Source organism: Pseudomonas sp. NFPP12, from assembly GCF_900103205.1.
GTDB lineage: Bacteria > Pseudomonadota > Gammaproteobacteria > Pseudomonadales > Pseudomonadaceae > Aquipseudomonas > Aquipseudomonas protegens.
Genome location: NZ_FMWW01000004.1, coordinates 1 through 224,095 on the forward strand (window position 1 = coordinate 1; position 224,095 = coordinate 224,095).

At 64.4% G+C, this 224,095-nt stretch carries 209 protein-coding genes, 5 pseudogenes and 1 riboswitch (1 of these 215 cut by a window edge); of the genes and pseudogenes, 92 read left to right on the forward strand and 122 right to left on the reverse strand.

What is annotated here, in order from left to right:
- Window positions 1-438, forward strand: a pseudogene (locus BLS75_RS17120) (acetyl-CoA C-acetyltransferase); the annotation flags it as partial.
- Between the two features lie 133 nt (window positions 439-571).
- On the opposite strand, the gene BLS75_RS17125 reads toward BLS75_RS17120, so the two are convergent.
- Window positions 572-874: a hypothetical protein gene (locus BLS75_RS17125; RefSeq protein WP_072451366.1), complete on the reverse strand. Its 303-nt coding sequence runs from the start codon at window positions 872-874 to the stop codon at window positions 572-574.
- A gap of 194 nt (window positions 875-1,068) precedes the next feature.
- Entirely contained in the window at window positions 1,069-2,013 is a 945-nt protein-coding gene (locus tag BLS75_RS17130) for a LysR family transcriptional regulator (RefSeq protein WP_015635101.1), read from the reverse strand.
- Between the two features lie 129 nt (window positions 2,014-2,142).
- Here BLS75_RS17130 and lysA point away from each other — a divergent pair, with 129 nt between their 5' ends.
- Complete coding sequence (gene lysA, locus BLS75_RS17135) at window positions 2,143-3,375, forward strand: diaminopimelate decarboxylase (protein ID WP_072444646.1); 1,233 nt, start codon at window positions 2,143-2,145, stop codon at window positions 3,373-3,375.
- 185 nt (window positions 3,376-3,560) lie between these two features.
- Window positions 3,561-4,214, forward strand: a complete 654-nt coding sequence (locus tag BLS75_RS17140; RefSeq protein ID WP_072451367.1) for a hypothetical protein — start codon at window positions 3,561-3,563, stop codon at window positions 4,212-4,214.
- An 86-nt stretch (window positions 4,215-4,300) separates the two neighbouring features.
- Here the strand turns inward: BLS75_RS17140 and BLS75_RS17145 are convergent, their stop codons facing one another.
- Together BLS75_RS17145 and BLS75_RS17150 are read right to left on the reverse strand one after the other, a co-directional pair.
- On the reverse strand, window positions 4,301-4,573 hold the full coding sequence (locus BLS75_RS17145; RefSeq protein WP_239690673.1) for a hypothetical protein: 273 nt from the start codon (window positions 4,571-4,573) through the stop codon (window positions 4,301-4,303).
- Between the two features lie 66 nt (window positions 4,574-4,639).
- A complete protein-coding gene (locus BLS75_RS17150; RefSeq protein WP_072451369.1) occupies window positions 4,640-6,121 on the reverse strand; it encodes an MFS transporter in 1,482 nt (493 codons plus the stop codon).
- Between the two features lie 127 nt (window positions 6,122-6,248).
- Between BLS75_RS17150 and BLS75_RS17155 the strand changes: the two genes are divergently transcribed.
- Together BLS75_RS17155 and BLS75_RS17160 are read left to right on the forward strand one after the other, a co-directional pair.
- Window positions 6,249-7,166 (forward strand): LysR family transcriptional regulator, encoded by a 918-nt coding sequence (locus tag BLS75_RS17155; protein WP_072451370.1) that lies wholly within the window; start codon window positions 6,249-6,251, stop codon window positions 7,164-7,166.
- 27 nt (window positions 7,167-7,193) lie between these two features.
- Window positions 7,194-7,643 carry a hypothetical protein gene (locus tag BLS75_RS17160; protein ID WP_041117341.1) on the forward strand — a complete coding sequence of 150 codons (450 nt, stop codon included), beginning with the start codon at window positions 7,194-7,196 and terminating at the stop codon, window positions 7,641-7,643.
- A 72-nt stretch (window positions 7,644-7,715) separates the two neighbouring features.
- On the opposite strand, the gene BLS75_RS17165 is transcribed toward BLS75_RS17160, so the two are convergent.
- From BLS75_RS17165 to BLS75_RS17210, 10 genes are all read right to left on the reverse strand, one after another.
- A complete protein-coding gene (locus BLS75_RS17165; protein WP_239690674.1) occupies window positions 7,716-9,755 on the reverse strand; it encodes a methyl-accepting chemotaxis protein in 2,040 nt (679 codons plus the stop codon).
- Window positions 9,756-9,973: 218 nt separating this feature from the next.
- Window positions 9,974-10,267, reverse strand: coding sequence for a DUF3144 domain-containing protein (locus BLS75_RS17170; RefSeq protein ID WP_011060609.1), 294 nt, complete (start codon window positions 10,265-10,267; stop codon window positions 9,974-9,976).
- 166 nt (window positions 10,268-10,433) lie between these two features.
- Window positions 10,434-11,555 (reverse strand): site-2 protease family protein, encoded by a 1,122-nt coding sequence (locus tag BLS75_RS17175; protein WP_072451372.1) that lies wholly within the window; start codon window positions 11,553-11,555, stop codon window positions 10,434-10,436.
- Between the two features lie 443 nt (window positions 11,556-11,998).
- Window positions 11,999-12,637: a glutathione S-transferase family protein gene (locus BLS75_RS17180; protein WP_065363584.1), complete on the reverse strand. Its 639-nt coding sequence runs from the start codon at window positions 12,635-12,637 to the stop codon at window positions 11,999-12,001.
- A gap of 39 nt (window positions 12,638-12,676) precedes the next feature.
- On the reverse strand, window positions 12,677-13,705 hold the full coding sequence (rtcA, locus tag BLS75_RS17185; protein ID WP_053157633.1) for an RNA 3'-terminal phosphate cyclase: 1,029 nt from the start codon (window positions 13,703-13,705) through the stop codon (window positions 12,677-12,679).
- Window positions 13,706-13,713: 8 nt separating this feature from the next.
- On the reverse strand, window positions 13,714-14,502 hold the full coding sequence (locus BLS75_RS17190; protein WP_072451373.1) for a nucleotidyltransferase domain-containing protein: 789 nt from the start codon (window positions 14,500-14,502) through the stop codon (window positions 13,714-13,716).
- A 15-nt stretch (window positions 14,503-14,517) separates the two neighbouring features.
- Window positions 14,518-15,147: a hypothetical protein gene (locus BLS75_RS17195; protein ID WP_072451374.1), complete on the reverse strand. Its 630-nt coding sequence runs from the start codon at window positions 15,145-15,147 to the stop codon at window positions 14,518-14,520.
- 16 nt (window positions 15,148-15,163) lie between these two features.
- Window positions 15,164-16,507: a PBS lyase gene (locus BLS75_RS17200; RefSeq protein ID WP_072451375.1), complete on the reverse strand. Its 1,344-nt coding sequence runs from the start codon at window positions 16,505-16,507 to the stop codon at window positions 15,164-15,166.
- Between the two features lie 4 nt (window positions 16,508-16,511).
- Complete coding sequence (locus BLS75_RS17205; protein ID WP_011060602.1) at window positions 16,512-17,738, reverse strand: RtcB family protein; 1,227 nt, start codon at window positions 17,736-17,738, stop codon at window positions 16,512-16,514.
- 771 nt (window positions 17,739-18,509) lie between these two features.
- The gene (locus BLS75_RS17210) at window positions 18,510-20,054 is read right to left on the reverse strand and encodes an RNA-binding protein (RefSeq protein ID WP_072451376.1); all 1,545 of its coding nucleotides are present in this window, start codon (window positions 20,052-20,054) and stop codon (window positions 18,510-18,512) included.
- Between the two features lie 204 nt (window positions 20,055-20,258).
- On the opposite strand from BLS75_RS17210, the gene rtcR reads away from it, so the two are divergent.
- Window positions 20,259-21,851 carry an RNA repair transcriptional activator RtcR gene (gene rtcR / locus BLS75_RS17215; RefSeq protein WP_065363581.1) on the forward strand — a complete coding sequence of 531 codons (1,593 nt, stop codon included), beginning with the start codon at window positions 20,259-20,261 and terminating at the stop codon, window positions 21,849-21,851.
- Between the two features lie 282 nt (window positions 21,852-22,133).
- Here rtcR and BLS75_RS17220 read toward each other — a convergent pair whose 3' ends face one another.
- Window positions 22,134-22,553 carry a PaaI family thioesterase gene (locus tag BLS75_RS17220; RefSeq protein ID WP_072451377.1) on the reverse strand — a complete coding sequence of 140 codons (420 nt, stop codon included), beginning with the start codon at window positions 22,551-22,553 and terminating at the stop codon, window positions 22,134-22,136.
- A 197-nt stretch (window positions 22,554-22,750) separates the two neighbouring features.
- Here BLS75_RS17220 and BLS75_RS17225 point away from each other — a divergent pair, with 197 nt between their 5' ends.
- Window positions 22,751-23,548 (forward strand): DUF4349 domain-containing protein, encoded by a 798-nt coding sequence (locus BLS75_RS17225; protein ID WP_011060598.1) that lies wholly within the window; start codon window positions 22,751-22,753, stop codon window positions 23,546-23,548.
- A 442-nt stretch (window positions 23,549-23,990) separates the two neighbouring features.
- Here the strand turns inward: BLS75_RS17225 and BLS75_RS17230 are convergent, their stop codons facing one another.
- Both BLS75_RS17230 and BLS75_RS17235 read right to left on the reverse strand, forming a co-directional pair.
- Complete coding sequence (locus tag BLS75_RS17230; RefSeq protein WP_072451378.1) at window positions 23,991-24,533, reverse strand: ATP phosphoribosyltransferase regulatory subunit; 543 nt, start codon at window positions 24,531-24,533, stop codon at window positions 23,991-23,993.
- Window positions 24,534-24,946: 413 nt separating this feature from the next.
- Complete coding sequence (locus BLS75_RS17235) at window positions 24,947-26,038, reverse strand: DUF1615 domain-containing protein (RefSeq protein ID WP_072451379.1); 1,092 nt, start codon at window positions 26,036-26,038, stop codon at window positions 24,947-24,949.
- A 332-nt stretch (window positions 26,039-26,370) separates the two neighbouring features.
- Here BLS75_RS17235 and BLS75_RS17240 point away from each other — a divergent pair, with 332 nt between their 5' ends.
- The gene (locus BLS75_RS17240; RefSeq protein ID WP_011060595.1) at window positions 26,371-26,985 is read left to right on the forward strand and encodes a LysE family translocator; all 615 of its coding nucleotides are present in this window, start codon (window positions 26,371-26,373) and stop codon (window positions 26,983-26,985) included.
- Between the two features lie 51 nt (window positions 26,986-27,036).
- The gene (locus tag BLS75_RS17245; RefSeq protein WP_011060594.1) at window positions 27,037-28,587 is read left to right on the forward strand and encodes an FAD-dependent oxidoreductase; all 1,551 of its coding nucleotides are present in this window, start codon (window positions 27,037-27,039) and stop codon (window positions 28,585-28,587) included.
- Here the strand turns inward: BLS75_RS17245 and BLS75_RS17250 are convergent.
- Window positions 28,574-29,431, reverse strand: coding sequence for an SDR family NAD(P)-dependent oxidoreductase (locus BLS75_RS17250; RefSeq protein ID WP_072451380.1), 858 nt, complete (start codon window positions 29,429-29,431; stop codon window positions 28,574-28,576). The two genes, BLS75_RS17245 and BLS75_RS17250, sit on opposite strands and share 14 nt — an antisense overlap.
- A gap of 161 nt (window positions 29,432-29,592) precedes the next feature.
- Here BLS75_RS17250 and BLS75_RS17255 point away from each other — a divergent pair, with 161 nt between their 5' ends.
- Window positions 29,593-30,543, forward strand: coding sequence for a LysR family transcriptional regulator (locus BLS75_RS17255; protein WP_072451381.1), 951 nt, complete (start codon window positions 29,593-29,595; stop codon window positions 30,541-30,543).
- On the opposite strand, the gene BLS75_RS17260 is transcribed toward BLS75_RS17255, so the two are convergent.
- From BLS75_RS17260 to BLS75_RS17290, 7 genes are all read right to left on the reverse strand, one after another.
- On the reverse strand, window positions 30,540-33,014 hold the full coding sequence (locus tag BLS75_RS17260; protein ID WP_072451382.1) for a TonB-dependent siderophore receptor: 2,475 nt from the start codon (window positions 33,012-33,014) through the stop codon (window positions 30,540-30,542). The two genes, BLS75_RS17255 and BLS75_RS17260, sit on opposite strands and share 4 nt — an antisense overlap.
- Window positions 33,015-33,116: 102 nt before the next feature.
- A complete protein-coding gene (locus BLS75_RS17265) occupies window positions 33,117-34,088 on the reverse strand; it encodes a FecR family protein (protein WP_072451383.1) in 972 nt (323 codons plus the stop codon).
- A complete protein-coding gene (locus BLS75_RS17270; protein WP_015635079.1) occupies window positions 34,085-34,606 on the reverse strand; it encodes a sigma-70 family RNA polymerase sigma factor in 522 nt (173 codons plus the stop codon). Before BLS75_RS17270 ends, BLS75_RS17265 begins: the two co-directional genes overlap by 4 nt.
- A gap of 110 nt (window positions 34,607-34,716) precedes the next feature.
- Entirely contained in the window at window positions 34,717-35,691 is a 975-nt protein-coding gene (hemB, locus tag BLS75_RS17275; RefSeq protein WP_015635078.1) for a porphobilinogen synthase, read from the reverse strand.
- 286 nt (window positions 35,692-35,977) lie between these two features.
- On the reverse strand, window positions 35,978-36,574 hold the full coding sequence (locus BLS75_RS17280) for a hypothetical protein (protein WP_072451384.1): 597 nt from the start codon (window positions 36,572-36,574) through the stop codon (window positions 35,978-35,980).
- The gene (locus tag BLS75_RS17285; protein ID WP_072451385.1) at window positions 36,571-37,473 is read right to left on the reverse strand and encodes a PhzF family phenazine biosynthesis protein; all 903 of its coding nucleotides are present in this window, start codon (window positions 37,471-37,473) and stop codon (window positions 36,571-36,573) included. Before BLS75_RS17285 ends, BLS75_RS17280 begins: the two co-directional genes overlap by 4 nt.
- Window positions 37,474-37,690: 217 nt before the next feature.
- Window positions 37,691-38,395, reverse strand: a complete 705-nt coding sequence (locus tag BLS75_RS17290) for a glutathione binding-like protein (RefSeq protein WP_011060585.1) — start codon at window positions 38,393-38,395, stop codon at window positions 37,691-37,693.
- Between the two features lie 227 nt (window positions 38,396-38,622).
- Between BLS75_RS17290 and BLS75_RS17295 the strand changes: the two genes are divergently transcribed.
- Window positions 38,623-39,297 (forward strand): histidine phosphatase family protein, encoded by a 675-nt coding sequence (locus tag BLS75_RS17295; RefSeq protein WP_072451386.1) that lies wholly within the window; start codon window positions 38,623-38,625, stop codon window positions 39,295-39,297.
- Here BLS75_RS17295 and BLS75_RS17300 read toward each other — a convergent pair whose 3' ends face one another.
- The 4 genes from BLS75_RS17300 to BLS75_RS17315 are packed head-to-tail and all read right to left on the reverse strand — an operon-like array spanning window position 39,298 to window position 42,814.
- A complete protein-coding gene (locus BLS75_RS17300; RefSeq protein ID WP_072451387.1) occupies window positions 39,298-40,587 on the reverse strand; it encodes an NAD(P)/FAD-dependent oxidoreductase in 1,290 nt (429 codons plus the stop codon).
- A complete protein-coding gene (locus tag BLS75_RS17305; protein ID WP_011060582.1) occupies window positions 40,584-41,330 on the reverse strand; it encodes an amino acid ABC transporter ATP-binding protein in 747 nt (248 codons plus the stop codon). Before BLS75_RS17305 ends, BLS75_RS17300 begins: the two co-directional genes overlap by 4 nt.
- Window positions 41,327-41,983: an amino acid ABC transporter permease gene (locus tag BLS75_RS17310; RefSeq protein ID WP_011060581.1), complete on the reverse strand. Its 657-nt coding sequence runs from the start codon at window positions 41,981-41,983 to the stop codon at window positions 41,327-41,329. The genes BLS75_RS17305 and BLS75_RS17310 overlap by 4 nt, the downstream gene beginning before the upstream one ends.
- A gap of 60 nt (window positions 41,984-42,043) precedes the next feature.
- Complete coding sequence (locus tag BLS75_RS17315; RefSeq protein ID WP_015635071.1) at window positions 42,044-42,814, reverse strand: ABC transporter substrate-binding protein; 771 nt, start codon at window positions 42,812-42,814, stop codon at window positions 42,044-42,046.
- 171 nt (window positions 42,815-42,985) lie between these two features.
- Here BLS75_RS17315 and BLS75_RS17320 point away from each other — a divergent pair, with 171 nt between their 5' ends.
- From BLS75_RS17320 to BLS75_RS17345, 5 genes and pseudogenes are all read left to right on the forward strand, one after another.
- Complete coding sequence (locus tag BLS75_RS17320) at window positions 42,986-43,762, forward strand: IclR family transcriptional regulator (protein ID WP_011060579.1); 777 nt, start codon at window positions 42,986-42,988, stop codon at window positions 43,760-43,762.
- Window positions 43,763-43,955: 193 nt separating this feature from the next.
- On the forward strand, window positions 43,956-45,011 hold the full coding sequence (locus tag BLS75_RS17325) for a permease (RefSeq protein ID WP_019094201.1): 1,056 nt from the start codon (window positions 43,956-43,958) through the stop codon (window positions 45,009-45,011).
- Between the two features lie 87 nt (window positions 45,012-45,098).
- Window positions 45,099-45,350, forward strand: a complete 252-nt coding sequence (locus tag BLS75_RS17330) for a type II toxin-antitoxin system HicA family toxin (protein ID WP_019094202.1) — start codon at window positions 45,099-45,101, stop codon at window positions 45,348-45,350.
- On the forward strand, window positions 45,347-45,688 hold the full coding sequence (locus tag BLS75_RS17335; protein ID WP_072451388.1) for a type II toxin-antitoxin system HicB family antitoxin: 342 nt from the start codon (window positions 45,347-45,349) through the stop codon (window positions 45,686-45,688). Before BLS75_RS17330 ends, BLS75_RS17335 begins: the two co-directional genes overlap by 4 nt.
- Window positions 45,689-46,149: 461 nt before the next feature.
- A pseudogene (locus BLS75_RS17345) lies at window positions 46,150-46,492 on the forward strand (DUF3077 domain-containing protein).
- 52 nt (window positions 46,493-46,544) lie between these two features.
- Here BLS75_RS17345 and mnmH read toward each other — a convergent pair.
- Genes mnmH through BLS75_RS17360 form a run of 3 tightly spaced genes read right to left on the reverse strand, consistent with a single transcriptional unit; the run spans window position 46,545 to window position 49,127 of the window.
- A complete protein-coding gene (gene mnmH, locus BLS75_RS17350) occupies window positions 46,545-47,648 on the reverse strand; it encodes a tRNA 2-selenouridine(34) synthase MnmH (RefSeq protein WP_072451389.1) in 1,104 nt (367 codons plus the stop codon).
- Complete coding sequence (gene selD, locus BLS75_RS17355; RefSeq protein ID WP_072451390.1) at window positions 47,648-48,682, reverse strand: selenide, water dikinase SelD; 1,035 nt, start codon at window positions 48,680-48,682, stop codon at window positions 47,648-47,650. Before selD ends, mnmH begins: the two co-directional genes overlap by 1 nt.
- Before the next feature lie 43 nt (window positions 48,683-48,725).
- Window positions 48,726-49,127, reverse strand: a complete 402-nt coding sequence (locus BLS75_RS17360; protein WP_239690675.1) for a nuclear transport factor 2 family protein — start codon at window positions 49,125-49,127, stop codon at window positions 48,726-48,728.
- 261 nt (window positions 49,128-49,388) lie between these two features.
- On the opposite strand from BLS75_RS17360, the gene BLS75_RS17365 reads away from it, so the two are divergent.
- Together BLS75_RS17365 and BLS75_RS17370 are read left to right on the forward strand one after the other, a co-directional pair.
- Window positions 49,389-50,345 carry a nucleoside-specific channel-forming protein Tsx gene (locus BLS75_RS17365; protein ID WP_015635066.1) on the forward strand — a complete coding sequence of 319 codons (957 nt, stop codon included), beginning with the start codon at window positions 49,389-49,391 and terminating at the stop codon, window positions 50,343-50,345.
- Between the two features lie 87 nt (window positions 50,346-50,432).
- Window positions 50,433-51,461, forward strand: a complete 1,029-nt coding sequence (locus tag BLS75_RS17370) for a purine-nucleoside phosphorylase (protein ID WP_041117289.1) — start codon at window positions 50,433-50,435, stop codon at window positions 51,459-51,461.
- Window positions 51,462-51,746: 285 nt separating this feature from the next.
- On the opposite strand, the gene BLS75_RS17375 is transcribed toward BLS75_RS17370, so the two are convergent.
- The 3 genes from BLS75_RS17375 to BLS75_RS17385 all read right to left on the reverse strand — a co-directional run bounded on the left by BLS75_RS17375 (window position 51,747) and on the right by BLS75_RS17385 (window position 54,074).
- Window positions 51,747-52,703 (reverse strand): quinone oxidoreductase family protein, encoded by a 957-nt coding sequence (locus BLS75_RS17375; protein ID WP_072451391.1) that lies wholly within the window; start codon window positions 52,701-52,703, stop codon window positions 51,747-51,749.
- Window positions 52,704-52,744: 41 nt separating this feature from the next.
- Window positions 52,745-52,918: a DUF1427 family protein gene (locus tag BLS75_RS17380; RefSeq protein WP_011060571.1), complete on the reverse strand. Its 174-nt coding sequence runs from the start codon at window positions 52,916-52,918 to the stop codon at window positions 52,745-52,747.
- Window positions 52,919-53,300: 382 nt separating this feature from the next.
- Window positions 53,301-54,074: an AraC family transcriptional regulator gene (locus BLS75_RS17385; protein WP_041117284.1), complete on the reverse strand. Its 774-nt coding sequence runs from the start codon at window positions 54,072-54,074 to the stop codon at window positions 53,301-53,303.
- 224 nt (window positions 54,075-54,298) lie between these two features.
- Here BLS75_RS17385 and BLS75_RS17390 point away from each other — a divergent pair, with 224 nt between their 5' ends.
- The gene (locus tag BLS75_RS17390; RefSeq protein WP_011060569.1) at window positions 54,299-54,526 is read left to right on the forward strand and encodes a DUF6555 family protein; all 228 of its coding nucleotides are present in this window, start codon (window positions 54,299-54,301) and stop codon (window positions 54,524-54,526) included.
- Window positions 54,527-54,575: 49 nt separating this feature from the next.
- Here BLS75_RS17390 and BLS75_RS17395 read toward each other — a convergent pair whose 3' ends face one another.
- Entirely contained in the window at window positions 54,576-54,746 is a 171-nt protein-coding gene (locus BLS75_RS17395; RefSeq protein WP_072451392.1) for a metallothionein, read from the reverse strand.
- Window positions 54,747-54,878: 132 nt separating this feature from the next.
- The gene (gene glcC / locus BLS75_RS17400) at window positions 54,879-55,646 is read right to left on the reverse strand and encodes a transcriptional regulator GlcC (RefSeq protein ID WP_072451393.1); all 768 of its coding nucleotides are present in this window, start codon (window positions 55,644-55,646) and stop codon (window positions 54,879-54,881) included.
- 231 nt (window positions 55,647-55,877) lie between these two features.
- On the opposite strand from glcC, the gene glcD reads away from it, so the two are divergent.
- The 4 genes from glcD to BLS75_RS17420 are packed head-to-tail and all read left to right on the forward strand — an operon-like array spanning window position 55,878 to window position 60,093.
- Window positions 55,878-57,377 carry a glycolate oxidase subunit GlcD gene (gene glcD, locus BLS75_RS17405; protein ID WP_041117278.1) on the forward strand — a complete coding sequence of 500 codons (1,500 nt, stop codon included), beginning with the start codon at window positions 55,878-55,880 and terminating at the stop codon, window positions 57,375-57,377.
- Entirely contained in the window at window positions 57,377-58,441 is a 1,065-nt protein-coding gene (gene glcE / locus BLS75_RS17410; protein ID WP_072451394.1) for a glycolate oxidase subunit GlcE, read from the forward strand. The genes glcD and glcE overlap by 1 nt, the downstream gene beginning before the upstream one ends.
- 3 nt (window positions 58,442-58,444) lie before the next feature.
- On the forward strand, window positions 58,445-59,662 hold the full coding sequence (gene glcF, locus BLS75_RS17415; RefSeq protein WP_072451395.1) for a glycolate oxidase subunit GlcF: 1,218 nt from the start codon (window positions 58,445-58,447) through the stop codon (window positions 59,660-59,662).
- A gap of 23 nt (window positions 59,663-59,685) precedes the next feature.
- Window positions 59,686-60,093, forward strand: a complete 408-nt coding sequence (locus BLS75_RS17420; RefSeq protein ID WP_072451396.1) for a heme-binding protein — start codon at window positions 59,686-59,688, stop codon at window positions 60,091-60,093.
- Between the two features lie 7 nt (window positions 60,094-60,100).
- Here the strand turns inward: BLS75_RS17420 and BLS75_RS17425 are convergent, their stop codons facing one another.
- Both BLS75_RS17425 and BLS75_RS17430 read right to left on the reverse strand, forming a co-directional pair.
- A complete protein-coding gene (locus BLS75_RS17425; RefSeq protein WP_011060563.1) occupies window positions 60,101-60,553 on the reverse strand; it encodes a DMT family transporter in 453 nt (150 codons plus the stop codon).
- A gap of 2 nt (window positions 60,554-60,555) precedes the next feature.
- On the reverse strand, window positions 60,556-60,981 hold the full coding sequence (locus tag BLS75_RS17430; RefSeq protein ID WP_225368796.1) for a DMT family transporter: 426 nt from the start codon (window positions 60,979-60,981) through the stop codon (window positions 60,556-60,558).
- A gap of 191 nt (window positions 60,982-61,172) precedes the next feature.
- On the opposite strand from BLS75_RS17430, the gene BLS75_RS17435 reads away from it, so the two are divergent.
- Window positions 61,173-62,117 (forward strand): LysR family transcriptional regulator, encoded by a 945-nt coding sequence (locus tag BLS75_RS17435; RefSeq protein ID WP_041117268.1) that lies wholly within the window; start codon window positions 61,173-61,175, stop codon window positions 62,115-62,117.
- Window positions 62,118-62,401: 284 nt separating this feature from the next.
- On the opposite strand, the gene BLS75_RS17440 is transcribed toward BLS75_RS17435, so the two are convergent.
- Window positions 62,402-63,670: an Nramp family divalent metal transporter gene (locus BLS75_RS17440; protein WP_239690684.1), complete on the reverse strand. Its 1,269-nt coding sequence runs from the start codon at window positions 63,668-63,670 to the stop codon at window positions 62,402-62,404.
- 208 nt (window positions 63,671-63,878) lie between these two features.
- Between BLS75_RS17440 and BLS75_RS17445 the strand changes: the two genes are divergently transcribed.
- A complete protein-coding gene (locus tag BLS75_RS17445; RefSeq protein ID WP_072451709.1) occupies window positions 63,879-64,334 on the forward strand; it encodes a thiol-disulfide oxidoreductase DCC family protein in 456 nt (151 codons plus the stop codon).
- 18 nt (window positions 64,335-64,352) lie between these two features.
- On the opposite strand, the gene BLS75_RS17450 is transcribed toward BLS75_RS17445, so the two are convergent.
- The 3 genes from BLS75_RS17450 to folE are packed head-to-tail and all read right to left on the reverse strand — an operon-like array spanning window position 64,353 to window position 65,993.
- Window positions 64,353-64,880: a DUF3833 domain-containing protein gene (locus tag BLS75_RS17450; RefSeq protein ID WP_041117266.1), complete on the reverse strand. Its 528-nt coding sequence runs from the start codon at window positions 64,878-64,880 to the stop codon at window positions 64,353-64,355.
- 24 nt (window positions 64,881-64,904) lie between these two features.
- Window positions 64,905-65,432, reverse strand: coding sequence for a chalcone isomerase family protein (locus BLS75_RS17455; protein ID WP_072451398.1), 528 nt, complete (start codon window positions 65,430-65,432; stop codon window positions 64,905-64,907).
- A complete protein-coding gene (gene folE, locus BLS75_RS17460; protein WP_072451399.1) occupies window positions 65,433-65,993 on the reverse strand; it encodes a GTP cyclohydrolase I FolE in 561 nt (186 codons plus the stop codon).
- Between the two features lie 421 nt (window positions 65,994-66,414).
- Between folE and BLS75_RS17465 the strand changes: the two genes are divergently transcribed.
- Together BLS75_RS17465 and BLS75_RS17470 are read left to right on the forward strand one after the other, a co-directional pair.
- Window positions 66,415-67,200: a hypothetical protein gene (locus BLS75_RS17465; RefSeq protein ID WP_019093529.1), complete on the forward strand. Its 786-nt coding sequence runs from the start codon at window positions 66,415-66,417 to the stop codon at window positions 67,198-67,200.
- Window positions 67,201-67,354: 154 nt separating this feature from the next.
- Window positions 67,355-67,933 (forward strand): DcrB/PsbP domain-containing protein, encoded by a 579-nt coding sequence (locus BLS75_RS17470; protein ID WP_011060554.1) that lies wholly within the window; start codon window positions 67,355-67,357, stop codon window positions 67,931-67,933.
- Window positions 67,934-67,946: 13 nt separating this feature from the next.
- Here the strand turns inward: BLS75_RS17470 and BLS75_RS17475 are convergent, their stop codons facing one another.
- The 5 genes from BLS75_RS17475 to BLS75_RS17495 all read right to left on the reverse strand — a co-directional run bounded on the left by BLS75_RS17475 (window position 67,947) and on the right by BLS75_RS17495 (window position 71,923).
- Window positions 67,947-68,663, reverse strand: a complete 717-nt coding sequence (locus BLS75_RS17475) for an alpha/beta hydrolase (RefSeq protein WP_072451400.1) — start codon at window positions 68,661-68,663, stop codon at window positions 67,947-67,949.
- Window positions 68,664-68,725: 62 nt separating this feature from the next.
- The gene (locus BLS75_RS17480) at window positions 68,726-69,100 is read right to left on the reverse strand and encodes a hypothetical protein (protein ID WP_173476943.1); all 375 of its coding nucleotides are present in this window, start codon (window positions 69,098-69,100) and stop codon (window positions 68,726-68,728) included.
- 118 nt (window positions 69,101-69,218) lie between these two features.
- Window positions 69,219-70,331, reverse strand: coding sequence for a succinylglutamate desuccinylase/aspartoacylase family protein (locus tag BLS75_RS17485; protein ID WP_072451401.1), 1,113 nt, complete (start codon window positions 70,329-70,331; stop codon window positions 69,219-69,221).
- A 103-nt stretch (window positions 70,332-70,434) separates the two neighbouring features.
- The gene (locus tag BLS75_RS17490) at window positions 70,435-71,214 is read right to left on the reverse strand and encodes an ABC transporter substrate-binding protein (protein ID WP_011060550.1); all 780 of its coding nucleotides are present in this window, start codon (window positions 71,212-71,214) and stop codon (window positions 70,435-70,437) included.
- Window positions 71,215-71,488: 274 nt separating this feature from the next.
- Window positions 71,489-71,923: a rhodanese-like domain-containing protein gene (locus tag BLS75_RS17495; protein WP_011060549.1), complete on the reverse strand. Its 435-nt coding sequence runs from the start codon at window positions 71,921-71,923 to the stop codon at window positions 71,489-71,491.
- A 103-nt stretch (window positions 71,924-72,026) separates the two neighbouring features.
- Here BLS75_RS17495 and ftrA point away from each other — a divergent pair, with 103 nt between their 5' ends.
- Window positions 72,027-73,016, forward strand: a complete 990-nt coding sequence (gene ftrA, locus BLS75_RS17500; protein ID WP_053150520.1) for a transcriptional regulator FtrA — start codon at window positions 72,027-72,029, stop codon at window positions 73,014-73,016.
- 242 nt (window positions 73,017-73,258) lie between these two features.
- On the opposite strand, the gene cobF is transcribed toward ftrA, so the two are convergent.
- Both cobF and BLS75_RS17510 read right to left on the reverse strand, forming a co-directional pair.
- Window positions 73,259-74,020: a precorrin-6A synthase (deacetylating) gene (gene cobF / locus BLS75_RS17505; RefSeq protein WP_072451402.1), complete on the reverse strand. Its 762-nt coding sequence runs from the start codon at window positions 74,018-74,020 to the stop codon at window positions 73,259-73,261.
- A gap of 191 nt (window positions 74,021-74,211) precedes the next feature.
- Window positions 74,212-74,787, reverse strand: a complete 576-nt coding sequence (locus BLS75_RS17510; protein WP_072451403.1) for a histidine phosphatase family protein — start codon at window positions 74,785-74,787, stop codon at window positions 74,212-74,214.
- Window positions 74,788-75,141: 354 nt separating this feature from the next.
- Here BLS75_RS17510 and BLS75_RS17515 point away from each other — a divergent pair, with 354 nt between their 5' ends.
- The 10 genes from BLS75_RS17515 to BLS75_RS17560 all read left to right on the forward strand — a co-directional run bounded on the left by BLS75_RS17515 (window position 75,142) and on the right by BLS75_RS17560 (window position 86,781).
- A complete protein-coding gene (locus BLS75_RS17515) occupies window positions 75,142-75,996 on the forward strand; it encodes a MurR/RpiR family transcriptional regulator (protein WP_011060545.1) in 855 nt (284 codons plus the stop codon).
- A gap of 2 nt (window positions 75,997-75,998) precedes the next feature.
- Window positions 75,999-76,643 (forward strand): cysteine hydrolase family protein, encoded by a 645-nt coding sequence (locus BLS75_RS17520; protein ID WP_011060544.1) that lies wholly within the window; start codon window positions 75,999-76,001, stop codon window positions 76,641-76,643.
- Window positions 76,640-77,995, forward strand: a complete 1,356-nt coding sequence (locus BLS75_RS17525) for a type I glutamate--ammonia ligase (protein ID WP_072451404.1) — start codon at window positions 76,640-76,642, stop codon at window positions 77,993-77,995. Before BLS75_RS17520 ends, BLS75_RS17525 begins: the two co-directional genes overlap by 4 nt.
- Window positions 77,979-78,731, forward strand: coding sequence for an N-formylglutamate amidohydrolase (locus tag BLS75_RS17530; protein ID WP_011060542.1), 753 nt, complete (start codon window positions 77,979-77,981; stop codon window positions 78,729-78,731). The genes BLS75_RS17525 and BLS75_RS17530 overlap by 17 nt, the downstream gene beginning before the upstream one ends.
- A gap of 216 nt (window positions 78,732-78,947) precedes the next feature.
- Entirely contained in the window at window positions 78,948-80,297 is a 1,350-nt protein-coding gene (locus BLS75_RS17535; protein ID WP_072451405.1) for an APC family permease, read from the forward strand.
- Window positions 80,298-80,469: 172 nt separating this feature from the next.
- Window positions 80,470-81,486, forward strand: a complete 1,017-nt coding sequence (locus tag BLS75_RS17540; protein ID WP_072451406.1) for an arginine N-succinyltransferase — start codon at window positions 80,470-80,472, stop codon at window positions 81,484-81,486.
- A 49-nt stretch (window positions 81,487-81,535) separates the two neighbouring features.
- On the forward strand, window positions 81,536-82,609 hold the full coding sequence (locus BLS75_RS17545) for an arginine N-succinyltransferase (protein ID WP_072451407.1): 1,074 nt from the start codon (window positions 81,536-81,538) through the stop codon (window positions 82,607-82,609).
- Between the two features lie 216 nt (window positions 82,610-82,825).
- A riboswitch (cobalamin riboswitch) is annotated at window positions 82,826-83,030 on the forward strand.
- Window positions 83,031-83,181: 151 nt separating this feature from the next.
- Entirely contained in the window at window positions 83,182-85,107 is a 1,926-nt protein-coding gene (locus BLS75_RS17550) for a TonB-dependent receptor plug domain-containing protein (RefSeq protein WP_072451408.1), read from the forward strand.
- 11 nt (window positions 85,108-85,118) lie between these two features.
- A complete protein-coding gene (locus BLS75_RS17555; RefSeq protein WP_072451409.1) occupies window positions 85,119-85,871 on the forward strand; it encodes a (2Fe-2S) ferredoxin domain-containing protein in 753 nt (250 codons plus the stop codon).
- On the forward strand, window positions 85,864-86,781 hold the full coding sequence (locus tag BLS75_RS17560) for an ABC transporter substrate-binding protein (RefSeq protein WP_072451410.1): 918 nt from the start codon (window positions 85,864-85,866) through the stop codon (window positions 86,779-86,781). The genes BLS75_RS17555 and BLS75_RS17560 overlap by 8 nt, the downstream gene beginning before the upstream one ends.
- 199 nt (window positions 86,782-86,980) lie before the next feature.
- Here the strand turns inward: BLS75_RS17560 and BLS75_RS17565 are convergent, their stop codons facing one another.
- Window positions 86,981-88,063, reverse strand: coding sequence for a diguanylate cyclase (locus BLS75_RS17565; protein ID WP_072451710.1), 1,083 nt, complete (start codon window positions 88,061-88,063; stop codon window positions 86,981-86,983).
- A gap of 236 nt (window positions 88,064-88,299) precedes the next feature.
- Here BLS75_RS17565 and BLS75_RS17570 point away from each other — a divergent pair, with 236 nt between their 5' ends.
- From BLS75_RS17570 to BLS75_RS17580, 3 genes are all read left to right on the forward strand, one after another.
- Window positions 88,300-89,226 carry an alpha/beta fold hydrolase gene (locus BLS75_RS17570; RefSeq protein ID WP_072451411.1) on the forward strand — a complete coding sequence of 309 codons (927 nt, stop codon included), beginning with the start codon at window positions 88,300-88,302 and terminating at the stop codon, window positions 89,224-89,226.
- Between the two features lie 135 nt (window positions 89,227-89,361).
- Window positions 89,362-90,756, forward strand: coding sequence for a 2-oxoadipate dioxygenase/decarboxylase HglS (locus BLS75_RS17575; RefSeq protein ID WP_176876757.1), 1,395 nt, complete (start codon window positions 89,362-89,364; stop codon window positions 90,754-90,756).
- 140 nt (window positions 90,757-90,896) lie between these two features.
- Window positions 90,897-92,312, forward strand: a complete 1,416-nt coding sequence (locus BLS75_RS17580) for an FAD-binding oxidoreductase (protein ID WP_072451413.1) — start codon at window positions 90,897-90,899, stop codon at window positions 92,310-92,312.
- An 87-nt stretch (window positions 92,313-92,399) separates the two neighbouring features.
- On the opposite strand, the gene BLS75_RS17585 is transcribed toward BLS75_RS17580, so the two are convergent.
- From BLS75_RS17585 to BLS75_RS17705, 26 genes and pseudogenes are all read right to left on the reverse strand, one after another.
- Window positions 92,400-95,033, reverse strand: coding sequence for a T6SS phospholipase effector Tle1-like catalytic domain-containing protein (locus BLS75_RS17585; protein WP_072451414.1), 2,634 nt, complete (start codon window positions 95,031-95,033; stop codon window positions 92,400-92,402).
- Window positions 95,021-95,584 (reverse strand): Tli1a family immunity protein, encoded by a 564-nt coding sequence (locus BLS75_RS17590; RefSeq protein ID WP_239690676.1) that lies wholly within the window; start codon window positions 95,582-95,584, stop codon window positions 95,021-95,023. The genes BLS75_RS17585 and BLS75_RS17590 overlap by 13 nt, the downstream gene beginning before the upstream one ends.
- Window positions 95,578-96,018: a Tli1a family immunity protein gene (locus BLS75_RS17595; protein ID WP_239690685.1), complete on the reverse strand. Its 441-nt coding sequence runs from the start codon at window positions 96,016-96,018 to the stop codon at window positions 95,578-95,580. The genes BLS75_RS17590 and BLS75_RS17595 overlap by 7 nt, the downstream gene beginning before the upstream one ends.
- Before the next feature lie 116 nt (window positions 96,019-96,134).
- Window positions 96,135-96,657 (reverse strand): annotated as a pseudogene (locus tag BLS75_RS17600) (DUF3304 domain-containing protein).
- Window positions 96,658-96,679: 22 nt separating this feature from the next.
- Entirely contained in the window at window positions 96,680-97,468 is a 789-nt protein-coding gene (locus BLS75_RS17605; protein WP_072451415.1) for a toxin Tle1 chaperone Tla1, read from the reverse strand.
- An 11-nt stretch (window positions 97,469-97,479) separates the two neighbouring features.
- Window positions 97,480-99,534, reverse strand: a complete 2,055-nt coding sequence (gene tssI / locus BLS75_RS17610) for a type VI secretion system Vgr family protein (RefSeq protein ID WP_072451416.1) — start codon at window positions 99,532-99,534, stop codon at window positions 97,480-97,482.
- A 21-nt stretch (window positions 99,535-99,555) separates the two neighbouring features.
- Complete coding sequence (locus tag BLS75_RS17615; RefSeq protein ID WP_239690677.1) at window positions 99,556-100,620, reverse strand: serine/threonine-protein kinase; 1,065 nt, start codon at window positions 100,618-100,620, stop codon at window positions 99,556-99,558.
- Window positions 100,617-101,345: a PP2C family protein-serine/threonine phosphatase gene (locus tag BLS75_RS17620; RefSeq protein ID WP_072451418.1), complete on the reverse strand. Its 729-nt coding sequence runs from the start codon at window positions 101,343-101,345 to the stop codon at window positions 100,617-100,619. The genes BLS75_RS17615 and BLS75_RS17620 overlap by 4 nt, the downstream gene beginning before the upstream one ends.
- Window positions 101,345-104,869 carry a type VI secretion system membrane subunit TssM gene (gene tssM / locus BLS75_RS17625; protein WP_072451419.1) on the reverse strand — a complete coding sequence of 1,175 codons (3,525 nt, stop codon included), beginning with the start codon at window positions 104,867-104,869 and terminating at the stop codon, window positions 101,345-101,347. Before tssM ends, BLS75_RS17620 begins: the two co-directional genes overlap by 1 nt.
- On the reverse strand, window positions 104,866-105,756 hold the full coding sequence (icmH, locus tag BLS75_RS17630) for a type IVB secretion system protein IcmH/DotU (RefSeq protein ID WP_072451420.1): 891 nt from the start codon (window positions 105,754-105,756) through the stop codon (window positions 104,866-104,868). The genes tssM and icmH overlap by 4 nt, the downstream gene beginning before the upstream one ends.
- 5 nt (window positions 105,757-105,761) lie before the next feature.
- Entirely contained in the window at window positions 105,762-107,093 is a 1,332-nt protein-coding gene (tssK, locus tag BLS75_RS17635) for a type VI secretion system baseplate subunit TssK (RefSeq protein ID WP_072451421.1), read from the reverse strand.
- Window positions 107,090-107,593, reverse strand: coding sequence for a type VI secretion system lipoprotein TssJ (tssJ, locus tag BLS75_RS17640; RefSeq protein ID WP_072451422.1), 504 nt, complete (start codon window positions 107,591-107,593; stop codon window positions 107,090-107,092). Before tssJ ends, tssK begins: the two co-directional genes overlap by 4 nt.
- A gap of 5 nt (window positions 107,594-107,598) precedes the next feature.
- Window positions 107,599-108,801 (reverse strand): type VI secretion system-associated FHA domain protein TagH, encoded by a 1,203-nt coding sequence (tagH, locus tag BLS75_RS17645; RefSeq protein ID WP_072451423.1) that lies wholly within the window; start codon window positions 108,799-108,801, stop codon window positions 107,599-107,601.
- Between the two features lie 17 nt (window positions 108,802-108,818).
- Complete coding sequence (locus BLS75_RS17650) at window positions 108,819-108,956, reverse strand: type VI secretion protein (protein ID WP_072451424.1); 138 nt, start codon at window positions 108,954-108,956, stop codon at window positions 108,819-108,821.
- 71 nt (window positions 108,957-109,027) lie between these two features.
- The gene (locus tag BLS75_RS17655) at window positions 109,028-110,554 is read right to left on the reverse strand and encodes a sigma-54 interaction domain-containing protein (protein ID WP_072451713.1); all 1,527 of its coding nucleotides are present in this window, start codon (window positions 110,552-110,554) and stop codon (window positions 109,028-109,030) included.
- A 10-nt stretch (window positions 110,555-110,564) separates the two neighbouring features.
- A complete protein-coding gene (gene tssH, locus BLS75_RS17660; RefSeq protein ID WP_072451425.1) occupies window positions 110,565-113,174 on the reverse strand; it encodes a type VI secretion system ATPase TssH in 2,610 nt (869 codons plus the stop codon).
- An 11-nt stretch (window positions 113,175-113,185) separates the two neighbouring features.
- Window positions 113,186-114,193, reverse strand: a complete 1,008-nt coding sequence (tssG, locus tag BLS75_RS17665) for a type VI secretion system baseplate subunit TssG (protein WP_072451426.1) — start codon at window positions 114,191-114,193, stop codon at window positions 113,186-113,188.
- On the reverse strand, window positions 114,157-115,944 hold the full coding sequence (gene tssF, locus BLS75_RS17670; RefSeq protein WP_072451427.1) for a type VI secretion system baseplate subunit TssF: 1,788 nt from the start codon (window positions 115,942-115,944) through the stop codon (window positions 114,157-114,159). The genes tssG and tssF overlap by 37 nt, the downstream gene beginning before the upstream one ends.
- Before the next feature lie 139 nt (window positions 115,945-116,083).
- Window positions 116,084-116,506 (reverse strand): hypothetical protein, encoded by a 423-nt coding sequence (locus tag BLS75_RS32145; protein ID WP_143031435.1) that lies wholly within the window; start codon window positions 116,504-116,506, stop codon window positions 116,084-116,086.
- A gap of 94 nt (window positions 116,507-116,600) precedes the next feature.
- Window positions 116,601-117,521 (reverse strand): DUF6402 family protein, encoded by a 921-nt coding sequence (locus BLS75_RS17675; RefSeq protein WP_072451428.1) that lies wholly within the window; start codon window positions 117,519-117,521, stop codon window positions 116,601-116,603.
- A gap of 68 nt (window positions 117,522-117,589) precedes the next feature.
- The gene (locus BLS75_RS17680; RefSeq protein ID WP_072451429.1) at window positions 117,590-118,114 is read right to left on the reverse strand and encodes a PAAR domain-containing protein; all 525 of its coding nucleotides are present in this window, start codon (window positions 118,112-118,114) and stop codon (window positions 117,590-117,592) included.
- Window positions 118,115-118,127: 13 nt separating this feature from the next.
- Complete coding sequence (gene tssE, locus BLS75_RS17685; protein WP_072451430.1) at window positions 118,128-118,535, reverse strand: type VI secretion system baseplate subunit TssE; 408 nt, start codon at window positions 118,533-118,535, stop codon at window positions 118,128-118,130.
- Window positions 118,536-118,550: 15 nt separating this feature from the next.
- Window positions 118,551-120,026, reverse strand: coding sequence for a type VI secretion system contractile sheath large subunit (tssC, locus tag BLS75_RS17690; RefSeq protein WP_072451431.1), 1,476 nt, complete (start codon window positions 120,024-120,026; stop codon window positions 118,551-118,553).
- Between the two features lie 28 nt (window positions 120,027-120,054).
- Window positions 120,055-120,561, reverse strand: coding sequence for a type VI secretion system contractile sheath small subunit (gene tssB, locus BLS75_RS17695; RefSeq protein ID WP_072451432.1), 507 nt, complete (start codon window positions 120,559-120,561; stop codon window positions 120,055-120,057).
- Window positions 120,562-120,594: 33 nt separating this feature from the next.
- On the reverse strand, window positions 120,595-122,151 hold the full coding sequence (gene tssA, locus BLS75_RS17700; protein WP_072451433.1) for a type VI secretion system protein TssA: 1,557 nt from the start codon (window positions 122,149-122,151) through the stop codon (window positions 120,595-120,597).
- 349 nt (window positions 122,152-122,500) lie between these two features.
- The gene (locus BLS75_RS17705; protein ID WP_072451434.1) at window positions 122,501-122,866 is read right to left on the reverse strand and encodes a hypothetical protein; all 366 of its coding nucleotides are present in this window, start codon (window positions 122,864-122,866) and stop codon (window positions 122,501-122,503) included.
- 186 nt (window positions 122,867-123,052) lie between these two features.
- Here BLS75_RS17705 and BLS75_RS17710 point away from each other — a divergent pair, with 186 nt between their 5' ends.
- Window positions 123,053-123,439: a hypothetical protein gene (locus tag BLS75_RS17710; RefSeq protein ID WP_072451435.1), complete on the forward strand. Its 387-nt coding sequence runs from the start codon at window positions 123,053-123,055 to the stop codon at window positions 123,437-123,439.
- A 269-nt stretch (window positions 123,440-123,708) separates the two neighbouring features.
- Here the strand turns inward: BLS75_RS17710 and BLS75_RS17715 are convergent, their stop codons facing one another.
- The 4 genes from BLS75_RS17715 to BLS75_RS17730 all read right to left on the reverse strand — a co-directional run bounded on the left by BLS75_RS17715 (window position 123,709) and on the right by BLS75_RS17730 (window position 128,630).
- The gene (locus BLS75_RS17715; protein ID WP_026020035.1) at window positions 123,709-124,296 is read right to left on the reverse strand and encodes a hypothetical protein; all 588 of its coding nucleotides are present in this window, start codon (window positions 124,294-124,296) and stop codon (window positions 123,709-123,711) included.
- Between the two features lie 108 nt (window positions 124,297-124,404).
- Window positions 124,405-125,490 carry a lipocalin-like domain-containing protein gene (locus BLS75_RS17720; RefSeq protein ID WP_019093658.1) on the reverse strand — a complete coding sequence of 362 codons (1,086 nt, stop codon included), beginning with the start codon at window positions 125,488-125,490 and terminating at the stop codon, window positions 124,405-124,407.
- Window positions 125,480-127,960 carry an ABC transporter permease gene (locus BLS75_RS17725; RefSeq protein WP_072451436.1) on the reverse strand — a complete coding sequence of 827 codons (2,481 nt, stop codon included), beginning with the start codon at window positions 127,958-127,960 and terminating at the stop codon, window positions 125,480-125,482. The genes BLS75_RS17720 and BLS75_RS17725 overlap by 11 nt, the downstream gene beginning before the upstream one ends.
- 1 nt (window position 127,961) lies before the next feature.
- The gene (locus BLS75_RS17730; protein WP_072451437.1) at window positions 127,962-128,630 is read right to left on the reverse strand and encodes an ABC transporter ATP-binding protein; all 669 of its coding nucleotides are present in this window, start codon (window positions 128,628-128,630) and stop codon (window positions 127,962-127,964) included.
- Between the two features lie 164 nt (window positions 128,631-128,794).
- Between BLS75_RS17730 and BLS75_RS17735 the strand changes: the two genes are divergently transcribed.
- Window positions 128,795-129,343, forward strand: coding sequence for a YniB family protein (locus BLS75_RS17735; protein WP_072451438.1), 549 nt, complete (start codon window positions 128,795-128,797; stop codon window positions 129,341-129,343).
- 44 nt (window positions 129,344-129,387) lie between these two features.
- Here the strand turns inward: BLS75_RS17735 and BLS75_RS17740 are convergent, their stop codons facing one another.
- The 10 genes from BLS75_RS17740 to pedF all read right to left on the reverse strand — a co-directional run bounded on the left by BLS75_RS17740 (window position 129,388) and on the right by pedF (window position 140,651).
- Window positions 129,388-131,115 (reverse strand): PAS domain-containing hybrid sensor histidine kinase/response regulator, encoded by a 1,728-nt coding sequence (locus BLS75_RS17740; protein WP_072451439.1) that lies wholly within the window; start codon window positions 131,113-131,115, stop codon window positions 129,388-129,390.
- Complete coding sequence (ercA, locus tag BLS75_RS17745) at window positions 131,099-132,262, reverse strand: alcohol dehydrogenase-like regulatory protein ErcA (RefSeq protein WP_011060523.1); 1,164 nt, start codon at window positions 132,260-132,262, stop codon at window positions 131,099-131,101. The genes BLS75_RS17740 and ercA overlap by 17 nt, the downstream gene beginning before the upstream one ends.
- Window positions 132,263-132,385: 123 nt before the next feature.
- Complete coding sequence (gene pqqB, locus BLS75_RS17750) at window positions 132,386-133,300, reverse strand: pyrroloquinoline quinone biosynthesis protein PqqB (RefSeq protein WP_072451440.1); 915 nt, start codon at window positions 133,298-133,300, stop codon at window positions 132,386-132,388.
- A 61-nt stretch (window positions 133,301-133,361) separates the two neighbouring features.
- Window positions 133,362-133,433, reverse strand: coding sequence for a pyrroloquinoline quinone precursor peptide PqqA (gene pqqA, locus BLS75_RS17755; RefSeq protein WP_011060521.1), 72 nt, complete (start codon window positions 133,431-133,433; stop codon window positions 133,362-133,364).
- A 275-nt stretch (window positions 133,434-133,708) separates the two neighbouring features.
- The gene (locus tag BLS75_RS17760) at window positions 133,709-135,229 is read right to left on the reverse strand and encodes an acetaldehyde dehydrogenase ExaC (protein ID WP_015635021.1); all 1,521 of its coding nucleotides are present in this window, start codon (window positions 135,227-135,229) and stop codon (window positions 133,709-133,711) included.
- 327 nt (window positions 135,230-135,556) lie between these two features.
- The gene (gene pedH, locus BLS75_RS17765) at window positions 135,557-137,332 is read right to left on the reverse strand and encodes a PQQ-dependent alcohol dehydrogenase PedH (protein ID WP_011060519.1); all 1,776 of its coding nucleotides are present in this window, start codon (window positions 137,330-137,332) and stop codon (window positions 135,557-135,559) included.
- A 232-nt stretch (window positions 137,333-137,564) separates the two neighbouring features.
- Entirely contained in the window at window positions 137,565-138,494 is a 930-nt protein-coding gene (locus BLS75_RS17770; protein WP_072451441.1) for a quinoprotein relay system zinc metallohydrolase 1, read from the reverse strand.
- 35 nt (window positions 138,495-138,529) lie between these two features.
- Window positions 138,530-139,300, reverse strand: a complete 771-nt coding sequence (locus BLS75_RS17775) for a quinoprotein dehydrogenase-associated SoxYZ-like carrier (RefSeq protein WP_072451442.1) — start codon at window positions 139,298-139,300, stop codon at window positions 138,530-138,532.
- 8 nt (window positions 139,301-139,308) lie between these two features.
- Window positions 139,309-140,184 carry a substrate-binding periplasmic protein gene (locus BLS75_RS17780; RefSeq protein WP_072451443.1) on the reverse strand — a complete coding sequence of 292 codons (876 nt, stop codon included), beginning with the start codon at window positions 140,182-140,184 and terminating at the stop codon, window positions 139,309-139,311.
- A 5-nt stretch (window positions 140,185-140,189) separates the two neighbouring features.
- Window positions 140,190-140,651, reverse strand: a complete 462-nt coding sequence (gene pedF, locus BLS75_RS17785; RefSeq protein ID WP_072451444.1) for a cytochrome c-550 PedF — start codon at window positions 140,649-140,651, stop codon at window positions 140,190-140,192.
- Window positions 140,652-140,904: 253 nt separating this feature from the next.
- Here pedF and exaA point away from each other — a divergent pair, with 253 nt between their 5' ends.
- Both exaA and BLS75_RS17795 read left to right on the forward strand, forming a co-directional pair.
- Window positions 140,905-142,800: a quinoprotein ethanol dehydrogenase gene (gene exaA / locus BLS75_RS17790; protein ID WP_072451445.1), complete on the forward strand. Its 1,896-nt coding sequence runs from the start codon at window positions 140,905-140,907 to the stop codon at window positions 142,798-142,800.
- A gap of 78 nt (window positions 142,801-142,878) precedes the next feature.
- Window positions 142,879-143,538: a pentapeptide repeat-containing protein gene (locus BLS75_RS17795; RefSeq protein WP_072451446.1), complete on the forward strand. Its 660-nt coding sequence runs from the start codon at window positions 142,879-142,881 to the stop codon at window positions 143,536-143,538.
- A gap of 1,075 nt (window positions 143,539-144,613) precedes the next feature.
- On the opposite strand, the pseudogene BLS75_RS32150 reads toward BLS75_RS17795, so the two are convergent.
- The 5 genes and pseudogenes from BLS75_RS32150 to BLS75_RS32410 all read right to left on the reverse strand — a co-directional run bounded on the left by BLS75_RS32150 (window position 144,614) and on the right by BLS75_RS32410 (window position 147,291).
- Window positions 144,614-144,840 (reverse strand): annotated as a pseudogene (locus BLS75_RS32150) (type II toxin-antitoxin system RelE/ParE family toxin).
- A gap of 101 nt (window positions 144,841-144,941) precedes the next feature.
- Complete coding sequence (locus BLS75_RS17805) at window positions 144,942-145,178, reverse strand: type II toxin-antitoxin system ParD family antitoxin (RefSeq protein ID WP_011060512.1); 237 nt, start codon at window positions 145,176-145,178, stop codon at window positions 144,942-144,944.
- Between the two features lie 42 nt (window positions 145,179-145,220).
- Window positions 145,221-145,859, reverse strand: coding sequence for a response regulator (locus BLS75_RS17810; protein ID WP_072451447.1), 639 nt, complete (start codon window positions 145,857-145,859; stop codon window positions 145,221-145,223).
- Window positions 145,859-147,130, reverse strand: coding sequence for a sensor histidine kinase (locus tag BLS75_RS17815; RefSeq protein ID WP_072451448.1), 1,272 nt, complete (start codon window positions 147,128-147,130; stop codon window positions 145,859-145,861). The genes BLS75_RS17810 and BLS75_RS17815 overlap by 1 nt, the downstream gene beginning before the upstream one ends.
- A 2-nt stretch (window positions 147,131-147,132) precedes the next feature.
- Window positions 147,133-147,291, reverse strand: a complete 159-nt coding sequence (locus tag BLS75_RS32410) for a hypothetical protein (protein ID WP_176876756.1) — start codon at window positions 147,289-147,291, stop codon at window positions 147,133-147,135.
- Window positions 147,292-147,410: 119 nt separating this feature from the next.
- Between BLS75_RS32410 and BLS75_RS17820 the strand changes: the two genes are divergently transcribed.
- From BLS75_RS17820 to BLS75_RS17845, 6 genes are all read left to right on the forward strand, one after another.
- Entirely contained in the window at window positions 147,411-148,595 is a 1,185-nt protein-coding gene (locus BLS75_RS17820; protein ID WP_072451449.1) for an ABC transporter substrate-binding protein, read from the forward strand.
- Between the two features lie 30 nt (window positions 148,596-148,625).
- Window positions 148,626-149,600: a YVTN family beta-propeller repeat protein gene (locus tag BLS75_RS17825; protein ID WP_072451450.1), complete on the forward strand. Its 975-nt coding sequence runs from the start codon at window positions 148,626-148,628 to the stop codon at window positions 149,598-149,600.
- On the forward strand, window positions 149,597-150,355 hold the full coding sequence (locus tag BLS75_RS17830) for an ABC transporter ATP-binding protein (protein WP_072451451.1): 759 nt from the start codon (window positions 149,597-149,599) through the stop codon (window positions 150,353-150,355). The genes BLS75_RS17825 and BLS75_RS17830 overlap by 4 nt, the downstream gene beginning before the upstream one ends.
- Complete coding sequence (locus BLS75_RS17835) at window positions 150,352-151,146, forward strand: ABC transporter permease (protein ID WP_072451452.1); 795 nt, start codon at window positions 150,352-150,354, stop codon at window positions 151,144-151,146. The genes BLS75_RS17830 and BLS75_RS17835 overlap by 4 nt, the downstream gene beginning before the upstream one ends.
- Before the next feature lie 545 nt (window positions 151,147-151,691).
- Window positions 151,692-152,234, forward strand: coding sequence for a PQQ-dependent catabolism-associated CXXCW motif protein (locus BLS75_RS17840; RefSeq protein ID WP_072451453.1), 543 nt, complete (start codon window positions 151,692-151,694; stop codon window positions 152,232-152,234).
- Between the two features lie 46 nt (window positions 152,235-152,280).
- Complete coding sequence (locus BLS75_RS17845; protein WP_072451454.1) at window positions 152,281-152,946, forward strand: response regulator transcription factor; 666 nt, start codon at window positions 152,281-152,283, stop codon at window positions 152,944-152,946.
- A gap of 664 nt (window positions 152,947-153,610) precedes the next feature.
- On the opposite strand, the gene nahK is transcribed toward BLS75_RS17845, so the two are convergent.
- The 4 genes from nahK to BLS75_RS17865 all read right to left on the reverse strand — a co-directional run bounded on the left by nahK (window position 153,611) and on the right by BLS75_RS17865 (window position 160,050).
- Complete coding sequence (gene nahK, locus BLS75_RS17850) at window positions 153,611-156,247, reverse strand: hybrid sensor histidine kinase/response regulator NahK/ErcS' (protein WP_072451455.1); 2,637 nt, start codon at window positions 156,245-156,247, stop codon at window positions 153,611-153,613.
- A complete protein-coding gene (nosP, locus tag BLS75_RS17855; protein WP_072451456.1) occupies window positions 156,177-157,340 on the reverse strand; it encodes a nitric oxide-sensing protein NosP in 1,164 nt (387 codons plus the stop codon). Before nosP ends, nahK begins: the two co-directional genes overlap by 71 nt.
- Window positions 157,341-157,594: 254 nt before the next feature.
- Entirely contained in the window at window positions 157,595-158,779 is a 1,185-nt protein-coding gene (locus BLS75_RS17860) for a porin (protein WP_072451457.1), read from the reverse strand.
- A 224-nt stretch (window positions 158,780-159,003) separates the two neighbouring features.
- Window positions 159,004-160,050, reverse strand: coding sequence for an Ldh family oxidoreductase (locus BLS75_RS17865; protein WP_072451458.1), 1,047 nt, complete (start codon window positions 160,048-160,050; stop codon window positions 159,004-159,006).
- Between the two features lie 131 nt (window positions 160,051-160,181).
- Here BLS75_RS17865 and BLS75_RS17870 point away from each other — a divergent pair, with 131 nt between their 5' ends.
- The 11 genes from BLS75_RS17870 to BLS75_RS32155 all read left to right on the forward strand — a co-directional run bounded on the left by BLS75_RS17870 (window position 160,182) and on the right by BLS75_RS32155 (window position 171,925).
- The gene (locus tag BLS75_RS17870) at window positions 160,182-161,057 is read left to right on the forward strand and encodes a MurR/RpiR family transcriptional regulator (RefSeq protein WP_047285528.1); all 876 of its coding nucleotides are present in this window, start codon (window positions 160,182-160,184) and stop codon (window positions 161,055-161,057) included.
- Window positions 161,058-161,073: 16 nt separating this feature from the next.
- On the forward strand, window positions 161,074-161,826 hold the full coding sequence (locus tag BLS75_RS17875; protein ID WP_019092730.1) for a transporter substrate-binding domain-containing protein: 753 nt from the start codon (window positions 161,074-161,076) through the stop codon (window positions 161,824-161,826).
- 86 nt (window positions 161,827-161,912) lie between these two features.
- Window positions 161,913-162,632: an ABC transporter permease gene (locus BLS75_RS17880; protein WP_011060497.1), complete on the forward strand. Its 720-nt coding sequence runs from the start codon at window positions 161,913-161,915 to the stop codon at window positions 162,630-162,632.
- A complete protein-coding gene (locus BLS75_RS17885) occupies window positions 162,629-163,339 on the forward strand; it encodes an ABC transporter permease (protein ID WP_072451459.1) in 711 nt (236 codons plus the stop codon). The genes BLS75_RS17880 and BLS75_RS17885 overlap by 4 nt, the downstream gene beginning before the upstream one ends.
- 46 nt (window positions 163,340-163,385) lie before the next feature.
- The gene (locus BLS75_RS17890) at window positions 163,386-164,627 is read left to right on the forward strand and encodes an NAD(P)/FAD-dependent oxidoreductase (protein ID WP_072451460.1); all 1,242 of its coding nucleotides are present in this window, start codon (window positions 163,386-163,388) and stop codon (window positions 164,625-164,627) included.
- A gap of 16 nt (window positions 164,628-164,643) precedes the next feature.
- Window positions 164,644-165,444, forward strand: a complete 801-nt coding sequence (locus BLS75_RS17895; RefSeq protein WP_072451461.1) for an amino acid ABC transporter ATP-binding protein — start codon at window positions 164,644-164,646, stop codon at window positions 165,442-165,444.
- A gap of 135 nt (window positions 165,445-165,579) precedes the next feature.
- Window positions 165,580-166,524, forward strand: coding sequence for a porin family protein (locus BLS75_RS17900; protein WP_204378525.1), 945 nt, complete (start codon window positions 165,580-165,582; stop codon window positions 166,522-166,524).
- 44 nt (window positions 166,525-166,568) lie between these two features.
- Window positions 166,569-167,624: a linear amide C-N hydrolase gene (locus BLS75_RS17905; RefSeq protein WP_072451462.1), complete on the forward strand. Its 1,056-nt coding sequence runs from the start codon at window positions 166,569-166,571 to the stop codon at window positions 167,622-167,624.
- A gap of 43 nt (window positions 167,625-167,667) precedes the next feature.
- A complete protein-coding gene (locus tag BLS75_RS17910) occupies window positions 167,668-168,318 on the forward strand; it encodes an amino acid ABC transporter ATP-binding protein (RefSeq protein WP_176876758.1) in 651 nt (216 codons plus the stop codon).
- Between the two features lie 1,154 nt (window positions 168,319-169,472).
- Window positions 169,473-171,125 carry an AAA family ATPase gene (locus BLS75_RS17920; protein WP_176876759.1) on the forward strand — a complete coding sequence of 551 codons (1,653 nt, stop codon included), beginning with the start codon at window positions 169,473-169,475 and terminating at the stop codon, window positions 171,123-171,125.
- A complete protein-coding gene (locus BLS75_RS32155; RefSeq protein ID WP_143031436.1) occupies window positions 171,122-171,925 on the forward strand; it encodes a hypothetical protein in 804 nt (267 codons plus the stop codon). The genes BLS75_RS17920 and BLS75_RS32155 overlap by 4 nt, the downstream gene beginning before the upstream one ends.
- A gap of 444 nt (window positions 171,926-172,369) precedes the next feature.
- Here the strand turns inward: BLS75_RS32155 and BLS75_RS17925 are convergent, their stop codons facing one another.
- Window positions 172,370-174,562 (reverse strand): helicase-related protein, encoded by a 2,193-nt coding sequence (locus tag BLS75_RS17925; RefSeq protein WP_072451464.1) that lies wholly within the window; start codon window positions 174,560-174,562, stop codon window positions 172,370-172,372.
- Window positions 174,559-175,422: a HamA C-terminal domain-containing protein gene (locus BLS75_RS17930; protein WP_143031437.1), complete on the reverse strand. Its 864-nt coding sequence runs from the start codon at window positions 175,420-175,422 to the stop codon at window positions 174,559-174,561. The genes BLS75_RS17925 and BLS75_RS17930 overlap by 4 nt, the downstream gene beginning before the upstream one ends.
- A gap of 622 nt (window positions 175,423-176,044) precedes the next feature.
- Here BLS75_RS17930 and BLS75_RS17935 point away from each other — a divergent pair.
- From BLS75_RS17935 to BLS75_RS17950, 3 genes are all read left to right on the forward strand, one after another.
- On the forward strand, window positions 176,045-176,326 hold the full coding sequence (locus BLS75_RS17935) for a hypothetical protein (protein ID WP_072451466.1): 282 nt from the start codon (window positions 176,045-176,047) through the stop codon (window positions 176,324-176,326).
- 525 nt (window positions 176,327-176,851) lie between these two features.
- The gene (locus BLS75_RS17945) at window positions 176,852-177,034 is read left to right on the forward strand and encodes a type II toxin-antitoxin system HicA family toxin (RefSeq protein ID WP_041120604.1); all 183 of its coding nucleotides are present in this window, start codon (window positions 176,852-176,854) and stop codon (window positions 177,032-177,034) included.
- 35 nt (window positions 177,035-177,069) lie between these two features.
- A complete protein-coding gene (locus tag BLS75_RS17950; RefSeq protein ID WP_015634980.1) occupies window positions 177,070-177,471 on the forward strand; it encodes a type II toxin-antitoxin system HicB family antitoxin in 402 nt (133 codons plus the stop codon).
- A gap of 156 nt (window positions 177,472-177,627) precedes the next feature.
- Here BLS75_RS17950 and BLS75_RS17955 read toward each other — a convergent pair whose 3' ends face one another.
- A complete protein-coding gene (locus BLS75_RS17955) occupies window positions 177,628-179,031 on the reverse strand; it encodes a MocR-like pyridoxine biosynthesis transcription factor PdxR (protein WP_072451467.1) in 1,404 nt (467 codons plus the stop codon).
- An 87-nt stretch (window positions 179,032-179,118) separates the two neighbouring features.
- Between BLS75_RS17955 and BLS75_RS17960 the strand changes: the two genes are divergently transcribed.
- Genes BLS75_RS17960 through BLS75_RS17970 form a run of 3 tightly spaced genes read left to right on the forward strand, consistent with a single transcriptional unit; the run spans window position 179,119 to window position 180,642 of the window.
- A complete protein-coding gene (locus BLS75_RS17960) occupies window positions 179,119-179,565 on the forward strand; it encodes a GNAT family N-acetyltransferase (RefSeq protein WP_072451468.1) in 447 nt (148 codons plus the stop codon).
- On the forward strand, window positions 179,562-180,182 hold the full coding sequence (locus BLS75_RS17965) for an FMN-dependent NADH-azoreductase (protein ID WP_072451469.1): 621 nt from the start codon (window positions 179,562-179,564) through the stop codon (window positions 180,180-180,182). The genes BLS75_RS17960 and BLS75_RS17965 overlap by 4 nt, the downstream gene beginning before the upstream one ends.
- Window positions 180,183-180,210: 28 nt before the next feature.
- The gene (locus tag BLS75_RS17970; RefSeq protein ID WP_011060488.1) at window positions 180,211-180,642 is read left to right on the forward strand and encodes a carboxymuconolactone decarboxylase family protein; all 432 of its coding nucleotides are present in this window, start codon (window positions 180,211-180,213) and stop codon (window positions 180,640-180,642) included.
- A gap of 244 nt (window positions 180,643-180,886) precedes the next feature.
- Here BLS75_RS17970 and BLS75_RS17975 read toward each other — a convergent pair whose 3' ends face one another.
- Entirely contained in the window at window positions 180,887-181,441 is a 555-nt protein-coding gene (locus tag BLS75_RS17975) for a hypothetical protein (protein ID WP_072451470.1), read from the reverse strand.
- A 230-nt stretch (window positions 181,442-181,671) separates the two neighbouring features.
- On the opposite strand from BLS75_RS17975, the gene BLS75_RS17980 reads away from it, so the two are divergent.
- From BLS75_RS17980 to BLS75_RS18010, 7 genes and pseudogenes are all read left to right on the forward strand, one after another.
- On the forward strand, window positions 181,672-182,019 hold the full coding sequence (locus tag BLS75_RS17980) for a metalloregulator ArsR/SmtB family transcription factor (RefSeq protein ID WP_011060486.1): 348 nt from the start codon (window positions 181,672-181,674) through the stop codon (window positions 182,017-182,019).
- Window positions 182,020-182,039: 20 nt separating this feature from the next.
- Window positions 182,040-183,323: an arsenic transporter gene (locus tag BLS75_RS17985; RefSeq protein WP_072451471.1), complete on the forward strand. Its 1,284-nt coding sequence runs from the start codon at window positions 182,040-182,042 to the stop codon at window positions 183,321-183,323.
- A gap of 30 nt (window positions 183,324-183,353) precedes the next feature.
- Complete coding sequence (locus BLS75_RS17990) at window positions 183,354-183,824, forward strand: arsenate reductase ArsC (protein WP_011060484.1); 471 nt, start codon at window positions 183,354-183,356, stop codon at window positions 183,822-183,824.
- 9 nt (window positions 183,825-183,833) lie between these two features.
- Entirely contained in the window at window positions 183,834-184,532 is a 699-nt protein-coding gene (gene arsH / locus BLS75_RS17995) for an arsenical resistance protein ArsH (RefSeq protein ID WP_019094719.1), read from the forward strand.
- A 30-nt stretch (window positions 184,533-184,562) separates the two neighbouring features.
- Window positions 184,563-184,766, forward strand: a pseudogene (locus BLS75_RS18000) (type II toxin-antitoxin system HicB family antitoxin); the annotation flags it as partial.
- A 278-nt stretch (window positions 184,767-185,044) separates the two neighbouring features.
- Window positions 185,045-185,317 carry a DUF5339 family protein gene (locus BLS75_RS18005; RefSeq protein WP_072451472.1) on the forward strand — a complete coding sequence of 91 codons (273 nt, stop codon included), beginning with the start codon at window positions 185,045-185,047 and terminating at the stop codon, window positions 185,315-185,317.
- 71 nt (window positions 185,318-185,388) lie between these two features.
- Entirely contained in the window at window positions 185,389-186,096 is a 708-nt protein-coding gene (locus BLS75_RS18010; protein ID WP_077933770.1) for a DUF1266 domain-containing protein, read from the forward strand.
- Between the two features lie 244 nt (window positions 186,097-186,340).
- On the opposite strand, the gene BLS75_RS18015 is transcribed toward BLS75_RS18010, so the two are convergent.
- Window positions 186,341-186,775 carry a MarR family winged helix-turn-helix transcriptional regulator gene (locus tag BLS75_RS18015; protein ID WP_019094724.1) on the reverse strand — a complete coding sequence of 145 codons (435 nt, stop codon included), beginning with the start codon at window positions 186,773-186,775 and terminating at the stop codon, window positions 186,341-186,343.
- A gap of 132 nt (window positions 186,776-186,907) precedes the next feature.
- Between BLS75_RS18015 and BLS75_RS18020 the strand changes: the two genes are divergently transcribed.
- Together BLS75_RS18020 and BLS75_RS18025 are read left to right on the forward strand one after the other, a co-directional pair.
- Entirely contained in the window at window positions 186,908-187,276 is a 369-nt protein-coding gene (locus BLS75_RS18020; RefSeq protein WP_072451473.1) for an antibiotic biosynthesis monooxygenase family protein, read from the forward strand.
- A gap of 32 nt (window positions 187,277-187,308) precedes the next feature.
- Complete coding sequence (locus BLS75_RS18025; protein WP_019094726.1) at window positions 187,309-187,767, forward strand: hypothetical protein; 459 nt, start codon at window positions 187,309-187,311, stop codon at window positions 187,765-187,767.
- A 191-nt stretch (window positions 187,768-187,958) separates the two neighbouring features.
- Here BLS75_RS18025 and BLS75_RS18030 read toward each other — a convergent pair whose 3' ends face one another.
- Complete coding sequence (locus BLS75_RS18030; RefSeq protein WP_072451474.1) at window positions 187,959-189,584, reverse strand: methyl-accepting chemotaxis protein; 1,626 nt, start codon at window positions 189,582-189,584, stop codon at window positions 187,959-187,961.
- 517 nt (window positions 189,585-190,101) lie between these two features.
- Here BLS75_RS18030 and BLS75_RS18035 point away from each other — a divergent pair.
- Entirely contained in the window at window positions 190,102-190,458 is a 357-nt protein-coding gene (locus BLS75_RS18035; RefSeq protein ID WP_072451475.1) for a DUF6572 domain-containing protein, read from the forward strand.
- A 220-nt stretch (window positions 190,459-190,678) separates the two neighbouring features.
- Here the strand turns inward: BLS75_RS18035 and BLS75_RS18040 are convergent, their stop codons facing one another.
- The 5 genes from BLS75_RS18040 to BLS75_RS18060 all read right to left on the reverse strand — a co-directional run bounded on the left by BLS75_RS18040 (window position 190,679) and on the right by BLS75_RS18060 (window position 197,697).
- Complete coding sequence (locus tag BLS75_RS18040; RefSeq protein ID WP_072451476.1) at window positions 190,679-191,110, reverse strand: hypothetical protein; 432 nt, start codon at window positions 191,108-191,110, stop codon at window positions 190,679-190,681.
- 148 nt (window positions 191,111-191,258) lie between these two features.
- The gene (locus tag BLS75_RS18045; protein ID WP_072451477.1) at window positions 191,259-193,607 is read right to left on the reverse strand and encodes a penicillin-binding protein 1A; all 2,349 of its coding nucleotides are present in this window, start codon (window positions 193,605-193,607) and stop codon (window positions 191,259-191,261) included.
- Between the two features lie 73 nt (window positions 193,608-193,680).
- On the reverse strand, window positions 193,681-195,591 hold the full coding sequence (mrdA, locus tag BLS75_RS18050; protein WP_072451478.1) for a penicillin-binding protein 2: 1,911 nt from the start codon (window positions 195,589-195,591) through the stop codon (window positions 193,681-193,683).
- 23 nt (window positions 195,592-195,614) lie between these two features.
- A complete protein-coding gene (locus BLS75_RS18055) occupies window positions 195,615-197,240 on the reverse strand; it encodes a peptidoglycan D,D-transpeptidase FtsI family protein (protein ID WP_275656355.1) in 1,626 nt (541 codons plus the stop codon).
- Between the two features lie 154 nt (window positions 197,241-197,394).
- Window positions 197,395-197,697, reverse strand: a complete 303-nt coding sequence (locus BLS75_RS18060; RefSeq protein ID WP_041117152.1) for a peptidoglycan-binding domain-containing protein — start codon at window positions 197,695-197,697, stop codon at window positions 197,395-197,397.
- 194 nt (window positions 197,698-197,891) lie between these two features.
- On the opposite strand from BLS75_RS18060, the gene BLS75_RS18065 reads away from it, so the two are divergent.
- Both BLS75_RS18065 and BLS75_RS18070 read left to right on the forward strand, forming a co-directional pair.
- Window positions 197,892-198,803, forward strand: coding sequence for a LysR family transcriptional regulator (locus BLS75_RS18065; protein ID WP_072451480.1), 912 nt, complete (start codon window positions 197,892-197,894; stop codon window positions 198,801-198,803).
- 106 nt (window positions 198,804-198,909) lie between these two features.
- The gene (locus BLS75_RS18070; protein WP_026020166.1) at window positions 198,910-199,266 is read left to right on the forward strand and encodes a DUF6572 domain-containing protein; all 357 of its coding nucleotides are present in this window, start codon (window positions 198,910-198,912) and stop codon (window positions 199,264-199,266) included.
- Between the two features lie 22 nt (window positions 199,267-199,288).
- On the opposite strand, the gene BLS75_RS18075 is transcribed toward BLS75_RS18070, so the two are convergent.
- A complete protein-coding gene (locus BLS75_RS18075) occupies window positions 199,289-199,588 on the reverse strand; it encodes an Imm32 family immunity protein (protein ID WP_143031438.1) in 300 nt (99 codons plus the stop codon).
- Between the two features lie 287 nt (window positions 199,589-199,875).
- Between BLS75_RS18075 and BLS75_RS18080 the strand changes: the two genes are divergently transcribed.
- The 6 genes from BLS75_RS18080 to BLS75_RS18105 all read left to right on the forward strand — a co-directional run bounded on the left by BLS75_RS18080 (window position 199,876) and on the right by BLS75_RS18105 (window position 205,077).
- Window positions 199,876-200,652: an ABC transporter substrate-binding protein gene (locus BLS75_RS18080; protein ID WP_072451482.1), complete on the forward strand. Its 777-nt coding sequence runs from the start codon at window positions 199,876-199,878 to the stop codon at window positions 200,650-200,652.
- A gap of 90 nt (window positions 200,653-200,742) precedes the next feature.
- Window positions 200,743-201,432, forward strand: a complete 690-nt coding sequence (locus tag BLS75_RS18085; protein ID WP_072451483.1) for an ABC transporter permease — start codon at window positions 200,743-200,745, stop codon at window positions 201,430-201,432.
- 12 nt (window positions 201,433-201,444) lie between these two features.
- A complete protein-coding gene (locus BLS75_RS18090) occupies window positions 201,445-202,143 on the forward strand; it encodes an ABC transporter permease (RefSeq protein ID WP_072451484.1) in 699 nt (232 codons plus the stop codon).
- A 9-nt stretch (window positions 202,144-202,152) separates the two neighbouring features.
- Window positions 202,153-203,265, forward strand: a complete 1,113-nt coding sequence (locus BLS75_RS18095) for a succinylglutamate desuccinylase/aspartoacylase family protein (protein ID WP_072451485.1) — start codon at window positions 202,153-202,155, stop codon at window positions 203,263-203,265.
- Window positions 203,266-203,283: 18 nt separating this feature from the next.
- Window positions 203,284-204,048: an ABC transporter ATP-binding protein gene (locus BLS75_RS18100; RefSeq protein WP_072451486.1), complete on the forward strand. Its 765-nt coding sequence runs from the start codon at window positions 203,284-203,286 to the stop codon at window positions 204,046-204,048.
- Between the two features lie 120 nt (window positions 204,049-204,168).
- Window positions 204,169-205,077, forward strand: a complete 909-nt coding sequence (locus tag BLS75_RS18105; protein WP_072451487.1) for a MurR/RpiR family transcriptional regulator — start codon at window positions 204,169-204,171, stop codon at window positions 205,075-205,077.
- Between the two features lie 138 nt (window positions 205,078-205,215).
- On the opposite strand, the gene BLS75_RS18110 is transcribed toward BLS75_RS18105, so the two are convergent.
- Window positions 205,216-206,100 carry a LysR family transcriptional regulator gene (locus BLS75_RS18110; protein WP_072451718.1) on the reverse strand — a complete coding sequence of 295 codons (885 nt, stop codon included), beginning with the start codon at window positions 206,098-206,100 and terminating at the stop codon, window positions 205,216-205,218.
- 117 nt (window positions 206,101-206,217) lie between these two features.
- Between BLS75_RS18110 and BLS75_RS18115 the strand changes: the two genes are divergently transcribed.
- Together BLS75_RS18115 and BLS75_RS18120 are read left to right on the forward strand one after the other, a co-directional pair.
- Window positions 206,218-207,597, forward strand: coding sequence for a M20 family metallopeptidase (locus BLS75_RS18115; protein WP_072451488.1), 1,380 nt, complete (start codon window positions 206,218-206,220; stop codon window positions 207,595-207,597).
- A gap of 75 nt (window positions 207,598-207,672) precedes the next feature.
- Window positions 207,673-208,959 carry an MFS transporter gene (locus BLS75_RS18120; RefSeq protein WP_072451489.1) on the forward strand — a complete coding sequence of 429 codons (1,287 nt, stop codon included), beginning with the start codon at window positions 207,673-207,675 and terminating at the stop codon, window positions 208,957-208,959.
- A gap of 116 nt (window positions 208,960-209,075) precedes the next feature.
- Here BLS75_RS18120 and BLS75_RS18125 read toward each other — a convergent pair whose 3' ends face one another.
- The 6 genes from BLS75_RS18125 to BLS75_RS18150 all read right to left on the reverse strand — a co-directional run bounded on the left by BLS75_RS18125 (window position 209,076) and on the right by BLS75_RS18150 (window position 215,317).
- Window positions 209,076-209,798, reverse strand: coding sequence for a hypothetical protein (locus BLS75_RS18125; RefSeq protein ID WP_230493590.1), 723 nt, complete (start codon window positions 209,796-209,798; stop codon window positions 209,076-209,078).
- 145 nt (window positions 209,799-209,943) lie between these two features.
- Window positions 209,944-211,017, reverse strand: a complete 1,074-nt coding sequence (locus BLS75_RS18130) for a 2,3-butanediol dehydrogenase (RefSeq protein WP_239690686.1) — start codon at window positions 211,015-211,017, stop codon at window positions 209,944-209,946.
- 88 nt (window positions 211,018-211,105) lie between these two features.
- Window positions 211,106-212,218 (reverse strand): acetoin dehydrogenase dihydrolipoyllysine-residue acetyltransferase subunit, encoded by a 1,113-nt coding sequence (locus BLS75_RS18135; protein ID WP_072451491.1) that lies wholly within the window; start codon window positions 212,216-212,218, stop codon window positions 211,106-211,108.
- Window positions 212,218-213,231, reverse strand: a complete 1,014-nt coding sequence (locus tag BLS75_RS18140) for an alpha-ketoacid dehydrogenase subunit beta (RefSeq protein WP_072451492.1) — start codon at window positions 213,229-213,231, stop codon at window positions 212,218-212,220. The genes BLS75_RS18135 and BLS75_RS18140 overlap by 1 nt, the downstream gene beginning before the upstream one ends.
- Window positions 213,232-213,261: 30 nt before the next feature.
- Complete coding sequence (locus BLS75_RS18145) at window positions 213,262-214,239, reverse strand: thiamine pyrophosphate-dependent dehydrogenase E1 component subunit alpha (protein ID WP_047285179.1); 978 nt, start codon at window positions 214,237-214,239, stop codon at window positions 213,262-213,264.
- Window positions 214,217-215,317, reverse strand: a complete 1,101-nt coding sequence (locus BLS75_RS18150; RefSeq protein WP_072451719.1) for an ATP-NAD kinase family protein — start codon at window positions 215,315-215,317, stop codon at window positions 214,217-214,219. The genes BLS75_RS18145 and BLS75_RS18150 overlap by 23 nt, the downstream gene beginning before the upstream one ends.
- 355 nt (window positions 215,318-215,672) lie before the next feature.
- Between BLS75_RS18150 and BLS75_RS18155 the strand changes: the two genes are divergently transcribed.
- Window positions 215,673-217,562: a sigma-54-dependent Fis family transcriptional regulator gene (locus BLS75_RS18155; protein ID WP_072451493.1), complete on the forward strand. Its 1,890-nt coding sequence runs from the start codon at window positions 215,673-215,675 to the stop codon at window positions 217,560-217,562.
- Window positions 217,563-217,845: 283 nt separating this feature from the next.
- On the opposite strand, the gene BLS75_RS18160 is transcribed toward BLS75_RS18155, so the two are convergent.
- Window positions 217,846-218,859, reverse strand: a complete 1,014-nt coding sequence (locus BLS75_RS18160; RefSeq protein WP_072451494.1) for an AraC family transcriptional regulator — start codon at window positions 218,857-218,859, stop codon at window positions 217,846-217,848.
- Window positions 218,860-219,030: 171 nt separating this feature from the next.
- On the opposite strand from BLS75_RS18160, the gene BLS75_RS18165 reads away from it, so the two are divergent.
- On the forward strand, window positions 219,031-219,882 hold the full coding sequence (locus BLS75_RS18165; RefSeq protein ID WP_011060466.1) for a 3-hydroxybutyryl-CoA dehydrogenase: 852 nt from the start codon (window positions 219,031-219,033) through the stop codon (window positions 219,880-219,882).
- Window positions 219,875-220,471, forward strand: a complete 597-nt coding sequence (locus BLS75_RS18170; protein ID WP_011060465.1) for a TetR/AcrR family transcriptional regulator — start codon at window positions 219,875-219,877, stop codon at window positions 220,469-220,471. The genes BLS75_RS18165 and BLS75_RS18170 overlap by 8 nt, the downstream gene beginning before the upstream one ends.
- A 3-nt stretch (window positions 220,472-220,474) precedes the next feature.
- On the opposite strand, the gene BLS75_RS18175 is transcribed toward BLS75_RS18170, so the two are convergent.
- On the reverse strand, window positions 220,475-221,110 hold the full coding sequence (locus tag BLS75_RS18175; protein ID WP_072451495.1) for a response regulator transcription factor: 636 nt from the start codon (window positions 221,108-221,110) through the stop codon (window positions 220,475-220,477).
- Window positions 221,107-223,008: a PAS domain-containing sensor histidine kinase gene (locus tag BLS75_RS18180; RefSeq protein ID WP_072451496.1), complete on the reverse strand. Its 1,902-nt coding sequence runs from the start codon at window positions 223,006-223,008 to the stop codon at window positions 221,107-221,109. Before BLS75_RS18180 ends, BLS75_RS18175 begins: the two co-directional genes overlap by 4 nt.
- A gap of 310 nt (window positions 223,009-223,318) precedes the next feature.
- On the opposite strand from BLS75_RS18180, the gene BLS75_RS18185 reads away from it, so the two are divergent.
- A protein-coding gene (locus BLS75_RS18185; protein WP_072451497.1) for an acyl-CoA synthetase crosses the window boundary here: on the forward strand, window positions 223,319-224,095 show its beginning. It continues 846 nt past the right edge of the window; the window shows 777 of its 1,623 coding nt (coding positions 1-777); the start codon lies at window positions 223,319-223,321; its stop codon lies beyond the right edge, outside the window.

Genomic DNA, 224,095 nt, shown 5'->3' on the forward strand with positions numbered 1-224,095 from the left:
TCGGCGCTGAACGACGGCGCCGCCGCGGTGATGCTGATGAGCGCCAGCAAGGCCCGGGCCCTGGGCCTGCCGGTGCTGGCAAAAATTGCCGCCTACGCCAACGCCGGCGTCGACCCGGCGATCATGGGCATCGGCCCGGTCTCGGCCACTCGCCGCTGCCTGGACAAGGCCGGCTGGACCCTGGACCAACTGGACCTGATCGAAGCCAACGAAGCCTTCGCCGCGCAGTCGCTGTCGGTGGCCAAGGAGCTGGAATGGGACGCCAGCAAGGTCAACGTCAACGGCGGTGCGATCGCCATCGGCCACCCGATTGGTGCATCGGGCTGCCGGGTGCTGGTGACCCTGCTGCATGAAATGATCAAGCGTGATGCCAAAAAGGGCCTGGCGACCCTGTGCATCGGCGGTGGCCAGGGCGTGGCCCTGGCGATCGAGCGCTAACCTCCGCGCAAAACCGCCCTCCTTGTAGGAGCTGGCTTGCCAGCGAAGGTGCCCGTGAGAGCGCCTTCGCCAGCAAGCTGGCTCCTACAGGCAAGGCGTGCGCAGGATGGTCTTTGCCAGCGAGTTTTTCCCGCTATGCCAGGTCCAGCTGTACGCCATCCACGACACCATCGACCGTCCATTGGCGGGCCCAGTCGCTGTCTTGAACCACACTGCTATGGCCCTGGTAGACGACGCTCAATTGGGCAGCCTGGGCAGCATTGGCATTGCAGATCAGATACAGGTCGGCACTGGCATCCGCTTGCAGGACATAAAGAACCACGTTGCCTTGGGCAGGTATGTTGACGTTGGCCAGGTTGTTGCCCTGGGCGGTATTCCTGATGGCAACTTGCTGTGCAGCGGCGGTGTTGTTGCGTGCGTGAATGGCAATAGGCATTTTATTTGACTCCAGAACTGGTCAGGGGATTGAGTCGCTACGGTCCGGGCCTGCACCTGAGGCTTGCCACAAGATCAGCCGACCGCAGGGCTATCCTCGGTAACTGTCCGCCGCCATACGAGAGGGACATGTTTCCCTGAAGCGCCAACGCGCCCTCTTCACCAACAAGCTGAACATTGGGCCACGCCCCCCTATCAGCCTGAGCGATTCACCCCCTGCCCGCCCTGCACTATCCGCCCGACCTGCTCTTGCAGTGCCTTGGCCTGGGTGCGCAGGGCTTCACTGAAACCCTCGACAAAACTCGACGAGGGCCGGTAATCCGGGCGGATCAGCATCACCCGATAGGGCACCGACAGCTGCAACGGTCGGATCGCCAGGCCGCGCCCGGCCTCTTCCATGGCACTCAAGGGGTTGATGATCGCCACCCCGAGCCGCTGGCGCACCATGGCGCACACCGAAGCTGCGTTGGTGGTTTCCACCACTATCCGGCGATCCACCCCGGCCTGGCGAAAATGCTCATCCAGGGTCTGGCGGTAGATATCCAGGCCCGAGAGGTTGATGAAGTCCTGGCCGCGAAAATCCGCAAGCGCCAGCCGCGGCCTGGCCAGCAGCGGATGGTCGTCCGCGAGGATGCAGACCATGTCGGCGCAGAACAGCAGTTCGCCCTGGGTGCCCCGGGGCAGGTGCTCGCTTTCGGTCAGGCCCAGGTCATGGCGCTGGGCGCTCAGGGCCTCTTCCAACAGCGGCGATTCCTGGGCGGTGATGCTCAGGCCGATGCCCGGGTGCTGCGCCTGGAACTGCTTGCACACCGGCGGCAGCAGGGTCTGGGAGAACAGCGGCAGGCAGCTCAGGCTCAACTGGCCGTGCTCGAAACGGCGGATCGACTGGGCCACGCTGTTGATCCGCTCCAGCCCCACATAGGCCCGCTCGACTTCCTCCAGCAACAGCAGGGCCTGGGCCGTGGGCAGCAGGCGCCCGCCTTCACGATCGAACAGGCGCAAGCCGGAAAGCGTTTCCAGCCGGGCCAGCTCGCGACTCACGGTGGGCTGCGAAGTAAACAGCAGGCGCGCGGCGCCGGTGACGCTGCCGGCCTGCATGATGGCGCGGAACACTTCGATGTGCCGCAGGGAGATGTCCATGGCGGGAAACTCGCTTAATCAACCAGCCCATATCAGATATGAATATCTTGGCAAAGAATAGATATTTTCTTGAATAGCCGCCAACGGGCATGCTGCCTCCATTCCCACTGATCACAGATTGCATTCGCCATGGCCATTCCATTTTCCCCCGCTCAACTTGTCGCCGCCGCCCGCCAGTACGGCACTCCACTGTGGTGCTATGACGCTGCCACCATCCAGGCGCGCATCGCCCAGTTGCAGGCGTTCGACGTGGTGCGCTACGCCCAGAAGGCCTCGTCCAACCTGCACCTGCTGCGCCTGATCCGCGAGGCCGGGGTACGGGTCGATGCGGTGTCCCTGGGGGAAATCGAACGCGCCCTGCTGGCCGGCTTCAGCCCGGTGGATGCCGGCATCGTCTTCACCTGCGACCTGTTCGACGAGGCCACCCTGGCCCGGGTGGTGGAACTGCAAGTGGAAGTCAACGCCGGCTCCATCGACATGCTCCGCCAGTTGGGGGAGAAATCCCCGGGGCACCGGGTCTGGCTGCGGATCAACCCGGGCTTCGGCCACGGCCACAGCCGCAAGACCAACACCGGTGGCGAAAACAGCAAGCACGGCATCTGGCACGACCAGATGAGCGAAGCCCTGGCGGTGATCCGCCAGCATGGCCTGCACCTGGTGGGCCTGCACATGCACATCGGCTCCGGGGTCGACTACGACCACCTGGAACAGGTGGGCGCAGCCATGGTGGCGGCGGTGAAATCCCTGGACCACGACCTCGAGGCCTTCTCCATCGGCGGCGGCCTGTCCACCCCCTACCGCGAGGGCGACACCCCGGTGGACGTGCAGCGTTACGCCAATGCCTGGAAAGTGGCGCGCCAGGAGATCGAGGCCTACCTGGGCCACGGCGTGCGCATGGAGATCGAACCGGGGCGCTTCCTGGTGGCCGAGGCCGGCTGCCTGGTCAGCGAAGTGCGGGTGGTGAAGACCGCCGGCCAGCATCACTTCGTGCTGGTGGACACCGGGTTCAACGACCTGATGCGCCCGGCCATGTACGGCGCCTACCACGGCATGAGCCTGCTGGACGCCGCCGGCCACCCGGTGGAGCGCCCGCAACAGCTGACCGTGGTCGGCGGCCCGCTGTGCGAGTCCGGCGACATCTTCACCCAGGACGACGAATGCCTGACCCCGCGCCCCCTGCCCCTGGCTCGGGTCGGCGACCTGCTGGTACTGCACGACACCGGCGCCTATGGCGCCAGCATGTCCTCCAACTACAACAGCCGCCCGCTGCTGCCGGAGGTGCTGTTCGAGAACGGCCAGCCGAAACTGATCCGCCGCCGCCAGCCACTGGCGGACCTGCTGGCGCTGGAACTGGGGCTGTAAGCCCTGGGTACTGACCGGCAAAGGGACACAGGGCGCCCAGGCCCTGTGTTCGCCCAACCGCGTGTTCGAGGCGCCCCCCGTGCCCTGGCAGCACTGAAAGTGCTTGTCCAGCCCGTTCCGTGGACAACGCTCCCCCCTTGAACTAAGAGTTAGGAGCCAGGAGTTCCTGGGCAAGGGAGAGCGCCATGTGCGAAGCAGACAAGGGCAAGAAAGAGCCTGGCAAGAGCGAGGGCGGCAGCGGGCTCACCTCGATCCTCAATCTCATTCCCAGCGTCTATTACGATCTGATTGCGCGGATCTGCCCGGGCATGGCGTTCTGGATCGTCCTGGCCTTCAAGTACCCCCACGAACAGCTGCAACCCCCCGATATTCTCGGCGGCGCCCTGTTGTTCGTGCTGATCATCCTCAGCTACGTGTCCGGTATCGTCTTCACCGGCTTCGCCCCGCTCTGGGACTGGCTATCCATCGCTACGCTGAACCGCTGCAGGTTCCTGGCGGCGCTGGTAGGCCTGGCAGATGCCCCGGCATCCTCCAGCTTCGCCAGGTGGAAGGCGGTGACCAGGCAACTGGATGAAGTCATCCAGGCAGATGACGGCGCCGGCAGGACCCTGGTCAAGGCGATGGCGGAGGTCAGCCTCTGCCAGAACCTGTTGACCGGCTGTATCGCCCTGGCCCTGATCGAAATCGGCTTCAGCGCCTGTGGGGCGCTGTCCATGGCCCAGCATCCCGGGTTCAACGGCTTTAGCGCCCTGGCCCTGCTCGTGGCGATGTACATGCGCCAGATGATGTTTCTCGGGCGGGTGAGCCATCTGCACCAACTCCATGTGACAGGCCACTAGAGCAGGTGCGCCCGGGCCAGCCCCGCTACCAGGGCATCAGTTGCAGCCGCTCCGGCTGGTCGTTGACGCTATCGTCCTGCTTGTTGTCACCAGGCGCACAAGCGATCCAACTGGCCGGGTTCGGCCGGGTGCAGTGAGGGTCGGCCCAGCAGGTGGTTGTCCTGCAGGGCGCCGGACACATCATCGACAAAGCGCTGGGTACGGGTATCCAGCACGAAGAACGGATAGTTGGAACAGGAAAAGTCGTAGAACAGCTGCTTGACCGAACGGTGCTTGAGGTACTGATCGTTGCCGGACATCGCACGGCTCTGCACATAGCTGTCCTCGAAGCGCGGCCCATGGCTCCACTGGTAGCTCATGTAGGCGCCCATCGCCCAGTTGAACAGGGTGCGCTTGCTACCGTTCTTGTCGATGCGGTCCTGCGTTCAGTTGTCCTCGATCTCGTGGTCGTCGAGGATCATGTAGGTGGGTTTGTGCGCCAGCAGACGGCTGATGAAGGGCGAGCCGGCCTCCTCGGACAGCCGGTTGCGCCCGGCGCTGAGCAAGGCCAGCAGCATCAGCAGCGCCGCTACGCCAAAGGTCCAGTGCATGCCACGGGACACGGCCTCGACGCCGGCCTGCGGCCCCGAGCCCCAGGCGAACAGTGCGCCCATGGCCGCCGCGCCACTGATCAGCCCGAGGTTGCGCGACAGGCTCAGCAACCCCGCCGTCAGCCCACGCTGCTGCGGCGCCACATCACGCATCACCAGGCTGTTGTTGGCCGTCTGGAACAGCGCGTAGCTGGCGGTGACCAGGGCCAGCGGCAGCAGGTAGCCTGCCAGCCCCAGGCTCCGGGGCAGCAGCGCCAGCAGGCCCAGGCCGCCACACAACCCCAGCAGGCCGAGCCGGGACAGCGGCCGGGCACCGTAACGGTCCACCAGACGCCCGGCGGGGGCGCCGCACAGGGTCGCCACCAGCGGCCCCAGGGACAGGCTCAGGCCCACTGCCAGGCTCCCGAGCCCCAGCCCCCGGGCCAGGTAGAACGGCCCCACCACCAGGGTGGTCATGATCACCGTCGACACCAGCAGGCTCAGCCACAGGCTGCTGCGCAGTTGTGGACGGCGCAGCAGGGCCGGCTGGAACAGCGGCGCGGCGGCCCGGCGCTCGACACGCACCAAGAGCGCGACCCCGACCACGCTGGCCACCAGCAGGCCCAGGTTCAACGGCGCCAGCAAGTTGTGCCCCAGGGTCAGGGCCAGGGCATAGGCGCCCAGGCTCAAGGCCAGCAGCAGGCTGCCCGGCACATCGAAGGCACTGGCCGACGCCACAGGCCGGTCCGGTGGCAGGCAACGCCAGGCCAGTAACAGCGCCACCAACCCCAGGGGCACATTGACCAGGAACATCCAGCGCCAGCCGACGCTGGCCAGTAACAGGCCACCGAGGGCCGGGCCCAGGGTGGTGCCCAGGGCCGACATACTGCCCAGCCAGCCCATCGCGGCCCCGGTGCGGGCCTTGGGCAGCGCGTCACCCACCAGGGCCATGCTCAGGGCCAGCATTACCGCCGCCCCCAGGCCTTGCAGCGTGCGGGCCGCCAGCAGCCAGCCCAGGCCCGGGGCCAGGCCGCAGCACAGCGAGGCCAGGGTGAACAGGGCGATCCCCGCCAGCAGCGCCCGGCGCCGGCCCCACTGGTCCCCCAGGCGCCCGGCGCTGGCGATCAGGGTGGTAATGGCCAGCAGGTAGGCCAGGACAATCCATTGCACCTGCTGGAACGACGCCTCAAGGGTCTGGGCCAGGCTCGGCAGCGCGGCATTGGCGATGCTGGTGTCCAGGGACGGCATCAGCATCGCCAGCGACAGGCTGGCCAGGGCCCAGCGCGCACGGGGCGCCAGGGCTTCCTGGGGGGCGGCTTGGGACTCGGGAATGGGCATCGCACAGGCTCCGGCAAGGTGATGCCCGCCAGCCTAGGGCCAGCCGTGACCAGGCGGAAGGCGCAGCCTTTGCAGTTAATTGATGCATTCAACGCCATGCCAGCTGCCTGCGTGCTAAATTGCGCCAATGTCGACTCCCGATCTGAACCTGCTGCTGACCCTGGACGTACTGCTGGCCGAAGGCAGCGTGGCGCGGGCTGCCCAGCGCCTGCATCTGAGCCCCTCGGCCATGAGCCGGGCGCTGGCCCGCCTGCGCCAGGCCACCGGCGACCCGCTGCTGGTGCGCGCCGGGCGCGGCCTGGTGCCCACCCCTCGGGCCCTGGAGCTGCGCCAGCGCATCGGCCAACTGGTGGCAGACGCCCAGGCCGCCCTGCGCCCGGCCGAGCAGATCGACCTTGGCCGCCTGCAGCGCACCTTCACCCTGCGCAGCCGTGATGGTTTCGTCGAGAATTTCGGCCCGGCGCTGGTCAGCCGCCTGCGGGCTGAAGCGCCCGGGGTGCGGGTGCATTTCGTACCCAAGCTGGACCGCAACAGCCAGCCCCTGCGCGATGCCAGCGTCGACCTGGAAACCGCGGTGATCGACGCCGACACCAGCCCCGAGTTGCGCACCCGGGCGCTGTTTCGCGATCGCTTTATCGGCGTGGTGCGCGCCGGCCACCCCTTGAGCCGGGGGCCGGTAACCCTGGATGCCTACGTGGCTGGCGAACATATCCTCGCCGCCCACCAGGGCCATGCTCATGGGCGCATGGACGAGGCCCTGAAAGCCCTGGGCCTGGAACGGCAGATCGTCACCCTGGTCAGCGGTTTTTCCGCCGCCCTGGCCCTGGCCCGGGGTTCGGACCTGATCGCCATGGTGCCCGAGCGCCACACCAGCAACCTGCGGCACGGCCTGCACGGTTTCAGCCTCCCGGTGCCCCTGCCGGAGATGACCATCTCCCTGCTCTGGCACCCGCGCATGGAGGCTGACCCGGCCCATCGCTGGTTGCGCCAGGTGGTGCATGAGCTGTGCAGCCAGAGCGCCCTCCCCGACCATCAGCCCGGCTGATCCACAACTTCATTAGCGAGATCCTGCATGTCTTCCAGCTCCCTGCGCCTGCTCTCCCTGAATCACCTGCCCGCTGCCGCCGCGTTGCTCTGGGGGCTGTCCCTGGCAATCGTCCGGGCCTGGCAACCGATAGATTATTTCTGGGAGAACTTCGCCGCCTACTGGCTGCCCCAGGGGCTGATTCTCGGCCTGCTGCTGTGCACCCGGCCCACGCCGGCGCTGTTCACCGGGGTGGCCCTGGCCCTGGCCGCGCACCTGCAACTGTTCTGCCTGTGGATCAGTTCCCCGGAGGGTGCCTTGGGCTGGCTGTTCTATCTGTTCGACTTTCCCGGCGCGCTGATCGGCGCCGCCATCGCCCGCTTCCTGGCCACGCGCGTGGCTCCCGGCAAGCCGTTGATCAATGGCCTGCTGGGGCTCGGCTGGGTGTCCTTGGGGCTGTTGCTGAACTTCAAGCTGATGATGTACAGCCAGGTCTGAAACGGGCCGGCGAATGCGGCCCGAGGGAACTGAAACCCGCCCGGGCCACCGACGGCCCGGGCAGACAATGCCTCAGCGGTGGCCCTGGCTGAGGTTCGACAAGCGCCCGGACAGGGCCTGCATGGCCTCGCTGACCTTGTCCAGGGCCTGGGCGTCCCGGGCGTTGTCCTCGCTGATGCCGTGGATGCGCACCGCCAGTTCGTTGATCTCCTGGGTCACGTGGCTCTGCTGCTGGGCCGCCACGGCAATCTGCTGCGCCCGCTGGGAAATATCGTCGAAGCTGGTCACCGTGCTGGACAGCGCATCCGATGCACCGGACGCCTCGCCCACCGCCTGGCGGGTTCGTGTTTCACCGGCCTGGATCGCCTGCACCGCCTGACGCGAGGCCTGCTGCAAGTCGTTGATCATGCCGCTGATCTCGTTGGCCGAGGTCTGGGTGCGGCCGGCCAGGGTCCGCACTTCGTCCGCCACCACGGCAAAGCCCCGGCCCTGCTCCCCGGCCCGGGCCGCTTCGATGGCGGCGTTCAGCGCCAGCAGGTTGGTCTGCTCGGAGATCGCCTTGATCACATCCAGCACCGCGCCGACCTGCTGGCTGTCCTGCTCCAGGCGCTGGATCACTGTCGCCGCCTCGGCCATTTCCGCGGACAACTGCTGGATCGACTGGCTGTTGGCATCGACCTTGTGCTGGCCCTCCTGCACCACCACCAGGGACTGGCGCGCGGTGTCGGCGCAGTTGTTGGTGTTCTGCGCCACTTCCAGGGCACTGGAGGACATCTCGGTGATGGCCGTGGCCAACTGGGTGTTCTCCTGGCGCTGCTGCTCGGCACGCTGGGCCAGGGTGCTGCTGAGTTGACCCAGGCGCGCGGCTTCGTTCTGCAACTGCCGGGCTTCGCTGGCGATCTTCTGCAGCATTTGCCGCAACTGCCCGGCATAGCGGTTCACCGCGGCGCGCAAGGCGCCGATCTCGTCGGCCCGGGCCACGTGCAGCTCGGCGTTGTCGCTGGCCTGGCCACTGCCCAGGGCATCGATCTGCCGGGTGGTTTCTTCCAGTTGGGCAATCAGCTTGTGCCCGGCCAGCCAGGCAAAGAACAGCAGCAGCGCCAGCAACGGCAGGAGGAACAGCAGGATCTCGGTGGTCATGGCCCGGGCCAGGCCGGTGACCTTCTGCTCCGGGGTCACCAGGCCGATGGTCCAGCCGCTGCCGGGCATGCTGAACAGGCTGACCCGCGCCGCTTCCTGCAAGCGCCCGTCCTCGTCCAGGTCCAGGCTGCGCACCTGCCCGGTCGGTGCCGGCTTGGCCAGGGCCTCGGCCACCGGAAGCAACCAGGGTTGCTGCTTGCTCAGGGCGTCGAAGCTGAGCATCTGGCCCCCGCCGCCGGCCTGGGCATCAGGGAAATACAGCACGTTGCCGGCCTGGTCCAGGGCGAAGGCATAGCCGCCGGTGACCGCCCCCTGCTCCTTGAGGAAGCGCGCCAGGTCGTCCAGGCGCAGGTCGATGGTGGCGACCCCGGCAAAGGCACCGTCCTGGCGATAGGGAACGCTGCAGGTGGTCATCGGCACCTGGGTCACCGGGTCCTGGTAGGCCTCGGACCACAGGCAACGGCCCGGCGCGCTGTTGCGGGCGCCGGTATACCAGGCTTCATGGTGATAACCGGCGCTGCCGGCGGCGTTGTAGTCATCGGAGAATGCCAGGGGCCCGGCATCGCTGCGGGCCCAGAAGAAACTGCGGCGCTCCACGCCGGGGGTGAAGGCATTGGGTTCTGGCCAGATGCCGCCCCCGGCGATCGCCTTGTCGCCTTCATGGTCGATCACCTTGGGCAGGGTGGCCATGACCAGCGCCTGCTCCTTGGGCAGCCCTTCCAACAGGTGGGCCATGCTCGCGGTCACCCCTTCGATGCCCGCCAACTGCAACGCCAGCTGGCGAACGATGGCGCTGCCGGTCTGCTCGATCAGTGCCGAGCTTGCCTCCACCACTTTGGGCTGCCCCCGTAAGGTCATCACGGCAAATACCGCCAGCGCCGTGAACAGCAACAGCAACACACTGCCGAGGGTCAAACGATGAGACAGACGAACCGGTAGCAAGGCCATGACGAACTCCATATCAATAGGCATTCAGAGCTTATCGACCGGATGCATGCTTCCCTTGAACAAAGAGTGATGCCGTTCACTTTTTTTGTCAGCGCAACAGGCGGGAGTACAACTGGAGAGAGGCCGACTCAGGCAGCGCCCTCGGTAGCCGGGGCCCTGCCATCCTCGAAACAAGACCCCGGGCTACGGGCAGCCCGGGCCAGGCACGAGAGGCGCTACACAACTGGCGGCGCTGGACGCCTTCAGTCCTGCTTGGCGCCCATGTACAGCTCGAAGTTCTCGATGTAGTCCGTGAGGTTCTCTTCCATCATCAGGCGGAACTCCTCGACGAAATAATCCACCGCCTGCTGCTTGGCCGCCGCCAGCTCCTGGGCATTGCGGCACCCGCAGGCGCTGACCCAGGCGCTGAAACGGGAGTTGGCGTACATCAGCGATGCGCTGGCCTTGCCCCGGCTGCTGTCGGCGATATGGGAGTTGGCCAGCTCGATAACGGCGTCGGCGCGGTTGTAGAAATCCTGGTCGGTGTCATTGGCCACGGGGCGTTCCTCTGGCGGAGTGGGGAAAATAAAGCGCCGGAGTATAAGAGTTTTGTCCTCCTGCACCGACTACTTTCATCCCCAGGCCGCACAAACCGGGCTGCCGGCGAAGGGGCCCATGAGCCTTGCGCCAGGCTGGCAGCCGCTTTCGCTGGCAAGCCAGCGCCTACAGATGGGTGGGCGCCGGCAAGGCTCGCAGCTGTTCGGCCAGCAGGGCTTCACTCTTGCCCTGGGACAGCACCACGCTGTTATTGGCCGCTTGCAGCGCCTGTTGCAGATGGTGCTCGCCCCGCTGCCGGTCGCCTTCAAGAATGGCTTGCAAGGCCAGGCAGCGCGGTCGCAGCCAGGGTGCGTTCCAATCCACTTCGGCGCTCATCGGCGTGTTGTTCAGGGGCGCGGCGTCACGCTGCAGCAAAGCGCGGCAGAACGCCAACTCGCCCCTCAACAACTCGATCAGGCCACTCATGCCGTTCAGTTGCGCCGACCGGGCCGCCAGCAATTGATCCAGTTCCTGCTCCATCTGCACCGCGGCGGGCCAGTCGCCCTGGTCCTGCAGGGCATTGAGGCGGCAGCCGAATGCGACCAGGGGCCCGGGCATGGGGCCTTCGGCCAGGCGCTGAAGATCGTCCACCGGCAATTGTGCGCTGGGCACCCCGGCCACGGTCAGGGCCAACAGGCGTGCCTGGGCCAGCTCCGGACGCTGATCGTCGCGATGCCGGTACCAGCCCAGCAGGAGCATGCCGTCGCTGGGCAATACCCGCCAGGCAGGCATCAGGTTACCCACCCCCATGGCCAGATTGATCACGGCAAACGCCAGGGCAATGGCCCCCGGCACCCCGGGCCAGGACAGCCCAAGCGCCAGGGAAGCGCCGCCCGCCAGCAGATTCAGCAGCGGCCCGCACAGGACCACCAGCATCCACTGCTGCCGCAGCGGCCGTTGCAGATTGCTCGCGGCAATCACATAGCCGCCCAGGCGATTGCGCTTGAGCTGCGGCGCCCAGCGCACCCGCCAGCCGCGCCGCAGCACCTGGATCTCCACGGCGGCCACCCGTACATGCAACACCGGCATCGCGCACCCGCGTGCCCCCAGGTAATGCCCGCCCTCATGCACCACCAACGCGACAACCCCCAACAGCGAAGCCAGGAACATCGCCAGAAAGGGCTGCAACCCGGACTTGATGGTGAACCCCAGCACCAGCGCGGCGATAAACCAGCCACTGAGCAGCACCAGGCGCTGCACAATCGTCAGCAGAGTATTCAAGGCCTTGAGCCAGGTGTTGCCATCCATCGAGTACGTCCCTGAGAGAAAACCGACACTGAACCGGGCGCGCAGACTGCCAGCTTCGCCCCAGGAAACTCAACCGCTGATTCACCTCTCTATCACCCCGCCTCCTAACCGCAGGAGCCGGCTTGCCGGCGAAGGGGCCCTTGAGCTCTGCATACGCCTGGCGGATGCTTTCGCTGGCAAGCCAGCTCCTACGACGCGGGGCAGAGTGCCCCTCTCCCATCAATATCGAAACCCACCGTAGGAGCCGGCTTGCCGGCGAAAGGGGCCCTTGAGCCCTGCATACGCCTGGCGGACGCTTTCGCTGGCAAGCCAGCTCCTACGACGCGGGGCAGAGTGCCCCACTCCCATCAATATCGATACCCACCGTAGGAGCCGGCTTGCCGGCGAAGGGGCCCGCGAGCCCTGCATACGCCTGGCGGATGCTTTCGCTGGCAAGCCAGCTCCTACGAGGATGCGGGGGGCCAGTGGCGGGCCAGGACCGCGGCGATGCGCGGTTCGCGGTCGATGCGTTGCAGCAGGGCAAGAAAATCGGGATGGCTATCGCGCAGGTGCTCTCGCGCACCGGACCAGCGCGACACCACTGCCGCCTGGATATCCAGGGCACCCGGCGCCGCACCGCCGAAATATGGTCGCGACGCAAACTGCTCGGCGAACAGCCCCCAGCTGCGATACAGGCGCTCGGCCGCGGCGGCGCGCACCCGGGCCTTGAGCGGTTCGTCGGGGTCGCTGATCCAGCGTTCCGGGTAGTCGAGGATGCCGATGGCCGAATAGCAGTTGGCGGCGATGTACACCAGGCCGCGGATCACCTGGGCCCGGGCCGACGCTGGCGCAGGCAGCAACCCGGAGTCGGGAAACTCCAGGCCCAGGTGGATCAGGATCGCCGCGCTTTCGGTGAGGATGCTGCCATCGGGCAGTTGCAGGGTGGGAATCTGCAACAGCGGATTGAGCCGTGCCAGGGCCTCGCGCCCGGGGCTGTCCTCCCAGGGCGCGGCCTCGATGCGGCGGTAGGCCAGTTGGCAGTACTCCAAGGCGATCTCGACGATGGCCGAGCCGGTGCCCTGGCTTCCATACAGGTGATACATGGCGACAACCTCCTTGATGACCCGGGCCCATTAGCCCTTTCACGGCAGGGCGTGGCATTGCACCTGCAGCACTTGCTCGCTCAATGGCCGCGCCTCGATCCGCACCGGCAAAAATGCCTCGATCACCCGGATATTGCTCTGCAGGTGCTCGGTCATGCACGGCGTGGTGAAGCTGCCGCCACCGGCCAGGGCCATGGGCAGCAACAGTTGATCGGCCAGGTGTTCCGCCACTGCGGCACCGGAGTCCAGCCAGTCCCGGGCCTGATCGATGGCGCCGTCGGCGACCTTCTCCGCCCGCAGGCTGTTCTGGCCGAAACCGCAAAACAGCTCGGTCAGGTGCTCGAAGGCGAACTCCAGCAGCAGCACATTGCCCGGGCCGTACTCTTCATCCAGCAGCACCGGGGTGAGCTGCTCGCGAGGCAGTTGCAGGCGATCGTGCACCCGGCGCAACTCGCGTTCCGCCACATGTTCGGGCAGGCCCGCGCTCAAGGCCCAGGCTCGACTGCCGAGCAATGCTCCGCGCTCTTGAAGATGCAAGGGTTGCAGCTCCGAAGGCTGGATAAAGGCCTCCAGCTCGCCACCGCCGGCCGGGACAAAACCATGGCGCAGCAGCTGCAGTTCCACCCGCCCGCCCATGCGCCGCAGTTGCGGCAGCCAGGCCTGCTGGAGGAAATCCACCGGCGGCGCCAGGGGGTTGTGGGTGCCGCCGCTGATGCTCACGCGGCTCGGCTGCGGCGCTCGCAGCAAGGCCGGCAGCAGGGTCTGCAGCACCAGGGTGCAACTGCCGGCGGTGCCGATGGCGAAGCGGTAGTCGCCGCCGCGGATCGGCCCCGGCTCGAAGCTCAGGACCTGGGAGCCAAGCTCGGCCCCAGTGGTTCTGGCGCCACATACCTGGGCCGCCGCCAGCACCGCGGTCAGGTGCTGGCGCAACAGCCCCGGGCGGCTGCGCCGGGCGCGAATATTATGGATACGCAGGGTCTTGCCGGTGAGCATCGACAGGCTCAGGGCGCTGCGCAGTACCTGGCCGCCGCCGATGGCGCCGTCCAGTTCGATTACATCCTGTTTCATCACATTCCTCAGGCGTAGTGCCGGACCGTTTCCCGCAGGTAAGCGTCCAGCAACGCGTTGTCTTCATGGGTACGCGCCAGTTTCGGCACCGGGCGTTCCAGCTCGGCGGCGATAAAGGCGTGCAGTGCCGGGCGTCGCGGTCCGTAGGCGGACTCGTCGGCGCAGCGTTTCAAAACCAGCAGCTCGGCCACTTCGTCCAGCAGTGGCTGATGGTCGACGGTGGTCAGCAGGTCGGCGAAGGTCATCGGCGGTCGGCCGCGCCCCTGGTCGATCCAGCGCACCGCGAGCAAGGGCCGCAGCACGTAGAAGTACTTCTTGAAGCGCACGCTGTCGCCTTGCAGGTAACCGCGAAAGTTCTTCCTGGCCATCGACAGATAATGGTTGCGCGCCGCCGGCGGGCTGTAGAACGCCTCGGCCAGCTCCCGCAGGCGCTCGGCGGCGGTCGGTTCGCTGCGGTACACCAGGGGCGAATCCAGCCATTCCAGCAGGGTCGGGTTGGACTTGCGCAACAGCCCCAGGGTCTTGCGCAGTTCCCAGCCGCTGATGTCCAGCTCGTCGTCCAGGGGCCGCTCGATCACGTCGCGCCCGGCATCCACCTGGATGAACCATTCGGGCTTTTCCACATAGACGAAACGCACATCGTAATCGCTGTCGGTAGAGGCAAAGCCCCAGGCCCGACTGCCGGATTCGCAGGCATACAGCACCTGCACATTGCGCTCGCGCTCGATCCGCGCCAGCTCGGCCAATACCCGTTCGCGCATGGCGCTGCTCAGGGGATGGCGCTCCAGATGTTCCATGATTCTTTTCCTTGTTCAATCCGTGGCGCTGGCGGCCAGCACACTCAGGGTCCGGCGCTCGGGGTTCCACACCGTCAGGCACCAGACGCCCCACCACTCCAGGCCTTCGTCGAAATATTCACTCCAGGGCAGCCAATGCGGGCCCATGGCCGGGGCCTGACAATCCAGCTCCAGGCCGCCCACCCAGTTGATCACCTGGGGCTGCTGCTGGAGATCGAGCCCCAGCAGGTCCAGCCATTGGCCGTACACCTGGCGGGCCTGCTCGGCCCCACCCGGGAAATGCAGCCCGTACGGTGGCTGGCAAAACGCCCGGTACAAGGCCCAGTCCTGCTGCTCCGGGTCTTCGCAAACCAGTTGCCGGACCTGCTGCGGGCTGAGCCGCTCAGGCAGTGCCCGCTCCGGCTCCCAGCGCATCTGCGGTTCACCAACGTCGGCGTAGCGCGGGTCCTGGCGCAGCTTTTTCCAGGCCTCACGGCGCCTGGCCATCAGGTGCTGATACAGGTGCTGCAAGCCCTGGCGATGCAAGTCCTGATTCACCTTGACACCCGGCTCCACCGCCAGCCGCACAAAATCGAACACGCAAAACGCCGCTTCCAGCTGTTGGCGCAGCGCCTGGCTGTGCTCATCTTCAACCGGGGTCAACATGGCGGTTCTCCTTTCCTCACAACAGCCGCTGGACCGAACCGACGGGTAATTCCCCGGCGTCTTCCATCGCCTGCAAGCGTTGCACCATGGCCTCGCGCAGGGGCTTGGGGGTCACCGGGTCGAACATCCCGTAGCGGCTGTCGCACCAGCGTGCCAGGGCCTCGCGCCAATAGGCGGCGTCACTGCCGCCCTGCCCCAGGCGCCACAGCAGGTACTCCAACTGACGCCAGCCCGGTTTGAGGGCCAGCATGGCCCAGCGTCGCGCCTTGGGCAGATCGTGCCAATGCTGGTCCAGACGCTGCTCCAGGGCCTCGTCGAATACCGCCCACGGCTGCTGGCGCAACAGGCCCAGGGCGCAGTCGAAGACCTTGTCCGAGGCATCGTCCAGGGCCGCCAGTTGCTCGGCCATGCCACGTTCGCCCAGGGTTTGCAGGGCCTGCAGGCGCACGCTCAGCGCCGGCGAAGCCAGGGCCTGGCGCACCATGGCATCGGCCTGTGGCTCATGCAGCTCCCTGACCAACCCCAGTAGCCCCAGCCACTGGCGCTTGTTGCCCGGGGCCGGCTGCTGCAAGCGGGCCAGCAGCACTGCCCGCGGGTCCAGCCCATGGCGCGGCGCGGCCCAGTGAGCCAGGCAACGCAAGGCCCCCGAAGGGTCGAGCAGGGCCTGCGCCAGATACTCGCGACAATCGGCCAGGCGCGACAGCAGCAGCCGCAGGGCCTTGACCCGCACACTGGCGCCGCAGCTGCGCATCACCTCTTCCAGCAAGGGCAGCGCCTGCTCATCGGGCAGTTCGGCGCAGGCGTCCACCGCCATCTGCCGCACGCTGACCTCCGGGTGGCGCAGGGCCATGGCCAGCAGCGCCGGTCGGTCCTCGACGCCCTTGAGCAACAGCTCGAAGACAAAGCGCGCAGCCTTGCCCCGGCAAGTGCCAAAGGCCCCTTGCACCTGGTCGCGCACCTGGGCCAGTTGCAACACGGCGCTGGCCCGCTCCAGGGTCGCGCCGTGGTCGGCGCGCTGCTTGCCGGCCAGGGCCAGCAGCGGTGCCAGGGTCTGCAACAGCAGCCCGGCATGCTCCGGCACCCAATAGGCCTCGACCGCCGCGGCGGCCTCCTGGCGAACCTGGGGCACCCAGTCGTTGAGGCGCTCCAGCAAAGCCACCAGGGCCTCTGCCGAAGGCTGCGCGGCCAGCCCGCGCACCGCGGCCTGACGCACGAAACCGTTGCCGAAGCGGCTCAGCTCCAGCCAGGCGCTGTGCCTGTCCAACTCGTCCATCACCTCCCGGACGCGGCGGGCTTCGTAGTCGCTCAGCTGGTACTGCCAGCCGGGCGGGGTTGCTATCAATGCATCCATGTCGTCCATTGTTCTACCCCTTAACGCACACCACCTGACGCAGGGTGTGCAGCACTTCCACCAGCTCGCGCTGGGCGTGCATCACTTGGTCGATGTCCTTGTAGGCCATCGGGATTTCATCGATCACCGCTTCGTCCTTACGGCACTCCACATGGGCGGTCGCGCGGATCTGGTCGGCCAGGGTGAAGGTGTTCTTGGCCTTGGTGCGGCTCATGGTACGCCCCGCGCCGTGGCTGCAGGAGCAGAACGCCTCCTCGTTACCCAATCCGCGGACAATGAAGCTCTTGGCCCCCATCGAACCCGGAATGATCCCCAGCTCGCCCTTCTTCGCCGACACCGCCCCCTTGCGGGTCACCAGCACCTCTTCACCGAAGTGGCGCTCCTTCTGCACGTAGTTGTGGTGGCAGTTGACTGCCTCCAGCGCCACCTCGAAGGGCTTGCTGATCACCTTGCGGGTGGCCTGGATCACCAGTTGCATCATCAGCTCACGGTTCTGCCGGGCGAAATCCTGGGCCCAGGCCACCGCTTCCACGTAATCGTTGAAGTGCTGGCTGCCTTCCTCGAAATAGGCCAGGTCGCGGTCCGGCAGGTTGGCGATGTGCTGGCGCATATCGGCCTGGGCCAGGTGAATGAACAGGTTGCCGATGGCGTTACCTACGCCACGGGAACCGCTGTGGAGCATGAACCAGACCCGGTTGGCCTCATCCAGGCAGACCTCGATGAAGTGGTTACCCCCGCCGAGGGTTCCCAGGTGCTTGCGGTTGTTGCTGTTGGCCAGGGCCGGGTACTTATCGGTGATCGCCTTGAAACGTGGGTGCAGCGCAGCCCAGGCCTGGTCGGCCTGATTCGGCACGTCGCCCCAGGCGCCCTTATCGCGACCGCTACGGGGCGAGGTACGACCGTGAGGCACCGCCGCCTCGATGGCGCTACGCAATCCGGCCAGGTTATCCGGCAGGTCGGAGGCGGTCAGCGAAGTACGGGCGGCGATCATTCCGCAGCCGATATCCACCCCGACCGCAGCCGGGATGATCGCGCCCACCGTGGGGATCACGCTACCGATGGTCGAACCCTTACCCAGGTGCACGTCGGGCATCACCGCCAGGTGCTTGAAGATGAACGGCATCTTCGCAGTGTTCATCAATTGCTGGCGGGCTTCGTTTTCCACCGGCACGCCCTGGGTCCACATCTTGATCGGCTTGCCGTTGGCGACTTCCAGCAGTTGGTAGGTCTTGTGTTCCATGTCGTTGACTCTTTTTCCTGTGGCCGCTGATTCGGCCTTGTTCAATAGGGTGCGCAGGAGCCGGGTCGCAGAAGACGATCTCATGGGTCTCTTCGCTGGCAAGCCAGCTCCTACGAAATTGCGGTGTTCGGTGCAAACGGCGACAAGTGGAGGTGAAACATGCAGCGCGCTCTGCCTCTGAGCTAGCACCTTGCGGTGAACGGGACTCGAACCCGCGACCACGCTGTCCTGTAGTTCCACCGGCATTCGCCGGGTCAATCGGTGCAGGCCGGGCCTGCGGGCAGCGACAAGGGAACAGGCACATTTGCTCTACCGACTGAGCTACAGCCTTGCGGCTGGCGGGGTTCGAACCCGCGACACGATGTAGTACCCGTGGCATTCGCTGCCATCCCGCCGAGGCGGGGGAAAAGAGGCGACGACAAGGAGTCGATGAAACGGTGCACTCGCGTTCTGACCATTGAACCACGGCGCCGTTTTCCGGCACCGGCGGGAATCGAACCCGCATCTCGAACCTTGGATGTAGTTCCATCAGCATTCGTCGCAAAAACTGCAAAAAAGGTGGCACGACAAAAGAAGTGACTGATCGCCGGATTCGAACCGGCTTAACCAATATGTACAGCCACTGGCATTCGTGCCGTCACCGGCCCTGACAAGAGTTGCTGAGACGCCTTTGGATGTAGTCACAGCGGCATTCAGGGCCAATGAGCAAAAAATCTGTGGTGTGCGCCGGCTGGCCGGCGCACGGTGTGTTTCATCCTCTACCGATCAGCGTTACATCGCCTCGATCGCCTTTACCCAGTGCTGCGCACCGTAATTGCCCGCAGTGAACTGCTCGATCACATCGAACACCGCGTCACTGAAGCCGCCGACGTTGAGGATGTCCTCGCGGTCCGGTGCCTGGGTCGTGGCCCCGGGCTGCATGTCGATGCACACCAGCTTCGCCTGCGGGTTGATGGCCCGGATCCGCTCCCACTGGCGCATCGTTTCCGTGGCGCCGTGGCGCCGCGCATCGATCCACGACTCGTTGTCCGAGACCAGGATCAGCGTGTCCACGCGGCTCTTGGCGTTGGCCAGCTGCGCCAGGGGCGCCGAGCAGTTGGTCCCCCCTCCGCCGATGTTCGCCAGCTTCTGCGCGTTGCTCATCACGCTGTCCCGCGGGTTGAGGTGGATGTTCACCACCCCCCGCTCGAACGGCATGACCCGCGCCGCCGGCTGCTTGCGCAACACCGCGGCCGCCACCAGTGCCGCCACATCGATGCAGCGCACCGCGGTGGTGGCGCCCTGGCGATAGCCAGTGACCGGGCTGTGCATCGAGCCCGAGACATCCGGGCAGACCACCACGTTGCCCGCCAGCGCCGGCACGTTGGCCAGGGACAGCTCCAGGGCATCCTGCAGCGCCTCGCGGACCGCCTGCGGCACCTCGTCACCGGCCATGCGGTAGGCCGCCAGCAACTGGTACGGATAGACCCGAGCCTTGGCCACCTCCCCCGCATCCGCCAGCCGCGCCGCCACGTACTCGGTGCAACCCGGCACCTGGAACGCGCCGTGGCGCGCCAGGGTATTGAGGTTCATGCGCAGCCCCTGCCAGCCCATGTTGCGGGCCTGCCCGGCCCATTGTTCGGCGCTCAGTGTCTCGTTGCCGAGCAACTGGAACGGCACCTGGGGCACTTCCCGGGTCGCTCCGCTGCGAAACGCCAACAGGTCCCGGGTCAGCTCAGGCAGCGCCTGCACATCCACCGGCTTGCCGATCAACCAGGCAAAGAAGGCTTCACGCCAGGCCTCGCTTGGCTTGGGGTGAACCATCTTCACCACGTCCGCCAGGGACGGCTGGTTGCCGATCGAGGCCTGCAACAGCTGACGCTCGGTGGCGCTGTTCAACCAGTTCTGCACCAGGCGCTTGGGCTGCGAACCCAGGGATTTGCGCCCGGTCACGCCGCTGCGCAGGATCTGCACGAAGTTGCGCAGCATCTTGCCGTTGTCCACCACCTGGGCGAACAGCTCCGGCACCAGGGCCGAGCGTTGCGCGGTCAGTGCCGCCAGCAGCAGCGCCGGCATGTCCTTCATATGGCCTTGCTGCCGAGCGTAACGGGCGGCCTGGGCGACGAAGCGGCTGTCCAGCTCGCTCACCAGTTGCAGCACCGCTTCCAGCTGGCCTTCAGGCGAGGTGTAGAAGGTCGAGTTCAAGCAACCGGTAACCGCCAGCTGGGCCAGGCGATGCTTGGCGTTGTAGGCATAGGCCCCGGCCTTGGAAGCGTTCAGGGTGGTGCTCGCTGGCGCTTTTGCCTGTTGGGTGTTGAACAGCTGGAAGTTGGCCATCTTGGCGTCTCGCTCTGTTGTCTTGTTCGTTGCCAGAGATATTGCAGCCGCTGTGCCAGGTTTTGATTTTCCAACAAATTATTTTTCAACTAATTGATTTATAAGGTTTTTATTTTTTATCACTTTTTCATCACGTATCCGGCAAGACAAACGCCTCGATAATTTTATATCTTTGCTTATCGTTTTTTATCTCCAGGTATAAACATGTCGAACAAGCCCACGGTCGCCATAGGTTTTGTCGGTTCCACCCTCGATCGCGTCGGCAAGGGTGCCAACCGCTGGAGCCATTGGCGGCCCACGGTCGGTCTGTGCCAGCAGCAGGATGTGCTGATCAACCGCCTGGAGCTGATCCATGGCCTGGACGCGCGGGATGTCAGCCTGGCCGAACGGGTGGCCAACGACGTGCGCCAGGTGTCGCCGGAAACCGAGGTGCGCCTGCACCCCATGGGCCTGAACAATCCCTGGGATTTCGAGGAGGTGTACGGCGCCCTGCACGACTTCACCAGCGCCTACCCGTTCGACACCGAGCGCGAGGACTACCTGGTGCACATCACCACCGGCACCCACGTGGCGCAGATCTGCTGGTTCCTGCTGACCGAGGCGCGCTACCTCCCTGCCCGGCTGATCCAGACCTCGCCGGCGCGGCGCCGCGACCCGGACCAGCACGCCACCGGCACCCACGCTTTGATCGACCTCGACTTGTCGCGCTACGACCGCATCGCCTCGCGTTTTGCCCACAAGCGCCTGGAGGGCCTGGCCTTCCTCAAGTCCGGGATCGCCACCCGCAACCCGGCATTCAACCGTTCCATCGAACAGATCGAACGGGTCGCCGTGCGCTCCAGGGCACCGATGCTGCTGATCGGCCCCACCGGTGCCGGCAAGTCGTTCCTGGCCCGGCGCATCTATGAGCTCAAGCGTGGCCGGCACCAGGTGCAGGGGCGCTTTGTCGAGGTCAACTGCGCCACCCTGCGTGGGGACGGGGCCATGTCGGCACTGTTCGGCCATATCAAGGGCGCCTTCACCGGCGCCCAGAATGCCCGCGAAGGCCTGCTGCGGGCGGCGGATGGCGGCATGCTGTTTCTCGACGAGATCGGTGAACTGGGGCTGGACGAACAGGCCATGCTGCTCAAGGCCATCGAGGAGAAGCGCTTCTTTCCCATGGGTTCGGACCAGGAGGTGCAGAGCGATTTCCTGATCATCGCCGGCACCCACCGCGACCTGCGTGGCCGGGTGGCCCAGGGCCTGTTCCGCGAAGACCTGTATGCGCGGATCAACCTCTGGACCTTCAACCTGCCGGGGCTGGCGGGGCGCCGCGAAGACATCGAACCGAACATCGATTTCGAGCTGGAGCGTCACGCCCGGGAACAAGGGCAACTGGTGCGCTTCAACCTTGAAGCGCGGCGACGCTACCTGGCCTTTGCCAGCTCCAGCGAAGCGGCGTGGCTGGGCAACTTCCGCGAGCTGTCGGCGTCCATCACCCGCATGGCCACCCTGGCCGACAGCGGGCGCATCGACCAGGCCCAGGCCGAGGAAGAGATCCAGCGCCTGCGCCACGCCTGGGGGCTGGAGAACCAAGAGGACGAACTGCAGAAACTGCTGGGCGACGATGTGGAGCTGGACCTGTTCGACCGCCTGCAACTCAAGGCAGTGATTGCCGAGTGCCGCCGCGCCGACAGCCTGTCGGAGGCGGGGCGCCGGCTGTTCGGCGTGTCACGCCTGGGCAAGGCCAACCCCAACGACGCCGACCGCCTGCGCAAATACCTGGCGCGTTTCGGCCTGGATTGGAAACAGCTGTAGCCGCTGGCGCAGGCTGCGAACGGCCCGCAGGGACGCAGGGTTTTCAAGATCGATAGAGGTTTGGCTGGCGATTGCCAAGCAAGGTCCTGCGGACCTTTGCGCAGCTTCGCAGGCTCAGCAGCGGCTACAGGGCCAATGCCGATCCGGGATTTGTGTAGCCGCTGTCGCAGGCTGCGCACGGCCCGTAGGGACGCAGGGTTCTCAAGATCGATAGAGGTTCGGCTGGCGATTGCCAGGCAAGGTCCTGCGGACCTTTGCGCAGCTTCGCGGGCTCAGCAGCGGCTACAGGGCTGCGGTTGGGACGGCGAAGACGCCGCTGGCCCGGGCCACTTCCCGTTCGCCGACCCGCAGCACCACGGTGGCAAAGGCCATCTGCCGGCCACGCTTGGCATGCTCCAGGTGCACCTCGATCCATTCCCCGACCTGCACCGCCCCCAGGTAGTCGAGGGTCATGCTGGCGGTGATCAACGGCAAGGGCGGATCGCTGGAAAACGCCATGGCGTAGCCCATGCCGATGTCCGCCAGGGTGGCGATGATGCCGCCATGCACCGTGCCCCGGCCGTTGGCGTGCCGGGCATCGGCCCGCAGGCCGACGCGCAGTTCGCTGCCACTGCCGCAGCCGTAGACCGGGCCGACCAGTTCCAGCAGCGGGCTGCTGCGGGGCAAGGGGGCAAAGCCTGGGGGGATAGCCGACTCGCGCATGACGCACTCCTTGATCTGCGCCGAAACACCGTCGTCCCGGGCTGACACAGGTGTAGTCCTGAACCCGCGCCGCGCCTATCAGCATCAACCAGGAAAATTGTCGGCGATAAGCCAAGCCGGGATCGTGGTCTTTCCCCGAACGACGGTAAGATGCGCACCTGCGACCCTGTCGCCGATTCATCCCTCAAGGAGCCCCCATGCAGCATCAGGACGATCACCCTGCAAAATTCCGTCGACTGGCCCTGGCCCTGTTCGGCGCCCTGGCCCTCAGCGCCTGCTCTCCCGGCGACCACAACAGCAGCGCCGTGGCCTTGGGCGGGGCCCAGGGCAAGGCCGGCGCGCAATTGGCCTATGAGCATGAACTGAGCCTGTCGCTGCCAGCCGCGCAGATCGGTCCGCGCCTGGCGCAAACCCGCGAAGCCTGCGAGAAGGCCCAGTTCGGCCCGTGCAATATCCTGCGCCTGGAACAGGGCAAGTACCGTGCCCAGGTGACGCTGCGAATAGTCCCGGACGGTGTGGAGCCCATCGTCCAGCAGGCCTCCCAGGGCGCGGAACTGGGCGAGCGCATCACCAGCGCCGAAGACCTGGCCGATGCCGTGGCCGATGTGCAGCGCCAGCAGCAGCGGCTCAAGGCCCAGCAGCAGCGCCTGGACGAACTGGCGGCGCGCAAGGACATCAGCGTCAGCGACCTGATTGCCCTGAGCCGGGAACAGGCCGGCATCGAGAACGACCTGCAGGCCCTGGCCCAGACCGCCGCCGGCCAGCAACGCCGCCTGGACACCAACCTCCTGACCCTGAAGTTCCTGCCCAGCGACGGCGTCCAGCGCGAATCCAGCCTCAAGCGCGCCTTCAGCAACCTGCTGGACAACCTGGCCGACGGCACCGCCGAGGCCCTGGAGAAAGGCAGCTATGTGCTGCCCTTCGTGATCCTGGCCTTCCCCCTGGTGCTGCTGTGGGTCTGGCTGTGGCGCAAATTCGTACGCCGGCGCCCCTGACCCCACCCGTAGGAGCCGGCTTGCCGGCGAAGAGGCCCGCAAGCCTTGCACCGCCCTGGCAAACGCCTTCGCTGGCAAGCCAGCTCCTACAGCAAGCAGGCACATCCCAGAGCACCACCCCGTAGGAGCCGGCTTGCCGGCGAAGAGGCCCGCAAGCCTTGCACCGCCCTGGCGAACGCCTTCGCTGGCAAGCCAGCTCCTACCGCACGCAGGCACCTCCCGGAGCACCACCCCGTAGGAGCCGGCTTGCCGGCGAAGAGGCCCTCAAGCCTTGCACCGCCCTGGCGAACGCCTTCGCTGGCAAGCCAGCTCCTACAGCAAGCAGGCACATCCCAGAGCACCACCCCGTAGGAGCCGGCTTGCCGGCGAAGAGGCCCGCAAGCCTTGCACCGCCCTGGCGAACGCCTTCGCTGGCAAGCCAGTCCCTACCACACGCAGGCGGTCAGGCTTGCAGCGCCAGTTGCAGGCGCTCCAGGCCAATGCCGAAGCCGGCTCCCTGGCGATAGGCGCCTGCCCCCACCACTTGCTGCTGCGCCCCCAGGCGCGGGCAGCGCACTTCGAAACCCTCGCCATTGAGGTAGTAGGCCAGGCCGCGCTTGACCCCGAGGTTGAGCTGGTATTCCAGGCCCAAGGCGTCGAGAAAGCCCACGCACAGTGCCCGCGCCTGCTCCAGGGCGCGCTGCGGATCGGGGCCGAGAATCTCCAGGCCCAACTGGGTGAACTCGCGGTAGCGCCCGGCTTGCGGCCGCTCGTAGCGATAGCAGCGGGCAACGTAGAAGAAGGCCGCCTGCTCGCGCCCCGCCAGCAGCTCGCCGGCGGTTTCCTGGAACAGCGCGGTGGCTTCCGGGATCAGGCAGCAAGGCCGCCCGGCCTTGTCGTTGAAGGCCCACATCTGGCCGATGACTTCGCTGCCGCCGGCCTTCTCGATAAAGGTGTCCTGGCCCCACAGCGCCGGGACAATGACTTCTTCAGCGCCCGCTTCGATGAAGCCAGCTCCGGAAGCGTCCTTCCAGGGTGCGCAGGGTGGCGGCTTGTTCGCCGGTGATCATTCGAGTGCCACGTAACATGGTCATGGGTCATTCCTCTGGTTTTTTGACAGGCAATAAAAAAGGCGCCTTGTGGGGCGCCTTGGTTTTTTTCATCGAAGGTCAGTGATCGCGATTGCTCGATGACTGACGGCTCGACGCGCACAAGCGACCACGGCCCCGGAGATGAGGTCGATGGTGATGAGGGCGGGAGACGAGCCGGAAAAAATTCATGGCGCATCCTGCCACGCCGCCCCCGGGCCTGACAAGCAAGCACCTGCGCCCCGCACAACAGTGCCCCCTGTGGAAGCCGGCTTGCCGGCGAAGAGGCTCTGCATCGCCCTGGCGGCCGCCTTCGCTGGCAAGCCAGCTCCTACAGCGGGCGTTGCAGGCAGCGCTGGTAGCGTTCGTCCACCCGTTTGGCGAACCAGGCAGTGGTCAGCTGGCGGGTGATCTTCGGGCTCTTGAGTTCGATGCCGGGCAGTTGCTGGCGCGGTACGGGCTTGCCCGCCGTGCGATCGGCCAGGGCGAACACCTGACGGTACAGCTCGGTTTCTTCGAAGTCCTGGCGGTCGCCCTTCTCCAGCTGGGCGCGGATCTGCGGGTTACGCAGCCCCAGCTGCTTGCCCAGGGTGCGCACCGCCAGCTCGGTGCTGCCGGGCATGATCGAGCCGTAGCGGATCAGGTCGCCATCCAGCGCCAGCCTGATCCCGCTGGCCCGGCTCACCGCGCTCTGGAACGCCGCGTTGCGGCTGGCGTACCAGCCGGCGTTGAAATCGGCGAAACGGTACAACGGCTGCGGGTAGTCCACCGGGTAGCCCAACAGGTGGGCGATGCCGAAATACAGGCCGCCGCGGCGGCTGAAGACCTCATGACGGATGGAGTCCTGCACCGGGTAGGGATAGCCCTGGGCATGCTGCTGGGCGAACTCGATGCTGACCTGCATCGGCCCACCGGTGTGCACCGGGTTGAAGCCGCCGAACAGGGTCTTGCCCAGGGGCACCATGCCGATGAAGTCATCGAAGATCGCACTCAATTCCTTCTCGCTGCGGGCACTGGCCAGGCGCTGGCTGTAGGACTGGCCGTCCGGGCCGCGCACTTGCAGGGCGGCGCTGACCAGCAGCGCCGGCACATGCACCTTGGCCGCGCGGCGGTCGATCTCTTGCCGGGCGATGCGCCCCAGGCCCGGCACCGTCGGGTCGACCTGGAAGGTGGATTCCTGCTCGGTCACCGCCAGCACCGCGCACAGGTTGCTCTGGCTCGGCTCAAGGCCCTGGGCGCTGAAGGCCACCTGGATGTCCCGGGCCCAGCCCGGGCGGTCCGCCACCTGGGCCGGCAGCAGGCGCAGGATCCGGGCCTGGGTCTGTTCGGGGGTCAGTGTTGGTGCCTGGGGGCCGCGCTGGCTGGCGCAACCGGCCAGCAGCGACAGGCCCAGGAAGCAACTGAGAAGACGAGAGGAAATCATGGGGCTCCGCGAGATGGCTGGGCGAGGGCCGTGCAAGTAAAGCAGCGGCTGGGGCGTTCGACCAAGGAATGCGAGCGCTGTTCCCGCCGCGGCCCTCGTAACCGCTGCCGCAGGCTGCGCAGCAGACGCCGCGATCCTGGGGCCTCTGCGCGATCGGCGGGAGATCGCCAGGCAAGGTCCTGCGGACCTTTGCGCAGCTTCGCGGGCTCAGCAGCGGCTACAGGCTAGAATCCTTCTATTGGCGGTGTGGCTGGGTGTATTTTGATGCCCCCCGACCTCGGTGTGGCGCCCAGCCCTGAACCTGCGCCTGCCCTCAATGGAGTGATGCCCGGATGCTGACCCTGGATTTCCTGATCACCAGCCTGATCGTCGTGCTGATTCCCGGCAGCGGCGTGATCCTGACCATTTCCACCGCCCTGGTGGCCGGCAAGCGCGCCAGCCTGTTCACCGCCATCGGCTGCACCGCCGGGATTGTCCCGCACCTGCTGGCCTCGATCCTCGGCCTGTCGGCCATCCTGCACTCCAGCGCCCTGGCCTTCCAGGGCCTGAAGTTCGCCGGCGTCGCCTACCTGCTGTACCTGGCCTACGCCACCTGGCGCGACCGCTCGGCCTTCGCCGTGGACAGCAACGCCGTCAGCCATGGCCCCGGCGCGCTGATGCTCAAGGCCTGCCTGCTGAATATCCTCAACCCCAAGCTGACCCTCTTCTTCCTGGCCTTCCTGCCCCAGTTCATCGCCCATGACGGCAGCGACCCGATCCCGCAGATGCTGCTCCTGAGCGGCGTGTTCATGGCCATGACCTTCTTCGTGTTCGTGCTCTATGGCCTGCTGGCCAACCTGTTCCGCACCGCGGTGATCGAATCGCCCCAGGTGCAGAACTGGCTGCGCCGCAGCTTTGCCGCAAGCTTCGCCGGGCTCGGCCTGAACCTGGCCTTCGCCCAGCGCTGAGCCCGGCGGCAGCCGCCTGCATGACCTTGATCGTCTACCGAGGGCAAGCCCATGAATTGCAGCGACGTACTGATCATCGGCGCCGGCCCCACCGGCCTGGTCCTGGCGCTCTGGCTGCGCCGGCAGGGGGTCAAGGTGCGGATCATCGACAAGACCCCGGGCCCGGGCACTACCTCCCGGGCCCTGGCGGTGCAGGCGCGAACCCTTGAGCTGTACCGCCAGCTGGATCTGACCCAGGCCATCGTCGAGCGCGGCCACCATGTGCCGGCGGTGAACCTCTGGGTCAAGGGCGAGCGCGCCGCCCACCTGCCGTTCAACGCCATCGGCGAAGACCTGACGCCCTACCCCTTCCTGCAGATCTTTCCTCAGGACGAACACGAGCAACTGCTGATCGAACGCCTGGCGCTGCAGGGGGTGGAGGTCGAACGCAACACCGAGCTGCTGGCCTTCACCGACCACGGCCACCTGATCAACGCCCGCCTGCGCGGCCCCGACGGGCGCGAAGAACACTGCCAGGCCTTCTACCTGGCCGGCTGCGACGGCGCCCGCTCCACGGTGCGCAAGACCCTGGGCACCGGCTTTCCCGGCGGCACCTACCAGCAGGTGTTCTACGTCGCGGATGTGCAGGCCAGCGGCCCGAGCATCGACGGCCAGTTGCACGTGGACCTGGATGACGCCGACTTTCTCGCGGTGTTCCCCCTGGCCCAGAGCGGCCGCGCACGGCTGATCGGCACGGTGCGCGACGAGCGTGCCGAGCACCCGGAGAACCTGCGCTTCGAGGATGTCAGCCAGCGCGCCATGCGCCAGCTCAAGGTCGAGGTGGCCCAGGTCAACTGGTTCTCCACCTACAAGGTGCATCACCGGGTGGCCGAGCAGTTTCGCACCGGCCGGGTGTTCCTCCTCGGGGACGCCGCCCACGTGCACAGCCCGGCCGGCGGCCAGGGCATGAACACCGGGATCGGCGACGCCATCAACCTGGCCTGGAAACTGGCAGCGGTACTGAGCGGCAAGAGTGCCGAACGCCTGCTGGAAACCTACGCCACCGAACGCATGGAGTTCGCCCGGCGCCTGGTGGCCACCACCGACCGGGTGTTCAGCTTCGCCACGGCCGACGGCCCGGTGGCCTACCTGGCGCGCACCCGCCTGGCGCCCCTGCTGCTGCCGAAGATCGCCGCCTTCGACAGCGCCCGGGAGTTTCTCTTCCGTACCGTGTCGCAGATCACCCTGAACTACCGCGGCATGCCCCTGAGCGCCGGCGGCGTCGGCCCGGTGCACGGCGGCGACCGCCTGCCCTGGGTGCGCGATGGTGAACACGACAACTTCGACAGCCTGGAGTACCTGGGCTGGCAGGTGCATGTCTACGGCGTCACCAGTGACGCCCTGCGCGACTGGTGCACCGCGCACCAGGTGCCGTTGCGCACCTTCGACTGGCGCCCGGCCCATGCCGCCGCGGGGCTGGCGCGCAACGCCTTCTACCTGCTGCGCCCGGACACCTACGTGGCCCTGGCCGAGCGCTCGGCCGACCCGCGCGTGCTGGAGCGCTACTTCCGCGAACGGGAGATCTCCCCGCAGAGCGCCGCCCCCTCCCTCAAGCCCCGATGAAAGGCTGCTTGATCAGCCCCCAGCGCCGGGCGAACTGCTCCGGCGTGGCCGCCGCGATCCGCTTCAGGTCCCGGGGGTAATCCACACCGGGGGCCTCCTGGGGACGCCAGGCACTGAACTGGCCATTGCTGGCCCGCAGGATGTAGCCGCTGTCCTGGCACTGCTCGCTGACCAGAAACAGCACCCCCGGCGTCACCCAGTCCGGCTTGAGTTCCGGCGGCTCCTCGCTGACGCCCCACATGCGGGTCTTGGCCACCGGCGACACCGCGTTGACCCGGATCCCGTGCTCCGCCCCTTCCTGGCCCAGGGCATTCATGATCCCGACCTGGGCCATCTTGCCCGCGCAGTAGGCCAGCAGCCCCGGCTGGGCATATTCCGGGTACAGCGCACGGTCGGAGGTGGTCAACAGCAGCCGCGGTGCGGCGGACTGCCGCAGATGGGGCCAGGCATGCCTGGCCAGCCAGATGGGCGCATACAGGTTGATCCCCAGCATGCGCTCGAGAAACCCGGCGTCGGTCTGCTCCAGCGCCTGGTAGCCAACCCAGCCGGCGTTGTGAATCAGGATATCCAGGCTGCCAAAGGCCTCCAGGGTGCGCTGCACCAACCCCTGGCAACCGGCCTCGGTGCCCAGGTCGGCGGTGTCGGCCAGCGCCCTGGCACCGCTGGCCCGCAAGGCCCGCACCGCATCATGGGCGACACTGTCATCCGCCCCGCTGCCGCTGCCGTCACTCCCGCAATCGCTGATCACCACCTGGGCACCACGACGGGCCAGGGCCCGTGCATAACTCAAGCCCAGGCCGCGCCCGGCGCCGGTGACAATCGCCGTTCTGCCGCTGAAATCCATGCTCTTCCCTCCTGTGTGAATTCCAGGGTAACAGCATGAAAATCAGTGACTTAATACTAAATTCCAGGTTCTGTGAGAGGTTTTTGATATCAATGAATTCACTGTGAAACCATGAGCCTTGGGGTTTACAGTCCCACAGCCCCCAGCCAGGAAGCATCGCCATGATCGAAACGCGCCTGTTGCGCCAGTTCATCGCCGTCGCCGAAGAACTGCACTTTCACAAGGCCGCCACGCGCCTGCACATGGCCCAGCCGCCCCTGAGCCAGGCCATCGCCCGCCTGGAGGAAAAACTCGGTTTCAGCCTGCTGCGGCGCAATCGTCGAGGCGTGGCCCTGACCCCGGCCGGGGCGGATTTTCTGCACAGCGCCCGGCGCACCCTGGCTACCCTGGAACAGGGCATCGAGCAGGCGCGCCATATTGCCCAGGGCCTGGCCGGCAGCCTGCGCGTCAGTAGCCTGTCACTGGCCGGCTACCCGAGCTTGCTCGCCAGCCTGCGGGGCTTTCGCCAGGCCTTGCCCGAGGTGCGCCTGGAACTGCGGGAACTGCCTTCGGCCGAGCAGCTCAAGGGCTTGCTCGGCGGCGACATCGACCTGGCGTTCATGCGTGAGCTGCCGCTGCCCGAAGGGCAGATAGCCTCGCGCCTGATCCTCGATGAGCCGATCGTCATCGCCCTGCCCCACGACCACCCCCAGGCCCAGGCGCCAGAGGTGGACCTGCGGGAGCTGGCCAACGACGACTTCGTGTTCACGCCCCAGGCCCTGGGCAGCGGCTACCACAACCAGTTGATGGCGCTGTGCAGCGCGGCCGGGTTCACCCCGAAGGTGGTCCAGGAAGTGGCCCGGGTCCAGACCCAGCTGGGCCTGGTGGGCTGCGGTTTCGGCGTGGCCCTGGTGCCCCGCTCGATGGCCGATGCGCTGCTGCAGGGCAGCGTCGCCTACCGCCCGCTGCGGGCCATGGGCACGCAACCCGGGCCAAGCATCGGGCTGTACATGAACTGGCACCGGGACAACCCTTCGCCACAGCTGCAGCGTTTCATAGCCTTGCTCGACGCCGGGCTCCCAAAGCCTGAAGCGGCCGTGCAGAAGGCCTGCGCGGCCGCCACCAGGCCTTAGAAGTCGGCCTTGACCGACAGGGTGAGGTTGCGCGGGTCACCGTAGAAATTGCCGAAGCCTTCGGTGCCGATGGTGGTGTAGTAGCGCTTGTCCAGCAGGTTGTTGCCGTTCAGCGCCAGGGACCAGGTGTCGTCGATGCGATAGCCGATGCGCCCGTTCCAGATCGCATAGCCGGCCTGGCGGATGTGGTTGCCGCTGGTGGGCGAGACCCGGTAGTTGTCACTCTGGGCGTTGACCCCGGCCCCCACGGTGAAGCGCTCCAGGGCACCGCCCAGCTGATAGTCGCCCCAGACCCGCAGCAGGTGCCGCGGCACGTAGGTGGTGAACGGCAAGCCGTTGTTGGCGCTGTTGGCATCCTCCAGGGTCTTGGTCTGGGTGTAGGTGTAGCCGGCCAGCAGTTGCAGGCGCTCGATCACCTCACCGCTGAGCTCCGCTTCAAAGCCCTGGGCACGGACCTTGCCCGAGTTCAGCGAGCAGGTGCTGTCCGGGCAGGCCGGGTCGTCCTGCTGCGCGTCCTGCTGGATGGTGCGGAACAGGCTGAAGGCGCTGTTGAGGCGGCCATCGAACCACTCGCCCTTGATCCCCAGCTCGTAGCTCTTGCCCACCAGCGGCTTGAGGGAGGCGCCGTCCAGGGTCCGATAGCTGCCCTGAGGGGTGAAGATGCTGGAGTAGCTGGCGTAGGCCGTGAGGTTGTCATTGAGATCGTACAGCACCCCGGCGAACGGCGTGACCTCGCCGGTTTCCTTGGATCGGGCACTGCTGGGCGTGCGCGTATCGCGCCAGTAGGCCACCGAATCGTTCTGCGACTTGTACCAACTGACCCGGCTGCCCATGACCAGGGTCAGCGGGTCGGCGAGCTTCAGGCGCACAGTGGAATACAACCCTTGCTGCTGGATCCGCAGATCAGTGGGGCCGCCCCGGGTGGAGTTGCTTTCGTAGTAGCTGTCATCTGGCTTGGGCAGGTGGTGATCGGGGTCCAGCACGTTCTGCCGCTGGGGCAAGCCGGCCACGGCGTAGAAGTCGTCCTTGATCGAGCGGCTGGCGTTGGCGCCGAAGGTCAGCTCGTGCTCCTGGCCAAAGGCCTGGAAGTGCCCGTCGACATAGGCATCGAAGCCGTAGTCCACCTGGTCGTAGTCGTAGATGCTGCCCAGCATCAGGGTGCTGGAGCGGCTGGCCCCCACCGGCACCGAACCGCTGGGGAAGGCGTACTCGATGTCCTGGGTGTTGCGGGTGTAGACCCCGGCTACCTTCAGCGCCCAGTCATCGTTGAGCTGCTGGCGCAGGTCGGCGAAATAGGTCGCGCGCTTGCTGCGCGAATTGTTCCAGGCGGTGTTCAGGCAGGTGGAACGGCCCAGCTTGAGGTCGCTGCCGTCGCTGTAGCGCGGCAGGCCGCCCCAGCACGGGCGCGAGTCGACGTCTTCATAGGCCATGCCCAGGCCCAGGGTGGTGGCGTCGCTGAGGTCGAAATCCAGGGCGCCGTAGTAGACCTGGTCCTTGCGATCGCCCAGGTCGTAGAAGTACTGCCGGGTCTGCTGGGTCACCACCGCCCGGCCGCGGACGGTACCGGCATCGTTCAACGGCCCGCCGGTGTCCACCTGGGCCCGGTAGTTGTCCCAGCTGCCGGCGGACATCGTCAGTTCGGTGTGCGGCGTGGCCTGGCCGCGCTTGCGCACGAAGTTCACCGAGCCGGCAGTGCCACCCGCCCCCTTGAGCATGCCGGCAGCGCCGCGCAGGATCTCCACCCGGTCATAGAAGGCCATGTCGCTGCTGAAGCTGTCGGCCTGTAGGTAGCTGCTACCCATGTCCAGGGGCACGCCGTCGTACTGGTACTGGCCGGTCATGCGAAAGCCCCGGGAGTAGAAATACTTGCCGCCCATGGGCGAGTCGTAAAGGGTGATGCCCGGGGTCTTCTCCATCACCTGATCGATGGTGTTGAGGTTCTGGTCATCGAGCATCTTGCGGGTGATCACGGTCACCGACTGCGGGGTTTCCTTGAGCGAGTGCTGGCCCTTGCCGATGGTGACCGCGCCGGTGGTGTAGGAACCGGAATACTCGGTGGTGGCCCCCAGCTCCTGGCCCTGCACCTGGGTGGTGCCCAGCTCCAGAGCGCCGCTGCCCTGGGGCACGGGGCGCAGCACGAAGCTGCCGTTGCTCTGGGGCTCGGCCTGCCAGCCGCTGCCGGCGAGAATCCGCGCAAAGCCTTCCTGTACCCCGTATTCACCCTTGAGCCCCGCCGAACGCAGGCCGGCGGTCTGCCGGGCATCGAAGGAAATTGCCGCGCCGGCAGCGCTGGCGTAACGGCTCAGCACCTCGGTCAGGTCACCGGCGGCAATATCGAAGCGGCGCACCGCGGTCTGTTCGCTGGCCGCCACTGCGGTCAACGGCAGCAGTACCGCCCCGTAGACCGCCAGTGCGCCCCAGAGCCCGACCTTGATCGCCTGGGCCAACTTCGACTTGTGAACATCAGACATGCTTTGCCTTCCCCGCTAACGAAAATGAATCCACTGGGGGATAAGCCGGACCAGGAGGGGCAAACATGCAAAGACCCTTGAATTTTTTTTCGCCCCGCGGATTCAACCCACGCGGCTATCGCAAACCCGTACCCAGTAGCGGGTGTAGCGCTTGATCTGCAGGGAGAAACCGCTTTCCAGCGCCGCCAGGGCGCGGTCGGTGTCATCGATGGGGAAGGCCCCGGAGATCTTCAGCCCGGCAATCTGCGGATCGCACTGCACAACCCCGTGGCGGTAGCGCGACAGGTCGGCCAGCAACTCCCCCAGGGGCCGGTCGATGGCGATGATGCTGCCCTGGCGCCAGGCACCCACCGCGGCATCGTTGGGCCGCAGCGCGGCAAAGCCCCCGGCGCTGAACGCCAGTTGCTGGCCGGCCTCGACCCGACGCGGCGCAAGGCCTGCGCCCAGGCTGACCTGCACCGCGTGCTCCAGCACCGCCACCTGCTCCTCACGCTCATCGCTGCGCAGCACGAAGCGAGTGCCCAGGGCCAGCACCTCGGCGTCCCGGGTGAAGACCCGGAACGGCCGCTGCAAGGGATCGGCAGCGGTGCTGACCAGCATCTCGCCCCACAACAGCTGCACCTTGCGTTGCTGGCTGTCGAACTGCACGTTGATCGAGGTGTTGGTATTGAGCAGCAGCGAAGTGCCGTCCGCCAGGCGCACTTGCCGGCGCTCGCCGACCTGGGTCCGGTAGTCCGCCAGCAGTTGCTGGGCGCTGTCGCTGCGCCAGCCCAGCCAGCCCAGGGAACCGGCCGAGGCCAGCACCACCAGGTTGCGCATCAGCTCGCGGCGCGAGCGCCCTGCCCCGCGCAAGGTGGAACCGGCCAGGCCGCCGGGCAGCGCCGACATCTGCTCGCCCAGTTGCTGCATGCGTTCCCACGCCTGGCGGTGCAAGGGGTCGGCGGCCAGCCATTCGCGCCAGGCGGCCTGCTCCTGCTCGCTGGCGCTGCCGGAGCGCAATTGCGCGTACCAGCGTGCCGCGCCGCTGATGGCCTGGCGCTCGCCGACGCTCAGTTGCAGGCCGGCGAAACTCATGACAGCTGCATCCGCATCTGCATCAGGCAGCAATGCTCCATGGCCTTGGCCATGTAGTTGCTCACGCTGCGCACGGAAATCTGCAGGCGCTCGGCGATCTGCTCGTAGGTCAGGCCGTCGCACTGGGACAGCAGGAAAGCCTGTTTCACCTTGGGCCCCAGGCCATCCAGCAGCCGGTCGATTTCCATCAGCGCCTGGAACAGCACGCTCTGCTCCTCCGGCGACGGGTGCTCGCCCTCGGGCACCAGGGCCAGGGCTTCGAGGTAGGCCTGTTCCAGGGAACGCCGGCGAAACAGATCGATCAGCAGGCCCCGGGCAATGCGCGACAGGTAGGGCCGCGGCTCACGGATCTCCACTGCGTTGCGCGCCTTGAGCACCCGCACGAAGGTGTCCTGGGCCAGGTCGGCGGCATCGAAGGCGTTGCCCAGGCGCTGGCGCAACCAGCCCTGCAGCCAGCCATGGTGATGGGTGTAGAGGTCGGTGACGGCGCAGCGCAGGGATAAGTCGTCGGCGGGCATGACAGTAAGGATTCATATTTGATAATGAATCGCATTGTCATGTAGAGGCGGAAGTCTTGGCAATAGCCACGAACGCCGGGCGACGTTCGTGGCAGTACTGCGGGGCCTAATCAGATCCCGGCCAGGGCCAGGTCCATGGCGAAGTAGGTGAAGATCAGATCGGCGCCGGCGCGCTTGATCGAACCCAGGGTTTCGCGCACCACTCGCTGCTCGTCGATGGCGCCGGCCTGGGCGCCGAACTTGATCATCGCGTACTCGCCGCTGACCTGGTACGCCGCCACCGGCAGGCGCGAGGCCTCGCGGATGTCGCGGATGATGTCCAGGTAGGCCCCGGCGGGCTTGACCATCAGCGAGTCGGCGCCTTCCTGCTCGTCCAGCAAGGATTCACGCACCGCCTCGCGGCGGTTCATCGGGTTCATCTGGTAGCTCTTGCGATCGCCCTTGAGCGCGCTGCCGCCCGCTTCACGGAACGGGCCGTAGAGCGCCGAGGCGAACTTGGTGGAATAGGCCATGATCGGCGTCTGGGTGAAGCCGGCGGCATCCAGGGCGCGGCGGATGGCCTGGACCTGACCGTCCATGGCCGCCGACGGCGCGATCACATCGGCGCCGGCACGGGCCGCAGCCACCGCCTGCTTGCCGAGGTTGAGCAGGGTCTGGTCGTTGTCCACTTCATGGCCGTGCATGACCCCGCAGTGGCCGTGATCGGTGTATTCGCAGAAGCAGGTGTCGGACATCACGATCATCTCCGGCACCGCATCCTTGGCGATGCGCGACATGCGCGACACCAGGCCGTTTTCCTTCCAGGTGTCGCTGCCGTCGCAGTCCAGGTGGTGGGAGACGCCGAAGGTCATCACCGACTTGATCCCGGCGCGGGCGTAACGCTCGATCTCGCCGGCCAACCTGGATTCGGGAATGCGCATCACCCCGGGCATGCTCTTGATCGGCACGAAATCGTCGATTTCTTCCTCGACGAAAATCGGCAGCACCAGGTCGTTGAGGGTGAATTCGGTTTCCTGGAACAGGCTGCGCAGTTGTTCGGAGCGACGCAGGCGACGCGGACGGGCTTCTGGGAACTGGCTGGACATGATTTTTCCTAAGGCTGAGCGCGAAACAACACGAGCTATGGCGAAAAAAGGCTGAAAGCTTATGCCCGCAGCCGCCCCGGTACAAACCCGCACGGCTCAAGAGAGTCTTGCCCAAGCCGTAACAATGCCCTTGAGGCCCCGCGATCCAGGGGGTATCGGCCACTCGACGCGGCCAGCCTGCGACCATCTGACGCAACAGCGGCAGCCGCCATTGAAAAACCTGCGTGCGACAAATCCGGCGGTTGGCCGCTTGCAGCAGCTCCTGGCTCCCGCACGGGTGTGCACACTACGGCGGCTCACTGCCCTGCAAATTGAGGGTGTAGTCCTTCAGAGGCGTTTTGAAGTAGGCCATGCCGGTATCGTCAACCTTTCCCCTGAGCACGATTTTCTTGATCCGGTCGGCAATTTCATCGGCAGCGTTTTCGGACTGAATCGTCGCTTCGATGCACTCGCCAGGCCGGTAACCCACAGTTCGAACGATCAGATTGAGATCGACGTAATGGTCAGCCTCGCGCCCCACCACGCGACGATTTTCCGGGCCCTGGGTCCAATATATCTCCACGACTTTGCCGGCCGATGGCTTGACCGGCAGGTTGCACGTGGCATTCACCGCCACGCCGTTGTCCCCTGGCGTGGCCGCCACGCTGGCGGATGCCGCGGATTCGCTGCGCGGTGTATTACCAGGCAAGGTTGCCGGGCCGGGCGGTTGTTTGACCGCCGTGGTTTGTGCAATGCAAAGCAGTGGATCAAGCGCCAGCAAACCCAGCAGGCCTGCCCGCAGCATCCAGCCCTTACAGGGCACAACCTGGGCCCAGGCGCACAGGATCCGTGCCTGTCTGTGCGTGCCGGTGCCTGCAAAATCGCCAGGTGTCAGCGCGCTCATGGATGCCTCGGTCCAGTGGGCGAAGGTGTGTTCTCGCACGTTTGCTCACTGCTTGGGAAAAGCCGCAGGTGCCCTTCGATGCAGGTTCGCGCCGTGCCGCCGATCCAGATTTCATCGCCGATCTGTTCCACGTCAATCCGCCCTGCCCGGCCCATGCTCAGGCCCTGGCTGACGCGGTAGCGAGCCGGTGCCAGCCCGGCGCCCAGCAACCACTGGGCGATGCCGGCATTAAGGCTGCCGGTGGCCGGGTCTTCGGGCATGCCATCACCGGCGATAAAGGCCCGTACCTCGAACTGCGCGTCGCTGTCATCACCCTCGGGATCACAAGGCGCGATCACCCCGACCGCCAGACCGATCAGCGCCGGGTAGTCCGGTTGCAGGTCCAGCACCTGCTGGCGTTCACCGAGCATCACCGCCAGCCAGCCGGCGCCGTTGTCGACCCACTGCGCCTGCACGATGTCCCCGGGCGCCAGGCGCAGACCACGGCGCACCTGCTCCAGCACCTCGGGCTCCACCGGGCCGGCCTTGAGCAGCGGTGGCGCGAGAAAGGCCAGCTGATTGCCCTGGCGGCGGATGCGCACCAGGCCTACTTCGCACTCCTGGATGATCTCCTCGCCCCGAGGTACGCCGCCGGCTTCGAGCCAGGCGTGGCAACTGCCCAGGGTCGGGTGGCCGGCGAAGGGCAATTCCTGGGTGGTGGTGAAAATCCGCAGGCGGTAGTCGGCCCGGGGATCGCGGGGCTGGAGCAGAAAGGTGGTTTCGCTGAGGTTGGTCCAGTTGGCGAAGGTGGCCATGCGCTCGGTGCTGAGCTCGTCAGCGTTGAATACCACGGCCAAGGGGTTGCCTTTGAGGGGAGTCGAGCTGAAGACATCGACTTGCTTGAAACTTAAGGGGTGCATGCAAAAAATCCTGTTTCTTAATAAGGCCCAGCGTTATGAGGCACAACGTTGGCTGTAGCCGCTGCCGAGCCAGGGCGAGGCTGCGAAAGAGCGGGCTGCGTTCGGTACGCAGGCCCTGGCTGGGCGCCTCCAGACACACCCCTGGCATTCTTGGGATCGCCGCCACCGCTGCGCGCTCGTGCACAGCCTGCGGCAACGGCTACAGGGCGTGCGTGCGTCAAGAAACCTTGGGAATCTCCAACCCGCGGATCACCGCCGGGCGCGCCACGAATTTGGCCAGCACTCGCTTGACCTCGGGGAAGTTGTCGATGCCCACCAATTCACCCGCCTCATAGAACCCGATCAGATTGCGAATCCACGGAAAGGTCGCGATATCGGCAATGGTATAGCGCTCGCCCATGATCCACTCGCGCCCCCCCAGGTGCTTGTCCAGCACCCCCAGCAGACGCTTGGCCTCGTTCACATAACGCTCCAGCGGCCGCTTGTCCTCGTACTCCCTGCCGGCAAACTTGTTGAAGAACCCCACCTGCCCGAACATCGGGCCGATGCCGCCCATCTGGAACATCAGCCATTGGATGGTTTCATAACGCGCCGCCGACTCCTGGGCCAGCAGTTGCCCGCTCTTGTCCGCCAGGTAGATCAGGATCGCCCCCGACTCGAACAGCGCCAGCGGCTGGTCCCCCGGGCCGTGGGGGTCGAGAATCGCCGGGATCTTGTTGTTCGGGCTGACACTGAGGAACTCCGGGGTCATCTGGTCCTGGGTCTCGAAGCTGACCCGGTGCGCCTCGTAGGGCAGGCCGATCTCTTCGAGCATGATCGAGACCTTGACCCCGTTGGGGGTCGGCAAGGAATACAACTGAATCCACTCAGGGAATTGCGCAGGCCATTTCTGGGTGACGGCAAAGGCGGAAAGATCGCTCATGACAGGCTTCCAGTCTCAATCAAAGGGGGGCGGCGCCACGGATGGGCAACGGCGGGGAATTATCCGCCGGGTTTTCTTAAATCGGCAACATGCAGTGCTTAAGCTGCCTGCAATCGAACCAAAAGCCGTTCAGGGACTCATAAGCCACGGCCCGATCAGGCCATGAGCAACGACAGGGAGCATGGGTTTGTCAGCCTCACGCATCGCACTTGAAGAATGACCGCACCATGAACCTGCTCCGCCGCCTTGCCCGCCACTTCAAGCACCGCCGCTACCTGCCGTTGCCGGCCCTGTTGCTGGGCAGCGCCCTGTGCCTGTCCCTGGAATCCAGCGCCAGCCGCGCGCAACCGGTGGACGGCACCCAGACCCTGGTGTTCCTGCGCCACGCGGAAAAGCCCGCCGGCGGCCTCGGCCAGCTCAACTGCCAGGGCCTGAACCGGGCCATCGACCTGGCCTCGCTGCTGCCGGAAAAATTCGGCAAGGCGCAGTACGTGTTCGCCGCCAACCCCACGCGCAACGTCGAGGAAGGCGAGTTGGACAACTCCTACAGCTACATCCGCCCGCTGATGACCATCAGCCCCAGCGCCATCAAGCTCGGCCTGCCGGTGAACATCGACTTTGCCGCCAATGACACCAGCGACCTGGCGGACGAGCTGCTGCATGACCGCTACCACAACTCGATCATCTACACCGCCTGGTCCCACGGCTACCTGCCGGAGCTGATCAACAAGGTCGCCGAAGAAGCCGTGGGCGAACAGCAGCCGATCACCGAAGACTGGGCCTCCAGCGACTTCGACTCGCTGTACGTGCTGACCCTGACCTGGCGCAACGGCAAGGCCAGCCTGCACAGCCAGAGCTACAGACAGGGCCTGGACAATGGCGAGCAGGATTGCCCGAGCTGATCAGCCCAGGGCGTCGAGCAACCGGTACCAGGCAATCCCCGCCCCCAGGTAGAGACGTTGCAGGCCGTGCAGCGGAATCGGCCGCAACGGCGTGACCGGGAAAGGAAAACCCTGCCCCGCTCCCGTCAGCCGCGCCGCCAGGTGCCTGCCCAGCAGGGTCGACAAGGCAATGCCGCGCCCGTTGTAGCCCAGCAGGATCGACAGCCCCGGCGCCGGCTCGTGCAACTGCGGCAGAAAACTCGGGGTCAGGGCCACGCGCCCGCTCCAGCGATACTCGATAGGGACGCCCGCCAATTGCGGAAACAGGTTCAGCAACGAACGCTCCAGGTGGTTCCAGTCGGCATCCCGGCGCGGCTCGGAAAACGGCCCGCGCCCACCCAGCAGCAGGCGCCCCTGGGCGTCCTGCTTGAAATACAGCAGCAGGCGCCGGGCATCGGAACACACCTCGCCGCCCGGCAGGATGCTCTGGCGCAGCTCGGCCGGCAGCGGCCGGGTGGCGATGATGAAACTGTTGGCGGCGATCACCGTCTGGCGCAACCCCGGCCACAAGTCGTCGGTGTAGCCATTGGTCGCCAGCAGCACCTTCGAGGCACGCACTCGAGCGCCGCGGTCGGTCTCCAGGGTCCAGCGCCCGCCATCGCGCTGCAGTTGCCGGACCCGGCTCTGGCCGTGAATGCTCGCCCCCAGCCCCATCGCCACCCGGGCCAGGCCCCGGGCGTAGTTCAGCGGGTGCAGGCTGCCGGCCCGCGGGTCGACCCAGCCGCCCAGGTATTGCGAACTGCCGATGCGCTGGCTCACCGCCGCCTTGTCCAGCAACTCCACGGCCACGCCGCGCTGGCGCCACTGCTCGGCGCGCTGCTCCAGGGTGTGCATCGCGGCGCCGGAAAACGCCGGCTGGATCCAGCCCTTGCGGGTGGCGTCGCAGCGAATGCCGTGTTCCTTGATCAGCTCGAACACTTCATCGGCCGCGCCACCCACGGCATCGATCAGCGCCTCGCCCTGTACCGGGCCGAACTTGGCCAGCAGTTGCTCGGGGTCGAACTTGAGCCCGGGGATCACCTGCCCACCGTTGCGCCCGGAGGCACCCCAGCCGGGCTCGCCGGCATCCAGCACACAGACCCTGGCACCGCTCTGGGCCAGGCGCAGGGCGCTCACCAGCCCGGTGTAGCCGGCGCCGACAATCGCCACATCGACCTCCCGGTCCTCGGCCAGTGCCGGGGTGTGCTCGGCCGGCATGGCCGTGGCCGCCCACAGCGAGGGCGGCATGCGCAGGGGCTCGGATGCGCTCATGCCTGCACCTCCGCGCCCTGGTTGAGCAAGCGCCGCAGGAAGTCCTGGGTGCGCGGGTGGCTCGGGGTGCTGAGCACGGTTCGGGCCGGGCCGGCCTCGACGATGCGCCCGCTGTGGAGGAAGCACACCTGGTCTGCCACGTCCTGGGCAAAGCCCATTTCATGGGTGACCACGATCATGGTCATGCCCTCGTCGGCCAGCTTGCGCATCACCGCCAGCACCTCGCCCACCAGTTCCGGGTCCAGCGCCGAAGTCGGTTCGTCGAAGAGAATCGCCTCCGGGTCCATGGCCAGCGCCCGGGCAATGGCCACCCGTTGCTGCTGGCCGCCGGAGAGCTCGTCCGGGTAGGCGTGCATGCGATGGGCCAGGCCGACCTTTTCCAGCAGTGCCTCGGCCCGCAGGCGTGCTTGCCGGGGGTCCTGTTTCTTGACGTAGATCGGCCCCTCGGTGACGTTCTGCAAGGCCGTGCGATGGGGAAACAGGTTGAAGCGCTGGAACACCATGGCCACCCGGGTACGCAGTTCATGGATGCTCTTGGCCTGCCGGTCGACCCGCGCCCCGCTCACCAGGATGTCGCCCTGCTCGTAGCTTTCCAGGCCGTTGATGCAGCGCAGCAGGGTCGACTTGCCGGACCCCGAGGGCCCGATCAGGCACACCACTTCACCGCTGTGCACCTGTAGGTCGATGCCTTCGAGCACCGCCACGTTGCCAAAGCTCTTGTGTACGCCCTTGATCTGGATCATGGCTTTCTCCGGGTGCTGATGCGCGCCTCCAGGCGGCGCAGGGCAAAGGACAGCGGCAGGCTCAGGGCCAGGTAGAGCAAGGCCACCAGGGTGTAGACGGTCATGTTCTCGAAGGTCGAGGAAGCGATCAGCTGCCCGGCCCGGGTCATCTCGGCCACGGTGATGGTGGACACCAGGGACGAGTCCTTGAGCATCATCACCAGGGTGTTGCCATAGGGCGGCAAGGCGATGCGCAGGGCCTGGGGCAGCACCACCCGGCGCATGATCATCGGCCCGCGCATGCCGATGGATTCGGCGGCCTCGATCTGGCCCTGGTGGATGGCCTGGATACCGGCGCGGAAGTTTTCCGCCTGGTACGCCGAGTAGGCGATGCCCAGGCCGATCACCCCGGCCTGCATGGCGGTGAGCTGGATGCCGAAATCCGGCAGCACGAAGTAGATGTAAAACAGCTGGACGATGATCGGCAGCCCGCGAATGACGTTGACCACGCCGATGGCGAACAACGCCACCGAGCGCACCTTGGACACCATCATCAAGGCGAAGACCAGGCCGATCAGCGAGCTGAGCACGAAGGAGCCAACGGTGACCTGCAGGGTGACCACTGCGCCTTTCAACAGAATGGGCAGGAAGTCCAGAGCGTTCTGGAGAAACATGGAGAGACCCGTTTAATCAGCAGGAAAGGGACCCGGGCCAGGCGCCGGGCCGCGACTGGATCAGTTGAGCTTCCAGTGCTCGATGATGCGGTCCAGGGTGCCGTCGGCCTTGATCGCGGCGATCCCGCGATTGACCTCGGCCAGGGTCTGGGCATCGCCCTTGCGCACGATCAGGCAGACATCGCCCATGACCACCGGCTGGTAGCCCTTGACCAGCCGCACCTTGTTCTGGGTGCCCTGGGCCAGTTGGTAGGCGAGGATCGGCCGGTCGGCGAAACCGGCCTTGATCCGCCCCAGGGCCAGGTCGCGCATCAGGTCGGGAATCGAGTCGTAGCCGCGCACTTCCTTGAAGATCCCGCGCTTGTTCAACTCGTCGATAAACACCGTGCCGACCTGGGCGCCGACGGTTTCCCCGGCCAGGTCCTCCATGCGGCGGTAGTCGCTGGCGTCGTCGGCCTTGACGATCAGGCCCTCGCCGTAGCTGAACACCGGGTCGGAGTACTGCACCACTTTCTCGCGCACCGGGGTGCGCAGCATGGCAGCGGAAATGATGTCGATCTTGTTCGAGGTCAGTGAGGGGATCAGTGCGGCGAAGGTGGTCTGCTGGATGTCCACGGCGAAACCGCCGGCCTTGCCCACGGCCCGGGCGGCATCGATCATCATGCCCTCGATGCTCTGGCTCTTGACGTCAAGGAAGGTGAAGGGAATGCCGGTGGCGGTGGCCCCGACCTTGTACAGCGGCTCGGCCTGGGCCGACGCCGAAAGGCCCAGGCCAAGGGCGCAACAGAATGCGAAAACAGCGGGTGCAAGGACGCGAGTGCGGGTGTGCATGGCGAATCTCCCATTGGACGGTTTTATTGTTTGAAGTCCGTGATGGATAGCCTCTGTTGTGGAAGGCAGGAGGCATGAACCCGACTATAAACAATTTACAAAAATCGTAAAGAGATTTATAAATATCGAATATCGATATTCAAAACACAAAACAACCTGAAAGGACTGGTCATGAGCGATAACAACAACTCCCTTTTCAACCAGTCACTGGAGAAAGGCCTGGCGGTGCTGCGGGCCTTCAACGCCGCGCAACGGACCATGAACCTGGCGGAAATCGCCACGGCCGCCGACATCAACAAAAGCTCGGCGCAGCGCATGATCCACACCCTGGAACAGCTGGGCTACGTGCGTAAGCACCCGCAGACCAAGCGCTTTCAGCTGACCCCGCGGGTGATGGAGATCGGCTACAACTACCTGGCCGCCGACACCCTGGTGGACGTGGCCAACCCCTTCCTCGCCGAGCTGGCCCAGGTCACCGGGGAAACCACCAACCTCACCGAGCCCGATGGCCTGGACATGGTCTATGTGGCGCGCTTCGTGGCGCCCAAGTTCATCCCCATCCACATGCCCATCGGCAGTCGTATCCCGATGTACTGCACCGGCTCGGGCCGCGCCTACCTCAGCGCCCTGCCCGCCGCCGAGGCCTTGCAGATCCTCCAGGCCAGCGACCGCAAGGCCCACACCCGACACACCCGCACCGATCTGGACGAGATCCAGCGCGAGATCGACGCCACCCAGCGCCGCGGCTATGCCCTGAACCCGGAAGAACTGTTCCTGGGCGACATGGCGATAGCCGCGCCCATCCTCGACGGCAAGGGCTTGCCGGTGGCCGCGGTGCACGTGGTGGTGCCCAGCAGCCGCTGGACCCTGGAAGAAGCCGAACGCAAGCTCGCGCCCTCGGTGATCGAATGTGCCCGGGCCATCCGCACCTCGATTCGCACCCTCTGAAAATCACTCTCCTGTAGCCGCTGCCACAGGCTCGGGCCGCGTTCGGACGAACGGCCCGCAGGGACGCGGCGTTCTCAAGGCCGATGAGCTCCCGACGGGGGATCGCCAGGCAAGGCCGGACGAGATCGGTTCGCAGCGCGCCGGCGCCAGCGGCTACAATTCGCGCTTATTGTCCTCGTGCGGAATACCTTTCATGTCCAACCTCGCCTCCACCCAGCCCAACCGCGGCTGGGCGTTCTGGTGCAAACCCCTGCTGTTCCTGCTGGTCGCCGCCATCGGCCTGTACTACGTGAAGTGGTCGCCCTACTACCTCAAGGCCTTTGTCGCCGCCGACAGCCACAGCATCGGCGCCTCGATCCTCAACGATCAGCAGAGCTCGCCCTGGAGCGCCGCCCTGGCCTATTCCCAGGTGTACTTCCTGGCCATCTGGAAGGCTGCGGTGCTGGCGGTGATCCTGGGTTCCCTGCTGCAGGTGCTGATTCCCCGGGATTGGCTGCTGCGCCTGTTCGGCCGTGCCGGCTTCGGCTCGACCCTGCGCGGCGGCCTGTTCGCCCTGCCGGGCATGATGTGTTCCTGCTGCGCCGCGCCGGTGGCTGCTGGCCTGCGCCGGCAGAAGGTTTCGGTGGGTGCGGCCCTGGCGTTCTGGATCGCCAACCCGGTGCTCAACCCGGCGACCCTGGTGTTCATGGGCTTTGTCCTGGGCTGGGGCTTTTCCGCCCTGCGCCTGGTGGCGGGCATTGTCCTGGTGCTGGGCGTGTCCTTGGTGGCGCAGCGGGTCGCCGGCCCCGAGCAACTGCCCGAAGCCGCGGTGGATGCGGTGGTGGAAGCCAGCACGGTGAACGACCAGCCGTTCCTCAGCCGCTGGGGCAAGACCCTGTGGCAACTGTTCTGGAGCACCATTCCGATCTACGTACTGGCGGTACTGGTGCTGGGCGCGGCGCGGGTCTGGCTGTTCCCCCATATCGACGGTGCCATGGGTGACAGCCTGTGGTGGCTGGTGCCGCTGGCGATCGCCGGGACCCTGTTCGTGATCCCCACGGCGGCAGAGATTCCCATCGTCCAGACCATGATGACCCTGGGCCTGGGCACCGGGTCGGCGGTGGCCCTGCTGATGACCCTGCCGAGCATCAGCCTGCCGTCGCTGCTGATGCTGCGCAAGGATTTCGATGCCCGAGTGCTGGTGACCGTGGCCGTGCTGACCATGCTGGTGGGGATTGTCTGCGGGTTGATTGGTGCGGCGTTGTTGTAGAACCCTGGTGGTCGAAGCTTATAGGTGACTCACATTGACACCCTTGAAGCATGCAACTAAATTTAGTCGCAAAAAAAAGAGGATGCCGTGTCCAAGAACGATAAGCTTCTCGCCAAGTTACTCAACGACCGGGGGACCTTTTCCTGGCAGGAACTGGTCACTCTCCTAAAGCGCCTGGGCTACACACCGCTGGAGGGCTCGGGCAGCCGGGTAAAATTCGACAATGGCGATCCAGGCGCAATGATCAACCTGCACAAACCGCACCCCGGTAATGAGCTGAAGGCCTACATACGCCGCCAAGTGATCGAGCAACTAAAATCGGGAGGTCTCATACCGTGAACAACCTACTGCAGCACAAGGGCTATTACGGCTCTATCGAGGTCAGTACCGAGGACAATTGCCTCTTTGGCAAACTTCAGTTCATAAGGGCCTTGGTTAGCTATGAAGGGCAGACCGTGGCTGAACTCGAAGCGGCCTTCAAAGAGGCAGTAGACGACTATCTGGATACCTGTGAGCAATCGGGCACAGCACCAGAAATCCCTTGCAAAGGCTCGTTCAACGTTCGGGTAGGCCACGACCTTCATCTAGCGGCTGCCGTGGCCGCCACCCGGCAGAATGTATCGTTGAACGATCTGACCCGTCAGGCCCTGAACGAATACCTGCAACATCACGGCTGATTGGTGTTTCGTGGAGGCCAAGGCGCTCGTTGAATGCTGGCCTCCAATGGAAATTTCCACACGCCCCCGCCGCATCGTCTTGAAACACATTGGTCAGGGAATGCCGCTTCCGAAACCAGAGTTTTCGCTTTGTTTTGTAAGGCTGGTCCGAGAGAATCGCCAACGCCTTTGAGCGGCTTGTGTCCTTGGTGTTCGTCAGGCAGTCTCCCCCGGTCGCTGCACAATCAGCGACTCGGATGTGGAAGTCCGGAAGGGTCATAGGTACAACGCTTCAACGCGCCTGCCGACGCTTTGCGCCTGCGGATACGTGTTATGGCGGCCATGCGTGGGGCACCTTCGGGTGCGCCGGGTTTTGGGTACCAAAAGACTCCCCGGTCTTCCACACCCACGCACGGCTGCCACCCTCTCGTGTGGAAGCGAGACCGGCGGCTCTACTTAACCTTAGAGTCGTAGGTACCCCAATGAAAAAGCTCGTCCCCGATCCACCCCGCCCACTGCGCGACCCCGAACTGGATCGCGCCAACGCCAACCTGCTCAGCGCGCTGAAACCTACCCAGGCACGCCCGTTCGGCCTCCGCCGATGCCCTGGGCAATACCCTGTTCAGTGTGCAAGCCGGGGTCAACGCCGAAGAGGCCTTGAGGCACGTCGCCCTGCTGCTCAAGTGCGCCGAGGAGGTGTCCGATGAAATCACCGAGCGCGCCAGCGGCATCGAACGCGGCCTGATCTGGTCCATGGTGCATTCCGTGGAAATGGCCCGGGCCGTGGTCGAGGCCTTGCTCGACCGTCCACGCCCTGCCGGCTGACGCCCGCGCACACCGCGCGCTCAGGTGCTGCGAGCGCGCGGATTATTGAGCGCTAGCGCGATGGCGGCTGGCGCTGGCGCAGGTAATCGAGCACGGCGCCGTGCTCGCCGCTGAACTCGATCCGCGCGCCCTTGCTCTCGCGCTGGAAGGCGTACATCGGGTCGTAGTATTCGCCCAGCAAGCCTTCGATCCAGGCCCGGTGCCGTTCCACGTCGCCGCTGCGGGCCTGTTCCGCCAGCGCGGCTTCCATCAGCAGGAACAGGCGCTGGTGCCGCTCGCCCCCCAGGCGTTTGTGGATCTTGTTCAGGCTTTCCAGCAGGCGCTCGGCGAACAGCGCGAAGCCCTGTTCGCCATGCACCGCCACAAACTCGGCGCAGAGGTTGACCACGTAGTCGTCGAGGATCCTTTGCACCCGGTTGGCCAGGCTGTCCTCCAGCCAGACCATGGGCAAGCCCTGCATGCTCTGGTACAGCGGCAGCGGCAAGGCGCAACTGCCGATCATGCGGTTCTCGTCTTCCAGGACAAAGCTCTGCACGCCGCGCTCACGCTTTTTCAGCAGGTCCACCGCCAGACGGTTTTCGAAGTCGATGTTGCTCGGCTGGCCGGTGGCGCGCCGGCCGAAGCTGGAGCCGCGGTGGTTGGCGTGGCCTTCCAGGTCCAGGGCGTTGTCCAACTGGCCCAGCACTTGGGTCTTGCCGGTGCCGGTCATGCCCCCCAGGAGGACGAAATCGCACTGCTGCAGGGCCTGCTCGGTGGTGTCCAGGAGGAAGGTACGCATGGCCTTGTAACCGCCACCGACCCGCGGGTAAGCGATGCCTGCTTCGTCCTTGAGCCACTGCTGGACGATCTGCGAGCGCAGGCCGCCACGGAAGCAGTACAGCAGGCCGTCGGGATGGGCTCGGGCGAAATCGGCCCAGGCCTGGACGCGCTGCTCCTTGATCGCGCCGGACACCAGTTGATGCCCCAGGACAATCGCCGCCTGCTGGCCCTGCTGCTTGTAGCAGGTGCCGACCCGTTGGCGCTCCTGGTCGGTCATCAGGGGCAGGTTGAGCACCCCGGGAAAGGCGCCCTTGGTGAATTCGATCGGCGCGCGGGTGTCCATCATCGGCCGGTCGTTGAGGAAGATCTCGCGGTAGTCGGTGCAGTCCAGAGACATCAGAACACCTCGACCGCGTGGCTCTGTCGCTCTACCAGCTCGCCAATCGGCGCCAGTTCCAGGCCCAGTTCCGCCGCCAGGGCCAGGAATTCGGCATTGCCTTGCGGGGTTACCGCCACCAGCAGCCCGCCACTAGTCTGCGGGTCGCAGAGCACGCGCTTGTGCAGTTCCTGCACTCGCCCGACCTTGTCGGCGTAGCTGCTGTAGTTGCGCAAGGTGCCACCGGGCACGCAGCCCTGATCCAGGTAGTACTCGACCCCTGGCAAGCGCGGTACGCGGTCGTAATGGATTTGTGCGGTGAGGCCACTGCCGTCGGCCATTTCCACCAGGTGCCCGAGCAGTCCGAAACCGGTGACGTCGGTCATCGCGGTCACCCCTTCGAGCTTGCCGAAACGGCTGCCGGGCTTGTTCAGGGTGCACATCCAGTCCCGGGCCAGGCCGATGTCGGCGCTGCGCAGCTTGCCCTTTTTCTCGGCGGTGGTAAGCACGCCGATCCCCAGGGGCTTGGTCAGGTACAGCAGGCAACCGGCCGTGGCGGTGTCGTTGCGCTTCATGAAGCGTTTTTCCACCAGCCCGGTGACCGCCAGGCCGAAGATCGGCTCCGGCGCATCGATGGAGTGCCCGCCCGCAAGAGGAATGCCCGCGGCGTCGCACACGGCACGGCCGCCGCGGATCACCTCCCGGGCGATTTCCGGGGCCAGCACGTTCACCGGCCAGCCGAGAATGGCAATCGCCATCAGCGGGTCGCCGCCCATGGCGTAGATGTCGCTGATGGCGTTGGTGGCGGCGATGCGGCCGAAGTCGAAGGGGTCGTCGACGATGGGCATGAAGAAGTCGGTGGTGGAGACCACGCCGCGCTCTTCATCGATGGCGTACACCGCCGCGTCATCGCGCGAGGCATTGCCGACCCAGAGCTTGGGGTCGAGGTTCTGCGCCCCGCTGCCGGCCAGGATCACCTCCAGTACCTGGGGGGAAATCTTGCAGCCGCAGCCGGCTCCGTGGCTGTACTGGGTCAGGCGAATCGGCTCGCTCATGGGGCACCTCGTCAAGTCTGGGACGGGGATTCTAGCAGAGCCCTCAGGCACTTGGCCGCGGCGTGCCCTGATGGAACAGCATCTGCCAGCGCCCCTCCTGGCAGCGCCACAGCGAGCTGCGCCAGGCACTGCTGGCCGCCCGCCCGGGCGCTGCGGCGTTATGGCACAGGTAGGTGACCTGGGCCAGGTCGGCCCCCAGGCACTGCACGGCGAACTCGCTGATGCGCCGTTCGATGAACACCTGCTGCGGCAGGCTGGCCAGCACCTGGGCCTTGTCCCAGCGCCCGCCGCTGACGCCGAATTCAAGAAAGTCATCGGCCAGCAAGGCCTCCAGCGCCTGGCGATCGGCACGCACTTCGGCCTGTTGCAACTGGCGTTCAAGCATCAGCAGGTGGTCGGACAGCTCCATGATCACTCCCGAGGTGGTGGCGGGTAAGTGGCGCACTCTAGCATTGCGCGCCTGCACCAGCGCCGGGCCTGGGGGCGGGCATTGCCCAGGCCTGCAGCGTCCGGCCCTCCCCGCCATCGGCACGCACCCCGCCCCAAGCGCCAATCCCGCGGCCATTCACGCCTTTGTCGCAAGCCGCCGTTTCAAGTTGGTACGCCATATGCAAACGTTTGCGAGTTGTAATTTTGTGGGTGTTCGCCGCCTTCTTTCGAAGTGTCGAGCACAAGGGACTTCACACTGCAAGAACAGGGACTTTCCATGCTCAACCCTCTGCGACGCCATGCGTCCTGCCGTACCCTGGCTGTTTCGTTGTGGCTGGCCGGCGTTACGGGTCTACCCAGCGCCTTCGCCCAGCCCCCCGCCGCCCCGGCGGACGACTCGGCCCAGGGCGAAAGCCTGAGCGCCGATGTGCAACCGGCCAAACAGGGCGCCTACCTCTCCGACTGGTACAACCAGGACCTGATGCTCATCGGCAGCAAGGACATCAGCTTCGGCCCGCGCCCGGCAGACGACATCTACCTGGAATACGAATACTTCGGGCGCAAGGGCCCCTTCGAGCTGTACGGCTACATCGACCTGCCGAAGATCCTCGACATCGGCAACAGCCACGACAAGGGCATCTGGGACCACGGCTCGCCGCTGTTCATGGAGCACGAGCCGCGAATCTCCATCGACTACCTGGCCGGCCGCAGCCTGGCCATCGGCCCGTTCAAGGAGTGGTACGTGGCCTTCGACTGGATCTACGACCACGGCAGCCGCACCGCCAACCGCGCCAACACCCTGTACAGCGGCCTGGGCACCGACATCGACACCCATTCGCGGGTCAACCTCTCGGCCAACTTCTATGGCCGCTACCAGTGGGAAAACTACGGCGCCAGCAATGAATATTCCTGGGACGGCTACCGCGCCCAGCTGAAATACATCGTGCCCATCGACAGCTTCAGCAACGGTGCCTCGCTGACCTACATCGGCTTCACCAACTTCGATTTCGGCTCCGACCTGCACAAGGACAACCCGGCCCGCACCGCCAACGCCACGGTGGCCACCAACGTGCTGCTCTATTCCTTCACCCACCTGCGCTTCACCCTGGTGGGCCGCTACTTCCACAACGGCGGCAATTGGGAGGATGGCAGCGTGCTGAATTTCGGCGACGGCGAATTCCGCGCCCGCTCCAATGGCTGGGGCTATTACGCCGGGGTTGGCTATCAGTTTTAAAGCAGCGGCAAGACAAGAGCGGTTGCGCTGAGTTGCAACCTGGATCAGGCAGGATAAGCGCCGGTTAACGGCAGTCATGGAGGTTGTATGCGTGGGATTCAAAAGGTTTCGTGGGCAATGGGCTTGAGTGCACTGGTGGCTAGCGGCGCCTGGGCCAGTGAGGCACCGATCAAGCCCAAGGTGGTGCTGATCAGCATGTTCGCGCCGGAAGCGCAGCACTGGATCGAGCGCCTGGAGCTCAAGCGCGAGATCCGCGTGCCGGGGCTGGCGGCGGAGTATCCGGTGATTCGCTGCAACGACCGCGAGGTGTGCCTGTTGACCACGGGCATGGGCCAGACCAATGCCGCGGCGTCGACCCTGGCCCTGGCGCTGTCGCCCAAATTCGACCTGCGCAAGAGCTATTTCCTGATTGCCGGGATCGCCGGCATCAGCCCCCAGCACGGCACCATCGGCACCGCCGCCTGGGCCCATTACCTGGTGGAGTTCGGCACCCAGTGGGAAATCGACTCCCGGGATGCGCCCGAGGGCTGGCCCACCGGCTACCTGGGGATCAACACCAAGGGGCCCAACGAAAAACCGCCCCTGGACTACAAGACCGAAGTCTTCGAGCTGAACCCCAAGCTCCAGGCCAAGGCCTTCGCCCTGAGCCGCAACGTGGCCCTGAGCGAGAGCAAGGAGTCGGCGGCCTGGCGCCTGAAATACCCCAAGGCCCCGGCCAACCAGCCACCGGTGGTGACCCGTTGCGACACCCTGGCGGGCAATACCTGGTTTTCCGGCACCCGCCTGAGCGAACGGGCGGAGGTCTGGACCCGCTTGCTGACCGACAACAAAGGCACCTATTGCACCACCCAGCAGGAAGACAACTCCACCTACGAAGCCTTGCTGCGGGCCAGCCGCGAGGGCCTGCTGGACATCCAGCGCCTGGCGGTGGTGCGCGCCGGTTCCGACTTCGACCGCCCGGCCCCGGGGGCCAGCGAAGTGGACAACCTGCTCAAGTACGCCGACCAGGGCGGCTTTGTCCCGGCCCTGGAGAACCTCTACCGGGCCGGCAATCCGCTGGTGCAGGACATCCTCGGCAACTGGTCGGCCTGGGAAAAGGGCGTGCCCGAGACCTGATTTCTCTCCCGGGAGCGGCCAGGCGGCGTTCCGCTTGCCGGCGAAGTCGATCTCTGGGCCTTCTTCACCAGCAAGCTGGCTCCTACACAGGACACACGGCGCGCGCATCCCCCGTAGGAGCCGGCTTGCCGGCGAAGGCGATCTCAAGGCCCTCTTCACCAGCAAGCTGGCTCCTAAACAGGACACACAGCGCGACCCCCCCGTAGGAACCGGCTTGCCGGCGAAGTCGATCTCAAGGGCCCCTTCGCCAGCAAGCGGGCTCCTACGCAGGGATGGCCGCTGCGCTCAGGGGATGAGGATGATTTTTTCGCCGCGCCCCTGGTTCACTTCGGCATAACGCTCCAGCCCCCGCTCCAGCGGCGATTCCACCAGGCCTTCCGGCAGCGGCAGCAGGCCTTCATCGAAATAGCGGCCGAACTGCTCCAGCATCGCCGCGCACGCCTCTACGCCATACAACAGCGAGTTGATCCCCACCACCGAGCCCCCCTTGCGGTACAGCGCCAGGGCCGGCAGTTGCACATGGCCGTCCACCGGGGCGGCGATGATGGCGATGTGGCCAAAGGTGGCCAGGGCCGGCACCGAGGCCGGCAGCCAGAAGCCGGTGGTGTCGAAGATCACCTCGGCACCGCCGGCATAGACTTCGGCCACCTGGGCCGCCAGGGTTTCCGGCTGTTGCAGGTGCAAGGTCGGGTAGCCCTGGGCTTCAAGCGCCTGGACCTGCTCCACCCGGCGCGCCGCCGCCAGCACCCGGGCCCCGCGCACCTTGGCCAGGGCCAGGGCCGCCGAGGCCACCGCGCCGCCGCCGATCACCAGCAGCCGGGTGCCACGGGCTACGCCACTGCGCTCCAGGGCATCCCAGGCCGTGGTGTAGGGCACCCCGAGGCTTGCGGCCTGGGCAAAGCTCAGGTGCCGTGGCTTGCGGGCCACGCCCTGGGCGGACAGCACCACATACTGGGCATGGCTGCCGTCGGCGAAGAAGCCCAGCTCCTTGCCGGTGCCCCAGACTTCCTGGCCCAGCAGTTGCGCCGGCCCCTGCTCCACCACCCCGGCAAAGTCCCGCCCGGGCACCCGCGGCAGTGTGGTGTAGGGAAAGCGCCCGAGGACGTTCTTCACATCACTGGGGTTGAGGCCCGCGGCCTTGATGCGCACCAGCACCTGGCCAGCGCCCGGTACCGGGGTGGGCAGGTCCACTACGTGCAGGGCCGCGAGGTCGCCGGTGGCGGAAAATTGCAGTGCTTTCATCGTCGGTTCCATGAGTCGGGGGAGAAAGGAAAAATGCGTGTTCAGGACAGCCAGCTGCCGAGCAACTGGCGCCCCACGGGCCACAACTGCTCACCGCCGAGCATGCCCAAGAGGCCAACCAGGGCAATTGCCGGCGGCGCCGGAGAACGCACCTGCAAGGCGCCGTAAAGCAGGCCGACCAACAGGCCGGCGGCCAGGGAAATCAGGTAGTTCATGCTGCGCTCCAGAGGCCGTGCGGCTCATGCCGGGGTGAAGTGGCGTGTGCGGCACAGTCTAGGTGGCACGGTCCCGCGGCATCGGCCAAGTGCTTCAGGATTTCGGCCAAGGCCGAAACCCTGGCGGTCGCTTGGCTGGCGTCCGCCTGATGCACATCCGGCGCTCTCCGGATCTTCACGTCTCCTGCGGAGCCGTTCGCAGCCTGTGGCAGCGGCTACACGACGCCAGGCAGTCCCTGTAGCCGCTGCTGAGCCTGCGAAGCTGCGAAAAGGACCGAAGGGCCTTGCTTGGCGATATCCCGACGAACCTATGGCGGCTTTGAGATTGCCGCGTCTCCTGCGGAGCCGTTCGTCCGAACGCGGCCCGAGCCTGTGGCAGCGGCTACACCTGGCTGGCGCTGGCGTACTGGGAAGGCGCGACACCCAGTTCCCGGCGGAACATGTCGCTGAAGCTGCTGGGGGAATAACCCAGCTCCCGGGCAATGCGGCTCACCGGTACACCCTGGATCAGCTCCGCGGCAGCGGTGGCCAGTTGCACCTGGCGCCGCCATTCGGCAAAGCCCACGCCCAACTGCTCCTTGAACAGCCGCGCCAGGGTGCGCACGCTGGCCCCCGCCGCATCGGCGTGCTGTTCAAAGGAGATGGCCAGGGACGGCGCCGCCATCACCGCCTGGCACAGGCTGCCCAGGCGCCGGTCGGAGGCGTCCGGCAGGGCTATCTTCAATTGCGAGCGACGAGCCCGGCGCAGTTCCAGCAGGGCCAGCCCCACCAGCGCCTCGTAGTACTCCGGCTGCGGCGGGTCGAGTTCCACCAGGCGCACGATCAATTCGCGCAGCAGGTTGTCCACCTGCAGCACCTGGACGCTGGGGTCCAGGGTCGCCGCCAGGGACGGGCGCAGGTAGATGTTGCGCATCTGCAGGTCGCTGACCACGCGAATCCCGTGGCTCACCCCCGGCGGCAACCACACCGCGCGCTGGGGCGGCACCACCAGGGCTTCATGGGGCGTCTCGACCCACATCACCCCGCTCATGGCGTAGAGCAACTGGCCCCAATCGTGTTCATGGGGCTCGATGAACAAGCCCCGCGGATAGGTGCGGGCCAGGGGTTGCACCGGGATCGCGGGGTCGCTGAGGTCGGGGGGTGCGGCTAGGGCCATGGCAAGGTCGCGGCAGGTCGGCGGGCGCCCATGGTAACCAGCCGCCCGGGGCGCCGCCAACCGCTGCCGCGCCCATCCGGATGAAGGCCTGGGCGCCGCTCGGGAATCCATTCGGATAGAGCGGCTGGCGGCCCATGACCGTCGGTAGCCCGGGCGGACAATCAGAGTGAATTTTTCCGCCGCGCCAGGATCACTAAAAGATCACAGGGAGGAACAAAGGCTTTATGAACAACGCAAAACTTTTCGTCATCGAATACACCCTCCACGGCGCCCCCAAGTCCTTCATCATCCGCCAGGAAAAGATGGACAACGCCGAGGCCTGGCACTGGGCCAGTTGCGACGCTGGAGTGGGTCGGATAGGACGTTTCGGCCGCGAACGGGTGAAGAAGACCAGCAAGCCCATGGCCGAAAAGTTCGGTATCGAAAACGTCACCTGGCGCCCTTCGGTCTAGGACGCAGCAACGCGGGTGGAGCCGCACGGCCCCACCCGCCGATCCCCCCTCAGCCGTGGGCGCCCTTGGCGCATTTGCAGCCTTCGGTGGAAGCGCAAGGCTCGCCGTGGGCGTGATGGTCGGCGCACGCCTGGCAGCAGTAGTGCTTGCCGTGACGGACGATGGCATGGGCGCCCAGCTTGCAGATGCAGGCCGGGCAGGCACAGGTTTGCGTGGACATGGCATGGCTCCTAGGGTTCAAGGCTCGGGCCTTTGGGCGGGTACTTCACCGAGCGCCCCGCTCGGGCCGAGTCCCCACAGGTTAGGCCAAGGCACCGCCCGGCCAGGGCGCACGCGACTGATGGTCGGCCCCTCACTCCCAGCCCTGCAAACGCAAGGTAGCGCGCACCAGCCGCTGTTCTTCGTCCTCGATGTCCCTGAGGTTGCGGGCAATGCCCTGGATATGCGCCACCGCCGCCTTGCGTGCCTGTTCCGGCAGGCGCCCGGTGACTGCGTTGTACAGCCGCGCATGCTGGCGGTCGATCTGGCGCTTGGGCGCCGGGCGGTGATAGAGGTTGTTGACCGAGGCGAACACCGAGTTCAGCAGCAGGTCGGTGAGCGAGCCCAGGGTCTGCACCAGCACCGGGTTGTGCGAGGCCTCGCAGATCGTCAGGTGAAAGGCGTGGTCCAGGCGCGCCAGGGCGGCGGGCTCCAGGGCCTGTTCATGGGCCTGCAGCAAGGCCTGGTAGGCGCGCTCGATCAGCACGAAATCCGCTTCGGTGCCGCGCAGGGCCGCCAGCCGCGCCGACTCGCCTTCAAGCAGGCTGCGCACTTCCAGCAGGTCGTAGAGGGTGCGGGGCTGGGAGCTGAACAGATGCATCAGCGGCGACTGCGCCGCCGGGGCCGACAGTTGCGCCACCTGGGAGCCGCGGCCCTGTCGAGTGTCGATGATGCCCCGCGCCCGCAGCAGTTTCAGGCCCTCGCGCAGGGCCGTGCGCGAAACCCCGAGCTTGGCCGTCAGGCGCCGTTCCGAGGGCAGCAACTGGCCGGTCTTGAATACCCCGTCGACGATCAGCCGCTCGATCCGTGCGCAGACCAGGTCCGCCACCTGGGGCCGACGCCCCGCTTGCGTGTCCTGCATGCTTCCTCCCACTGGTATGACCAGCCCTGTGCCATTTGTCCGGCTATTGCTGCGCGCCCGCCAAGCTTTTGAAAAACCTGATCTTTCGGAAAAACCCCGGCCTGCCCTGGAAAACAAAGTGGTTCGACCACTGCCAACGCACATGGACACTAAAGCCCGCCGGGCCAATCATGCAAGGCAGCCGTACAGCATTCGCGACCTGATAAAAACCACACAAGGTCCTTAGCCGCCATGACGATTCTCTACGACGAACGCCTCGATGGCGCCCTACCCGACGTCGACCGCCAGGCCCTGATCCAGGCCCTGCGCCAGCAGCTACCGGAGCTGGAGCTGCTGGACCAGGAGCAACAGCTCAAACCCTACGAATGCGATGGCCTGAGCGCCTACCGCAGCACGCCGATGCTGGTGGCCCTGCCCCGGCACCTGGACCAGGTGCAGCGCATCCTGCAGATCTGCCACGCCCATCGGGTGCCGGTGGTGGCCCGGGGCGCCGGCACGGGCCTGTCCGGCGGCGCCCTGCCCCTGGAAAAGGGCCTGCTGCTGGTGATGGCGCGCTTCAAGGAAATCCTCCAGATCGACCCCGCCGCCCGTTGCGCCCGGCTCCAGCCCGGGGTGCGCAACCTGGCGATCTCACAGGCCGCCGCGCCTTGGGGCCTGTACTACGCCCCCGACCCCTCTTCGCAGATCGCCTGTTCGATTGGCGGCAATGTCGCGGAAAACGCCGGCGGCGTGCATTGTCTGAAATACGGCCTGACCGTGCACAACCTGCTCAAGGTCCAGATGCTCAGCGTCGAAGGCCAGCCCCTGACCCTGGGCAGCGAGGCCCTGGACGCGCCGGGCTTCGACCTGCTGGCGCTGTTCACCGGCTCCGAAGGCCTGCTGGGGGTGATCACCGAAGTCACGGTCAAGCTACTGCCCAAGCCGCAGATCGCCAAGGTGCTGCTGGCGGCCTTCGACTCGGTGGAAGCCGCCGGCCGCGCCGTGGCCGACATCATTGCCGCGGGCATCATCCCCGGCGGCCTGGAGATGATGGACAACCTGGCGATCCGCGCCGCCGAGGATTTCATCCATGCCGGCTACCCGGTGGACGCCGAGGCCATCCTGCTGTGCGAGCTGGACGGCGTGGAAGCCGATGTCCACGACGATTGCGAGCGGGTGCGCCAGGTGCTGGAACGGGCCGGCGCCAGCGAGGTGCGCCTGGCCCGGGACGAGGCCGAGCGCGTGCGTTTCTGGGCCGGGCGCAAGAACGCCTTCCCGGCGGTGGGGCGCTTGTCCCCGGACTACTACTGCATGGACGGCACCATTCCCCGCCGCGAGCTGCCGGGGGTGCTGCGGGGCATCGCCCGCCTGGCCGACGAACACCAGCTGCGGGTGGCCAACGTGTTTCATGCCGGCGACGGCAACATGCACCCCTTGATCCTGTTCGACGCCAACCAGCCCGGCGAGCTTGAGCGGGCCGAGGCCCTGGGGGGCAAGATCCTCGAACTGTGCGTGGCAGTGGGCGGTAGCATCACCGGCGAACACGGGGTGGGCCGGGAGAAAATCAACCAGATGTGCGCCCAGTTCAACCACCACGAGCTGACCCTGTTCCACGCCATCAAAGCGGCCTTCGACCCCAGCGGCCTGCTCAACCCGGGGAAGAACATCCCGACCCTGCACCGCTGCGCCGAATTTGGCGCCATGCACATCCACCACGGGCAACTGCCCTTCCCCGAACTGGAGCGATTCTGATGAACGTGGCCAGCGATTTCGACGCCGCCGAGACCTTGCTGGAACAGGTGCGCGATGCCTTGGCGAGCGACACCGCGCTGCGCATCCAGGGTTCCAACAGCAAAGCCTTTCTCGGCCGCGAGAGTGCCGGGGAAATACTCGATACCCGCAGCCATCGCGGCATCGTCAGCTACGACCCCACGGAGCTGGTGATCAGCGCCCGGGCCGGTACGCCGCTCGCCGAGCTGCACGCCACCCTGGACGCCGCCGGGCAGATGCTGCCCTGCGAACCGCCGTCCTTCGGCGCGGGCGCGACCCTGGGCGGCATGCTCGCCAGCGGCCTGTCCGGGCCGCGCCGGCCCTGGGCCGGGGCGGTGCGCGATTTCGTCCTCGGCACCCGGGTCATCAGCGGCAGCGGCCAACACCTGCGGTTTGGCGGCGAGGTGATGAAGAACGTCGCCGGCTATGACCTGTCACGGCTGATGGCCGGCAGCTACGGCTGCCTGGGGCTGGTCACCGAGGTCTCGCTGAAGGTCCTGCCCAAGCCCCGGCAATGCCTGAGCCTGAGCCTGGAAATGGACCGCCAGCGGGCCCTCGCCCAGCTTGCCGAATGGGGCCAGCAGCCCTTGCCCATCAGCGCCGCCTGCCATGACGGCGAACGCCTGCACCTACGCCTGGAGGGCGGTGAAGGCTCGGTGGCGGCGGCCCATGACCGGCTCGGCGGCGAGCCCCTGGACCCGGGCTACTGGAGCCAGCTCAACGAGCAGCAACTGGACTTCTTCAACCCCGGCCCGCCGCTGTGGCGCCTGTCGGTGCCGCACAACACGCCGCTGCTGCCCCTGCCCGGCGAACAACTGCTGGACTGGGGCGGCGCCCAGCGCTGGCTGAAGACCGATGCCACGGCCGCCGACATCCGCGCCGTTGTCAGCGCCGTTGGCGGCCACGCCAGCTGCTACAGCCACGGCCTGCTGGACAGCCCGTTCCAGCCCCTGGCGCCGACCCTGCTGCACTACCACCAGCGCCTCAAGGCCCAGCTGGACCCGCAAGGGATCTTCAACCCCGGCCGACTCTACGCGGAGCTCTAGACCATGCAGACCACCCTCAGCCCCGAGGCCCGGCAACTGCCCCGGGCCGCCGAAGCCGAGCGCATCCTGCGCAGTTGCGTGCATTGCGGCTTCTGCAACGCCACCTGCCCCACCTATCAACTGCTCGGTGATGAGCTGGACGGCCCGCGCGGACGCATCTACCAGATCAAGCAGGTGCTCGAAGGCGCCCCGGCCACCGCCCAGACCCAGCAGCACCTGGACCGCTGCCTGTCGTGCCGCAACTGCGAAAGCACCTGCCCTTCCGGGGTCGACTACCACAACCTGCTGGACATCGGCCGCGCCGCGGTGGATGCCGCCCTGCCCCGGCCCGCCGGCCAACAATTGTTGCGCCGCGGCCTGCGGGCGCTGAGCGCCAACCCGCAGCTGTTCAAGGCCCTGATCCATGGCGGCAGCCGCCTGCGCCCGCTGCTGCCCCAGGCCCTGCAGGACAAGCTGCCGCGCCAGGTGCCCAGCGCCAAACCGCGTCCGCCCCTGCGCCATGCACGGCGCGTGCTGCTGCTCGAAGGCTGCGTGCAGCCGGGGCTGTCACCCAATACCAACGCCGCCGCAGCGCGGGTCCTGGATCGCCTGGGCATCAGCGTGCAACCGGTCAGCGAGGCCGGCTGCTGCGGCGCGGTGGACTATCACCTGGATGCCCAGCAAGCCGGTCTGCAGCGCGCCCGGCGCAATATCGACGCCTGGTGGCCGCACCTGCAACTGGGGGCCGAAGCCATCGTCCAGACCGCCAGCGGCTGCGGCGCCTTCATCAAGGATTACCAGCACCTGCTGGCCCATGATCCGGCCTACCGCAGCAAGGCCCAGCGCGTCAGTGCCCTGGCCCGGGACCTGGTGGAAGTGCTGCGGGACGAACCTTTGGAACAGCTCGGCGCCCACAGCGACCAGCGCCTGGCCTTCCACTGCCCCTGCACCCTGCAGCACGCGCAGAAGCTCGGCGGCGCCGTGGAAAGCCTGCTGCAACGCCTGGGTTTTCACCTCACCGCGGTGCCCGACAGCCACCTGTGTTGCGGTTCGGCGGGCACCTATTCGCTGACCCAGCCGGCGCTGGCGCGGCAACTGCGGAACGACAAGCTGCAGGCCCTGGAAAGCGGCCAGCCGGACCTCATTGCCACCGCCAATATCGGCTGCCAGAGCCACCTCGACGGCGCCGGCCGGACCCCGGTACGGCACTGGATCGAAGTGCTGGAAGCCGCCCTGCCCTGAACCTCACGCCCCTGGAGCTCGCCATGCAGCACAAAGCCGTACTGGGTCAAGACGAAGCCCGCCGCATCCTCGCCGCCGCCCGCGCCGAGGCCCAGCGCCACCGGTGGTCGGTGAGCATCGCCGTGGTCGACGACGGCGGCCATCCCCTGGCCCTGGAGCGCCTCGACGGCTGCGCGCCGATCAGTGCCTATATCGCCACCGAAAAGGCCCGCACCGCGGCCCTCGGCCGGCGCGAAACCAAGGCCTACGAGGACATGGTCAATGGCGGGCGCAGCGCCTTTCTCTCGGCGCCGCTGCTCACCTCCCTGGAAGGCGGCGTGCCTATCCGCGTCGGCGGCCAGGTGGTCGGCGCGGTGGGGGTTTCCGGGGTCAAGGCCGGTGAAGACGCCCAGGTGGCACTGGCTGGCGCCGCGTGCCTGGAGCGCGATTGAAGCGGGTTCAGGCGCGGCGCACGCTGCTGCGGTACATGAACAGCAGCGCCAGGGCCAGGCACAGCATCGCCAGCAGGCGGCTGGGCGACAGTTCGATGGCCGGGTTGCCGAACCAGCCGAAGTTGTCGATCAGCATGCCCATGCCCAACTGCCCGAGAATCACCGCCACCGTGGCCACCGCAGTGCCGACCCGGGGCACGGCCCCCACCATCACCAGCATGTAGACCACGCCGAACAACGCGCCGGTCAGTTGCCATTTCGGCGCCTGCAGCAGGCTCATGGCCTGGGGCGGCTGGAAAAACACGATCAGCAGCCCGGTGATCAGGGCGCCCACGGCAAAGGTCAGCAGGCTGCTGCGCAACACACCGACGCTTTCCCCCAGGCGGCCATTGATCGCCGCCTGCACACTCAGCACCGCACCGGCGGCCACCACCACAACCAGCAATAGAAACAGATTCATCTTCAACCTCGGGCAATCAGGATCAGGGCCAGCACAATCAGCGCCAGGGCCAGCCAGCGTTCGGCATTGACCGGCTTGCGGGCGCTGCCGAACCAGCCGAAATGGTCGATCAGCACGCTTTTGCCCACCTGCCCGGAAAGGATCGCGATCATGGTCATGGCAATGCCGATATGGGGCGTGGCCAACGTCAGCACCACCACGTAGATCGGCCCCAGCACCCCGCCCAGCAACTGCCAGCGCGGCAACTGGCTGAAGGCCGGGCCGGGCTGCGGGCCGCTGAACAACAGCAGCAGCAACAGCAGCGCCGTGCCCACGCCGAAGATGCTCAGGGTCGCCCACAGATGGCCCACCTGGCTCCCCAGCGGGCCCAGCAGACCGGCCTCCACCGACAGGCCCATGCCCGCCAGGATCACCAGCGGCAACAGCATCAGACGCTGCCAGCCGGCAGCGGGTACAGCGCTCGCCACCGGGTTGGGCAGCGGTACTTCTATGGTTTCAGAGGACATGCAACACCTGCTCGACATCAAGGAATGGCCGGCATTATCGATTGCGCAAGCTTTGCGATAAATGGGAGCATGCCGACAACACTTTTGCGCAAAACGCACGGCAGGATCGACCCATGCACGGCTTCAACGACCTCGGTTTCAAGGCCCTGCGCCTGTTTATCGCCGTGCTCGACCAGGGCAGTTTTTCTGCCGTGGCGCGCCGCGAGGGGCTGGCGCCCTCGTCCATTTCACGGCAGATCCAACTGATGGAACAGGCCCTGGGCCAGCAGTTGCTCTACCGCCACACCCGCGCCGTCAGCCCCACCGAGGCCGGGCGCCTGCTGGGGCACCACGCGCGGCGGGTGCTGGCGCAGTGGGAGGAAGCCGAACAGGCGTTGCAGGAACAGCAGGACGAACCGGCCGGGCTGGTGCGGATCAACGCCCCGGTGGTCTTTGGCCAGCGCCACCTGTCGCCCTGGCTCGGTGAACTGCACGGGCGCTACCCGAAGCTGCAACTGGATATCCAGCAGACCGACCGCTACATCGACCCCTTGCAGGACGGCACTGACCTGCTGTTTCGCATCGGCACCCTGGAAGACTCCTCGATGCAGGCGCGCCTGCTGGCCCCGCAGCGCTACCGGGTAGCGGCCAGCCCGGCGTACCTGGCCCGGCACGGCACCCCGCACCATCCGGAGCAACTGCAGCGGCACCAGTGCCTGGCCTACAAGGGCGAGACCGGCCAGCAGCGCTGGTTCTTCCGCCAGGGCCGGGCAGACTGGACGCCCTACAGCGTCAAGGGCCCGCTGACCGGCAACCACGCCGACACCCTGACCCAGGCCGCCGAACAGGGCCTGGGGCTGGTGATGTTCCCTTCCTGGCTGATTGGCGAAGCCCTGCACCAGGGCCGGCTGGTGGCGCTGTTCGAAGACTTCGACGTGGCCACCAGCCTCGAACCGCAACAGATCGCCGCCCTCTGGCCCGGCAGCCGACGGCTGTCAGTGAAAGTGCGCACGGTGATCGACTTCTTCGTCGAGAAATTCGGCCCCGAGCCCTACTGGGACCGCCGCCCCGCCCCATAGGAGCTAGCTTGCCAGCTAAGGCAGCGGCAAGACTTGTGCAGAGTCCAAAGGCCCCATCGCCGGCAAGCCGGCTCCTACAAGAGCACGCCATTCACCCGCCCCATGGGAGCTGGCTTGCCAGCGAAGGCAGCGGCAAGGCTTGTGCAGGATCCAGGGGCCCCTTCGCCGGCAAGCCGGCTCCTACAAGAGCACGCCATTCATCCACCCGTAGGAGCTGGCTTGCCAGCGAAGGTGGCGGCAAGGCTTGCGCAGGATCCAGGGGCCGTTCGCCGGCAAGCCGGCTCCTACAGGGCCATTTGCAGGATCAGCCAGGCATTGGCCGCGCTGATTATGGCGAACAGGCTCCAGGCGAGGATCCGGGTCGGCCAGCGGTTGACGAACTCGCCCATCAGGCGCCGGTCGTTGGTCATGCGGATCAGCGGGTACAGGGCGAACGGCAGTTGCAGGCTGAGCACCACCTGGCTCAGCACCAGCAACTGGCCCACGGCGCCGTCACCCAGCAGCCAGACGCCGATGAACGCCGGGATCAGGGCCAGCCCACGGGTGATCAGGCGCCGCTGCCAGCAGGGAATCCGCAGGTTCAGGTAACCCTCCATGATCACTTGCCCGGCAATGGTCCCGGTGAAGGTCGAGCTCTGCCCCGAAGCCAGCAGCGCCACGCCGAACAGCACGCTGGCCAGGGCCCCGCCCACCAGCGGGTCGAGCAGGTGGTAGGCGTCCTGGATCTCCACCACATCGCTGTGGCCGGTGTTGTGGAAGGCCGCGGCGGCGAGGATCAGGATCGCCGCGTTCACCAGCAGCGCCAGGGCCAGCGAGCCGATGGTGTCGATCCGCGCCAGCTTGATGGCGTCGGCGCGGCTGGCGCGGTCGTTGCTCACCAGCCGGGTTTGCACGACGGAGGTGTGCAGGTAGAGGTTGTGGGGCATGACCGTGGCGCCGAGGATGCCGATGGCCAGGTACAGCGGCGCGGCGTCGCCGATGGCCGAGAGCGAGGGTACAAAGCCCCGGGCCACGTCCGGCCAGTAGGGCTTGATCAGCAGCAGCTCGATGAAGAAGCACACGCCAATGGTCGCCACCAGCGCCAGCATGATCGCCTCCAGCCGGCGGAAGCCGCGGTTCTGCAGGGCCAGCACCAGCAGGGTGTCGAAGGCGGTGATGACGATCCCGGTGCTCAGGGACACCCCCAGCAGCAGGTGGAACGCCAGGGCGCAGCCCAGCACTTCGGCCAGGTCGGTGGCGATGATCGAAACCTCTGCCAGCAGCCACTGGGTGCGCGCCGAACGGGTGCTGTAGCGCTCGCGGCAGAGCTGGGCCAGGTCGCGCCCGGTGGCGATCCCCAGGCGGGAACACAGGCACTGCACCGCCATCCCCGCCAGGCTCGCCAGCAGCACCACGAACAGCAGGTTGTAGCCGTAGCGCGAACCGGCCTCGATGGCCGTGGCCCAGTTGCCGGGGTCCATGTAGCCGATGGAAATCAGCAGCCCGGGGCCGGCAAAGCGCAGCAGGCGACGCCACAGGGAAGCGCCGGGGTCGACGGCGACGGAACCCGCCACCTCCGGCGGGCAAAAGGGCGCGGTGGCGATTTTCGGCAAGCTGAATTTCACGGATATTTCCCAGGCGGATTGGCGCAGGGGCCCAGCTTAGACGTTTCAATGCGGGCACCCAAGCCTGAATTTACCCCGCCAAGGCGAGTATGCTGTGCAGGTTGTGCCCTGCGCCGAAACCTTCGGCAGTGAGTATTTTCTGGCCCAAGGTAGCCCTGTGAACAGCACTGCGACGCCCCCCGAACCTCTGCCCCCTTTCCTGCAACCCGGCGACCGGGTGCTGCTGTTCGATGGCGTGTGCAAGCTGTGCAATGCCTCGGTGCGCTTCGTCATCCGCCACGACACCCAGCGGCGGATCAAGCTGGCCTCGGTGCAATCGCCCCAGGGCCAGGCGCTGCTGGCCTGGTTCGGCCTGCCCACCGAACAGTTCGACAGCGTGGTGCTGATCGAGGAAGGCCGGCTGTCCCAGCGCTCCGATGCGTTTATCCGCCTGATGGCGCAACTGCCGGCGCCCTGGCGCTGGCTGCGGCTGTTGCGCGGGGTTCCCCGGCCGCTGCGGGATTGGGTCTACGACCTTATTGCCCGCAATCGCTATCGGTTGTTCGGCCGTCTCGACGTCTGTTTACTGCCGAGCCCGGATCACCAAGGGCGCTTTCTCGACGACCCGTCCTGAGGCCCCGACCCGGCCCGATCAGCCGGGCTGACGCCGGAAGAACAGCGTCACCTGCCCGAGCTCGAAGCCGAACTTGGTCATGTAGGAACGATTGGCCAGGGTGTTTTCGTCCAACAGGTACATCCAGTCGTCGAAGTGCACCTGGTAGGTCTTGCCATCCACCGGCAGGTTGAGCACATAGCGCCAGCGCAGGGCATTGCCGGCGACCTCACCCCGGGCCTCGCCGACCACATCGTCGGCGGTCCCGCGCCACAGGCCGGGCCCCGCGGGGACCAGGGTCCAGACCCGGGTCTGGCGGGTGCCGTCGCTGTAGGTGAAGTCTTCGTGCATGATGAATTTCTCGCCTTCGCTGCGGCTGTCGATCTGCACATGAAAGCGCTTGATCACCTCGCCGGAGCGCTTCTGGAACAGGCCCCAGGCCTCGACACGACCACTGAAGAACTGCCGCAGTTCCAGCTCGGGCTTCTGGTCACGGTACTGCTTGACGTCGGTGTCGCTGCATGCGACCAGGCCGAGGCACAGCACTAGCAAGTATTGCTTGAGCATGGAATATCTCCTGTGCTGCGCCCGCTATTGGCCCAGCAGTTGTGCGCGCAACTGCGGATTGCGCGTGCGCGGGTCGAGCCAGATGGCGAAAAACGCTCGGGCGAAGGCTTCGTCCTCGACCCTGTACTGCAAGCGCTGGTCGACAAAGAACTGCACCCCGCGCCCGGGCAGGAACACCCCGGTGATGCGCTGGCCCGGTTCGACATCGACGAAGGCGCGCTGCATCTGCGCCTGCCAGTCCTTGAGTTGCGCCGGGCTCACCGCGCTGCCGGACAGGCGCTGGATCTCGTCGAGGCTGGTCTGCACCAGATCGCCGCGGCTGATCGTGCGCCGGTAGGTCAGTTCCAGGGCGAAGGGGCTATCGGCCGTCAATGGCAACGTCGTGCCCCAGAGCCGCGCGGTGTAGACCTTGAAGCCGAACCAGCTGAACTCGCCGCTGCCCAGCAGCCGCGCATTGGGCAACGACTCTTGCCAACCGGCACTGGCCGTAGCGCTGAGCAGCACCAGCAGCCACAGCAACCGGGCCCCGCCCACTCGCCGCATGCGTTTCATTCAAGGCTGCCTGCGCAACAGCTGAAGAAACTCCTGGCGGGTGCTGGCCGACTCGCGAAAGGCCCCCAGCATTACCGAGGTGTTCATCAGCGAGTTCTGCTTCTCGACCCCGCGCATCATCATGCACATGTGCCGCGCTTCGATGACCACCGCCACCCCGGCCGCCCGGGTCACTTCCTGGATCGCCTCGGCAATCTGCCGCGTGAGGTTTTCCTGGATCTGCAGGCGTCGCGCATACATGTCGACGATCCGCGCCACCTTGGACAGGCCCAGCACTTTGCCGGTGGGGATGTAAGCCACATGAGCCTGACCAATGAACGGCAGCAAATGGTGCTCGCACAGGGAATACAACTCGATGTTCTGGACCATCACCATCTCGTCGCTGGTGGAGCTGAACAACGCACCGTTGACCAGTTCTTCGAGGCTGGTTTCATAACCATGGCACAGATAACGCAAGGCTTTTGAGGCTCGCTGCGGGGTGTCCCGCAAGCCCTCGCGGGTCGGGTCTTCACCCACCCCCTGCAAAATGCCGTGAAAGTGCTGGGAGAGAGGATCGTGCATGGCGCATGGCTTCCGAAAGGCTGGCGGGGCGGGCAATTCCTTGCACGTGCCAAGGAAAAAAGGCCTCCGAGGTGGTCGACCACCTAACTGACCCAGCCCCGGTTCCACCCGGGCCTGACCTCGGAGCCCAAAAAGCGTGGGCAGCGACCGCCGCCCCTTGAAAAACTGAGCAGCTATCAGCACATCCCACACCTTAAAAACCTATACGACAATTTAATTTTTGTACAATTTTTATCGGCAAAAAATGCCTTTAAAGCCCAAATACTTGTACAAATAAGCCTTTAATCGATTCAATACTTTCTATCTGTACAAGAAAAAACGACCCTGCACTTCACTCCCGACCACTTCCCTGCCTGCAGATACGCGCCAATCGCTTCGTTGGATGCTAGCGTGGCGCACCGTTCATCCGCCGAGTGCGCCCATGCTGCTGTTGAAATTGCTGACCGTTCCCGGATTTCTGTGGTTGATCTCCCTGGCGAGCAAGCGCTGGGGCCCGAATGTCGCTGGCTGGCTGGCGGGGTTTCCCGTGGTGGTGGGGCCGATCCTGCTGTTCCTGGCCCTGGAGCAGGGCCAGGTGTTCGCCACCCATGCCGCGGTGGCGGCCCTGTCGGCGGTGTTCGCGATGATCGCCTTCAGCGTCGCCTATACCCATGCCGCGCAGCGCTTCTCCTGGCCCGGGGCCCTGGCCATTGCGACCCTGGTGTGGGCCTTGCTGGCCACGGTCATCGCCCAGGTGCCGCCATCCCTGGGTTTTTCCAGCCTCTGCGCCGCCAGCGCCCTGCTCCTGGCCCCACGGCTGTTTCCGCCGGTGGGCGAACTGCCCGCCAGCCCTGGGCCGCGCTCCGACAAACTGCCCTACCGGATGCTCGCCGGGGCCCTGCTGACCCTGGCCGTGACCCTGTTGGCCAGCACCGTCGGCGAACGCTGGAGCGGCATGCTCGCGGTGTTCCCGGTGCTTGGCAGCGTCCTTGCGGTGTTCTCCCATCAGAGTCGTGGCGTGGCCTTCACCACCGTCCTGCTGCGCTCCCTGACCACCGGCCTGTACGCCTTTGCTGCCTTCTGCCTGGCCCTGGCACTGGCCCTGCCCCCGCTGGGCATGCTCGCCTTCGCGGTGGCGCTGGCAGCGTCGATGCTGGTCCTGGGGCTGAGCAAGCGGCTGTTGCGAGCCACTGTGCAGGAGCCGGCTGGCCGGCGCAGGGGCCCTTGAGTCTTGCACCGGGCTGGCGGAAGTTTTCGCTGGCCAGCCAGCTCCTACGAGCCTTGGCTGGCCGTCATCAGAGCCGCGCTGAAAAATCCTTGTGGAGCAGGCCGCAACGGCCGTGGGATGATGCGCGCCTTTGATCACTGCCCGGAGATTGCGCATGTCATCTTTCGCTAGAAAAGCCCTGGTCCTGGTGTTCGCCGCCGTGGCGGGCCTGGGCGCGCTGAACGCGGTCGCCGCCAGCAAATCCGCGGCCAGGCAGGCCTCGGGGGAGAAGGTCGCAGTCCTCGACGGCAAGCTTGCCTTCACCCTGCCCAAGGGGTTCAGCGCTTCGGTACTGCCGGCCGGCAGCGAGGCCAATGGCACCGAGGGCGCCAGCGGCACCCTGTATTCCAACGCCACCACCCGTACCGTGGTGATCGCGGCGCAGAACACCATTCCCCATGGGGCCAAGGTCCAGGACAACGACGCCGCCTTTCTCGATGACGCGGTCAGCGGCTTTCTCGCGCAACAGGCCGCGGCGCTGCCGGATTTCAGCAAGCAGAGCGAAAAGAACATGACCCTCAAGGGCCTCGGCGTGCGCCAGATCGACAGCACCGCCACCATGGGCGGCGGCCTGACCCTGAACTCCACCCTGATTGCCGGCTCCGGCACACGCATGGCGGTGATCCAGATAATTTCCCGGGCCACCGACAAGGCCGGCCACACCGCGCTGATGAAGCAGATCCTCGGTCAGTAAACCCCGTGCCGGCTCAGGGGTTGAGCCCCTGCAGCCAGCCCTTGAGGTCGTCGATCTCCGCTTCGCTGATGCTGTGCCCCAGGCCCGGGTAGGCATGGAACTGCGGTTGCAGTGACAACCCCTGCAGCAAGCGCTGGGCATCCACCGCATCGCTGTAGGGCAGGCGCTGGTCAAGGGTGCCATGGCCGATGAAGATGCCCAGGCGCTGCAGGCTCGGGTTGTTCTTCACCTGCGTTGCCAGCACCGGCAGGATCTTCCCGCTCAAGGCGGCGATGCCCCGCACCGACTGCGGATGGCGCAGGCCCACTTCATAGGCCATCACCGCGCCCTGGCTGAACCCCACCAGCACCACCTTGTCCGGCTGGGTCTGGTACTTGGCCAGCGCCGCGCGGACAAACTGGCCGATCAGCTCGGCGCCGCTGGCCAGCTCGCTGGTCACACCGTCGTAGGGGCCCTGGCCCTTGCGGTGGAACCACTGGTAGCTGCCCTCCTCCAGGGTCTGCGGTGCCCGCACCGACACATAGGTGTAGCTCGCCGGCAGGCGCTGGCGAAGGCCGAACAGGTCGGCCTCGTTGCTGCCGTAGCCATGCAGGAAAATCACCAGCGGCTGGTTGCGCGGCGCGGCCGGGGCCTGCTCCAGGTACTTGAGCGGCAGGTCATCGTGCAGTACATCGGCGGCCTGCACCCAAGGCGCGGCCAGCAGCGCCAACAGCGCCAGGTAGCGGATCATGTGTAGCTCCTTGAAGGGGTAAAAACGGGTCGCCAGAGCCTAGCACTGCCAGTCCCGAGTGTTCATCTGCCCAGCCCGCGCCAGGCCAGCGGCAAGCACAGCAGCACCGCCAGCGCAAACCCCACCTGGGACAGGTAGAAGGTCTCCAGCCACTGGCCATGGGCCGCCACGTAGAGGCTGTTGTGCAGCACATCCAGCAGGATGATTGCCAGGGTCAGCAGCAGGCCCCAGCGCGGGCGCACCAACAGCAGCAGCGCCGCCAGCGGATCGAACAGCGTCAGGGAGCCCCAGAAGGCCCGGCTGAGCAGGGGCGTGGCGGCGCCGTAGCCATAATCCCAGAGCAGGCCATGCTCGAAGGCGGCGCGCAGGTGATTGAATGTCGCCGCCAGCAGACACAGGGCGAACAGCAGGCGGATGCACAGCGACACTCGGGGCATGGGCACATCTGTCGTAGGAGCCGGCTGGCCGGCGCAGGGCGTGACGCCGGATCAAGGGGTGGGCGCGCTGCAGCTTGCGCTGGCCAGCCAACGCCCGATCGACCCCTGCGGTGGCGGTTCAGTCGTTGATCAGCTTGCCTTCACGAATCGCCTCGCGGCCGGCCACCTTGGCCAGCCAGATGCCCGGTTGGGTGTAGCGCCCACGGTCCAGGGCAAAGAGCACGCCGCTGGTGCCGGCACACACGGTGCTGACGCGATCGCTCAAGGGGTCCACCACTTCGAACAGGGCATCGCCACGCTCCACCCACTCCCCGGCATCGCGCAGGAAACTGACCACGCCATGGTGGGGGGCGAACAGGTACTGGGTGCCTTCGAAGGGCATGCCTTCACAGCACTGCTGCGGAGCGGCCGGCCACTCGCCGCTGATCAGCCCCTGTTCGGCGAGAAACCCCAGGATGGCTTCGCAGTTGGCCCGGGCCTGCTGCACCCGGGTGTCGCCCATGCTGCCCAGCTCCAGGGTGGCGGCCAGGTTTGCCGGGGGAATCGCCGCCCGCGGAAAGTCCCGGGCCAGGCGCAGCCAGGGCGCGGAACAGGATTCATCGAAAGAGCTGCCGCCGGAGTCTTCGCACAACAGCGCCACCCCGGCCTTGAGCCGCGCCGCCAGGGACTGCCAGCGAGGCCAGTGCTGGGGCAAGGCATAGAGGTGGATCGCCGCTTCGAAATCGCAATGCAGGTCGAGGGTGATGTCGGCGTCGCAGGCATGGCGCAACAGCAAGCGATGCAGGGCCTGCAGCTGCGAATCAGCCGCTGGCAGCTCATCCAGCACCTGGACCATGGCCCGGCGGATCAGGGCGATATTGGCCGTGGCGTCGTCCCCCAGTTGCTTGCCGATCAAGTCGCCCACCGGGCCGCTGAGCTCAACGAAGGCGCGATTGAAATTCTTGCCGCTGCCCAGCTCGAAACGCCCCAGGTGGCTGCCCTGTACCTGCTGGTCGAGGCCGATGGGATTGGCCACCGGCACCAGCTCGACCACTGCCTGCAGGCGCCCCTGGTTCTCCAGCTGCGCCAGGCGCTGCTTGAGCTCCCAGGCAGTGCGCATGCCGGGCAGTTCGTCGGCGTGCAGGCTGGCCTGGATGTACACCTTGCGCGGGCCGCTGCCAAAGCGGAACACACTGAGCTGGCGCTGGGTGCCCAGGTGGCCCCAGGGCAAGGAATGGTCGATGCGTTGCATGGCAACTCCGGAGATCAGAAAAAGGCGTGGCGCAGAATAAAACAGTGGCGCACAAAAAAGGTGGCTGCCGGCCCCCGGCAACCACCTTTTTTAACGCCCGGGCTTACTCGCCGTAGACGTCGAAATCGAAGTACTTGTCCTGCACTTGCTTGTACTTGCCGTTGGCACGGATCTCGGTGATGGCCTTGTTGAATTTCCCGGCCAGTTCCTGATCCCCCTTGCGCACGGCAATGCCGGCACCGCCGCCGAAGTATTTCGGATCGTTGTACTCAGGGCCCACGAAGGCGAAGCCCTTGCCGGCGTCGGTTTTCAGGAAGCCATCGTCGAGGTTCACCGAATCCGCCAGCAGCGCGTCGACGCGGCCGGAGACCATGTCCAGGTTGGCTTCCTGCTGGGAGCCGTAGCGCACCAGGTCGATGCCCGCCGGCACCAGCACTTCGGTGGCGAAGCGGTCATGGGTACTGGCCCGCAGCACACCGACTTTCTTGCCCTTGAGCTCGGTCAGCGGGTCCTTAATGCTGGTGCCGGCCTTCATCACGAAGCGCGCCGGGGTGTGGTAGTACTTGATGGTGAAATCGACGTTCTTCTTGCGGTCGTCGGTGATGGTCATGGACGACAGGATGGCGTCGATCTTCTTCACTTTCAGCGCCGGGATCAGGCCGTCGAACTCCTGCTCGACCCAGGTGCACTTGGCCTGCATCTGCTCGCACAGGGCGTTGCCCAGGTCGACATCGAAACCGGTGAGCTTGCCGTCGGGGGTCTTCATCGAGAACGGCGGGTAGCCGGCTTCGATACCGATACGGATCGGCTTGGCCTCGTCGGCCGAAGCGGTAAAGGAAAACAGCGACAGTGCCAGGGCACCGAACAGCGCAAACTTGTTCATTTATAACTCCAGGAGACGGAGGCTTTTATTGGCTGGTTTCGATTGGGGGGCAAATCGAAGTGGCCAGCAGTCTAGAGCGGCTCCCGGGATGCAAATTGTGTTTATGCGACAAATACTTATAAAAAATATGCGCCCGCGATCCTCTGCCTCCTCCCTCGCCCCGGCATGATGCGTTTGTCCCTGAAAATCCCGACGTTCGCCTCAGAACGGGCCATTTTTACCGACACAGCCCCGCTAGCCGCCGCCCAAGGCCGCTACTAGCGGAGTCAGCCCTTCAGCAGGCGCAGGACAGATCCGCTCCCTCGCGGCGCGGTTGCCCGGTGCTGAGCTGGAAGCCCTCATCGAGCCAGCCGGTGACACCGCCGATCATCTCCTTGACCGAGTATTCCAGGGCCGCCAGCTTGACCGCCGCCTTGTTCGCGCCATTGCAGTGAGGGCCGGCGCAATACACCACGAACAGGGTGTCGCGAGGATAACCGGCCAGGTGTTCGGCGGTGAGCAAGCGCCCGGGCAGATTGATCGCCCCGGGGACATGGCCACGGGCAAAGGCTTCGGGGCCACGCACATCCACCAGGACAAAATCCACTTCACCGGCCTCCTGGCTGCTGTGGACGTCGGAACAGTCGGTTTCAAAGGTCAGGCGGTTGCAAAAATGCATCAGGGCAATGGCCGAAGGGGCGGCGGCAGTGCTGCGGACCAGGCTGGTCATGGGCGTCTCCAGAAACTTGCGATTAAGGTGGGAAGGACTTTATAGGCCCTGCCCCACCACGCTAAAGTGGCGACCCGGACACTGACTGGTAACTTTCCGCCAAATGCACAATCACCCCGGACTGGTGGCGATTCTCGCCTACGACGGCCTTTGCACCTTCGAGTTCGGCATTGCCGTGGAGATTTTCGGCCTGGCCCGGCCGGAGTTCGATTTCCCCTGGTACCGGCAAACCATCGCCGCCGTGGACCCCGGCCCGATGCGTGCCCTGGGCGGGATCCAGGTGCTGGCCGACGGGGGCCTGGAGCTGCTGGAGCAGGCGCGGACCATCATCATTCCCGGCTGGCGCAGCCGCGAGCAGGCGCCGCCGCCGAAGTTGCTGGAAGCGCTGCGCCAGGCCCACCAACGCGGTGCGCGGCTGCTGTCGATCTGCTCCGGGGTGTTCGTTCTGGCGGCGACCGGGCTGCTGGATGGTTGTAGCGCCACCACTCACTGGCGCTACGCCCGCGAGCTGGCCGAGGGTTTCCCGAATATCCGGGTGGACCCGGATGTGCTCTATGTCGATGCCGGGCAGCTGATCACTTCCGCTGGCAGCGCCGCCGGTATCGATGCCTGCCTGCACCTGGTGGCCCGGGATTTCGGCACCCAGGTGGCCAACAGCGTGGCCCGGCGCCTGGTGATGTCGCCGCAACGCACCGGCGGCCAGGCGCAGTTCATTCCCGCACCGGTCAGCCGTACCCCGCGCAGCGACCTGTCGCGAGTCATGCAATGGGCCCGGGAGCGCCTGCATCAACCGCTGAGCGTGAGCGAACTGGCGGCCCGGGCGCTGATGAGCGAACGCACCTTCCTGCGGCGTTTCCACGACGCCACTGGCGCCTCGCCCAAGGCCTGGCTGCAGCATGAACGGCTGGCCCGGGCCAGGGAACTGCTGGAAAGCGGCAGCGAGAGTACCGAAAGCATTGCCTTGCGCTGCGGTTATCGCTCGGTGGAGAGCTTTCGCGTGGCCTTTCGCGGCCTGGTGGGCGTACCGCCATCGGTGTACCGCGAACGCTTCGGCCGCGGCCTGGAAAGCACCACACCACCGCGCCCGTCGTAGGAACCGGCTTGCCGGCGAAGGGGGCGACGCTGATCCGGCGGCGTCCATCCCGACGCTTTCGCGGGCAAGCCCGCTCCTACAGAAGATTAATGCAGGAAGGGGATGTAGGAGCCGGCTTGCCGGCGAAGGGGGCGACGCTGATCAGGCGGCGTCCATCCCGGCGCTTTCGCGGGCAAGCCCGCTCCTGCAGAAGAGACGTGCAGGAGCGGGATGCAATCGGTCGACGCGGGTCCGGCGGGGCGTCAGTCCTGGGGTTTGCGCAGCAGGTAGGTGTCCATGATCCAGCCGTGGGTCTGGCGGGCCTGCAGGCGCACACGGCGGATTTCGTCGGCCACCTGGTCCAAGGGGCCGCTGATGAGGATTTCATCCGCGGTGCCCAGGTAGGCCCCCCAGTAGATGTCCAGGCCCTGGTTGCGCAGGTGGCAGTAGGAATCCTCGGCGTCGAGCATCACTACCAGGCTGTCGGCGGAACCGGCCTGCCCCGCTGCCAGGCGGCGTCCGGTGGTGATTTCCACGGAGCGGCCAATGCGGTTCAGCGGCACTTTGTGCCGGGCCGTCAGGGCCTGGACACTGGTGACGCCGGGGATCACTTCGTACTCGAACGACGCCGTACCGCTGGCCAGGATCTGCTGCAGGATGCGCAGGGTGCTGTCGTACAGCGCCGGATCGCCCCAGGCCAGAAAAGCGCCGGTTTCACCGTCCGCCAGTTCCTGGTTGATCAGCCGCTCGAAGACCTGCTGCTTGTCGCGGTTCAGGGTCTGCACACTGGCCTGGTAGTCCACGTCGCCGCGCTCGCGCTCGGGGTTCTGCGCCTCGACGTAACGAAAGGGCCGCTCGGTGAGGTAGCGCTCGCACAGCTCGCGCCGCAGGTCGATCAGGGAATCCTTGCTCGGCCCCTTGTCCATGAGGAACACCACGTCGCTGCGGTTCAGCGCCTTGATCGCCTGGATCGTGATGTAGTCGGGGTTGCCGGCGCCGATGCCGATCACCAGGAGGGTTTTCATGGGCTTGCTCTCGCTGTTTTGCCAGCGGGGCAGTATGCGGCGCTTTGGCCTGATGAGAAATGCCTCTGTAGCCCTCTGGGGCGGCGGGCATCGGCCCGGCGAAGGGTGGCCTGGGGCCGTTGCATGTCCGGCTGGAGATGGCCAGGCAAGGCCCCCGGGGCCTTTGCGCAGCCTCGCGGGCTCGGCAGCGGCTACCGGGATGGCGTCGGGGCCCCGGGCAGGCGCAGGCGCCAGCGGCCGGCGTGGCTCAGGTCGAGCCGGGACAGGGGCTCGATGTCGATCTGGTTGAAGCTGGCCAGCGGCGCCTGCAGCACCTGCACCAGCACGGCGCGGATGACGAACGGATGGGTCACCGCCAGCCAGTGGCCCGGGCGCTGCGCCATGACCTCCAGCCATTGCGCCACGCGCTGGCACAACTGGGCCAGGGATTCGCCTCCCGGTGGCGCCAGCTGCGGGTCCTTGAGCCAGGCCTGCAGCGCCTCGGGTTCACGCTCTTGCAGTTCATCGATGCGCAGCCCCTGCCAGGCGCCGAAATCACAGTCGCGCAAGGCGTCCTGCACCTCATGCTCGGCGCTGAACAGCTGGGCGCTCTGGCGGGTGCGCAGCTCGGGCCCGCACAACACCCGGATGCTGCGCTTGAAATCACCGGCGCGGCTCAGGGCCTGGGCTTGCCAGTCCAGCTCCAGGGGTTCGTCCCGGGGAAAACGCGCCAGCTTCTGGGCGGCGGTACGGGCATGGCAGATCAGGGTCAGACGGGTGGCCTGCACGGTGTTTACTCTGGCGTTATCGATTGGCAAACCTACACGGGCCGGGCAGATGCAACATCTTTGCTGCAACCGCCTCCAAGGTTCATTGCAAAACAGCACGCTGGTGCCTGTCCGGTGCGGTCGCGCCACTGTATTCGGCCTGCTCGGCGTAAGCCAGACCCTGTTGCGATCGCTCCCCTACGTCCCGCACCGTGGCTTCCCGCCCCGCCAGCAACAGATTCCCACCTGAAACCGCCCCATTTCAGGGCAATTTGATATCAGAGGAAAATTCACTAGACATGTAGCGTCTATTACATAAATATCCATTTAGCCATTTTATGAAATAAAAACGACATCACTTTCCAAGGCACCCCGATGCCCTCTCTCAGAGACCTGATCACCGACCCCGCCCTCGACCTCACGCCCTCCGAGCGCAAGGTCGTGCGGGCCCTGCTCGATCACTACCCGCGCAACGGGCTGGGGCCGATGTCACGCCTGGCGGAACACGCCGGGGTCAGCGATCCGACCATCGTGCGCCTGGTGAAGAAGCTCGGTTTCAGCGGCTACGGCGAATTCCAGGAAGCCCTGCTCAGTGACATGGACGACCGCCTGCGCTCCCCCAGCACCCTGCTGCGCCCGCGTTCGCAAGTGGCCCAGGGCGATACCTGGGGCCGCTACCTGGCCGACAGCCAGCGCGTACTGCAGGACACCCAGGCCCTGACTCAGCCCGAAGACATCCGCGTGCTCATGGACTGGCTGCTGGACAGCCGGCATTCGGTGTACTGCTTCGGCGGCCGCTTCAGCAGCTTCCTCGCCCTCTACCTGTTCAACCACCTGCGGCTGATGCGCCCGGGCTGTTTCTTCCTTGACGACAACGCCCAACTGCCGGACCGCCTGTTCGATGTCCAGCGCCAGGACCTGGTGCTGCTGTTCGACTACCGCCGCTACCAGTCCCAGGCCATGCGCGTGGCCAGCGCGGTCAAGGCACGCAACGCCCGGGTGGTGCTGTTCACCGATATCTATGCCTCGCCGCTGCGGGAGCTGGCGGACCTGGTCATCAGTGCACCGGTGGAATCCTTGTCGCCATTCGACACCCTGGTGCCGGCGCTGGCCCAGGTCGAGGCGCTGGTCGCCTGCCTGACCCCGCGCAGCCCTCATCTTGATCAACGCCTGGAGGGCATCGATGCCCTGCGGGCGGAATTTGCTACCCATGTGCTGGAGGAAAAATAAGGATGTTCAGCCTGCCCCACCGTTCGCCCCGGGACCTGCCCTTCGTCGTCGACCACACCGCCCTGCTGCTGGTGGACATGCAGCGGGCGTGGCTTGAACCGCAGTTCGATCCGCACCTGCAAGGGCCCGAGGGCGAGGCCTTTCTCAAGCGCGCACGAGAGCGGGTGATCCCCAACCAGCAACGGCTGCTGGCGGCGGTGCGCGAGGCGCGGCAGAACGTGCTGCACACCATTATCGAAAGCCTGACCGCCGATGGCCGTGACCGCTCCCTGGACCACAAGCTGTCGGACATGCACCTGCCCAAGGGCAGCCCCCAGGCGGCGATCATTGCCGAGCTCGAACCGGTGGAAAACGAGATCGTGCTGCCCAAGACCTCCTCCGGGGTGTTCAACTCCACCAACATCGACTACGTGCTGCGCAACCTGGAAACCCGCCACCTGATCATCGCCGGGATCGTCACCGACCAGTGCGTGGACATGGCCGTGCGCGACGCCGCCGACCGCGGCTACCTGGTGACCCTGGTGGAAGATGCCTGCGCCACCTACGGCGATACCCGGCACCAGGCCTGCCTCAACGCAATCAAGGGCTACTGCTGGATCACCGACACCGACACCGTGCTCGGCCGCCTGCGGGAGATCCGCGGATGAGCCGCGGCCAGGGCATCGAGGCCCTGACCCCGGTGGCCATGACCAGCATCGTCACCACCGACCTGATCGGCGTCACCCGTGGCCGCTCCTTTCCCAGCGATGAGCTGGAGCGCTACCGGGTCGGCGGCTGCGGCTGGGTGCCGGCCAACAGCGCGCTGACGCCCCAGGACCTGATCGCCGAGGACAACCCCTGGGGCGCCTATGGCGACCTGCGGCTGATCCCCGACCTGGACAGCCGGGTCAGTGTCGGCGCCGGGCCGGATGCCAGCGCGGCGCCGCTGGATTTCATCCACGCCGACATCTGCGAGACCGACGGCACGCCCTGGGCGGCCTGCCCGCGCACCCTGCTGCGCAAGGAAATCGAGCGCTACCGCGAGCTGGGCATCCAGATCACCGCGGCCTTCGAGCATGAATTCAACCTCGACACCGGCACCGGCCAGCGCGAACACCTGGCCTTCTCCCTGGAAGCCCAGCGCCAGGGCGCAGCCTTCGGTGGCTGGCTGCTGGCGGCGTTGCGGGCCGCCGGCGCCGAACCGGAAATGTTCCTCCCCGAATACGGCAAGCAGCAGTACGAGATCACCTGCCGGCCGACCCAGGGCCTGGCCGCTGCCGACCGGGCGGTGAACGTGCGCGAGATCACCCGGGAAATCGCCCGGCAACTGGGGCACCGGGTCAGCTTCGCGCCCAAGACTGCCGACGACGCGGTGTGCAACGGGGTGCACCTGCACCTGAGCCTGCAAAACCTGGACGGCGAGCCACTGCTCTACGACCCCCACGCGGTGAGTGGCGACGACCTGTCGAGCCTGGGCCAGCACTGGGCCGCCGGGGTGCTCAGGCACCTGCCGGCGCTGTGCGCCTTCACCGCGCCGACGCCGATTTCCTACCAGCGCCTGCAGCCCCATCACTGGAGCGCCTCCTACGCCTGCCTGGGCCTGCGCAACCGCGAAGCCTCGCTGCGCATCTGCCCGACCCTGAGCCTGGGCGGCAAGCCGGTGGCGCCGCAGTACAACCTGGAGTTCCGCGCCCTGGATGCCACCGCCTCGCCGCACCTGGCCATGGCGGTCATCCTGATGGCCGGGCGCCTGGGCCTCGAACAGCAACGGGTGCTCAATGCGGTGACCGACAAGGCCCCCTCGGACCTGAGCGCCGAGCAACGCCTGGCCAGTGGCATCGTGCCGCTGCCGGGCTCCCTGCCCCAGGCCCTGGAATGCCTGCGCGGCAACACTGAACTGCTGCAGTTCCTGCCCCAGGACCTGCTGGCCACCTACTTCGCCGTCAAACAAAAGGAAGTGTCCCTGACCGAGCACCTGACCGCTGCCCAACTCTGTGAGCACTATGGACACCTGTACTAAATCCGCCGAGCTGGGGTTCTACACCGAGCCGGCCTACCGCCTGATCCGTGAAGACTCCGAGCACCCGCTGATTCTGGTGTGCGAACACGCCAGCCACTACATTCCACCGGCCCTGCACGACCTGGGCCTGGACCCGCTGGCGGCCCGCGAACACATCGCCTGGGACCCGGGCGCCCTGGAACTGGCCCAAAGCCTGTCCCAGGCCCTGGGCGCGACCCTGATCGCGGCCAATTACTCGCGCCTGCTGATCGACCTCAACCGGCCGCGCCACGCCCCCGACAGCATCCCGCTGCAAAGCGAGATCTATCAGGTGCCGGGCAACCAGCAGCTGGACGAGGCCACTCGCGAGTACCGCCGCCAGCAGCTGTTCACGCCGTTTCACCAGCGCCTGCAAAGGATCATCGACCGGCGCCTGGCCCAGGGCCGTGAAGTGCGGGTGGTGGGGATCCACAGCTTCACCCCGGTCTACTACGGGCAGCCGCGCGCACTGGAAATCGGCGTGCTGTATGGCAGCGCCACCGACTACGCGGCGCGGATCCTCGAAGGGCTGTGGAGGCTGCCGATCAAGGTGGCGGGCAACCAGCCCTACGAGATCGATCCGTTGAGCGACATGACCGTGCCGGTGCACGGCGACGCCCGTGGCCTGGCGTCGGTATTGATCGAGGTGCGCAACGATCTGCTGCGTACCCCTGAAGCGGTGCAGCACTGGAGCGATACACTGGCGCCGCTGCTGTAGCCGCGGCGAGAGGAAGGTTTCACCGGCGCGCCCCGAAGGACTCACCCGGCGCGCCAAAACGCTGTTTGCAGGACCGGTACAACAACTAGAAAAACCGCTGTGGTGTGTCTTTAAACCCTGCCAGGTTCAAACACGAAAGCGCGGCCCGAGGTGTCAATGACGACCCGCAGGGCCCCGCCTTTACCCACTTACACAGGCTACAAGGAGAACGGCTTCATGGAGATTGAAGAATTCGGCTACAAACAGGAACTCAAGCGCGGGCTGAGCCTGCGCGACCTGGTGGTCTACGGGATGATTTTCATGATCCCCATCGCCCCGTTCGGGGTCTATGGCTACGTCAACCAGGAAGCCCCGGGCATGGTGCCCCTGGCCTACATCATCGGCATGGTGGCGATGGTCTTCACCGCCCTGAGCTACGGTGCCATGGCCCGCGCCTTCCCCATCGCCGGCTCGGTCTACTCCTATGCCCAGCGCGGCCTCAATCCCCATGTGGGCTTTCTCGCCGGCTGGCTGATGCTCCTGGACTACCTGCTGATCCCGCCGCTGCTCTACGTCTACGCGGCCATGGCCCTCAACCACCTGTACCCGGAAGTGCCCAAGGTCGGCTTTATCCTGGCGTTCCTGGTCAGCGCCACCTTCGTCAACCTGCGGGGCATCACCTTCACCGCACGGATGAACATCCTGTTCCTGCTGGCGCAACTGGTGGTCCTGGGGATCTTCCTGTTCTACGCCTGGAACGCGCTGCACGGCGGCACCGGCAACGGCCAACTGACCCTGGCGCCGCTGTACAGCCCGGAAAACTTCCACTTCGGCATGCTGATGCAGGGCGTCTCGATTGCGGTGCTGTCGTTCCTGGGCTTTGACGCCATCTCGACCCTGGCCGAAGAGGTCAAGGGCGACCCGGGCCGCAGCGTCGGCCGCGCCGCCCTGATCACCCTGGTGGTGATGGGGGCGATCTTCGTGGTGCAGACCTGGATCGCCACGGATCTGGCCGCCGGCATGGGCTTCAAGTCCGCCGACACCGCCTTCTATGAAATCGCCGAACTGGCTGCCGGCAGCTGGCTGGCGACCCTCACCGGGGTGGCCACGGCGCTGGCCTGGGGCGTAGCAGTGGCCATCACCTCGCAAGCCGCGGTGTCGCGCCTGCTGTTCGGCATGGCCCGGGACGGCAAGCTGCCCAAGGTGCTGGCCAAGGTCCACCCGAAACACAACACCCCGCACATCAGCATCTACCTGGTGGCCGTGCTGTCGCTGCTGATCTGCTACCTGTTCATCAACTCGGTGGACACCCTGACCTCATTGGTCAACTTCGGCGCCCTGAGCGGCTTCATGCTGCTGCACATCACCGTGATCAATTTCTACTGGCGCCGGCAGAAATCCGGCCAGGTGGTGCGCCACCTGATCTGCCCGGTGATCGGCTTCGTGATCGTCAGCGCCATCATGTACAACATGGGCGTGGATGCGCAGAAACTCGGCGCCATCTGGATAGTCGCCGGGCTGGTCTACCTGTTCCTGCTGAACAAGCTGGGCAGCGGTGCCGCCCTGCCCGACCCGCTCAAGCACTAGTTGCACCCGCGCGGCGCCCCAGGGCGTCGCGCCAACCCCGGCGCTGCCAGCAAGAGCGGCCCGGGGACTGGCCGCCGGATGCCGCGGCCATGGAACTGCGTGGTAACCGACAGTGATGTCTGGCCAGTGCCTGCCCCCCGGGGCAAGCGGCCCTTGATACAGGAGTACACCCATGCTGGCCTTGCGTCCGGTGGCGTTATCCGATCTGCCCCAACTGCGGCGCCTGGCCCGCGAACGTCTGCTGGGCGTGACCTCCCTGGTGGATGACGAAACCTGCCTGCGGGACAAGATCCTCGATTCCCTGGCCTCCTTCGCCAAGAGCGAGGCCAGCCAGGGCCCGGAGAACTATTTCCTGGTGCTCGAGGACCTCGACAGTGGCCAGTTGCGCGGCTGCTCGGACATCCTCGCCACTGCCGGTTTTGCCAGCCCGTTCTACAGCCTGCGCAACCGCCCGTTCATCAGCAGTTCCCGGGAGCTGAACATCCAGCACGGGGTGCCCACCCTGTCGCTATGCCACGACCTCAGCGAACAGACCCTGCTGCGCAGCTTCCATGTCGACCCGCCGCTGGGCGGTACGCCACTGGCCCAGCTCACCTCCCGCGGGCGGTTGCTGTTCATCGCCGCCCACCCCCGGCGCTTCGCCGACAGCTGCATCAGCGAGATCGTCGGCTACAGCGACGCCAACGGCGAGTCGCCGTTCTGGCAAGCCGTGGGCCAGCACTTCTTCGACCTGCCCTATGTCGAGGCCGAGCGCCTGTGCGCCCTGCAGGGCCGCGGCTTTCTCGCCGAACTGATGCCCCAGTACCCGCTGTACATCCCGATGCTGGCGCAGGCGGCCCAGGACTGCATCGGCCAGGTTCACCCGGATGCCCGGGAGGCCTGCCAGATCCTGATCGACGAAGGCTTCGCGCCGACCCAGTACGTCGACCTGTTCGATGCCGGGCCGACCCTGCAGGGGCGCAGCCACCAACTGCGCTCGATCGCCCAGAGCCGGGTCGCCACCAGCTACCCCAGCCCCCAGAGCGGCCAAGGCCAGCAGTGGCTGCTGAGCAACGAGCGGCTGCAGGGCTTTCGCGCCATAGTCGCGGCGCTGGACACCGCCCCGAGCGATGAAATCGGCCTCGACCCGGCCATGTTCCAGGCCCTGCAACTGGTGCCGGGCGAGCCGGTACGGAGCGTTGCCTTATGAACCGGCCCCTGTTGCCCCCCTGCCCGGCGTCATTGCCAGGAGCCCGCCAATGATCGTCCGTCCGATCCGCGTCACCGATCTGCCGGCGGTCTTGAGCCTGCTCGAAGGCAGCTGTCGCGAACTGAACAACCTGTCCACCGACCCCGAGCGCCTGGCCCATCGGGTGCGCTGGGCGCAGCGAGCCTTCACCAACCAGGTGGAGCGGGCCGATGCCGACTACCTGTTCGTCATGGAAGATGACGAGCAGCAGGTGATCGGGGTCTGCGGCCTGAGCGGCGCCATCGGCCTGCGCGAGCCCTGCTACAACTACCGGGTCGGCACCACCCACGGCAGCGCCCCGGTGCTGGGCATCGAAAAGCACATCCCGACCCTGTTCCTGTGCAACGAGATGACCGGGCAGTCGCTGCTGTGCTCGCTGTTCCTGCGCCGCGATCACCGCCAGGGCTACACCGGCCGCCTGCTGTCCACCGCGCGCCTGCTGTTTGTCGCCGAATTCCCCCGGTTGTTCGGCGACAAGCTGGTGGCCGAACTGCGCGGCCAGCTCGACAGCCAGGGCCGCTCGCCGTTCTGGGACAGCCTGGGGCGGCACTTCTTCAAGATGGGTTTCCAGCAGGCCAATCGCCTGTCCAGCCACGGCAGCAAATCCTTCATCGCCGAACTGATGCCGCGCCAGCCGCTGTACACCTGCCTGCTCAGCCCCCAGGCACAGGCCGCCATCGGCCAGGCCCACGCCAGCACCGAACAGGCGGTGAGCATCCTGCGCGACGAAGGCTTCAGCCATCAGGGCTGCATCGACATCTTCGATGGCGGGCCGCTGATCGAGGCCGAGGTGGCGAAGATCCGCAGCGTGCGCGAAAGCCAGACCCTGCCCCTGCTGGTGGGCACTCCGGACGCACAGGCGCCGGTGTGGCTGATCCACAACCGGCGCCTGGAAAGCTGCCGCATCACCGCCACCCCCGGGCGCCTGGTTTCGGGTTGCCTGCTGGTGGACCGGCTGACCGCCAAGCGCCTGCAACTGCAGCCGGGCGACTCGGTACGGGCGGTGCCGCTGCTGGCCTGCGAGTCACGCACGGCCCTGCACGCACAGCGGCACCTGGCCCCGCAAAGCGCCCTGCTCCTGTAGCCGCTGCCGCAGGCTCGGGCCGCGTTCGGAAGCACGGCCCGCAGGGGCGCGAAATCTCAAGACCGCTGAGGCGCTCGACATGAGACTGCCAAGCAAGGCCCTGCGGGCCTTTACGCAGACTCGCGGGCTCGGCAGCGGCTACAGAGGCGTCAGGGCGATGAATCCGGTAACACCTGGCGGCAGGCGCAACGTTGACGAACGCCGGGGCGGATGTTCATATGCCGCCCAGTTTCAGGTGCCTCCTGCCGCCGTGCAGGAGGTGAAACGGGAAACCGGTGCGCCCCTTTTCGGGCAAGTCCGGTGCTGCCCCCGCAACGGTAAGCGAGTGCTGCATTCAACAGGCCACTGTACCCAAGGTATGGGAAGGCGAATGCCGCCAGACTCGCAAGCCCGGAGACCGGCCTGTGACGTCTGTTTGGCAATCCTGCGGTGGGCGGGCATGGGCCGGTATGGTCGCGTGCCCGTGGCCGATACCCTCTCCTGCGTGCTTCCCGAAGACACTTTCGAGAAGACCAACAATGACCACACCTGACACTTTCCTTGCACGCGACTGGCGTGCACCTGGCCGCACCATGAGCGGCGCCCTGCTCGGCTGCCTGTTCAGCCCCCTGCTGCTGGCGGACGACAGCCCCCTGACGCTGGACCGGCAATTTGTTTCCGCCCCCTCGGTGGAGTCCACCACGGTGGCCGAAATGGCCCGGTACGGCAGCAAGGTGGAGATCATCGACCGCCAGCAGATCGAACGCGCCGGCCCCAGCAGCGACATCACCCGGGTCCTGCAGATGTACGTGCCGGGGCTGTATGTGGCGCCCAAGAATGGCCCCTTCGATTACGGCACCTACTCCCTGCTGGGCGGGCGCAACGACGACACCCTGATCCTGCTGGACGGCGTGCGCCTGAACAACCGCCTGTACGGCGGCCTGTACCTGGATACCCTGCCGGCCAACGCCATCGAGCGCATCGAGGTGCTCAAGGGTGGCCAGAGCCTGCTATTCGGTACACAGGCGGTGTCCGGGGTGATCAACATCGTCACCCGCAGCCCGCAGACCCGCGACGTCTCCGGCGAGGTCAACCTGGGCCTGGACAGTTTCATGGGCAGGAGCGGCGACGCCCGCGCCGAGCAGATCCTCAGCAACGGCCTGGGCGAGCTGGGGCTGTTGGCCTATGTCAGCCACAACGTCTCCGATGGCTACCAGCCATTTCGCAACAGCGCCTACAACGCCAACACCCGGGACAAGAAACGCGGCTATGAAGTGACCACCTTCGGCGCCAAGGCGATCCAGGGCCTTGGCGACGCTTCGCGGCTGGAACTGTTCTACCAGTACAGCGACGCCAACCTGGATTTCGCCCGCCCGGTGAACAACCGCAAAACCACCAACGACCGCATCCAGCAGATCGCCACCGCGACCTTCGAGCAGCGCCTGGGCGAAGGCTTCAGCTACTTCGTCAAGGGCCATGTCAACGACTGGGACACCCGCTACACCAGGATCGACAGCCTCGACGACGCCAGCCTCAAGGTGCGCAACCACAACGACTACTGGGGCTTCACCGACTGGGGCCTGCAGGCCGAGGGCAAGGCCGAGCTGGACGGCGGCCACGTGCTGGTATTGGGCACCGACAACCAGTGGTTCAAGGGCCAGGACGACGTGCTCAAGATCGACAACAAGCAGGCCCAGGCCAATGCCCTGTACACCCAGCTACGCCCGGTGTTCGACGCCCTGCCCGACTGGCACCCGAGCCTGGGCGTGCGCCACGAGAAAATCAGCGGCGGCGAGAGCGCCACCGTGGGCATGCTCACCTCGCTCTACGACCTGACGCCCCACTGGCAACTGCGCGGCCAGTACGGCAGCGCCTTCAAGCTGCCCAACGCCGAGCAGCTGTACGCCAACGAGGACTACGAAAAAGGCAACCCCGACCTCAAGCCGGAAAAGAGCCTCAATGCCGAGCTCGGCCTGGACTACAAGGGCAGCCTGCTGGCCGGCGAATTCAACGCCAGCGTCAGCGCCTTCCACCGCAAGATCGACGACCTGATCACCCTCGACGCCAACGATGTCTGGAGCAACGGCCAGGGCCGGATCAAGGTGCGCGGCATCGAACTCGACGGGCGCTGGCAGTTCAGCCCGCAATGGACCCTGCAGGCGGACATGACCCGCAACCTGGTGGAGTCGCGCAACGGCGTGACCCTGAGCAACATCCCCGGTTTCTTCGCCCGTTCGCGGCTGGGCTTCGAAGCCCCGGACCGGATGTGGGGCGTGGGTGGCGCGGTCCGCTACATCGGCCAGATCGACAGCCCGAAGAACGTCGACTACGGCCACTATTCGGTGGTCGACGCCGATGCCTATCGCTACCTGGATACGGCCCAGCAGCACCGCCTGAGCCTGCTGGTGGAGAACCTGTTCGACCGCGACTACAGCACCAGCATGACCAGCACCTCGCCCTCGGTGGACAACCTGGGGCGACCCTTCACCACCGAAGTGCGCTACACCTACCGCTTCTGAGGCCGACCGACATGCATGAGAACTATCAACGGGTGCTGTTCGTCGGCCCCGGCCTGCACGGCGGCGCCCTCGGCGAAGCCTTTCGCAAGGAGCTCCAGGCCCTGCGCGGCGACGGCGCCGACACCCGGGTGATCGACACCCTGGACGGCTTCGACAGCCTCTGGGCGGCGCTGGGCGAAGCCCTGCCCGAGGACGGCGCGAAGCTGCTGGTGGTGGACCTGGAACCCAGCTCCGACGGTGCCTACCTGGACTGGCTGCGCGATGAGCTGGGGCGCCTGGCCCAGGCCCACCCCCAGGCACCGCGGCTGTGGATCACCGCCCAGGCCCTGGGCCGGCGCGGGCTGGACGCGGCCCTGGCCTGCGCCAGCATCGGCCAGCGCGAGCGCCACCTGGCCTGCGACAACGTCAACGCGGTGCAGAGCGACCCGGACTGGTCGCGGGTGCCGCCCCATACCCGCCAGGTGTTCCTGTGCACCGGCCCGCGCTGCGTGCGGCGCGGCGCCCTGGCGCTGTGGAAGACCCTGCGCCGCGAACTGCTGCGCCTGGAGCACATGGAGACGCCCGGTGGCGTGCTGCTGACCCGCACCGCCTGCCAGTTCCCGTGCAACCTGGGGCCGGTACTCACCGTGCACCCGGACGGCTGCTGGTACCGGGTGCGCGATGACAGCGAGGTGCTGCGCCTGGTGCAGCAGCACCTGGTCCAGGGCGAACCGGTGGCGGACCTACGGATTCCCGCGCCCTACGGAGGAACGGCGGATGCCTAGCAGACTGCTCGGCCTGCTGCTGTGGCTGGCGGCCCTGCCGGCCCTGGCGCACAGCTACCAGAACTGTGGCCGGACCTGGACGGTGGACGGCCCGCCCCAGCGCATCGTCGCCCTCAACCAGCACAGCGCCGACCTGCTGCTGGCCCTGGGTGCCGGGCCGTCGATGATCGGCGTCGCCTATCTGGACGACGATGGCCAGGCCCAGGCCGAAGGGCTTTACCACGGCGTGCCGGTCATCGCCCGCCAGTACCCGTCGGCAGAAGTGCTCTACAGCCTGAAACCCGACCTGGTGGTGGGCGGCTTCGCCTCGGCCTTCCCGGAAAACTTCAGCTCCCGGCAACGCCTGGAGGCCATAGGCGTGGGCAGCTACCTGCTGGAATCGGCCTGCGCCGGGCATGACCAGGACTACTTCGGGCATATCCGCCGCGACCTGCTGACCCTGGGCCGGCTGCTGCGCCAGGAGGCCCGCGCGCAGCAACTGGTGGGCCAGATGGATGCCGACCTGGAGGCCGCCGCGGCCCTGTACCGCGGGCGCCCGACGCCTTCGGTGTTCTACCTGGACAGCGAAGTCAACGGCCTGGCCAGCCAGGGCCAGCGCGGGTTTGTCGGCGTACTGCTGCAAGCGGCCGGTGCGCGCAACAGCTTTACCGCCATCGACCGCCCGCGCCTGACCGTGGACAGCGAGACCCTGCTGGCCAACGACCCGGACGCCATGCTCCTGGCCGACGCCCTGTGGTCGCCCGCCCGGCGCAAACGCCAGCTGCTGCACAGCGACCCTGTGCTGTCGCGATTGCGCGCGGTGCGCGAAGACCGGCTGATCGACATCCCCTTCGCCCGACTTGTGCCGGGCATCGCCAGCGGCCGCACCGCCCTGGAACTGGCCCGGCGCCTGCACCCCACCCACGACTGACCCCCACCCCCGTAGGAGCCGGCTTGCCGGCGAAGGGAGCAACCCCGACCCCGCGGCGTATCCACAGACGCCTTCGCGGGCAAGCCCGCTCCTACAACCACCAGCGAGCCCCCCGTAGGAGCCGGCTTGCCGGCGAAGGGAACACCCCCGACCCCGCGGCGTACCCACAGACGCCTTCGCGGGACACAAGGAACAGCGGCTACAGGGAGTTGAGCAAACGCCTGGACGGCTGCTCCGGCGGGTGGCAGGTGACGTTGTTGCGGCCGCAGGTCTTGGCCGCATACAGGGCCTGGTCGGCATCGTTGAGCCAGCCCATGGCGTCGTCGTGCAGGGGGTTGAAGGCCGCCAGGCCGATGCTCAGGCTGACCTGCAGCGCCGGGCTCTGTTCATAGCCCAGGGCCCCAAAACGACCGCGCAGGGCCTCCATCAGTTCGGCGGCATGAGCCAGGGGCACGTCCGGCAGGATCACGCAGAACTCGTCGCCGCCATAACGCCCGGCCAGGTCGCTGACCCGCAGATTCTGCCGCAGCAGCTTGCTCAACTGGCGCAGCACCACATCCCCGGCCACATGGCCGTAGGTGTCATTGATGGCCTTGAAGTGGTCGATGTCGATCAGGGCGATGGCGCCACCATGGGCCTGGCGCTTGCAGCGCTGGAACTCGATCTCCAACTGGTCCTTCCAGGCGCCATGGTTGAGCAGCCCGGTCAGGCTGTCGGTGCGGCTCAGGGCCAGCAGCTCGCGCTTGTGCCGGCCCAGGGTCACTGCCTGCTGATAGCAGATGTAGCCCAGGGCCAGCGGGTACAGGGTCAGCATCGGCAGGCAGGCATACAGCTGCTCGGGGCTGGTCTGGGCGACAAACGCCGGCCCGAACAGCCACAGGGCAACGCCCATGCCCAGCACTTGGGCCGCACTGCCGGCGAGGAAGAAACGTAACCCGCCCAGGGCCATGTTGTTCATGGCCATCATCCCCAGGGTGGTGGCCAGCGGCAGCGGATTGAAGTGCATGGCGCCGACCCAGAAGCCCCCCAGCAGCGAATCCACCAGCAGGTTGCGGTACTCGGCACGAAACGGCACCCGGGCCAGCCGCGCCCATTGGTAGGCCAGGTGCGGCCAGGCAAATGCATTGAACAGCATGAAACCCCAGACCCAGGGCGCCGGTTGCAGGGGCGCCATCCCCGCGGCCACGCAGAAAAACCCCAGGGCCAGGCCCAGGGTCCGTGACCGATAAAGCCTCCTGGCCAATGACAGTCCCTTCCCTCTGGTGTCCTGCGCAGGGAGCAAGTCGCCTCCGATCAGCAATGGGTAAAGGTGGAACGAGCGGGTGGCAAGCAACCGGTGAAAGTCTATCAGTCGCGTTTCAAAGCGCCATCACTGCCAACGCCCAGTTTCGGCCTGCCAGCGCCAGCAGATGGGGAATATTTGGCTATAACTGAGGGGCGGCCGATAACCGACTTCGCAGTGGCGAGCACGACGCGCGCCGCCCCTGAGCCGATCCAACCTGCCCCTGGAGGCCGCCGATGCTGGTGATCCTGGTCCTGCTGCTCCTTGCCGCACTCTGGTGCTACCGCACCTACCCGCGCATCGGCCACCTGCTGTACGACGCCAGCGTGGCCCTGGAAGCACGCCTGTACCGGCTGCAGAAAGTCCCGGTGCAGATCGGCGAAGAGACCCTGATGACCTACCAGGGCGGCCCGGCCCAGGCGCCGGTGATCCTGCTGCTGCACGGCCTGAGCGCGGACAAGAGCATCTGGCTGCGTTTTGCCCGGCACTTCAACCGCGACTACCGGTTGCTGATCCCGGACCTGGGCGGCCATGGCGAAACCGCCTATGCCGCGCACCAGGACTACCGTGTTCCGGCCCAGGCCCAGCGCCTTTTGCGCTTGCTCGACGCCTGCGGCATCCAGCGGGTGCAGGTGATCGGCAACTCCATGGGCGGCTATATCGCCGCCTGGCTGGCCGCCCATGCCCCGCAACGGATCAGCGGCCTGGCGCTGTTCGACCCGGCCGGCGTCGAAGCCCCCGAGACCAGCGACCTGCAGCACCTGCTGGAACAGGGCAAGAACCCCTTCCTGGTCCGCTCCCGCGCTGACTTCCAGCACTTCTACAGCCTGACCATGGCCGCCCCGCCCTGGGTGCCCGAAGCAATGCTGGCGGCCATCGCCGAACGCTATCAGGCGCGCCGCGGGCAACTGGCGCGGATCTTCGCCGAGCTCCAGGCCAGCCCGCCCATGGAGCCCGAGCTGGCGAAGATCCAGGCCCCGACCCTGCTGCTCTGGGGCCGCGAGGACCGCCTGCTGCACCCCAGCAGCGCCCAGGTCTGGGCCAAGGGCCTGCCCCAGGCCCAGGTGCAACTCTGGGAGGGCATCGGGCATATGCCCATGGTCGAACGCCCGGTGCGCAGTGCCCGACTGTACCAGCAGTTCCTGGAACGCCAGCGGCACTGACAGCGGCCCGCTCATGCATTCATTTGCAGAATGAAGTTCAGAGGAAACTTCGTTTGTCAGCCTCGGGCAGGCCCAGCAGAATCGAGGCCGACCCGCCCTTTCACGCCTCGCCCCTCTGCCACGGGAAGCCTGTTCATGAGCAACCAGCACTTCGTCAGCCCGGACCTGATCCGCCAGGGATTTTCCCGGGCGATGTCGGACATGTACCGCGAGGAGGTGCCGCTCTACGGCGCCCTGATGGAGCTGGTGGCCGAAGTCAACGCCCAGGTCCTGGAGCGGCAGCCGGCGCTTGCCCGGCACCTGCAGAGCAGCGGTGAACTGCAGCGCCTGGACCTGGAGCGCCACGGCGCGATCCGCGTCGGCAGCGCCGCCGAGCTGGCGACCCTGGCCCGGCTGTTCGCGGTAATGGGCATGCAGCCGGTGGGCTACTACGACCTGACCCCCGCCGGGGTGCCGGTGCATTCCACGGCCTTTCGCGCGGTGCACGAAGCGGCCCTGCAAGTCAGCCCGTTCCGGGTCTTCACCTCGCTGCTGCGCCTGGAGCTGATCGACAACCCGGAGCTTCGCAGCTTTGCCGAACAGGTCCTGGCCCGGCGCCAGATCTTCACCCCCCAGGTGCTGGAACTGATCCAGCAGGCCGAGGCTGCCGGAGGCCTGGACGCCGAAGACGCCGAGCGCTTTATCCGCCAGGCCCTGGAAACCTTCCGCTGGCACCACCACGCCACGGTGACCGCCGCCCAGTACGCCAGCCTCAGCGCCCAGCACCGGCTGATCGCCGACGTGGTGGCCTTCAAGGGCCCGCACATCAACCACCTGACTCCGCGCACCCTGGACATCGATGAAGTGCAACGGCTGATGCCTGCCCGCGGCATCACCCCCAAGGCGGTGATCGAAGGCCCACCACGCCGGGAATGCCCGATCCTGCTGCGCCAGACCAGCTTCAAGGCCCTGGAGGAATCCGTGGCCTTCACCGACCAGGCCGACAGCCAGGGCAGCCACAGCGCGCGTTTTGGCGAAATCGAACAGCGCGGCGCGGCGCTGACCCCCAAGGGCCGCGAACTCTACGACCGCCTGCTGAACGCCGCCCGCGACGCCCTGGGCGACTTCCCCAACGAAGCCAATGCCCAACGCTACAACCAGCTGATGCAAGAGCACTTCAGGGAGTTCCCCGATAGCCATTCGGCCATGCGTGAACAGGGCCTGGCCTACTTCCGCTACTTCGTCAGCGACGCCGGGCTGGCCGCGCGCAACCAGCCCCAGCGGCCCACCACCCTGGCAGCGCTGCTGGCGGCCGGGCACCTGAGCGCCGAACCCCTGGTGTATGAAGATTTCCTGCCGGTCAGCGCCGCCGGGATCTTCCAGTCCAACCTGGGGGACGACAGCCAGAGCCACTACGCCGGGCAGTCCAACCGCCAGGCCTTCGAAGCCGCCCTGGGCCGCGCCACCCTCGACGAATTGCAGCTCTATGCCCAGACCCAGCAGCGCTCACTGGAGCAGTGCGCCGCCACCCTGGGCCTGCCGGCGCTCTAAGGCGCAAGGCAGGCCCGCGGGTCGATGCCGGCCTTGCAGCCGGTGCGCTGCCCCCATGGTCATGGACCCGTCGCGGCGTTATTCTGCCGCCACTTGCGCCCCCATCAGCGGCGCGCCACCACCAGGGATGGACACGGCGAATGAGATTCGCGATCGGCCTGTTTTTATGCGCGGCACTCGGCGGCGCACTCACCACCCACGCCGCAGAAACCGTCAACGACATCACCCAGCTCAACCCCATCGTGGTCGATCAGGTGGTGCGCCCCACCACCCTGGAGCAGATCGTCCAGCAGGTGGCCGAACACCCCGGGCCCATCGCCATAGGCGGCGGGCGCTACAGCATGGGCGGCCAGACCGCCACCGAACACGCGCTGCAGATCGACATGCGCGGCTTCAACCAAGTGCTCGACTTCTCCAAAGAGCGCAAGGAAATCACCGTGCAGCCGGGCATCACCTGGCGCGCCGTGCAGGACTACATCGACCCCCACGACCTGTCCGTGAGCATCATGCAGAGCTACGCCAACTTCACCGTCGGCGGCGCCCTGAGCGTCAACGCCCATGGCCGCTACATCGGCTACGGCCCGCTGGTGAGCTCGGTGAAATCCATCAAGCTGGTGCTGGCCGACGGCCAAGTGGTGGACGCCAGCCCGCAGCACAACCGCGACCTGTTCTACGGCGCCATCGGCGGCTACGGCGGCCTGGGGGTGATCGTCCAGGCCACCCTGCAACTGAGCGACAACGTGCGCCTGCTGCGCAGCGTCGAAGAAATGCCCCTCGGCGACTACCGCCCCTACTTCCAGGCCCGGATCCACAACAACCCCAAGGTCATCCTGCACAACGCCGTGCTCTACCCCGACCAGTACCAGACCCTGCGCGCGGTGTCCTACAGCCAGACCGAGCTGCCGGTCACGGTCAAGGAGCGCCTCACGCCCCTGGACCAGAACTACTGGAAAGAGCAGAAAGCCCTGAAAGTGGTGAGCCAGTGGCCCGGCGGCAAGACCCTGCGCCAGGAAGTGATCGACCCCCTGGTGCTGAAAAAACCGCAAGTGTCCTGGCGCAACCACGAAGCCAGCCTCGATGTGCGTGAACTGGAACCCGACTCCCGGGCCAAGCGCACCTACGTGCTGCAGGAATACTTCGTGCCCCCCGACCAGCTGGAAAGCTTCGTCCAGGAAATGGGCGCGACCTTAAGGGCGCATAACGTCAACGTGATCAACCTGTCGATCCGCCACGCCAAGGCCGACCCCGGCACCCTGCTGGCCTGGGCCAAGACCGAGGTCTTCGCCCTGGTGCTGTACTACCAGCAGAGCACCGCGCCAGAGGAACGGGAGAAAGTCGGCGAATGGACCCGCGCCCTGGTGGACAGCGCCATCGAGCGCGGCGGCAGCTACTACCTGCCGTACCAGATCCACGCCACGGCCCAGCAGTTTCACGCGGCCTATCCCCGGGCGGGGGAGTTTCTCGCGTTGAAAGCCCGGGTCGATCCGCAGAACAAGTTCCGCAATAAGTTGTGGGATGCGTATGGGGTGGGGGCTGGAGGGAACGGAGCGCCGTAATGTTTGGCCAATCCGGGTATGGGCCGGCAACAGGATTCCTCCCCCGAAGGACGGCCCGGGAGCGCCGCCCCTTCAGGTTATCCATCGCTATACCTGCTTCCCGGACGATTTCAGATTGCCCACCTGCTCGGCCAGCAGGTCTTGCCAGCCAGCCGGCTGACCCTGATCGTTGGCGCTTGCCAATAGCCCGGCAAGGCGGGCGTCCTCCTTGTCCTGCGCCGCCTGTGCGGCTTCCAACGCTTGGTGGGCCACGAGGATTTTTTGCAACTCCGGGGTGGTGGCGGTGCTGGCGTTCAAGGGTGGCGGAGGCGGCATTGCCGCGACCAGGGCGACCACATCCCCCGGGGATTGAGTGAAGGCCCGCAGCCCATCCAGATTGCTCAGCATCGGCAAGGCCAGACCGGTCAGCGGGTCGAAAGCGCTGACTTGCGGCGAACCCGGCACCCCGACCTTGCCCGCCAGCACCGGCCGCGCCAGGGACGGCAGGAACAGGCCGAGCAACATGCGCGGGTCCTTCTTCTTGATGCTCAGGCCCACGCTGGCCAGCATCAGCCCCACCCCCACCACCCGGCCCGCGGTGGCCAGCAGCGACAGTTCCTTGTTCGACTCGTTGTCAAAATGCACCAGGCGAATGCGGAAGTAATCGGTGAACGGCTCGCGGGGACCCAGCGCCGAGGTGTTCATGAACCAGGCACGGGAGTCGTGGATCTGTTCGTCGAACAGCGCCACCAGGTCCTCCTTGCCCGATTTGGGCGTGTTGGGTGCGCTGAACAGATCTTCATAAAGCTCGGTGCCTTGCTTGTGCAGGTAGGCATACTCCTTGGCCTCGTCTTCCTCGTTGACCAGGAACACCGTACCGCCCAGCAGCAAATCCAGAACGCCGCCGACCTTCATGCTGTCGTCGAGCAGTCCCCACTCTTGTTTGTAGTCATGACGAAACTCGTCGGCGGCGCCTTTGAGTTGCTGGTGATCCAGGGGCGGGTCGAAGACCTTTTCCCTGCGCATGCCGTTGGCCTTTTCCTCACCACCGACGATCTGCACATGTCGCTGGTACTCCTTCTCCTGTGCCTCGGTGTAAGTCGGTACCGGTTTGCCTTTGGCGGCGGCCTTGGTTTCGGCATCATTGCGCGCCTGGATCGCCTCCCAGGCCTCGATCTCGGCCTTGGGCATATCCGGCGGAGCATTCTGATAGAACGGCTGCCTTTCCACCCCTCCGGCATAACGGTCGATGCGCCAACCGGTGATCAGCGCCTGTTGCCACTCGATCATGTCTTCCAGGGTGCCGGTGTGTTGAGCGGCGTCGGCTTGCCAGGCGTTGAAGCGTTGGATGAGTTGGTCGGAGACGTCGAACTCTCTTTCGATAGCTGGGCTCATTTTTCGCCATTTTTCATGAACTGCAGCCCGCCACGCAGTCTCCGGTACTTGTAACGGGGCGCCGGCCTTAAACGCTGCTGCATAAAGATGCTGTAAAGGTATTTGCGACAACAAATGCTTAGTACCAGACATCGCTTTACCTTGATCCTTAGGCGCATACCCTCCACCGACATCCGAGTGCACACCAGGGTAAAGATATTCGACGGTGCCACTACGGTAACTGGAGGGCTGAGTCGTATCGCGCTGGCCACTGGCGTTCTTTGGTCGGCGACGGATCGAGTCCAATGGAAAACTGGCCCGCTGTTCATGGGCTGATACCAAGTGCACGCAACGCTTGAGAAAGTGGCAGTCCTCAGGAATGGAAGTGTCCATGCAGATTGCTGACTCTTCATCAGGCAAACGCATGGTGCCATCAGCCCAATCCATATGCCCGGCGGTAAAGGGAAAACTATCGGCGATACCCACCGCCGCCACCGTGTCGCAGATACCGAGGAACTCAATGGAGATCGGCAGCCCGGCAAAGCGATACTCCACTGCGCCATCGCTGCCTTGGCAACGGGTCAGGGTTTGCAGCCAATTGGCAAAAGTTCGGGCTTGTGCAGCGCCTCTGGAGAAGCCATAGACATATAGGCGCATGGCCAAGATATGGGGTTTCTCGCCTGTATCTCTTCGCTGCTGTAGCACCTTTTCCAGGTTATCTATATAGGGACGCATGGCGGCTTCACGTTTTTTTTCGCCATTTTCCAGTAGACCTAAAGTTGCCACGTTGCCATACCAACAAGTAGCCATGTCCTCCACCAGAGACTGGGTTTCGGTCACTGAAAGAAGTTTTTGTCTCGGAATTGCCCCCTTTAACGCTGCTATCAGTCGAGTAAGGCCCCAGTTGATTCGGTTTTCACCACCACTGGCAGCTATCAACCCCCAATTACTGGGTACCATTTCCTTAATATCAGGAAAAACCGTACCCACACCTGGACTGTAATACCTGAAATAGCCATTCTCCCGAGTCGTATCATCCGATCCTAGACTCGCATGATAAAGCCGAGCCATATTGCTACATGAAGAAGGATTCGAAGCACTATCAGCCTCATCATTATTGTTTGTCCCATCAAACACCAATGTGATATGCAAAGTCTTACAGCAAGGTGTTCCACTGTATGAATCGCCCCTGACCTCAGAAAATTTACGCTGCTGCTCACTGAATTCGTCTTCATCACGTCTTTGTCGACTGATATTTTCCGAGAGACGTTTAGGATCTGTAGGTAAAAGCCTAGCCAAAGGAAAATCCGGAGCAATTAACGTATTAGCAGAATGATTTTTTTTATCATTCTTTATTATTTCAGACATACCTTTGGCTCCTCCATAGTCAGCGGATAGTTATAAGAATAACCTGGATCATCCCTCCTAATGTTTTCAGCAGAAACACGCACTTGATCACAAGGTAAAAAATGCACTTTCAAAACTCCTACGGTATCGTACCGAGGAATATCTACAACAGCTTTATGCCTAGAGTAGTTAGCTGCATGACGTTCATAATCCACGTCATCAAATTGGCCATACTGATCTCGTTTAATGTACCCATCAGGATCCGGATCTTTTTCCCACTCAACAACAGCCCTCAATCCTGGAACCCAATAACGAGGAACAACGCCACAGCAAACTTCGCTACCACCACCTTCATGTGGCCCCAAGTTCGGCCCACCCGCCCCATTCACCGAAAACCTATTAATCGCCGCCGAAGTATGGTTATACCCCGTCACTGGAGCCGACAACATCTTCGACTCAGACTGACAAGCGCTTGCAGTCAACACTCCGGCGGCCAATGAGCACACACGAACAACATTCAAAAACCCAAAGTAACCACTCGCTAAATAGCTTTTCATAATTAGCCCTAACATACTTCAGGCTCCTCCATAACCATCGGATAGCTGTAAGGATAACGCGGATCAATTACCTTGATATTATCTGCAGAAACACGTACTTGATCACAAGGCAAAAAATGCACCTTCAAAACCCCTGCGGTATCGTACCGAGGAATATCCACAATAGCTTTGTGACGCGAATACTGTTGTTTCTCCCTTGCCATTCGCTTATTCCAAGCTTCAGAATATGGGCGCTCTGGCCATTTTCCATAAGAATATGGATCGGGATCTTTTTCCCACTCAACAATAGCTCTCAACCCTGGCACCCAATGACGAGGAACAACACCACAACAACTTTGCTTTCCACCGCCTTGATGTGGCCCTAAGTTTGGCCCACCCGCCCCATTCACCGAAAACCGATTAATCGCCGCCGAAGTGTGGTTATAGCCCGTCACCGGCGCCGACAACATCTTCGACTCAGACTGACAAGCGCTTGCAGTCAACACACCGGCGGCCAATGAGCACACACGAACAACATTCAAAAACCCAAAGTAACCACTCGCTAAATAGCTTTTCATAATTAGCCCTAACATACTTCAGACTCCTCCATTTCCATTGGATAGTTGTAAGGATAACCAGGGTAGCCTGGAGACGTTCCAGCAGCAGTAAAACGGACCTGATCGCAAGGTAAAAAATGAACTTTTAATACACCTGGACTATCGTACCGAGGAATATCCACAACAACTTTATGCCTAGAGTAGTTAGCTGCATGACGCTCATAATCCACATCATCAAATTGGCCATACTGGTCTCGTTTAATGTAACCACGAGGATCGGGATCTTTTTCCCACTCAACAACAGCTCTCAACCCTGGAACCCAATAACGAGGAACAACACCACAACAAACTTCCCCCACCCTGATGCGGCCCCAAGTTCGGCCCACCCGCCCCATTAACCGAAAACCGATTGATCGCCGCCGAAGTATGGTTGTACCCCGTCACCGGGGCGCTCAGCATCGACGACTGGCTCCGACAGGCGGTGACCAGCAACACGGCACTCAACCACGCGGCCAATGACACTGCGGTCTTCCAGTTCCGCGTTTTGCACATCCACTTCATGGCATCCCCTCCCCTACTCATCCACCACGAACGGCGAGTTATCCAACAGCCACTGGCGAATAAACGCTTGCCGTTCCTCGGGTGCTTGAAGCCCTTGCTGGCAGGCCGCCATCTGGCTGTGGAACAGGTGGCGCATCAGGCCTTCCTCGCGGCTCAGGCCGTAGTGCTGCGGGGTGGCGCTGTGCTCGCGGCGGTGCCAGTCGGCGTCGGCCCAGGCCTTCAGGCTGGCGACCTGCGCGGGGTCGAACAGGAAGCCTTCCGCCGTTGGGGCGTCGCTGTGTCGGGAGTAGTGCCCCAGCAGCTGCTGTGCCCGGTGGTCGCGGTCGAGCCAGTGCCAGGCGATCACCGGGCCATGCAGGACGCGGCCCTGGGCCGGGGTCAGGGCTTCGCTCACCGGCAGGAACAGGCGCGGGTCGTAGTAGCGCAGCACCCCTTGTTCGCGGCCCTGGTTCCACTGCGCCTGGGTGCAGCGACTGAGATGGGCGGCCAGGGCCTCGAAGGGCCAGGGGCTGAGCAGCGCCAGTACGTGCTGGGTGCAGTCGACGGTGCTGAAAAAGGCCTTCAGCCAGGTTTGATGACGCAGCTTCAGCCGCAGCAGCAATGGCCCGGCATCGGCGATGGCGGCTTCCGGGGTGCTGTCGAACAGCTTGGCCAGTGGCGGACCGTCGACCAGGGTCGCCAGTTCTTGCAGCAGCGGGTAGTCGAGGCGGGTGGCGTCGATCAGCAGGTCGAGGTGCTCGTGCTCCAGTCGGTGCACCTGCTGCCACAGCAGCTCGTGCCACAGCGGGTTGCTCGTATACATGGCGGGCTCCTCTAGCGCGCTTCCAGCGCTTGGTTGTTGGCCTTGGCCCGGGCCAGGCACTCCTTGCACACCGGCACCGGCGGGTTGGGCGCGGCGACCTGGGGCAAGGCCCCCGGTACGTCACGGTCCGCCGCCCCCGGCTGCAGCGGCGGCTTGATGGCAATCCCGCTGCCGCTGCCCGGAGCACCACCGGCGTTCACCTTCACCAGTGGCCCCTGCACCGTGATGCCGCCGGGGTCGAGCTTGATAAAGCTGCCGCCGGCCTTGAGGGTCATTTCCAGGGCCGCTTCGATGACGATCTTGTCCCCGGCCTTGAGGTGGATCTCGCGGCCGGCCTGGGTCAGTTGTGCCACGCCCAGTTTGAGGTGCTGGGTGCCGGCCACGGTGAGGTGGTCGTCGGCGCGGATTTCGGTCTTGCGCGCGCCGTGGGTGGTGCGGTGTTCCTCGGCCTTGAATTCGCTGTAGGCGTTTTGCTCCACGGTGTCGTGGCGTTCGTGGCCGATGCGGATTTTCTGGTCGTGCTGGATGTTCTGGTCCCAGTCGCGCTGGGCATGGACGAAGATCTGCTCGGCGCCCTTCTTGTCTTCGATGCGCAGTTCGTTGAAGCCGCCGCCCCCCGGCGAGCTCAGGGTCTTGAACAGGCTGCGGGTCTTGTTCGCCGGCAGTGCGTAGGGCACCTCATGTTCCTTGTGGTACAGGCAGCCGCTGACCAGCGGCTGGTCGGGGTCGCCCTCAAGAAAGGTCACCAGTACTTCCATGCCCACCCGGGGAATGGCGAGGGCGCCGTAGCGGTCGCCGGCCCAGCCGGAGGCCACCCGCAGCCAGCAGCTGCTCTTGTCGTCGCCCTGGCCTTCGCGGTCCCAGTGGAACTGCACCTTGACCCGTCCGTACTGATCGCAGTGGATCTCCTCTCCTTCCGGGCCGGTAACCACCGCGGTTTGGCTGCCCAGTACCTGGGGCTTGGGGTGCTTGAGCGGCGCGCGGTAGAACACGTCCCAAGGGGTGGCCAGAAAGCGGTTGCGGTAACCCTGCTGGAAGCCATCGCTCGAATCGCTGTCGCTGGTAATGGATTCTTCCAGCACCTGGGGCTGCTTGCCTTCGTGGGTCACCTGGGTCAGCAGCCAGAGGTCGTTCCAGTCCCTGCGCGGGTGCTCGGACAACTGCAGAAAGTGCCCGCTGACCAGCCGTGGCTCATCGCCCCAGCCCTCGGCTTGCAGGTAGTCGGCGCGGTGGCGTTCCAGGGCCCGCTGGCTGAGGAACTTGCCACGGACACGGTCGGTAAAATGGCCGGGGTAGTCGTAGTCTTCCAGGTCCGGTTCCTGGCTCTTGGCCTCGGGCTTGTAGGCGGATTCCAGGAGCAGGCGCGGCTTCTCGAAGTCGTAGTCGCGGCGGCTGGTGCGGCTGGTGCGCGCTTCCAGGCGCACGCTGAAGCCCTTGATCACCGGCTCGTCGGCCACCAACCCGCTGCCGCGCACGTAGGCGGTGGGCCGGCTGAGCTTGGGAAAGGCGGTCTGGTTGTCGCTGAACACCAGCAGGTGGCCGCCACGACTGTGCTGGAAGTGGTAATGCAACCCCTCCTCTTCGCACAGGCGCTGGATGAAGTGCAGGTCGCTCTCGTCGTACTGCACGCAGTAGTCGCGCTCGGGGCATGGGTGCTCGATCTGGAACTGATAGGCGTCGGCGAGGATCCCGTGCTCTTCCAGGATCGTGGCGATGATCCGGGGCGCCGCCCATTGCTGGAAGATCCGCTGGTTGCTGCGGTGGCGCAGGTAGTCCAGGCGCGGCACCAGGGTCACCTGGTAGTGGCTCAGGCGCTTGCCTGCGTCGCCCTGGGCCACGCGCCGGATCTGCCCGTGAATGCCGCGGCCCTGGGGGTCGAAGGCGAGGAACGCCAGCTTGTGCAACAGCCCTTGCAGGTCAAGGGCCGGGGCTTCGCTGACCAGCTCCAGCTCAAAGCAGAACGGCTGACTGATGCTTTCACTACCCTTGAATGCCAGGACCTGCAGGTCACTGGCGAAGTCTTCGACCGTCAAGCTGAAGTGGGTTTCATTGGCCGGATTGAACATATTCGACTCCCTGTTCGTTGGTCATCGTGGCCGCCTCTGGAGCCAACCACGCAGCCAGCCCCCCTGATGGGCGACAGCGTGGTACAGCTCTTCAACGCTGATGGCGCGATCCCGAGCATCCAGCGCCAGGGCGGTGCGCAAGGCCGGCCAGCAGTGCTCGGGCAGGTGCCGCGGGCGTTGCAGTTGCAGGTCCAGCCGCTGCTCCCGGGCGTCGGTCGACGGCAGGCGCCGGTACGGGTGCTTGCCACCGGCCAGCTCATGGATCACGCAGGCCACGGCAAACAGCTCGGCCGTCGCCGACAGTGGCTCGTCGTCCAGCAGTTCCGGGGCGGCATAGCCCGGGGTCCAGGCCTTGAAGCGCTGGCGGTTGAGTTGTGGCAGGCCCGGCAGCAGGCCGTGGGCGGCGCGGCCCAGGCCGAAGTCGAACAAGCGCAGGCCGTCGTCGCCCAGCATGAGGTTGCCGGGCTTCAGGTCGCCATGCAGCACACCCCGGCTGTGGCAGTAGGCCAGGGCTTCCAGCAGCGCCAGCACCGGTTCCCGGGCGTCGCTCCAGGGCAGGCCCAGGGGCCATTGGCACAGCAGTTGGTCCAGGGTCATGCCCTGCATCAGTTCCATGGTGATGAAGGCGCAGGCGTACTCGGTGTCCACCTCGAAGCTGTGCAGGCGCACGATATTGGGATGGCGCAGGCGTCGGGTCAGGGCGAACTCGCTGTAGAGCAAGGCGCCGGCATCCGGCGATTCGGCGAAGGCTTCACTGATGAGCTTCAGTGCCACATAGGGCTGGGGCTCACCGAACTGCTCGTGCAGCAGGTCCCGGGCACGGTACACCACGCCCATGCCACCGGCCCCCAGCAGGCGCTCCAGGCGGTAACGACCAGCCAGCACCTGGGGCAATCCACCCTGAGGTGTCAGGGCCTTGAGCGCGGGCGCAACCGGGCTGCGCGGCTTGCCCCGCCCCTTGGGCTTGCCTCGCCCTTTGCTCCGCGCCTTGGCCCCCGGGGCCTCGGGCGCAGGGGCTGCGGCCAACCGGGTCAGCTCGCCCGGCCGTGGCGACGGCCCATGGCCGCGGGCCATCGGCAGGTTCATCGGCGCACCACCACGGCGGTCAGGTTGTCTCGCGCGGCGCCCCCCAGGGCATCGTCGAACAGCCGCTGCAGGGCCACCTGCGGCGCCGCCAGGCTCAGGGCACGGCCCAGGGCGTTGCGAGTCATGTCCTGGTACAGGCCATCGCTGCACAGCAAGAACACATCATCGGGGTAGACCTGCAGTTCCAGCACCTCCAGGCTCAACCGCTCGCCGGCCCCCACCGCCCGGGTCAGGGCGTTGGCGGCCGGGTGCGAGCGCGCCTGCTCCACGCTCATCTGCTGCTCGTCGATCAGCTTCTGCATCAGCGAGTGGTCCCGGGACAGTTGGTACAGACGCTGCTCGCGCCACAGGTAGCAACGGCTGTCACCGGCCCACACACACGCCCCGCGGTCCCCCTGCAGCAGCAGCGCCACCACGGTGCTGCCCATGATGCTGTCGCGCCGGCCTGCACTCACTGTCAGTTCCTGGCCCAGGCGCCGGTTGAGCCAGTGCAGGCACTGGCGCAGGCTGTCAAGGCGTGCCTCGAAGCCGCCTTCCAGTGGCAACTCGGCCAGGCTGGCGACAATCAGCTGGCTGGCGATGTCCCCGCCCTGGTGCCCGCCCATGCCATCGGCCACCACCCATAGACCCTGCTCCGGACAATCGAGGAAGGCATCTTCGTTACGTGCCCGGACCTTGCCCGGGTCAGTGCGGGCTGCACTGCGCCAAGCGCCCTTGGCGATCATCAGAGCTGCACCGGCAGGCGGAAGCTGCGCAGCACCGCCAGGTCGAACGGGTTGGGGGTGCGCTGGCTCTGCAGCAAGTAGTTGGCCCGCAGCCCGCCCAGGTCGGCCTTGAGCACCATCACATCGCGCCCGGTCAGGTACTCGGTCTGCATCAGGTCCAACAGGCGGAACAGCGACCAGGGGCCGGTGTTCTTCTCGATGCCGATGGGGCGTCCGGCAAGCTGCTCCAGGACCAGGCTGGCGCGCCCGTTTTCCGCGTCAGTGGGCCATTTGAATGCCACCGGCACGATCGGGCCGTGGCGGTACTCGATCAGCTGGTTGCCGAAACGGAACTCGGCGCGGCTGACGGACGGGTCCAGGGTGTAGGGCTCCAGGCGGAACTGCACCTGGGGTTCCCCGGGGTTGTCGGCGAAGAAACTCTGACGGATGACCAGGGCCGCCGCCATCTGATCCAGGTAGGTGCGCGACATCGGCAGGCTGCGACCGTCGATGCTGCGCAGGCGGTAAGTGCCCGGGTCGCCGCTGACGAAGGGCCGCAGGTAACTGTCGAAGAAGCGCTCGGCGATGCCCTGGGCCTTGAAGAACTCGCGGAAGTCGCTGATGGCCACATCGCTGCTGCTGTGGGCATCGAACGGATAGCGCTTGCTGATGGCCTTGCCGTAAAAGCTGTACAGCTCACCCTGGTAACGCTGGTTGAGGTACTGGTAGGCATCGTTGAGCACCAGGCTCCAGGTTTCCTCGGCCATCAGGGTGAACCAGGCGCTGACCGGCCGCGGCAGGCGTGCCGAGGTGGTGCGCAGGGCGCTCAGGGCGTCGCGCTGACCGCTCATGCGGCTCTTGGCCATTTCGAAGGCTGCCTGCTCGGGGTTGCTGGAACGGGCCAGCTGCGCCAGTTGCAACTGCAGGTCGTTGAGCGCCTGCAGCGCCGGGGCCAGGTCGGCGGTAGGCCCATTGTTGTCGTCCAGCAAGCGGTGCAGGGGTTCGAAGCGGCTTTGCAACGTTTTCTTCGCCGTGTCCGGGAGCTTTTTCAGCAGGCCGTCCTGGGCCTTGCCCGCCACCGCCGAGGCCACCTTGCCCAGGGCCCCGCCGCCCGCGGCCTGGCTGGCAGCCTCGGCCAGTTCGTCACTGGGCTCGGCCAGCACCGGAAAGCGGGTGTTCTCCCGCACTTCCACCAGCAGTTGCACGATGGGCGAGTTGGCCGAGGTCAGGCCGGCCACCTGGTCCGCGCCTTCGGCGGCGTCGGTGATGGGCTCCAGGGCTACCCGGCCCACGGCTTCGCCCCAGTGGTTGGCGTAGTCGCGAAAGTACAGCTGTTCCAGCTTGACCATCAGTTGGCGCAGGTCCATGCCGCTGATGTCGCTGCCCTCGCCCAGCACCCAGTTGTCATGCAGGATCTCGCTCACCAGGCTGGCGCCCTTGATCGAAAAATACTGCTGGTAGCCCTGCTGGGTATAGAACCCCGGAATCACGTAGTCGGCCCCCACCAGCAGGCTGCCCTGGGGCCCCAGGTTCTGGCTCAGGCGATAGTCCGGCAGGCTCCGGGCCTGCTCGCGCAGCACCCGGTAGATCACGTCCGCCAGGGATTCGCTGCGCAATACCTGGCGCGCCTGGGCCACCAGCGGCTCATTGAGCGGGTAGCTGAAGGGCTGCTGCAACAGGCGTTCGAAATGCCGGTTGAGGCCGTTCTGCACCGCGCTGTTACCCGTGTAGCGCCGTGACCAGTCACTGGCCACCCAATCCCGTAGCCAGCTGGGGTCGCGGCGCTGCTCAAGGTTGAGCATCAGGTAGGCCCGCAGGCTGTTGAGCAGCCGTTCGCGGTCTTTCAGGTTGGCGCGGATCTGCCCTTCGAGCATCGAAGCCACCTGGGGCAGCAACTGCTCCTGTAGCTCACGCTCATAGGCAGCCCGCACCACCGGATTGCTGGCTTCGCCCTGGTACAGGCCGACGCGCTCATGCAGCGCCACTTCGCCCTTGGGCGCAAATACCTGGGTGGCCTGATAGCTCAGGTCCAGGGCCTTGAGCGTCGCCATGGCATCGCTGCGTGCGCTCAGAGAGGCCCGCTGCTGAGTCCATTGTTGGGCCAGCTCGCGCAACTGCTCCAAGCGCCCGTGGTTGGCCGAAAACCCCGTGGCCCACACCAGCCCGAACAGCCCGAGGGAGCCCAGCGCCCCCAGGTAAAGGGCCCGCTGCCCCCAATGGATGCGCCACCGCTCACCCTTGTCCAGGCCCGCCAGTTCGGCTTCGGGGAAGATCACCCGGCTCAGCAGATGATGGATGAATCGCGAACGGCCGCTGTGCAGGGTCGGCAGCACGCTGCTCTGCAGCCCCAGGTTGGCGCCGATGCCGGCAGTGTCGGGGTCGAGCTGCTGGCTCAGATGCGGCGCGCTGGTGAGGTAGAAGCCCCGCAACTGGCTGGCCCGCTGGTAGCGGTTACCGGTGAAAGCCATGTCGACGAACAGGCACAGGCGCTCGCCGATCAGCCCCAACTGGTGCGGGAAGTCGAGGATCCGCCCGCGGCGCTGGGTGTCGCGCTCCTGGTGCATGCGCATGATCATCTGGCTGTTGAGGCGCCGCAGCAGGTCCTCGAATTCGTCCCGCAGCACCGCCACATCGGTGCCGTCCTGCTCCTTGCGAAAGCTTGCGCCGAACACCTGGTCGCTGTCCTCGCGGCTCAACTGGTCGAAGAACTCATCGAAGCCGAGCAACTGGTCGGCCTTGCTCAGCACCAGGTAGATCGGCAGGTCCACGTGCAGCCTCTGCTGCACTTCCTGCAAGCGGCTGCGCACCTGGCGCGCGAAAATCTCCAGAGCCTGCTCGTCGTCGCCCTGCAGCACTTCCACCGGCAGGGTCAGCAGCACGCCATTGAGCGGGCGGTTGCGTCGCCGGCTGCGCAGCAGTTGCAGCAGGGTGCTCCAGGCATGGCCGTCGACCTCGCCATCGGGCTGGGTCAGGTAGCGCCCAGCGGTATCGATCAGCACCCCGTGCTCGGCGAAGTACCAATCGCAATGAGCACTGCCCTGGGTGTCGCGGGTCAGCTTGCGGTCGATCCGGTTGAGGGGAAACTCCAGGCCGGAAAAGTCCAGCAGGCTGGTCTTGCCGCTGCCCTGGGGACCAATCAGCAGGTACCAGGGCAAATCCTGGCGCCAGCGCTCGCTGTGCCCGCGATACAGGCTGGACGTCTTGAGGGTGCGCAGCGCTTCCTTGAAACGGCTGCGCAGTTCTTTCTGCTCATCGTCGATGCGCTGTTCACGCTGCAGGCTGGCCTGGCCCTCCTCACTGTCTTCCCGGGCACTCTTGCGCACCCCGGCACGCCAGTTGACGAACACCATGCTCAGGCCCCAGGCCAGGCACAGCAGGCTGATGGTCAGCAGGCGCGAGATGGCGCTTTCCCAGAAGCGGTAGTCATCCACCGCCAGCAAGGGCCCGACAAACCACACCACAAGCGCCACCAGCAGTACCAGCAACAGGGTCCAGACCCAGGTCCTGGCGAGGAACGCGGTGGTTTTCTTCCATAGAGTCTTCATTGCAGTTTCCCGTCTTGCGGCTGGGCCGTGAGCGCCGTCGAATCAAGCTGCCGATAAGGTTGCAGTACTGTGTCGCGCTGCTGCGCAAGCACCCAGGCGAACCCCGAATACATCACCGCCAGGCTCACCAGGGTGAACAGCGCCACCGTCCACCAGGGCACGATACGCACCAGGCCCGGGCGCTGGTGGCCCAGGCCTTGCCATTGCGGCGACAGTTCCCGGGGCACATCGCCGCGCAACTGGCGGATCTGTCGGTACAGGGCGTCGCGGATGCCTTCGAGCTCCAGCATGCCGCGGGGCATGACCCGGTACTTGCCCTCGAACCCCAGGGACAGGCACAGGTACATCAGCTCCAGCATCGGTAGGTGGCGCACCGGGTTGCGGGTCATCTGTTCAAGCAGTTGAAAGACCTTCTCGCCGCCGAAGGTCTCGCTGTGGAAATGGCTCAACAGGCTCATCTGCGACCATTCGCTTTCATTGCCCCAACTGGTGGTTACCACCGCCTCGTCCACCACCGTGCACAGCACGTAGCGGGCGCTCATGACCTGGCCGCCGTCGGCGCCGTTGTGCAGCGCTCGGGCCTCGAACAGCTTGACCCCGGCGTTCAGTTGCTGGTTGAGAGCGACCATGTCTTCGCTGTTGACGCTGTGCTTGAGCCGCACCACCTCCGATAGCAGCTCCGAGGCGGCCGCCACCAGGGCGTTGAGGCTGACGTTGAAGGCTTGCGCCGGCTGCAGGCGCGCGGCGTAGATCATGCGTTCCTCCAGTTGCTCGAAACGCGGCGACGCGGCGAAATCGGTCAACGGGCCGGGGCCCGCGTGCTGCTCCTGGCGATCGAGGAGAACGGTCTTGCTGTCGTCCCCGTGGTAGTCCCTGTCCTTGATCATGGCGCTCAGTTCCTGATGGCCCAGAATTTCAGCTCCAGCTCGGAAAACTCACCGGAAACGTGGAAGGCAAAGCCTCCGGAACGTTCCAGCTGGGTCAGTTCCTGGGCGCTGAATTCGAGAATGAAATAGGTCTTGCTGGAGTGGAACGGGATCTGCCGTGGCGCCACCGATAGCGGTTTAACCTTGATACCCGGCAGGTGCAGGTTGACCAGCTGGCGAATGTTCTCCACCGGGCCGACCTTGAGGTGCGCCGGCAGGCGATGGCGCAGTTCCTCGGCATCGCAGTTGGCGCTGACGGCGAGCACGAACGAGGACGACTCCAGCAGGGTGTGGTCGTTCAGCGCCGCCACCAGGATGCCGTACTGGCGCTCCTGCAACAGCAGTTCGATGGCGTGCTGTTCCAGGACCATCGACAGCACCTGGCGAATGGCGTCCATCAGGCTGCGAAAGCTCGCGCCCTGGTCGCTGTGCTGGTAGCGCGTGTCCAGGCGCGGGCGCTTGCTCTCGCTGGAGAAGGTCGACAGGTCGCCGAGCATGGTCAGCAGGCTGCGATACAACTCCTCCGGGTGCACCTGCTGCAGGTCCAGGTAATGGCGCAACAGCACCTCGGTGCGGTTGATCAGTTGCAGCATCATGAAGTCGCCGACCTCGGCGCCACCGACCTTGCCGTTGGAACGGATCCTTTCGGCGATGGTGTCGCCACGGTGCGCCAGCATGCTGATCACCTCCTTCAGGCACGACAGCAGATAGGGGCTGGCATGGGTCTGGATGAAGGTCGGGAAGAACTCTGAGTCGAGGCTGATCACCCCTTCGGCGTTGCTGCCCTGGATCTCGCAGACCTTGAGCTTGACGTAGGCCTGATCGCTTTGTTGCTCGCCGAGCAACAGGCGGAAATCCGGCCGGCCACAGCTGATCTGGCTGCTGGAGTCGTCGTCGGCATTGGAGTCGGCAACCTGGGTCTCATAAGTGATGTAGCGCGCCAGCACATCGGCCTGCTCGGCGCGGCGCGCCTCGATATGGTTGCCGGTGACCAGGGGTAGCGCCAGGTACACCGAGGTCTTGCTGGTGTTGGCCGGCACGTCAAGGGCCAGGGGCTCGCTGCTGTCGCCCAGGGCGAACAGCGAACCGTCCGGCAGAATGCCCTGGGCGTGGCTGATCACCAGCTTGCCCATGTTCAGGTACTGCAGGTCGATCTCCAGCCCGAGAAAACCCCAGGTGTAGCTGCCCAGCAATTGGGTGCGGGTCTTGAGCTGATGGTCGAAATAGCGATCGTTGTGCTGGAAGTGCTGGGGCCGCAGCAGCATGCCTTCCTGCCAGATAACCTTGTGTTCGTTCATGGTCGCTCCCCCTCCCGGACCACAGGTTGCAGGCGGTTGCGGATACCCGCCTGGTCGAGAATCAGCTCACTGCGGGTGACTTGCATGGCGGTTACCGGAATCACATAGCGCCAGCGGGTTTCCGGCAGGTCGCGGTAAGCCGCCAGCACACCGACATAACGGCTCTGGCTGTCGACGCTGAGCTTGAGCTCGACGCTCTCCCCCGGCCGCAATTCCAGTTCCTCACTGGCCACCAGGTCCGGCGCCAGGGATTCCTTGGCTCGCTCATAGAGGCTGAAGAAGTCGGCATTTTCAAAGGCCACCGGGTGCTTGAGCTCCATCAGGCGCACCACGATGGGCGAAGGCCGGCCATTGAGGTCGGGGTTCAACTGGTCACTGGCACTTAGCGTCAGGTCGAGCTTGGTCAGGCTGGAATACGGCGACAGAGAGGCGCACGCGGACACCAACAGCACTGCGAACAGGGTCGAGGTGCGCAGTGCTAAAGCCTTGCAACGGGGCATGGGGTTCATCCTTGGTGAGTCTCGGTGTTGAGGGTGGAGATCAGCCGATGCTGCTCCTCGTAGGCCTGGGCGAAATCCCGGGCCAGCAGGCGCTCGCTCCAGTCGTCGTCCTGGCGCAGGCTCTGGTGGTAGCGGGTGTAGGCCCGCCAGTAGCGCCCGGAAGTGGCCAGCCAGGGCTGCTTACCGTCACGCTCGAAGCGCAGCACCAGTTGTTGCGGAGCAAAATGCTCCAGGGTGCTGCGCACCGCGGCGCGGCTGGCGGCCAGCAGCGCCACCTGATGGGCCTGCAGATCGCCGAAGGCCCGGGCGATGGCCTGGGGCGCGGGCAATTGCCCGGGCTTGTCGTCCAGCAGCAGGCGCTCCAGGGCTTCGCTGGTATCCATGGCGAAACGCAGAGGGTGCTTGCCCGCGCTCCGGTCCACGGTCTGGGCCAGGCGTAACTCATTCTTCAGTTCGCTGCGGGTGCGCAGGCTCTGCTGCAAGCCGCCGACGCTCTGCTTGAGCAGCGCCGCCGCCTTCAGCGCCAGGGCCTCCCGGGCCGCTGGATCGAGGCCCTTGAGCGACACCCCCAGGGCGTTGCCGAACTGTTCCCAGAACACTTCCCCGGGACCTGCGGCCAGCTCGCCCTGGGGTGCCGGCGCCGGGGCCTCGGGGGGCGCCACCAGCTCGGGCACCACCAGGCACTCGGTGTCGATCTGCGCATAGTCGGCAAACGACTGCGGGGCCCGGGACGGGCTCGACAGCAGTGCCAGCGGATCCTGCATCTGCTCGGCCTGCTCCTGCTGCGCCAGGGTCTTGAGCGGGTCGAGATGAAGAAAGGCGTCATCGGGAATGATGCTGCCCGCCGGCAGCGGCTGGCCTGGTTCGGCAGCCGGGACGTGGTTGCGCGGCACCAGCCGCGCGCGAATCCCGAAGCCACCCAGCTCAAAGGTGCTGCCGTGCTCGATACGCAGGGCCTCGCCCTTGCGCAGGCGCGCGCCGCTGTCGCGCAGGACGATGCCGTTACTGCTGGTATCGGTGAGATAGAACGCCCCCTCGCAGTAGCTCACCCGGGCGTGATGGTTGGACAGGTGACGCTTGCGGTCGGCGATCACCCAGTCGCAATCCTCACCGCGGCCAATGACGCCACCGCTGATCCTGAAGGTCTTGCTGGCGCTTGCGGCAGGCAGGTGCTGCGGCGGATCGAGCATCTCAAAAACCAGTTCCATGGTGCTGCTCCTTGCGCTCACTTGCCGCGGTTGACCGTCTGCGGGTCTCCAAGCGGGCGATAGCTGTGGTCGTTGAATGTGTAGTTGCCGCTGCAGCCGGACAGGTGGCCGAAGAGCAACAGAAGCAGGACAAGGGGCCAGTGACGGACAGGCATCAGCGGTACTCCAGTTGGGAATGAGGGCCCCGGCAACGCCGCGGGCCGGAATGAACACAGAGCCGCAGCGTTCATAGGCACGGCTCCTGTTGTTCCTGAGGCTGGATCTTCAGTCGCGCCAGGCGGTAATGCAGGGCCCGACGCGACATGCCCAGCTCGCGGGCGGCATGGGTGCGGTTGCCGGCGTGCTTGTGCAGGCACTCCAGCAGCAGGCCGCGCTCCACCTGCTCCATGCGCAGCCGCAGGTTCAGCGACTGCGTGTCGACCCTCGCAGAACCACGCAGCAGCAAGTGTTCGGGCAGCAATTCGCGGCCGTCACAAAGCAGCACCGCGCGTTCCACCAGGCCCTTGAGCTCACGCACATTGCCGGGAAAGGCGTAGGCATCGAGCATCTGCAGGGCGGTATCGGACCACGCCAGCGTTTCGCGTTGCAGGAAGGCGCAGGTCTTGTCGCAGAAGTAACGCGCCAGCATGGGAATATCGCCTTCGCGCTGACGCAGGGCCGGCAGCTCGATGGGGAACTGGCCCAGACGGTAGTACAGGTCTTCGCGGAACTCGCCGCTGCTCACCAGGCTTGGCAGGTCGCGGTGAGTGGCGGCGATGATGCGCACATCGATCTTGCGAGTATCGTTGGCGCCCAGCGGGCGGATCTCGCTTTCCTGCAACACCCGCAGCAGCTTGGCTTGCAGGGCCGGCGGCATGTCGCCGACTTCATCCAGCAACAGCGTGCCACCGTTCGCCGCCTCGAACAGGCCGATGCGGTCGCTGTCGGCCCCCGTGAAAGCGCCTTTGCGATAGCCGAACAGTTCGCTTTCCAGCAGGTGCTCCGGCAATGCTGCGCAGTTCTGCACGATAAACGGCTGGGAGCGGCGCGGGCCGTAGTCGTGGATGGCCCGCGCCACCACTTCCTTGCCGGTGCCGGTCTCGCCCTGGAGCAGAACCGTGTACGGACTGTGCAGGACCTTGCTGATCAACTGACAGGTCTCGCGCATGGCCGGGCTCTTGCCGATCAGGCCGTAGTCACTGGCCCGACGCTGCACCGCTGGCGCTACCTGCGCCGCAGCAGCACTGCGCTGCCAATGCTGGCGCAGGCTGAGCTGGGCCAGCAGGAAGGAGCCGGACAGCCCCAGGGAGCCGGCAAACCCTTGCAGCTCGGCAGGCGTACGGCTGGCACACAGCAACAGCCCCTGCACCGCGCCCTGGGCGTTGCTCAGGGGCACGCACAACAGCGAATGCCAGGGGCCGCCGACTTCGGGCAAGAAGTCCGTGCGGTACAGGCCGCTGCCCAGGTCCAACAAGTGCAGCACGCGGTTCTGGCATAGGCAGAACTGCAACAGTTGCTCGTCGTTGTAGTCCGCCGGCAAGGCCTCGGCGGCCCGCGGCGCAATCACTCCCTGCAGGTGTTCGGCACAGAGCCCGAGATGCGTGTGCGTGGCGTCCAGCAGGTACAGCTGGCTCAGTTCGCAGGCACTGAGCCGGGCAACGGCCCTGACGAAGTCCGCCAGCAAGCTCGCCTCGTCCCGGGCCTGGCCCAGGTCGCAATACATTCCCAGCAGGGACTCGGCATAAGCCAGGGGTTGGGCTATCTGGGAAAACATCATTGCCACCTCAAGCGAACTCGCAGGCCACGTTGCCCTGGCCATCCACCGTGGCATGCACTCGCTTGAGGCTCTCGCCGGCCGCCATGGCCTGCAGCAAGCGGTCGGCCACCCGGGGAATCAGGTGCGCCTCCAGCAGGTGATCGATCAGCCGCGCGCCGCTATCGCTCTGCCCGCAGCGCTCGGCCAGGTGCGCCACCAGCCCCTGGCAGTGGCTGAACTGCAACTGCCGGCGCGCCAGGCGCTGGCCCAGGCGCTGCAACTTGATCTCGATCAGTTCGCGCAGCACCGGCCCATCCACCGGGTAGAACGGCACCACGCGCATGCGCGCCAGCAGCGCCGGCTTGAAGTGGGCGCTGAGGACCGGGCGTATCGCCGCTTCCAGGGCTTCGGCGCTGGGTCTTGCTGCTTGTTCGCAGAGCGCGCCGATGCGCTCACTGGCGAGGTTCGAGGTCATCAGGATCAGGGTGTTGCGAAAGTCGATCTCGCGCCCTTCGCCGTCGTTGGCCCGGCCCTTGTCGAAGATCTGGTAGAACAGGTTGAGCACATCCGGGTCGGCCTTTTCCACTTCATCCAGCAACACCACCGAATAGGGTTTCTGGCGCACCGCCTCGGTGAGCATGCCGCCTTCGCCGTAACCGACGTAGCCGGGCGGCGCACCGATCAGGCGCGACACTGTGTGCTTTTCCTGAAACTCGGACATGTTGATGGTGGTCAGGAAGCGTTCGCCGCCATACAGCAGGTCCGCCAGGGCCAGGGCCGTTTCGGTCTTGCCGACGCCGCTGGGGCCCACCAGCAGGAATACCCCCACCGGCGCATCGGGCTGGTTGAGCCCGGCGGCGGTGGCACGCATCGAGCGGTCGAGGGCCTGCACCGCCTGCTCCTGCCCGCGGATCCGTTTGCGCAGGTCATCGGCAAAACTCGTCACCCGGGCGTTATGTTCCCGGGCCAGTTGCTCCTGGGGCACCCCGGTCCAGGCGCTGATCACTTGCGCCACCAGCCGCGGGCAGACTTCGAAACTCACCAGGCGTTCCTCGGCCTGGGCGCTGCTCAGGCTGGTGTGGAGCACTGCCAGTTCGGCCTCCAGCGCCTCGATATCCGTGGCCGGCTCGGCGTCAACCTGGCTGCAGGTGGCCTGGGCTTCACGGGCCAATGCCAGTTCCTGGCGCAGCGCCAGCAGGCGTTCGGCCTGCTGGCGCTGCTCGATCCAGCGCTGCTCCAGGGCAAGCTGCTGGGTTTCGACCGCAACCAGACGCTGCTCCAGAAGCAGCAGAGCCTCCTTGTCGATCTCCAGACCGGCCTCGGCATCCCGGCGCTGGGCCTGACGCTGGCGCCCGCCTTCGGCCAGTTCGGCACGCAGCCGTTCCAGGCTCTGCGGCGCCGCAGCGAGGCTGATGCGTACTCGGGCACAGGCGGTATCGAGTACGTCGACGGCCTTGTCCGGCAACTGCCGGCCAGCCAGGTAGCGGGCCGACAATTCCGCCGCCGCCACCACAGCATCATCGCGCAGGTAGATGCCGTGGCTCTTTTCGTAGACCCCGGCCAGGCCGCGCAGGATGGTTACCGCTTCGGCGACGCTGGGTTCATGCAGTTGCACCGGCTGGAAGCGCCGGGCCAGGGCCGGGTCCTTCTCGAAATACTTCTTGTATTCGCTCCATGTGGTAGCGGCAATGGTGCGCAACTCGCCCCGTGCCAAGGCCGGCTTGAGCAGGTTGGCCGCATCGCTTCCTCCGGCATTGCCGCCAGCGCCGATCAGGGTATGAGCCTCGTCGATGAACAGGATGATGGGACGCGGCGAAGCCTTGACCTCGTCGATCACCCCCTTGAGGCGACGCTCGAATTCGCCCTTGACGCTGGCACCGGCCTGCAGCAGGCCCATGTCCAGGGACAGCAGCTCGACCCCCTGCAGCGCCTGGGGCACTTCACCGGCGGCAATCCGCGAGGCCAGGCCTTCCACCACCGCGGTCTTGCCGACACCGGCCTCCCCGACAATGATCGGGTTGTTCTTGCGCCGCCGGGCCAGGATATCCACCATCTGGCGGATCGCCTCGTCGCGGCACAGCACCGGGTCGAGCTCACCCTCCCGGGCCTGCTGGGTGAGGTTGTGGGTGAAGCGCTGCAACAGGGATTCGCCACCCGCCGGGGATGGGCCAGCCGCACCTGAGTCACGCTTCTGGGCCAGGGCGAAATCCTTCAGGCGCTCGATGTTCAGCCGCGCCAGCAAGGGCTGGTAGCGACTTCCGGCATACCGCAGCGGGTTGCGTAGCAGGGCCAGGATCAGCGCCGCCTGCTCCACCTGGGTCTGCCCCAGCTCCAGGTTGGCCACCAGCAGCCCGTCCTGCAGCCACTGCACCAGTTCCGGGGCAAACACCGGGTTGCGCGACGCGCTGTGCTCGGCGCCCGCCTGCAGCACCCCGCTGAGTTCGCCGGCTTCGATCCCGGCATCCTGCAGCGCCCGGGCCAACAGTCCCTGGGGCCGTTCCAGAAGTTCCAGCAGCAGGTCTTCCACCAGGATCTTGCTGCCGCCCCGGGCCACGCAACGCTCGGCACAGCGCTCCAGGTCGCGGCGGGTATCGGCATCCAGTGCCTGGATCAGTTGTTGCAGGTCTACGTTGATCATCGGTCTCGTCCTTAATGAGAGAGGCTGCCCAGGGTCACCACGCCGTCGGCGCGTTCACGCCCCAGCCAGCTGGTCCAGCCCAGGCGACAGGCGTTCTGTTCGCCGATGCACAGTTCGCGGATTTCTTCCTGGCGCAGTACCAGACGGATGTCGTAGTCCAGCGGGTCGCGCAAGGTAAAGCGCACCAGGGCGCAAAGCGGCTGGTAACCGAAGCCGATCGGCAGGAACTCATGAAAGCGCTGCCAATCGAGCTCGCGGATATGAATGCGGAACTTGCCGCTGCGATCGCGTACCCGCTCCCCCAGCACCAGGTCCTCGCCGAGCACGCTGTTGCCCAGGCCCAGGCTGTTGCGCTGCTCGTGAAGAATCGCCACCCGACGCTCGATGCACTGCTCGATCACCAGTTGCGCGTGCTTGAAGTAGTAGCGCAGCACCGCCTCGATCAGCGCCGCCGAGTGGGCCCTCAGGCTCAAGAGCCCGAGGTAGGGCAACAGGCGTTTCCAGTTCAGTTCCCGGGCCTGGCGAATCTCCGAGCTCCCCAGGCCGATCAGTGCGAACAGCTGGCTGGAGAAGGGGTCCAGGGCGCCGCTGGAGAAGCTCGCGCGGTAGCGGTACTTGCGCCAGATCGGGAGCATCAGGCGCTGCAAACGGTGGTGGAACAGGTCGAGGAAGTTGCGCGTCGAATTACCCTCCTCGCCGTCCCCCAGTGCCTGTTCGCCATAGAAGGCCGGCAACGGCGAACCGGCGCCGAACAGACCGATCAGGTTGAACCGCAGTCGCGCGTGCAACAGCCCGTGCTCGTGGAAAAACTCCACCCGATCGACATCGCTGGCGGGAAACCCCAGGCTCGGGTTGGCCTGGAACTCCAGCTGGTCATAGAGTTCGTCATCACTCATGTCAGGGTGGGCATCACGCAGTCGATCGACCACCAGCATCACCGCCTGGAACAGCGAATACTCCCGGATCCCTCGGGACAGCTCGCTTAAAGCAGGGGCTGCAAGCCCATGCGTGGTGTCCATTGGTACACTTCTCCTTGTGTGCTGTTGACCCGCAGCTCGTGGTACGAGTTGAGGCTGGCGTAAAGCGCAAAAAACTCGTTGAGCACCGAGGCGAAGATGAACAGATCGCCTTCGCCGATATAGCCCTGGGGGTCGATGGTCAGTTCGGTGCGCAGGCCCCGTAGGGGCAAGCCGCGGTGCAGACGATCGACATGTTCGTGACGAATCGACTTGAGCCCCCCCAGGAGGCGTTTGCTGACCCGCTCGGCGTGCTGGTCGTAGTAGCGCGGCAAGTCGTAGGTCTCGAGGATCACCTTGAGCGCATCGACGTTGGCCAGGGACAGATAGTTGAGGGACATGTTGCTGATCAGCTTCCACAGGAAGTCGCGATTGAGCGGTGGCGCGAAGCTGGAAGTGGCCGCGGTGATATTGCGAAAGCTGAGGAAATCCGGGGTCTGCTCACAGGGCTGGTCGATGTCCCCGAGCTTGAGCTGGCGGGGCAGGTTCTGGTTGGTGCAGGTCAGCTCGATGGACAGGGTTTCCTGGGCCTCGGTCTGGCGAATGGCAAAGCTCAGGTAGGTGTCCAGACCGTCATGCTGCAGCGATGAGCGCTGGCGGATGCTGTAGTGCGGACGGCTTTGAGGCACGTCGAAACTCGGATCATGCTCAAAGGACTCGAACGGCACATAGTCCTGGTAGCCCACCCCGCCCGGGGCCCAGCCGGTGACCGAATCCACCGAGAACACCCCGCAGTTCTCCAGGTCGTACTCCGCTGGCAGCAGCAGATATTCGTCCTGCTTGCCGTCTAGGCGGATCGGCAGCGCGTCGTGCTTGAACAGGTTGACGATAGGCGTGCAGTACAGCTTGATGTTGTCCAGGGTCGGGCGCAGGCGCTGTATGCCGCTCCTGCGTATATCAAAGCGCAACTCCAACCCATGCACCTGCTTGAGGCTGTCTTCGGGCAAGGAGCGCAACACCTCCAGGCCGCAGAGGTCGACAAACAGGAACTTGTCCTGGAAGGAGAAATATTCCTGCAGGTACCGATAGCCGCGGAAGGTATTCAGCGGGTACGGAATCAGCGCCTCCTCCTCGGCAAAACCTACCGGCTGCAGCTTGCTGGCGGATATCTTCAACGACAGCGGTTCGCCATTGGCGCCCTTGAGCGGCGCGCCGCCGGCCTGCAACGGCACCAGCTCGATGCCTTGCAGGTTGCGTAGCAGGCTCAGGTAGAGCATCTGGCTGATGTAGCGTTCGCCAGCCAGATGCAGGCGCAAGCGGCTGAGCTCCAGCTCGCCGACATGACCATCGCAACTCATGTTCAGATGCAGGCTGAGCAAGGCTCCGTCGCCCTTCACCGAATAGCTCAGCGCGGTCAGGTCCAAAGGCAGCACTTCGGTGGGGTAGCAGGTACGAAAGCGACAGCGCACCTCATTGATCGGCCGGCTTTCCACCGGCGTATCCCGCGCCACCGCCACAGCAGGGCCGGAACGCTGCAACGGATCGAACTGCAGAATGCTGAAGGCTGGCAACGGCCGCATGTAGTTCGGCCACAACAGGTGCATCAACGAATGGCTGAGCTCTGGTAGCTCATCATCGAGTTTCTGGCGCAAGCGTCCGGTAAGAAAGGCGAAACCTTCCAGCAGCCGCTCCACATCCGGATCCCGCCCGGCCTGCCCGAGAAACGGAGCCAGCGCCGGACTACGCTCGGCGAAACGCCTGCCCAACTGGCGCAGCGCGGTCAGTTCGCTTTGGTAGTAGTGGTTGAAGGACATGGCGTACCTGCCTGGGGTGAGTGGATGAGCGTTGAAAGCGCCTGATTACAGAGTGGTGTTTGAGTGCAGAGGAAGTTCCTTGAATACTGTGACTTCAATGGCGCCCGCCACTTTCGGCATCTGACATACCAGGAAACTGTCATCTGTTCTCAACATGAACATAAGGGGTATTGCTTATAAATATATTCATCAGACTTTCCTCCCACTCCGGCATGGAAATAATGAATACCTTCTTCTGCAAATCAAATTTAATCCAATAAATTCCAACTTCACGATCATCTTCAAACACCCGCATATCCAAAGACTGCATATCATACAAAGGTGTTCGGTAGACTGTTCCAGGAACCTGCGCATCTTTGACCCGAAGATAAGCCATCCTCCTCAAGAAAAAGGTTCCATCAACACGTACATTTTCCATTACAAATCGGCCTGACGGACTTGTCTGCGTAATACTCGCTGGATACCCAAGCATTACGTTTACGTTGTATGCCAACGCCATAGCCAACACAACGGCGACTAAAACTGTTCGTCGAAGCCATTTACCCCGGGCCATCTTTACCATTGCGCACCGTCCGATTTCCAGTATTCGTCCTGCATCAAAAAATGGATACCAAGACAACACTCATACTGATTTTTTACCCCACAAGAGCTCACGCCTACAGCTTCATGACAACGAGAGGGACATCCTCATACAAAACATCAGAGAAAACCTGAAAGTCGCCGCCCTTCCTTGTCTTTCGTCTATAGGCGACAAAGTGTGAGTTCTTAATATAGAAATAACGAGCTTCGTCAATTTCTTGGTACATACGATCCGAAGCTGCGCTTATAAACGAATTCCTTGCTATAGCACTCTGGGCTTGCCCCAGTGCTACATTGGAAGCATTTGCAGCGATAGGCCCTGCAATACCATCGAAATTCCAAAACCCCAGAGGCTGACTAAAAAAGCTGTTGGGTGCATCATTAAAGTCATAAGCATCTTCAACATAAAAGCCTATGCGACTCACTAAAAGCCGCACGTTATCCTCAGTTACAACAACCTCCCCCTCGGGAAAAACACGGATATTAAAGTCAGCCAGCGCCGCCCTTAATTCGTTTATTTCATCGGTCAATCCAAAATTTACCGAGCGACTATTGCAACAACCGAAAATCTCTACCGATCTCGCATCTCCATTAAACCGAAGCGGGTACACACCAGGAGTTCGAGCGTTGAATTGCGGCAGTATTTTTTTGCGTATCTGCTCTTGAGCCGGTCCATTACGCCAAGCCACTCGCAGGATATTCAGTACCTCATTGGCACGTTCAAACCCAACAAGCCAACTCATCTTGACGATTGCGCTATTGAAATAGGGTTCCAGAGCAAGGGCGGTATGGCCCTTGACTTCATTCGTCATTGCGCCGTCTATCGTCGACCAAGGCTTGCCATCGAACCAGTACTGCATCAGGTCGGCGGCAACATTCCAGTTCATCTTTCTCATGGCTGCCGGAATGTCGGTCACTCCAAAAAGACGAATCGCCAAGGTCTTTTCGGCCTGTTGACTCGCTGGACTCAAATTGGATGCAGCGACTATTTCCGTCACCTAGAAACTCCTATTTGCGTGTAAGCGTTGAATCGCCACCGATATTTCTTCAACACCCTCAAACATGATCAAGCAATCACCACTTCGGTCTGCCGCTCAATCATCAGTTCATACGTCTCGGCATCCGAAGATGATATTTTCTCGGTCTTGCCATCTGCTCCAGTCACTCCACTGAAGATCTTTCCAGAAGCCGTTTTGAAGTTGTAGGCAATCCCCGCCAGTGGCTTCCCGGTTTTCTGACACTCAATCACATACTGTTCATTGAACGGCCAATTGATCTGCACCGGTGCCGGCGCCACAAATGGCGCCGGAGTAAAGCTGTCGCCAATGATCACCGTGCCTGACCCGCCGATCACTGTGTTGCCATGACTGCCCACCGAACCCAGGGTCGCCGCGGCGCGGCCGTTGATCGAAACGGTGCTGCTCAAGCCGCCGACCAGGGCACCGCCGCAGGCCGAAACATCACCCTGCCGGGCGGCCGGCAAGCCGTCGAACAACACATCCGCCGAACCGACGGCAATGGGATTGACCCCATGCCCGGGGATCGGGCAGGCCGTTGGGTCGCCGGCCCGGGCCGCTGGTTTTCCCGACATCGCTGTATCCTCCCTACTTGACCTTGACCTGGCCGCTGCCATCCAGGCGAGCGGCGAAGCTGACCTGGCGCTTGACCCCCTCCACCTCCAGCAGGCCTTCGATGCTGAAGGCCAGCTTGAGCTGATCGTGGTCACGGGGCAGTGACACCACCCGCACGTTGGACAGCCGTGGTTCATAGGTCTCGATAAAACCTTCTATGGCCCGGCGTGCCTGACTCAGGGAGTCGTGCAGGCTTAGGCGCATGTCGTTGAGGTCCGGCAAGCCGTAGTCGGACAGTGTCTGCACACTGCCCGCACGGGTGCTGAGCATCTTCGCCAGATGGGCAGCCACCGAGGCCATGGCGGCCACTTCGCGGCTCCAGCCGACGCGTTGGCCGGCTTCACCGCTCAGGCGTTCGAACAGGCTGCCGTATCGGCGCATGGCTCAGCTCCTGCCCTATTCCTTGTCCAGCTTGCCCACCAGCGACAGGGTGAAGTCCGCCCCCATGTACTTGAAATGCGGCCGCACGTTGAGGCTGACCCGATACCAGCCCGGCTCGCCTTCGACGTCGCTGACGATGATCTGCGCAGCACGCAGGGGGCGCCGGCCACGCACTTCGCTGCTGGGGTTCTCCTGGTCGGCCACGTACTGGCGTATCCACTTGTTGAGCTCCAGCTCCAGGTCGGTGCGTTCTTTCCAGGAACCCAGTTGCTCGCGCTGGAGCACCTTCAGGTAATGGGCCAGGCGGTTGACGATCATCATGTAAGGCAGCTGGGTGCCAAGCTTGTAGTTGAGCTCCGCAGCCTTGCCCTCGGCGCTGATGCCGAAGAACTTGGGCTTCTGCACCGAACTGGCGGAGAAAAACGCCGCGTTGTCGCTGCCCTTGCGCATGGTCAGGGAGATGAAGCCCTCTTCCGCAAGCTCGTACTCGCGGCGGTCGGAAACCAGCACCTCGGTGGGGATCTTGGTCTCGATCTCGCCCATGCTTTCGAAGTGGTGCAGCGGCAGGTCTTCCACCGCGCCACCGCTCTGCGGGCCGATGATGTTCGGGCACCAGCGGAACTTGGCGAAGCTGTCGGTCAGCCGGGTGCCGAAGGCGTAGGCGGTGTTGCCCCACAGGTAGTCTTCGTGGCTGTTGGCGACGTTTTCCTTGTAGACGAAGGACTTCACCGGGTTCTCTTGCGGATCGTAGGGGTTGCGCAGCAGGAAGCGCGGCAGGGTCAGGCCGATGTAGCGTGCATCCTCGGACTGGCGGAAGCTCTGCCACTTGGCGAATTGCGGACCCTCGAAGTGGTCCTTGAGGTCCTTGAGGTCCGGCAGCCCGGCGAAGCTTTCCAGACCAAAGAATTTCGGCCCCGCGGCGGCAATGAATGGCGCATGGGACATGCAGGACACGCTGGATACGTACTGCATCAGCTTCACGTCCGGGGAGCTGGGGGACATGAAATAGTTGGCGATGATAGCGCCCACCGGCTGGCCACCGAACTGGCCGTATTCGGCGGTGTAGATGTGTTTGTAGAGACCGGCCTGCATCACTTCCGGGGAGTCCTCGAAGTCGTCCAGCAGGTCTTCCTTGGAGACGTTGAGAATCTCGATCTTGATGTTTTCCCGGAAGTTGGTCCGGTCCACCAGCAGCTGCAGGCCACGCCAGGCCGATTCCAGCGACTGGAAGTCGGCATGGTGGAGGATCTCATCCATCTGCTGGCTGAGCTTGGCGTCGATCTCGGCGATCATCCGGTCGACCATCGCCTTCTTCACCGGCTCACCGCTGTTCTGCGGCTTGAGCAGCTCTTCGATAAAGGCCGAGACTCCGCGCTTGGCGATGCCATAGGCTTCGTCGTCCGGGGTCAGGCGGGTCTCGGCGATGATGCTGTCGAGGAGGCTGTATTCGCTGCTGTCCTGATTCTTCTGCTGTGCGGCATTACTGCTCATGATCTAGCTTCCTTAGCTGTGTGGAGTCTCAGGCTTCCTGGGCGGGGGCGGCATTGAGGCCCAATTCACCCAGGACCCGACCGCGGGACTCGTCGTTGGCGAGCACCCCTTCGATGGCCTTGCGAAAGGCCGGGGCGTTGCCCAGCGGCCCCTTGAGCGCCACCAGGGCGTCGCGCAGTTCCATGAGTTTCTTCAGCTCCGGCACCTGCTCCACCAGGCTGGCGGGGTTGAAGTCCTTCATCGAGTCAACGCGCAGCTGCACCGCCAGTTCGTCGCTGCCACCCTCCTCCTGCAACCGGTTGGGTACGCTCAGGGTCAGGCGCAGCTCCTGCTTGGCCAGAACCTCGTCGAAAGTCATCTTGTCGATGCTGATGGGTTTGCGATCCTCCACCTTGCGCTCATCCAGGCGCTGGGTGTAATCGCCGATCGCCAGTAGCTTCAACGGCAGTTCAATCTCTTCCTGAGCTCCGCCGGTGGCGGGTTTGAACGTGACGTTGATACGTTCCTTGGGGGCTACGGAGCCTTCTTTGGCCATGTCACTTCTCCTTGCGGTTGTCGGCCCGGGGGCCTATTCGAGTACCACCTCGAGATCGAGATGGCACAACCTGCGATAAACCTCTTCCTTTCGCTCACGCACTGCATGGTTCTGCGGCAGTAGCTCACAGCAGTTGTGCAGCAGGTGCAGGACTTCCAGCGCCAGGTCCGGCTCCCAGGCCTGCAAGCCGGTGTCCTGCAACTGCCGGTCGAGGGTTTCCAGCTGGGTCTTGGCCAGCTCGTACTTCTTGGCCATGAAACACAGGCGGGCAAGGCTCAAGTGCCAGAAGAACCGCACTCGCCCGCCCTGGGCGTTCTGCAAGCCCTGCTTGAGCATCTGTACGGCGACCTTGAGGCCGTCCTTGCGCAGGATCGGCAGCACCTCTTCCAAAGCTTCTTCCCAGGCCGGCAGCACGCTGGCGGGCTCGACCTTGCGCGGCGCACTGGTGCTGTGCAGATGGGGCATGACATGGGCGCTGATCCAGTTGCGGGTGGCCGGATCGGCAAAGGGCACGCCGTCGAAAAAACGCAGTTCCACCACCCCTGGCAGCCGTTGCAGCAGCAAGGCGAAGTGAAACTCCACCTCGCGCATGGCAGGCTCGGCGTTGAGTTCCTGCAGACACTCCCAGACCAGGCGCTGGCCGTCGAACCAGAATGGCGCCCGGGCCAGGCTGGCCTCCAGCTCCACCAACAGATCGGCGTACTGGCCCTGGTCATAGCGCTCCTGATAGTGGCGCAGTTTGTCAGCCGGCAGCCCGCGCAGGGCCGTGACCTGTTCGCCGTTGCGCTCGGGCACGGCGTCGATGGCCAACCATAGAAGCGCCCGGTTGAGGCGCAGAGCCCGGTGGTCGGTGGCCTTCTGGCGCAGCCACCAGGCGCACAACGGACGGGCACTTTCCTGCTGGGAGCGCAGGGCTTTCTGCGCATCCTTTTCGTTATCGATCGGCGAGCCGGGCGTAAACAGCTGCGCTGCTGCCTGCTTGACCTGAGCCACTACGGCCCCTACCGCTCCGGGCTCCGGCTGATTGTCGGCCGCTCGCGTCACCATATTCTGCAGACGCCTGCAGATCGGCAGCAGCAAGGGAGCGTCATCCCCCAGGTGACGAGTCAGGATCGCGTCCAGCCCCTGCAGTTGCTCCGCCAGGCGGCGGAACAGCGGCAACTGCTCCCTGACCGGCACCTCCTCATCCAGCACGTCCTGCAGGCGCGGCACCAACCAGGCAATCGCCGCAGCGCGGGTGCGCAGCTTGGCTGGGTGCACTTGCTGCCAGTGGTGCTCGCACAGGTGGCGTACCATTCCCAGGCCCGCTAGCAGGCCGGGGAAGGATTCACGCTGATGCAGGGCCCAGGTCAACCATGCGGCAACCCGCAAATCCTTGGACTGATAACGTAACAAGGCTTCGCTCTGCTGCTGAATCTTCAGCCAGTCGACCTGACCGCTTTCATGCATTGACTGGGCCTTGCCCAGTTCGCTTTCCAGCGCCTCATATTCGTTGGAGAAACGCACATCTTCGCCAGCGAAACTTTGCTCATGCACAAACTTCTGAGCGAGCTCCAGGTGATATGAGTACAACTTGCGCGAGTAACTCATGTGCGCCAGCTGCCCACAAATGGCGCATCAGCACGGCAAAACGCGGAGTGCAGTCCTTGGCGGGGGGGAACTGAAGAAGTGAGAATCAATTTGCGCACTGGAACTACCGGATATCCATTCAGGTGGAAAAACCTTACTGGAGCACCCTGCGCAAAAGAATAGGAATATTCTGATATAGAACCGAAAACATCTCATACAAGTTCTATAAGTTATATGTGCGCAACTTATTGCACAGTTGTATCTTCAGTCGTTCTAGTTGTTGTGAGTTATACCCCTGCCGAGTATTTCCAAGCATTCGAAACAACTATCAACAGCCATCAAACCGGCGTTCCCGACCTGCTTCAGAAGGTCAATGGGCCGCGGAGCGCAGTGGCGCCAATACCTTGCGTTGCTGCAGGTAAATCACTCCGTCACCGTCGAAGGCCAGCACCTTGTCGGTGGTCAGGGCGCTGGCGTCGCCGTCCTCGTACTTGAGCCAGCCCTCATCCCACAGGTCGCCACTTTCATGACGCACCTGTACAAAGAAATAAGGCGGCTCGGAGCGGGTGATTTCAATGTAATGCCCGCCATCGGCGCCCCCCTGCCACTGCGCATCAGGGTGCTCGGCCAATGCATGGGCCGGCGTCGTGGAGAAGCCGTTCTTGAACACGACCACCGCCAGCAATACCAGCGCCAGTACGCCCACCGACATGAGCAAACGTTTTAACCAGATCAATCCAGGATCTCCGCTATCATTCACCGCCCTCGACCTGTCCCGGTCGGGCAATCGCGCATTCTGTTGAAGGCCCGCGCACTGTGCAATAACAAGCGCAGTGGCCGCTTGCCATCCAGCCCGGCCGCCCCGCCCCGGAAAGCCGGCTGAACGCCTCTTGAACCCGCAGTACCAAGGAAAGGATTGGCCATGCGTATCACCCTCAACACCCTCCATGTAGAAGCCGATCATAGCCTGTGGGTCAATTTCAGCAGTGCGTTCGGCGAAGGCCGGGGCCAATGGCTGGGCACGCCGCCACAGACGGGCCAGGTGCACGAGGTGGAGTTGAGCCTGGAGGACGATTTTGTCTGGGATCACAACCTGTGGGCCGCGACCCAGGACAGGCCACGCATCAGCCGGGAACAGGCGGGGCTGCGGGTCACCGGGCAGTTGCTGCCCCGGGAAGACGAGGCTGTCGCGGCGCTGGCCATAGGTCCGAACATCGTCCTGCTGTCGCTGCAGAGTGGCCACGCGCAGCCAGGCGGCTTTGTCAGCCTGCTTGCACGCCAGGTCAGCTTGAGTCCGGTGGCACTGTAGAGGGAGCACGGCAGGCTCGCGCCGGAGCATCCAGCCAGGGTCGATTCAGGGTGATGTACAGCGGGAAAGTCGCAGGACGCGACAGGGAAAGGTGTTCGCCCAGTGCTCTGGCCTTGGCAATCCTTGCACCGGTAAAGAGCCCTTGCACCGGGCGAACGGTTGGCATTCTAGTGCAACTGGCGGGGAAAGTCCGTGGGCGGATTCTGAATAAAACTGCACAGTGCAGTTAACCCGATTGCCCATTGCCTCCCCCGCTCAGCCCTGCCCCCTCAGCCTTCGTGGGCAGTGCTGACCTGCAGGATATCGGTGTAGGTCACCAGCACGCTCTGGCCCACCTTGAGGTCCTTGAGGCGCTGCTGGACTTCGGGTTTCTCCACGCTCACCACTTTCTTGTTGCCCGCCGGGCCTTCGAAAGTCAGCTGGTTTTTCTTCAAGTCGATGGCGGTGATCTTCAACTGCACCTGCACCTGGCGATAGGCCGCGCCGCCGGGGTTGGGGTTGTCTGCGGTAGCGCGGACCACGCCGCTGGCTTCGCTGGAATCGGGCTTGCCCTTTTCAACGTCGGTGTCGAGCACCGCCACCACCGAGTGGGTGACCGTGACCTTGACCTGATCGCCGACCTTGAGGTGGCCCAGGTCCTTGGCCTGATCGCTCAATTGCACATGCACCGGCTTGCCCCCGGCGCCTTCGAGCACCACCTGGTGCTTGGCGGCGTCCACCGACAGGACCTTGGTCACCACCTGATCGGCCTCGATGGCCCCGGACAGCGGGATATCGGCGGCGTGTGCGGCAAGGCTGGCGGTGCCCAGCACAGTGGCCAGGGCGATGGCGCGGGCCAGGGTATTGAGGGTTTTCATCATGAACATTCCTTGTGGTTGAGAAACACACTGACTTTCGGTCAGGCCCTTGAGCATAGACGCCCTGCCAGCTTTCACCGGGGGATGGGTGCAAGCGTCGCGGCGCCCTCAATAACCGGTCATCTCCAGGTAGCCGCTGCCACTGTGGCTGCCAGCGAATTGCAGCGGCCCTTCCCAGTAGGGAATGCTCAGGTTCATCCAGGCCTGGGGGTTCAGGGCCCGGGTGGTGATATCCAGGCCCTTGGCGGGGATCTTCAATTGCCAGGTGGTGGGCAGGCTGCGGCCCTGGACCCTGGACTGGGCCAGCGGCAGCAACTGGATCTGCTCCTTGCCCAGGCTCTGGGTGTGGCCATCGGTGCTGATCCAGGTGCCGGTGATATAGGGCGCCTTGTCCCGCTCGCGGACCCGGAACAGCATCAGCCGCTCGCCACTGTCCAGGTGCAGCGAGAACCAGTCCCAGCCGCTCTGGTCGGCGCCCAGGGGCTGGCTGCTCCATTCCCGGTCGAGCCAGGCCGGGCCGCTGACCTGATAGCGCTGGCCATCGATCTGCAACTCCCCCGCGGCCTGGAAGAACGGCTGGCTGTAGTAGTAGGAGGCCTGCCCCTGGTCGGACTTGCGGCTGTAGCCGCCCTCGCCCTGCAGCACCAGCGGCCGGCTGCTGGAAAGTTGCAGGCGATAGGCGAACCCCGGCCCCGCGGCCTGCACCTGCATCCGCGCCAGGGGGTCGCCGGCGCTGTTCAGGGTGCTCAGTTGCCAGTCGTCGATCCAGGCCTGGAACGGCTGCGCGATCACCCCGGCCTGGCCGACGCCACCCCGGGCATACCGCTCGGCGGCGTGGTGGCTCTGGGCCGACGTGGCCGCTGCATGGCCCAGCCACACCAGCGGCGCGCCCCAGCCCGGCTGTTCGGGAGCGGCCCGCAGGGCACTGCGAAACAGCGTCCACTGCACGCCGAAGCGGCGGCCCTGGGCGTCGCTCAGGTCTGCCGTGAGGTACCACCACTCGATGCGAAACCCGTCATGGGCACCGTGGTCGGCAGGAAAGCTGAAACTGCGCCCCGGCAGCACCGGGGTGAAGGCCGCGGCCTCGCTGCCCAGGCCGGCAAAACCCTGGGGCGGCTCGGCGGGCTGTTCACAACCGGCCAGCAGCGCCAGCAGCAACCCCGCCAGGGCCCGGCCCAACACATCAGTCTTCATGGGCAAAAGTCCTCAGCAGGTCCGCCGGTTGCGCGCGGTACAAACGCAGCAGCGGCCAGGCCGATGCCAACAGAGTCGCCAGCATGGCCAGGCCCAGAAGTTGCAGAAGCTGCCCGGGGAACACCCGCAACGGCAGGCGCCAACCAAAGGCCTGGACATTGATCACGCTGTCCAGGCACCAGGCCAGGAGGATGCCCAGCGGCAGCGCCAGGACCAGGGTGAGCAAGGCCAGCAGCCAGGTCTGCCCGAGGTTCAGCAGCATCAGTTGACGCCGCCCCACCCCCAGGGCCCAGAGCGGCGCCAGCTGGCCCAGCCGGCTCTGGCTCTGGGTCAGCAGGCTGATGAACAGCGCCACCCCGGACACCCCCAGGGTCAAGCTGTTGAGGGCGGCGGTGGCGGCAAAGGTGCGTTCGAAGACCTGCTGCGACCAGCCCTTGAGCCGGGCCTGATCGATGATCCGGCTGTCGTCCAGGGCGAACTGTTGTTGCAAGGCGCCGACCAGCCCGGGCATCGCTCCCGGCGCCAGGCGCAGGTTGAAACGGCTCGGCGTCAGCGCTGGCCAATGCGCCAGCAAGTGCCCGGCATTCACCAGCAGGTGGCCCTTGGGGTTGCCATAGTCGGCGTAGATCCCCACTACCCGGGGCGCCCACTGCCCGACGGGCACCGGCAGGCTCAGGCGGTCGCCGGGGCGCACCTTCAGGCGTCGGGCCAGCTGTTCACTGAGCATCAGGGTGTCCTGGCTCGCCAGTTGTGCCCAGGGCTCGGCGCCGTCGCTTTCCAGGAGCGGCCAGTGCTGGCGGTAGCTGGGATGGTCGATCACCCCATACAGGTCCGCCGGCCAACCCTGCACCTGCAACGCCACCTGCCAGCTGGGCAGCACAGCGACAACCTGGGCCTGTTGCGGCAACCAGTCCAGCAACTGCCGGGCCTGCTCCGGGCTCTGCGGATTGACATACAACTCGGCGCTCAGGCGTTGCTCCAGCCAGTCGTTGAAGGTTTCGCGAAACCCTGCCGTCATGCTGCCGGCGCCGATATTCGCCGCCAGCGCCAGCAGCAGCGCCATCAGGGCCAGGCTCAGGGCCGGCAGTTGCTGGCGGCAATCGGCAAGAAACCACTGCCCCAGCACCCCACGCCGGCGCCCGAGCAAGGCCCCCAGCACCGCATCGAGCAGCACCGGCAGGCCCAGGGCCGCCGCCAGCAGCAAGGCCGCCATCAGCACAAAGCCGCTGGCCAGGCTGTCGCCCCACTGCCACGCCGCCAGGGCCAGCAGCAGCGCCACTACGGCCACCGCCCCCTGGCGGCGCAGCCAGCGGGCATGGGCCTGATGCCAGGCCTGGGGGTTGGCCAGGGCCAGCAGCGGCAGGCGCGCCGCCCGCAGCAGGCTGGCGGCGCCGGCCAGCAAGGCCCCCAAGAGGCTCAGGCCGATACCGCTGAACCACCACCCGGGGCTGAGGCTCAACTGCCCCGCCACCTCGGCGCCGTACAAGCCGCGCAGGCTGGCAGCCACGTCCGGCAGCAGCAGCCCGGCCAGCAGGTAGCCGCTGATGACCCCCCCCACTCCACCCAGCAGCGCCAGGGCCCCCAGTTCCAGAATCAGGCTGAAGATCAGCAGCCGCGCACTGACCCCGCAGGCGCGCAAGGTCCGCAGCAGGCCACGACGTTGCTCCAGGGCCAGGCCGATGGCGGCATGCACGATGAACAGCCCGACCACGAAGGACAGGAAACCCAAGGCATCCAGGTTCAGGTGAAAGCTCTCGGTCAGGCGCGCCAGGGTGTTTTCCGACTCGCCCGAATGCAGCACCAGTTGCCCCGCCAGCTCGGCCGGTAAGGGTGGCGCGCGGGCGGCAAAGTCCCGGGGCAGCAGCAGGCGGCTCAGTTGCCCCGGCTGGTCGAGTACCTGCTGGGCAAAGCCGATGTCCATCAGCAGCAGCCCCGGGGCCATGTCCGCCTGCACCTGCAACGGCGGCAGCAGCCGGCCATTGCTGGCACGGGGCTGCTGGCCCTCGCGGTAGCCGAGGCTGGCCAGGGTCTCTGGGGCAACCCAGGTACGCCCCGGAGGGCTGAAGAACTCCACCACCTGCTGCATCGCCAGTGGCTTGCCGGCCACTGCGGAACCGGCGGGCAAGGACAAAGGCTCGATGCCCATCAGTTGCAGGCGCAGCGCCTCGAAGCCCTGCAACTGCACCCGCCCTTGCAGCACCGGCGACACCGGCCAGCCGGCCCGGCGCAGGTCGACGAACCATTGCTGGGCAAAGCTTGCGCCAGTGGCCGTGCCCAGGCTGGCCTGGGGTTCACCGCCAATCAACTGGCTGGCCCGGGCATAGCTGTCCCGGGCCTGGCTGTTGAGGGCCAGGACCCCGGTCAGCAGGCTGGTGGCCAGCCACAAACCGGTGAGCACACTGAAGAACTGCACCGGGTGCTGGCGCCAGTGGCTCAACAGCGCCTGCAAGGTGCCACGCAGCACCCGCATCTCAGGCCCCGCCCGCTGCGGCGAGGCGGCCACGCTGCAGGACCACGGTGTGTTGCAAACGGCTGGCCACGCGCTGGCTGTGGGTCACCATCAGCAAACTGGTGGGGCTGTCGGCCAGCAGTTCCAGCAGCAAATCCAGCACCTGGTCACTGGTGGTTTCATCGAGGCTGCCGGTGGGTTCATCGGCCAGCAACAGCCCGGGCCTCGACGCCAGGGCCCGGCCCAAAGCGACCCGCTGCTGCTGGCCGCCGGACAGCTGCTCGGGGTAGCGGCGCAGCAAGTCCCCCAGGCCCAGGCGTTCCACCAACTGCGCCTGCCAGCGCGGATCGAAGCGCCCGGCCAGGCGCGCCTGGAAACCCAGGTTGTTCTCGACCCGCAAGCTGCCAATCAGGTTGAACTGCTGGAACACCAGGCCGACTTCGGTGCGGCGCCAGTTGGCCAACTGGCTTTCGCTCATGCGCTCCAGGCGCTGGGCGCCGATGCGAATGCTGCCGCCATCCACCTGGTCCAGCCCGGCCACCAGGTGCAGCAAGGTGCTCTTGCCGCTGCCGGATTCGCCCATCAGCGCCAGGCTGCTGCCCTGCCCCAGGTGCAAATCGACACCCTGCAGCACCGCCAGCGGCCCCTGGGGGGTGGCATAGCTCTTGAACACTCCTTGTACTTCCAGCATGGGCTGACTCGTCCGACCTGAAGGGGGCTCAAGGATAACCGGTGTCGCCCATGGCACCAGCGCAAACCTGCAACGCGGCAACCGATGAGCCAGGGCGCGCCCCTATCGCCCAGCGGCCACGGAATATAGTATTGCGGCCCTTTTGTTCATTGCAGGAAGCACCCATGACCTACACCAGGGCCCAATTGCAGTACCGGCTGTACATCGCCGCAGGCGCACTGTTGTTTACCGGTGCCTTGATCTCGACCTTTTTCTCGACCCTGAAAATGCTCTACTGGCGCCTGGACAGCTACACCAGCATGGCCTCGACCATCAATCGCCCGATCAAGTACTTCGTGTACCAGGTCAATGCCAACACCCAGCCTTTGAACTGGTTCTGGGACAACAGCCCGACACCCAGCTTCCTCGACCTGAGTTACTCCTCCCACTGGAAATTCCTGGTGATCTACCTGCTGATCTTCGTCGGCGCGGCGCTGTTCGCCACGGGCCGGGGGATGATACGCAAGGTCGAAGAAGTCGAGCCGCTGATCGAGGCCCAGCTCCAGGCCCCGGTGGAGGAAGGCGTCCCCGCCAAGACGCTGCAACAGCTGGAGGACTCGACCCTGGTGGGCAAAGCGCCGTCGTTCTTCAGCCAGACCCGCCTGCTGGTGGTCTGGCCCCTGGGCTGTGCGGCGGTCTACCTGGGCCTACTGTGGATGCTGCGCATCATCTGAGCCCCGCGCCGGCGCATCGATTTAGCCGCCCCCCCTTGCCACCACTAGCCCAGCAACTGGCTGAGCACGGCCCGCAACTTGCCCGGCTTCACCGGTTTGTTGAGCAGCGGCGCGCCCAGTTGCTGCAAGGCGCGGCGGCACTGGTCGCTGCGGTCGGCGGTGATGATCACCGCCGGCAGCGGTTGTTGGAAATGCTCGCGCAAGCGCCTGACCACCTGGCAGCCGGTGACCCCGTGGTCCAGGTGGAAGTCCGCCAGGATCAACTCCGGCGCCCGGCCCTGCAGCACCTCCAGGGCCGCGGCCTGATCGGTGGCGGTCAGCACCTCGCAGCCCCACTGGCCGAGCAGCGCAGCCATGCTTTCAAGAATGCTCAACTCGTTGTCCAGCACCAGCAGGCGCCGCCCCGGCAGCGGGTTGCCGGTGCCCGGCTGCGGCGCCTGCTGGCTCAAGGGCAAGGGCACCCGGGCCGCCAATGGCACCTCGATGCTGAACCGCGAACCGTGCCCCGGCCGCGACGCTACCTGCACCCGATAGCCGAGAATCTTGGCGATGCGCTCGACAATCGCCAGCCCCAGCCCCACCCCTTTGCGGTCGGCGGCGCGGCCCACATCCAGCTGGTTGAATTCCAGGAAAATCGACTCCAGGCGGTCGGCGGCAATGCCGCGCCCGGTGTCCCACACCTCCAGCCGCAACTGGTCGCCCCGGCGCCGCGCCGCCAGCAGGATGCTGCCGCGCTCGGTGTAGCGGCAGGCATTGCTGAGGAAGTTGCGCAGGATCCGCGTCATCAGCCGCAAGTCGGTGAACAGGGCAAAGTCACCGAAGCGCACCCGCAGCCCCAGCCCCGCCGCCTCGGCCACCGACTGGAACTCGGAGACCAGGGGCGCGAGCATTTCATCCAGGCGGTAGGTGGCCAGGTCCGGCTTCACCGCCGCCTGATCGAGCCTGGAAATATCCAGCAGGTCGGTGAGCAGGTCCTCGGCGCCCTCCAGGGCCTGGTGGGTGCGTTCCACCAGCAGTTGCTCCGGGGCCGGCAGGCTGCGCTCGCGCAGGGTGGAAATCAGCAGGCGTGCGGCATTCAGAGGTTGCAGCAGGTCGTGGCTGGCGGCGGCCAGGTACTTGTCCTTGCTGCGGTTGGCCGTCTCGGCGGCGTCCCGGGCCTCGCGCAGGTCGCGCTCGATGCGCTCGCGCCGGGCGATCTGCTGCTGCAGGTTGCGGTTGGCGTCCAGCAACTCATCGGTGCGCGCCGCCACCCGCTGCTCCAACTGGTCGTTGAGCTGTTCCAGGCGCTGCTGGGCCAGCTTGCGTTCGGTGATGTCGGCGACGAACCCTTCCACCAGCCCGTCCTGGTCGGGCTTGAGCAACAGGTTCATCAGCACATCGATGCTGCTGCCGTCCTTGCGCCGCAGCTGGGTTTCGTAACCCAGCAGGCTGCGCTGGTTCTGCAACTGCTCGCCGATGGCCGCCAGTTCCCCGGCGCCGCCCACGAACAGGTTGCCCGCCAGGTCGGCCAGGGAAAACAGCACTTCCTGGGGGTCCTGATACCCCAGCATGCGCGCCAGGGCCGGGTTGGCGGCACGCATGCCGGCCTGCAGGCTGGCCTGGAAGATGCCGTGCACCGCGTTCTCGAACAGCCACTTGTAGCGGTTGCGCTCGGTTTCCAGGTCTTCCAGGCGCGCCGCCAGTTCCGGGTAATGGCTCTTGCGCGCCGAGTGGTTGCCCAGCCCCAGGAGCCCGGCCAGGGCCCGTTGCTGTTCGTCAGAGGGCCTCGCCATAGACCACCTCGACATCACGCTGGCTGGATTCACGAGGGTTGGTAAGGATGCATGGGTCGCCCATTGCGTGCTGCGAGAGGAACGGAATATCGCTGCTGCTGACCCCATGCAGGCCCAGGGTCTCGTGGAAGCCGATGGCGCGTTTGAGGGCGATCAGGTGCTCCACCAGGCGCCCGCAGATCTGCCGCTGGTTGAGCCCGCGGCAGTCGATGCCGAAAGTCTCGGCAATCACCTTGAAGCGCTCCGGCGCCGCGCTGTAGTTGAAGGCCACCACATGCTCCACCAGTACCGCGTTGCACAGCCCGTGGGGCAGGTCGAGAAAGCCCCCCAGGCTGTGGGACATGGCATGCACCGCGCCGAGGATCGCGTTGGAGAACGCCAGCCCGGCCTGCATGCTGCCAAGCATGATCTTCTCGCGCAGGGCGATGTCCGAGGGGTTGGCGATCATCTGCACCAGGTTGCCGTTGATCAGGCGCATGGCTTCCAGGGCGTGGGGATCGGTCAGCGGCCCGTGGCCGGTGGAAACGAAAGCCTCGATGGCATGCACCAGGGCGTCGATGCCGGTGCAGGCGGAAAGGAAGGGGTCCATGCCCTGGGTGGTTTCCGGGTCGATCAGCGACACATCAGGGACCACCGCCTTGCTGACGATGGAGAACTTCATCCGCTCCTGCTGGTTGGAGATGATCACGAACTGCGAGACATCCGCCGAGGTGCCGGCGGTGGTCGGGATCATGATCAGCGGGGGGCTGGGCATGCGGATGGTGTCCACCCCCTCGAACTCGAGGATGCTGCGCCCGTGGGCGGCGACGATGCCGATGCCCTTGCCGCAATCCATGGGGCTGCCGCCACCGACCGCGACGATCACATCGCAGGCGTTTTCCCGGTAGATCTGCGCGCCGTGCATCACCTCCTCCACCCGCGGGTTGGGCGACACCGCGCTGTACAGGCAGTACTCGACGCCCTGGGCCAGCAGGCTGGCCTCGACATCGGCGACCCAGCCGGCGGCGATCACCCCGGGGTCGGTGACCACCAGCACCTTGCGCGCACCGAAGGTCTTCGCATAGTTGCCGACGTTGTGCCGGCAACCGGCGCCAAAGATGATTTCCGGAGAGACGAACTTGCGCAGCAGACTGAGATTCTGGCCCATGGGGGAAGCCTGTTTTCTTATTGTTCTGGAGAAGAACGCCAGCCTAAAGCATCCGTTGCTGAAAGCAATCCGACCATCGGCGGACTTCGCAGCCTCGGCAGCGGCTACAGGGACCGGGTGGCGTCAGAGATGGATGTCCATGCCGTCATGCGCCACTTCGATGCCGCGGCGGGTCAGCTCGGCGCGCTCGGGGGAGTCCTCGTCGAGGATCGGGTTGGTGTTATTGATGTGGATCAGCACCTTGCGCGCCCGAGGAAAGCGCTCCAGCACCTCAAGCATGCCGCCGGGGCCGCTTTGCGCCAGATGGCCCATCTCGCTGCCCAGCTTGTCGCCCACTTCACACAGGCGCATCTCGTCGTCGCGCCACAAGGTGCCATCCACCAGCAGGCAATCGGCGCGGTCCATCCACCCCAGCAGGGCCTCATCCACCTGCCCCAGACCCGGGGCATAGAACAGGCTGGCGCCGCTGCGCCGGTCCTCGATGAACAGGCCGATATTGTCCCCCGGGTGCGGGTTGCCGCGATGGGGCGAATACGGCGGCGCGCTGCTGCGCAGGGCAATCGCCCGCAGCGTGATGTCCGGGCAGGCCGGCAGGCTGAATTCCCGGCCGTCGAGGTGGATGGGCTGCCACTGCAAGCCGCCGTTCCAGTGGCTGAGCATGTTGAACAGGGGGAAGCCGCTGCACAGGTCCTGGTGGACCATCTCGGTGCTCCAGACCTGATGCGGGCAGCCTTCGCGCAGGCTGAGCAGGCCGGTGCAATGGTCGATCTGGCTGTCCAGCAGGATCACCCCGGCCAGGGCGGTGTCCCGAAGCTGTCGGGCCGGTTGCAGCACCGGAAAGGACTCCAGCTGCTGGCGAATGTCCGGGGAGGCGTTGCACAGGATCCACTCGCTGCCCTGGTCGCTCAGGGCGATGGACGACTGGGTGCGGCGCCGGGCCCGCAGCGTGCCGTTGCGCACGCCGGCACAGTTACGGCAGTTGCAGTTCCACTGGGGAAAACCGCCCCCCGCCGCGGAACCGAGAATGCGGATATGCATGACGTGCTCCTGAAGGGCAAAAGGCTCCGGCCGACACCAGTACCGGCCGGAGCGGGACGGCTCAGCGGTTGGCGAAGTACATGGTCACTTCAAAGCCGATACGCAGGTCGGTGTACGCGGGTTTATGCCACATGGGGTCAAGCCTCTTGTTGTGCCGGGGGATTCCGGTAAAGGCATTAATGCACGGAGAGCGCGGGGGCCGAATGCTACTTTGGGACGAACCGGCGGGTGCGTTGGTAGGGGGAGATTGGGGGTGGGCTTGCGGGCCTCTTCGCCAGCAAGCTGGCTCCTACAGGGATGGCGGTGCTGCGCCCACAACGCACACGGGGAGGCGCCCACCCATGAGCCCTCCCCGTGTCCGTCCCGCACAAGCGCGGCGGCACCCAACCACCGCGCCTGTTGTTGCCCTTAGAAGAAGCCCAGGGGGTTGATGTCGTAGCTCACCAGCAGGTTCTTGGTCTGCTGGTAGTGGTCGAGCATCATCTTGTGGGTCTCGCGGCCCACCCCGGATTTCTTGTAGCCACCGAACGCGGCGTGGGCCGGGTACAGGTGGTAGCAGTTGGTCCACACGCGGCCGGCCTTGATCGCCCGGCCCATGCGGTAGGCGCGGTTGATGTCGCGGGTCCACAGCCCGGCGCCCAGGCCGAACTCGCTGTCGTTGGCGATCGCCAGGGCCTCGGCTTCGTCCTTGAAGGTGGTCACGCCCACCACCGGGCCGAAGATCTCTTCCTGGAACACGCGCATCTTGTTGTGGCCCTTGAGCAGGGTCGGCTGGATGTAATAGCCGCTGGCCAGGTCACCTTCCAACAGCTCGGCGGCGCCACCGGTGAGCAGCTCGGCGCCCTCCTCCTGGGCGATCTGCAGGTAAGAGAGGATCTTCTCGTACTGCTGCTGCGACGCCTGGGCGCCGACCATGGTCTCGGTGTCCAGCGGGTTGCCGCGCTTGATCTTGACGATCTTCTTCATCACCTCGGCCATGAACGGCTCGTAGATCGATTCCTGGACCAGGGCCCGGGATGGGCAGGTGCAGACTTCCCCCTGGTTGAAGAACGCCAGCACCAGGCCTTCGGCGGCCTTTTCGATGAACTTGGGCTCGGCCTGCATGATGTCTTCGAAGAAGATGTTCGGCGACTTGCCGCCCAGTTCCACGGTGGACGGAATGATGTTCTCGGCGGCGCATTTCATGATGTGCGAGCCCACCGGGGTCGAGCCGGTGAAGGCGATCTTGGCGATGCGCTTGCTGGTGGCCAGGGCCTCGCCGGCTTCGCGGCCAAAGCCCTGGACGATGTTCAGCACCCCGGCCGGCAGCAGGTCGGCGATCAGCTCGGCGAAGACCATGATCGACAGCGGGGTCTGCTCGGCGGGCTTGAGCACCACGCAGTTGCCGGCGGCCAGGGCCGGGGCCAGCTTCCAGGCGGCCATCAGCAGCGGGAAGTTCCACGGGATGATCTGCCCGACCACGCCCAGGGGTTCGTGGAAATGGTAGGCGGTGGTCAGTTCGTTGATCTCTGCGGCGCCGCCTTCCTGGGCACGAATGCAACCGGCGAAATAGCGGAAATGATCGGCGGCCAGGGGCACGTCGGCGTTGAGGGTTTCGCGCACGGCCTTGCCGTTGTCCCAGGTTTCGCTGACCGCGAGTATCTCCAGGTTCTGCTCGATGCGATCGGCGATCTTCAGCAGCACCAGCGAACGGTCCTGGGCGCTGGTCTTGCCCCAGGCATCGGCGGCGGCATGGGCGGCGTCCAGCGCCTTGTCGATGTCCGCGGCAGTGGAGCGCGGGAATTCGGCGATCACCTCACCGTTGACCGGCGAGGTGTTGCTGAAGTACTGGCCGTCCACCGGCGGCACGAACTGGCCACCGATGAAATTGCCGTAGCGTGGCTTGAAGGACACGACGGCGCCTGGGGTTCCGGGTTGTGCGTAGATCATGCTGGGCCTCTGCTGGTCGATGCCTGTCCACGACAGGCGATGGCTCGATGGTAGAGAGCCCCGCGTGCCGGACGAATGCATCGTTGGCAGGGGGGCTCTCGTCATTTGGTCGTAGGTTGATCGCCTCCGCCCACCCCGCACCGAGGCGGGAATGAAGCGGCAGACCGGCCTGTAGGAGCCGGCTGCAGGCGAAGGCGCTCTCGCGGGCCTCTTCGCCAGCAAGCTGGCGCCTACGGTAGGCAGGGACATTGCGGTAGCGTTGTAGGAGCCGGCTTGCCGGCGAAAGCGGTCGTGCGGGCGCCTTCGCCGGCAAGCTGGCGCCTACGATCAGCGTTTGCTCACCAGGTCCTTGGGCAGCTTGAAGGTCCAGAGCATGCCGCCCTGGTTGAAGTCCTTGACCCGCTTGGCCACCTCGCCGCCCCACAGCGGCACCGCGCCGCCCCAGCCGGAGAGCACCGAGACGTACTGCTCGCCGTCCATTTCCCAGGTCACGGGCGAGCCCAGGACCCCGGAGCCGGTCTGGAATTCCCAGACCTTCTCGCCGGTCTTGGCGTTGAACGCCTGGAGGAAGCCCTCAGGCGTGCCGGTGAACACCAGGTTGCCCTTGGTGGTCAGCACCCCGCCCCACAGCGGCGCGAAGTTCTTGTGGCGCCAGACTTCCTTGCCGCTGATGGGGTCGATGGCCCGCAGCACGCCGATGTAGTCCTCGTTCAGCGGCTTGATGGTGAAGCCCGCGCCGAGGAACGCCGCGCCCTTCTTGTAGGCGATGCCTTCGTTCCAGATGTCCATGCCCCATTCGTTGGACGGCACATAGAACAGCCCGGTGTCGCGGTTGTAGGCCATGGGCATCCAGTTCTTGGCGCCGAGGAAGGCCGGGGCGACGAACACCGAGCTGCCCTTGGCTTCGCTACCCGGGGCGCCAGGGCGGCTGGCCTCGTTGTAGATCGGCCGGCCGTTCTTATCCAGGCCGGTGGCCCAGGTGATCTTGTCGACAAAGGGGAAGCCGCGGATGAACTTGCCGTTGGTGCGATCGAGCACGTAGAAGAAGCCGTTGCGGTCGGCGGTGGCGGCGGCCTTGATCTCCTTGCCGCCCTCCTTGTAGTTGAAGGAGATCAGCTCGTTGACGCCGTCGAAGTCCCAGCCGTCGTGGGGGGTGCTCTGGAAGTGCCACTTGATGGTGCCGTCGTCCGGGTTCAGGGCCAGGCGCGACGAGGAATACAGGTTGTCGCCAGGGCGCAGGTGGGAGTTCCACGGCGCCGGGTTGCCGGTGCCGAACAGCAGCAGGTTGGTTTCCGGGTCGTAGTAGCCGCCAAGCCACGGCGCCGCGCCACCGGTCTTCCACAGGTCGCCCGGCCAGGTCTTGCCCGCCTCGCCGCCGGAAATGCCGTTCTCGATGGCCTTGCCGTCCTTGTACACGTAGCCCATGTGGCCTTCCACGGTGGGGCGCATCCACAGCAGCTCGCCGTTTTTCGGGTCGTAGGCCTGGATCTTGCCGACCACGCCGAACTCGCCGCCGGCGACCCCGGTGATCAGCTTGCCGTTGACCATCATCGGCGCCGCGCTGATGGAATAACCCTCTTTGTGGTCGGCGACCTTCTTGCTCCACACCACCTTGCCGGTGTCCTTGTTCAGGGCCACCAGCTTGGCGTCCAGGGTGCCGAAGAACACCAGGTCGCCGTACAGCGCCACGCCGCGGTTGATCACGTCGCAGCACGGGCGGATGTCGTCCGGCAGGCGCGCATCGTACTGCCAGAGCTTCTTGCCGGTGCGCGCGTCCACCGCGAACACCCGCGAGTAGGAACCGGTCATGTACATCACCCCGTCCTTGATCAGCGGCTGGGCCTGCTGGCCGCGCTGCTTCTCGCCGCCGAAGGAGAAGGCCCAGACCGGCCGCAGCTCCTTGACGTTATCGACGTTGAGGATATCCAGCGGGCTGTAGCGCTGGCCCTGGACGCCCAGGCCGTTGGTGACGATCTGCTGCGGGTTCTTCGGGTCCTGGAGGATCTCTTCATCGGTGACGGCGGCCAGGGCCGCGCTGGACAGCAGCATGGCGCTGAGCACCAGGCTCACGGCGAAAAAGGGACGACGTGGGGGTTGGGTCATGACGGCTACCTCGGCGGTTATTGTTGTTCCCGGGAAATTTTCCCGGTCTGCCGGGAATTCTTGGTCCCGGCCTGCCTGCCAACAATTGCCCGCAGTGCGGAGTTTTCTAGTTCCTTGGTACAGGAGCGGCCGCCGACGCCTACAAAGCCCCACCCGATCTCCCTGCCCACCGTAGGAGCTGGCTTGCCAGCGAAGAGGCCCAGCAAGTCCGCCTTCGCCGGCCAGCCGGCGCCTACAGGCCGTCGATACGCTGCAGGCGCTGGCGTTCGTAACGCGGGTACAGGTGGCTGACGCTGCGGATCAGCTCATAGCGGGTCAGGCTGATGCCGGCAAAACGCTCGGGGATCGGGCGGCGGATCATCTCCGCCATGTCGTCGCCCTGGGCCGCGCCGTCGCGCATCAACCCGTCCAGCCAGCCCAGGTAGTCGCGCATCTGGGCAAAGGGCCGGGCATCCGTCGCCACCGGGCCATGGCCAGGCACGATCAGTTTCCACGGCAAGGCCTGCAAGGTGTCCAGGTCCTCGAGCCAGACCCCGAGCCCCGGGCTGTTGGGGGTGGTCAGCGCGCGCTCGTAGAACACCAGGTCACCGGCAAACAGCACCCCGGTGTTCTCGTCGAGAATTGCCAGATCAGCGCCGGTGTGCCCACTCAGGCCCAGCAAGCGCAAGCGATGCCCGCCCACCTCAAGCACCCCGGGCTCAAGCACCTGGGTCGGCAGCACCACCTCGGTGCCGCGCATCCAGTCGCCGACCATGCGGTACATGTTCTCGGCCATGGCCTCGCCCTGCTGGCGCAGCAGATCGCTGGTGCCGGCCAGGGCGCCGATGGGCACGTCGCCAAAGGCCTGGTTGCCCAACACATGGTCGGGGTGATGGTGGGTCAGCAGCAACTGGATCACCGGCTTGTCGGTGGTGGCGGCAATCGCCCGGCGCAAGGCTTCGCCGTAGCGTTTCGACGGCCCGCTGTCGATCACCACCACCCCGCTGTCGGTGACGATGAACCCGCTATTGACGATATTGCCGCCATTGGCCTTGGCGAAGTTGTCGGTGCTACCTTCCAGCAGCCAGGTGCCCGCGGCGATCTGCCGGGGCTTGAGTGAATAGTCCAGGTTGGCCCGGGCCGGCAGGCCCAGGCACAGCAGCAACAGCAGGATCCAACGCATGGCGCGCCTCGGCTCGGGTGGGTCAAAGGATGCGGTCAGGGCAGCCTGGCCTCGAACTGGTTGCCGCTGTTGTCGCGCAACAGCAAGCGGGTCTGCCCCGGCCCCTGGATATCGAACCCCAGGTTGGGGTTTTCGCTGACCGCCGGGAACAGTTCGAGGCTGGCCAGGCGCTGATCGTTCTGGTCGCGCAGTTCGGCGTGGTTGAGGAAAAACTCAGGGATGCCGCTGACCAGGCCGTTGTCCATCGGGTGGGACACTTGCAGGCGCAGGCGGCTGGCCTCCCCACGGGGATAACGCCCGCCCAGCACCTCGCCGATGTGCTCTTCCCAGCCGGGCTGGGTGCGCACCACGCTGGGGGCGGTACAGCCGCCGCCCGCGGCATCGATCAGGGTCGAACCCACGTGCCACAGGCCATCGCGGGTCAGCACCGCGGCGCGCAGCGGCGTGGCCTGCTCGATACGGATGCGGATCGACAGCCAGGGCAGCACCCGCTCCCCCGGCTCGAAATCGACGATGCGCGGCAAGGGGTTGAGCTCGGCCCAGGCGAGGATGCGCACCACATCGCCGGTGAAGGCCCGGGCGTCGATTTCCAGGGGCACCTGCCGCGCATCCTCGGCAAAGGGCGGCGCCAGCAGCTTGACCCGGTCATCGAAGACGAACGCCGCCTCCCCCAGCAATTGCTTGTGGTAGAAGGCCCACATCACCGAGGGCACCGGGTCCGGGCCCGGGGCCTGCGGATCGGCGGCCAGCACCGGGGTCGCCAAGGGCAGCCAGCACGCCAGCAGACAGGTCGCTCGCCAGTTCATCGCAGCTCCTATTGATACATCTGTGGGACCTCGTAACGCAGGCCATAACGGGCGTACAGCGCCTGCAGGCGACCGTCGCGGATCAACCCTTCCAGGGCCTCTTCCACGGCATAGGCCAGCTGGCGGTTGCTTTCATGCACCGCCATGCCGATCTCCCACACCTGCTTGCCCATGTTCGGGTAGGCGTTTTCCGCCAGGGCCAGTTGCGGGTCGCCGGCCTTATGCAACTGCCAGTCGATCTCGCCGCGCATGGCCATCACCGCGTCCACCTGCCCGGCCCGCAAGGCGCCGAACGCCTGTTGCACGCTGGGGTAATGGTGGGTCTTGGCACTGAGCATGCCGTTGAACACCGAGGTCAGGTAAAACGACGGCACACTGTCCACTTCGACGCCAATGGGGTGTTCCTGGAACACCGCGACACTGGCCACCGAATCCAGCCGGCGGCGGTCGAATGCCACCTGCCAGCGCTCCTCCTGATAGGGGCCGAACATCACCACGTGATCGTTGGCCAGCTCCCCCAGTTCGTTGCGCTTTTGCGCGTAGTCGTGGTCGTAGGGCACGCGCATCATCAGGTCGGCCAACTGCTGGTGGCGCAGCGGGCTGCCACGCCAGATGTAGTCGCGCAAATCGTCGTCGAGTTTCTCCCCCGGGGGCGCCCAGATCAGTTGCAGGCGCACCCCCAGGGCCTCGGCCAGGGCTTGCGCCAGCTCCACATCAACGCCTCGGGGCTGGCCCTGGTCCTCGAAACTGTAGGGGGCAAAATCCTGGTACACCGCCACCTTCAGTTCACCGGAGGCGATCATCGTGTCGTAGTTGCGCACCCCGGCCTGGGCCGTGGCGCAACACAGCAGCAGGCCAGCCAGGAACAGGGCGAAGCGGCCCATGGCGATCACTCCTCGACGCGCACGCTGTCCAGGTAGGTGCGCACCGCCCACAGGGCTTCCTGGCTCAGGTAGTCGGCCATCTTCGGCATGTACACCCGGCCATCGCGCACCGCGCCGTGGCGCACCCGCTCGACGAACCATTCGTCCCCGGCCTCACCGGCGTCGAGCATGCGCAGGTCTGGAGCGATACCGCCGGACTTGGCTTCCAGGCCATGGCAGGCGGCGCAGTTCTGGTTGTAGGCCGAAGCGCCGATTTCCACCGCCTTGTCGCGCTCGGGCGAGGTGCGGTACGGGTTGACCGCGGCCCAGCCGTCGCCATCGACGCTCACCCCGGCATCCTTGATCGGCGTCAGGCCCTTGGTTTCCACCGCCTGGGGCACCACGTTGCCATGGGCCCACACAGCACCGGTGGCCAAGGCACCGGTCAGCAGCCCTACCACGAGCAAGGCGTTGCGTTTTGTTGTCATTGTTATGCCCTCAAGATTGCACGCAAGACCTCGCTACAGAGGCCATGGCGCCATCTTAGAAACAGCCGGCGGGCGGCCGTATGCTGCTTTGGTGGCCGCGCCCTACTCCCTTGGTAGTAGGGCTTGTGGCGCGGGCCTAAATCAGGTGCCGCCCGGGAACTATTCCCGGCAAGGGCGGGACTTTTTCCGTATCTCAAAGCGCCTCGCGCGGCAGACCCTAGTCAGGCCAAAACCTCCACTGGGAACCGCAACCATGACAATAAGATCGCTACCCGCCCTCTCCCCCCTGAGCCTTGCCGTCCAGGCCCTGCTGCTGGCCGGCAGCCTGTCCCTGGGCGCGGCGGCCACAGCGGCCACCGCCCCGGCGGCACCTGCCGGCAAGAACGTGACCTGGGAAGACATCGCCAACGACCACCTGACCACCAAGGACGTGCTGCAGTACGGCATGGGCACCAACGCCCAGCGCTGGAGCCCGCTGGCCCAGGTCAACGACAAGAACGTGTTCAAGCTGACCCCGGCCTGGTCCTATTCCTTCGGCGACGAGAAGCAACGCGGCCAGGAATCCCAGGCCATCGTCAGCGACGGCGTGGTCTACGTCACCGGCTCCTACTCGCGGGTGTTCGCCCTGGACGCCAAGACCGGCAAGCGCCTGTGGACCTACAACCACCGCCTGCCGGACAACATTCGCCCGTGCTGCGACGTGGTCAACCGCGGCGCGGCGATCTACGGCGACAAGATCTACTTCGGCACCCTCGACGCCCGGGTCATCGCCCTGGACAAGAACACCGGCAAGGTGGTGTGGAACAAGAAGTTCGGCGACCACAGCGCCGGCTACACCATGACCGGCGCCCCGGTGCTGATCAAGGACAAGACCAGCGGCAAGGTGCTGCTGATCCACGGCAGCTCGGGCGATGAATTCGGCGTGGTCGGCCAGCTGTTCGCCCGCGACCCGGAGACCGGCGAAGAGGTGTGGATGCGGCCCTTCGTCGAAGGCCACATGGGCCGCCTGAACGGCAAGGACAGCACCCCCACCGGCGACGTCAAGGCGCCGTCCTGGCCCGACGACAAGACCACCGAAACCGGCAAGGTCGAAGCCTGGAGCCACGGCGGCGGCGCCCCTTGGCAGAGCGCCAGCTTCGATGCCGAAACCAACACCATCATCGTCGGCGCCGGCAACCCCGGGCCGTGGAACACCTGGGCGCGCACCGCCAAAGACGGCAACCCCCACGACTACGACAGCCTGTACACCTCGGGCCAGGTCGGCGTCGACCCGAGCACCGGCGAAGTGAAATGGTTCTACCAGCACACGCCGAACGACGCCTGGGACTTCTCCGGCAACAACGAACTGGTGCTGTTCGACTACAAGGGCAAGGACGGCAAGGTGGTCAAGGCCACCGGCCACGCCGACCGCAACGGCTTCTTCTACGTGGTGGACCGCAACAACGGCAAATTGCAGAACGCCTTCCCCTTCGTCGACAACATCACCTGGGCCAGCCACATCGACCTCAAGACCGGGCGCCCGGTGGAAAACGCAGGCCAGCGTCCGGCCAAGCCGCTGCCGGGTGAAACCAAGGGCAAGCCGGTGGAAGTCTCGCCGCCGTTCCTGGGTGGCAAGAACTGGAACCCCATGGCCTACAGCCAGGACACCGGGCTGTTCTACATCCCCGGCAACCAGTGGAAGGAGGAGTACTGGACCGAGGAAGTGAACTACAAGAAAGGCTCGGCCTACCTGGGGATGGGGTTCCGTATCAAGCGCATGTACGACGACCACGTCGGCACCCTGCGCGCCATGGACCCGACCACCGGCAAGCTGGTCTGGGAGCACAAGGAACACCTGCCGCTGTGGGCCGGGGTCCTGGCGACCAAGGGCAACCTGGTGTTCACCGGCACCGGCGACGGCTTCTTCAAGGCCTTCGACGCCAAGACCGGCAAGGAGCTGTGGAAATTCCAGACCGGCAGCGGCATCGTCTCGCCGCCCATCACCTGGGAACAGGATGGCGAGCAGTACATCGGCGTGACCGTGGGCTACGGCGGCGCGGTGCCGCTGTGGGGCGGCGACATGGCCGAACTGACCAAGCCGGTGGCCCAAGGCGGCTCGTTCTGGGTGTTCAAGATCCCGAGCTGGGATAACAAGACCGCCCAACGCTGATCATCCCCGCCTTGTCTGTGGCGAGGGAGCCCGCTTCCTCGCCACACCCGCCTTCACTCCAGCCTGGAGAACCGCACCATGAACTACCTGCCACTGGCCCTGCTGTTGGGCCTCTCCCCCGCCTTGGCAATGAATGTCGACGACGACGGCAACGATGTACCGCTGACCGTCAACGGCTGCCTGATCGCCGAATCCAGCCAATGCCCCGGCGCCAACCTGCGTGGCGCCAACCTCGCCAACCAGGACCTGCGCAAGATGAACCTGGCCGGCGCCGACCTCTCCGGCGCCGACCTGCGCCACGCCCAACTGGACCTGGCCAACCTGGAAAAGGCCCGCCTGCAAGGCGCCAACCTGACCCGCGCCAGCCTGCAACAGAGCAACCTGCGGCTGGCGGACTTCACCGACGCCAAGCTGATGGCGATCCAGGGCTGGGGCCTGTTTGCCCAGGGCGCGCAATTCGAAAAAGCCGACCTCAGCGCGGCCTACCTGCAATTTGCCCGCCTGTCCGGGGCCAAGCTGCACCAGGCCAACCTGCGGGCGGCGGACCTGGAGATGGCCTGGTTGAGCAAGGCGGATCTGCAAGGGGCCGATCTGAGTGATGCCAATCTGCAGGAGGCGAAGTTTGGCGAGAGCAATCTGGAACGGGCCGATTTGCGCGGGGCGCGGCAGCACTATGGGAATTTTCAGGATGCCAATATGGAGGGGTGCCAGGGGTGTCCGGGGACGTGGGATAAGTAAGGGGACGGGGGGCATATCCGTTGCTGCGGGTGTAGCTACTTTGGGTTTCGCTCTTACAGCGGTGGGCTGTGTACATATCCGTTGCTGCGGTCACGGCCGCTGGCGGTTTCGCTCTTACAGCGACTCACTTTTGAAAATCCGGAATGCCGGCCCAGACAAAAGGTGAGCAAAACGCTTCTGCCCCTCCACTCGGTGCCTCGCCTAGGCTCGGCATGCCCTCACTCCGGCATTGTTCCGTGGGCCGCCGCCACCGGCCATCCATGGCCGGGTGGCGGCTAACCCGGCATCCTGCCGGGTTACCCACGGCTCAATGCCTGCGTTCGGCCATCGTGTCTAAGGGGGCAGGAAGATCAAAAGCCAGATCAAGATCAAAATCTGACGGCGGCCTACCGGCCGGCCTTGTTTCATTTGTCCTTCACTGGGCGACGTTGCTCTTGGGAGGGCTGAAGGTCCTGCGGACCTTTTCGCAGCTTCGCAGGCTCAGCAGCGGCTACAGAACGCACATACTCTATAGCCGCTGCCGCAGGCTGCGAACGCTCTGGGCGGCACTCCGTCGCAGGAGACGCTAAACCTGCATCCCCAATGCTCCTGACCCACCGCGCTGCCTGGTTTCGCGAGCGCTGGCGCTCGTTCGCAGTCTTCGGCAGCGGCTACAAGGAGACGGCCTGCGCACCTTGGCTTTTGATCTTGATCTTCAGGCCCCTTCCCAGCAGGCCGAGCGTAGGCGTTGCGTAGGGGGCAGCTCGGCAGGGATGCCGAGCTAGCCGCCACCCGGCCATGGATGGCCGGTTGGCGGCGGCCCCGGGAGCAATGCCGAAGCGAGGGAACACCGAGCCTCAGCGAGGGGCCCATGGAGGGGCAAGCGTTTTTGCTTACTTTTTGCTGGGCCGGCACTCCGGCGTTTGAAAAAAGTGAGTCGCCGTAAGGGCGAAACCCTAAGTGGCCGTGACCGCAGCAACGGATATGCACCCCGCGGCACAGCACCCTAAAGACGAAACCACCAGCCACCACACCCGCAGCAACGGATATGTCCCCCCTCAAACTCACCACAAAAAAACCCAGACATCCCCCACCACTACCAAAAAAAACCTTCAGCCAACCACTCAGGAAAGTCCTGCATGCCATGCAAAACCCGCCATACATCGATGTGGTCATCGCGCTCAACGTAGAACACCAGATAGGGATAGCGCTTCAACGGCCAGCAAAGCCCCCCCCCGGCAGATCCAGCTCGTGGGCGTAGCGAGACATACCCGAGGCCGGATGGCGGCCGATATGAACATAGGCCTTTTCCAAAGCATCGATAAAACCGGGCGCAGCCTGCTCGGCCTGTTGGTCAAGCTAGTCGCTGATAGCGCCTCCCACGTCCTGGCTGGCAAGGGCACGTGGCATGACCGGCTTGGCTTTCATCCTCGCGCCTTGTGAACCCTGGCACGCAGGGATTCGAAATAGTCACCCTGCACAGCAGTGCCCGGCGCCGATTGAGCACCGGCCAACAACAGGCCACGCAGATGTTGCCGATCCTGATCCTTGCGAATCAGCTCACGCACATATTCACTGCTGGTGCTGTAGCCGCGCTGGCTGACTTGATCATCGACAAAGGACTTGAGAGCGTCCGGCAGGGAGATGTTCATGGTGCTCATGGCTTTGTCCGCTTTTGACAAAATTTGCCAAACCATACCCCCTCACCCCGCCACCCGCACCACCCCCATATCAATCCCCAAATGCACCAACTCCGCATGGGAGCTGACCTGCAGCTTGCTCTTGAGCAAGGTCAGGTGGTTGGACACAGTCTTGGCGCTGATGCACAGCTGCTCGGCAATCACCCGCGCCGGGGTGCCCTTGGCCAGCATCACGAAGATCTCCAGCTCGCGCTGGGTCATGCTCTGCAAGCGCGGGTCGCTGCTGTTCTGCGCCGGGGTGCAGGCCAGTTGCGTGGCCAGGGGCTGTTCGATGTAGGCGTGCCCGGCCAGTACTCGGTGCACCGCTTCGATCAGCACCTGGGGCGCGGAGTTCTTGGTCAGGTAGCCCGAGGCGCCGGCCTCCAGGGCCTGGCGCACCAGGGGCAGTTCGTCGTGCATGCTGAAGAACAGCACCCGCAGTTGCGGCAGGCGCTGGCGCAGGCGGCGGGTGGTCTCCAGGCCGCTGATGCCCGGCAGGCCGAAATCCATGATCACCAGGTTCGGCACTTCTTCGGCGACCCGGGCCAGGGCCTCTTCGCCGCTGGCCGCTTCACGCACCTGCATCGCCGGCAATACCGCGCGCAGCAAGCTGGCGTAACCCTGGCGGACCACGGCGTGGTCATCCACCAACAAGATGTTCATCAGGCCTCCATGGGCATGTTCAGGGGCATGTTCAAGGCCAGGGCCCAACCGGCGCCGGGACGGCTGAGGATGTGCAGTTCGCCGCCCAGGCTGCGGGCCCGTTCGGCCATCGAGTGCAGGCCGACGCCGGGGCGCTGGGGCTGGCGCGCGCCGCGACCGTTGTCGCGCACCAGCAGGCGCAGGCCCCGGGCGCTGCGTTGCAGGCGCACCCGTACCTGGCTGGCGCCGGCGTGCCGGGCGACATTGGTCAGCGCTTCTTGCAGCAGGCGGTAGAGGTGGGTCTTGCTGGCGCTGGGCAACGCTGGCAGGTCGGCGCCGACCCGCAATTGGCAGTCGATGCCCTGGCTGTCCTGCCATTGGCTCACCAGCAGGCCGAAGGCTTCGGCCAGCGGCAGGTGCTGCAGCACCACCGGGTACAGGTCCTGCACCAGGGCGCGAAAGCCTTGCTGCAAGCGCTCGCAGTTGAGCTCCAGGGCCTGGGCCGTGTGCTCCACTACCGTCGGCTGGTCGGCCACCATGCGCAGCAGGCAGACCTGGGCGCGGATGCCCGCCAGGTATTGCCCGAGGTCGTCGTGCAGGGTCTGCGCCAGGTAGGTGCGCTCGCGCTCCTGCACCGCCAGCAGGGCCTGGGTCAGTTGAGTGTTGTCGGCGCGGGTCTGTTCCAGGGTCGCGGTCATGCGGTTGAAGTGTCCGGCCAGTTGTCGCGCTTCCGGCAGGCCGGCTTCGCGCAGGCGCACCGCCAGTTGCCCGCCGGACACTTGCTGTAAAGCCCGCAGCAAATCATCCAGCAAGCCCATGCCACAGCGCACCGCCCAGCGGATGGTCAGCAGGCTCAGGAGCAGGGCCAGGCCGCACAGGCTCAACAGCTGTTGCAGGGAATCCCAGACTTCGTCGATCTCATCCCGCGCGTCCACGGCGATCAGCACCCGGCGGCCGTCGCCCAGGTCCAGTTCGCGGGCGCTGTGGCGGCGCTCGCTGAACAACTGGCGGCCGAGCCAGGCGTCCAGCCCGGCCTCCTCCGGCATGCGTGCCGCCTCGTCAGGCGCCAGCCAGTGCACCCGCACATGGCGCAGGCTCTGGGTCAGGTGCGGTTGCAGGCCCGCCGGGTTGCGCGCGGCGCTGTCGCTGAGGTACTCCACCACCGCCTCGGCGGACTGCAACTCACGCTCGACATCGGCCACCGCCTGATGCAGCAGCAAGGCGGCGCAGGCCAGGGTCACCACGGCAAAGAACGCCGAGACCCACAGGTTGATCCGCCACAGCGCCGACATGCCTAGCGCCCCGGCACCAACGGCAGCGCTTGGGGCAGCACCGGGCGCGGGCCGTGCAGACGGTCGACGCCGATCAGGCTGAGGATCAGCAGCAAGGGCAACAGCAGCAATTTGAGGATGCGCATGACGGTGTTCTCCAGGGTCGAGGCCGCTGCAACCATGCTAAGACCGCCGCACCCGCGCCGGGCTACTACCTTGGTACTGCCCGGGCGCTACTTTCTGCATATTTCCCCGCCCCGGTACTCTTCCTATGCTGGCGCCACCTGCCGTGGAGTGCCTTATGCACCAGCCTGCCCCGCTTATCCCGACCTGCCTGCTGGCCCTGGCCTCGGTCCTGTTGCCCCTGGCCGCGAGCCAGGCCAGCGAGGACCCCTTGCAGGTGCGCATCGGCTACCTGGGCTATCGCCCCGACCCCGGCCCGCTGCTGTCCAACATCATTCCCGAGCCAGCCGACGCCGGGCTGCAGGGCGCGCAGCTGGCGATTGTCGACAGCAACAGCACCGGGCGCTTTCTCAAGCAGCAGTTCCAGCTCGACAGCGCCAGCGTCGACAGCCCCGGGGCACTGCTGCAAGCCGCCAAGGCCCAGCATGACCTGGGCCTGCGGCTGTTCGTGGTGAATGCCCCGGCGGCCAGCCTGCGCGAGTTGTCCGCCGCCCTGCCCGACAGCCTCTTGTTCAACGCCGGCAGCCCCGACGACCGCCTGCGCAGCAGCCAGTGCCTGGGCAACGTACTGCACAGCCTGCCCGGCCGGGCGATGCTGGCCGACGCCCTGGTGCAGTTCATGGTGCTGCGCAAATGGCAGCGGGCCTTGCTCGTCGTCGGCCAGACCGAGGATGACCGGGCCTACGCCGATGCCCTGCGCCGGGCCACCCAGCGCTTCGGCGTGAAGATCGTCGCGGAAAAACCCTGGACCTTCGACAACGACCAGCGCCGCAGCGCCCAGGCCGACATGCCGCTGTTCACCCAGACCGCCGAATACGACGTGGTGCTGGTGGCCGACGAGCGCGGCGACTTCGGCGAATACCTGCCCTACCAGACCTGGTACCCGCGCCCGGTGGCCGGCACCCAGGGCCTGACCCCCACCGGCTGGCACAAAAGCGTGGAAACCTTCGGCGCCGCGCAACTGCAAAAGCGCTTCGAAGCCCAGGCCGGACGCTGGATGAACGACCGCGACTTCGCCGCCTGGATGGCCGTGCGCAGCGTCGCCAGCGCGGTGAGCAAACTGCGCCAGGCCGACCCTCGGGCCCTGCAGGCACTGCTGCTCAGCGACCAGTTGCCCCTGGACGGGTTCAAGGGCCGCAAGCTCAGCTACCGGCCGTGGAACGGCGAACTGCGCCAGCCGATTCCCCTGGTGCAGCCCCGAGCCCTGGTCAGCACCTCGCCCCAGGACGGTTTCCTGCACCCCTTCAACGAAATGGACAGCCTGGGCTACGACCGCCCCGAAGTGACCTGCCGCTACCCCTGATCCCATAACCACAACAACAAGGAATCCGCCATGCGCCGCCCCCTTCTCTGCCGCTCCGCCCTGTGCGCGGCCCTGCTGCTCGCCGCCGGGCACGCCATGGCCGCCACGGCCTGGGTCTCCAACGAAAAGGACAACAGCCTGAGCCTGATCGACCTGCAGACCCTGGAAGTCACCGAGACCCTGCCGGTGGGTCAGCGCCCGCGCGGGTTGCTGCTGTCCCATGACAACAAGCTGCTGTACATCTGCGCCAGCGATTCGGACCGGGTCCAGGTGATGGACGTGGCCACCCGCAAGATCATCAAGGAACTGCCGTCCGGCAAGGACCCCGAGCAGTTCGCCCTGCACCCCAACAACCGCTGGCTGTACGTGTCCAACGAGGACGATGCGCTGGTCACGGTGATCGACACCGAGACCGCCAAGGTCCTCGGCCAGATCAACGTTGGGGTCGAGCCCGAAGGCATGGCGGTAAGCCCCGACGGCAAGTGGGCGGTGAACACCAGCGAAACCACCAACATGCTGCACTGGATCGACACCAGCACCCAGACCCTGGCCGACAGCACCCTGGTGGACCAGCGCCCGCGCTTCGTCGAGTTCAATCAGGACGGCTCAAGGCTCTGGGCCTCGGCGGAAATCGGCGGCACCGTGACCATCCTCGACGTGGCCACGCGCCAGGTGCTCAAGACCCTGAACTTCAAGATCAAGGGCGTGCACCCGGACAAGGTGCAGCCGGTGGGCATCAAGCTCAGCGCCGACGGCAAGTACGCCTTCGTCGCCCTGGGCCCGGCCAACCACGTGGCGGTGATCGACGCCAAGACCTACGAGATCCTCGACTACCTGCTGGTGGGGCGGCGGGTCTGGCAGCTGGCATTCACCCCGGATCAGAGCCAGTTGCTGGCCACCAACGGGGTCAGCGGCGATGTTTCGGTGATCGACGTGAACAGCCTCAAGGTGCTCAAGTCGGTGAAGGTCGGGCGCTATCCCTGGGGCGTGGTGGTGACCCCATGAACGCCCTGGAGGTCAGCCAGCTGAGCTTCGCCTACGGCCCGCGCCAGGCCCTCGATCAGGTCAGCCTGAGCCTGGCTCCCGGGCGCTTTGCCGCGCTCTTGGGCCCCAACGGCGCCGGCAAGTCGACCCTGATCGCCCTGCTCACAAGGCTCTACGACCTGCAGCAGGGCGACATCCGTGTCGGCGGCTGCTCGCTGCGCAACGCCGCCCGGGCCGCCCTGCGCCAGCTCGGCGTGGTGTTCCAGCAAAGCACCCTGGACCTGGACCTGAGCGTCGAGCAGAACCTGCACTACCACGCCGCGCTGCATGGCCTGTCGCGGCGCCAGGGGCAGGCGCGGATCGACGCCGAACTGGCGCGCCAGGGCTTGAGCGAACGGCGCCGGGACAGCGTGCGCGCCCTCAATGGCGGCCACCGCCGGCGGGTGGAGATCGCCCGCGCCCTGCTGCATGAACCGCGCCTGCTGCTGCTCGATGAAGCCAGCGCCGGCCTCGACCCCGCCAGCCGCCTGGCGCTCAACCGGCACATTCGCCAGCTGTGCCAGGAACAGCGCCTGAGCGTGCTCTGGACCACCCACCTGCTGGATGAGGTGCAGGCCGACGATCAATTGCTGATCCTGCATCAGGGGCGCCTGGTGGCCAGTGGCGTGGCCAGCACCATCAGCCAGGAACAGGGCGGCGACCTGGGCACAGCCTTCGCCCGCCTGACCCAGAATCCCCAGCCACGCCCGGCCCCGATAGGAGAACCGCTCGCATGAACGCCTACTGGCAATGCCTGCGCGGCATCGTGCTGCGCGAATGGCTGCGCTTCGTGCTGCAGCGCACGCGCTTTCTCAGCGCCCTGGTGCGCCCGCTACTGTGGCTGCTGGTGTTCGCCGCCGGCTTTCGCGCCGCCCTGGGCATCGCCATCATCGAGCCCTACAGCACCTACATTCCCTACGAGGTCTACATCGTCCCGGGGCTGGCCTGCATGATCCTGCTGTTCAACGGCATGCAGGGCTCGCTGTCGATGGTCTACGACCGGGAAATGGGCAGCATGCGCGTGCTGCTCACCAGCCCCCTGCCCCGGGCCTTCCTGCTGGCCAGCAAGCTGCTGGCCACTTCGCTGATCTCGCTGCTGCAGGTCTATGCCTTCCTCACGGTGGCCTGGCTGTATGGCGTGCAACCGCCGGCCATGGGCCTGCTGGCCGCGCTGCCGGCGCTGCTGCTGGTGGCGCTGATGCTCAGCGCCCTGGGGCTACTGCTGTCCAACGCCATCCGCCAGTTGGAGAACTTTGCCGGGGTGATGAACTTCGTGATCTTCCCGCTGTTCTTTTTGTCCTCGGCGCTATACCCGCTGTGGAAGATGCTCGAAGCCAGCCCCTGGCTGTACTGGCTGTGCGCCCTCAACCCCTTCACCCACGCCGTGGAACTGGTGCGCTTCGCCCTGTACGAACGCCTCAACCTGCTGGCCCTGGCCGTGTGCCTGGGCCTGACCCTGGTGTTCTCCCTGCTGGCGGTGCTGACCTTCAACCCCCAGCACGCCGCCCTGCGCAAAAGCACCGCCTAGGTTTCCCCGGATAAAGAGCCTCTGTAGCCGCTGCCGAGCCTTGGGCGAGGCTGCGAAAAGGGCCGCAGGACCTTCCAGCGATCCGCAAACCGGCACATTGCAGCGAATCCCCCCGTGGGTTGCCCTGATGGATCGCGCTGGCAGGTTTGGCGTCTCCTGCGGAGCCGGTCGCAGCCTGCGGCAGCGGCTACACGAAGCCTTCTGCGCCCTGCAACTCCTGCAACTCCTGTAGCCGCTGCCGAGCCTTCGGCGAGGCTGCGACAAGGGCCGAAGGCCCTTCAGCGATCCGAAGCCCCACGCGTTCATCGCGACCAACACCATGGCGGTGAATCGAGCCACGCGGGTTGTTCTGATAGACCGCATTGCCAGGTTTGGCGTCTCCTGCGGAGCCGGGCGCAGCCTGCGGCAGCGGCTACAGACAAGCGCGAGAGCCTCGCCCAGCCAAAACCTACGACTTTGGTACTGCTTTTGCTGTCGATGGTCGCATTCACAAATGCCATCGCCCTGGCATGTAATGGGCGCATAACAAGAAGGACAAAACCCTTATGCCCCGTGCCCTGCAGACCCTGGCCCTGCTCTCGCTGAGCCTGACCCTGGGAATGGCCCAAGCCGAGACTCCGCTGTTTTCCGCCGACGGCTATCGCACCAGCCTCTACCGCAGCCCGACGCCCACCCAGGTAGAGGCCGCGCAGATCATCGACACCCAAGGCTTGCAGGCCCTGCTCCAGACGCAACCCAAACCCCTGCTGATCGACGTCTATCGCCGGCAATGGCTGCAAGGCCGCTTCATCGACAGCGAGCCCCACGCCAACCTGCCCGGCAGCCACTGGCTGGCCAACACCGGCGACGGCGAACTGAGCCCCGAGTGGCAGCAATACTTCAGCCGCTACCTGCAACAGCTCAGCGCTGGCAACCGGCAACAACCGCTGGTCTTTTATTGCCGCGCCGATTGCTGGCTGAGCTGGAACGCGGTAAAACGCGCCGCAGCCTTGGGCTATACCTCCCTCTACTGGTATCGCGACGGCCTGGACGCCTGGGAGGCCGCCGGGTTGCCCGTGGTGGCGGCCCAGCCGGAAGCCTTTCCCTGAAGCCGCCAGTGTCCCCCGCACAATCACAATAACGAGGTGAAAGGCCATGTATAAAATTCTGATAGCCGACGATCACCCACTGTTTCGCGAAGCCATCCACAACGTCATCAGCGACGGATTTCCCGGCAGCGAGGTGATGGAAACCGCCGACCTGGACAGCGCCCTGGCCCTGACCCAGGAACACGACGACCTCGACCTGATCCTGCTGGACCTGAACATGCCCGGCATGCACGGCCTCAACGGCCTGATCACCCTGCGCAACGAAGCGCCAACCATTCCGGTGGTGATCGTTTCCGCCGAGCAGGACAAGCAGATCGTGCTCCAGGCCATCACCTACGGCGCCGTCGGCTTCATCACCAAATCCTCGGCGCGCTCGCAGATGACCGAGGCCATCGAACAGATCCTCAACGGCAACGTGTACCTGCCGCCGGACATCATCCGCACCCAGAAAAGCCCGCCGGGGCGGCGCAGCAGCGAGACCCCGAGCTTCCCCCCGGAACTGCTCCAGGCCCTGACCCGCAAACAGCTGTTGGTGCTGGAACGCATGACCAAGGGCGAATCCAACAAGCAGATCGCCTACACCCTGGACATTGCCGAAACCACGGTGAAGGCCCACGTCTCGGCGATTTTGCGCAAGCTCAACGTGCACAACCGGGTGCAAGCGATCCTCAGTGCCGGGGACATCGATTTCGGTGCCTACCTGCGCCGCTAACCCTCTGTAGCCGCTGCCGAGCCTTCGGCGAGGCTGCGACAAGGGCCGAAGGCCCTTCAGCGTTCCGAAGACCGGCGCATTCATTGCGACCAACCCCAGGGCGCTGAATCGAGCCACGCGAGTTGTTCTGATAGACCGCGTTGCCAGGGTTGGCGTCTCCTGCGGAGCCGGGCGCAGCCTGCGGCAGCGGCTACACGAAGCCTTCTGCGCCCTGCAAATCCTGCAATTCCTGCAATTCCTGCAAACCCTGTAGCCGCTGCCGAGCCTTTGGCGAGGCTGCGACAAGGGCCGAAGGCCCTTCCAGCGATCCGAAGCCCCACGCGTTCATCGCAACCAACCCCAGGGCGCTGAATCGAACCATGCGGGTTGTTCTGCTAGACCGCGCTGGCAAGGTTGGCGTCTCCTGCGGAGCCGGGCGCAGCCTGCGGCAGCGGCTACACGAAGCCCTCTGCGCCCGCCCTGCAAATCCTGCAATTCCTGTAGCCGCTGCCGAGCCTTTGGCGAGGCTGCGACAAGGGCCGAAGGCCCTTCCAGTGACCCGAAGACCGGCGCATTCATTGCGACCAACCCCAGGGCGCTGAATCGAGCCACGCGGGTTGTTCTGATAGACCGCGCTGGCAGGGTTGGCGTCTCCTACGGAGCCGGACGCAGCCTGCGGCAGCGGCTACACGGGGGGCGTCAGCAGGTGGCTGATGGCGGTCTTGAGTTTCATCGGGCGCACGGGTTTGTGCATCAGGGTGTGGCCCAGTTCGCGCAGTTGCTGTTTGAGCTCGTTGCTGTAGTTGGCGGTGATCATCATCGCCGGGATCGCCAGGGCGCGACGGGCGTTGATTCGCGCCACGGCGTCGATGCCGTTCTGTTGCTGGTCCAGGTGGTAGTCGGCAATCAGCAGGTCGGCCTCGGCGCGGTAGTCGTCGACCTGGCGCGCCAGGTCTTCTTCGGACAAGGCGGTGATCACCTGGCAGCCCCAGCCTTCAAGCAAGGTGCGCATGCCGGCGCAGATCGCCGCGTCGTTATCCAGCACCCAGATCCGCGCCCCCTGCAAACGCTCCAGCAGGGCGTCGCCCAGCTCCGGGCGCGGCGCTGGCAAGGGCGCGCTGGCGCTGATCGGCACTTGCACGCTGAACACCGAACCGCGCCCCGGCCAGGAGCGCACGCCAATGCGGTGCCCGAGAATCCCGGCAATCTTCTCGACGATGGCCAGCCCCAGGCCCAGGCCGCGATCCTGGTCCGGGCGCTGTTCTTCGCCGCGCTTGAACTCCTGGAAGATTTCCTCCAGGCGTTCGGCGGCGATGCCCATGCCGCTGTCCCAGACTTGGATCGACAGCCAGCGCCCCTGGCGCCGACAGCCCAGCACCACCCGGCCCTGGCGGGTGTAGCGGATGGCGTTGCTCAACAGGTTGCGCAGAATCCGCGCCAGCAGCTGGATGTCGCTGCGCACCAGCGCCGAGCAGGCCACGAAGTGCAGTTCCAGGCCTTCGCTGCGGGCCACCTGGGCGTACTCGGCGGCGAGGTTTTCCAGCAGTTCGCTCAAGGCAAAGGGCGCGATATCGGCCTTGATCACCCCGGCATCGAGCTTGGAAATGTCCACCAGGGTACCCAGCAGGTTTTCCACGTCTTCCAGGGAGTTGCTGACATTGCGCACCAGGGCGCTGCTGGCCTGGGGATCGCGACGCTCCAGCAAGGCGCTGGTGAACAGCCGCGCGGCGTTCAGGGGTTGCAGCAGGTCATGGCTGACCGCGGCGAGGAACTTGGTCTTCGACAGGTTGGCCCGTTCGGCCTCGGCCTTGGCCTCGCGCAGCCGCGATTCAACCCGGCTGCGCTCTTCGATCTCGCGCAGCAGCTGCTGGTTGAGAGTGGTCAGCTCGGCGGTGCGTTCGCGCACCCGCAGCTCCAGGTTCTGGTAGGCCTGATGCAGCGCCTCGGCGGTGCGCCGGCGCTCGGTGATGTCGCGGATCAGCACGAAGATCCCCACCACCTCGCCATTGGCCAGGCGGTTGGGCACGTAGGAGCGCAGCATGTAGCGCTCCTGATTGTTGATGTTGGTCTCGGCGAATTCGAAGGTCACGCTCTCCCCGGCCAGGGCCCGTTCCACATAGCTTTCCAGGCGCTGGTAGTGCTGCTCGCTGTGCACCTCGCGCAGGCTCTGGCCGAGCATCACGCCGCGGGGCCAGCAGTACCACTCCTCGTAGACCTTGTTGGTGAACTCATACACCAGATCGGCATTAAGGTAGGCGATCAGCGCCGGCACATGGTCGGTGATCAGGCGAATCCAGCGTTCACTTTCGCTCAGGGCCTCGGCGTGCTGGTAGCGCTCGGTGATGTCGGTGAAGGTGTTGACGAAACCACCGGTGGGCAGCGGATGGGTGCGGATCTCCAGCACCCGACCATCGCTCAGGCGCTGCTCGCATTCGTGGATCGGCCGGCCGTTGGCGTCGCGGCTGTCGGGGCTCAGCAGGCGCAGTTCGCTGTCACCGATGACCTCGGCAAACAAGCGATGCGCGGCCACCGGGGCCAGCCCGCTGAGCTCCAGGAAGCGCCGGTTCCACAACTCCAGCACGCCCTCGGCGCTGACCATGGCCACGCCCTGGGACAGGTTGTCCACCGCCCGTTGCAGCAGGTGGGACTTTTGCGCCACCGCCTGTTCCCGGCGCAGGGTTTCGCTGTGCTTGACCTCGGTGATGTCGGTGAACAGGATCACCCGCCCGCCTTCCCGGGTCGGCCGCTCGCTGACCTGCAGCCAACGGCCGTTGTGCAGGCGATACAGCAACTGCTCGTCACCGCCACTGCGCGGTTCTTCGCTGAACAGCCCGGTGCTGGTCAGCAACCTGCGCACTTCCGAGAGGCGCATGCCGGCCATGATCCGCACCCGGCTGTGGCTCCAGAAGGCACGGAAGCGGCTGTTGAACAGGACGATGCGCTGCTCCTGGTCGAACAGCACGAAGGCGTCGGAAATGCTCTCGATGGCATCGATCAGGTGCTGGTGTGCCGTCTCGGCCCGCAGCCGCGCTTCGCTGAGCAAATGGTTGCCGGCCTTGAGCTCGGCCATGGCCTGGTTCAGGGCGTCGGTGCGTTCGCGCACCTGCTCGGCCAGCACCACCGAATGCTGGAACGCCGCATAAGGGTCATTGCCCCGGGTGATGCCGGATTCGACCCGCTCGATCAGCGCGCTGTTGATCCGCCGCAGCTTGCGGTTCTCGCGCTGCAGGCAATCGAGCTGCGCTTGCAGCTCAGCGGCGGGCCGGAGTTCGACTGCGGGCAATGGCGACCCCGGTGAAGGTCTGGTTGATGTGCATGCCATTGAACTGTTCTCCGTAGGTGTTGAAACCCATCACCCGCTGTTCCCGCAAAAAGGCCCCGATCTGCTCCAGGCTGCCCTGCCCCTCCAGCTCCAGGCGGCGCAAAAAACAGTCGCAGCCAATGGTCAGCAGCAACCCGCCGAGGCGTTGCTGCAAGCCGTCGAACAGCTGTTGCAGGTTGGGCAGCACGGGGCCGGGGGTCATGGCGGTGAGGACGATGCCGTTTTCCACCGCGCAGTAGAAACTCAGGCTCAGGTCCGGGTGCACCTGCTGCACCGCGCGCACGTAGTAGTGCTGGTTGATGCGCACCGCCAGCGGGTGGGCGGCGAACACCCGGTGGTCGAGCTGCGCCAGGGGCACGCCGATCAGCCGCGCGTACTCCTCGGCGGCGGGCTCGGCGTTCAGTTCATAGACCCGGCGCAAGGTACTGTCGGCGCCGGTGACCACCAGTTTTTCTTCCCGGGGCTGGATGTGGTGGGTGGTGAACACCTCGAAATCCAGCCAGGTGTTGACCAGCACCACCACCGCCGCGCCGCTGTGGAACTCGCCGCCGTAATACACGTGGGTGTGGGTCAGGTAGTTGTCATCGCCGGCCGAACCGCCGAAATGCGGAATGTCCCCCAGGGCCGCGCTGAGGGCGGCCAGGACCATTTCCTCGCGGCTCGACAGGCCGTCCAGCAGGGTCAGGGCGAAGCTGTTGCCCTTGATCGGCGCCAGGGTGTTGCTGCGGCAGCGGCCCACCAGGCGTTCGACCATCTGCTGGGCGTCGATCAGGCTGAAGTGCTCCATCTGGTCGATCAGTTCGGCGGCGATGGAAAAGTGCCGGTGATCGAAGCCGATGGCGGTCACGCAATTGCGTCCGTAGCCCAGGGGGGTGATTTCCCCGGCGCTGGTGCAGCCCACCAGGGGGATGCCGCCAAAGCTCTGTTGCAGGGCCGGGCCGAGGGTTTGCAGGGGGTATTCGGCGGAACAGAAGAACAGCACGAAGCCCAGGTGCGGATGCAGCAACTGGCTGGCCAGGTCCTGGGCCACCTGCTGCGGATCGACGGCCTGGGACATGGCGCTGACCACGCCCTCGCTCTGGGCTTGCTGCATCGTCGCCTCCGGCGCGGGTTGTCTGAGCAATGAGTGTACGAAGCCGGCCCCGGGGCACGAATGCTACTTGGGTAGCGGGTAGCCGGTTCCATGGGTGTAGGCGCTGGCTTGCCAGCGAAGGCGTCGGCCGGGCTGGTGCAAGGCTTGAGGGCCTCTTCGCCGGCAAGCCGGCTCCTACGGGAAATGCGGGAGATATGGGGAATGGAGGGGGCGCCGGCCCGGGCGCGATGCGCACGCCAGGGCCGGCGCTGGGGTTACCAGGTCAGCACCGCGCCCACGGCGAAGGTGTCGGTGTTTTCGTTCTGCGCGGTGGTGTGGTGGCCGTCGATCTCGAACTGGTTGTACTCGGCCACCAGCTTGAGGTTGTCGTTGATGTCGTGGAACAGCGCCACGCCCCGGGTCTGGTAATCGGCGCCGCTGCCCACCACGCCGTTGCCGTCGTCCTTCGTCTTGCCGTAGGACAGCGCCAGGCGGTTCTTGCCCACCTTGTACGAGCCCTGCAGCAGGTAGCCCTTGCTGTCGACATTGCGCAGGGTGGCCTCGCCGGCATTGTTGGTGAAGAACGGGTTGATGCCCTTGGCCTGGAACCCGGAACCGGTCAGGGACAGGCCGCCCATCTTGGCCTGCAGGCCATAGCCCAGGCCTTTGGAAGTCACTGACTGCACGCTGGGGTCGGTGTTGTCGGAGGTCTGGTAGCTGCCGTTGAGCCAGCTGTAGAACTTGGCCCCGCCCAGGTCGAACTGGTAGGTGACCTCGCTCTCGGTGCGCGGGTTCTTCTGGTAGGCCTTGCCCAGGGCGCTGCTGTCGTTGGTGTCCACCGGGTCGAGGATGCCCACCGCCACCCGCAGGCCGTCCATCACCGGGCTGCGGTAAGTGATCTGCGACGAAGGAAAGGGATAGGGGTAACCGCTGCCGATGTTGCCGAACGACACCCCGCCGCCGTCCACCAGCCCCAGGCTGTCGCTGACCTGGCCGTACCCGGCGAGCATTTCATCGAGCAGGATGTTGGAACGGGCGAACAGGCCGAAGTCCTTGCCGATCAGCACCTCGCCCCACTCCGGGTTGGCCACGGTGCCGTAGAACTGGCGCACGTCGATGGCGGTGTCGGTGCCGTTGGTCTCGCTGTCGTTGATGGTCACCCAGAACGAGGCCCGGGCGCCGAGCTTGAGGTCGTCCACCTGCTTGCCCATGTTGAAGCCCAGGTAGTTGGGCAGAAAGCCCATCTTCACCCGCGCCTGACGGCGGTCGTACTGCTCGCCGGCGCGGTCGACCTTGCTGTTGACGTAGAAGGCGTTGATGTAGCCGTCGGTGGAAAAGGTCGTCTGGTCCTTGTCGTACAGCATGATCTCGGCTTCGGCGACAGTGCCCAGGCCAAGGGTCGACAGGCCGACGAGCAGGGCCGGAATCAGAGGGTACTGGCAGTTCTTATTGTTATGCATGGCGCGCTCCGCAAACGGGGGACGAAATGTCGGAGGCGATTATCGAAACGCGCCAAGGCCGCCCATAGGCTGCCTTGGGGGCAAGTTCACGGTGCTTTGGAGGGGCTGGCAGGGAGCGGCAAATCCGATCCACGACCGGCCCGCTACCGGGCCCACTACCTGGAGTAACACCAAGGGCTCATGGACCCGGGTGCGAAGGGATGAAGTCCTTAGTCGTCGCCCGTTCAGTCGTCGCCCGCCAGGGCCCGCAGCCGCGCCAGTTCGGCGGCGGCCAGGGGAATGCCTTCTTGCAGGGACTTGGCTCGGGTGCGGTAGCGCCGGTCGCCGGGCATACGCTCCAGGCCCACGGCCTGCATCTGCCGCACCAGCTCGCCGCTGCGCTGGGCAAAACGCCCGCCGCCCAGGTGGCTGGGGTCGATGACGATCAGCAGTTGCCCAGTCCAGGGCGTTTGCGCCCCCGGGTGTTGCGACCAGTCGAACTCGAAGGAGAAATTGCCGCCGGTCAGCGCCGCCGCCAGCAGCTCCACCATCATCGACAGCGCCGAGCCCTTGTGCCCGCCAAAGGGCAGCAAGGCGCCGCCGTCGAGAATCGCTGCCGGGTCGCAAGTGGGCTGGCCGTCGCGATCCACCCCCATGCCCGGTGGCAACTGCTGGCCCTGGCGCTTGGCGATCTGCACATCGCCGTGGGCAATGGCGCTGGTGGCCAGGTCGAAGACGATGGGCTCGGCGCCCTCGCGGGGGGCGGCGAAGGCAATCGGGTTGGTGCCGAACAGCGGGCGCTGGGCGCCGTGGGGCACCACGCAAGTCATGCTGTTGACCAGGCTCAGGGCCACCAGGCCTTCTTCGGCGAAGGGCTCGACATCCGGCCACAGGGCGGCGAAATGGTGGGAATTGCGAATCGCCAACACCGCGATCCCGGCGCTGCGGGCCTTGCTCAGCAGCAGCTCGCGGGCCGCCGCCAGGGCCGGCTGGGCGAAGCCGCCGCCGGCGTCCACCGCCACCACGCCGGGGGCCACATCCTCCACTTGCGGCAGCGCCTGCCCATTCACCCAGCCACTGGCCAGGGACGACAGGTAACCGGGAATGCGGAACACCCCGTGGCTGTGGGAACCGTCGCGCTCGGCGCGGGCGCAGTTGTCGGCCAGCACCCGGGCCACCTCGGCAGAGGTGCCGTGGCGAAGAAAAATGCGTTGCAGCAAGTCGGTCAAGGCCGGCAGGTCGAGGTACTCGACGGGTGCCTGCGCCAGGGTCGCCTGGTTCGCTTCGGTCATTGCAGCTCCATTGGAATTGTTATTGGAAGGTGCCTGACTATCGCGTCACGCCAGTTAACTGTCAAATGTTGACTTCATGACAGAAAACATTCATTTTCCATTGTCAACGGCCCACAAGAATGAAAACAACCATGAGCCAACCCATCAAGCAACGCCTTGAAAGCAGCCTGTCCAGCGCCACCGCGTCGGGCCGGGCGATTGCCAGCTACATGCTGGCCAACCTCTACGAGCTGCCCTTCCAGACCGCCGCCGACATCGCCGAAAAACTCGGCGTCAGCGAATCCAGCGTCGGCCGCTTCTGCCGCGCCATCGGCTACAGCCATTTCAAGGATCTGAAAAACGACCTGAAGAACGACCTCGGCGAAGGCCCGTGGCTGGTGGGCGACCGCCTGCAGGAATTTCGCCAGCAGCCCAACCCGGCGGCCCAGGGCCTGCCGCGCAGCTTCGAGCTGGAAGTGGCGGCGCTGGTCAAGGTCTACGAATACAGCCTGACCCCGGCCTGGCAGACCGTGGTCCAGCGCCTGGCCAGCCGGCGCCGGGTGTATGTGGCGGGGTTCCAGACCGAGCGCGGCATCGCCGCCTCCATGGTCCACCTGCTGCAATACCTGCGTGACGGCGTGCACCTGGTGGACGGCGCCGCCGGGCATTTCGCCGACGTACTGCTGAGCCCCGCCGAGGACTGCGCCCTGGTGGTGTTCGAGGCCCGGCGCTATTCGCGCCACGCCCTGACCTTGTGCCACAAGGCCCGCGAGGCCGGAATTCCAGTGACCCTGGTCACCGACACCTTCTGCGACTGGGCCGAGCAGAACGCCGACGAGGTGTTCCGCGTGCCCACTGAATTCAACCTGTTCTGGGAATCCACCGCGGCCATGCTGTCGCTGGTGCACCTGTTGGTCAACGAGGTGTGCAAGCACCTGGGACCCGAGGTGGAAAAACGCCTGGAAGCCACCGCTGCCCTGCATAACGAGTTTGTTGGCTACACATCGTCCGCCCGACCAAAACAATAAATAACCGAGGTGCTCCATGAACAACGTCCTCCGCTTCGCCGGCGCTTGCGCCCTGGTCATCGCCGCCTCCACGGCCCAGGCCGAAACCCTGAAGATCGCCACCGAAGGCGCCTACCCGCCCTTCAATTACGTGGACTCCAACAACCAGCTGCACGGCTTTGACGTGGACATCGCCAACGCCCTGTGCGAGCGCATGAAGGTTGAATGCCAGATCGTTGCCCAGGACTGGGAAGGCATCATCCCGGCGCTGCTGGCGAAGAAATACGACGCCGTGGTGGCCTCGATGATCGCCACCGACGAGCGCAAGAAAAAGATCGCCTTCAGCAACCACTACTACCGCACCCCGCTGTCGGTGGCGGTGCCCAAGGACTCGGACATCACCGACGCGCAGACCAACTTCAAGGGCCGCACCGTGGGCGCCCAGGCCTCCTCGACCCAGGCCATCTACGCCGAGGACCACTACGGCCCGGCCGGTGCCGACGTGAAGTTCTACCCGACCCTGGACGAAGCCAACAGCGACCTGGCCGCCGGGCGCGTGGACGGGGTGATCGCCGACAAGTTCCCGCTGCTGGCCTGGGCTGAAAGCACCGGCAAGGATTGCTGCAAGATCATCGGCGACGTCAACGGCACCACCGCCGACGCTTCCATCGCCGTGCGCAAGGAAGACAACGCCCTGCGCGAGCGCCTGAACAAGGCCCTGGACGAGATCGTCGCCGACGGCACCTACAAGCAGATCTCCAGCCGCTACTTCGCCTTCGACATCTACTGACCGCCCGCCTTTGCCGCTGCCCTTGCCCCGCGTTCCCTTGAGCGCGGCGGCGCCCTGCACGGTTCATTTTTCCAGAGGGTTCGCGCATGTTCGAACAGCTGTCACTTCTGTCCTTCGCCAGCGGCGGCTGGGGCTCGGCCCTGCTTGCCGGGGCCCTGGTGACCATCGCCCTGGCACTGGCCTGCGTGCCCATCGGCCTGCCCCTGGGCCTGGCCGTAGCCCTGGCCGCGCGCTCGAAAAACCGCTGGGCGCGGGCCTGGGCCACGACCTTTTCCACGGTGTTTCGCGGCCTGCCGGAGCTCTTGACCCTGCTGATCATCTACTACGGCTGCCAGATTGCCGCACAGAAGATCCTCGGCGCCCTGGGCTACCCCGGTGAAGTGGCGATCAACACCTTCGTCGCCGCGATGATCGCCTTCAGCCTGGTGTTCGCCGCCTTCTCCAGCGAGATCTGGCTGGCGGCGTTCAAGACCCTGCCCAAGGGCCAGTACGAAGCCGCCCGCGCCCTGAGCCTGTCGCGGCGCACCACCTTCAACCGGGTACTGCTGCCGCAACTGACGCGCATCGCCCTGCCGGGGCTCTCCAACAACTGGCTGTCGCTGCTCAAGGACACCTCGCTGGTGTCGACCATTTCCCTGGTGGACCTGATGCGCCAGACCAACCTCGCGGTCAGCGTGACCAAGGAACCCATGCTGTTCTACAGCGTGGCCTGCTTTGGCTACCTGTTCTTCTCGGCGCTATCCGGGCACCTGTTCAGCTTTCTTGAACGGCGCTTCAACCGTGCGCAACGGAGCCTGCAACCATGAGCCTGGATGACCTGCTGAACCTGTTCCTCAACCAGGAACTGCTGGAACGCTACGGCCCGCGCTTTATCGACGGCCTGCTGGTGACCGCCAAGCTGGTGGCGATTTCCTTCAGCCTGGGCGCGGTGCTAGGCCTGCTGATTGCCCTCGGGCGGCTGTCCAGCAATCGTTTCCTGCGGCGCTTCACCGGGGCTTATGTGTACTTCTTCCGTGGCTCGCCGCTGCTGGCCCAGCTGTTCATGCTGTATTACGGCCTGGGTTCGTTCAAAGGCTTCTGGCAGGACGTGGGCCTGTGGTGGTTCTTCCGCGATGCGTGGTTCTGCACCCTGCTGGCCTTCACCCTGAACACCGCCGCCTACCAGGCGGAGATCCTGCGCGGCAGCCTGCTGGCCGTGGCCCAGGGCCAGCGCGAAGCCTGCAAGGCCCTGAGCCTGTCACGCTGGACCGCGTTTCGCAAAGTGATACTGCCGCAGTCGCTGCTGATCGCCATCGGGCCTCTGGGCAACGAGCTGATTTTGATGATCAAGGCCAGCGCCATCGCCTCCCTGGTGACCATCTACGACCTGATGGGGGTAACCAAGCTGGCCTTCTCCCGCAGCTTCGATTTCCAGATCTACCTGTGGGCCGCGGTGCTCTACCTGCTGATCGTCGAAATAGTGCGGCGCAGCCTCAAATACCTGGAAGGCCGCCTGGGCCGGCACCTGAACTGAACCCTTGAGCGGGCCGCCGCGCGGCCCCTGTCATAAGGACTGAAACATGCATTGCCAAACCCTCGTCCTGGGCGCCGGAATCGTCGGCGTCAGCAGCGCCCTGCACCTGCAGGCCCGCGGCCGCCACGTGGTCCTGCTGGACCGCCAGCCCCCGGGCAACGGCACCAGCCACGGCAACGCCGGGCTGATCGAACGCGCCAGCGTGATTCCCTACGCCTTCCCCCGGGAAGTGACCAAGCTGGTGCGCTACGGCCTCAACCAGCAATCGGACGTGCGCTACAGCCTGCGCCACCTGCCCAAGGCCGGCCCCTGGCTGCTGCAATACTGGCGCCACTCCTCGCCCAAGGGCCTGGCCGCCGCCACCCGCGCCATGCTGCCGCTGATCGAGCGTTGCGTCACCGAACACCTGGCCCTGGCCCGCCCGGCCAACATGCTGCAACTGATCGCCGACGGCGGCTGGCTCGAAGCCTTCAACGACCCACAGGCCTTCGACTTCGCCCAACGCGCCGCCGCCGAACTGCGCGACTACGAGCTCAACTACCGGGTACTGGACCGCGCCGAACTGCTGGCCCAGGAACCCGGCCTGCACCCCGAAGTAGTCGGCGGCCTGCACTGGCTCGACCCCAAGACCGTCAGCGACCCCGGCGGCCTGACCCGCGGCTACGCCGAACTGTTCAAGCAGCGCGGCGGCCAATTCGTCATCGGTGATGCCCTGAGCCTGACCCAGATCGAAGGCGGCTGGCAGGTGCACAGCGAACTCGGCCCGATCACCGCCCAGGAAGTGGTAGTCGCCCTCGGCCCGCAAGCCAGCGGCATATTTGAACCCCTGGGCTACCGCATCCCCCTGGCGATCAAGCGCGGCTACCACATGCACTACGCCGCCCTGCCCGGCACCCGCTTGCAGCACCCGATCCTCGACCCAGTGGGCGGCTACGTCCTGGCGCCGATGGTGGGCGGCATCCGCCTGACCACCGGCATCGAATTCGCCGACCGCGACGACCCGATCAACGAAATCCAACTGCGCCGCTGCGAAGCCCTGGCCCGCCGCTTCTATCCCCTGGGCGAACGCCTCGACGCCGAACCCTGGCTGGGCCGCCGCCCATGCCTGCCGGACATGTGCCCAGTGATCGGCCCGGCCCCGCGCCACCCCGGCCTGTGGTTCAACTTCGGCCACGCCCACCACGGCCTGACCCTGGGCCCGGTGAGCGGCCAGCTGCTGGCGCAGATGGTCACCGGCGAAACGCCCTTTACCGACCCCACCCCATACCGCGCCGAGCGCTTCAACTGACCGACGGAGAACCGCCATGCAGACCCAGACCGCCCCGCTTCCCGCCGCCTCCCAAGCGCCCATCCAGCCCATTGCCGACCCGCGTGAAGTGGTGATCGATATTGCCGGGCTGAACAAGTTCTACGGCGCCTTCCACGTCCTGCACGACATCGACCTCAAGGTGCGCCAGGGCGAACGCATCGTCCTCTGCGGGCCTTCCGGCTCCGGCAAATCCACCCTGATCCGCTGCATCAACCGCCTGGAAATCGCCGAAAAAGGCCAGATCCTGGTGGACCGCACCGACCTCTCGCAAAACACCCGCGAAGCCGCCCAGGTACGCAGCCAAGTGGGCATGGTGTTCCAGCACTTCAACCTGTTCCCGCACATGAGCGTGCTGGACAACTGCACCCTGGCACCGATGACCGTGCGCGGGTTATCGCGGAAAAAGGCTGAAGAGTTGGCGCGAGGGTTTCTGGCCAAGGTGGGCATCGAGAACCAGGCGAATAAATACCCGAGCCAACTGTCCGGCGGGCAGCAACAGCGCGTGGCGATTGCCCGGGCGTTGTGCATGGAGCCGAAGATCATGCTGTTTGATGAACCGACTTCGGCGCTGGACCCGGAGATGGTGTGCGAAGTGCTGGACGTGATGGTCAAGCTGGCCGATAGCGGCATGACCATGCTCTGCGTAACCCACGAGATGTGCTTTGCCCGGCAGGTGGCTGGGCGGGTGCTGTTTTTGGATGGGGGGCGGATTGTGGAGGATGCGCCGCCGGAGGAGTTTTTTGGGGCGCCGAAGAGTGAGAGGGCTAAGGCGTTTCTTGCGCAGATTATGCATTGAGATGGCTGGGCAGAATCACGCAAGGCGTGATGCCACGACGCATAACCACTTTCTAGAAACTATAAGTACTCGATATCGCTAATTCACTAAGGAACATGAGTGGTTTAGCTAACGCAGATGCAAAGAGGAGGCATCATGCTATTTCGATACGGCAACCCATTACGCAGTCTGGCCCATCGTCGGCACAGCCCCCGTCACAGGGCTGAAGGTAAGGCGATTTTTACCTGCGCCGGCGAGGCTCTATCGTCGCGGTATGCCGTCATCATTGCCTTGTCCATCGGCAGCGCGCATGCCGCGCATGGCGAGGGGGCTTCCCTCGACGTGGCGCAAGAGCATGCCCCATTGGAACACCAAAATTCGGCATTGCAGGTCACGCCCTATATTTGGGCTGCCCGCCTGGATGGTCGCGTTTCACCGTTCCAGCGCGGCCCTACAATTAGCGTCGAGAAGCCGTTCTCCGAGGTAGTGGATGATCTGAACTTTGGTGGCTTCATAAATGTTTGGGGACGCTACGACCGCTTCGTCCTCTCGGCTGACATCATGTATGTCGATACCACAGATATCCATAATGTCGGCCCGCTGCCTGCATTCTCGATTCCCGGCCTTGGCGTAATACCACCGGGAGGCAACATCGATGCGAAGGTCGACACGAAACAATTCACCGCAACACTCATGGGCGGCTACCGGGTGATCGATGCACCTGGGTTCAGCCTCGATGCCCTGGCCGGTGCCCGCGTTTGGCACATCTCTAACAGGGTGAAGGTTACCGGGAGCCTTGGCGGCCTAAGCAAGTCTGCCAGCTACCACGAAAGCTTCGGCTGGGTTGACCCACTGGTCGGCCTGCGTGCATTCCTTCCCATTACGCAAAAGCTCTCCGTTCAGGGTCAGGCCGACATCGGTGGGTTTGGCGCAGGCTCCAACTTCACATGGTCGACTCTGGTTAGCGTTAATTATGCTTTCAGAGATAGCCTTTCCGCCTCCGTAGGCTATAAGTTGCTCGACGTCGATTACGATCACAACGGCCACGTCTACGACACGCGCCTCAGCGGCCCGGCGCTCGGAATGACCTATAGGTTTTGATCAGCAAAGGCTTTGCACATACGTCCCAAGGATTGGTATTCACTATGTCTAAATTCGCACTCACGCTCGCCACCTTGACTGCAGCCGTCGCCCTGCTGGGCGCCGAAGTCCAAGCCTGTACAAGGGCTGTTTATCATGGCCCTGACGGCCGGAATATTACCGGCCGCAATATGGACTTCAAGGACGCCATGGTTAGCAACTTCTGGGTCTTCCCTCGCGGAATGAAACGCAATGGAGCCTCCGGTTCGCGCTCACTTGAATGGACATCGAAATTCGGCAGCCTGGCCGTGTCTGGCTATGACATTTCGACGGTTGACGGCATGAACGAAGCCGGCCTAAACGCCAGCCTGCTTTGGCTCAATGCCACAGAGTTTCCCGAGGACGACGGGAAGACGCCCCGCATGTCGCTCTCGATCTGGGCACAGTTCTATCTTGATCAATTCGCGACGGTGTCAGAGGCGGTCGAATATACGCGCAGCCATCCCGTGCAGGTGGTAAGCGGTGAAGTACCTGGCCGACCCGGCAGCCTCGCGCCGTTGCATTTGACGCTCTCCGATGCCTCCGGCGACAGTGCTGTGCTGGAGTGGATCGGCGGCAAGCTGAGTATTCATCATGACCGCCAGTATCAAGTGGTGACGAACGACCCACCCTACAGCAGCCAACTCGCTAACCAGAAATATTGGAGCGTGATAGACCCTCTCAATTTCCTTCCCGGGAGTGGCCGCTCCGAAGACCGTTACCTACGCGCCGGTTTTTACATCAACGCCGTGACCAAAAGCGACGACCCCCGGATCTCTGCCGCCGCGGTGTTCAGCGTTATTCGCAACGCGTCGGTACCCTACGGCGTAAGCCTTCCTGAAGCACCGAACCTTTCCACGACCCGCTGGCGCGTGGTGGCTGACCAGAAAAGCATGCTTTTCTATGGCGAGTCGGCAATTTCACCCAACATTTTCTGGGTGGATCTGAAGAAGCTCGATTTCTCTGAAGGTGCGCGTGTCCGCAAACTCGACCTTGGGGTGGACATGGACCGTATCCTTACCGGGGAGACATCGGGCCAATTCGTTACTGAAAAGCCGTTCGACTTTATGGCCGCCGAATGAAACTTACCAAAGATTCGTAGTATTCCGAGGGTGGCTAAAAAACTTGCCGCATTCTTCTGCGATTGCAATCGAATCCACTTGTGGACGAGGCGAACGTATCGTGTTGTGCGGACCTTCCGCCTCCGGAAAATCGACTCTGGTTCGCTGCATCAACCGCCTGGAAATTGCCGAGAAGGGCCAGATCCTGATGGACCGCACCGACCTCTCGCAAAACACCCGCGCAGGTGCGCAGCCAAGTGGGCATGGTGTTTCAGCACTTCAACCTGTTTCCCCATATGAGCGTGCTGGACAACTGCACCCTGGCACCGATCACCGTGCGCGGGGGGTTCTGGCCAAGGTGGGGATCGAGAATCAGGCGGATAAGTATCCGAGCCAACTGTCCGGTGGGCAGCAACAGCGCGTGGCGATTGCACGGGCGTTGTGCATCGAGCCGAAGATTATGTTGTTTGATGAACCCACCTCGGCGCTGGACCCGGAGATGGTGAGTGAGGTGTTAGATGTGATGGTGAAGCTCGCTGGGAGTGGCATGACGATGTTGTGCGTGACCCATGAGATGGGATTTGCACGGCAGGTGGCTGGGCGGGTGTTGTTTTTGGATGGGGGGCGGATTGTGGAGGATGCGCCGCCGGAGGAGTTTTTTGGGGCGCCGAAGAGTGAGAGAGCTAAGGCGTTTCTTGCGCAGATTGTGCATTGAGGTAAGTGGACATATCCGTTGCTGCGGTAACGGCTACTTATGGTTTCGCTCTTACAGCGAGTCACTTTGAAAAGCCCAAAGTAACCAAAGGCTCCTGCCCCTCCACTCGGTGCCTCGCCTAGGCTCGGCATGCCCTCACTCCGGCATTGATCCGTGGGCCGCCGCCACAGGCCATCCATGGCCTGGGGCGGCTAACCCGGCGTCCTGCCGGGTTACCCACGGCTCAATGCCTGCGTTCGGCCATCGTGTCTAAAGGGGCAGGAAGATCAAAAACCAAAGCAAGAGCAAGAGCAAAAGCAGACGGCGGCCTACCGGCCGGCCTGTTTTATCGCCGTTCGCGTTACATGTAGCCGCTGCCGAAGGCTGCGAACGACCGCAAAGCGGGCGCAGCCACCTAAAACGTGAATATCTATCCGCCTCTCCAAGCCCTTCCCCAGCCTCGACGTCTACCAACTTAGGAAGAAAGTGCTCCAACGCAACACCTGGAACAGCCCCCTAAGCCCGCTTCACGAAGGACTGAGCAAAGGGGTAAATCGACCAACCGAAAAATTGCGTACTGCAATGATCACGGCCGACAGTAAACGACCATGAACTACCGTTCGCGACAGACAGCTATCGGTTAGGAGAAGACATTGCAGATCTGGCTCGTGCATCTGCGAGGTCGGTATAAGCTAGAGCACCGGAATCGATGGTCGGTCTCAACTTGTCGGCGCTATTGATCTCGGGTAACCCAGAAATCTTCAGGATCAATTACACCGCTTACTAGTAGGTTGACCTCATGGCCATCTCGGCATTTTGTATACGCCGTCTTTGCGACCTGACGCAAGCACCAAAACAAGCTACTGGGCAATATCCAGGGGTCGGTGCTGACACAGCAGTTCAGTGAAAGCGGGAACTACTGCAAACAACACGACCTACTTTAGCTCATCAGCATGCCCCGGTTCAGCACATATATCGGAACCTGGAGACAAGCATCGGCACATCGTTATTCGTCAAGCGCTGCTGGCATGGCACATTGCAATCAAAATATCCAAACGGCAAAATACTGATGTTGGATATCCTCACGGATGGTATTCACGGAACATCACACCAAGGAGATTGATATGTGGAGCGTTAGGTTTTCCAACACAGAACCGTTGGATTTGGAACGGGAAATGCTGCACATAATTCCAATCGACTCAAACTGGAATGACTTCGGATATCGATACAGCGCGACACTGAAGTTAATGTATGCCGGCATCTATCTGGAGTTACCAATTTACGTCATCCCCTTATCGAGCGATCCGGAGTACTCCGAACTATCTAGCTGGATTAAATCTCTAGATAAAGATCAGGTATTTAATATTGAGGAAAGCTCGCCACCTCTGTTCCTCAGTTTGTTCAAAGATATTGATTGCTACGAAAAAATAGCAAGAAACATATCTAAAACCGACATACAAAATATATTGAAGCAACTGGGCGACATAACTTTTCTAAAGTCATCCGGACTTATAAGCTCTGTTCAGCACGACCAATTTATCTACTCAAGTCAGTTTCGCCTTGGAGTTCTCAGAAATCCCGCCGCCTGGAAAGCTTTTCGACGTGGCTTTTTTAATGCCCGATACACTCAGAAACTAGATGATGCGAAGGTTGATTTTTCATACGACTGCCAACTTGCAGGATATCCAGGCAAGCACTCAGTTCACTTTCAATTTAAAAATCATAGGTATTTCGATGATCGCGTACATTGTATAATTGGAATCAATGGTGTCGGCAAGACTAGATACCTTGAATCGTTGATTTCATCACTATGCCAAAGCGCCAATAGCAGAGCAAATTTCCCAACACCAACAGTGCTGACATATTCAAATTCATATGCAGCACACACAGACACTAGCACTACACTATTTAGAGAACTACCAAGCTACCACTATGTGCTGAGCTACTCATCAGATTTTGATACCGCCCTTCCAACAGGTTGCAACCTAGGTGGCCCATTCCAGTATCGTTATTTTGATATCAGCGCCCGAACTAAAGAGCGACCCGGCACAGAGCCACTTGGCTTGCTATTTGCAGACATATATCGAGAACAAGATAGTTTTGATCCTGCCATTTCAAAATACTCTATTCTTAAAAGCTCGTTATCTGAAGTACTTGATTTTGATAGTATCCTTCTCCCAGTAGTGAATCAGTATGATGGTGACTTCTCATTTGAAGATCACAGAAGAGAAAAATGGGTTAAAGTCAGAAGCTTGAGAGGCGAGTTAAAAGGTCTTGAAATTTTAGGAGCCATCGATCCAGCACGAGACATTACTATATCCGATGACCAAGGTAGACCAAGTGCTTTAAGCAGCGGGCAAAGAGCATTTTTAAGATTTGCATTGCATTTTTTATCCTATGCCGAAAATGGCACACTTGTTCTTATAGATGAACCGGAAACTCACTTGCACCCCAACATGATTTCACAATTCATGGTTCTGCTGTATCAGGTGCTTCAGGCCACAAACTCTGTGGCCATAATTGCCACACATTCCGTTTACGTTGCGAGGGAAATTCCGTCGCATTGCGCACATATTTTCAGTCACAACGAAGACGGCACCATAGAGACTCTCCAAGTTTATACAAAAACTCTTGGAGCTAATGTCAACACTCTGTCTCGAACTATTTTCGATGACAGCACGGTCAAATCCTACACATCTAAAATTATAAATGAAGTTGCCGCCTCTGGGCTGTCATTCGCAGAAGTACTTGCTCAGTACGAGGATATCTTTAGTGTGGAAATGCTCGTTGAAATAAGAGCCGTAATGGGGGATGTGAATTTCATATGAAATGGCTTCCTGTGGACTGTTGCGTTGGCAATCTTGATATTTTGGCTGAAATAATTCACAAAAACAGATACTTATTTTCTGAGGCAGAGCATAAACTAAAAATCGCTTACTGCACTTACATCAGCATGGAAGGAAGTACAGAAATTCTACCAATTAAACTATCCAATGAGCAGATTGATTTCCTAAGGCGCGCCTATAGTAGCCGAGCAAAAAAATACAGACTCGACTGGATTGATCGGCTATATATGAACAAGCTGCTGTCCTGTCCGATGTGCGGCGGAGAAGGTCCTAGAACCATTGATCACTATCTACCAAAAGAATGGTATCCAGAATTCGCAGTACTCAGCTACAACCTGATACCCTCTTGTGGTACCTGTAATAGCAAACGAGGCTCCTATAATCATCCCCAGCAGCCACATCCAGTACTTCATCCTTATTTTGATGCTGATATTTTATCCGCACTGATTATTTACATCGATCTTAGCATTACAACGAATGTTCCAAATTTTACCTTGATGTTCAATTCCTATGCGTTTTCTCCAATAAATCAGAATCGCGTAGCGGCACATATCCGGACCTGCGTCGATATGACAGCTTTCAGATCAAAGTGCTATGGCTTTATGACGGAGTATAGGATTGCAGAAAAATATAATGACCAAAACCATCTTAATTCCTATCTTTCGATGCGATTAGAAATACTTGAGCACGGAGGTAACCAAAATTGTTGGGAGAGTGCGCTAATTAGGGGCATAAGGCGTAAGCCAGCTGTCGCAGCACAAATTATCGCTATGATGAAATAGCCCTGCTCGGGTCCTTGATCATACGATATGATCCTGGAATTTCGTTGCCTGCACAGTATTGATCCTGATGTTGTCATCCCGCGCCCCCAAGTTTCTTGTTTGCTTATGCGAGCTGCTGCCGGGCAGTGACAGACTGACATCATAATCATCTCTGCAACAGCGGTAGTTCCGACGCTTTCAACTGACTCCTCATGGTAGTTTTCTGTCGTTGCCGACCGGTCGCATTTGGCCGAGACTGTGTAAAACGTTTTTCAGCGCGACAGGTACTCAAAACCGGACTGAAAATCGCGCCTCTACGCAAAATCCACATCCTGACGTGCCGATAAAGTTCAGATTTAACATAGACACGCACACTTCAATTTTGGAGAAGCGTTTTTACACAAACTAGGCCGAAAACAGCCGGTAGCGGCTGGCTGATCTCGGCCAAAAGCGAAGTGTCAAATTTCAAATACGTTTTTTCATCATCCTAATTTCAATCCCACTTAGTTTTTTTAATATTTCAGGGTCGCGATTTAGACGATCTTTTATTGATTCTATTGTAGTGGCTCCCTCTAAGCTTTTCGATAGTTGCGTTATGATGGATCGAGGGATGCCGGCATCTGCTAAAAGTATATCTTGAGGCTCAGTACTTCCATATTGAAGCTTTGTGACAAATAGAGAAAAAGAAATCTTCTCCAAGTAAACAAAATTAAATATTGTTTCCAGGGCGGTTATGTATTTCGGAAGCGAGTATTCAAAGTACGTATAAATCAGGTCAAGTACGTTTCTGATTCTTGTATCTTCCTTTACAGCCCCATGCTCTTGTATCATTTGTTTTATTGAAGGACTGTAGTAAATGTGATACTTGACAAAACGCGAAATACCACCCGTAGTCCAACTTTGTCGCTTATCAGAATCGGAATATAAAAAGTCATGGGCGAGATGAATTATTAAATCGACTTGCTCCTTTTTGGGTGGATTATGAGCACCTAACAAGCTATGCCTGATCGATGGATTATCTCTGAGGTGCTTTATGAGCCGAATCTGATTATCAAATGACACATATTTGTTTTTCTTTAATACCTCCAATGGTATTTTCATTGATAGAGCGAGGCTGACAATATCTTCTCGCTGTGCTTGGCCCGCTTCATTGAGGTCATCTAAAGAGATCTGAATATTATCCTCAGCCCTTAGATTTTCCGAATCGAATATCGGGAAAGGTATTTCATCAATGTCGTCTTGTTCAGCGTGCGGCTCTAAAAATATTGCACGACCAACAAAATGTTGGCCAAACCGACCTGAACGACCAACTACATTCTTGATCTCAAAACCTGTCAAATCGTGATCAGCTTTTGTAGTATCAAAGAAAATTACGTTTTTAGCAGTCGTATTTACACCTTCAGTTAGTGTGGGTGTGCAAACAATCACATCCAATTCGCCAGCATTGAACAAATCCACTATTTCGGTCTGTATGTATTTCGGAATACCTGCATGGTGAAATGCTACTCCTGATCGGAGAAACTCGATAAGCCGCCATTCCGTTGAAATGGTTTTTTTAACATAATCAATCAGCTCGCATACCGAATCGCTTACTCGTCGTGATGAGCTATTTTTTAATTCATGAATCAGCTTAGCGCGTGTCTCTGCAGTGTCTTTTCGCCCGGCGTATACAATGGTTGGCCCTGCAATTTTCTGAAGGACTTGCTTTAGTCTCGCATCCTTGCTGACTCTTGAAGGAAATGATATTTCTCGATAGGACGGGGAGTCCCCATCACAATAGTTTATAGTTTCCTTTTGAACAATATCTGTCTGAAACCTTTCGAAGTGCCCCGAAGTACGTTCCAGATAGAGCCTACTAAAACTTTTGAAGTAAGGCCCAATCAAATAATAGTCACACTTTCTCTTGTACGCCTTATACAGGCAACTTGAAAATACGGAGGAGCGCCCATCATAATTTCCAACCTTGTAGACCTCATCGAAAACAAAAAAATCAAACTCAATACCATGCTCATCTGTATATAGATCAAACTTCTCTGGGGTAAATATATAAATAGCTTTCCCCTCAGGCGGTTCAGTATGCGTCGAGAATACCAATGAGTATTCAGAAAGCCCAATATCTTCCTTGAAAGCTTGATATGTTTCGTTAAGCAGCGCGTTCGTAGGAACAACGACTGTTACACACTCGTATGAACTATGGGAGATGATTTCCCTGACAATTCTAGACTTGCCAAAAGAAGTTGGCGCACTTACAACCAGCCTCCGCTTTCTCATGAATAGATCATACAAATCCTTCTGTTCCTTGGTTAAAATAACATCGCTTTCTAGCGAGTAAAATGCCTTTTGGGCTATTTCTAAAAACCCGTCAACCGAAGGCGGATACTGCAGTTGTTTTCGCAGCATTTCCTCATAAAGAAATATACGCGATGAATTTATGCATTGTTCTAGGAGAGAAACGATCATTGGATCGTTCTTCGCAGCTTCGCAGGCAAAACAGAGTTTTTTTACACCAAAGGTGTAAAAAAACTCTGTCTGAAGAACTTTATAAATATCTTGAATATGTCTCGCGAACTGAGAGTTATCTTCAGCAAGAACTATTGCATCCTTATCGACTTTTAGTCTTTCGTAGGCCTTCTGTGCGATTTTCAGCAGAGCATTCATTGATAAATCGCCTCTATTTTTTCTAGCTTGGATTTAATCGAGTCCACATCCGAAAGGGGGAGCAACAAAAAAAACACTTCAATATTTGACGGAATGGAAATATTTCGAGAGTTTATAAGTTCGTACTTTTTCGCAAATTGCCTTTTAATCTTTTCTTTGAAATTCTGATCTATACAGGTGTGTGCTTTGAGAACCGAGGTCTCATAAGTCACCAACGCAGGTATTACGACTTTCACATCGTCAAGTGTGACTGTTCCATCGAGAATCTCGATCACCGAATCTGGAATATCCACATTATTATTAAACTCAACATTTGGGCAGAGTATCGAGAATTCATTCTTCAAATACTCTCCCTGCGTATGCGCTACGATCTCTTTAGCGACATCATCTAATGCACCAGAAAAAGATTTATAGAACTTTACTTCGCCCAACCAAAGGAATACATCACCAGCATCATCTACTGTAAAATGAGCGCAATCAAATCCCTTAATCTGATCTTTAACAGAACTTCTCAGCTTGACCTTCGTAACGAGCCTTTCCGCTTTGTAAAAAGTCTGCAATAGGAGAAACAAAAGCAACTCGCCATAATCTCCCTTTTTGTCTTTTTTGGCCTTCGATATTCTGGAGAAGGCCAGTCTGTACATTTCATCAATATCATCCTGGTCTTTTAATCGGTTGTACTCCTCAGGGGTAAGGGCGAAATGTGGCATTGCGCCTCGAATAATCTTCACCAAATCGTCTTCCCTATACACTCCGCTTTCATAGTTCAGGTGATAGGGATGTTTTTCTATTCCACAATCTTCGATCTCCTCATCGAATCTAAACACGAGCTTGGTGAACCGCGTGTAAAGCTTTTTCATGCTACCGCCCCCGTGAAGATAGCCGGGTAACTTGAAGCGGCAGACGCACAAACACCATTATTCATCTGGAAATCCCTTTCGATAAGCACAACGGGCAAACAGGGCGAAGAGCTACCCCCGCTGAAGTTGAGACTAGCAGCAACAGTGTGCAATCGAAACGCCACTAATGCTGCCGACACAAAATAATGGATTGACCTACCTCCGTAAATCGAACGACCGATTTCTGCCGGTAGCTAATGGCTCCTAGCATGCAGAGGTTTAAAATATGGGGGCGATTCAAACCTCACCTCATGCCAGCCATGGCCACTGCTAACGCCACAACACACCGCCTCAAACATACCAGCCAACACACAGTTGCACCTCTCACGCCTCCCCCCTATAGTTCGCCCTCGCGGCAAAATCCGCGAACGACCTTGGCCGGTCGAATTACAACGACGCATCAGCGTCCAAAACACCATTGCAGACGCTTTTTTTGTGCCTGCGATTCTGTGTTATGGCGGCTGTGTGCGGGACACCTTCGGGTGTGCCGGTGTCGTTGTAACCGGTCGGCCAACCCTCGCACAGCTGCCACCCTCAATTTGCTTGGCCGCAAATGGTGGAAGCTCTACAACGAGTAACGACCATGGACGATCAATCGATTTCCCGCTTCTCCCCCGTCGACACCCACGACGCCAACCAAGCCGTTTTCTACCTCGACACCCAAGCCTCTCTGAGCGATCTGGCCAGCAGTGCTGCCCATCGTTTCACCGTGGTGCGGGATCTGATGGACACGCTGTCCACGCTTAACCTGAAAGATATTGCCGACTGCGATCTGACACGGGTCACCCGAGGGGTGCATCTGCTCACCCGGGAGGGTTGCGCGGTGCTGGAGGTGATTCAGTGGCGAACAGCGCAAGAGTCCTGAACGCCATTGAACTCAATCAGCGCGTAACACGCGCTTGGCTTTGCCCCGGCCTTTGATCTTGCTTTGGCTGTTGATCCTGCTTTTGATCTTGATCTTCCTGCCCCCTCCAGAAGGCCGAACGCAGGCATTGCGCAGGGGGTAGCTCGGCATGGATGCCGAGCTAGCCGCCCCAGGCCATGGATGGCCTGTGGCGGCGTGCCCCCGGAGCGATGCCGGAGTGAGGGAACGCCGAGCCTTAGCGAGGTGCCGGATGCGGGGGCAAGACCTTTTGGTTCCTTTTGGGGCGACTGCCAAAAGGGACTCGCTGTAAGAGCGAAACCGCCAGTGGCGGCACCCGCAGCAACGGATATATCCCCCAAAGTACAGCGTCGAAGGTAACCCCGCGTCATCGTTCAGGCCCATCACAACAGACTCCCTCCTCGCTAAACGACATGTCCAGACACATAACTCCAGACACACAATTCAACCTGCGTTACTATGCGCCTGGAGTTATAAAGCACCTCTCACCCCGATAAGGAGATGGAGGTGCAAAGCAGACAGTTGATCAAGGAGCTTGAAGCCGCAGGCTGGGTGCTGGAGCGAGTCACTGGCAGCCATCATCTGTTCAAGCACCCTTACAGGCCCAACACCGTTCCGGTGCCTCACCCGAAGAAGGATCTGCCACGGGGCACGGTCAGGGCCATCAGAAAACTGGCTGAACTGATCTAGCTCCCGCCACCTTCACACCTATTGAGGAGATCCCCGTGCAATATCCCATCTGCATCGAATGGGGCGACGAACACACCGCCACCGGCATCCAGATTCCCGACATTCCCGGTGCTGTCACCGCGGGCGACAGCTTCGAGAGCGCCTATAGCGCGGCCATCGAGATTGCCCACGTCATGCTCGAAGAGCTGGCCCGAGCGGGGCACGCCATTCCTCTGCCCTCGCCCACCCGCAAGCACCGCGCCAACCCCGATTTCGAGGGCATGGGCTGGGGCATGCTGGATATCGATATCGCGCCTTATCTGGGCAAGACCGAGAAGGTCAACGTGACCCTGCCGGGTTATGTCATCCAGCAGATCGACCGCTTCGTCCGCGAGCACAACATCAAGAGCCGGTCGTCCTTCCTGGCCGATGCCGCGCTGGAAAAACTCGGGCGCTGAAAGCCGCTGCAGAGGGCAGGCCAAGCGGAGTGAGGGCGGTTGTGGTTGCCGCGCAACCCAGCGGGAGCAAGCTCCCTCGCCACAGGGAGTGTGGCCTGCCAAATGGTGGGGGCTGCCATAGGAAAGACTCCAGCCTCTGCGGCCGTAGCCCCCTCCTCACCCAATAACCCGCCCCAACCGCACCGCCACGCTCGCCGCCTGCTCCGCACTGACCACATTAGTGAACCCCATCACCAACCCCTGCCTAACCTCGCCCCCCAGATACCACTGTGACAACGGCTCAACCGCAATCCCCGCCCCCCGCGCCCGCCGGGCAATCTGCACATCGTCCCCCTCCCCCAGCCCAGCCACCACATGCATGCCCCCCGCCTGCGGATCTATCTGCAAACGCCCACCCAACGCCTGGTGCAACGCCTCCACCAGCCATTGCCGCCGACGCGCATACAGGCCGCGCATTTTGTTCAGGTGCCGGGCAAAGTGCCCCTCGTTGAGAAAGGCCGCGACCGTCGCCTGCAGCAGGTGCGGGCAGTGATTGTGCAAACGATCCGCCTGGCGGGCGAACGCTGGGGTCTGTTCGGCAGGCACCACCAGGTAGGCCAGGCGCAGCCCCGGAAACAGGACTTTGCTGAAGGTGCCGGTGTAGAGCACGCGACCTTGCTGGTCGAGGCTCTTGAGGGCCGGCAAGGGCTTGCCCTGGTAGCGGTATTCGCTGTCGTAGTCGTCCTCGATGATCCAGCTGCCCTGCCGGTTGGCCCAGTCCAGCAGGGCCAGGCGCCGCGGCAGGGACAGCGACACCCCCAGCGGGCTCTGGTGCGTCGGGGTGACCACGGCAAAGCCGGCCTCCGGGGCGCGGGCGATGCCTTGGGCGACGTCCAGGCCCTGATCGTCCACGGGCACCGGCACCAACTGTGCGCCGGCTTCCAGCAGCGCGCTCCTGGCCATGAAGTAGCCGGGCTCCTCCAGCCAGCAGGTTTCGCCAGGGCGCATCAACGTATGACTGATCAGGTCGAGGCAGGCGCGGTAGCCGGCGCAGACGAAAATCTGCTCCGGGTGGCAGCTGATGCCCCGGGAAATCCCCAGGTAGGAGGCAATGGCCGCCCGCAACGGGGCGTAGCCGCGCGCGTCCGGGTAGACCAGGCCTTCGACGCCCGCCTGGCGCAGTTGCCGGCCCGCCAGGCGGGTCCAGAGCTTGCGCGGAAAGGCGTCCAGCGCTGGCAGGCCCATTTGCAGTGCCAGCGGCAGCGTGCCGGCATGGGTGGCCTGGTAGGTCGTTGCAGCCACTGGGGCGCGCTGCACGGGCGCGCAAACCGGCGCCAGTTGCGGTGTGACAATGGTCCCGGCGGCCCCGCGAGCAGTCAGGTAGCCCTCGCCTATCAGCAGCTGGTAGGCCGCTTCCACGGTGCCCCGCGCCAGGTTGAGTTCCGCCGCCAGGGCGCGCACCGCCGGCACTCGGTCCCCCGGACGCAGGCGGCCATCGGCGATAGACTCGCGAAACCGCTGGTAAAGCTGGCGATAGATCGGCGCCGTCTGGCTGCGGTCCAATTCGAAAGGAAGCATCATGGCCTAGTCATTTATGCATTTTTTGGCCCTGTAGCTTAAGCCATTGACCTTCTAAAGTGGGTCATCTCTTTTCAGCGGATGACGGACATGCCCTACACCCTTCAACACCTCGAAAGCGAAGCGGCCCTGGCGGCCAGTTTCGACTTGATGCGTGTGTTGCGCCCCCACCTCACCAGCCCGGCGGCCTATGTCGCCCAATGGGCCCGGCAAACCGAGCAAGGCTATCGCTTGCTCGCCGCGTGGGACGCTGAGCGCATCGTCGGCCTGGCGGGCTACCGCGAGCTGGAAAACCTGCTCTACGGGCGCTTCATCTACGTCGATGACCTGGTCGTGAGCCCGGACCTTCAGCGCAGCGGCTTGGGGGCGCGGCTGTTGAGCGCCGTGCGGGAGGAGGCCGTGCAGCGTCAATGCGATCACTTTGTCCTGGATACCGGCCTGCATATGCCCCTGGCCCAGCGCTTCTATTTCCGCCAGGGGCTGCTGGCCCGGGGCATGCATTTCACTCAGCGACTTCAAGGTGAGGAGCCGGCATGAACAACCTGCTGCTGATCAACGCCAGCCCCCGTGGGCAGGTTTCCCATGGCAACCGGCTGGCACTGGAACTGGTGAGTTCCCTGCGCCAACGCTATCCGCACCTGGAACTGGTCGAGCGCGATCTGGGGGCCAATCCGTTGCCACCCCTGGGCATGGACTACGCCCACGCCCTGACCACCCCCACGCCCTTCGACGCGCCACTGTTCGAGGTGTCCGAGGGGCTGATCGGCGAGTTGGAGCGCAGCGATGCCCTGCTCATTGCCACGCCCATGCACAACTTCACCCTGCCGGCCGCGCTCAAGCTGTGGATCGACTACGTGCTGCGCATTCACCGCACCTTCAGCTCCGGCCCGGAGGGCAAGGTCGGCCTGCTCAAGGACCGCCCGGTGCATGTACTGGTCAGTTCCGGCGGCTTTCACCAGGGCGAACGGGCACGCCAACCGGATTTTCTGACGCCTTACCTGCGCCAGGTGCTGAACACCCTCGGCCTGTTCGACCTGCAGTTCACTTATCTGCAAGGGTTGGTGTTCGGTGACGAGGCCGTGCGTGCAACCCTCGACGAGGCCCGCAGCGCACTGTCCTTGCAGCCCCTGTTCAACCCTCTCGTTTGTGCCTGATCACTTTTTTCCCTATCGGAGTTTCACCATGAGCCAACTCAGACTGCCCTTTGCCACCCTGTCGCCAGCCGCCTATCAAGGCCTGCTCGCCACCAACACCGCCCTGGTCGCCAGCCCCCTGGGCTTGCCCCTGGTGGAACTGGTGTTTTTGCGCGTGTCGCAGATCAACGGCTGCTCGTTCTGCCTGGGCAAGCACTCACAGACCCTGCGCGAGTGTGGGGTGGCGCAAGACAAGCTGGATTGCCTGGCCGGCTGGCGCGTCAGCGAACTGTTCAGCGAACGCGAGCGCGCCGCGCTGGCCTGGACCGAAACCCTCACCTACGTCCACGACAAGGGCGCGCCGGACGAGCTCTACGAACCGCTGAAAGCGCACTTTAGCGACGTTGAAATTTCCGACCTGACCTTGGCCGTGTCCTTGATGAATGCCTTCAACCGGCTGGCGGTGGGCATGAAGCTCTGAGAGCGAGGCTATCGTTGGCGGTGTTGGCTGTTGATCTTCCTGCCCCTACGGACAGGAGGGTCGAAGGCAGGCATTGAGCCGTAGCCAACCCGGCAGGATGCCGGGTTGGCCGCCACCCGCCCCCAGGTGCACGCGGTAAGAAAGTGGCTCCGCGTCTTCGTTGGCGAGCTTCGCTGGCAAGCCAGCTCCTACAGGGGAAGCGATATCAGGTCGGTTCGGGGTCGCCGTTTTGCCTCCCCCTGCTCTACGCGAGAAAAGCTCCGCTGGCGCCGGCATCGGCCAATGCAAACAGCAGCGCTTCCAGCGCTTCTTCGGGCGCCGAGCCGAGGTCAATCTTGACCCTGTACCCCTCCTCCGTGGCCTCCGGGTCCGACACAAAGTGCAGCACCCCTTGCAGCCCTTCTTCGGTTGGCGAATTCTCGTCTTCGCCATCGAACCACTCAAAGAACCACGCCCGAATAACCTCAGAGGCCTGTTCCAGGCTCAAGCCCCGCACCTCCAGGGGCAACCAGTCCCAGCCAAAGGGCGAGATCACCACCGCCATCTGCTCGATCGCAAAGCGCACAGGCTCAAAGCCCAGCTCGGTTTCGGAATCGACCTGCACCGGCTCGCCGGCCGAAGCGCCCTCGGCCGCAATCACATCCACCCGGCAAGGCGTGCCCATGGCCCCTTCAACCGCCAGCGAACCATCGCTGTTGCGGTAAGCGGGCTCGACATGCGCGGCCCCTTCTGCGGCGATACGCGCCAGGGTTTCGACATAGGGTTTACGAATGGCGGCAAGCAGTTCGCTGACGGTCATGGGTCTGATGACTTCCTTGGCAAGGGGTCGTCGAGGGTTCTGTCTTCGACGGGAGGGTGATGGGTGGCTGAAAGGCCGGCGCAATAGTGCAATGGGCGGCCGTGCAACGTCCATGAAAAGCCACGCTCCTCTGGCCGCTCCCCGCAATAAGCCTACGTCTCGAAAAATTTTGGCTTGCCCAATACATATGGATATTCGTATATTCGATTTTCCATATATAAGGAGCGAGCATGATCACGCCTCCCGAAGTCTTCAAAAGCCTGGCCGACGAAACCCGTGTGCGCGCCACCCTGCTGATCGCCGATCAGGGGGAGCTGTGTGTCTGCGAGCTGATGTGTGCACTCGACGACAGCCAGCCAAAAATCAGCCGCCACCTGGCGCAACTGCGCAGCAGTGGCTTGCTGCTCGATCGCCGCCAGGGCCAATGGGTGTATTACCGCCTCAACCCCGAGTTGCCGGGTTGGGTCCGGGAGATTCTGCATGTGACGGCCAAGGCCAACGCCGCTTGGCTCAAGGACAACGCCGCGCGCCTGCAGAACATGGATGGCCGCCCCGTTCGCGAAGCCGCTTGCTGCTGACCCCTATCGAGTGAACCTGCATGTTTGTCGCTGTGGCTGTTTTTCTCTTCACCCTGATTCTCGTCATCTGGCAGCCCAAGGGCCTCGGCGTCGGTTGGAGCGCCACGCTCGGCGCAATCATCGCGCTGGCGGTGGGCGCGGTATCGCTGCAGGACATTCCCACGGTGTGGGCCATTGTCTGGAACGCCACCGCGACTTTCATCGCGGTGATCATCATCAGTCTGCTTCTGGACGAGGCCGGGTTCTTCGAATGGGCCGCCCTGCATGTGGCGCGCTGGGCCAGGGGCAGCGGCCATCGGCTGTTCGCCTTCTGCGTGCTGCTGGGGGCGGCGGTGTCGGCGCTGTTTGCCAATGACGGCGCAGCGCTGATCCTCACGCCCATCGTCATGTCGATGCTGCTGGCGCTGCGTTTCAGCCCCGGGGCGACCCTGGCCTTCGTCATGGCCGCGGGCTTCATTGCCGACACCGCGAGCCTGCCGCTGGTGGTGTCCAACCTGGTGAATATCGTGTCCGCCGACTACTTCCGACTGGGGTTCGCCGAGTACGCGGCGGTGATGCTGCCGGTGAGCCTGGCCAGTGTCGCCATGACCTTGCTGGTGCTGTTCCTCTATTTCCGCAAGGACCTGCCGCACCGCTACGCCCTGGATGCGCTGCCGCAACCTTGCACGGCGATCCGTGACCGGGCCACCTTCAGGGTCGGGGGCTGGACCCTGCTGATGCTGCTGGTCGGGCTGTTCGCCCTGGAGCCCCTGGGTATTCCCATCAGCGCCGTGGCGGCGGCCTGTGCCGCGCTGTTGTTTACCGTCGCCGCCAAGGGCCACCGGATCTCCACGCGCCGGGTGCTGCGCGAGGCGCCGTGGCAGATCGTGGTGTTCTCGCTGGGCATGTACCTGGTGGTGTACGGCCTGAAGAATGCCGGCTTGACGGACCTGCTGGCCCAGGTGCTGAACCGCCTGGCCGAACAGGGGCTGTGGAGCGCCACCCTGGGCACGGGCCTGTTGTCGGCGCTGCTGTCCTCGGTGATGAACAACATGCCCAGCGTGCTGATCGGCGCGCTGTCGATACAGGCCAGCGAGGCACAGGGGCTGGTGCGCGAGGCGATGATCTACGCCAACGTCATCGGCTGCGACCTGGGCCCGAAAATCACCCCCATCGGCAGCCTCGCCACGTTGCTCTGGCTGCACGTGCTGGAGCGCAAGGGCCTGCGCATCACCTGGGGGTATTACTTCAAGGTCGGCGTGCTGCTGACCCTCCCGGTTCTGCTGGTCACCCTTTCGGCCCTGGCCCTGCGCCTGAGCCTCTGACAGCCGCCCAAAGCGGCAGGAGCCCCCCCCATGCGAGTCCTGTTCATGTGCACGGCCAACAGTTGCCGCAGCATTCTTTCCGAAGCCCTGTTCAACCATCTGGCGCCCGAGGGGTTTGCGGCGGTCAGCGCCGGCAGCTTCCCCAAGGGCCAGGTGCTGCCACGTAGCCTGTCGACCTTGCAGCAGGCCGGCATCGCCACCGACGGCCTGTACAGCAAGGGCAATGACGCCTTCGCCGACAACCCGCCGGATATTGTGATCACCGTCTGCGACAAGGCGGCCGGTGAAAGCTGCCCCGTGTATTTCGGCCCGGCGCTCAAGGCCCATTGGGGGCTGGCGGACCCGTCCGATGTGCGCGGTGAAGAGGCAGCGATCGACGCCGCGTTCCGCGCCACCCTGGCGCAGATCGAACAGCGCTGCGCAGCCTTCTTCGCACTGCCCTTCAACCACCTCAGCCGCGATCAGCTCAAGACCGAGCTCGATCGCATCGGCACGCTTTAAGGAGGACCCATGTCCGAGCACCTGCCCAACCTGGATTTGCGCCTGTTCGATGGCGCACCCACTTCGACGCCAGACGAGCACAAGCCGCGCATCCTGTTGCTCTACGGTTCCACCCGCGAGCGCTCCTTCAGCCGGCTGCTGGTCGAAGAAGCCGCGCGCCTGCTGGAGCATTTCGGTGCCCAGACGCGGATCTTCAACCCATCCGGCTTGCCCTTGCCCGACGATGCCCCGGTGGACCATCCCAAGGTCCAGGAACTGCGCGAACTGGTGCTGTGGTCAGAAGGCCAGGTCTGGTGTTCGCCAGAACGCCACGGGGCGATGTCGGCGGTGTTCAAGGCGCAGATCGACTGGGTTCCGCTGGAGCTCGGCGCGGTGCGTCCGACCCAGGGCAAAACCCTGGCAGTGATGCAGGTCTGCGGCGGCTCCCAGTCGTTCAACGTGGTCAATCAGTTGCGCGTGCTCGGGCGCTGGATGCGCATGTTCACCATCCCCAACCAATCCTCGGTGCCCAAGGCCTACATGGAGTTCGACGACGCCGGGCGGATGAAGCCTTCGCCGTTCTACGACCGGGTGGTGGATGTGATGGAAGAGCTGGTGAAGTTCACCGTGCTGCTGCGCGACCGGCAGGCGTTTCTGGTGGACCGTTATTCCGAGCGCAAGGAAAGCGCCGAGCAATTGATGGCCCGGGTCAACCAGCGTTCAATCTGAGCGGAACCGCTGGCCTATTCATAGCCTTCGCACCGCGCTACCCCCGATTTCGCGAGGATGGGCTGAGGCATGCTGGAGATCGACATCACGCCTTACCTGGGCAAGACCGAGAAGGTCAACGTGACCTTGCCCGGTTATGTGATTCAGCAGATCGACCGCTTTGTCCGCGAGCACAACATCAAGAGCCGGTCGTCCTTTCTGGCGGATGCGGCGCTGGAAAAGCTCGGGCGCTAAGCACAGATTCAAGAGCGCAACAGCACGAACGCAGAACGCCGTCGGGTAGGAGCCGGCTTGCCAGCGAAGGAGCCCGTAAGCCATGCAGCGCCTGGCCCGACGCCTTCGCTGGCAAGCCAGCTCCTTCCCATCCCCGCTCCGCCAATGAGCGCTTCAACAACTAGCTGAAAACAAACCTGCGTAAAGTACTACAAAGCACTGAGACTTTTCTTATATCTAATACTGACGTTCACCATCAGGATTCCCTCTTAAATAATTATATTTTCGAGGAGTACTCCATGAAAAAAACTCTCGTTTCAATCGTCTCAGTAACTGCACTCAGCCTGTCGAGCCTGACCATGGCCGCCGATCTCGGCCCCGCCTGTAACGAATACTTCAAGCAAATTGATGAGTTGGTGGCAGCCAACCCTCAAGGCGAAGCAATGAAGGCGCAATATGAAGCAGCAAAAACACAAATGATGTCGATGCCGAGCACGGCTCAAGAACAGGCGTGCAAGCAAGCTTCCGAGATGATGAAACAGGCCATGAGCAATATGCCGACCAAGAAGTAATTCAATAGGCACGTATACCCGCTGTACGTGCCACTTCACGTCACCAGCAATATTCCTGTAGAACCACAACAATGAATATAGTCATCTTGGTTGCCGGTATTTTCTGTGCATACCTGGCCGTACTTTACCTGTTCATGAAACGCAAGAAATCCAGCCAGCTCACACACTTCAAATCGCGGCACTCCAATGCCCCACTCGACGAAAAGCAAAAAAGAGCATTGGCATTTGGTGGAATTCTATTTAGCAATCGATTTGAAAAGATCCTGACCATCCTTCCAGAAGACAACCTGGATAAATACATCTCAGGACTCAGGAGCGAATGGCAGATCGACAACTCCGACAGCGCGAAGGAAACCTTGAGCGAACTGGCCAACCTCTCCAGGAGCAAAGATCTCGATCAACATATCGAGGCCCCGCTTCCCGAGGTCAAAGCCGTTCAGAAGAGCATCGCCAAAGAATTGGGTATCTCACTGGCGACGGTAGAAAATACCCAATCCACCTTTGCCTGGGACACCATGAGAGCGGTGTCGTTGGCCAGATGGTGTTACTGGGCGGGGTATCTGACAGAACAGGAAACCTGGGCCTTTATCCACGAGTCTGCCGAGACCGCCAGCCGGCTTGGAGCAGGCTGGGAGGACTACACCGTATCCTTTTTGCTGGGCAGGACCCTTCACGGCTTCGAGCTTGACGACATCGGCTCCATGGCCAAATACGTCCTCAATGGCAAAGCCAGGGGCAGCCAGGACACCGATATTTACTTGAAGTACTCGTACAAATAACACCTGCAAGACACCCTTGCGCCGGAGGCTTCACCAGCACCCGGCGCACAATATCCTGTGACCTCCCAGTTCCCGTTAACCACTACGGGTAGCTGTTCCCTCCCCGCAGCTGGTGCAGCCCTGCAATCATCGCCACCTTGCAGCGATTTGCTGCCTGCCGGTCGAGGCCCGTGTCGCTGGCGAACGCTGCACAACAGCTTCAATGCATTATCAGCGCCGGCTGCTGGCAACCGCTGCCGAGCCTTCAGTCCGCCTGATCCTGATCCTGTTCAAGCCTGCTGCGCAGCTGGTTCAGAACACGCTGGGTGGTCTGGATCTCCTCAACCTCCAGCCCTTGCGCCAGCTCGTTGATCCAGGGCGCTTGCAGCTTCAATGCCTGATCGAATGCGGCCTTTCCCGCCGCCGTCAGCAGCACCAGCTGCGCCCGGCGGTGGTGCGGGTTGGGCTGGAACTCCAGCAGGCCATCCTTCACCAGGTCATTGACGATGCGTTGAACGTTCTGCCGATTGGCGCCCATGTCGCGGGCAATCCATGACACCGGCTGCGCCCGCTCGGCAGCCACGATCGTGCCAAGCAGTTGCCAGCGGGCGCTGGTCAGGCCGATCTCGGCCACCAGGCGGTCGCCTGCGGTGAGCATGCGCGCACTGGCTCGAAAGAGTTCGAGGACCAGATCGGTCATGGCGCGTCCAGAGGGGGTGTGGTTTGGTTTTTTCATGCCGCGAACTTTTCCACATTGACATGATGATGTCAATCGAGCTAGTTTTTGCCCATCGCACCACTTTGTCATCATGTTTACATTCTGGAGGCCGTCATGTTGTCCATCCGCCCGCTCGATCCCGTGGTTCCCATTCACCAGCAACTCCAGTGCAGCGAATCGCCGGTGGTGCTGGTGAACCTGTTCACCGTCGACCAGGACGATATCCCCGACCTGCTGCGTGCCTGGGAGCTGGATGCCAACTGGATGAAGCTGCGTGCCGGGTACATTTCCACCCAGCTCCATCAGGCCATAGGTGGCAGCAGCATGTTCTTGAACTACGCGGTATGGGAGTCGGTGGAGCGCTTTCGCGAAGCCTTCAGCCACCCGGATTTCGCCAACGCCCTGGGCCGCTACCCCTCCAGTGCCCTGGCCATGCCCCATCTGTTCACCAAGGTCGCCGTGCCGAATATCTGCACGGTGTGAACATAGCCCAATCGACTGACGGGAAGCGCCCCATGCTCAAACGACTTCACCTGAGCGCCAGCCTGCTGGCCCTGCTGTGCATCGCCACGTTCTTTGTCTCGACCCTGCTGGTGGAAAGCATGGGAAGCCGGCATTCCATCGCCCAGCTCAAGCACCTGATCGTCAGCCCCGGGCTCTGGGTGCTGATCCCGGCGATGGCCCTGGCGGGAGCCAGCGGCATGGGGCTGAGCCGGGCACGGCAGGGACGCCTGATCGCCTCGAAGAAAAAGCGCATGCCCTTGATTGCCGCCAACGGCCTGTTGCTGCTCGTGCCCTGCGCAATTGTGCTCAACCAATGGGCATCGGCAGGCAGCTTCGACACGGGGTTTTACTTGGTGCAGATCATCGAACTGATCGCTGGGGCCATCAACCTCACCTTGATGGGGTTGAACGTACGCGATGGTTTGCGGCTTAGCGGTCGGTTGCAGAGGGCCATGCCTCAGGGCCGGTAGGCCATGCGTTGCCTGGACGGGAGCCTTCGCTGGCAAGCCAGCTCCTACGGTGGCCCAACCAGCACGCATTTCTGTAGGAGCCGGCTTGCCGGCGAAAAGGTCCGTAAGCCATGCAGCGCCTGGACGGGCGCCTTCGCTGGCAAGCCAGCTCCTACGGAGGAACCAGACCACCGTAGGGCAAAAAACCGCGCTCAAACCTTGAACCGTGCCACCAGCCGGTTCAATTCGATCGCCAGATTGGCCATCTCCCCGCAGGCGCTGGCCGTCTGGCTGGCCCCCGCCGAGCTCTGGATCGACAGCTCGCGAATGCTGGTCAGGTTCTGGTCCGCCTCGCGCGCCACCTGGGCCTGTTCTTCCGAGGCGGTGGCAATCAGCAGGTTGCGTTCGTTGATCTGGGTAATCGCCTGGGCGATCTGCTTGAGGGACAGGTCGGCGTTCTGCGCCACGGAGATCGAGCTGCTGGCCATCTCGGCGCTGACGTTCATGGCGCTCACCGCGTGAGTCGAGTCGGCCTGGATCGCGCTGATCATCTGTTCGATTTCCTGGGTCGACTGCTGGGTGCGGTGGGCCAGGGCCCGCACTTCATCGGCCACCACCGCAAAGCCTCGGCCCTGCTCGCCGGCGCGGGCGGCTTCGATGGCAGCGTTGAGGGCCAGCAGGTTGGTCTGTTCGGCAATGGCGCGAATCACTTCCACCACTTTGCTGATGTCCTGGGCGCGGCTGGACAGCGCCTTGACCTGCTCGCCAGTGCTGGCCACGTTGCCGGCCAGGCCTTCGATGGCCTTGAGGGTCTGGGCCACGTTCTCGATGCCGGAGCGGGTGAATTCCATGGACTCGCGGGACGACTGGGCGGCGGCTTCGGCGTTGCGGGCCACCTCGTCCACCGCGGCGCTCATTTCGGTCACGGCGGTGGCCGCCTGGCTGACTTCGTCGTTCTGGCGCACCAGCCCGCGGCTGGCGTCTTCGGTCACTGCGGTCATTTCTTCCGAGGCCGAGGCCAGTTGGGTGGAGGAATCGGCGATGTGGGCGATGGTTTCCCGCAGGTTGGTCTGCATCTGCGCCAGGGCGGCCAGCAGGCGGCCGGCTTCATCGCGGCCACTGACGCCGATCTCCCGGGACAGGTCGCTGCCGGCAATACGTTCGGCCACGGCCAGGGCGTCGCTGATGGGCGCGGTGATGCTGCGGGTCAGCACCGCCGCCAACACCACGGTGAGCACCACCGTCACCCCCATCAACACCAGCACCAGCGTCAGGCCACTGCTGTAAACCGACGCGGCAGTGATCCCCGCCTGCCTGGCGCCCTCGTCGTTGAAGTCCGAGAGTTTGTCCATCTTCTCCTGCATGGCGTTGGTCATGGGGCTGATGCGGGTGTTGATCAGGGTGATGGCCGCGGCGTTGTCGCCACTGCGCAACAGCGGCTCCAGCTCGTCCACCAGCTTGAAGTAGGCCTGCACATCGGTCGCTACAGCCTGGTACAGCTCACGCTCCGCCGGCCCGGTGATCAGGGGTTCGTACTGGTTGATGGTGTTCTGCAGGTTGGATCGATAACCGCTCAACGAGGCGATGCGGGTCTGGCGCTGCTGTTCGTCGGTGGTCACGGTGATGCGGATGCTTTCCAGACGCAGGCGCAAGACGCTGGTCTTCATCTTGCCGATCTCGCGGATGCTGGTCATCCAGTTGGTCTCGACATCCTGCTCCGCATCTCGCAGCTTGCCCATTTGCAGCACGGCGACAATGCCCAGGGCGAACACCACCAGGACAATGAGCGAGAAAAAGGCGGCAGACCTTGGAGCAAGATTCATTGTCCTGACGTTCATTTTTTATCTCTCTAATAGAATGGTCGGTACTTCCCTGCTGTCATTCCACGCTATCGACTGAGTGTCAGAGAGCTGCAAACAAGCCGACGACTGGGTTAGCGGCCCACCCTGCACGGCAACGTCGATACTCACTCGGGTCAATCCAGGCTTGTCGGGACGCAGGCCCCACTCGGTCCTCCTGCGCCCATGTCCCCCTTGGCGGGTGAGCATCAGTTAAGTCGAATAACGCGGCCCGCGCCGTCTCGATTTTTCTGGGCAATGGCACCTGGAGCTCGGCATCTATCCAGGGGGGCCTAACAAGCCATAGCAGATGGTGGCGTTTTGTCACTACCGTCGATCAGACCGCTGTTGAAAAGAGCACGCCGCCGCTCGATCAGGTTGCGCCTGAACGGGGCAAGCCCCGGCAGCCCATCCTGGCCTCGCCCACGGGCCGGAACCGCGACCACCGATTGCCCACTGAAGAAACCCATCGCTACGGCCTATAATGCCGCCGCCCCCACGTTCTGAAGGATCAGCAATGTCCATCACCAATCCAAAAGTCATCGATATCTGGGCCATCCCCAAATCCGCGCCCGACAGCCTGCTGTTGATCATGGTCGACCCCCTCGAATGGGGTGACGAAGCGGCACACAGCGAACACCTGCTCCTGCTGCAAGAGAAGATCAACACCTACATCACCTTCATCGAAAGTGACGAGATCTACAGCGAAATTCCCGATGCCTGCGGCAAACACCTGATTATCCGGGTACTGGGTTTGCACGAACTGCCCGAGCAAGTCGATTGGTTTTTCAAACGCATTACCGAGATCCTCCATGAGCGGAGCATCGGCTTCGATTTCGAGCTGAAAGTGAACCAAGAGGCTCCCAGCCTGTAGCTCGCCCCCTGCGCGCTCGCCGATTGAGCCGCGCGCAGGGACACCTTGTGCAGGCAGGATCAGCGCCCGATCAAGCGCAATGAAATCCACATGCTGCTCATGGAAAACGCGTCGAGCACCCCGCCAGCGTGACGGAGGGAGCCAGCAAAACGCATGGGGTCTTGGCTGTCGTCAGGCTGCCGGCCAGGGCACCGAGAGCGAGCCGGGCGCGAATGAACTTCTATTGGAACTCGAAATACTCTCTCATCATTTCAATTGGCTTCATCGGTTCCACATTCAAGAAACCCAACACCTCAAGAAACCACGAGAGGTTATCTCCCAACACGGAAATATCGTCCTCATCATTCGACAGCAGACAAATGGCCAGTCGTGCCTTCAATACCTCCCGATCCTTGAACCCTCGTATTGCCCCTTGCTCATCGATTTTTGCCCACCAGAGTGCAGCCTGCGCCTTGCAGCGTTCAGCAGGAATTTCTCCGGCAACATAGGCTTTCGCCAGGCGCAGAGGATCCTGCTCGCAGTCAGAGAACTGGATCTCCAGTTCTTGCAGAACCTTGATCAGGAAGCCGAGCTGGTGTTTGAGCGCAGCAGAGCTTTGAGTGGCCCGAACAATTGAGCCGATATTGAATTTCTTGAAGTCATCCGGATTCATGCAGCAACCTTGAAACTGAGTAAAGGATCACGACGATGGGGCCCGATCATCATCGGCAACGCGCACATCCTATGGCCAACTATCCATTACGCAACGGTTGTTGGAAAATCGCCGGGGCGGTTCTCGCCATCAGGGCCCGGCCCGGCCACTAGAACAGTTCCTGCATCGTGCGCTGCATGTCCGCAGCGCCGTCGACAGTTGCCCCCTCTCCCGCGCCCACCGGCGGCACATTGTCACTCCTGAACACCTCCATCGCCGTGCCCGGCGCCTGCGCGCTGGCGGCGCTGCCATCTTCCAGGTTGATCCGGCGGGTCACGATGCCATCCGGCTCCGGCTGGGAGTAAGGCTCCGTTCCCTCGAGCGCCGCCGTCATGAAGTCCATCCAGATCGGCAGCGCGATGGTCACGCCCCATTCGCGCCGCCCCAGGCTCTGCGGCTGGTCGAAACCGGCCCAGACGCTGGTGACGTAGTGGCCGTTGTAACCGGTGAACCAGGAGTCCTTGGCCTCGTTGGTGGTGCCGGTCTTGCCCGCGATGTCCGGGCGCTGCATGGCGGCTGCGGCGCGGCCAGTGCCGCGCTTGACCACGTCCTGCAGCAGGCTGGTGAGCAGGTAGGTGGTGCGGCTGTCGACTATCTGCTCGGCCACCGCCTCGGGGGCTGGCCGCTGTGCAGTGGGGGCCGAACGCGGGCTGGCCTGGAACACGATCTGGCCCTTGGGGTCTTCAATGCGCTCTATGAAGTACGGGCTGATCTTGTAGCCGCCGTTGGCAAAGGCGCTCCAGCCCGCGACCACCTCCATGGGCGTGACCGACGCGGTGCCCAGGGCCAGGGAAAGGTTGTGAGGCAGGTCCTGGGGGTCGAACCCGAAACGGGCGATGTAGTCGATGGTCTTGTCCACCCCCATGGCTTGCAGCAAGCGTATGGAGACCATGTTCCTTGAGCGGTTGAGGGCTTCGCGCAGGCGAATCGGCCCCAGGAAGGTCCGGTTCTCATTCTGCGGGCGCCACACCGGGCCGGAGTAGTCGCCCCCCAGGACGATGGGGGCGTCGTTGACCAGGGTCGCCGGAGTGTAGCCGCTGTCCAGCGCCGCGCAGTAGATGAAGGGCTTGAAGCTCGAACCCGGCTGGCGCCTGGCCTGCAGCACACGGTTGAAGCTGCTTTGTTGAAAATCAAAACCGCCCACCAGCGCCTGGATCGCCCCGTCCTCCGGGGCGATCGACACCAGCGCGCCCTGGGCCCTGGGCACCTGGCTGAAGCTCAGCAGCGGATCGTGCTCGGGGTCGACACGGATCACATCCCCGACCTTGACCACCTCGGCCGGGCGCACCGGCTGGCGCCCCAAGGCGCTGTGGCCCAGATAGGGGCGCGCCCATTTCATGCTGCTCCAGGGCACGGAGTGCTCCTGGCCGCGGTCATCCACCACGCTGATGCTTTGCTCGAAAACCTGGGTCACCGCCACCGCCCGCAAGCCGCCATACGCTGGAAAAGCCTTCAGTCGCTCGGGCCACTGGCTGCCGGCCCGGCCTGCGAAATGCCCCTCAGGGCCGCGGTAACCATGGCGCTTGTCATAGACCTTCAAGCCCTTGCGCAGCGCGGAAGTGGCCGACGCCTGCAATGAACCGGGAACCGTGGTCACTACCCGCAGGCCCAGGGTGTAGGCCTCATCGCCAAAACGCCGGAACATTTCCGCCCTGACCATTTCTGCGATGTAGGGAGCATCGATCTCGGGTTCCGGAGCGTGGTAGCTGGCGTCTACCCCTTGCGCCAGGGCTGCTTGATACCTGGCCGTATCGATGCTGCCCAACGCGTGCATGCGCCCCAGAATCCAGTCGCGGCGCTGCTTGGCCCTGGCGGGGTTGTTGATCGGGTTGTAGCGCGATGGCGCCTTGGGCAGCCCGGCAATCATCGCCACCTGAGCCAGGCTCAGCTGCGCCACCGGCTTGCCGTAATAGATTCTGGCGGCTGCCGCGATGCCATAGGCGCGCTTGCCCAGGTAGATCTTGTTGACATACAGGTTGAAGATTTCCTCCTTGCTCAGGCTGCGCTCGATCTGCAGGGCCAGGAGAATTTCGCTGAGCTTGCGTGAAAAGGTCTGCTCGCGGCTCAGGAAGAAGTTCTTCGCCACTTGCATGGTGATGGTGCTGCCGCCGGAGCGAACGTGGCCGCTCTTGAGCAACTCGAACGCCGCCCGCAGCAACCCGGCCGGGTCGACCCCGGGGTGCTGATAGAAGTTGCCGTCCTCGGCGGCCATGAAGGCCGCTCGAAAGTCAGGGGGTATGTCCGCGCTGGCGAGGGGTATGCGCCGCACTTCACCGAACTCGGCGATGAGTTTCCCATCCCGGGTGAAGACCTGCAGGGGCTCTTGCAGATGCACGTCCCTGAGGGCCGCGACATCGGGAAGCCGGGGTTGCAGATACAGGTAGGTACCACTTGCGGCCAGCAGCACCACGCTGACCAGCGCGAGCACACTCCAACCCAGATATTCAATGACTCGCACCCGCTGTTTCCTCGCTTACCGTTTTGAATGTGAACCTGGCGGGCCCTGGAGCCCTGGCTGATTTCCTGCGCGCCTAGCTGGCGTTTACCGTCAGGGTGTTTGCGCGCTTGTCGCTGGATACCGGTACGGCGAACTGCGGCTGCAGATGCCCACTGGCATCGAGCAGCCAGGCGTCCATGACTTTCCTCACCACAGGGCCGGCCACCCGGGCCCCGGCCTCGCCGTTCTCGATCATCACCGCCACCACGATGGCCGGCTGTTCGGCCGGGGCGAAGCCGACAAAGAGCGCGTTGTCCCGGTGGCGCTCATGGGTCTTGTTGCGGTTGTAGCGTTCGCCCTGCTTGATCGCCACCACCTGCGCCGTGCCGCTCTTGCCGGCAATGCGGTACTGCGCGCCCCGGGCTGCTGCGCGGCCTACGCCACGGGGGTTGTGCATGACCATCTGCATGCCCTGGATGACCTGATCCCAGGAATGGGCATCCTTGAGCACGATGTTCGGCATGGGCCTGGGGTCGACCGGCGCCTGGCCGCCGACCGCCAGCGCCAGGTGCGGCCGGTGCCAGATCCCCCGATTGGCGATCAGACTGGTGGCCTGGGCCAGTTGCAGGGGTGTGACCTGCATATAGCCCTGGCCGATGCCCAGAATCAGGGTTTCCCCAGGGAACCAGGGTTGCCGGCGGGTGGCGCGCTTCCATTCAGGGGACGGCATCAATCCCGCTGCCTCTTCGAACATGTCGATCGAAACCTTTTGCCCCAGACCGAATTCGCTGAGGTAGCTGTGCAGCCTTCTGACCCCCAGCCTGTGGGCCAGGTCATAGAAGTAGGTGTCATTGGAGCGCATGATCGCGTCGTACATGTCCACCCAGCCTTCGCCGCCCCGGTTCCAGTTGCGGTACTTGTGCTTGTAGTTGGGCAGCTCGAAATAACCCCGGTCAAACACCTGGCTGGTGGGGGTGATCACGCCGCTGTCCAGGCCCGCCACCACCACCATGGGCTTGATGGTCGAGCCCGGGGGATAGAGCCCGCGCAACACCCGGTTGAACAGCGGCATGTCATCGGAATCGCGCAAGGCGGCGTAGCCTGGCGCAGAGATGCCCTTGACGAAGGGGTTGGGGTCGAAGCTCGGCCGGCTGACCATTGCCAGCACCTGCCCCGTGGCCGGGTCCAGGGCCACCACCGCGCCCCGCCGGTCCCCCAGCGCTTCCTCGGCGGCACCCTGCAGCCCGGCGTCGAGGGTCAGGACGATGTCCTGCCCGGCAATCGGGTTGTGCCGGCGCAGCACCCGCATCACCCGGCCCTGGGCATTGGTCTCCACTTCTTCAAACCCCATCTGGCCATGCAGGGCGTCTTCGTAGAAACGCTCGATCCCGGTCTTGCCGATCAACTGGCTGCGCAGGTATCGGGCCGGATCGAGGCGCTTGTACTCCTGCTCGTTGATCCGCCCGACATACCCCACCGAGTGGGCAAAATGCTCGCCATGGGGGTACTGCCTGAGAAACTGCGCCTGGACCTCGACACCGGGCAACAGGAACTGATTGACCGCTACCTGCGCCATCTGTTTTTCCGTCAGGTCCAGCATCAGCGTCACGGGCTCGAAAGCTCTTCTTGCGCGGCGCAGTTCCTTCTCGACCCGGCTGCGTTCGGCTTCGGGCAATTGCAGAATCCGCGCCAGATGGCCAAGGACGACACCGACATCCCCGGCGCGTTCACGGGTCAGGGTCAAGTTGAAACTGGCTACGTTATCGGCCAGAACCACCTTATTGCGGTCATAGATAAGCCCCCGTTCTGGCGGGATGAGCCTGATGTGCACGCGGTTCTTTTCCGCAACGGCAACCTGGTACTCATGTTGCGTCACTTGCAGAAAATAAAGCCTGACCACCAGCGCCGCGGTCAGCAGAACCACCAGCACGGCACTTGCCATTATTCGTTTGGTGACGATCGCATCTTCTGTTTGCTGGTGATTGAAGTTACTGATTTGCGGCATGGGCAACTCTTGCTGCATAGGCTTCAAATATCATCGGGAGCCACGTTATTGAGGCGCAGAGTCTGCGACATGATCTTGCTGAACAACGGGGCGGATACCAGCCCGCCAAAAAAACCGTGGTGCCTGGGGTTGTCCACCACGACCACGATCACGAACCTGGGGTTTGCCGCCGGGGCGAAGCCGGCAAACATGGCGCGATAGGAGCTGGCCAGATAGCCCTTGGCACCCTGGCTGGTTTTTTTCGCGGTGCCGCTTTTTCCGCCCACCTGATAGCCAGGCACCTTGGCCCGATAGATGCCCCTGGGGCCTTCAACCACCTGCACCAGCATGTCTTTCACGGTGTTGGCCACGCTGGCCGGCATCACCTGGACGCCCTTGGGCACGGCAGAAACCCGCAGCAGTGAAGCGGGCACCCGGACACCGCCGTTGACCAGGGTGGCGTAAGCCCTGGCCAGCTGTACCGCGGTAACGGACACCCCATAGCCGTAAGCCAGCGTCGCGGTTTCGGTGGGCCGCCACTCCCGGCGCAGGGGCAGCACCCCGGTCTGTTCACCGGGGAACCCTACGCCCGTCTCCTGGCCCAGCCCCACCCGGTGCAGCAGGTCATGAATCCGCGGTGCGCCGATATCGAAGGCCACCTGGCTGATGGCAACGTTGCTCGAACGCACCAGGATGCCGGTCAGGTCCAGGGTTTCGCCCGCGGTCCTGGAAGCATCGCGAATGGTGTATCGGCCGATCTGCAAGGTGCCGGTTGCCACGTGCACCCTGTCCCCCGGCTTCCAGCGCCCGCTTTCCAGCGCGGCGGCCACCGAGAACGGCTTCAGGGTTGAAGCCGGCTCGAATACATCAACCACTGCGCGATTGCGCATCATCGACGGCGTCACCCGAGAGCGATTGTTCGGGTTGTAGCTGGGCTGATTGGCCAAGGCCAGGATCTCGCCGGTGCGCACATCCATGATCACCACGCTGCCGGCATCCGCACCATTGCTGGCAATGCCCTCGCGCAGCTCTCGATCGGCCACGTATTGCAGGCGCAGATCCACAGACAGCGCGAGTGCCTGCCCGGGCCTGGCCAGGCGCGAAACCCCCAGGTCCTCGATCAAGTGGCCACGGCGATCCTTGAGCACCAACTGCTTGCCATCGCGCCCGCGCAGCACACTCTCATAAGCCAGTTCGAGCCCTTCGCTACCGCGGTTGTCGATATCGGTAAAGCCGATGACGTGCGCGATGGAGGCGCCCGCCGGATAAAACCTGCGGGACTCTTGCAGCGTATGAACCCCCGTGACCTTGAGTGCCTGCACCGCCTGCATCATCTGTTCCGCCACCTGGGGAGCAACGCGCCGATGCAGGTAGGCAAACTCTTTCTGCCGGTTGCGCAGGATGATCGAGCTCAACCGGCTCTGTGGCACGTCAAGCGCCTGGGCCAGCGCAGCCCAGTGGCCCTGCTCGCCCATCAGCTCCCGGGGGTTGAGCCAGACCGTGGTCACCGGCGTGCTGACGGATAGAGGCTGCCCATGGCGATCGGTGATCAAGCCTCGGTAGGCCGGGATAGCCACAGAGCGCAGGCTTCGGGCATCGCCCTGCTTGATCAGAAACGCCTTGTCGGCGATCTGCAGTTGAATGATCCGGCCGCACACAATTGCGGCCATCACCCCCACCAGAACAACAGCCAGCCTGAATCGCCACGGATAACCAGACGCTGGGCTATGGGTTAAAGCCATAAGAATAAAACCACTTTCCAGCCACTGACCTTTGATAGCGAAACAATTACGTTTCCCTGTACCGGACCTTCAAGCCACACACTTATTCCGATAACCACAAGGGCGGCCTTATATCCAGCCTTTGCAGGATCTGCGAGTTGATACTGCCGGTTAACGGAAGTTCACAGTCCATCTGGAACAGAAAGATGGCTTCTTCGGTTTTCTCCCCCACCACGCCATCTATTGTTCCCTGATAATAATTTCGCGCCGCCAGGGCCTGCTGCAATCTACCCACAACCTCTTCTCCCAAAGGTGAGCCGATGGCGGTTTCAAACAGGCAAGCAGAAGCCGCAAAGGCCCAGGCAAAGAGCACCATGGCCGCAAGATACTTACAGTGGCGCGCCATACTTCAACCTCTGGTTAAAACCTCTTACCCAACAGCCAAGGCTTATGCCCGCCTATAAAAAAACCGAACTAACGGGCACTACCCCAGTATTGGAAACATCAACACCGGCTCTGTAATTCAAGCCGTTGATTGTTTTGGCGGGTCATTTTATGGCTGGTACAATATAGATCAATGCTCTATTCAAGCTATCTGATATGAAACCCATTGATATCGAAAACACCGACCTGAACCTGCTCCGGGTTTTTGCCGCCCTGGTCGAAGAAGGCGGTGCCAGCCGCGCGGCTATCCGGCTGGGCGTCACCCAGCCGGCGGTCAGCGCTTCCCTTGCACGTTTGCGAGAGATCTATAGCGACCCGTTGTTTGAGCGCACAGGGCGCGGCCTACGCCCGACCATGCGCGCAAACGAGTTGTACCCCCTGGTCGAAGAAGCCATCAACCGCTGCAGGCTGGCCCTGGCCATGGCCTCCGACGGCCAGCAAGTGCAGGGCCGCACCCTCACCATCGGGCTCTCCGATGACAGTGAAATCGCCCTGGGGCAGAAGATTCTCTCGGTGGTGGAAGAGCGCCTGCCCGGGCTGCGCATCCTCTTCCGGCAAACCCACAGCGGCGTCGTACAAGACATGCTGATGGGCCACAAGATCGATCTCGCCATCTCCGCCGGAGGCTTGTCCTCGCACTTGATCACCCGCATCAGGCTGGGCCGCGGCAACTACCTGGGCATCGCCGATGCCCACAACACCGTCCCGGTGACCGCGGAGGATTACGCTCAGCGTCCGCACCTGCTGGTGTCGTCCGCAGGTTATGTCGGCATTGTCGATGAAGGCCTGAACAACGTCGGCCTGACCCGCACGATCAAGGCCTCGACCTCGCACTTCGCCGCCGTTCCCTTTCTGCTGGTGGGCTCCAAACTGATCACCACCGTGCCCACCCATGCCGCACGCGCAATGGAACGGATCAGTTCGCTGCAAACCTTCCCCTGCCCCGTGCCCATGCCTTCCTACGAACTTGAGATCGGCATGCGCGTGGGCAGCAAACACGACAACGCGTTGCAGATCGTCAAGTCACTGCTGCTGGATTCGATCAAGGAGCATTTCTTTCTGCAATGAAGGGCGAAGGCTTACGAACGTCTCAGAACGGACACTTGCTACAGCACCGCCACTAACCCCGGGGCACGTAATACAATCCCCGCCCCCGCCGCCTGAAGGATCAGCCATGTCCGTCACCAATCCCAAAGTCATCGATTTCTGGGGGATCTCCAAGGAGGCTCCCAACGACCTGCTACTGGTGATGACCGACCACCTCGAATGGGGCGACAAGGCGGAACAAGGCGAGCACTTGCTCGTGCTGCAAGAGAAAATCAACAGCTACATCGCCTTCATCGAAAGTGGCGAGATCTACACCGAGATCCCCGGCGCCTATGGCAAGTACCCGATCATCCGGGTCATTGGCTTGTATGAATTGCCCGCGCAGGCCGAGTACTTCATGGCCCGCGTGACCGAAACCCTGAATGACGTGGGCATTGGCTTCGAGTTCGAGCTCAGGGTCGACGAGAGGATTCGCAACATGTAGCCGGGCCGGGCACGGCGCTGCCTCAGGCAGGCTTGATCACAGCCCGGTTGAGGGCAATCACATCCACATGCTCTTGGTGCGAGAAGTGCTCGATCGCGTCTTGCAGGTGCACATGTTCCAGGCCGCTCGCGGCCATTTCACATGAAGCGTTGATCAGGAACTCACCCAGTGCCCTGAGTGTGTCCGGCTCGGCGAGAATCGAAATTTCGTCCAGTTGAATGCGCTGGTCACTGCCAACTGCGGTGCCATGCACGGTGAATGTCTTCAGCTTTTTCAAAGGTTGAATGCCTGCGCCCGTAGGTGGTTCTTTAATTTTGGCCAAGCCCAGGGCCTGGCCGATAGTCGCTGTTGCCCCGACAGCCCGCAGCAGGCCGCACGCCCGCCGACGACGCTGCCAATACAGCCGGGAACGACTCTACAGCAACCCCAAACGCCTGCGCAGGCAAAGCACTTTCTCATGCCATGCTCTGATATGATTTTTTTCAATATCTTTGCAAATTGATTTTTATTGTGTCATTTATGGCTGCACTGATCACAGGACAGATCCAGCGCGCCACCCCGGATGGCGGGTACCCGCTCCCCCCCAATGCCTTCCCAGGAGTCAACAATATGAACAAGACAGAACTTCTAGGTGCCCTGCTGCTATGTGCGTCCAGCTTCCTGGCTCATGCCGACGAAGACAGCCTGCGCATCGGTATCGAGGCCGCCTACCCGCCCTTCTCCTTCAAGACACCCGAGGGCAATGTCAGCGGCTTCGACTACGACATCGGCAACGCCCTGTGCGAAGAAATGAAGGTCAAGTGCCAATGGGTCATTCAAGAGTTCGACGGCATGATTCCATCGCTCAAGGTGCGCAAGATCGACGCCGTTCTGTCGTCGATGTCTATCACCGAAGACCGGATGAAATCCGTGGACTTCAGCAAAAAGTACTACCACACGCCTGGCAAGTTCGCGATGAAGGCCGGCAGCCTGATCAACGACCCGCTGCAGGACCTCAAGGGCAGGAAAGTCGGTGTGCAACGCGCCTCGACCTATGATCGTTTTGCCACCGAGCAACTGGAACCCGCCGGCGTCGTCGTGGTGCGCTACGCCTCACAGAACGAAGCCTTCCTCGACCTCGCCTCGGGGCGCCTGGACGCCACCCTGGCCGATATCGTCAACACCGATGAAAGCTTCATCAAGACCGCGGCGGGCCAGGGCTTTGCCCTCACAGGGCCTGATATCAACGATCCGAAGTACTTTGGTCGGGGCGCCGGGATCGCCGTGCGCAAGGGTGACAGCGCCAACCTGGCGCGCCTGAATGCGGCAATCGACGCGATTCGCGCCAACGGCAAGTACCAGCAGGTGATGGCCCGGTACTTCGCGTTCGATATCTACGGCGAGTAAGCCTTTCCCTGAGCCCCGGCGCCGCTGCTGGCTGGCGTCGTCTACGGCTTGTCTTGCGCGCCTTGTGGCGCGAGCTTGAGGAATTTCATCATGCTCCACGGCTACGGTTCGAGCATTCTCGATGGCGCCTGGCTGACCATCAACCTGGCGCTGACGTCCATGGCCCTGGCGATTGCCCTGGGCCTGATCGGCGCGGCCCTGCGCCTGTCACCGCTGAAATGGCTGGCAGTGCTCGGGGAAAGCTACACCACCCTGATTCGCGGTATTCCAGACCTGGTGCTGATCCTGCTGATTTTCTATGGCGGCCAGGACCTGGTGAACCGCCTGGCGCTGGCGCTCGGCTACACCCGCTACATCGACATCAACCCCTTTATCGCCGGGGTCTGCACCATGGGCTTCATTTTTGGTGCCTACCTATCGGAAACCTTTCGCGGCGCCTTCATGGCGATCCCCAAGGGCCAGGCCGAGGCCGGGCTGGCCTATGGCATGGGCGGTGCCCAGGTGTTCTGGCGAATCATGGTGCCGCAGATGGTGCGGTTCGCCATTCCCGGGTTCACCAACAATTGGCTGGTGTTGACCAAGTCCACCGCGCTGATCTCGGTGATCGGCCTGCAAGACATGATGTTCAAGGCCAAGAACGCAGCGGATGCCACCCACCAGCCCTTTACCTTTTTTCTCGCGGTGGCGGCGCTGTACCTGATGCTCACCAGCCTGTCCTTGCTGGTGCTGCGCTGCCTGGAAAAACACTACTCGGTCGGCCTCAAAGCCGCCGAACTGTAAGGGGAGCCACCCATGATGCTTGACTACCACCTGATCTGGGACAACCTGCCGCTGTACCTCAACGGCGCCCTGGTGACCCTCAAGGTCCTGCTGATTTCCCTGGCCCTGGGTCTGGCCCTGGCAGTGCCCCTGGCGCTGATGCGGGTGTCGCGCTCGCCGCTGATCAACGCACCGGCGTGGCTCTATACCTATGTGATTCGCGGCACGCCGATGCTGGTGCAACTGTTCCTGATCTACTACGGCCTGGCGCAGTTCGAAGCGGTGCGCCAGAGCCTGCTCTGGCCGTATCTGTCCAGCGCGACCTTCTGCGCCTGCCTGGCCTTTGCGATCAACACCAGTGCCTACAGCGCCGAGCTGCTGGCCGGCAGTTTGCGCACCACCCCCGCAGGCGAGATCGAAGCCGCCAGGGCCATGGGCATGTCGCGCCTGACCCTGTACCGGCGCATTTTGCTGCCGTCGGCCTTGCGCCGAGCCTTGCCGCAGTACAGCAACGAAGTGCTGATGATGCTGCAAACCACCAGCCTGGCTTCCATCGTCACCCTGGTGGATATCACCGGGGCCGCGCGCACCGTCAGCTCGCGGTTCTACCTGCCCTTCGAGGCGTTTATCACTGCCGCTCTCTTCTACCTGGTTCTGACCTTCATTCTGGTGCGTCTGTTCAAGCTGGCCGAGCGCCATTGGCTGGCGTATCTGGCACCACGCAAGCACTAAGGAGCTGCTATGGAGCACATTCAATACCCGTTGCCATGGAGTGCGTCGGGCACCGTACGCACACTGACGCTGTTTCGCTTTGGCAGTGGAACACGCAAGGCCTATATCCAGGCGTCCTTGCATGCCGACGAGTTGCCGGGGATGCGCGTCGCCGTCGAGCTCAAGCGCCGTCTCCTGGAGCTGGAGACACAGGGCCGGCTGACGGGGGTGATCGAACTGGTGCCCCTGGCCAACCCGATCGGTATCGCCCAGATGTTCCAGGCCACCCACCAGGGACGCTTCGAGTTCTCCAGCGGCAAGAACTTCAATCGCGACTTCCCGGAACTGTTCGAGCCGGTTGCAGCAGAGCTGCAAGGGCAATTGGGCTCTGACGCCGAGGCCAACGTCACGCTGATTCGCCGCGCCATGGCCGAGACCCTCGCGGCCATGCCGGCCCCCGCCTCGGAACTCGACGGCCTGCGCCGCCTGCTGCTGCAGCACGCGCATGACGCCGACCTGGTGCTGGACCTGCACTGCGATTTCGAATCGATCATGTTGCTGTACGCCATGCCGCAACACTGGCCGCGCCTGCACTCACTGGCCGCGCGCCTCGGCGCCGGGGTCACCCTGCTGGCCGAGGATGCGGGCGGCAGCGCCTTCGACGAAGCCTGCGCGATTGTCTGGCTGCGCCTGGCAGAGCACTTTCCCGAGGCCAATATTCCCCTGGCGTGCGCCGCCACCACCATCGAATTGCGCGGCATGGCAGACACCGGACGCGAGCAATGCCTCGACAGCGCCGAAGCCATTCTTGGCTATCTGGCCGAGCAGGGCCTGATCAGCGGCGACTGGCCGGCGACGCCGCCGAGCCATTGCCAGGCACTGCCTTTTTCCGGCGCGCAGTATGCCTGCGCGCCCCATCCCGGCGTGGTGAGTTTCCTGCAACCGCTGGGTGCACAGGTCAAGGTCGGCGACCCGCTGTTCGAAGTCATCGATCCCTTGACCGACCGCCACAGCCTGGTCCGCGCCAGCATCGACGGCATTCTCTATGCCCGCGAACGGCTGCGCTTCGCCCAGCCGGGATTGTGGTTGGCCAAAGTGGCAGGTGCTACCCCCATTCGCCAGGGTCGCTTGCTCAGCGACTGATTCCAGAGAGTTCACAACATGTACAAACTTGAAGTTCAGGACCTGCACAAAAGCTACGGCGCGCACCAGGTGCTCAAGGGCGTCTCCCTGCAGGCACAGGCCGGTGACGTGATCAGCCTGATCGGCTCCAGCGGCTCGGGCAAAAGTACCTTCCTGCGTTGCATCAATCTGCTGGAGCAACCCAATGCGGGCACTATCCGGCTCAATGGCGAAGCACTGAAGCTGGTGGCCACTCCCCTGGGCGGGCTCAAGGCTGCCGAGCCCAGGCAGTTGCAACGCATGCGCTCACAGCTGTCGATGGTGTTTCAACACTTCAACCTCTGGTCACACATGAGCGCTCTGGAAAATGTCATGGAAGCCCCGGTGCAAGTGCTCGGCCTGAGCAAGCAGGAAGCGCGGGAGCGGGCCGAGCACTACCTGGACAAAGTCGGGGTGGCGCGGCGCATGAGCGCCTGGCCGGGACATATGTCCGGTGGCGAACAGCAGCGCGTGGCCATTGCCCGCGCACTGGCGATGGAACCGCAGGTCATGCTATTTGACGAACCGACCTCGGCGCTCGACCCCGAACTGGTCGGTGAAGTACTGAAAGTCATGCAGGATCTGGCGCAGGAAGGCCGCACCATGGTGGTGGTCACTCACGAAATGGGCTTTGCCCGCGAGGTGTCCAACCAGCTGGTGTTCCTTCACCTGGGCCGCGTGGAAGAACGCGGCGCCCCACGCGAGGTACTGGCCAACCCGCAATCCGAGCGCCTGCAGCAGTTTCTCGCGGGAAGTTTGAAATAAGATCGCCACGCCGCGGTGCAGCACTGCCCTGACGAGCCCGGCCTCGGATACACTCCAGCCCACCTCGCCAGGGCACCAGGCACAGCCCTTCTTTCACCCTCAGGAACTGTCGAGCCGGACATGCCAAGTTCATCGAAAGACACCACGATCTATGCCGCACCGGTCATGCGCAAACTGACGGAAATCGTTGCCGAGCTGCCGCCGTCGCTGCGCAAGGTGGCGGACTTCATCCTGCGCCACCCGCTCAAGGCTGCGACGCTGACCATCGAGGAGATGGCTCACGAAACCTTGACCTCCCCCGCCGCCGTCAACCGCCTGGCCAAGGCACTGGACCTGGGTGGATACAGCGGCATGAAGGCCGAGCTGGTCGCCACCTTGCAGCAGATGGTGTCGCCGGTGGACAAGCTGCGCAACGAACTGGCGCTGCGCCCGGGCGGTGCGTTCGGCCTGCACGAGCAGTTGCAGAGCGCCAGCAGCAACCTGGCCACAGCCACGACCAGCAACCACGCTGACAGCTTCGATGCCTTCATCAGCCGCCTGACCACGGCACGCAAGATCTACATTCTGGGGTTTGGCAACAGCGTCTACCTGGCCGGCCTCGCCGCTGCGACCCTGATGCCCTTCTGCGCCGACGCCACGGCCATCAGCATGGAGGGTGGCAACGAAAACGCCGCGTACCGGCTCGCCGCGATCACGGATCAGGATGTGCTGCTGGCCATCTCCCTGCCCCGCTATTCCCTCGACACCCTGCAACTGGCGCGCTTTGCCAACGAACGCGGGGCAACGGTCCTGGCCATTACCGACTCCCCCGCCTCGCCACTCACCGCGATTGCCGAGCACACACTGTTTGCGCCGTGCGACCACCCGGTACTGACCAGTTCCAATATTGCCGTGCTGGCCTTGATCGAAGGCCTGGTCGCCGGTGTCATGGCGCGCAACGAAAAAGCGGTGAAACTGGCCACCGAGCTGACGGAAAGCGTGATGTCGTACCTGCACATTCCCAGCCACGGCAAATCGCTGAAAAAGTGAGGGCGGTGCGGTTTTGCCAGAAAGCCCGGTGCTGCACCCGACAGGCCCGAGCCAAGGTGCACGGCGCCAACCCCCATCCAGGGTTGCGCCCCACGCGGCCTGCAGCGGCTCCCGCCCGCTCAAGCGGGGCAAGCGCCCTCAGCCCTCCTGCTGCAACCGCGCAATCAAGGTCTCGATAAAGAACGCCAGGCTCTGCGGCAGCACCCGCTTGGGCATGGTCAGCACCTGAATGTCCCGATCGCCCAAGCGCGGGTTGGACAGCGGCACCGATACCAGCCCATCCATCCCCCGTCCCTCGCCACTGATGGCGCTGGCAAAGGCCACCGTATCGGACTGGCGCACAAACTCATGCAGGGCCCCGGAAAAGTTGCAGGTCATCACCTGATCGAAGCTCAGGCCGTCCATCTGGCACACCAGATCCAGCAGTTGCCGCTGGGTGGTGCCCTTGGGCGTCAAGGCCACGGGAAACGCCTGCACCTGCTCCAGTGACAGCACCCCGGCGCTGGCCAGCGGATGCCCGGCGCGCATCAGGGCGCGAATCGGCGAGCGGATCGAGTAGCACACGTTGACCCCCTCCACCGGCTCGGTGCTGAAGGTCAGCCCCACGTCCGCCTCTCCCCGGCGAATGCGCTGCACGCACTCGTGGGGCGAGATCACGTCCAGGCGGTACTCGGCTCCGGGCCGCAGGCGGTAATGCTCCAGCAGCACCCGGGGCAGGAAATACCGCGACAGGCCCTCGGTGGATACCAGGCGGATCACCTTGGCCCCCGGGTAACCCTCGCCCCGCAGTTCGGCGAGGATGTTCTCCTGTTCCAGCCAGGTGCGCCGGGCGTGTTCGGCCAGGGCTTCGCCAGCGGCGGTGAGTTGCATGCCCCGCGGGCGCCGCTCGAACAGCGCCACGCCAACGCTCTCTTCCAGCAGGGCGATCTGCCGGCTCACCGCGCTGGGGGCGATGTGCAAACGCTCCCCCGCCGCGGCCAGGGAGCCCGCATCGATCACCGCCAGAAAATACCGATAGTCCATCTGCATCCCCTTGCCAGGCATCCAATTTTTAGAATCATGCCTTCAAAAAACAGCAATATACAGATGCCTTTGCCAACTCCACCATGGGCCCGTTCCCCTTGCCCGACCGGAGTTGCAATGACCAAGCAAGCTGCCCTCGCCGGCGTTCGCCAGTACCTGGACGCCGGCCATTTTGAACAGGACCTGCGACGCCGGGTGGCGTTTCGCAGTGACAGCCAGGACCCGGCCCATGCCGATGAACTGCCGCGCTACCTGCTGGAGGAAATCCAGCCGCTGCTGCAACGCCTGGGCTTCGACTGCCACATGTTGGCCAACCCCGAGGCCGGTGGGCCGTTCCTGATTGCCACGCGCCTGGAAGACCCAGCCCTGCACACAGTGCTCAGCTACGGCCACGGCGACGTGGTGCCGGGTTACGCCGAGCAGTGGCGCGCGGGCCTGAATCCCTGGCAACTGACCCTGGAGGGCGAACGCTGGTACGGCCGTGGCACCGCCGACAACAAGGGCCAGCACAGCATTAACCTGACCGCCCTGGAGCAAGTGCTAAAGGCCCGCGACGGGCGCCTGGGCTTCAACCTCAAGCTGCTGTTCGAGATGGGCGAGGAAGCCGGTTCCCCGGGGCTGCGCCAGCTGTGCCAGGAGCAGCGCGAACTGTTGCGGGCCGATGTGTTCATCGCCTCCGACGGCCCACGGCTGAATCAAGCCCGACCGACGCTGTTCCTCGGCTCCCGCGGCTCGGCGCAGTTCCGCCTGGAGGTCAACACCCGGGACAAGGGCCTGCACTCGGGCAACTGGGGCGGGGTGATGAGCAACCCCGGCGTGGTACTGGCCAACGCCCTGGCCAGCCTGGTGGACCAGAACGGCCGCATCCGCTGCCGCGAACTGCTGCCGGCGAACATTCCCGACAACGTGCGCGCCGCCATCGCCGACCTGGAGATCCAGCGCGAGTCCCTGGGCCGCCCTCTGGACGAACACTGGGGCGAACCGGGGCTGACCCTGGGCGAGCGCCTGTTCGCCTGGAACACTCTGGAAATCCTCGCCTTCAGCACCGGCAACCCGCAAAAACCGGTGAACGCGATTCCGCCCCGGGCCGTGGCCTTCTGCCAATTGCGCTTTGTCCTCGGCACGCCCTGGCAGCAGCTGGAAAGCCTGCTGCGGGCGCACCTGGATCGCGAAGGTTTCAGCCAGGTGGAGATCGTCATGGAGCGCTGCTCCCCGGCCACCCGCCTGGACCCGGACAACCCCTGGGTCAGGTTCGCCAAGACCTCGATTGCAGGTAGCAGTGCGCAGCGCCTGGCGCTGTTGCCGAACCTGGCGGGCACCCTGCCCAACGACATCTTCGCCGAAGTGCTGGGGCTGCCGACCCTGTGGATTCCCCACTCCTACCCCGGCTGCTCGCAGCACGCCCCGGACGAACACCTGCTGCTGCCGGTGATTCGTGAAGGCCTGGAGATCATGACGGCCCTGTTCTGGGACCTGGGGGACCTGCCCCGGACCTGAGGCCATCGCTTACCCCGCCCGGCCCTGGCCGGGCACCTGTCGCTCAAAATCCAACAATAAGCAGGAGCGTCCTGTATGACAGCGTTAGCCACCACCTCGACCGCGACCCGGGTCGAACCCAAGGCCCTGTGGAAACCCATAGGCGCCGCCCTGATCGGCAACACCCTGGAGTGGTTCGACCTGTCGATCTACGCCTACTTCGCCCTGACCATCAGCCAGGTGTTCTTTCCCACCACCGACCCGACCTTCTCCCTGCTGCTGGCCTTCGCCACCTTCGGCATCTCGTTCCTGATCCGCCCCCTGGGCGCGGCGGTACTGGGCTCCTACGCCGACCGCCGGGGCCGCAAGAAGGCCCTGACCCTGTCGATCCTGATCATGCTGACGGGCACCCTGCTGATCGCCATCATGCCCAGCTACGCCACCCTGGGCCTCGCCGCGCCGATCGGCATCCTCCTGGCCCGGCTGCTGCAAGGCTTCTCCGCCGGTGGCGAGTTCGGCACCTCCACCGCCTTCATGCTGGAACACGCGCCGCCGCGCACCCGGCACTTTGTCGCCAGCCTGCAATTCGCCAGCCAGGGCTTTGGCGTGGTCATCGCCTCGACCTTCGGCTACTTCCTGACCAAGCACCTCGATGCCCAGCAAATGCTCGACTGGGGCTGGCGCGTGCCGTTCTTCTTCGGCCTGCTGCTGGGCCCGGTGGGCCTGTACATCCGCCGTACGGTGGACGAGTCGCCGGACTTCAAGGCCAGCGAACCAGGGGAACGCCCATTGCGCGAAGTGCTGATCAGCCAAAAGACCCTGCTGCTGATCGCCATGGGCACCCTGGTGGTGTCCACCGCCTCGAACTACATGATCCAGTACATGCCCTCCTACGCCGCCACCCGCCTGGACATTTCCCAGTCCTCGGGCTTTTTGGCGACCCTCACCGGCGGCCTGATCCTGACCTTCGTCACGCCCATTGTCGGCTACCTGTCCGGCCATATCGGACGCCTGAAAATCATGCTGACAGCGGCGGTGCTCTACGCCGTGGCGATCCTGCCGGCGTTCTTCTGGCTCAACAGCCGCCCCAGTGCCAGTTCGCTGCTGCTGGTGGTGGCGCTGATGGCCCTGATCAAGGCGGTGTACTTCGCCCCGCTGCCGTCGCTGATGGCGGACATCTTCCCGGTGCGCACCCGGGTCACCGGCATGTCCCTGAGCTACAACCTGGGGGTCACGATCTTCGGCGGTTTTGCCCCGGTGATCGCCACCGGATTGATTGCCCTGACCGGCTCGCCACTGGCACCGAGTTTCTACCTGATGCTGGCGGCAGCGTTGAGCGTCGTAGCCCTGTTGATGGCCCGCAAGAAACTCGGCATGACCTGAAATGCGGCCGTTTTTTTTGCACGGGGCAAAAGCGCCGCGTAGGAGCCGGCTTGCCGGCGAAGAGGCCCGCGAGACATGCAGCGCCTGGACGGGCGCCTTCGCTGGCAAGCCAGCTCCTACTGCACCGGCAAGAAATTCATCAGCAGCAGGCTCTGCGCGTAATTGAACCCCACCCGCCGGTAGCGCTCATCGAGAATCTGCGTGAGCAAATCCAGGCGCGCGACGATCTTGCCGAACTCCACGGCAAAACTCAGGTTGCTGCCCTCCTCGGAAATCTCGTTGGAGAACAGCAACAGCACCCCATTGGCATCCTGGCGCTGGCTCAGCAGCCAGGTGGCCTTCTCGATATTGCGCGCGGCGTTGCTGATGAACTGCGGGTCGATGGTATCGGTCATGTAGAACTCGGTGCGCCCGCCATGGGCGGTCACCAGCATGCTGCCAATGGCATAGATGAAGGCCCCCACCCGATCGCCCTGGAACTCCGGGCTCAGGGAATAGCTCAGGGCCGCCAGGTCGCGACGATCCCCCAGGGCCGGCAGCGGCTGGCGCTTTTCGATGGCATTGCGGATCTCGCGCTGGGCCGTGGTGCCATCGGGGAACCCCGACTTGCGCCACTGGCTGGGGTTGCGCAGGTAGAGCTTGCCCATCAGCAGGTACAGGCTCTGCAGGTTGTCGCGCATGCCGATGGTGGCCATGCGGTCAACGCTGGTCTGGAAGAATTCGTCAGGCTTGCCTTCACGAAACTGTTTGGCGATATCGCGCCCTTGCTGCTGGGTACAGGCTGTGGCGCCAAGCATCAGCAGCGCCACCAGGAACAGGCGCTGAAATCGGGTTTGCATCATGCAAGAAGAGGGAGCGTAGGCCATCGGCACCGGGTCGGAATTCACGGGCTGCGGCGGGGATCGGCGCGGCCAGGCCTGGTGATAGAACGCAAAACTGTAAAAAAGTGCGATGGCCGCGGCCGGCCATCGCCAAATCGCTCGTTTACGAGCGTCGCAACTGACCGGGGGACACGATGATCTTGACGTTGTGCTCCTTGTTGTTGACCAGCTCCTCAAAGCCCTGGCCAACGATCTCTTCCAGCTGGATGCGCCCGGTCACCAGGGGAGAAATATCCAGCCGGCCATCGGCGATGAAGGCGATCACATCGGCGAACTCACCGTTGTAGGCCAGGGCCCCCAGCACCGTTTTCTCGGTGGCCACCAGCTCGAAGAAGTTGAACTCGCTGGGCTCTTCGAATATCCCCACCATCACGCACTTGCCGGCCTTGCGGATCAGGTCGATGGCCTGCTTGGCGGTGTGCTTGTTGCCGATGCACTCAAAGCTGACATCGGCCCCCAGCCCGCCGGTCAGGCGCTTGACCTCGGCCAGGGCATCGCACTCCTTGGGGTCGAGCACGTGGGTCGCGCCCACCTCCAGGGCCTTGGCCTTGCGCGCGCCGGACATTTCCAGGGCGATCACCTGGGCCGCGCCGGCGGCCTTGGCGCACATGATGGTGCACAGGCCGATGGTGCCGGCGCCGACCACCACCACGTTCTGCCCCAGCAGGCTGCCGGCTTTTTTCACCGCGTGCATGCCCACCGCCAGCGGCTCGATCAGCGCTCCGGCCTCGGCGGGAAAGTTGGCCGGCAAGGCGTACAGCAGGTTGGCCGGCACGTTGACCAATTCGGCGAAGGCGCCGTTGTTCATCAGCCCGGTAAAGGCCAGGTTTTCGCAGATGTTGTACAACCCGTGGGTGCAGTAATAGCAGGTGCCGCAGTGCTGGCAGGCGTCGGCGGCCACCGGCTGGCCAACGCTGAAACCCTGGACCCCTTCGCCCAGGGCGACGATTTCGCCGCAGAACTCGTGGCCGAGGATGCACTGGCCCTTGATCCCGGTCAGCGGGTGCGGTGCGTCCACCGGAATGAACACCGGTCCGGCCACGTATTCGTGCAGGTCGGAACCGCAGATCCCGCACCAATCGACGCGGATCTGCACCCAGCCGGCAGGCGGCGCGTCGGGCAGCGGTACGTCTTCGACGCGGATATCGTGGCGGCCGTGCCAGACCGCGGCACGCATGCTGGGAACAGGCTTGAGGGAAACACTCATCTTGGCTTCTCCTTATTCTTGTAGAGCTGCGACGGCCCCCTGGCCGCCGCAGAACACCTCAGTGCTGCTGGATAAAGTCGAGGATCAGGCGGTTGACCTGCTCCGCCACTTCCATCTGCAGCATGTGCCCCTGCCCCGGCAGCACCTCGATCTGCGCCTTGAGATCGGCGCTGTGGCTCACCGGAATGATCCGGTCGTCGCTGCCCCAGATCACCAGCACCGGCTGCGGGCCGTCCTGCACCACCGGGCGCAGGTCGGCCTGCTGGCGGCCGTCGGCGAACAGCTGTTGCGCAAGCTGCCCGAGGGCCGCTTGCACCCCTTCCAGGCGCTTGTACTTGAGCATGTCGTCGAGCATCTGCCGGTTCACCAGCTCGGCGTTGGAGAACAACTGCACCAGCTGCGGCTTGAGGGCATTGCGGTTGCTGGCCTCGACAAAACCTTGCAGGTAGTCGCCGTTGATCTCGCGGCCCAGCCCGGCGCTGCCGATCAGGGTCAGGGTGCGCACGCGGTCCGGCGCCAGCCGCGCGGTGTTGAGGGACACCGCGCCGCCCATGGAGTGGCCCACCAGATGGGCCACGGGAATCTCCAGGTGATCCAGCAGCGCCAGCAGCACTTCGCTCAATTCATCCAGGTCGCCCCGTTGCAGGGCCTTGGCCGACTCACCATGGCCCGGCAGGTCGAGGGCGATCACTCGGCGCCCGGCGGCCAGGGTTTCGTGGTTGAACAGCCAGTTGTTGAGGTCGCCGCCAAAGCCGTGCACCAGCAACAGGGGCGTGCCGCCTTCACCGCGCTCGAAATAGCGGATCAGGCGGCCGCCCAGTTCGACCTTCTGCGGCGCCGGGCCGCTGTCTTCATCGGCGCTGTCGCCGGACACGAAGCTGGCCTGGAACTGCTCGATCACCGCGTCGATCTCGGCGTCACTGGCCTCGCCTTCGACCACGATGCCCAGCAGCGCGCCCACCGCCAGGGTCTCGTCCTGGCGGGCGATCTGCCGACGCAGGATGCCGGAGAACGGCGCCTCGACGCTGCTGGATATCTTGTCGGTCTCCACGTCCAGCACTTCATCGCCCTTGCTGATGCTCTGGCCTTCTTCCTTGAGCCAGGCATCGACCCGGCCCTCGGTCATCGACAGGCCCCACTTGGGCATGGTCAGGGTATGGATCTGGCTCATCAGCGGCTCCACTCGATCACAGTGAGCACGGCTTGCTCGATCTTCGCCGCGTCGGGGATGTACAGGTCTTCCAGGGCGTCGGAGAACGGCACTGGGGTGTGGGGCGCGGTGACCATTTCGATCGGCGCCTTGAGGGAAGCGAAGGCTTTCTGCGCCACCAGCGCCGAAATGTCGGTGGCCATGGAGCAGCGCGGGTTGGCTTCGTCGATCACCACCAGGCGCCCGGTCTTCTCTACGCTTTCCAGGATGCTGTCTTCATCCAGCGGGCTGGTGGTGCGCAGGTCGATCACCTCGCAGTCGATGCCGCGCCCGGCCAAGCTGCGGGCCGCGTCCAGGGCGGTGTTCACCGTGCGCCCGTAGGACACCAGGGTCACGTCCTTGCCGTCACGCAGGAAGTTGGCCTCGCCGAAGGGAATCGCGTAGGACTCCTCCGGCACCTCGCCCTGCAGGCTGTAGAGCAGCTTGTGCTCGCAGAAGATCACCGGGTCGTTGTCGCGGATCGCCTGGATCAGCAGGCCCTTGGCGTCGTAGGGCGACGAGGGGCAGACCACTTTCAGCCCGGGGATGTGGGTCCACAGCGAGGTCAGCATTTGCGAGTGCTGGGCCGCGGCGCGCAGGCCGGCGCCGACCATGGTGCGGATCACCAGCGGGGTCTGGGCCTTGCCGCCGAACATGTAGCGAAACTTCGCCGCCTGATTGAGGATCTGGTCCAGGCAGCAGCCGGCGAAGTCGACGAACATCAGCTCGCACACCGGGCGCACGCCACGGGTGGCGGCGCCGACTGCGGCGCCGACGTAGCCGATCTCCGACAGCGGGGTGTCCAGCACCCGCCCGGGGAATTGATGGTAGAGGCCCTTGGTCACCCCGAGCACGCCGCCCCAGGCGTCGTTGTCGCCGGGGGCGCCGGCGCCGCCCGCCACGTCTTCGCCCATGATGAACACGCTGGGGTCGCGCCGCATTTCCTGGGCCAGGGCTTCGTTGATGGCCTGCTGGTAACTGATTTTTCTCGCCATGATGGTGGTCTCTTGTTGTTCTGTGGGGCGTTATGGATAAGCGACGTACACGTCGCTGAGCAGGTCGGCGGGGCTCGGCTTGGGGTCGGTCTTGGCCTTGCGCACCGCGTCTTCGATCAGCGCTTGCACATCCGCATCGATCTGGTCCAGCTGGCTGGCCTGCACCAGGCCCGAACGGGTGGTGCGCTCGCGGAACTGCATCAGGCAGTCGTTGTGCTCGCGGTAATGCTTGACCTCATCCGGCGCGCGGTAGGTCTGGGCGTCGCCCTCGAAGTGGCCGTAGTAGCGGGTCAGCTTGACCTCGATCAGCGACGGCCCCTCCCCGGCCCGGGCCCGCTCCACGGCGGCGCCGGCAGCTTCGTGCACGGCGAAGAAATCAAAGCCGTCCACCGTCACCCCGGGCATGCCGAAACCGGCGGCGCGGTCGGCGATGTGGTCGCAGGCCACCGACCAGTTGGAGGCCGTGGCTTCGGCGTAGCCGTTGTTCTCGGCGATGAACAGGCACGGCAGGTTCCACACCGAGGCCATGTTCATGGCCTCGAACACCGCGCCTTCGTTGGAGCCGCCGTCGCCGAAGAACACCACCGACACACCGTCGGTGCCTTGCAGCCGCGCGGCCAGGGCCGCGCCCACCACCAGCGGCGCACCGGCACCGACGATGCCGTTGGCGCCGAGCATGCCCTTCTCGAAATCGGCGATGTGCATGGAGCCGCCCTTGCCCTGGCAGACCCCGGTCTTCTTGCCGTAGATCTCCGCCATCATCCCGTAGACGTCCACGCCCTTGGCGATGCAATGGCCGTGGCCACGGTGGTTGGAGGCGATGCAGTCGTCGTCGCGCAGGTGGGCCATGACCCCGGCGGCCGAGGCTTCTTCCCCGGCATAGAGGTGGACGAAACCGGGGATCTCGCCGGTAGCGAATTCCACGTGCAGGCGTTCTTCGAATGCGCGGATGGTGCGCATCACCCGGTAGGCGTGGAGCAACTGGTCAGTGGTCAGGGGTGTCGACATTTTTATTCTCCAGGGTGTCTTCGGACTGAAGGTTCACGGGGTGTTGCCGGTGATCGCGGTCGATGGCCAGCAGGCGCTGGCGCGCCGCGTGTTCCAGGACCGCGTTGACGTCGATGCTCAGCGGGCCGCCGGCATCCAGGGTGACCGTGGGCCGGTCGTGGGGGTTGAATTCGATCTCGCGCTCGCCATCCAGGGCCAGGGTGCCGGCGTTCAGGCACAGGGGCTGGGGCACATCGGGTTGCAGGTAGCCGGCCTCCAGCACCCCGCAGCCCTGCAGCAGGCCGGGGGCCAGGGGCACCAGCAGCGCCTCGGGGGATTGCGGGTCCAGGCGCATCCAGGCGCCGTGGGGTTCCTGGCGAGTCACCGGCAGCCACAGCCCGCAGAGCGCGGAAATGCCGATGGACTGCGGTTCGGCGAAGGTCACGAAGACCTCGGCCAGATCGCTGGCGCGGCTGATGGCCCGGGCGCCGACAAAGGCCAGGGGCGACACCGCCACATCCACCAGGGCCACCTCGCACAGGCCTCGGGTCGGTTCGCGCACCAGCAGGCGCTTGTTGCGCCGCAGGGCGATCTCGGCGGGCACCCGGCCGCTGGCGTAGAGACCACCGGCCAGCCCGGCGCTGGTGGCTTCGCGCAGCTCCGGAAAGGCGTTGTTGGTGCCGGTGGACAGGGTCAGCAGCGGAATGTCGCCAACCTCGGCGGCCACCGCCTTGTGGGTGCCGTCGCCACCGAGCACGGCGATCAGCGACACCTCGCGCTCGGCCATCCAGCGCGCCGCCCGGCGGGTGTCCTCGACGCTCTGGCGCAGGGTCAGGTCGAGAAACTCCAGGGCCGGCCAGTGCTGCTCCCGGGCCTGGCGGCTGCGGCTGTTCTTCTGCACCGCGGCGGCGATGCCGGTCATGTCGGTGGGCATCAGCACCTGGGTGATGCCGGTGGCGCCGAAGGCCGCCAGCAGGCGCTGGATCACCGAGACCTTGTCGGTACTGGAGAACAACCCGGCGTTGGCGGTGAGGCGGCGCACATCACGGCCCGAAGCCGGGTTGGCGATGATGCCGACAGTGAGGGGGCGGCGGCTCATGGACTCACCGCGGGCGGAGCACAGGCAGGAGAAAACATCGGGCACCTCGTTCTTATTCTTCGATGGGCCAGTCGGCGCGGGTTACCGAGAACTGGTTGCCAAGAGCCAGAGCAAGGCCGGTGCCAGTTATGGAAAAACCGCTGCAAAGGCCCGTGGCAGAGCGGCTGTTGCCCTCGCCTGCAGGTATCGGGAAGCCCTGCGCCTGAGACGTTGCATGTCAGGCTGCACGGGGCCTTGGCGAGACCCTGAGACGTTGCGTCTCAGCGCCCCCAAGGCGCCGCCCGGTGCTTGTCGGGAGCCGCGGATCGGCGCTTAATGCGCCCACAACGATAAGAAGCTGCAACCGGAGGCCTTCATGCTTTCCGCACATTCAAAAGCCCATGTGGACTGCGTCAGCCGGGTCCTGAAAAACGCCGATCACCTGCCCCAGGCGCCGGTGCCGAGCCTGATCCTCGATTCCTGGCGCCGCTCCATGGAGCAGCACCAACTGGACCCCGGCTCGCTGCAGGGGCCGCGCATCCTGTCCGAAAACGTGCTCAAGGAATGCCGCGAGCGTTCCGAGCTGTTCCTGCGCATCGCCAGCGAAGAAGTGGCCCGCCTGCATGGCCGGGTGCGCGACGCCGACTACTGCGTGCTGCTCACCGACGCCCAGGGCCAGACCATCGACTACCGGGTGGAGTCCACCCTGCGCAACGACTGCCGCAAGGCCGGGCTGTACCTGGGCACCTGCTGGTCGGAGGGTGAAGAAGGCACCTGCGGCGTGGCGGCGGTGCTCACCGCGCGCACGCCGATCACCGTGCACAAGCGCGACCACTTTCGCGCCGCGTTCATCGGCCTGACCTGTTCCGCCGCCCCGGTGTTCGACCCCCAGGGCGAGTTGCTGGGGGTGCTGGACGTGTCGGCGGTGCGTTCCCCGGACGACCGCCGTTCCCAGCACCTGATCCGGCAGATGGTGGTGCAGAGCGCGCGGGAGATCGAACAGGCGTTCTTCATGAACAGCGCCCAGGGCTACTGGGTGCTGCGGGCCCATGCCAGCCCGGGCTATGTCGACAGCCAGCCGGATTACCTGCTGGCCTGGGACGACGACGGTTGCCTGCGCGCGCTGAACCCGGCGGCGCGCCATTACCTGCTGCGCCGCTATGGCCGCTTGCCGCAGCACATCGCCCAGGTGTTCGACCCGCAGCTGTTGCAGCGCGCCCGCGACGAAGCCCTGTGCCCCCTTTCCGACAACCTCCACGGCCGCCTGCAAGCGCCAAGGCGCCCGGCACAGCGCCCACGCCTGAGCCTGGCCGGTGAACCGCTGGACCCGCGGGTGGAACAGAGCCTGCGCCTGGCGGTGCGGGTCAAGGACCGCCACCTGCCGGTGCTGATCCAGGGCGAGACCGGTTCCGGCAAGGAAGTCTTCGCCCGCCAGCTGCACCAGGCCAGCCAGCGTCGGGACCGGCCCTTTGTCGCGGTGAACTGCGCGGCGATTCCCGAGAACCTGATCGAAAGCGAACTGTTCGGCTACGTTGCCGGGGCCTTTACCGGCGCTTCGAACAAGGGCATGCAGGGCCTGCTGCAACAGGCCGATGGCGGCACCCTGTTCCTCGATGAGATCGGCGACATGCCCCTGGCCTTGCAGACCCGCCTGCTGCGGGTGCTGGCCGAGGGTGAAGTGGCGCCCCTGGGGGCCGCGCAACGCAAGGCGGTGGATATCCAGGTGATCTGCGCCACCCACCGCGATCTGGAGGCGCTGGTGGCCGAGGGCAGCTTTCGCGAGGACCTGTATTTCCGCCTCGGCGGCGCGCGCTTTCAGTTGCCACCGCTGCGCGAGCGCAGCGACCGGCTGGCGCTGATCACCCGGATTGTCGAAGAGGAATCCAAGCGCTGCGGTGCGCCGGTGCAACTGGGCAATGCGGCGCTGGAATGCCTGCTGGGCTACCGCTGGCCGGGCAACGTGCGGCAATTGCGCCATGTGCTGCGCTACGCCTGCGCGGTGTGCGAAGGGCCGCTGATCCAACTGCATGACTTGCCCGAACAACTGCGCGGCGCCGAGGCCGAAGGCGCCCTGCCCGCCCTGGAAACCGCCACCAGCCCCGAGCGCCAGGCCCTGCTGGATGCCCTGGTGCGCCACCGCTGGAAACCCGTGGCGGCGGCCAAGGCCCTGGGCATTTCCCGCGCCACCCTGTACCGCCGCGTGCAACAGCACGGCATCCAGATGCCCGGCCGCAGCCCCCCAACCCCGAATGGATACCCCCTGTAGCCGCTGCTGAGCCCGCGAAGCTGCGCAAAGGCCCGCAGGGCCTTGCTTGGCGATCTCCCGCCGAATCTTCAGCGCCTTAGCAGGCCCCGCGTCTCCTGCGGAGCCGTTCGCAGCCTGCGGCAGCGGCTACAAGAACCGGCCCTGCGCACCCTGCCGTCTGTGTAGCCGCTGCTGAGCCTTGGCGAAGCTGCGCAAAGGCCCGCAGGGCCTTGCTTGGCGGTCTCCCGCCGAATCTTCAGCGCCTTGGAAGTCCCCACGTCTCCTGCGCAGCCTGCGGCAGCGGCTACAGGGGTAGGTTGAGGCGGGCGCGGTAGCGCCCGGGACTTTCGCCGGTCCATTTCTTGAACGCGCGGTGGAAGGCGCTGGGCTCCTGGAAGCCGGTGAGTTCGGCAATCTCGCTGATGCTGGCCGCCGAGCGGCGTAGCAGCTCGACGGCGACGCCGCGGCGCACTTCATCCTTGATTTCCTGGTACGAGCCGCCCTCGCGCTCCAGGCGTCGGCGCAGGGTGCTGGCGCTCATCTGCACTTCGCGGGCGAAGGCTTCCAGGGTCGGCCACTGGCTGTAGTGGCTGCCCCGCAGGCGCTGGTGCACCTGGGTGGTCAGGCCATGCTGGTTGCGAAAGCGGATCACCAGCCACTGCGGCGCGCTGCGCAGGAACACCTTGAGCGAGGCCAGGTCCTGGACCACCGGCAGGCGCAAGAAGCGGCTGGCGAATTCGATCTCGGTGCGCCCGGCGTTCCAGCTCAGGTTGCTGCCCCACAGCAGCGGGTCATCGCTGAGGCTCAGGCGTGAATGACGAAAGTCGGCGCGGTCGATGGGAATCCGTCGCCCGCCGAGCCAGCACAACAGGCTGATGACCAGCACCAGCAGGGTTTCCTCGGCGTAGTGGCTGCGCAGCGGGTCGGCGCAGCGGCTGTCGAGGCTGATCACCGCACGCTTGCCCCGCAGGCTGAGGCTGGCGCGGACGTCCCGCAGGAACAGGCCGAAGTTGTTAAGGCATTGGCGCAGGGCCTTTTCCAGATTGGGCTCCTGGATCAGCCCGCGGCAGATCAGGGCAAAGGCCCCCGGCGGCATCCCCCGGGAGTCGAGCTGGAAGAATTCGTCCTGCAATTCGCGGATCTGGATCAGCCACAGGGCGGCAAAGGCACTGCCGGGCACCCGCGCCCGGGGCTGGTCGAGCAACGCCGGATCGATACCGGCCTCGCGCAGCACGGCCGCCAGCCGCGCCGGCTGCTGGCGCAGGGCGTGGGTCATCACCCGGACAAAATAGACCGCGACCGAATCCGATTCACGCATGTAGAGGCTGTGCTCCCGTAGCTGGACCTATGGCAAAAAACGCCAGCACGCTTGACCGCTTTCGGCATAGGCCGGCCACCGCGCCGGGCTCTAGACTCGCGCTGGATAACGCGCTGTGCAAGGCAACCGCGCCATGCTCCGCGAAGGCAATGAACAAAGGAAGAGCTGAAGATGAATCTTGCGAATATCGGGGTGATCGGCGCCGGCACCATGGGCAACGGCATCGCCCAGGTCTGCGCCCAGGCGGGCTTTGACGTGACCCTGCTGGACATCGCCCAGGGCGCCCTGGAAAAGGCCCTGGCCACCATCGGCAAGAACCTCGACCGCCAGGTGAGCAAGGGCACCCTCGGCGAAGACGACAAGCTCGCCGCCCTGGGCCGGATCCGCATCAGCACCGACTACGGCGTGCTCAAGGATGCGCAACTGGTGATCGAAGCCGCCACCGAGAACCTCGACCTCAAGCTCAAGGTGCTGCAGCAGATCGCCGCCCAGGTCAGCGCCGAGTGCGTGATCGCCTCCAACACCTCGTCGCTGTCGATCACCCAACTGGCCGCCAGCGTCAGCGCGCCCGAGCGGTTCATCGGCCTGCACTTCTTCAACCCGGTGCCGGTGATGGGCCTGATCGAAGTGATCCGCGGCCTGCAGACCAGCGACGCGACCCACGCCCTGGCCATGGACATGGCCCAGCGCCTGGGCAAGACCGCGATCACCGCCGGCAACCGCCCGGGTTTTGTGGTCAACCGCATCCTGGTGCCGATGATCAACGAGGCGATCCTGGTGTTCCAGGAAGGCCTGGCCAGCGCCGAGGACATCGACGCGGGCATGCGCCTGGGCTGCAACCAGCCGATCGGCCCGCTGGCCCTGGCCGACCTGATCGGCCTGGACACCCTGCTGGCGATCCTTGAAGCCTTCTACGACGGCTTCAACGACAGCAAGTACCGCCCCGCGCCGCTGCTCAAGGAAATGGTTGCCGCCGGCTACCTGGGGCGCAAGACCGGTCGGGGTTTCCATCACTATGGCTGAGCGTTGCTCACGCTTTGCCGAAAGCCGCGACAAGGCCCTGGAGCTGTTCGCCAGCAAGGGCTTCGGCCAGGTCGGCATGCGTGAGCTGGCGAGCCATCTGGGGCTGACCCCGGGCTCGCTGTACCACCATTACCCGAGCAAGCAGCACCTGTTGCTGGACCTGATCGAGGAGTTCTTCGATGAGCTGCACAGCACCCTCAAGCGCCTGCAACGGCGCAAGTTGCAGGGCGACTGCCTGCCGGCGCTGATCCGCGCCCACCTGAAGCTGCATCGGGAATTGCCGCGGCATTTCCGCCTGGTGGAGCGCGACAGCGGCTGCCTCAATCCCGACCAGCAACTGCGGGTCGGGCAATTGCGCGAACGCTACGAACAACAGCTGGTGCAGTTGCTGGGCACCCCGACCGGCCTTGGCCCACAGGCGCAGCGCGCCGCTGCCCATGCCCTGGCCAACCTGCTCAACAGCGCCCCTAGCTGGTTCAGCGAACAACCCCTGGCCGAGCGTGAACGCGAAGCCCTGTTGGAAAACCTGCTGAGCGGCGCCATCGAGCGGCTGCTGGGCGGCGTGCCCGTGCGCAGCGCGGTGGCCTGAGCCTCAGCGCAGCTGCAGCGGGTCTACCAGCCCGGCGGCAATGGCCATGCCCACCAGTTCCGGCAGGTGTTCGGCCTGCATGCGTTTCATCACCCGTGAGCGATACAGGTCGATGGTCTTGATGCTGACCCCCAGTTGCTCGGCAATTTCCCGGTTGGTGTAGCCCTGCACCAGCGGCAGCAACACGTCTTTCTCCCGTGGCGTCAGGCTCTCCAGCAACCCTTGCACCCGGGCCTGCCCGGCACTCTGGTTCTGATGGCGGTCGGCGCGGCTCAGGGCCTGCTGCACACTGTCCAGCAACAGCTGTTCGTTGTAGGGCTTTTCGATGAAGTCCACCGCCCCGGCCTTGAACGCGCGGACCACGATGGGCACGTCGGCGTGGCCGCTGACAAAGATCAGCGGCAGGCGGATATCGCGCTGGCGCAGCTCTTCCTGGACGTTCAGCCCGCCCATGCCGGGCATGCGCACATCCAGCAGCACGCAGGCGTTCAGGCTCGGGTCGCAGTGCTCGAGAAACTCGCGGCCACTGGTGAAGGGCAGCGCCTTGAGCCCCACCGACTCCAGGAGCCAGACGGTGGAGTCGAGCATGCCCGGGTCGTCGTCGACCACGTACACCAGTTGCTGCGCCTCACTTGTCATTGCCTTGCTCCTGTCATTGCGGGGGAAGTTGCCTGGGACGTTGCCGAGGGGTCGGCCGGGGCACTGGCCGGCAGCCGGCAGCACATGCGCAGGCCGACGGCCTGGGGCTGGGCCTGCAAGTCGCCGCCAAAGCCCTCGACGATGCTGCGGCTCATGGACAGCCCGAGCCCCAGGCCATTGGCCTTGCTGGTGTAGAACGGGGTGAACAGCTGCGGCAGTTGCTCGGCGCAGACACCGGGGCCCTGGTCGCTGACGCTGATCTGCACCCCGCCTTCGGCCGTCGCCTCGGCGGCCAGCACAATGTGCGAGCCCTGCTGCCCATGCACTTCGCGGTTGGCCTCGATGGCGTTGCGCAGCAGGTTCAGCAGCACCTGCTCCAGCAGCACCCGGTCGGCGTACACCGGCGGCAGATTATCCGCCAGCTGCAAGTCGATCGTCACCTGGCTGGCCTGGGCTTCCCAGGCACACAGGCGCACGGTTTCCCGGGCCACTTCGGCGATGTCCAGGGCCTGCACCCGGCGCCCGCCCTTGCGCAAAAAGGCCCGCAGGCGCTTGATCACTTCGGCGGCGTGGGTCGCCTGCTCGGCAATCCGCTCCAGGCCCTGGGCCACCTTGCGGGCGGCCTCGGGCTGGGTGCCCAGGGCCTGCAAGTAGCGCTGGCTGGCATTGGCGTAGTTGACCACTGCGGCCAGCGGCTGGTTGATCTCGTGGGCGATACCCGAGGCCAGTTCGCCCAGGGTCACCAGGCGCGCGGTGTGGGCCAGTTCGTCCTGGTGATGGCGCTGCTGGGCTTCGCGCAGTTCGCGCTCGCTCTGGTCGTGGGCCACCAGGGAATAGAAACGCTCGCCACTGGCCGCGCGGTGGGCCAGGAGCATCAGCGAGACCGGCACCGAGGCGCCGCCGGCCGGCGGTTGCAGGCGCGCCTCGATGTTCCAGCGGCCGCTGTGTTCAGCGCGGTCCCAGCCTTCGCGTTGCAGGCTGTCGAGTACCGCAGCGCTGAGGATGGCCGCCAGTGGCGGCATTGCCTGCCCGTCGCCGAGCCCCAGGGTGCGCCGCGCCGCCGGGTTGAGGTAGGTCACCGCGCCGCCGGGCTGGATGAACAGCACCGGGTCGGGGTTGGCCTCCACCACTTCCGCCAGGCGCCGCTTGTTCTCTTCGGCCTGGACCCGGGCGGTGATGTCCCGGGACACCGCCACCACTTCCACCACGGTGCCGGTGTAGGTGTCGCGAATGCCGCGGCAGGCGGTTTCGAACCACAGGTAGTGGCCGTCGCGATGGCGGATGCGATAGGTCATGGTGTGGTAGCCGTCCTGCTCCAGGGCATCGCGGGTGCGCTGCATCAGCCCGGCCAGGTCCTGGCTGTGGAACAGGCTGCGGGCCAGGCGCCCGCGCAGTTGCTCGGGCCAGTAGCCGAGCAGGGTCCAGGAGGCCGGCGAGGCGTCGAGGAAGCTGCCGTCCGGGGTGTGCCGGGAAATCAGGTCAGTGGTGTTTTCGGTGATCAGGCGGTACAGGCGCCGGGCCTTGGCCGACTCGCGCTCGGCCCGGACCTGGGCCGTGGCTTCCTGGCAGCGCGCCAGCACCCGCTGGCGATGCGGATCGGGGATAAAGCTCCAGAGCAGGATGCGCTCGCCCCACTGGGCTTCCACCTGCTCGATGGCCCGCTGCTGTTCCAGGCAGGCCCGCACCAGGGCCGGGTGGTTGACCGGCAGCAGGGCCGCGAGATCGCCAGTGGCAGCATCGTCCAACCACTGGCGCAGTGCCGGGTTGAGGTCCAGCGGCTGCGCCTGGGCGTCCAGCAGCAGGCTGGGTTGCGGGTCGTGGCCGAGCCAGGGCGAGTCCGGCAACTGGCCTTCACGCTGCAGGCGCAGCCAGTGACGCAGGTGGGTAGAGTCGGGCATGGTCGATCAGTCTCGCGGCCGGAAGGATAGGTTCTTTTTATAGTATAACTACTATACAACTCAGGTAGTACTTCCATATCAATCGACAAACAGTATATAAAAGACCCCGGATAAGTCACCGAGCTTTCGCTGGGTGTGCTGCGTACCTGTAAGCAACGCCGAACGTAGGAGCTGGCTTGCCAGCGAAGAGGCCCGTGGGATCGCTTTCGCCGGCAAGCCGGCTTCTACAGTCAGTGCCCCCAGGTACACAGCACGCGCCACCCAAGCCTCGGCCAATAGAGCTAATAATCAGCCACCGGGTACCCGAACCATGTCCATCTACGAGCAAGGCCTGGCGCCGACTGCCGTCAACCATATCGCCCTCTCCCCCTTGAGCTTCATCGAGCGTACCGCTGCGGTTTACCCCGATTACCCGGCGGTGATCCACGGTTCGATCCGTCGCACCTGGGCCCAGACCTACAGCCGCTGCCGGCGCCTGGCCTCGGCCCTGGCCGGGCGCGGCATCGGCAAGAACGACACGGTGGCGGTGATGCTGCCCAACATCCCGGCGATGCTCGAAGCACACTTCGGCGTGCCGATGATCGGCGCCGTGCTCAATGCCCTCAATGTGCGCCTGGACGCCGAGGCCATCGCCTTCATGCTGGCCCACGGCGAAGCCAAGGTGCTGATCGCCGACCGCGAGTTCCATGAGGTGATCCACGCCGCCGTGGCCATGCTCGATCACCCGCCCCTGGTGATCGACCTCGACGACCCGGAGTACGGCGAGGGCCAGCCGGTCAGCGAGCTGGACTACGAAGCGTTCCTGGCCGAGGGCGATCCCGAGTTTGCCTGGCAGTGGCCCGATGACGAGTGGCAGGCCATCGCCCTGAACTACACCTCGGGCACCACCGGCAACCCCAAGGGCGTGGTCTATCACCACCGCGGCGCCTACCTCAATGCGCTGGGCAACCAGATGACCTGGGCCATGGGCAACCACCCGGTGTACCTGTGGACCCTGCCGATGTTCCACTGCAACGGCTGGTGCTACCCCTGGACCGTCACCGCCCTCGCCGGGGTGCATGTGTTTTTGCGCCGGGTCGACCCGCAG

Excerpts from the sequence above, each read along its gene's own strand:
- BLS75_RS32410 (WP_176876756.1), bottom strand. The coding sequence starts at position 147,291 with ATGGTTGCAGCGGCCTCGACCCTGGAGAACACCGTCATGCGCATCCTC.
- BLS75_RS17470 (WP_011060554.1), top strand. The coding sequence starts at position 67,355 with ATGTCATCTTTCGCTAGAAAAGCCCTGGTCCTGGTGTTCGCCGCCGTG.
- rtcA (WP_053157633.1), bottom strand. The coding sequence starts at position 13,705 with ATGAAACAGGATGTAATCGAACTGGACGGCGCCATCGGCGGCGGCCAG.
- BLS75_RS17960 (WP_072451468.1), top strand. The coding sequence starts at position 179,119 with ATGCCCTACACCCTTCAACACCTCGAAAGCGAAGCGGCCCTGGCGGCC.
- nahK (WP_072451455.1), bottom strand. The coding sequence starts at position 156,247 with ATGGCATGCACATCAACCAGACCTTCACCGGGGTCGCCATTGCCCGCA.
- BLS75_RS17585 (WP_072451414.1), bottom strand. The coding sequence starts at position 95,033 with ATGTCTGAAATAATAAAGAATGATAAAAAAAATCATTCTGCTAATACG.
- BLS75_RS17560 (WP_072451410.1), top strand. The coding sequence starts at position 85,864 with ATGCCTAGCAGACTGCTCGGCCTGCTGCTGTGGCTGGCGGCCCTGCCG.
- BLS75_RS17225 (WP_011060598.1), top strand. The coding sequence starts at position 22,751 with ATGCAGCATCAGGACGATCACCCTGCAAAATTCCGTCGACTGGCCCTG.
- BLS75_RS17810 (WP_072451447.1), bottom strand. The coding sequence starts at position 145,859 with ATGAACATCTTGTTGGTGGATGACCACGCCGTGGTCCGCCAGGGTTAC.
- BLS75_RS17840 (WP_072451453.1), top strand. The coding sequence starts at position 151,692 with ATGCCCCGTGCCCTGCAGACCCTGGCCCTGCTCTCGCTGAGCCTGACC.
- BLS75_RS17735 (WP_072451438.1), top strand. The coding sequence starts at position 128,795 with ATGACCTACACCAGGGCCCAATTGCAGTACCGGCTGTACATCGCCGCA.
- BLS75_RS17805 (WP_011060512.1), bottom strand. The coding sequence starts at position 145,178 with ATGAGCACCATGAACATCTCCCTGCCGGACGCTCTCAAGTCCTTTGTC.
- BLS75_RS17390 (WP_011060569.1), top strand. The coding sequence starts at position 54,299 with ATGAACAACGCAAAACTTTTCGTCATCGAATACACCCTCCACGGCGCC.
- BLS75_RS17305 (WP_011060582.1), bottom strand. The coding sequence starts at position 41,330 with ATGATCCAGATCAAGGGCGTACACAAGAGCTTTGGCAACGTGGCGGTG.
- BLS75_RS17830 (WP_072451451.1), top strand. The coding sequence starts at position 149,597 with ATGAACGCCCTGGAGGTCAGCCAGCTGAGCTTCGCCTACGGCCCGCGC.
- BLS75_RS17205 (WP_011060602.1), bottom strand. The coding sequence starts at position 17,738 with ATGGAACACAAGACCTACCAACTGCTGGAAGTCGCCAACGGCAAGCCG.
- BLS75_RS17580 (WP_072451413.1), top strand. The coding sequence starts at position 90,897 with ATGAGATTCGCGATCGGCCTGTTTTTATGCGCGGCACTCGGCGGCGCA.
- BLS75_RS17490 (WP_011060550.1), bottom strand. The coding sequence starts at position 71,214 with ATGAACAAGTTTGCGCTGTTCGGTGCCCTGGCACTGTCGCTGTTTTCC.
- BLS75_RS17820 (WP_072451449.1), top strand. The coding sequence starts at position 147,411 with ATGCACCAGCCTGCCCCGCTTATCCCGACCTGCCTGCTGGCCCTGGCC.
- BLS75_RS17260 (WP_072451382.1), bottom strand. The coding sequence starts at position 33,014 with ATGTCTGATGTTCACAAGTCGAAGTTGGCCCAGGCGATCAAGGTCGGG.
- tssH (WP_072451425.1), bottom strand. The coding sequence starts at position 113,174 with ATGATCAACGTAGACCTGCAACAACTGATCCAGGCACTGGATGCCGAT.
- BLS75_RS17290 (WP_011060585.1), bottom strand. The coding sequence starts at position 38,395 with ATGAGCGATCTTTCCGCCTTTGCCGTCACCCAGAAATGGCCTGCGCAA.
- BLS75_RS18170 (WP_011060465.1), top strand. The coding sequence starts at position 219,875 with ATGGCTGAGCGTTGCTCACGCTTTGCCGAAAGCCGCGACAAGGCCCTG.
- tssB (WP_072451432.1), bottom strand. The coding sequence starts at position 120,561 with ATGGCCAAAGAAGGCTCCGTAGCCCCCAAGGAACGTATCAACGTCACG.
- cobF (WP_072451402.1), bottom strand. The coding sequence starts at position 74,020 with ATGAAAACCCTCCTGGTGATCGGCATCGGCGCCGGCAACCCCGACTAC.
- BLS75_RS18095 (WP_072451485.1), top strand. The coding sequence starts at position 202,153 with ATGGAGCACATTCAATACCCGTTGCCATGGAGTGCGTCGGGCACCGTA.
- BLS75_RS18175 (WP_072451495.1), bottom strand. The coding sequence starts at position 221,110 with ATGACAAGTGAGGCGCAGCAACTGGTGTACGTGGTCGACGACGACCCG.
- BLS75_RS18145 (WP_047285179.1), bottom strand. The coding sequence starts at position 214,239 with ATGTCGACACCCCTGACCACTGACCAGTTGCTCCACGCCTACCGGGTG.
- BLS75_RS18180 (WP_072451496.1), bottom strand. The coding sequence starts at position 223,008 with ATGCCCGACTCTACCCACCTGCGTCACTGGCTGCGCCTGCAGCGTGAA.
- BLS75_RS17540 (WP_072451406.1), top strand. The coding sequence starts at position 80,470 with ATGCTGGCCTTGCGTCCGGTGGCGTTATCCGATCTGCCCCAACTGCGG.
- BLS75_RS17485 (WP_072451401.1), bottom strand. The coding sequence starts at position 70,331 with ATGCAACGCATCGACCATTCCTTGCCCTGGGGCCACCTGGGCACCCAG.
- BLS75_RS17935 (WP_072451466.1), top strand. The coding sequence starts at position 176,045 with ATGGACGATCAATCGATTTCCCGCTTCTCCCCCGTCGACACCCACGAC.
- BLS75_RS17385 (WP_041117284.1), bottom strand. The coding sequence starts at position 54,074 with ATGGCCCTAGCCGCACCCCCCGACCTCAGCGACCCCGCGATCCCGGTG.
- icmH (WP_072451420.1), bottom strand. The coding sequence starts at position 105,756 with ATGATCAAGGACAGGGACTACCACGGGGACGACAGCAAGACCGTTCTC.
- tssF (WP_072451427.1), bottom strand. The coding sequence starts at position 115,944 with ATGTCCTTCAACCACTACTACCAAAGCGAACTGACCGCGCTGCGCCAG.
- BLS75_RS17435 (WP_041117268.1), top strand. The coding sequence starts at position 61,173 with ATGCACGGCTTCAACGACCTCGGTTTCAAGGCCCTGCGCCTGTTTATC.
- selD (WP_072451390.1), bottom strand. The coding sequence starts at position 48,682 with ATGAGCGAGCCGATTCGCCTGACCCAGTACAGCCACGGAGCCGGCTGC.
- BLS75_RS17175 (WP_072451372.1), bottom strand. The coding sequence starts at position 11,555 with ATGGATGGCAACACCTGGCTCAAGGCCTTGAATACTCTGCTGACGATT.
- BLS75_RS17480 (WP_173476943.1), bottom strand. The coding sequence starts at position 69,100 with ATGCCCCGAGTGTCGCTGTGCATCCGCCTGCTGTTCGCCCTGTGTCTG.
- BLS75_RS18110 (WP_072451718.1), bottom strand. The coding sequence starts at position 206,100 with ATGGACTATCGGTATTTTCTGGCGGTGATCGATGCGGGCTCCCTGGCC.
- mrdA (WP_072451478.1), bottom strand. The coding sequence starts at position 195,591 with ATGCCGCAAATCAGTAACTTCAATCACCAGCAAACAGAAGATGCGATC.
- BLS75_RS17300 (WP_072451387.1), bottom strand. The coding sequence starts at position 40,587 with ATGAGCGCATCCGAGCCCCTGCGCATGCCGCCCTCGCTGTGGGCGGCC.
- BLS75_RS17725 (WP_072451436.1), bottom strand. The coding sequence starts at position 127,960 with ATGCGGGTGCTGCGTGGCACCTTGCAGGCGCTGTTGAGCCACTGGCGC.
- BLS75_RS17760 (WP_015635021.1), bottom strand. The coding sequence starts at position 135,229 with ATGATCTACGCACAACCCGGAACCCCAGGCGCCGTCGTGTCCTTCAAG.
- BLS75_RS17740 (WP_072451439.1), bottom strand. The coding sequence starts at position 131,115 with ATGGCGAGGCCCTCTGACGAACAGCAACGGGCCCTGGCCGGGCTCCTG.
- BLS75_RS17180 (WP_065363584.1), bottom strand. The coding sequence starts at position 12,637 with ATGTATCACCTGTATGGAAGCCAGGGCACCGGCTCGGCCATCGTCGAG.
- ercA (WP_011060523.1), bottom strand. The coding sequence starts at position 132,262 with ATGGGCCAGAATCTCAGTCTGCTGCGCAAGTTCGTCTCTCCGGAAATC.
- BLS75_RS17655 (WP_072451713.1), bottom strand. The coding sequence starts at position 110,554 with ATGTTTTCCCAGATAGCCCAACCCCTGGCTTATGCCGAGTCCCTGCTG.
- glcF (WP_072451395.1), top strand. The coding sequence starts at position 58,445 with ATGCAGACCACCCTCAGCCCCGAGGCCCGGCAACTGCCCCGGGCCGCC.
- BLS75_RS17720 (WP_019093658.1), bottom strand. The coding sequence starts at position 125,490 with ATGAAGACTGATGTGTTGGGCCGGGCCCTGGCGGGGTTGCTGCTGGCG.
- BLS75_RS17535 (WP_072451405.1), top strand. The coding sequence starts at position 78,948 with ATGGAGATTGAAGAATTCGGCTACAAACAGGAACTCAAGCGCGGGCTG.
- BLS75_RS17365 (WP_015635066.1), top strand. The coding sequence starts at position 49,389 with ATGCTCAACCCTCTGCGACGCCATGCGTCCTGCCGTACCCTGGCTGTT.
- BLS75_RS18160 (WP_072451494.1), bottom strand. The coding sequence starts at position 218,859 with ATGCGTGAATCGGATTCGGTCGCGGTCTATTTTGTCCGGGTGATGACC.
- BLS75_RS17160 (WP_041117341.1), top strand. The coding sequence starts at position 7,194 with ATGTCTTCCAGCTCCCTGCGCCTGCTCTCCCTGAATCACCTGCCCGCT.
- BLS75_RS17190 (WP_072451373.1), bottom strand. The coding sequence starts at position 14,502 with ATGGAACATCTGGAGCGCCATCCCCTGAGCAGCGCCATGCGCGAACGG.
- BLS75_RS17455 (WP_072451398.1), bottom strand. The coding sequence starts at position 65,432 with ATGAAACGCATGCGGCGAGTGGGCGGGGCCCGGTTGCTGTGGCTGCTG.
- BLS75_RS17650 (WP_072451424.1), bottom strand. The coding sequence starts at position 108,956 with ATGCCTGTCCGTCACTGGCCCCTTGTCCTGCTTCTGTTGCTCTTCGGC.
- BLS75_RS18090 (WP_072451484.1), top strand. The coding sequence starts at position 201,445 with ATGATGCTTGACTACCACCTGATCTGGGACAACCTGCCGCTGTACCTC.
- BLS75_RS17575 (WP_176876757.1), top strand. The coding sequence starts at position 89,362 with ATGAGCAACCAGCACTTCGTCAGCCCGGACCTGATCCGCCAGGGATTT.
- BLS75_RS17155 (WP_072451370.1), top strand. The coding sequence starts at position 6,249 with ATGTCGACTCCCGATCTGAACCTGCTGCTGACCCTGGACGTACTGCTG.
- tssI (WP_072451416.1), bottom strand. The coding sequence starts at position 99,534 with ATGTTCAATCCGGCCAATGAAACCCACTTCAGCTTGACGGTCGAAGAC.
- BLS75_RS17430 (WP_225368796.1), bottom strand. The coding sequence starts at position 60,981 with ATGCTGTTGCCGCTGGTGATCCTGGCGGGCATGGGCCTGTCGGTGGAG.
- BLS75_RS17970 (WP_011060488.1), top strand. The coding sequence starts at position 180,211 with ATGAGCCAACTCAGACTGCCCTTTGCCACCCTGTCGCCAGCCGCCTAT.
- BLS75_RS18025 (WP_019094726.1), top strand. The coding sequence starts at position 187,309 with ATGCTCAAACGACTTCACCTGAGCGCCAGCCTGCTGGCCCTGCTGTGC.
- BLS75_RS17890 (WP_072451460.1), top strand. The coding sequence starts at position 163,386 with ATGCATTGCCAAACCCTCGTCCTGGGCGCCGGAATCGTCGGCGTCAGC.
- BLS75_RS17550 (WP_072451408.1), top strand. The coding sequence starts at position 83,182 with ATGAGCGGCGCCCTGCTCGGCTGCCTGTTCAGCCCCCTGCTGCTGGCG.
- BLS75_RS17295 (WP_072451386.1), top strand. The coding sequence starts at position 38,623 with ATGAACCTGCTCCGCCGCCTTGCCCGCCACTTCAAGCACCGCCGCTAC.
- BLS75_RS17270 (WP_015635079.1), bottom strand. The coding sequence starts at position 34,606 with ATGCCCGCCGACGACTTATCCCTGCGCTGCGCCGTCACCGACCTCTAC.
- BLS75_RS18085 (WP_072451483.1), top strand. The coding sequence starts at position 200,743 with ATGCTCCACGGCTACGGTTCGAGCATTCTCGATGGCGCCTGGCTGACC.
- BLS75_RS17870 (WP_047285528.1), top strand. The coding sequence starts at position 160,182 with ATGAGCCAACCCATCAAGCAACGCCTTGAAAGCAGCCTGTCCAGCGCC.
- nosP (WP_072451456.1), bottom strand. The coding sequence starts at position 157,340 with ATGCAGCAAGCCCAGAGCGAGGGCGTGGTCAGCGCCATGTCCCAGGCC.
- BLS75_RS17380 (WP_011060571.1), bottom strand. The coding sequence starts at position 52,918 with ATGAACTACCTGATTTCCCTGGCCGCCGGCCTGTTGGTCGGCCTGCTT.
- BLS75_RS17495 (WP_011060549.1), bottom strand. The coding sequence starts at position 71,923 with ATGACCAGCCTGGTCCGCAGCACTGCCGCCGCCCCTTCGGCCATTGCC.
- BLS75_RS18100 (WP_072451486.1), top strand. The coding sequence starts at position 203,284 with ATGTACAAACTTGAAGTTCAGGACCTGCACAAAAGCTACGGCGCGCAC.
- BLS75_RS17895 (WP_072451461.1), top strand. The coding sequence starts at position 164,644 with ATGCAGACCCAGACCGCCCCGCTTCCCGCCGCCTCCCAAGCGCCCATC.
- BLS75_RS17595 (WP_239690685.1), bottom strand. The coding sequence starts at position 96,018 with ATGTTGTCGGCGCCGGTGACGGGCTATAACCACACTTCGGCGGCGATT.
- BLS75_RS17780 (WP_072451443.1), bottom strand. The coding sequence starts at position 140,184 with ATGGGCCGCTTCGCCCTGTTCCTGGCTGGCCTGCTGCTGTGTTGCGCC.
- BLS75_RS17220 (WP_072451377.1), bottom strand. The coding sequence starts at position 22,553 with ATGCGCGAGTCGGCTATCCCCCCAGGCTTTGCCCCCTTGCCCCGCAGC.
- BLS75_RS17515 (WP_011060545.1), top strand. The coding sequence starts at position 75,142 with ATGCCCTCTCTCAGAGACCTGATCACCGACCCCGCCCTCGACCTCACG.
- pqqB (WP_072451440.1), bottom strand. The coding sequence starts at position 133,300 with ATGCATATCCGCATTCTCGGTTCCGCGGCGGGGGGCGGTTTTCCCCAG.
- BLS75_RS17955 (WP_072451467.1), bottom strand. The coding sequence starts at position 179,031 with ATGATGCTTCCTTTCGAATTGGACCGCAGCCAGACGGCGCCGATCTAT.
- BLS75_RS18055 (WP_275656355.1), bottom strand. The coding sequence starts at position 197,240 with ATGGCCGCAATTGTGTGCGGCCGGATCATTCAACTGCAGATCGCCGAC.
- BLS75_RS17770 (WP_072451441.1), bottom strand. The coding sequence starts at position 138,494 with ATGCGTTGGATCCTGCTGTTGCTGCTGTGCCTGGGCCTGCCGGCCCGG.
- BLS75_RS17165 (WP_239690674.1), bottom strand. The coding sequence starts at position 9,755 with ATGCCTATTGATATGGAGTTCGTCATGGCCTTGCTACCGGTTCGTCTG.
- BLS75_RS17140 (WP_072451367.1), top strand. The coding sequence starts at position 3,561 with ATGTGCGAAGCAGACAAGGGCAAGAAAGAGCCTGGCAAGAGCGAGGGC.
- BLS75_RS18070 (WP_026020166.1), top strand. The coding sequence starts at position 198,910 with ATGTCCGTCACCAATCCCAAAGTCATCGATTTCTGGGGGATCTCCAAG.
- BLS75_RS17875 (WP_019092730.1), top strand. The coding sequence starts at position 161,074 with ATGAACAACGTCCTCCGCTTCGCCGGCGCTTGCGCCCTGGTCATCGCC.
- BLS75_RS18130 (WP_239690686.1), bottom strand. The coding sequence starts at position 211,017 with ATGCGTGCCGCGGTCTGGCACGGCCGCCACGATATCCGCGTCGAAGAC.
- BLS75_RS17450 (WP_041117266.1), bottom strand. The coding sequence starts at position 64,880 with ATGCTCAAGCAATACTTGCTAGTGCTGTGCCTCGGCCTGGTCGCATGC.
- BLS75_RS18060 (WP_041117152.1), bottom strand. The coding sequence starts at position 197,697 with ATGGCGCGCCACTGTAAGTATCTTGCGGCCATGGTGCTCTTTGCCTGG.
- BLS75_RS17615 (WP_239690677.1), bottom strand. The coding sequence starts at position 100,620 with ATGAACCTGCCGATGGCCCGCGGCCATGGGCCGTCGCCACGGCCGGGC.
- BLS75_RS17235 (WP_072451379.1), bottom strand. The coding sequence starts at position 26,038 with ATGATTTCCTCTCGTCTTCTCAGTTGCTTCCTGGGCCTGTCGCTGCTG.
- BLS75_RS17125 (WP_072451366.1), bottom strand. The coding sequence starts at position 874 with ATGCCTATTGCCATTCACGCACGCAACAACACCGCCGCTGCACAGCAA.
- BLS75_RS17530 (WP_011060542.1), top strand. The coding sequence starts at position 77,979 with ATGGACACCTGTACTAAATCCGCCGAGCTGGGGTTCTACACCGAGCCG.
- BLS75_RS17885 (WP_072451459.1), top strand. The coding sequence starts at position 162,629 with ATGAGCCTGGATGACCTGCTGAACCTGTTCCTCAACCAGGAACTGCTG.
- BLS75_RS17620 (WP_072451418.1), bottom strand. The coding sequence starts at position 101,345 with ATGATCGCCAAGGGCGCTTGGCGCAGTGCAGCCCGCACTGACCCGGGC.
- BLS75_RS17375 (WP_072451391.1), bottom strand. The coding sequence starts at position 52,703 with ATGAAAGCACTGCAATTTTCCGCCACCGGCGACCTCGCGGCCCTGCAC.
- BLS75_RS17520 (WP_011060544.1), top strand. The coding sequence starts at position 75,999 with ATGTTCAGCCTGCCCCACCGTTCGCCCCGGGACCTGCCCTTCGTCGTC.
- BLS75_RS18105 (WP_072451487.1), top strand. The coding sequence starts at position 204,169 with ATGCCAAGTTCATCGAAAGACACCACGATCTATGCCGCACCGGTCATG.
- BLS75_RS18140 (WP_072451492.1), bottom strand. The coding sequence starts at position 213,231 with ATGGCGAGAAAAATCAGTTACCAGCAGGCCATCAACGAAGCCCTGGCC.
- BLS75_RS17280 (WP_072451384.1), bottom strand. The coding sequence starts at position 36,574 with ATGAGCGCGCTGACACCTGGCGATTTTGCAGGCACCGGCACGCACAGA.
- BLS75_RS17545 (WP_072451407.1), top strand. The coding sequence starts at position 81,536 with ATGATCGTCCGTCCGATCCGCGTCACCGATCTGCCGGCGGTCTTGAGC.
- BLS75_RS18115 (WP_072451488.1), top strand. The coding sequence starts at position 206,218 with ATGACCAAGCAAGCTGCCCTCGCCGGCGTTCGCCAGTACCTGGACGCC.
- BLS75_RS17320 (WP_011060579.1), top strand. The coding sequence starts at position 42,986 with ATGAGCGATAACAACAACTCCCTTTTCAACCAGTCACTGGAGAAAGGC.
- BLS75_RS17880 (WP_011060497.1), top strand. The coding sequence starts at position 161,913 with ATGTTCGAACAGCTGTCACTTCTGTCCTTCGCCAGCGGCGGCTGGGGC.
- exaA (WP_072451445.1), top strand. The coding sequence starts at position 140,905 with ATGACAATAAGATCGCTACCCGCCCTCTCCCCCCTGAGCCTTGCCGTC.
- BLS75_RS17825 (WP_072451450.1), top strand. The coding sequence starts at position 148,626 with ATGCGCCGCCCCCTTCTCTGCCGCTCCGCCCTGTGCGCGGCCCTGCTG.
- BLS75_RS18040 (WP_072451476.1), bottom strand. The coding sequence starts at position 191,110 with ATGAATCCGGATGACTTCAAGAAATTCAATATCGGCTCAATTGTTCGG.
- BLS75_RS17285 (WP_072451385.1), bottom strand. The coding sequence starts at position 37,473 with ATGCACCCCTTAAGTTTCAAGCAAGTCGATGTCTTCAGCTCGACTCCC.
- BLS75_RS32145 (WP_143031435.1), bottom strand. The coding sequence starts at position 116,506 with ATGGTAAAGATGGCCCGGGGTAAATGGCTTCGACGAACAGTTTTAGTC.
- BLS75_RS17150 (WP_072451369.1), bottom strand. The coding sequence starts at position 6,121 with ATGCCCATTCCCGAGTCCCAAGCCGCCCCCCAGGAAGCCCTGGCGCCC.
- BLS75_RS17845 (WP_072451454.1), top strand. The coding sequence starts at position 152,281 with ATGTATAAAATTCTGATAGCCGACGATCACCCACTGTTTCGCGAAGCC.
- BLS75_RS17590 (WP_239690676.1), bottom strand. The coding sequence starts at position 95,584 with ATGTTAGGGCTAATTATGAAAAGCTATTTAGCGAGTGGTTACTTTGGG.
- BLS75_RS17710 (WP_072451435.1), top strand. The coding sequence starts at position 123,053 with ATGCGTATCACCCTCAACACCCTCCATGTAGAAGCCGATCATAGCCTG.
- tssG (WP_072451426.1), bottom strand. The coding sequence starts at position 114,193 with ATGGACACCACGCATGGGCTTGCAGCCCCTGCTTTAAGCGAGCTGTCC.
- BLS75_RS17130 (WP_015635101.1), bottom strand. The coding sequence starts at position 2,013 with ATGGACATCTCCCTGCGGCACATCGAAGTGTTCCGCGCCATCATGCAG.
- BLS75_RS17905 (WP_072451462.1), top strand. The coding sequence starts at position 166,569 with ATGTCTAAATTCGCACTCACGCTCGCCACCTTGACTGCAGCCGTCGCC.
- BLS75_RS17240 (WP_011060595.1), top strand. The coding sequence starts at position 26,371 with ATGCTGACCCTGGATTTCCTGATCACCAGCCTGATCGTCGTGCTGATT.
- BLS75_RS17730 (WP_072451437.1), bottom strand. The coding sequence starts at position 128,630 with ATGCTGGAAGTACAAGGAGTGTTCAAGAGCTATGCCACCCCCCAGGGG.
- BLS75_RS17980 (WP_011060486.1), top strand. The coding sequence starts at position 181,672 with ATGATCACGCCTCCCGAAGTCTTCAAAAGCCTGGCCGACGAAACCCGT.
- BLS75_RS17475 (WP_072451400.1), bottom strand. The coding sequence starts at position 68,663 with ATGATCCGCTACCTGGCGCTGTTGGCGCTGCTGGCCGCGCCTTGGGTG.
- BLS75_RS17965 (WP_072451469.1), top strand. The coding sequence starts at position 179,562 with ATGAACAACCTGCTGCTGATCAACGCCAGCCCCCGTGGGCAGGTTTCC.
- mnmH (WP_072451389.1), bottom strand. The coding sequence starts at position 47,648 with ATGTCTCTGGACTGCACCGACTACCGCGAGATCTTCCTCAACGACCGG.
- BLS75_RS17775 (WP_072451442.1), bottom strand. The coding sequence starts at position 139,300 with ATGAACTGGCGAGCGACCTGTCTGCTGGCGTGCTGGCTGCCCTTGGCG.
- BLS75_RS17985 (WP_072451471.1), top strand. The coding sequence starts at position 182,040 with ATGTTTGTCGCTGTGGCTGTTTTTCTCTTCACCCTGATTCTCGTCATC.
- BLS75_RS17815 (WP_072451448.1), bottom strand. The coding sequence starts at position 147,130 with ATGTCGGCGCTGTGGCGGATCAACCTGTGGGTCTCGGCGTTCTTTGCC.
- tssK (WP_072451421.1), bottom strand. The coding sequence starts at position 107,093 with ATGAACGAACACAAGGTTATCTGGCAGGAAGGCATGCTGCTGCGGCCC.
- BLS75_RS17525 (WP_072451404.1), top strand. The coding sequence starts at position 76,640 with ATGAGCCGCGGCCAGGGCATCGAGGCCCTGACCCCGGTGGCCATGACC.
- BLS75_RS17145 (WP_239690673.1), bottom strand. The coding sequence starts at position 4,573 with ATGAGCTACCAGTGGAGCCATGGGCCGCGCTTCGAGGACAGCTATGTG.
- BLS75_RS17370 (WP_041117289.1), top strand. The coding sequence starts at position 50,433 with ATGCGTGGGATTCAAAAGGTTTCGTGGGCAATGGGCTTGAGTGCACTG.
- glcD (WP_041117278.1), top strand. The coding sequence starts at position 55,878 with ATGACGATTCTCTACGACGAACGCCTCGATGGCGCCCTACCCGACGTC.
- BLS75_RS17570 (WP_072451411.1), top strand. The coding sequence starts at position 88,300 with ATGCTGGTGATCCTGGTCCTGCTGCTCCTTGCCGCACTCTGGTGCTAC.
- BLS75_RS18165 (WP_011060466.1), top strand. The coding sequence starts at position 219,031 with ATGAATCTTGCGAATATCGGGGTGATCGGCGCCGGCACCATGGGCAAC.
- BLS75_RS17990 (WP_011060484.1), top strand. The coding sequence starts at position 183,354 with ATGCGAGTCCTGTTCATGTGCACGGCCAACAGTTGCCGCAGCATTCTT.
- BLS75_RS17605 (WP_072451415.1), bottom strand. The coding sequence starts at position 97,468 with ATGTATACGAGCAACCCGCTGTGGCACGAGCTGCTGTGGCAGCAGGTG.
- BLS75_RS18120 (WP_072451489.1), top strand. The coding sequence starts at position 207,673 with ATGACAGCGTTAGCCACCACCTCGACCGCGACCCGGGTCGAACCCAAG.
- BLS75_RS18010 (WP_077933770.1), top strand. The coding sequence starts at position 185,389 with ATGAATATAGTCATCTTGGTTGCCGGTATTTTCTGTGCATACCTGGCC.
- BLS75_RS17795 (WP_072451446.1), top strand. The coding sequence starts at position 142,879 with ATGAACTACCTGCCACTGGCCCTGCTGTTGGGCCTCTCCCCCGCCTTG.
- BLS75_RS17715 (WP_026020035.1), bottom strand. The coding sequence starts at position 124,296 with ATGAAAACCCTCAATACCCTGGCCCGCGCCATCGCCCTGGCCACTGTG.
- BLS75_RS17195 (WP_072451374.1), bottom strand. The coding sequence starts at position 15,147 with ATGTTGACCCCGGTTGAAGATGAGCACAGCCAGGCGCTGCGCCAACAG.
- BLS75_RS17865 (WP_072451458.1), bottom strand. The coding sequence starts at position 160,050 with ATGACCGAAGCGAACCAGGCGACCCTGGCGCAGGCACCCGTCGAGTAC.
- tssJ (WP_072451422.1), bottom strand. The coding sequence starts at position 107,593 with ATGCCCCGTTGCAAGGCTTTAGCACTGCGCACCTCGACCCTGTTCGCA.
- BLS75_RS17925 (WP_072451464.1), bottom strand. The coding sequence starts at position 174,562 with ATGAATGCTCTGCTGAAAATCGCACAGAAGGCCTACGAAAGACTAAAA.
- BLS75_RS17265 (WP_072451383.1), bottom strand. The coding sequence starts at position 34,088 with ATGAGTTTCGCCGGCCTGCAACTGAGCGTCGGCGAGCGCCAGGCCATC.
- BLS75_RS17920 (WP_176876759.1), top strand. The coding sequence starts at position 169,473 with ATGCTGCACATAATTCCAATCGACTCAAACTGGAATGACTTCGGATAT.
- rtcR (WP_065363581.1), top strand. The coding sequence starts at position 20,259 with ATGTCGAACAAGCCCACGGTCGCCATAGGTTTTGTCGGTTCCACCCTC.
- tagH (WP_072451423.1), bottom strand. The coding sequence starts at position 108,801 with ATGGAACTGGTTTTTGAGATGCTCGATCCGCCGCAGCACCTGCCTGCC.
- BLS75_RS18125 (WP_230493590.1), bottom strand. The coding sequence starts at position 209,798 with ATGCAAACCCGATTTCAGCGCCTGTTCCTGGTGGCGCTGCTGATGCTT.
- BLS75_RS18135 (WP_072451491.1), bottom strand. The coding sequence starts at position 212,218 with ATGAGCCAGATCCATACCCTGACCATGCCCAAGTGGGGCCTGTCGATG.
- BLS75_RS18020 (WP_072451473.1), top strand. The coding sequence starts at position 186,908 with ATGTTGTCCATCCGCCCGCTCGATCCCGTGGTTCCCATTCACCAGCAA.
- folE (WP_072451399.1), bottom strand. The coding sequence starts at position 65,993 with ATGCACGATCCTCTCTCCCAGCACTTTCACGGCATTTTGCAGGGGGTG.
- BLS75_RS17420 (WP_072451396.1), top strand. The coding sequence starts at position 59,686 with ATGCAGCACAAAGCCGTACTGGGTCAAGACGAAGCCCGCCGCATCCTC.
- BLS75_RS17315 (WP_015635071.1), bottom strand. The coding sequence starts at position 42,814 with ATGCACACCCGCACTCGCGTCCTTGCACCCGCTGTTTTCGCATTCTGT.
- BLS75_RS17555 (WP_072451409.1), top strand. The coding sequence starts at position 85,119 with ATGCATGAGAACTATCAACGGGTGCTGTTCGTCGGCCCCGGCCTGCAC.
- BLS75_RS17425 (WP_011060563.1), bottom strand. The coding sequence starts at position 60,553 with ATGAATCTGTTTCTATTGCTGGTTGTGGTGGTGGCCGCCGGTGCGGTG.
- BLS75_RS17835 (WP_072451452.1), top strand. The coding sequence starts at position 150,352 with ATGAACGCCTACTGGCAATGCCTGCGCGGCATCGTGCTGCGCGAATGG.
- BLS75_RS18065 (WP_072451480.1), top strand. The coding sequence starts at position 197,892 with ATGAAACCCATTGATATCGAAAACACCGACCTGAACCTGCTCCGGGTT.
- pedF (WP_072451444.1), bottom strand. The coding sequence starts at position 140,651 with ATGACAACAAAACGCAACGCCTTGCTCGTGGTAGGGCTGCTGACCGGT.
- BLS75_RS17250 (WP_072451380.1), bottom strand. The coding sequence starts at position 29,431 with ATGGATTTCAGCGGCAGAACGGCGATTGTCACCGGCGCCGGGCGCGGC.
- BLS75_RS32155 (WP_143031436.1), top strand. The coding sequence starts at position 171,122 with ATGAAATGGCTTCCTGTGGACTGTTGCGTTGGCAATCTTGATATTTTG.
- BLS75_RS17325 (WP_019094201.1), top strand. The coding sequence starts at position 43,956 with ATGTCCAACCTCGCCTCCACCCAGCCCAACCGCGGCTGGGCGTTCTGG.
- BLS75_RS17245 (WP_011060594.1), top strand. The coding sequence starts at position 27,037 with ATGAATTGCAGCGACGTACTGATCATCGGCGCCGGCCCCACCGGCCTG.
- BLS75_RS17930 (WP_143031437.1), bottom strand. The coding sequence starts at position 175,422 with ATGAAAAAGCTTTACACGCGGTTCACCAAGCTCGTGTTTAGATTCGAT.
- glcC (WP_072451393.1), bottom strand. The coding sequence starts at position 55,646 with ATGCAGGACACGCAAGCGGGGCGTCGGCCCCAGGTGGCGGACCTGGTC.
- BLS75_RS17900 (WP_204378525.1), top strand. The coding sequence starts at position 165,580 with ATGCTATTTCGATACGGCAACCCATTACGCAGTCTGGCCCATCGTCGG.
- BLS75_RS18015 (WP_019094724.1), bottom strand. The coding sequence starts at position 186,775 with ATGACCGATCTGGTCCTCGAACTCTTTCGAGCCAGTGCGCGCATGCTC.
- BLS75_RS17310 (WP_011060581.1), bottom strand. The coding sequence starts at position 41,983 with ATGTTTCTCCAGAACGCTCTGGACTTCCTGCCCATTCTGTTGAAAGGC.
- BLS75_RS17975 (WP_072451470.1), bottom strand. The coding sequence starts at position 181,441 with ATGACCGTCAGCGAACTGCTTGCCGCCATTCGTAAACCCTATGTCGAA.
- pedH (WP_011060519.1), bottom strand. The coding sequence starts at position 137,332 with ATGACCCAACCCCCACGTCGTCCCTTTTTCGCCGTGAGCCTGGTGCTC.
- arsH (WP_019094719.1), top strand. The coding sequence starts at position 183,834 with ATGTCCGAGCACCTGCCCAACCTGGATTTGCGCCTGTTCGATGGCGCA.
- ftrA (WP_053150520.1), top strand. The coding sequence starts at position 72,027 with ATGCACAATCACCCCGGACTGGTGGCGATTCTCGCCTACGACGGCCTT.
- hemB (WP_015635078.1), bottom strand. The coding sequence starts at position 35,691 with ATGTCCAGCCAGTTCCCAGAAGCCCGTCCGCGTCGCCTGCGTCGCTCC.
- tssE (WP_072451430.1), bottom strand. The coding sequence starts at position 118,535 with ATGCGCCGATACGGCAGCCTGTTCGAACGCCTGAGCGGTGAAGCCGGC.
- lysA (WP_072444646.1), top strand. The coding sequence starts at position 2,143 with ATGGCCATTCCATTTTCCCCCGCTCAACTTGTCGCCGCCGCCCGCCAG.
- BLS75_RS18150 (WP_072451719.1), bottom strand. The coding sequence starts at position 215,317 with ATGAGCCGCCGCCCCCTCACTGTCGGCATCATCGCCAACCCGGCTTCG.
- BLS75_RS18030 (WP_072451474.1), bottom strand. The coding sequence starts at position 189,584 with ATGAACGTCAGGACAATGAATCTTGCTCCAAGGTCTGCCGCCTTTTTC.
- BLS75_RS17465 (WP_019093529.1), top strand. The coding sequence starts at position 66,415 with ATGCTGCTGTTGAAATTGCTGACCGTTCCCGGATTTCTGTGGTTGATC.
- BLS75_RS17210 (WP_072451376.1), bottom strand. The coding sequence starts at position 20,054 with ATGGCCAACTTCCAGCTGTTCAACACCCAACAGGCAAAAGCGCCAGCG.
- BLS75_RS18005 (WP_072451472.1), top strand. The coding sequence starts at position 185,045 with ATGAAAAAAACTCTCGTTTCAATCGTCTCAGTAACTGCACTCAGCCTG.
- BLS75_RS18155 (WP_072451493.1), top strand. The coding sequence starts at position 215,673 with ATGCTTTCCGCACATTCAAAAGCCCATGTGGACTGCGTCAGCCGGGTC.
- BLS75_RS17860 (WP_072451457.1), bottom strand. The coding sequence starts at position 158,779 with ATGCATAACAATAAGAACTGCCAGTACCCTCTGATTCCGGCCCTGCTC.
- tssC (WP_072451431.1), bottom strand. The coding sequence starts at position 120,026 with ATGAGCAGTAATGCCGCACAGCAGAAGAATCAGGACAGCAGCGAATAC.
- BLS75_RS17680 (WP_072451429.1), bottom strand. The coding sequence starts at position 118,114 with ATGTCGGGAAAACCAGCGGCCCGGGCCGGCGACCCAACGGCCTGCCCG.
- BLS75_RS17255 (WP_072451381.1), top strand. The coding sequence starts at position 29,593 with ATGATCGAAACGCGCCTGTTGCGCCAGTTCATCGCCGTCGCCGAAGAA.
- BLS75_RS17395 (WP_072451392.1), bottom strand. The coding sequence starts at position 54,746 with ATGTCCACGCAAACCTGTGCCTGCCCGGCCTGCATCTGCAAGCTGGGC.
- glcE (WP_072451394.1), top strand. The coding sequence starts at position 57,377 with ATGAACGTGGCCAGCGATTTCGACGCCGCCGAGACCTTGCTGGAACAG.
- BLS75_RS18080 (WP_072451482.1), top strand. The coding sequence starts at position 199,876 with ATGAACAAGACAGAACTTCTAGGTGCCCTGCTGCTATGTGCGTCCAGC.
- tssA (WP_072451433.1), bottom strand. The coding sequence starts at position 122,151 with ATGAGTTACTCGCGCAAGTTGTACTCATATCACCTGGAGCTCGCTCAG.
- tssM (WP_072451419.1), bottom strand. The coding sequence starts at position 104,869 with ATGAAGACTCTATGGAAGAAAACCACCGCGTTCCTCGCCAGGACCTGG.
- BLS75_RS17200 (WP_072451375.1), bottom strand. The coding sequence starts at position 16,507 with ATGGACGACATGGATGCATTGATAGCAACCCCGCCCGGCTGGCAGTAC.
- BLS75_RS18035 (WP_072451475.1), top strand. The coding sequence starts at position 190,102 with ATGTCCATCACCAATCCAAAAGTCATCGATATCTGGGCCATCCCCAAA.